Origin of the sequence: Pseudomonas sp. 2995-3 (assembly GCF_002742565.1) — a bacterium.
Taxonomy (GTDB): domain Bacteria; phylum Pseudomonadota; class Gammaproteobacteria; order Pseudomonadales; family Pseudomonadaceae; genus Aquipseudomonas; species Aquipseudomonas edaphica.
In genome coordinates this window covers 1-230686 of the sequence record NZ_LJSB01000314.1, presented here as the reverse complement: position 1 = coordinate 230686, position 230686 = coordinate 1, and the positions used below count along the sequence as shown (strand labels likewise).

The window sequence follows — 230686 nt, the reverse complement described above, 5'->3', positions numbered from 1 at the left end:
GGTTGAACCGCCGGGGCGGTTTACTCAAAAATCTGTGTCTGTCTCTGGACCCTTGAGGAGCTGGCTTGTGTGGGAGCTGGGCTTGCCCGCGATGCAGGCACCGCGGTGTGTCAGCCACACCGCGATGATGCTATCGCAGGCAAGCCAGCTCCCACACAAGCCGGCCCCACAGGGGATCGCTTTAGCTGTCCAGCGCCTTGTATTTTTCGCGCAGGTGGTTACGAATCCACACCGCCGACAGGTTGAGCGTGGCGATCACCAGCACCAGCAGCAAGGCGGTGGCGTATACCAGCGGTCGTGCGGCTTCGACGTTGGGGCTCTGGAAGCCAACGTCATAAATATGGAAGCCCAGGTGCATGATCTTCTGGTCAAGGTGCAGGTACGGGTAGTTGCCATCCAGCGGCAGCGACGGTGCCAGCTTGACCACACCCACCAGCATCAGCGGCGCCACTTCACCGGCGGCACGGGCCACGGCGAGGATCATGCCGGTCATCATCGCCGGGCTGGCCATCGGCAGCACAATCTTCCACAGCGTTTCCGCCTTGGTTGCGCCGAGTGCCAGGGAACCCTCACGCACGGTACGAGGAATCCGCGCCAGGCCTTCTTCGGTGGCCACGATCACCACCGGCACCGCCAGCAGCGCCAGGGTCAGCGAAGCCCACAGCAAGCCCGGCGTACCAAATGTCGGGGCCGGCAGGGCTTCGGCGAAGAACAGGCGGTCAACCGAGCCACCCAGTACATACACAAAGAAGCCCAGACCGAACACGCCGTAAACGATGGCCGGTACGCCGGCCAGGTTGTTCACCGCGATACGGATAATGCGGGTCAGGGTGTTCTGTTTGGCGTATTCACGCAGGTACACCGCCGCCAGCACGCCGAACGGGGTCACGATCATCGCCATGATCAGCGTCATCATCACGGTGCCGAAGATGGCCGGGAAGATCCCGCCTTCGGTGTTGGCTTCCCGTGGGTCGTCGCTCAAGAATTCCCAGACCTTGCTGAAGTAGAAACCCACCTTGGTCAGGGTGCCCATGGCGTTCGGCTGGTAGGCGTGCACCACTTTGCCGATGCCGATTTCGATTTCTTTGCCGTTGCCGTCGCGGGCCGTCAGGCTGTCGCGGTTGAACTGGGTGTGCAGGTCGGCCAGGCGCGCTTCGATGTCCTGGTAACGGGCATTCAGCTCGGCGCGGCCGGAGTCCATGTCGGCCTGGGCGGCAGCGTCGAGCTTGCCTTCCAGCTCCAGCTTGCGGCCGTGCAGGCGGATGCGCTCCAGGCCAGCGTTGATCGCGCCGATGTCGGTTTTCTCAAGGCTCTTGAGCTGGGCCGCCAACTTGTTCACACGATCGACGCGGGCTTGCAGCTCCGGCCATGCGGCTTCGCCTTCGGCGATCACCTTGCCATCTTGCTTGACGTTGACCAGGGTGCCGTAGAAGTTGCCCCACTCACGACGCTCGATGGCCATCAGGTTCTTCGGGGTGGTCTGGTCTTTCAACCACTCGCCGACGATCCAGGTGAAGTCGTTGCCATTCAAGTCGCGGTTACCGACCTTGATCAGCTCGCGGGTCATGAATTCCGGGCCTTGGTCCGGCACCGGCAGGCCCGCGCTTTTCAGGCGTTCGCGCGGCACTTCTTCCTTCTGCACCACTTCGCCGATGACGATATGGTTTTCCTGGCCAGGCACGCTGTAGTTGGCCTGGATCAGGTCGGCCGGCCAGAAGTGGCCCAGACCACGCACGGCAATCACGGCCAGCAAACCAATGGTCATGATGACCGCGATGGACACCGCGCCACCGCTGATCCAGACGCCGGGGGCGCCGCTCTTGAACCATCCATTCAGGGAGTTCTGTTTCACAGACTTCTACCTTTCTTAAAGCGACGAGTATTTCTTGCGCAGACGCTGACGGATCAGCTCGGCGAGGGTGTTCATGATGAAGGTGAACAGCAGCAGCACCAGCGCCGAGAGGAACAGCACGCGGTAGTGACTGCCACCGACTTCCGACTCAGGCATCTCCACCGCAACGTTGGCCGCCAATGTGCGCAGGCCTTCGAACAGGTTCATCTCCATCACCGGGGTGTTGCCGGTGGCCATCAGCACGATCATGGTTTCACCCACTGCGCGGCCCATGCCGATCATCAGTGCGGAGAAGATGCCCGGGCTCGCGGTCAGGATCACCACGCGGGTCATGGTCTGCCATGGCGTGGCGCCCAGGGCCAATGAGCCCAGGGTGAGGCCGCGCGGCACGCTGAACACGGCGTCTTCGGCGATGGAGTAGATGTTCGGGATCACCGCAAAACCCATGGCCAGACCGACGACCAGGGCGTTGCGCTGGTCGTAGGTGATGCCCAGGTCGTGGGAGATCCACATGCGCATGTCGCCGCCAAAGAACCAGGTCTCCAGGTATGGGCTCATGTACAGCGAGAGCCAGCCCACAAACAGGATCACCGGAATCAGGATCGCGCTTTCCCAACCATCCGGAACGCGCAGGCGCAGCGATTCAGGCAGGCGGCTGAAGACAAACCCGGCGACCAGGATGCCAATCGGCAGCAACATCAGCAGGCTGAAAATCCCCGGCAAGTGCCCTTCTACATAAGGCGCCAGGAACAGGCCGGCGAAGAAGCCGAGGATCACCGTCGGCATCGCTTCCATCAGTTCGATCACCGGCTTGACCTTGCGGCGCAGGCTCGGGGCCATGAAGTAAGCGGTGTAGATTGCCGCGGCAACTGCCAGTGGCGCCGCCAGCAACATGGCGTAGAACGCAGCCTTCAGGGTACCGAAGGTCAGCGGGGCCAAACTCATTTTGGGTTCGAAGTCGGTGTTGGCGGCGGTCGATTGCCAGACGTATTTAGGCTCGTCGTAGTTTTCGTACCAGACCTTGCTCCACAGCGCGCTCCAGGACACTTCCGGGTGCGGGTTGTCGAGCAGCAGCGGTTGCAGCTTGCCGCCGGCTTCGACGATCACGCGGTTGGCGCGTGGCGACATGCCGAACAGGCCTTGACCATCCACCACCGGATCGACCAGCAGCGTGCGGTGCGCGGTACTGTGGAACACGCCGAACTTGCCGGATGCGTCCAGGGCGGTGAAGCCTTTGCGACGCTCCTCGGCGGTGATTTCAACGATTGGCGCGGTGCCCATCTGGAAGGTGCGGATCTGCTTCAGGCGTTGCTCGCCGTCCGGGTCACGGGCCATGAACCATTGGGCCAGGCCGCCCTTGGAGTTACCGACGATCAGCGAGATACCGCCCACCAGCTGGGTGCTGGCAGTGATTTCGGCGTTGCCGTCTTCCAGCAGTTTGTAACGACCGTTGAGGCTCTTGTCGCGCAGGCTGAACACATCGGCGAGCGCACGACCGTTGATCACATACAACCACTGCTGGCGTGGGTCGATGAAGATTGCCTTCACCGGTTCGGTCATTTGCGGCAGCTCGATACGCTTCTGCTCGCTGGTGACTTCACCGGTCATCATGTTTTCTTCGCGGCTCAGGCTCAGTACGTTCAAGTACGAACCCGCGGAACCTGCAACCACCAGCGACGAGTCAGTGGCGTTGAGGGCGACGTGCTCCAGCGGGCGGCCCTGCTCGTCGAGGACGATGGGCGTTTCGCCGTAGGGGTATTCAATGGCCGGCGTAATGGTCTTTTTGCCTTCCGGGTACGACACTTTATAAGTGTGGCGGAACACCAGGGACTGGCCATTGGACAAACCGAGGATCACCAACGGGCTGCCTGGCTGGTCCTTGCCGATCGAGACCACAGTGGCGCCAGCAGGCAAAGGCAGGTCGACACGTTTGAGCTCGGCACCGGTGCTCACATCAAAGAACAGCGCCTGGCCCTTGTCGGAAACCCGCATGGCAACTTGGTTCTGTTCTTCGAGGGAGATCATCAACGGCTTGCCGGCGTCCTGCATCCAGGCGGGTGTCAGCGCGTCTTCCTTGGTCAGCGAAGCACCTTGGAACAAAGGTGCAACGACATAAGCCAGGAAGAAGAAGATCAGGGTAATTGCGCCGAGCACGGCGAGGCCGCCGATCAACACATACCAACGGGTCAGGCGATCTTTGAGCGCGCGAATGCGGCGCTTGCGTTGCAGCTCAGGCGTATTGAAATCAATACGCTTGGGGGGAGAAGTCGTCGTCATGGTGGAATTGGCCAGATCATTCATGCGCACACCCTAGCGATCCTGTATGACAGAAAGATGACAATGCAGTGACGCAAGAAATCCGCCGCGTAGCAGGGCTGGCAGCGGATTAAAGAATTAGAGGTGTAGACGGGCTTGAAGAGTAAGGGGTTACTGTGACGAGCAAGCTTGCTTGCGCTGGGGGCCGAAGCGCCCCCAAGGCTTGCGACTGCTACGCAGTCGAACGGGAGCAAGCTCCCTCGCCACAGCAAGCCCGCTTCCACAGGGCCCGCTGCTACACCGGTATTGCAGGCTTAGTTGCCTTCTTTCAGGCCCAGGTCAGCCAGTGCCTTGGCGGCAACTTTGGCTGGCAGTGGGATGTAACCGTCTTTCACTACTACTTCCTGGCCCTGTTTGGACAGAACCAGTTTCACGAACTCAGCTTCCAGCGGGGCCAGAGGCTTGTTCGGGGCTTTGTTGACGTACACGTAGAGGAAACGCGACAGCGGGTATTTACCGTTCAGGGCGTTTTCTTCGCTGTCTTCGATGAAGTCAGTGCTGCCTTTCTTGGCCAGGGCCACGGTCTTCACGCTAGCAGTTTTGTAGCCGATGCCCGAGTAACCGATGCCGTTCAGCGAGGAGCTGATCGACTGCACGACCGAAGCCGAGCCTGGTTGTTCGTTCACGTTTGGCTTGTAGTCGCCTTTGCACAGGGCTTCTTCTTTGAAGTAGCCGTAGGTGCCGGATACCGAGTTACGACCAAACAACTGAACCGGCTTGTTGGCCAGGTCGCCGGTCACACCCAGGTCGCCCCAGGTTTTAACATCGGCTTTAGCGCCGCACAGACGAGTCGAGGAGAAGATCGCGTCGACTTGTTCCATGGTCAGGTGCTGGATCGGGTTGTCCTTGTGCACAAACACAGCCAGGGCATCCACGGCAACCGGGATAGCGGTTGGCTTGTAGCCGTACTTCTGCTCGAAGGCCGCCAGTTCGGTGTCCTTCATCTTGCGGCTCATCGGGCCCAGGTTGGAGGTGCCTTCAGTCAGCGCAGGAGGTGCAGTGGCGGAGCCGGCAGCCTGAATCTGGATGTTGACGTTCGGGTATTCCTTTTTGTAACCCTCGGCCCACAGGGTCATCAGGTTAGCCAAGGTATCGGAACCGACGCTGGACAAGTTGCCCGACACACCAGTGGTCTTAACGTAAGCCGGGATTGCCGGATCAACACCAGCGGCCACCGCGTTGGCGGTCGCAACGCCAGCAGCGACAAAAGTCATTGCCGCCATCAAACGTTTCAGTTTCATGCCTTGCTCCTAGCAGATAGGGATAGTTGGATCGGGGCCAAGTATCGGTAGGCCGTGTGAACACTCTATGTCTGGAATATGACAATTAGATGAAAGGCCAGTATTTATGAAAAACCTGACAGGAAGGGGGAAGTGCAATAAATCCGGGGCTTGCGAGGAGGTTTAGGCGGCTGGAGCGATGTTTCGGAAACACTCTGTAATCGTTGCTGGCATTGATCCTTCCCACGCTCTGCGTGGGAACGCATCCAGTGACGCTCTGCGTCACGACCTTCAAAAGCGGACGCAGAGCGTCCAGGCCGGCATTCCCACGCAGAGCGTGGGAACGATCATTCAGCGCCCGCGCTTCCACAGGTAGCCGCCCACCGCCATCCCCATTACACACAGGACAGCCACGTAGTAAGCAGGCCCCATCGGGCTTTCCTTCATCAGCAGCGATACCGCCAGTGGCGTCAAACCACCAAATACGGCGTAGGCCACGTTATAGGAGAACGACAAACCGCTGAAACGCACCACTGGCGGGAATGCTTTCACCATCACGTAAGGCACTACACCGATGGTGCCCACAAACAGGCCGGTCAACGCGTACAGCGGGAACAACCAGTCCGGGTGGGCCATCAGGCTGTGATACAGCGTCCAGGAAGTGGCCAGCAGCAACGCGCAACCGGTGACCAAAACGCGACCGGCACCAAAACGGTCAGCCAGCGCGCCGGACGCAATGCAGCCCAGGCTCAGCGTAACGATCGCCAGGCTGTTAGCTTGCAGCGCAACCGTCGGGCTGAAGTGGTAGACGGTTTGCAGCACGGTCGGGGTCATCAGGATGACCACAACCACACCCGCCGACAGCAACCACGTCAACAGCATCGACAGCACAATGGCGCCACGGTGGTCACGCAATACCGCGCGCAATGGCAACTCGGCAGCCAGGGTTTTGCGCTGCTGCATCTCAGCGAAGATCGGTGTTTCGTGCAGCCAACGGCGCAAGTACACCGACAGCAGGCCGAACACACCCCCCAGCAGGAACGGGATACGCCACGCGTAATCCGAGACCTGCTCCGGGGTATAGAGGGTGTTGATGGCGGTAGCCACCAGCGAACCCAGCAGGATACCGGCGGTGAGGCCGCTGGTCAGGGTGCCGCAGGCATAGCCGATGTGGCGCGGCGGCACGTGTTCGGAGACAAACACCCAGGCGCCAGGTACTTCGCCGCCAATGGCGGCGCCCTGGATGACGCGCATCAGCAGCAACAGCAGCGGCGCCCACAGGCCGATCTGTGCGTAGGTCGGCAGCAGGCCCATGATCAGGGTCGGCACGGCCATCATGAAGATGCTCAGGGTGAACATTTTCTTGCGGCCCAGCAGGTCACCGAAGTGCGCCATGATGATGCCGCCCAGCGGGCGTGCCAGGTAACCGGCGGCGAAGATGCCGAAGGTCTGCATCATGCGCAGCCATTCGGGCATGTCGACGGGGAAAAACAGCTTCCCGACCACGGTAGCGAAAAACACGAAGATGATGAAGTCGTAGAATTCCAGCGCCCCGCCCAAGGCAGACAGCGAAAGGGTTTTGTAGTCGTTGCGGGTCAGCGGGCGCGAAGGTTGCGCGCTGCTTGCGGGCACGGAGGACATGGCAAGGCTTCTCTTATAGTAATCAGAACAGCAAGCCCGGGACTTGCGGCAGGTTTGGCAAGATAGCAAATCGTTTGAAAAAGCACAGCGTCTACCGAATCACAGTTCAAATGGGCGAAATATTCCCCATTCGTGCGCTTTCCCTGCAATCAGAAACACAGTTGCGCGAAAAAGCCGCATAACAGCCGCGATTTGCCGACCAAATGAGCGCCGGGAGGTCGTCGCGGCGCCAGCGTCTCGATATACTCGGCCCTTGCAAGCGCCAAACCCGCTGTCTTGAGGGGCTGCTGTGCCAAAACGTCGTTGGGTGCCACCCAGCCGTTTTGGCAGAGTTTCCCTTTAGTGCGCCTTACGAGAAACGTATCGAGCGGTGTATGTTGGTGCTGAAACGTTTTTCCCGAAGACGGCTATCCACTTGAAACACCCATGAAGCGTTACGGGTCAGAGGCACCCTTGGCATGATCGAACTCGAACAAGAAGATCCTATCCCGCAAGGCGATCTCGCCCTGCAAATCACCGCATTGCCACGTGAAACCAATGGTTTTGGCGATATTTTTGGCGGCTGGCTGGTCGCGCAGATGGACCTGGCAGGCACGGCAATGGCCAGCAAGGTCGCCGGCGGCCGCGTGGCTACCGTGGCCATTGATCGCATGGCCTTTCTGGTGCCGGTCGCGGTCGGTGCGCAATTGTCCTTCTATACCCAAGCCCTGGAAATTGGCCGTAGCTCGATCCAGATGATGGTCGAAGTGTGGAGCGACGACCCGCTGTCCAGTGAATGGCGCAAAGTTACCGAGGCGGTGTTCGTGTTCGTCGCCATCGATGGCAGCGGCCGCACGCGCTCGGTACCGTCGCGCGCGCGTTAAACCTCGTCGGGTTTTGACGGTCAATTGCCCCATTGCCTGCCATTAAAGAGTGCTTCGTATGCCTGTGCCCCACGTTGAAAGCGTAAAAATCGACGAACTGGACTGCTGGCGCATTCGCCACAACGGCGCTGAATTGATGGTGGCCCAACAGGGCGCGCACATCTTCAGTTACCAGCGCAAGGGCGAGCAGCCGCTGATATGGCCAAACCCTGCGGCGGTGTTCAAGCAAGGCAAAGGCATCCGTACCGGCGTGCCGGTATGCTGGCCATGGTTTGGCGTGTTTGACCGCAACCCGCAGAGCGTCAAGGAAATGCGCCAGAGCGAGCAACCGGCCGGTGCCCATGGTTTTGTGCGCACGGCACAGTGGGAGTTGGCTGCGAGCGAACTCGAAGGCCAGGCGCTACGGGTGGACTTGGTTCTGCCGGTTCCCGAGGGCGGCTTCCCCGGCTGGCCGCATCAGGTCAACCTGACGTTGAGCCTGCTGCTTGACGATCAACTGCACATCCGCCTGACCAGCCACAACCGTGGCACCGACACTGTGACCCTCAGCCAGGCGCTGCACACTTACTTCGCCGTGAGTGACGTACGCAAGGTGCAGGTCGAAGGGCTGGATGGGCTGGCGTATATCGACACCGCCGATGGCTGGGCCGAGAAGAAGCAGTCCGGCCTGCTGCACTTCAGTGCCGAGACTGATCGTATCTACCTGGATACGCCGGCGCAGTTGAATATTGTCGATAAGGATTGGCAGCGCCGCATTCAGCTCACCAGCCAGGGTTCGAGCTCGACCGTGATCTGGAACCCATGGACCGAACGCGCCAAGGCGTTTGACGACATGGCCGATGATGGCTGGCAGGGCATGCTGTGCATCGAAACGGCGAATGTGCTGGATGATGTGGTGAGCTTGGCGCCGGGTCAAAGCCATACTTTGGGCGTGAGCATCAACAGTATCGCCCTGTAAAAACCAATCAACATGTGTGAGCACGCTTGTGTGGGAGCTGGCTTGCCTGCTCCCACACAAGCCCGCTCCCACATTGGGTTCTGCGTCATGATCTAGAGATCGGACTCTTTCACTACCCTGACCTTCCCCGCATCCAGCGCATACGCCGCATCTGCCAGGTCATTGTTGACCTTCTCCACCTTCAACGTGCCCGTCACCCACAGCGGCGTGTAGATATCATCCAGCTTCAGCCCCTTGGGATAACGCACCAGCACCAACTGATTAGGCGGCGGTGGCGGCACGTGGATGCAGGCGCCTGGGTACGGCACCAGGAAAAACAGGGTGCTGCGGCCCTTCGCGTCGGTTTCCAACGGTACCGGGTAGCCACCGATGCGGATGTTCTTGCCGTTCATGGCGGCCACGGTCTTGGTCGAGTACATTACCGCCGGCAAGCCTTTGCTCTGCTTCAAGCCACCTTTGTCGGTGAAGGTGCCTTGGGCTTCGGGGGAGTTGTGGTCGATCTCGGGCATGGCCTCGAGGGCTTTCTGGTCTGAAAGCGGCATCAAGTCGAGCCAATCGGTTTCCGGCAGTTCACCGGCGTGCGCCAGGCCTGAGCCCAACAGGAGGAGTGTGAATAAAAGACGGCGCATGAAAAAGCTCGGCAAGTTCAGATGCCGAGCATTCTAGCCCTCTGCGCCTGCGCAGCGCAGAGGGCTTTGTCGCTTAAATCATTTCTTTCTCAGCAGGCCGTAGATCACCAGCAGCACGATGGCGCCGATCAGCGCGCCGAGGAAGCCCGCGCCTTGACCCGCCTGGTAGATGCCCAGGGCCTGACCACCGTAGGTGGCGACCAGGGAACCTGCGATACCCAGCAGGATGGTCATGATCCAGCCCATGCTGTCGTCGCCAGGCTTGAGGAAGCGCGCCAGCAGGCCGACGATCAAGCCGATAAAGATGGTTCCGATGATACCCATGGCATTTCCCTCTGAATGAAGTGAACTACACCAAAGCCTAGTCAGACTTTAGCGTCCTGCAATCAGAGAGGCGACGATAACCAATGGTTCCCGCCGCCCTCAAGGTTATTGCTCGGCGATCAATGCTTCGACCTTGAGGATCTGCGCCTCAAGGGTCGCACGGTCCTTGCAACGCAGGTTGGCGTGGCCAACTTTACGCCCGGCCTTGAAAGCCTTGCCGTAGTGATGCAGGTGGCAGTCATCAATGGCGATGACTTTTTCTACCGGCGGGACTGCGCCGATAAAGTTGAGCATGGCGCTCTCGCCGACCTTCGCTGTGGAACCCAGCGGCAAGCCCGCCACCGCCCGCAGGTGGTTTTCGAACTGGCTGCACTCGGCACCTTCGGTGGTCCAGTGCCCGGAGTTGTGCACGCGCGGGGCGATTTCGTTGGCCTTGAGGCCGCCGTCGACTTCAAAGAACTCGAACGCCATCACGCCGACGTAATCCAGCTGCTTGAGCACGCGGCTGGAATAGTCTTCGGCCAGGGCCTGCAGCGGGTGGTCGGTGCTGGCCACGGACAGCTTGAGAATGCCGCTGTCGTGAGTGTTGTGCACCAACGGGTAGAAGCGGGTCTCGCCGTCACGGGCGCGCACAGCGATCAGAGAAACTTCACCGGTGAACGGCACAAAGCCTTCCAGCAGGCAGGCAACACTGCCCAGTTCGGCAAAAGTGCCGACCACATCGGCAGCAGTGCGCAGGACTTTCTGGCCCTTGCCGTCATAACCCAGGGTGCGGGTCTTGAGCACGGCTGGCAGGCCGATGCTGGCAACGGCGGCGTCAAGGTCCGCCTGGGACTGGATATCGGCGAAGGCGGGGGTCGGGATACCCAGGTCCTTGAACATGCTCTTCTCGAACCAGCGGTCACGCGCGATGCGCAAGGCTTCGGCGCTCGGGTACACCGGCACGAACTGCGACAGGAAGGCCACGGTTTCGGCCGGGACGCTTTCGAATTCGAAGGTCACCAGGTCGACTTCATCGGCCAGTTGGCGCAGATGGTCCGGGTCGCTGTAGTCAGCGCGCAGGTGTTCACCCAGGGCAGCGGCACAGGCGTCCGGCGCCGGGTCCAGGAAAGCGAAGTTCATCCCCAGCGGGGTGCCCGCCAAGGCCAGCATGCGACCCAGTTGGCCGCCACCGATTACACCGATTTTCATCAATCAATACCTTCAGGCGATACGTGGGTCTGGATTGTCCAGCACGCTGTCTGTCTGCTCAGCACGGAATTTTTTCAGCACCGCATGGAACTGCGGGTGCTTGGCGCCCAGGATGCTGGCGGACAGCAACGCAGCGTTGATCGCGCCGGCCTTGCCGATTGCCAATGTAGCCACCGGAATACCGGCCGGCATCTGCACGATGGACAACAGCGAATCCACGCCCGAGAGCATCGACGACTGCACCGGCACACCGAGCACCGGCAGATGGGTCTTGGCCGCACACATGCCTGGCAGGTGCGCCGCACCGCCGGCACCGGCGATGATCACCTCGATGCCACGGGATTCTGCTTCATCGGCATACTGGAACAGCAAATCCGGGGTGCGGTGGGCAGAGACCACTTTCACTTCATACGGAATGCCGAGTTTTTCCAGCATATCGGCGGTGTGGCTAAGGGTGGACCAATCGGACTTGGAGCCCATGATCACGCCAACCAATGCACTCATCGTCGTGCCTCTTCTCTCTGGGCGCCCGCAGGCGCGTCAAAAAACAACAAGCCACGCGGGAAATCCGGCGTGGCTTGGTGTACGAATTAAGGCCGGTTGGACCGGCCGAAGGCCGCGCAGTATACCGTAATAATCCAGATAAACAGCCCCTGGAATGACCATCTGTCTTACGGCGCAAAGCGGCGGTTTTATTGACTTCCGAGTCAGCGAAACCGGCGCAAATTTCCCCTGAGAAAAAGGGTCAATGTGGGAGCTGGCTTGCCTGCGATAGCATCACCTCACTTATGGCTGATGTACCGAGGCGCCTGCATCGCAGGCAAGCCAGCTCCCACAGTTGATCTGCATTGCGCTCAAGTGTTTTGTGCAGCTCCACCTTCCAACTTGCGCCACAGCAGCCGCACGTTCGCCTTGCGCACCAGCGCGCAGCGATACAAGCGAATCTCCAGCGGCACATGCCATTGCGGGCCGCCGCACACCACCAGTTCGCCACGTGCCAGTTCGGCACGCACGCTCAACTGCGGCACCCAGGCGATACCCAAGCCTTCAAGGGCCATGCTCTTGAGACTGTCTGCCATGGCAGTTTCGTAAATGGTGGTGAAACGCAGGGCGCGCTGGCGCAGCAGCAAATTTACCGAGCGCCCGAGAAAGGCGCCGGCACTGTAGGCCAGCAACGGCACGCTGCCCTCACCCTCCAGGTCGAACAGCGGTTTGCCGTCGGCGTCGGCGGCGCACACCGGGAGCATCTCGGTGTTGCCCAGGTGCAGCGACGGGAAGATTTCCGCGTCCATCTGCATGGCCGCATCCGGGTCGTAGAACGCCAGCATCAAGTCGCAGCCGCCTTCGCGCAGGGCGTGCACTGCATCGCCAACGTTGGTGGCGACCAGTCGGGTCGCGATGTTAAGGCCCTCGTTACGCAGTTGCGCGATCCAGCGCGGGAAGAAGCCCAATGCCAGGGAGTGCGCGGCCGCCACTTGCATGACTTCGCCCTGCCCACCTTCCAGGTGATGCAAATGGCGCAGCACTTCACCGAGCTGTTCGACCACCGTGCGCGCGGTGACCAGGAACAACTGCCCCGCCGCCGTCAGCTCGACGGGCGTGCGCGAACGGTTGACCAACGTCAGGCCCAACGCGGCTTCAAGGCTACGGATACGCCGGCTGAACGCTGGCTGGGTGACAAAGCGCCGCTCCGCTGCCTGGGAAAAGCTGCGGGTTGCCGCCAGGGCGCTGAAGTCTTCCAGCCATTTGCTCTCAAGGTTCATCGCTTCCTCCCACGGACACGCACCATTTTGGCACACACGCCCGCCATGATAACCGGGTCACATCAACATTATGCCGTTTGTGCATAGGCCAGTGTTTAACAGCATTGGCCCAAAAACTTCTACAAGCCTAGCATTCGCAGCGTTCCGGCCTGTTCCGGGTCCATATCGAGATGATTTCCGTCATGTCCTCCGCTGCATCATTCCGCACAGAAAAAGACCTGCTTGGCGTACTCGAAGTACCGGCTCAAGCGTATTACGGCATCCAGACCCTGCGAGCGGTGAACAACTTCCGCCTCTCGGGCGTTCCGATTTCGCATTACCCGAAATTGGTGGTCGGCCTGGCAATGGTCAAGCAAGCAGCCGCTGACGCCAACCGCGAGTTGGGCCAGCTCAGCGAAGCCAAGCACGCTGCCATCAGCGAAGCCTGTGCCCGTCTGATCCGCGGCGATTTCCACGAAGAGTTCGTGGTGGACATGATTCAAGGCGGCGCTGGCACTTCGACCAACATGAATGCCAACGAAGTCATCGCCAATATCGCGTTGGAGGCCATGGGCCACAACAAGGGCGAGTACCAGTACCTGCACCCCAACAACGACGTGAACATGGCGCAGTCGACCAACGACGCCTACCCAACCGCGATCCGCCTGGGTCTGCTGCTGGGCCATGACGCGCTGCTGGCCAGCCTCGACAGCCTGATCCAGGCGTTCGCCGCCAAAGGAGTCGAGTTCGGCCACGTGCTGAAAATGGGCCGTACCCAATTGCAAGATGCCGTGCCGATGACCCTCGGCCAGGAATTCCGCGCCTTCGCCACCACCCTGGGTGAAGACCTGGCTCGCCTGAAAACACTGGCGCCAGAGCTGCTGACCGAAGTGAACCTGGGCGGCACCGCCATCGGCACCGGCATCAACGCCGACCCGCGTTACCAGGCCCTGGCCGTACAACGCCTGGCGCTGATCAGCGGCCAGCCGCTGGTTCCGGCTGCCGACCTGATCGAAGCCACCTCCGACATGGGCGCTTTCGTGCTGTTCTCCGGCATGCTCAAGCGTACTGCGGTGAAGCTGTCGAAGATCTGCAATGACCTGCGTCTGCTGTCCAGCGGCCCACGCACCGGCATCAACGAGATCAACCTGCCGGCACGCCAGCCAGGCAGCTCTATCATGCCCGGCAAGGTTAACCCGGTGATCCCGGAAGCCGTGAACCAGGTCGCGTTCCAGGTTATCGGTAACGACCTGGCCCTGACCATGGCAGCCGAAGGCGGCCAACTGCAGTTGAACGTGATGGAGCCGCTGATCGCTTTCAAGATCTTCGACTCGATCCGCCTGCTGCAACGCGCCATGGACATGCTGCGCGAACACTGCATCGTCGGCATCACCGCCAACGAAGCCCGTTGCCGCGAACTGGTGGAACACTCCATCGGTCTGGTCACCGCGCTGAACCCGTACATCGGCTATGAAAACGCCACCCGCATTGCGCGTATCGCCCTCGAAAGCGGCCGCGGCGTGCTGGAACTGGTGCGCGAAGAAGGCTTGCTCGACGACGCCATGCTCGACGACATCCTGCGCCCCGAAAACATGATTGCTCCACGTTTGGTCCCGCTGAAGGCCTAAGCGTTTGATGCACCGCTCACCAGGTTGAGGGACTAGACACCTCTCACCTTTTGAGGGCCTGAAGGCTCGTTCTTCAGGCCCTTTTTTTTGCCCCAAGGTTGTGAAATGACGCCCATAAAAAATCCAATATCGCCCTGCAAACCCTCCTTGCCTGCAACCGCCTGGCTGAAACCTTTAATCGCCCCGTGCAGACGGATCACGCTCGCCTAGGTATAGTGCCGCCCCTCTTCGCGTCTGCGGCCGTCGGTAACGAGGCCCGCAGACATCGCGAAAGCGCATGAATAACAACACCCGCAAAAGGATTGGGGCGAAGCGTCGTGCACTGCCTGGTGCTGAGCGACGCGTCGGACCGTCCTGCGTTTGCCATTAGAAAAATCAGCGAGGAACACTCCATGCTCGAAGTCATCAACGACTTCCTCTCAGGGAAAGTACTGATCGTGCTCATTGTCGGGCTCGGCGGTTATTTCACGATCCGCTCGCGTTTCGTACAGTTGCGTCACTTTTTCCACATGTTCTCGGTGTTCAAAGACAGCCTGAAGAGCAGCGCCGGCCAGCTCAGTTCCTTCCAGGCGCTGATGCTCAGCCTGGCCGGCCGCGTGGGTGCCGGTAACATCGCCGGTGTCGGCATTGCCGTGACCCTGGGTGGCCCGGGTGCCGTGTTCTGGATGTGGGTCACCGCACTGGTGGGCATGTCCTCGAGCTTTATCGAGTGCTCCCTCGGCCAGTTGTACAAGCGCACCGATGCCGAGGGCACCTACCGTGGCGGCCCGGCGTATTACATCCAGCACGGCTTGCAGAAGCGCTGGCTGGGTATGGTCATGGCGTTCCTGTTGCTGGTGACTTTCGGTTTCGCCTTCAACGGCCTGCAAGCCCACGCCGTGACTCACTCGCTGAACAACGCCTTTGGCCTGGACACCACCTACACCGGCCTGGCGCTGGCGGTATTGCTGGGCCTGGTGTTCATCGGCGGGATCAAGCGCATCGCTTCGATTGCCGACCTGCTGGTGCCGGTCAAGACCCTGGTCTACATCGCTGTGACCCTGTACGTGATCGTGCTGCAATTCGACCACGTGCCGGCCATGCTCGCGACCATCGTCAAAAGCGCTTTCGGCCTCGACCAAGCCTTCGGTGGCCTGGTGGGCAGCGCGATCATCATGGGTGTGAAGCGCGGCGTGTTCGCCAACGAAGCCGGTCTGGGCAGTGCGCCTAACGTGGCGGCAGTGGCCTCGGTAGAACACCCGATCGCCCAAGGCGTGGTGCAGGCGTTCAGCGTGTTCCTCGACACCTTCGTGATCTGTACCTGCACCGCGTTGCTGATCCTGCTCTCCGGTTTCTACACCCCAGGCTTTGAAGGCGACGGCATTGCCCTGACCCAGAACTCCCTGGCGGCGGTGGTCGGTGACTGGGGCCGGATGTTCATCTCGGTAGCCCTGGCGTTGTTCGTGTTCACCTCGATCATGTACAACTACTACCTCGGCGAGAGCAACCTGCGCTTCCTGGTGGGTAACAACCGCAAGGTGCTGATGGGCTACCGTGCGCTGGTGCTGGTGCTGATTTTCTGGGGTTCGATCGAGAACCTGAGCACCGTGTTCGCCTTCGCCGACATCACCATGACCCTGCTGGCGTTCGTCAACCTGTTCGCCCTGGCGTTCCTGTTCAAGATTGCCATGCGCATCCTCAATGACTACGACAACCAGCGTGCCGCAGGCATCAAGACGCCGGTGTTCGACTCCAGCCAGTTCCCTGACCTGGACCTGGACCGCAAGGCCTGGCCGGCCAACCCGGCAAAGCCGGCAGAAGTCACCTCGGCTGAACTGAGCGCTCAAGCGCAACGTTAATCACCGCTAGATGACACGCCGCCCGGCCTTGGGCATGCTCTGGGCCCGGCGGCGTTTTTCGTTCAGGAGATTTTTCATGCAACCAGCTAACAACGTGATGGTGCTCTACACCGGCGGCACCATTGGCATGCAGGCCAGCGCCAACGGCCTGGCGCCTGCGTCGGGTTTTGAGGCGCGCATGCGCGAACAGCTCGCCGATGCAGCAGTGCCCACCTGGCGCTTTCAAGAGATGTCGCCACTGATCGACAGCGCCAACATGACGCCCACCTACTGGCAACATCTGCGCAGCGCCGTGGTTGAGGCCGTGGACGCAGGCTGCGATGCGGTGCTGATCCTGCACGGCACCGACACCCTGGCCTACAGCGCGGCAGCCATGAGCTTTCAACTGCTGGGCCTGCCGGCGCCGGTAGTCTTCACCGGCTCCATGCTGCCGGCCGGCGTGCCCGACAGCGATGCCTGGGAAAACGTCAGCGGCGCGTTGACCGCGCTGGGCGAAGGCCTGGCGCCGGGCGTGCAGCTGTACTTCCACGGCGCGCTGATGGCGCCGACCCGTTGCGCGAAAATCCGCAGCTTCGGTCGCCACCCGTTTGCGGCCCTGCAGCGCAATGGCGGCGTCGCCCAGGCCGACATGATCCCGGCCGCCCTGCATTACCGCCAGCCCAAAGCCTTGGCCAATGTCGGCGTATTGCCGCTGGTGCCGGGCATCGCCGCCGCGCAACTGAACGCGTTGATCGACAGCGGCATCCAGGCGCTGGTGCTGGAATGCTTCGGCAGCGGCACCGGGCCGAGCGATAACCCTGATTTTCTCGCCAGCCTCAAGCGTGCGCAGGAACTGGGTGTAACCGTCGTGGCAATCACTCAATGCCATGAAGGCGGCGTGGAACTGGACGTGTACGAAGCCGGCAGCCGCCTGCGCGGCGTGGGCGTGCTGTCCGGTGGCGGCATGACCCGTGAAGCGGCGTTCGGCAAGCTCAATGCCCTGCTCGGCGCCGGGCTTGAGGCCAGTGAAGTGCGCCGCCTGGTGGAACTGGACCTGTGCGGCGAACTGAGCTGACCGGCATGTAACTTGCTCCACTTCCAGCCATCCCCTGGCTGGAAGTTTCCATGCTGCATTCCCACCTCACCACCCTCAATGCTGTTTCGCTGGTGCTCAACACCTTCAAAGGTTTGCCCCATGAGGCACTGCTGGCCGGCAGCGGCATCTGTGCGGCGGACTTGACCCGGGCCGACACGCGCATCACCACCAATCAGGAAATGCGCGTGTGCGCCAATGCCGTGGCCCTGCGCCGCGATGTCGGCCTGGAGCTGGGCGCACAAATGCATGTGTCGGCCTACGGCATGCTCGGTTACGCCCTGCTCACCAGTGCCACCTTTGGTGACGCATTGCGACTGGCCCTGCGGTATCCGGCGCTGCTGGGAACACTGTTCGAGTTGAGCCTTGAAGAGGACGGTGAGCGAATCTGGTTCACCGCCGGCGACTACCGGGAAAACCCCAGCCTGGAAATGTTCAACGTCGAGCTGTGCCTGGCGTCATTGAAAGTGATCTGCGACGACCTGCTCGGCCAGCCTCTGCCCTTACTGGCTGCGCGCTTTGAACATGATGCCCCCGACTATCGCATGCGCTACGCCGAGCGCTTCCCCTGCACGCTGCAATTTCAGGCCACCGCCAATGCCTTTGCCTTCGACAAACACTGGCTGGACCAGCCGCTGCCCCTGGCCGACGCCATTACTCACCAGGCGATGGCCGAGCGTTGCCGCAAACAAAACCTGGAGTTCACCGGGCGCCAGGCCTGGCTCGGCAGAATTCGCCAGCTGCTCGCCGCACAGCTCAACGCCGCGCCGGGCCTGGAGGGCTTGGCCGAGCAGATGAACTGTTCGGCACGCACCCTGCGCCGGCATCTGCATGACCTGGGCTGCAGCTACCAGGAGCTGCTGGACGAGCTGCGTTTCGAGCGCGCCAAGCAACTGCTGGCTGAGGACCACTGGCCGATTTACCGGATTGCCGAGGCACTGGGCTTCAGCGAAACGGCAAGTTTCAGGCATGCCTTTGTGCGTTGGAGTGGCGTGGCGCCGAGCCAATTTCGCGCATGATGCTTCATTGAGGGGCGAATTCAGGACAGATAATTTGGCCATAATTATCCCCTTTTGGCCGCTCCTGCCGTTCTCTTAAAGCACGCCCGCCGCAAGACTGGACCCACCGATACAGCCTGCGGAGAACAACAAATGCTGACGATCTACTCGGACGATCACCACCTGCACCATGGCCGCTGTGAATTGATGGACGGGCAACTGATGCCCTGCTTTGAAATGCCCTCGCGCGCCGACCACGTGTTGCAACGGGTCAAAGACCGCGAACTGGGCCCGGTACACGCGCCGCAGGATTTCGGCCTGGCACCGCTGCAGCGTATCCACAGCCACGACTACCTCGACTTCTTCCAAGGCGCCTGGCAGCGCTGGACCGAGTACGGCCAGGAGGGCGACTTGCTGCCCTACACCTGGCCCGCGCGCACGCTGCGCCGGGTAATCCCCACAAGCCTGCATGGCCAGTTGGGCTATTACAGTTTCGACGGCGGCGCGCCAATTACCGCCGGCACCTGGCAAGCGGCCTACAGCGCGGCGCAAGTGGCCCTCACGGCGCAGCAGGCCATCCAGAACGGCGCCCAGAGTGCATTCGCCCTGTGCCGCCCACCTGGGCATCATGCTGCGGGCGATTTGATGGGCGGTTATTGCTACCTCAACAACGCCGCCATTGCCGCCCAGGCCTTCCTCGACCAGGGCCACAAGCGCGTCGCGATCCTGGATGTGGATTACCACCACGGCAACGGCACCCAGTCGATTTTTTACGCACGCAGCGACGTGTTGTTCACCTCGATTCATGGCCATCCGGAAGCAGAGTTTCCGTTCTTCCTGGGCTATGCCGACGAGCTGGGCGAAGGTGAAGGCGAAGGCTTCAACTTCAACTATCCACTGCCGGCCGGTTCCGGTTGGGCAGCCTGGAGTGCCGCATTGGAAGAAGCCTGCGCCCAGATCGAGCGCTACGGCGCGGACATCATCGTCGTGTCCCTGGGCGTGGACACGTTCAAGGACGACCCTATCTCGCAGTTCAAGCTCGACAGCCCGGACTACCTGGCCATGGGCGCGCGCATCGCCCGGCTGGGCAAGCCCACGCTGTTTGTGATGGAAGGCGGCTACGCAGTGGAAGAAATCGGCATCAACGCCGTCAACGTCCTCGAAGGTTTTGAAGGAGCAGCCCAATGAACAGGCTCAAGTCACTCGTCCTCTGCGCCGCCGTCATCGGTGGCGCGGCCCACGCCGAAGAGAAAACCCTCAAGGTCTACAACTGGTTCGACTACATCACGCCCAAAGCCCTGGAAGACTTCAAGGCGCAGAACCCCAAGATCAAATTGGTCTACGACATCTTCGACACCAACGAAGCGCTGGAAGCCAAATTGCTCACCGGCAATTCCGGCTATGACGTGGTGGTACCGTCCAACGTGTTCCTGGCCAAGCAGATCGAAGCCGGCGTGTTCCAGCCGCTGGACCGCAGCAAGCTACCAAACTGGAACCACCTCGACCCCAAGCTGATGAAGCTGATCGAAGCCAACGACCCCGGCAATAAATTCGCCGTGCCTTACATGTACGGCACCATCCTCATTGGCTTCAACCCGGCCAAGGTCAAGGCCGCCCTGGGCGACAATGCGCCGGTAGACAGTTGGGATCTGATCTTCAAGGAAGAGAACATCAGCAAGCTCAAGCAATGTGGTGTGGCGCTGTTGGACTCGCCCTCCGAGATCCTGCCACTGGCCTTGCAGCACCTGGGCCTGGACCCCAACAGCAGCAATCCCAAGGACTACGACAAGGCCGAAGCGCTGCTGATGAAGATCCGCCCCTACATCACCTACTTTCACTCCTCCAAGTACATGGCCGATATCGCCAACGGTGATATTTGTGTGGCGGTGGGTTATTCAGGCAGTTTCTCCCAGGCCGCCAACCGTGCCAAAGAAGCCAAAAATGGCGTGACCGTGGACATGCGTCTACCCAAGGAGGGCGCGCCGATCTGGTTCGACATGCTCGCCATCCCCAAAGGCGCTAAAAATCCGGACGACGCCTACACCTTCATCAACTACCTGCTGCAACCCACTGTGATCGCGCCCATCAGTGACTTTGTCGGCTATCCCAATCCGAACAAGGACGCTACCGAGAGCGTCGACCCTGCCATTCGCCACAATCCCAACTTGTATCCGACCGACACCGCCATGGCCACGCTCTACACCCTTAAACCTCTGGACAGCAAAGCCGAACGCGCCAGAACAAGGGCCTGGACCAAGATCAAATCCGGCACCTGAAGCACCTTGGTTTGACGGGCGCCTTCAAATGCGCTCGTGAAGGTGGGCCTATCTAAGCACCGCCTCTCTGTGTGGCCGCGCCCTGGCATGGAACGCCTGGCCTTTACCTCAGGCTAGTTCCACCAAACGGCCAGACAGGGAAGCCTCATCATGAACGCCTCCGCTTCAAGCACCACGCCCACCAACACACCGCGTCCGGATGCACGGATAGCGCTGCTCACCCAGCTCTCTACCGGCCCTTCACGGGCGAACGCGTCTGATCTGATTTAGCGGCGCCACCGCTATTTATCTACCGTCCTCCCGGCAACGGCCATCGCTACCTTGCACATCCTCAACGCCCGTCCAGGCTAGCGATTGCAGCGGAGCAACACATGCCCAACGATCTACTTAACAACAATCATCGCCCACCCAGCACCTATGAACTGCTCACCCAGTTAACCACCGGGCCCACCACCCACGAGGTCGCCGCCACCACGTTGCGCGCGGCACTCAAAGAACTCTACCCCACCCTCAATATCGACCCCGACCTGGCCATGGTGATCAGCCCTCGCTGGAATGTCGTGGGCAGCACTGTCGAGCCGGCGCCAGCCGTTCTCCAATCCCTGACCTCAGTGCTGGCTCATCAAGCGCTGTCCCGCGAGCGGGTAACTTACATCGATGGCGAGCACTTCCTCACTTTGCAGCCGTACGCGGCGGCGCCTGTGCACCTTGAGGTGAAGATCGATGCCATCGCGCGCTTGATCAATGAGTTATCCGACTTTCTGTTCATCGCGTTTCAGGAACAGCAACTTAACTTCTGGAACGCCTCCAACGGTAGCAGCGGACCACGCTGGCAGACGTTTTCCAACTCGCTGAGGAAAGTGTGGAACGTCACCGAAGAGCAAGGCCTGGATGAGCACCAAGCGGCCATGGCCCGTGGAGTGTTCCAGAAACCCGACCGGGACAGACGCTCGTTGAATGATCGCTACAAGAGTCACGCCTACCTGGTTGATGTCGATCTACTCCGGGACGGCGAGTCCACCCACGTCAGTTTCATGGACATCGCCGTGTTGGTTGGCGAGCATGACAAACGCCCATTGATCCTGACGCACTCGCTGGTAAGCGGTTACGAAACCTTTGAGTCACTTGAAACATTCGGCGCCTCGCTGCCCGCCCGGTTGAGTGCGCCAAAGCGCGATACCACGTTGCAATGGCGCTTGTATGAACCCGATGGCAACTTTTTCGACACACTGGCCTGTACTCTGATCGAACTACAAATCCGCGCCATCGGCAGTTACGGCCAGGCCTTTGTCGAGGAGCCGGCAGAGGAGCAGGCAAGCCCGGCCACCGTCGCCCGCATTGTGCCCAGCATCGAAGAGATGAGCGATCACCAACTCTCGAGTATCCGAGACGTTCATCATCAACTGCCCGACTGGCTCGCTTCGGCATCGGACTCGGACACCGCCGCCTATAGCCGCTACATGATCGACCTGGCCCAACTGCATACCCATTATCACGGCGAAACATTCCGGGACGGCATTGCCCCCATTCGCGACTATGCCCGCACACAACTGCAAAGCCGCATCCACTCGCATAAAGACGGTGCGAGCCTGAACCTGGACAAAATCGAGGTGGTGATCGAAAGCCCGGTGGTGTGGGGCACGCTCGTCGTGCCGGGCAGCGTGGACATCACCCGTCGCAGCCTGATCGATCTGGCGTTGGACAACCTCACCGGCCTGCCCACCGGCAACACCACGGTGCACTACAACGGCAATGACGATGGCGTCCCCAGTTGGCTGACCTTCAGCTATTTGAAAGACCTGATCGAAGACGTTGATATCGGCAAGCACTATCCCGTGCTGATCAAACAGAAACTGCTCGATGACCCGGCGCAATCCAGTCACCGCCAGCAGCTCTACATCAACCACCTGCGCCTGCAACTGCCGCTGTTGGCCCTGCAAATGAAAATCCGCCAACAGGGCGCAATTGATGAACTCGGCTACCGCTACGTTGCCGCCGTGATGCACGCCGATGAATACGACCGGCATGTAGACGGGCAGCCCATTGTTATCCGCGCCCTGGTCTTCGTGCCCACCCTGCGCCCCGGCCATGAGCGCGACGTGGTCGCCAATATGTTCGTGATCGGTCCAAGGAACGCCAGCGCCGGTCCGTGCCTGCTTTATCGCCCGTTGCTGGAACCGATGCTGATGCAATTCCCGTCACGGCAAAACCTGCTGTACGCCATCAAGCATGACCGCCCCTTGCGCGAATCGGTGCTGGCCTGGCTGCCGCAAGCGCAAAGCTTCAACTACGCCCAATATGTGTTCCCGGACACCTTGCCCTCGCCCTGGACGGTGGTGCGAGCCCTGGTCGAACCCCTTACCGTGCTGTACATGAGCGGCCCCGTGACCCTGACCGATGAAGAAGTGGGCAATGACGCCCTGGCAATGCTGTTCAAGGCCAACGCCACCGCCATGGTCGAATTGGCGGACCGTCAGTCGGTGTCCAATGTGCAGAAACGCTGGGCGACGTTTCGACACACTGGCTGGCAAATCTTCAACGCTGCCCTGCCGTTCATGGGCCGTACCGTCGGAATTGCCGCCTGGGTCTGGCAAATCATGGACGACCTGCAAGCCACCGAGGAGGCTGTGAACAAGGGGGATCAACAAGCTTCGTGGACAGCGTTAGTCGATGTATTCCTCAACCTGGGCATGGCTCTGACCCTGCACATCGCCCTGCGCCATCCGCGCCCGCTGGAACAGTTCGAGGCGCCGAAGATCGAAACTGAATCCGAGTCAACAACGATCGAAACTGCCGATAAACCACCCGTCACCGAGAAAAAATATACTGCTGTGCAACAAGCAAATATTCCCGACAGCCAACTGCCCGCCAAGCATCAAGACGCGGTACACATCCTGGGGGCCCTGAGCCATAGCCGCTTGGGCCTGGCCAAGACACTTGACGGCTTCAACGTCGCCAAACCCGATAAACTTGGCGAACAAAACAAAACGCCCGGGCGCCACTTGAACCTGTATCCACTTGCAGACAAGTGGTATGCACCGGTTGGTGAGCGTTGGTTCGAGGTAAGGGTGGATGACAACGACAGTGTCATCATCATTGACCCGAAGGCACCGTTGCGTACGGGCCCGCCGTTGATCGGCAACCTGGCGGGCCAGTGGTTTGTTGATGTCCGTTTGCGACTGCGCGGTGGAGGTCTTCGACACCGTCGGCGAGCGGTCAAGGTCGATCAGCCTGAGCGCGTGGCAACACTCATGACCCAGCTCAACGCCTTCGACGCGGTCGCCACCAGCAAACAATTGGACGTGCTTAAGGCAAAGCCTGCACTGGACGCCGCCCCCGGCCCTTCCACGGACCTGCTGCGTACAGCGTTCATAGGCAACGTCGACAACCGACTGGCGGCGTACGATGAAGCGATCAGTCAGTTGAAGTCCTTGAGCATCATCGAGGCCGTGCCCACCTATCAGAGCAACATGAGTGAATACCTGAAACAGCAAATACAACTGACTCAGGTAGTCGTGGAACAACAATTGGTGGGCTATAAAGAGGCCTTGAAGGCTTCGTCCCTGATCCTCGACTCCGAAGTAGACATTGACTATAAAAACCAGGCGCGAAGCGCACAAACCCTGTCCACCTTGAACCTGGCAATCATCAAGCGCCTGGAGTTCATCAACAACCGTTTCAGCGATCTCAAAGTGCTGGGAGATGACGGCGCAACGGTCATTCAAAAAACCCTGAGCGAGTTGCCACTGCTCACCCTCGCTGAGCTCAAATCTCTGGAAATCAGCTTGGGTCGCTACTTGTGTATCGATGAAGAGCAAAGCCAGATCCCTGCCACGCTGCGAGAGCAGGTGGACCAGAGCGTCGATACAGCCGAACTGAACGTCGAGAGTTTCAATGAAATCATGAAACGGGACAGCGGCACGCTGGATGAACGCATTGATGTGCTCAACAGCCTGGTTGAGCAATTTTCCAGCGCAGACCAACGCCTGCTGGACATGCATGCCGAGCACCCGCAGTTTCTGCTGAAACCCCGCCTGGAAAGCTTTCGACAGCACATTGGCGAATTCAGCCAGCGGGCTATTCACGACCTGGCGCAACTGCTGCGCGAGAAAAAAGCCCTGGAGCCCAAGCCCGGCAGCTCAAAAGCCCCGCCCGCGCCACGGCGCAAAGTCATCAAGACACGCTACGACGGCACTTTAATAGCCCAGCCCCAAGAGGCCGACAGCACGCTGGTCGATGTCAGGGCGTCCGTGACGGGCAAGGTACTCGCTACGTTTCATGAAAAAACCCCAGGCGTCTGGGTCAAGCAGCAAAAGGTCAGCCCGCCAGCGCCAGCGCCTGCCGCTGTAGACCTGGATACCAGCATCAACACCGGGCAATCGCTATTGGACAGCGAGCGAGCTGAAACCCGCAAGTACCGGGATTTTTCGCGTAAACCCTGGCATTCGCCCCAGGACATCCAAGATATGTTCGACGCCTACGGCAAACAACTGGAGGACGCGTCAAACGATATCGAGCAAGCGCTGACTCGGCGCAATCTCACCGAAAGCGGTCATACTTCCGCCGCTTCGACCAAGCGCAACCTCAACGAGGCAGCACAGCGGCTTTATCGCCTGGGTAGAAAAACCTACATAGACATGCTCAAACAGCAACCGCCAACTGCGGCGCGGGTGGAGTGGCTGCATAGCCAAGGGCTGATAAAGATCGGCAAAACCTTCAGCCGCCGCGCCGTCAAAGGGCCGCCTAAGGGCTATCTGGACGAGTACGAAGTACGCGATAAAGAGACCAACACTGTGCTGTGGTACGCGCACTTTCACTATGCAACGAAAGGCGCCGCCCTTGAGAAATTCGAGAAGGGCCACCTGAAAACCCGTGAACAACAGCGCCTTGGTGGCTCTCGCCAACGCACCGGCCCCAGTGACTGGGAAATGATAGAAATCCACCGCAGCAGCATCGGTGATCAATTGGCCAAGTCGCTGTTCTTCAACAGCTGATGGTCTTTATGCCTGCCACGCCTGGCGCAAACGTGCCAGCGCCTGTGCGATGTCCGCCTCGGGCACAGCGGCGAACCCCATCACCAGGCCTGCGCGCTGGTCCGGTGGTGGGCTTGTGCACGCCAGCCAATAGCTACTCAAACCATTGATCTCAACATTGGCCGCATGGGCCTGAGCGAGCAACGTCTGCTCGCGGGCAAGGCTGTCCACTCGCACTGTCAGATGCAGCCCGGCCGCAACGCTGGGCAAGGCCCCGACGCCAGGCAACCCGTCCGGCCAACCGGCCAACAAAGCATTGCGCCGGCTCAGCGCAGCGCGGCGCATCCGGCGAATGTGGCGCTGGAAATGCCCTGCCGCCATAAACTCAGCCATCACCGCCTGAGTACTGACTTCGGAGTGGCGCATGTCCACAGCGCGGCGCCGGGTAAACGCTTGCACAAGGGCCGGTGGTAAAACCAGGTAGCCCAGGCGCAATGCCGGGAACGCCACCTTGCCGAAGGTGCCGACGTATAACACGCGGCCACTGCGATCCAGCGCCGCCAAGGGCGACAGCGGCGCACCGCTGTAACGGTACTCTCCGTCATAATCATCCTCGACGATCCAGCCGCCCGTACGCTCGGCCCAGGCCAGCAACTCCAGACGCCGGGCCAGGCTCATCACCACGCCCAACGGATACTGATGGGAAGGTGTGACATAGGCCACACGGCAATCATGCAGAGCGTTGAGCACCTGGCAATCCAGGCCCTCGCTATCTACCGGTACGCCATGCAATCGAGCGCCCGCCAAGGCGAACGCATGGCCGGCGGCGCGATAACCGGGGTTTTCCACCGCCACGCCGTCCCCAGGCTCCACCAGCAACTGTGCACAAAGGCTAATCGCTTGCTGTGCGCCACTGGTGATCACAATTTGCTCAGCCGTGCATTGCATGCCACGTGAACTGCGCAAATAGGCAGCGATCAGACCGCGCAAACGATCGTCACCGGCCGGGTCGCCATAGCACAGCAGTTCCAGGTTCGGCTTGCGCCAGAACGCCCCATTCAGCTTGGCCCATATATCAAACGGGAACAGGTCGAAGGCCGGCACACCCACTCGAAATGCCCGAGGCGGTCCAGCCGGAGGGTGAGCCAGGTGGTTGTTTTTTACCCGTGCCAGGCCCGCCCTATGGATAACTTCATTGTCCAGATCTTCCGGTAAATCCGCCCATTTTGTGGATAAGGCTGGGGATAACCCTGTTGAAAACCCTGTGGATACTTTTGTGGATAGTTTTTTTGCCGTGGGCAGTTGGGCCACATAGGTGCCGTCACCCACCCGGCTTTCGATAAACCCTTCTGCGTACAGCTGATCGTAGGCGCGCACCACGCTGTTTCGGGAAATCGACAATGCCGCCGCCAAATCACGACTGGCGGGTAATCGCGTGCCGCTGACCAGTCGCCCGTCCAGCACGCGCTGGCGCAGGGCCTCATAGAGTTGGCGCGTCAGCCCCTGACGGCGATCCAACTCGATACCTGCGGGGTTGAACGACAGCGGCGGCGCGATGGGCGACATATTGGACCTATGAAATTGGTGCCAGATGGCTCTTACAACGAACCATTAGCCTGCCTAGGATGCAGGCATTCGCCAAGGAAAATTTCCATGTACACACCGCGCGCCTTTGCCCTCAATGATTTGCCTGAACTGCAGCAACTGATCCAGCACACCCGCCTGGCGCAGTTGGTGACCTTTGGTGAGCAAGGCCTGCAGGCCAGCCATTTGCCGCTGCTGCTCAACCCCGATGAAGGCCCGAATGGCACGCTCTACGGGCACTTGGCCAAGGCCAACCCGCAATGGCGTGACCTGCAAAATGGCAGCGAAGCCTTGGTGATTTTTGCCGGTGCCGACGCTTATGTCAGCCCGGCGTTTTACCCGGCCAAGGCCGAGCACGGCAAAGTGGTGCCCACCTGGAATTACATCGCCGTGCATGCCTACGGCAAGGCTGAGGTATTTGCCGACGCCGAGCGTCTGCTCGCGGTGGTCACCGCCCTCACCGATCGCCACGAAGGCAGCCGCGCCCAGCCATGGAAAGTCAGCGACGCCCCGGCCGACTACATTGACGGCATGCTCAAGGCCATCGTCGGCTTCGCGCTGCCCGTCGAGCGCCTGCTCGGCAAGCGCAAACTCAGCCAGAACCGCAGCACAGCCGATATTGCCGGCGTGCGCGAAGGCCTGGCTGCCAGCCTTGATGTGCGCGACCAGACCCTCGCGCGCTTTATTCCCCAAGGAGTTTCAGAATGAGTCAGATCGACATCCGCCAAGTAACAGCCGCCGACCACGTCGCGTGGCTACCGCTGTGGCAGGCGTATTTGAAGTTCTACGAAACCGAACTGCCGGACGCCGTCAGCCAAAGCACCTGGCAACGCCTGATCGATGCCAACGAGCCGACCCATTCGGCGCTCGCCTGGCAGGACGGCAAGGCGGTGGGCATGGTCAACTTTATCTACCATCGCTCCAACTGGAGCATCGAGAATTCCTGCTACCTGCAGGATCTGCTGGTGGACCCAGCCCAGCGCGGCACTGGCGTGGGCCGTAAGTTGATCGAGTTTGTCTACGCCACCGCCAAGGCCGATAACTGTGCCAAGGTGCACTGGTTGACCCACGAGACCAACGCCACCGCGATTGCGCTGTACGAACGCATCGCCGAACGCCCGGGTTTCATTCAATTTCGCAAAGGTCTTTAAGGAGCGCAGCATGCCTATCTCACCCGCCGACTGGAAAGGCGTCCCGGCGCCCACGGTTCAACTGCTTGAAGGGCGTTTTATCCGTCTGGAAAAACTCGACCCGGCGCGGCATGCCGACGGCCTGTTCAGCGCCCTCGAAGGCCCGGGCGCCGATCCGAAACTCTGGGACTATTTGCCTTACGGCCCCTTCCCGGAGCGCGCCACGTTCGATGCCTGGCTCAACAACCATGCAACCAACAGCGACCCGTACTTTTTCAGCGTGATCGACCGCGTCAGCGGCGATGTGCAAGGCATCCTCAGCCTGATGTCCATCGTCCCGGCCCACGGCCGTATCGAAATCGGCCACGTCACCTTCGGCGCGCCGATGCAACGCTCGCCCAAAAGCACCGAGGCGGTGTACTTGTTGGCCAAATACGCGTTCGAGCAGGGCTACCGTCGACTGGAGTGGAAGTGCAACAACGGCAACGCCCGCTCAAAATACGCGGCCGAACGACTGGGCTTCAGCTTTGAAGGGGTGTTCCGCCAGCATATGGTGGTGAAGGGGCAGAATCGCGATACCGCGTGGTATTCGATTCTGGATTCGGAATGGCCCACCGTGGGCGCAGGCTTTGAAGAGTGGTTGTCCGAAGCGAACCAGGCCGGTTCTGGTCAGCTCAAAGGCCTGGCGGAGTGTCGCCGCCAGGCGATTTAAGCCTCAGGCCAGCTTCTGGGCGAGCACCGCAATGTGCTCCGGCCCAATCCCGCAGCAACCGCCTAAATGGCTGGCACCGCGTGCCTGCCAATCGGCGGCCCAGTGCAAGTAGCCGGGTGGGTCGAGATCGTCACGCAGGGGGTCGAGGCCATCGTTCGCGGTGGCCTCCTTGGGCTGCGGCGGGAAGGCGTTAGCGTAGGCGCCGATCTGAATGCTCACCCCCAGGCGCTCAAACGTTTGGCGCGCGGTATCAATGGCTGCGCCAATCACCTCCGGCTGGCTGCAATTGAACAGCAGCACCGCCACACCAAGTTGCGCAGCCGCTTCAGCCGCGTCTGCCACCGGTTCGCCAGAACGCAGGCGTGGCACCTCATCGGTGTCTTCATCCTTCAAGGTAAACGACAGCCAGAACGGTTTTCCGTCCTGCGGCAGGCCGGCGTGGATTGCCCGTGCCTCAACGATTGAACTCTGGGTTTCCGCCAACCATAGGTCGACATGGGGCGCCAGGCCATTCACCAGTGGCGTCAGCAGTTCGCTGACTCGGCCGGCCTCGAACAAATCGGGCCGGTAGGAGCCGAACAGCGGCGGCAATGAGCCTGCCACACGCACCGTCTGGCTTGAAGCCTGTACCGCACGTCGCGCCAATTCACCGGCCAACGCCGCAAGCGCCTGGCCTTCGGCAGCAAACCGCGCTTCGCCAATATGAAACGGCACAACCGCGTAGCTGTTGGTGGTGATGACGTTGGCACCGCTCTGGATATAAGCCGTGTGCACCGCCTCTACCGCCTGCGGCGCTTCGCTCAACGCCAATGCCGACCACTCCGGCTGCCGAAACGGCGCGCCCCGGCGTTGCAGTTCACGGCCCATGCCACCATCGAGAATTACTGCGCTTACTGTGCCCATATGCTTTTTACTCATAAGCTTATGAAAATAACTCACTATGAGAGTCGTTCTTATAACTATTTAATGCGTACCGTCTGGTTAATAACAACCCTTTTTTATTCAGGTGTCGATTGTGAAACTTAAACCGCTGCTGGCCCTGGGCCTGACGATGCTGGCTGCCTCTACCCAAGCCTTTGGCGGTGCAACCCTGGACCGGGTTGAGCAAAAGAAAGAACTGGTGGGCGTGCTGATGGAAAGCTACCCGCCGTTCTCGTTTCTCAACGAGCAGAACCAACTCGATGGGTTTGACGTCGACGTGGCCAAGGCAGTCGCGCAGAAGTTAGGTGTGAAGCTGCGTCTGGAAACGCCGTCCTGGGATGTGATTGCCGCAGGTCGCTGGAGCGGCCGCTACGATATTTGCATCTGCTCCATGACCCCGAGCAAAGCCCGCGCCGAGGTGTTTGATTTCCCGGTGGAGTACTACGCCTCGCCTGCGGTGATCGTTGTGAATGCCAAGGATGAGCGCATCCATGGCGCCAAAGACCTCAGCGGCAAGAAAGTCGGCCTCACCAGCGCGTCCAGCTATGAAAGCTACCTGAACAAGAACCTGGTGATCGAAGGCGCCGAAGATACGCAACTTCAGTACCCGTTCGAGGATGTGCAGATCGCCCCGTACGACACCGATAACGTCGCCTTCCAGGACCTGGGCCTGGGCGCCGGTGTCCGCCTGGATGCGATCCTCACCAACCTGGTCACTGCCCAACCGCGCCTGAATCAGGACAAGCGCTTCAAGCTCGCCGGTGAGTCGCTGTATGCCGAGCCCAATTCGGTGGCCATCGAGAAAGGTGACCCGCAGTGGGATGCCAAGGTGCGTGAAGTGTTCGCGCAGTTGAAACAGGACGGCACCTTGAGCAAGCTGTCGCAAAAATGGATCGGCGCCGATATCAGCAAATGACCGCCTTCCCGACACCTCCCAAGCCGCCGGTGAACGCATCGCGGCTACAGCGACTCTTTGGCTTTCGTACGCGGTTGTACCTGACGTGGGCGGCGCTGTTTTGCCTGTTCGCCAGCTTCTTCCTGAGCTTTGACCTGAAGTTCTCGATCATCCTCGACAAACTGCCCAACCTGGTCGGCGTGCACTTGGCGCCGAACGGGTTTTTGCAAGGCGCAGCGCTGACGCTGTTTCTGTGCCTTTGCTCGATAGTCGCGTCGTCGGTGCTGGGTTTTATCACCGCGCTGGGGCGCCTGTCGAAAAGCGCCGTGGCCTTTGGCATTGCGAGTTTTTACGCCTCGTTCTTTCGCGGCACGCCGTTGTTGATCCAGATCCTGCTGATTTATCTGGGCCTGCCCCAACTGGGCCTGGTACCAGGCGCCATCGTCGCCGGGATCATCGCGCTCTCACTGAATTACGGCGCCTACCTGAGCGAAATCTTCCGCGCAGGCATCCTCGGTGTTCCCCACGGCCAACGAGAAGCCGCCCTGGCCCTGGGCATGCGTGACAGCGCGATCTTCTGGCACGTCACCCTGCCCCAGGCCATGCGCACCATCGTGCCGCCCGCCACCAACCAGTTCATCTCCATGCTCAAAGACTCGTCCCTGATCTCGGTAATGGGCGTGTGGGAAGTGATGTTCCTGGCGCAGTCGTACGGGCGATCAAGTTATCGATACATCGAAATGCTCACGACCGCCGCGATCATTTACTGGGTGATGTCCCTCGGGCTGGAACTGATCCAGGCGCGCCTGGAGCGTCACTACGGCAAAGGCTATGTGCAGCGGGGGTGATGCCTAGGGCAACAGCCTCAACCACGCGCTGACGAGCCTAAGGCAAATGCGGCTTTAATCGCACCGCAGTAGAGACAACTCCCGCAAATCAGGGGTCGATAGCCTGACAGTTATCGCCCCGCCATCTCGCTAAATTCCCGGCCTCATTCACCAGAGGCTATGACTTCATGCCCTTCTCCGTCCTAAACCTTGCACGCGCTATCAGCCTGGCTGTTGGCGTAGCCAGTACTCCGTTTGCCTTCGCAGCTGCACCTTTTCAATTCGAGCTGGATCTTTCCAATGACCGTTGGCAATACCAGCCACCGGCTCCAATCGTGCCCATCGACAGCTACTTCGACCAGGCGACGACTCACAACGGCCAGCAACTGGCTGCAGTGCTTAAACCGGCTTTGCAACGTGCACTGCAAGCCGGCGACCTGACCTCGGAAGAAATCAAAGGCCTGCAAAAAGCCGCTGACGCACTGTCCCAACAACCAGGCGGCCTGGGTGCCGCATTCGAGCAACTGGCAGGCAGCCAAAATGCCAACTTGGCTGGCGCGACCCAAAACGCCACCGCGCACATCAGCGACTCATTGCTCGCAACCCTGCGCACGCTGCCCAGTCATGGCGATGGCCATTTGTGGGTGCAAGGCCTGGGCAACGGCGGCAAGCTCGACAAACAAGGCGGCAGCGACGGGCTCAAACAGGGCACCAAAGGCCTGATGCTGGGCGCCGATTGGGCCGTGGGTGACGCGTGGCGAGTCGGTGTTATGGGCGCCAAGTCCACCAGCGAGCTTCAAGCTCAACGTTTCAAAGGCGAACTCGACAGCTTGCACCTTGGCGGTTATGCCGTGCGCCAGGACGGCCCATTGGCCCTGCGCATGGGGGCGTTCTACAGCGATCACGCGGGCAAGAACAAACGTGACGTCAACTTGCTCGGTTTCAAGGAGCAACTCCAGGGCAACTACAACGCTCAAAGCCAAACAGTGTTTTCCGAGCTGGGCTACCAATTGGGCAGTGCCGACGTACAGGTAGAGCCCTTCGCAGGCCTGGGCTATCAGCGCTACCACCGTGACAGCTTTAAAGAAAAGGGCGGCGTGACCGCGCTGAACGTCGGCTCACAAACCCAGCAAAACCTGAACAGCACCTTTGGCCTGCGGCTGGCCACGGTGTACCGGTTCGACAATCGGATGAGCCTCACACCCCACGTGAGTACCAGTTGGAAGCATCTTTACGGCGAAGTCGACAGCCAAGTGCGCCAATCCACTCGCGCCGCACCGGGAATCATCGACAGTTTCACCATCACCGGTACCTCGTTGGACCGCAATAGCCTCGATATGCAAGCTGGCCTGGACCTCGCCTTGTCCACCGAACACAGCGTGGGCCTGACCTACAGTGCCCATGCCGGTACCCACAGCCGCAGCCAGGGCCTGACGGGGGAGTGGAAGATGAGTTTTTAACCGCGCCGATCGGTAAATTTCAGGCAAAAAAAAGGGGAGCACCTGCCCCCCCGAGGATTAAGCGGTAGTGTCGAAGGCTGGGTCAGCCTTCGATTTCAATCAGGATTTCGCCAGGGTTGACCCGGTCGCCCTTGGCCACGTGAACGGCAGTTACCTTGCCGGCAATCGCTGCCTGCACTTCGGTTTCCATCTTCATGGCTTCGGTAATCAGCACGGCCTGGCCCGCTTTGACCACGTCGCCTTCCTTGACCAATACGTCGACGATGTTGCCCGGCATCGCCGTGCTGACATGGCCCGGCTCGGTCGCGTGCTTGCGCTTGCTGCCGCCACTGCTGACAAACTCATTGAGCGGTTCGAACACCACTTCTTCGGGCATGCCGTCGATGGACAGGTAGAAGTGCCGTTTGCCCTCGGCTTTCACGCCAACACCGGTGATATCCACGCGGTAGCTTTCGCCGTGCACGTCGATGACGAACTCGGTCGGCACGCCTTCACCACCGGCACGCGCCACGCCGCCGGCTTCAGGGATCGGCAACAGCACTTCAGGCGCCAGGGTGCCGGCGTCGCGCTCTTCGAGGAACTTGCGCCCGATATCCGGGAACATGGCGTAGGTCAGCACGTCTTCTTCGGACTTGGCCAATGCGCCGATTTCGCCACGCAACTTGGTCATCTCCGGCTTGAGCAGGTCGGCTGGGCGGTGGTCGATCACCTCTTCGCTGCCAATGGCCTGGCGACGCAGCTTCTCGTTCACGGTGCCCGGCGCCTTGCCGTAGCCGCCTTGCAGGTAGAGCTTCACTTCGTTGGTGATGGTTTTGTAGCGCTCGCCGGCCAGCACGTTGAAGAACGCCTGGGTGCCGACGATCTGCGAGGTCGGCGTGACCAGCGGCGGGAAGCCTAGGTCTTCACGCACACGCGGGATTTCGGCCAGCACTTCGCTCATGCGGTTGAGTGCGCCCTGCTCTTTCAACTGGTTGGCCAGGTTGGAAATCATCCCGCCCGGCACCTGGTTGACTTGCACGCGGGTGTCGACGGCAGTGAATTCGCTTTCGAACTGGTGGTACTTCTTGCGCACGGCGTAGAAGTACAGGCCAATTTCCTGCAGCAGTTCCAGGCTCAGGCCAGTGTCGAATTCGCTGCCTTTAAGGGCGGCGACCATCGACTCGGTGCCCGGGTGGCTGGTGCCCCAAGCGAAACTGGAAATGGCGGTGTCGATATGGTCGGCACCGTTTTCGATCGCCTTCAGTTGGCACATAGCAGCCAGGCCGGCGGTGTCATGCGAGTGGATAAAGATCGGCAGGCTTTGCTCGGCTTTCAATGCCTTGACCAGTTCGCCGGTGGCGTACGGAGTCAGCAGCCCGGCCATGTCCTTGATCGCTACCGAGTCGCAACCCATGGCTTCCATTTGCTTGGCTTGGGCCACAAAAGCGTCAATGGTGTGCACCGGGCTGGTGGTGTAGGCGATGGTGCCCTGGGCATGCTTGCCGGCAGCTTTGACCGCTTCGATAGCCACACGCAGGTTACGCACGTCGTTCATGGCGTCGAAAATGCGGAACACGTCGATGCCATTCACTGCAGCCTTGGCGACGAAGGCCTTGACCACGTCGTCGCTGTAGTGGCGGTAGCCCAGCAGGTTCTGGCCACGCAGCAGCATTTGCAGGCGTGTGTTAGGCAACGCGGCGCGCAGTTTGCGCAGGCGCTCCCACGGGTCTTCTTTCAAAAAGCGCACGCAAGCGTCGAAGGTCGCGCCACCCCAGACTTCCAGGGACCAGTAGCCGACTTTATCGAGCTTGTCGCAGATCGGCAGCATATCGTCGGTGCGCATGCGGGTCGCCAGCAACGATTGGTGTGCGTCGCGCAGGATGGTGTCGGTTACGAATATTTTCTTGGACATTGTTGTATTCCTCACAGGCCTGCGTGGGCGGCGATGGCGGCGGCGATGGCCAGGGCCAGCTCTTCGGGTTTGCGCTTGATCGAGTAGTTGGTCAGCTCAGGGTGGCTTTCCACGAAACTGGTGTTGAACTGGCCGCTGCGGAATTCCGGGTTGCGCAGGATTTCCTGGTAGTAGGCGGCGGTGGTCTTCACGCCTTGCAGGCGCATGTCGTCCAGGGCACGCAGGCCGCGGTCCATGGCTTCTTCCCAAGTCAACGCCCACACCACCAGTTTCAGGCACATGGAGTCGTAGAACGGCGGGATGGTGTAGCCGGTGTAGATCGCCGTGTCGGTGCGCACGCCGGGACCGCCGGGCGCGTAGTAACGGGTGATCTTGCCGAAACTTGGCAGGAAGTTGTTCTTGGGGTCTTCGGCGTTGATGCGGAACTGCAACGCGAAACCACGGTGCTGAATGTCTTCCTGTTTCACCGACAGCGGCAGGCCCGAGGCGATGCGGATCTGTTCACGCACAATATCGATGCCGGTGATTTCTTCGGTGATGGTGTGTTCCACCTGCACGCGGGTGTTCATTTCCATGAAGTACACCTCGCCCTCGGCGAGCAGGAACTCCACGGTGCCAGCGTTCTCGTAACCCACGGCCTTGGCCGCGCGCACCGACAGGTCACCGATGTAGGCGCGCTGTTCAGGCGTCAACTGCGGGCTTGGGGCGATTTCAATGAGCTTCTGGTTGCGACGCTGGATCGAGCAATCGCGCTCGAACAGATGCACCACGTTGCCAAAGCTGTCACCGAGAATCTGCGCCTCGATATGCTTGGGATTGACGATGCATTTTTCCAGGAACACTTCCGCCGAACCGAAGGCCTTGGTGGCTTCGGAGATCACGCGTGGGAAGGCTTGTTCCAGTTCTTCACGACTGTTGCAGCGACGGATGCCGCGACCGCCACCACCGGAGGTGGCCTTGAGCATCACCGGGTAACCAATGCGGTCGCCTTCGGTGAGGGCTTCGGCGATATCAGCCACGTTGCCTTCGGTGCCCGGCGTGACCGGCACACCGGCCTTGATCATGCTGCGGCGCGCTTCGGTCTTGTCGCCCATGCGGCGGATCACTTCGGCCGACGGGCCGATGAACTTGATCCCGCGTTCGGCGCAAATGTCTGCCAGCTCGGCGTTTTCCGACAGGAACCCGTAGCCTGGGTGCAAGGCGTCACAACCGGTTTCCACGGCCAGGTTCACCAGCTTACGCGGGTTCAGGTAACCGGCCAGCGGCTCGGCACCAATGCTGTGGGCTTCGTCGGCACGTTTAACGTGCAACGCGTGGCGGTCGGCGTCCGAGTAAACCGCGACCGAGCGAATGCCCATCTCGGCGCAGGCACGCACGATTCGTACGGCAATTTCACCACGGTTGGCGATCAGGATCTTTTTTATCACTTGGAAATTCCCTTGAGCCGATTGCTGCGTTCTACGACCCGTTGGATCCGGGTCGGCGCGTGACCAAATGTTTCATGACAGTCGCGAGACACACACTAGGCGCAACGGAGGATTAACAAAAATCAATAATTATTGGGTTGTGTATAAGTAAAGACTTATAGTTGGCCGGACGGCCTTGGGCGAGAGGATTTAAATAATGCGTAAGTCATTGATGCGTATGACATTGCGTCAATTACAGATCTTCAATGAAGTGTGTGATTTGCGCTCCTACAGCCGCGCGGCCGAGGAAATGTCTCTCACGCAACCCGCCGTCAGCCTGCAAATTCGCCAGCTTGAAGAGCTGATCGGCCAGCCGCTGTTCGATTACGTCGGCAAAAAGCTCTACATGACTGAAGCCGCCGAAGCCTTGCAGCGCGCCAGCCGGGATATTTTCGGGCGCCTGGAAAACCTCGATATGCAGCTGTCGGACATGCAGGGCTCGCTGCAAGGCCAACTGAAACTGGCGGTGGAATCCAGCGCCAAGTACTTCGTGCCGCACCTGTTCGCGGCTTTTAAACGCCAGCACCCGGAGGTGCAGTTGCACCTCACGGTGGTCAACCGCGCCCAGGTGATTCGCAGGCTGTCGGACAACCGCGACGACCTGGTGATCATGTCCATGGTGCCCCAGGACATGGGCCTGGAATTCCTGCCGTTCCTGAACAACCCGATTGTCGCCGTGGCGCCGCTCGATCACCCGTTAAGCCTGCAAGGGCCGCTGCGCCTTCAAGACCTGGAACCCTACACGCTGCTCATCCGCGAACCAGGTTCCGGCACGCGACTGGCCTGCGAGGAGTACTTCAAGGAAAAACGCGTGCACTTCACCCAAACAGTGGAAGTGGCCTCGGCCGAGGCGCAGCGCGAGTGCGTGAATGCAGGGTTGGGCGTGGCGTTGCTGACGCGCCACGCAGTCAACCTGGAGCTGGCCACCGGCGGGCTCAAGGAGCTGCCGGTAGAAGAGCTGCCGCTGTACCGCAGTTGGTGCCTGGTGCAAGCCAAGGCCAAGCGCCTGTCACCGGTGGCCCATGCGTTCCTGGGCTTTATCCGCAGCGAACGCGTACAGATCAGCGCGCTGGCTGAGCGTTTCGCTGGGCAGCCGCGGGTGCCTGCCAGTGGAGTTCCGGGTAGTCACTGATGCTCTGGAGCAGCTGGCGCTCCTCGCAGCGGTCTTCGATTGCGCGACGGAACGCCATGCGGCGCTGGTCTTCTTGCTGACGACGGGTTTTGACGGTGCTGCTGTCTTCGTAGTGCCGGGCCATTTCGAGTCTCCCAATGCGAGTACGGGGAGTACAGAATGGGCGCAAGGGATGACGGTTTGGCGGCGCGTGGGTTACAGGACGATGAATCTTCTGAAATAAGCGCAAAACCAAGGTGGGAGCTGGCTTGCCTGCGATAGCGGTGGGTCAGCCGACATATCCGGCGACTGATACACAGCCATCGCAGGCAAGCCAGCTCCCACATTTGACCGAGGACGACCTCGAATCAGTCGTCGAGGGCTTTGACGGACTTGGGTGACAACCGCAGGCTGCGCAAGCTGCGCTTCACGCTCTTGAGGTGGTTGACCAGGCTCGGCCCGCGCGCCATGGCCACGCCCATCGCCAACACGTCGATCACCACCAGATGCGCAATACGCGAGGTCAGCGGCGTGTAGATTTCAGTGTCTTCGTGCACGTCGATCGCCAGGTTGACCGTCGACAGCTCCGCCAACGGCGTCTGGCTCGGGCACAGGGTGATCAACGAAGCGCCGCTTTCACGCACCAGGTTGGCGGTGATCAGCAGGTCTTTGGAGCGCCCGGACTGGGAAATGCAGATGGCCACGTCGGTCGGCTTCAAGGTCACCGCCGACATTGCCTGCATGTGCGGGTCGCTGTAGGCCGCGGCAGTGAGCAGCAGGCGGAAGAATTTGTGCTGGGCATCAGCGGCGACGGCTCCCGAAGCACCAAACCCATAAAACTCCACGCGCTGGGCTTGGGACATGGCGGTCACGGCCTTTTGCAGCTCAACCGGATCGAGCTTCTCACGCACTTCCATCAGCGTGTGCAAGGTGGTGTCGAAGATTTTCAGGCTGTAGTCGGCGACGGAGTCGTCTTCATGAATCGCAAACTGCCCGAAGCTCGCACCGGCCGCCAGGCTTTGCGCCAGCTTGAGTTTCAAATCCTGGAACCCGGAACAACCGATGGCACGGCAAAAGCGCACGATGGTCGGCTCACTGATGCCCACGCTGTGGGCCAGGTCGGCCATGGAACTGTGCATCACGGCCGCAGGATCAAGCAGCACGTGATCGGCAACCTTGAGTTCCGATTTGCGTAACAGGTGGCGCGACTGGGCGATATGTTGCAACAGGTTCAAAGGGCAGGACTCTTGTTATTGGCAGACGCCAGGGATGTAGCAAGCTTGTAGTTATACTACAAGAATTACCGTTTTGCCCGCCCGATGCATCACTAAATCGCCCTGATGCCCTTTGAATCAGCGGGCAGCCGCCTTGTAGCCACAGGGGCGGCGTGGCGGTCTTTAAGGAAAGTCTGCATTTTTTCGCAATAAATCTGCCAGCCCTTCAGCGGCCATCGGCCGACTGATCAGGTAACCCTGTACTTCATCGCAGCGTTCGCCGCGCAGGAAATCCAACTGCTGCTGGTCTTCCACACCTTCGGCCACCACCTTGAGCGCCAGCCCGTGGGCCATGGCGATGATCGCGCGAGTGATGGCCGCATCTTCCCGGCCCTGGCCAAGCCCACGGATAAACGTCTGGTCGATCTTCACGTAATCCACCGGGATGCGCTTGAGGTAGCTGAGGGATGAATACCCGGTGCCGAAGTCATCGATGGCCAGCTTCACGCCCAGATCGCGCAGTTGCTGGAAGGTCGCAATGATGTGCTCAACGCTGTCGAGCAGTTGGCTTTCGGTCAGCTCCAGCTCCAGGTATTGCGGGTCCAGGCCGGTTTCTTCCAGCACCTGGCGCACCAGGCTGACCAACTTGCCCTGGCGCAACTGATGCACGGAAAGGTTCACCGACACGCGAATCGGCGCCAGCCCCTGGCGCTGCCACTCGCACGCCTGCCAGCAAGCCTGGCGCAGCACGAATTCGCCCAGCGGCACGATCAGACCGGTTTCTTCGGCCAAGCCGATAAAGTCCCCCGGCGGCACCATGCCCCACTGCGGGTGCTCCCAGCGCACCAGCGCCTCGGCGGCGTTCAGCTTGCCCGTGGCCAGGCACAGTTTCGGTTGGTAGAACACCGTGAGCTGGCGCTCGTCGATGGCCTTGCGCAGGTGGTTTTCCAGCTGCAAACGCTCCAGCGTGCTGGCTTGCAGGCTGTCGGTGTAGAACTGGAAATTATTGCCGCCCAAATGCTTGGCGTGCTGCATGGCCATGTTGGATTGGCTGACCAGCGCAGAAATTTCCCGCGCATTATCCGGCAGCAAGCTGACGCCCATGGAGGCACTGACCACCAGCTCATGCCCCTCCACCGTCACCGGCACCCGCAATTTGGCGAGCAGCCGCGTGGCCACCCGTGCCAGGCTCGACAGGCTGCCGTAGGCATCGAACAGCACGGCAAACTCATCACCGGACAGGCGTGCGATGGTGTCAGCTTCGGGCAAGGCATTGATCAGACGGCGGGCCATTTTCTGCAACAGTTGGTCGGCGACTTCATGGCCGAGGCTGTCGTTGAGCAGCTTGAAGCGGTCCAGGTTGATATGCAGCAGCGCCAGGCTGCGCCCGCCCTGACGCACCCGCGCATGGGCCTCACGCAGGCGTTCGCGAAACAGCGAACGGTTGGCCAGGCCCGTCAGCTCGTCATAGTGAGTGAGGTAGCGCATGCGCTCCTCGGATTCACGCCGCGCGGACAAATCGGCGAAGAAGCCCACAATATGGCTGACTTTTCCCCGAGCATCGCGCACCACATTCAATTGCAGCCACTGCGGGTACAGCTCGCCGTTCTTGCGCGTTTCCACCAACTCGCCCTGCCAGGTGCCATGGCTGAGCAGTGCCTGGCGGATCACCGGGAAGTGACGGCGGGCGTCACGGCTGCTGGGCAGTTCGACGACATTGCGGCCGATCATGTCGTCGATTTCAAAGCCGGTGACGCGACTGAAGGCCTGGTTGACGGCGATCAGCACGTACTCAGGGTCAAGAATCACGATGCCTTCGCTGGCCGCTTCGAACACCGTCGAGGCCAGGCGTTGCTGTTCCTCCAGTGCCTTGTCGGCGCTGATGTCGCGGCGCGTGCCAAGCATGCGCGTGACGCGGCCGCCGGGCGTGCGCTCCACGGCGCGGCCACGGTCTTCGATCCACACCCAATGGCCGTCGCCATGGCGCACGCGGTATTCCACCTGGTAATCGTCGCTGCGCCCCTTGAGGTGCTCTACCAGCGCGCGCTTGAGCAGCGGCAGGTCTTCGGGGTGCAGGCGCGGCTTGAGGTGGCTGAGCATCGCCGTGACGTACTCCGGCTCCAGGCCAAACAACTCTTTGAGCTGGGTGTGATGCACCTCGTCGGTTTGCAGGTTCCAGTCCCACAGGCCCAACTCACTGGCTTGCAGGGCCATGGCCAGGCGCGCTTCACTTTTATTCAGGGCCAGGCTGGCGGCGTCCAGTTCCTGGCTGCGTTGCGTCACGCGGTCTTGCAGGCCGATCTGCGCGTCGCGTAATTCCTGTTCGGCCTGGCGACGTTGGCCGACTTCGCGCACCAGTTCCTGATTCAACTGCTCGCTGCGTTGCTGCGCTTGCTGAAGATGCTCGATCAGCGCCTGGTTCTGGAAGCGCCGCAACAAACCGCGCTGGATCAGGCGGTTGACCTGCCACGCCACCAGGCTCAGGGACGCCAGCAAGATCAGGCCGAGCACGCCCCAGCCTTGCTGCTGCGAGGCGCCGTTCCAAAACAGATAGACGATGGGCGGCACCAGGCACGGCACCGCAAAGGACAGGAACGCCGGCAAGCTCACGGCATAGGCCACGCTGGCTGACAACGTCGCGGCGCCAATCAGGCCGAATACCCAGGCCTGCTGCATAAAGCTATTGGCCGGCACCAGGGCAATGGCGGCGGTGGCCAGGGTCAGCCCGCTGACCGCCGAGCCGAGCATGAACATGCGCCGCCAGATCGGCTGGGCCTGGCGACTGGGCATCGCCGAATCAAAGGCCGCCACCTGGATGACGCGCAGGGCTACCAGGGCGAGCAGCCAGACCAGCCAGATGCTGTCCAACAGGTATTGCTTGGGGTTCCACAGCAACCAGGCGCAGACCAGGCCGTTGACCAGCATCAGTAACGTCGGCAGCAATGAGCCTTGATACAACAGGCGAGTGCGTTCGACCGCTATCTCGGTTGCGTAATGTTTACGAATGACCTGCGCGGGCGCCACCGAGGGGCCAAACAGGTCGGGACTGAGGGTCATAGGCAGTGTTCTTATAATGGTGAGCCCGAAACGTGGACGGAGCATACACAAGCAAGCGCTTGGGCCAAACTGCTCCAAGTCATAAAAACCACACGGTTTTTACACACAACCTTCGTGGCCAAAGCGCTTGAGCTAGACCCTGCGCGGGCTGTGGGCCATGACTTACCGGTCATCACCGTCAGCAGAATGTTTGCGCGGCCAGGATCGCCCGGAAAGTTTTGCATCGACCACCCGGCATTGGGATTTGCCCGACTCCCCGCAGCACCCTAGAATGCGCCGATGCGCGATGATCTCTCCCTTTTGCTGAACTCCCTCAACGATGCCCAACGCCAGGCTGTTGCAGCCCCCGTTGGCCGTCAGTTGGTCCTGGCCGGTGCTGGCTCCGGTAAAACCCGAGTGCTGGTGCACCGTATCGCCTGGTTGATCCAGGTCGAAAACGCGTCCCCGCATTCCATCCTGTCGGTGACCTTCACCAACAAGGCCGCTGCCGAGATGCGCCACCGCATCGAGCAGTTGATGGGCATCAGCCCGGCCGGCATGTGGGTGGGCACGTTCCACGGCTTGGCGCACCGCCTGTTGCGGGCGCACTGGCAGGAAGCCGGGTTGAGCCAGACCTTCCAGATTCTCGACAGCGACGACCAGCAACGCCTGGTCAAGCGGGTGATCCGCGAGCTGGGCCTGGACGAGCAACGCTGGCCCGCGCGCCAGGCGCAATGGTTTATCAACGGTCAGAAAGACGAAGGCCTGCGCCCGCAACATATCCAGGCCAGCGGCGATTTGTTCCTGGCCACCATGCGCAGCATTTATGAAGCCTACGAGGCCGCCTGCGTGCGCGCCGGTGTGATCGACTTCTCCGAGCTGCTGCTGCGCGCCCTCGACCTGTGGCGCGACAACCCAGGCTTGCTGGCCCATTACCAGAAACGCTTCCGACACATTCTGGTGGACGAGTTCCAGGACACCAACGCCGTGCAGTACGCCTGGTTGCGCCTGCTGGCCAAGGGCGGCGACAGCCTGATGGTGGTGGGCGACGACGACCAGTCGATCTACGGCTGGCGCGGCGCAAAAATCGAGAACATCTACCAGTATTCCGACGACTTCCCGGACGCGATCACCATCCGCCTGGAACAGAATTACCGCTCCACCGCCGGCATCCTCAAGGCCGCCAACGCCTTGATCGCCAACAACACCGGGCGCATGGGCAAAGAGTTGTGGACCGACGGCGGCGAAGGCGAAGCGATCAACCTGTACGCCGCGTTCAATGAACACGACGAAGCGCGCTACGTGGTGGAAACCATCGAAAGCGCGCTGAAAACCGGCCTGGCGCGCAGCGATATCGCGATTTTGTATCGTTCCAACGCCCAATCGCGGGTGCTGGAAGAAGCCTTGCTGCGCGAGCGCATTCCGTACCGCATCTATGGTGGCCAGCGTTTCTTTGAACGGGCCGAAATCAAGAACGCCATGGCCTACCTGCGCTTGCTGGAAGGCCGTGGCAACGATGCGGCGCTGGAGCGGGTGATCAACATCCCGGCGCGTGGCATCGGTGAGAAAACCGTTGAAGCGATTCGCGACCACGCCCGCCACGCCGATGTGTCGATGTGGGAATCCATGCGCTTGCTGATCGCCAACAAAGGCCTGACCGGCCGCGCCGCCGGGGCATTGGGCGTGTTTGTCGAGCTGATCGAGAACCTGGCGGCCAAATGCGCGGAAATGCCGCTGCACTTGATGACCCAGACCGTGATCGAGCAGTCCGGGTTGATCGCCTATCACGAAGCGGAAAAAGGCGAAAAAGGCCAGGCCCGGGTAGAAAACCTTGAGGAGCTGGTCAGCGCGGCCCGCGCATTCGAAAACACCGAGGAAGACGAAGAGCTGACGCCGCTCGCCGCCTTCCTCGGCCATGCGTCGCTGGAAGCCGGTGATACCCAGGCCGATGAGCATGAAGACAGCATCCAGCTGATGACCTTGCACAGCGCCAAGGGCCTGGAATTTCCGTATGTGTTCCTGGTAGGCATGGAAGAAGGCCTGTTCCCACACAAGATGAGCCTGGAAGAGCCCGGCCGCCTTGAGGAAGAACGCCGCCTGGCCTACGTGGGCATCACCCGCGCCATGCAGAACCTTGTGATGACCTACGCCGAGACCCGACGCCTGTACGGCAGCGAGACCTACAACAAGGTGTCGCGCTTCGTACGTGAAGTGCCGAAGGGGCTGATCCAGGAAGTGCGCTTGTCCAACAGCGTCAGCCGACCGTTCGGCGGCGGCCAGCAGCAGAACTCCAGCAGCATGTTCGCCGGTTCCGAGATTCCGGAAACACCCTTCAGCCTTGGCCAGCAGGTCAAGCATGCTATCTTCGGTGAGGGTGTGATCCTTAACTTCGAAGGTGCCGGCGCCCAGGCGCGGGTACAGGTGAACTTCGCCGAAGGCAGCAAGTGGCTGATGATGGGCTATGCAAAGCTCGAAGCCGTCTGACAATCGCTTGTGGCGAGGGAGCTTGCTCCCGCTGGAGCGCGAAGCGCTCCCATTTTGCGCCGTGCCAATCTATCAGGCTGCGTTTGCCAGTCAGGGGCTGCTTCGCAGCCCAGCGGGAGCAAGCTCCCTCGCCACATAAGCCAATATGATGAAACTTCGCGTTACATGAAGGTTGATGGCCCGCCCTTGTTTTTACCAAGCGCGGGCCAATATCTGAGATAAGTCCTACGGGCCATTCTGAATCGGTCTTACGCAAAAGCCCGAAACATTATGTCGCTAGCCACTGTCACGACACCTGTGCAACATGGCGCGCGTGCAATCCACAAATGGGAATTCCCTTTATGAAACGTTTTCTTAGCATCGCCATGGCGTTGTGCATCGGCCTGACGATGAGCCTCGACGCCAACGCCAAGCGCTTCGGTGGCGGCAAAAGCATGGGCTCGGCTCCGACTCACCAGACCAGCCAAATGGCTCCTTCCGCCGGTGGCATGGGCGGCGCAGCTGCGACCGCTGGTGCAGCCGGTGCCGCTGGCGCTGCTGCCAAGGCCGGCGGTGCTTCGCGCTGGTTAGGCCCTCTGGCCGGTATCGCCGCCGGTGGCCTGCTCGCTTCCATGTTCATGGGCGGCGGCTTCCAGGGCATGCAGATCTTCGACATCCTGATCCTGGCGGTCATCGCGTTTGTGATCTTCCGCTTTATCGCCGCCCGTCGACGCAAGCAGCAGGAGCACCTGGCGCCAGCCGGCGCGCCGATGCAGCGTGAAGTGTTCGAGCAAAAACCAGCCATGGGTTCGATCTTCGGTGGTTCGGCAGCACCTGCCGCCGCCCGCCCGGTGATCAATGCACCGGCCTGGTTCAACGAAGAACGTTTCGTCGAAGCGGCCCGCAGCCACTTCCAGTCCCTGCAGCAGCACTGGGACGCCAACGAAATGGACAAGATCGCCGAGTTCGTGACCCCGCAACTGCTGGAGTTCCTCAAGCGCGAACGTGCCGAAATCGGTGATGCGTTCCAGTCGACTTACATCGACGACCTGCGCGTACAGCTGGACGGTGTGGATGATCGCGCCGACAAGACCATCGCCACCCTGACCTTCAGCGGTGTGTCGAAGACCTCGCGTTTCGACCAGGGTGAAGTGTTCAGCGAAAGCTGGAACATGGAACGCCCGCAAGGCGAGAACCAGCCTTGGCTGGTCGCAGGTATCCGCCAGAACGGCTGATAACCCTACGCTTGAGCACTTGGTAATAAAAACCCCGGACATGTTCCGGGGTTTTCTATTTCGCGGTTGCACTTATAGCGAGCTACTGTATAAAACGCCCTATTAACCGCGCCAACTAGCAAGAGGATCCCGGCCGTGGAAGAAATCATCGAACAATTGCGTGAAGCCAACGAACCGGTCCCGGTTCCTCTGGAGCTGCCTGACGAAGACCAGATTGTGGAAATCGAAGAACAACTGTTCATCGACATCCCGTTTGTATTCCGTGAATTCCTGCTGACCGTCAGCGACGTGGTGTACGGCAGCCTGGAACCGGTGACCGTCACCGACCCGCAGTCCCACACCTACCTGCCGGACGTTGCCGCCAACGCCTGGGACGCCGGCGTTGACCGCAGCATGATCCCGATCTGCCAGGACGGCGATGACTACTACTGCGTCGAAGAGGACGGCACCGTGGTGCTGTGGTCCGGCGAAGAAGAACTGGTCACCGAAGAAACCTGGGAATCGGTTTGGCACTGGGCGCGGGACGTCTGGCTGGAAAGCTGACGCTTTTTGTGGCGAGGGAGCTTGCTCCCGCTGGGCTGCGAAGCAGCCCCAACCAGGGCAACGCGTTTTTCCAGGCGTGGCGAGGTGACTGTTTTAGGGCTGCTGCGCACCCCAGCGGGAACAAGCTCCCTCGCCACAATGACATCAGTGCTCTGATGTATCTTTGTGGTTATCCAGCGTCTCCAGCAAGGCGACCTGCATCCGCGTATGCACGCGGATGAACCACCGCCAGAGCACCGCCGCCACCGCCGCCGTGACCACGGCAATCAGCACCAGCAACTTGTTGGTCGGCAAAATACTCGCCGACAAGGCTGCCAATAGCAGGAAGATCACCAACAGCGACAGGATCGGGATCACCTCCGCGATCACCCGTCGCACACGCTGGGTATGCCGCCCGGCCATCTCCGGTTTCACACTCATCTCCGCCAGCAACATCGACAGCGCCTTGAGCTTGCGGTACGCCGCAATCAGAAACGGCAGCGACAGCAGCAACGCCCCACCCCAGATCAATGCCTTCTGCCAGCTCGGATCACTGATCCAGCCTTCCAGGTCCCCGCCAATGCGCGCCGCGAAGAAGCTGCCGGCAAAGAAGATCGCGATCACCAATGCCAGGTTCACGCCCACTTGCAGGATGATCTTGCGAATCATCGACGCCAGCATCGCGCCCTCACCTTGAGGCTGAATACTGCGCAACCATTCGCCATACAGGCCGAACACCCGGCTCATGCGCTTGGGCATTACCGCGGCAATCTTCAACGACAATGGGTCAGCGCCGCGAATCAGGTACGGCGTGAGCAGCGTGGTGATCGCCGAAACCGCCACCGCCACCGGATAGAGGAAGTCACTGGTCACCTGCAAGGTCATCCCCAGCGCGGCGATGATGAAGGAAAACTCGCCAATCTGTGACAGCCCCATACCCACACGCAGTGAGGTACGGCCATCATTGCCGGCAATAAACGCCCCCAGGCCGCATGACAGCATCTTGCCCAGCACCACCGCCACGGTAATCACCGCGATGGGCCAGGCGTACTGCAGCAGGATCTGCGGGTCGATCATCAAGCCGATGGCGACAAAGAAGATCGCGCTGAACATGTCGCGAACCGGTTCGATCAGGCGTTCAATTTTAATCAACTGGCGAGATTCGGCCATGATCGCGCCGATCAGGAACGCGCCCAGCACCATGCTGTATTCGAGTTTGACCACCAGCAAGCAAAAGCCGAAACACAGGCCCAACACGGTGATCAGCAGCATCTCGTTACTTTCAAACTTGGCCACATAGGCCAACAGGCGCGGCACCAGCAAAATGCCGATGACCAACGCCACGATCATGAACAGCGACAGCTTGCCAACCGTAGAGAACACCTCACCGGAACTCACCGTGCCGCTGACGGCGATGCTCGACAGCAAGGCGATGATGCCGATGCCCAGGATGTCCTCGACGATCAGCACGCCAAAAATCAGTTGGGCAAAACGCTGGTTCTTCATCTTCAGGTCATTGAGCGCCTTGACGATGATGGTGGTCGAGGAAATCGCCAGGATCGCGCCGAGGAACAGCGAGTCCATGGTGTTCCAGTCGAACCAGCGGCCGATCTCGTAGCCGATCCAGATCATCAGGATGATTTCCAGGAAGGCCGCGATAAACGCCGTGGCGCCGACCTTGAACAACTTGCGCAGGCTGAACTCCAGGCCCAGGCAGAACATCAGGAAGATCACCCCCAGCTCAGCCAGGGTCTTGATGGTGTCTTCGTCGTGGATCAGGCCGAACGGCGGCGTGTGAGGGCCAATGATGAACCCCGCGACGATATACCCCAGCACCACCGGCTGCTTGAGGCGGTGGAACAGGATGGTGACAACCCCTGCCACCAGCATGATCACGGCCAAGTCCTGGATAAAGCTGATGGCGTGCATGGCGAGGGGCTCCTTGAGGGGTACTGGCGCTTTTCCCACTTCCACACGCGCCCTTGAACAGTCGCTAAGCGCGGAAGGAAAAGTCTGCCTTGATCGTAAGAAATGCCCTGGGATGGGCTTTTGAAGGTTAACACCACGACTTCCGGCAGAAAGCCGGTGCAATATATGGAAACAGATCGGCGTTCGCGTGACGGCAAGCCGCCCACTGGCGTCCCGTTAGGGAGAGCGCTGTAAAGATTCCAGCACCCGTAGAGGTGTCCCCCAACCAATGCCTACAACCCGTGAGTGTGCTATGGAACCCGGAAACGCCCAGCTGTCGATGACGGTATTGATGACCCCTGACATGGCCAACTTCTCAGGCAATGTGCACGGCGGCACCCTGCTCAAATACCTCGACGAAGTGGCCTACGCCTGCGCGAGCCGTTACGCGGGCCGTTATGTGGTCACGCTGTCGGTCGACCAGGTGATTTTTCGCGAGCCGATCCATGTCGGCGAGCTGGTGACCTTCCTGGCCTCGGTCAACTACACCGGCAACACATCGATGGAAGTGGGCATCAAGGTGGTGACCGAAAACATCCGCGAGCGCTCGGTGCGCCATACCAACAGCTGCTTCTTCACCATGGTGGCCGTGGACGACCAGCGCAAACCCGCCGCCGTACCGCCGCTGCAGCCACAGAACAGCGAAGACAAGCGCCGCTTTGTGCAGGCGCAGCAGCGTCGGCAGATTCGTCAGGAGCTGGAGAAGCGTTATCGGGAAATCAAGGCAGACGGGCCGTAAATTTCGAGCTGTAAACCCAATCGAATGTGGGAGCTGGCTTGCCTGCGATGAGGGCCTGACAGTCGACATCTTTGTCGCCTGACACACCGCTATCGCAGGCAAGCCAGCTCCCACATTGGGTTTTGTGTGCTTACAGGCCGATGGGTGTTGCTTCGAAGCGTACGCGAGGATGCGCGATACGATCCTGAGCCCGTACCAGCTCCAGCTCGTAACTGGCGCAGGCCTGGGTTTCCAGCAGTACTTCATGCACCGCTGCGGCGGTGAATTCGAAGGCCGCCAACAGGCTGTCACCCAACAGCACACGCGCCAGGAATAACCCCGACGTCAGGTCGCCCACGCCCACCGGCTGACGCGGGAACGCCAGCAACGGCCGGCGCAAGTGCCAGCTGCCTTCAGCGGTAACCAGCAGCATCTCGAAACCCTCCGGTAGCTTGCCCGGGTAATCCAGGTGCTTGACCAACACCGCCTTCGGCCCACGGGCCAGCAGCGCCTTGGCCATCGCCAGGCAATCGAACAGCGATTGCGGCTTGCGCCCGGCGAAGCTATCCAGCTCCAGCTGGTTGGGGCACAGGAAATCCGCCATGGCCGCCGCCTCGTCCAGCAGGAAATCGCTGACTTCCTGGGGCACGATGCAGCCTTTTTCCGGATGGCCCATGACTGGGTCGCACAGGTACAGGGCCTTGGGGTTGATGGCCTTGATACGGGCCACGCCGGTAAGAATCGCTCGGCCCTGGTCGGCACTGCCCAAGTAGCCGGACAGTACCGCATCGCAGTTGCCCAACTCGCCAATCGCGGCAATGCCTTCTACCAACGCCGGAATTTGCTGCGGCGCCAGCACTTCGCCCGCCCACTGGCCATACTGAGTGTGATTGGAGAACTGCACCGTGTTCAGCGGCCAGACGTTCACCCCGACCCGCTGCATGGGGAACACGGCGGCGCTGTTTCCGGCGTGGCCAAAGACCACATGAGACTGGATCGCAAGCAGATGAGGTGTGCGTTTCATGCGGGAGATTTCCGTAAAGCCGTTTGAATTCTGGCCGCGCAGTATGCGACTAAACCCAGCCTGTACGACAGACCAGAGACACAGTTAAGCTGCTCTCACTTTGTTGGAGTTCATCGCATGCTGACCCTGGGAAATATCTTCGTGTTGATGCTGTTGGCGACCGGTGCCGCCTGGGTGTGGCACAACCACGGCCTGCGCGAACGGGCGCTGGAGCGGGTCAAGCAGCATTGCGCCAAACTGGATATCGAACTGCTCGACGGCGCAGTGGCGTTAAAACGCATCGGTTTTGTGAAAGATGCCAATGGTCGACGGCGTCTGGCACGCATTTACAACTTTGAGTTCACCGTGACCGGCGAAGCCCGTCACCCCGGGACTATCACTCAGTTTGGCGCCCACAGCGCGCAGATCGAATTGGCGCCCTACCCGTTCGAGATCAAGACACCGCAGCCCAGCGCCGAAGTCATCGAGCTGAGTCAATGGCGCCAGGACCACGCCAGCAAGACCCGTCACTGACGGCACGCGGCCAGCGTGCTCTGTAGCCCAGCCACGTCCTGTGGCTGGCTGAAGATCAATTCAATACGTGAATCGCGGCGCCACTCGCTGGGTTGCCAGGCGAGTGGACCATTATCCACAGCGTTAGCCGACACCCAGGTATCGCCGCTGTGGATAACCAGCTTGGCGCGGCGCCATTCAAGGCCAGAAAGCCAGCTGTGCAGGCGCGCAATGTCGAACGACTGGCTTGGATGCCAGCGCCAACCGATACTCCAGCCACCTTCCTGGGCCTGACTCAGGCAAATGGGCAACGCAGGATCAACCCAGACGGCCGGCATCTGTACCACACCTTTGGGCACCTCGAAGTTATCCACAGCTGCGCCAGCCTGTGCATCCAGGCCGGGCAATTGCTTGAGCGGCAACTGCGCCTGGCGTGTCCAGTAAATCGGGCAAGCAGGCAGTTGCTGTTCTATGGCCTGGCGCTGTGCGGCATCCAACGATTCATCTTTGTTCAATACCAACAAACCGGCGCTGGCCAGCGCTTCCTGCTGCGCTTGCGGCAAAGCTTTGCCCGCTGCCAATGCTTGGGCATCCAATACCAACACACACGGCTGAACCGCGAGCACGCCCTGCCATGGCGCCTCGCGCAACTGCTTGAGCAACTGCGCCGGATGCCCCAGGCCCGAGGGCTCGATAAACAGCCGATCCGGCTTGGCCCTACGCAACAGGCGGCCAAGCCCTACCTGGAACGGTGCACCATTCACACAGCACAAACAGCCACCGGCGACTTCGCCCAGCGCAATGCCGTCGTCGTCCTGTGTTAGCAAGGCAGCGTCCAGGCCGATTTGCCCGAACTCATTGATCAACACGGCCCAGCGCTCGTTGGCCGGGCGTTGAGCCAGCAGCTGTTTGATCAGGCTGGTCTTGCCGGCGCCCAAAGGCCCGGCAATCACGTGGGTGGGAATGTTCTGCAGCATTGGGCTTCATTCAGGCCGGGTAGAGCGCTTGATCCTACGCGGTTATGCGAGCCAATCCAGTGTCAGGATCAACCGGCGCTCGTCGGCCTTGAGTGCGGGTGAGCGATGGATCAAGCCATGGTTCTCGTTACCGTGCCATTTTGTGCCCTTGAGCAGAGCCACTTCGCCGCAGTGGACCTGCTCGATGCGCTCGGTGGGTTCCGCGTCGGGCTGGCTGAGTTTACGCCGGTCCATCACGCCTTCGCGCAGCCACTGGCTGCCGATCCCGGCGTAGGTGGTGATCAGTCGAACCGGCACATGGTCGACGTGAAAACGCGGGCACATGGCCTTGTCCAACAGCCGCAAACGCACGCCAATCCTCTTGGCACCGAGCAGGCAAGCAAACGCGCTGACCAGCCAGGACACATCGGCGATAAAGCCTTCGTAACCTTCAAGATCACGGCAACTGGAGGCCAAACCCTGCAAATTGGGCACAGCCTCCTCATTGTCGAGCTCAATCACCAAGGAATCCGCCAACGGCTCATTGAGCGCCACCAGCAAGGCGCCAAATTCGGCGATATGCAGGGGCAACTGGCGCTGCCACAGCGCCAGGTTGACGTCGTTTTCGAGGATGTCCGACAGCGCCAGCGGGGTTTCACCACGGGTTTGCCGGATCACCGGGCGTAAGGGGATTACCGGGGCCAGCATCAGGCTACCTGCTCATACCAAGGGCCAAAAGGGTCGGCCAACTGGCGCCAGCCTTCGACGCCCTGGGCCATTTCTTCATCGTTAAGCAAGCACGCGTCCAGCTCGGCGCGCATCTGCGCGAAGTCGATGTTTTGCCCGATAAACACCAGTTCCTGGCGGCAGTCGCCGGTACTCAATTGCCAGTTGCCCATGATCGCCGCTACGCTTTCTTCGTCTTGCGGCCACTGGCTTTTCGGCACAAAACGCCACCAGCGCCCGGCAAAACCATGGCGCATCAAGCCACCGGCCTGGGACCAACTGCCGGCATCCTGATGCTTGCTCGCCAGCCAGAAAAAGCCCTTGGAGCGCAGCAGTTTGCCGTTCACCCACGGGCGATCGATAAAGTCGAAGAAACGCTGCGGATGAAACGGGCGACGCGCGCGGTAAGCGGTGGAGGCGATGCCATATTCTTCGGTTTCCGGCACGTGCTCACCGCGCAACTCCTGCAACCAGCCCGGCGCTTGCGCTGCGCGTTCGAAGTCGAACCGGCCGGTGTTGAGGATCTTGTTCAGCGGCACTTCGCCCATCACCATCGGGATGATTTCCGCCTGCGCATTGAGGCGCTCAAGGATGGCCATCAACTCCTCGCGTTCGCGGCTACTGATCAGGTCGATCTTGCTGATCAGGATCACGTCGGCGAATTCGATCTGCTCGATGAGCAAATCGGTGATGGAGCGCTCGTCGTCTTCGCCCAGGGTTTCACCCCGGGAAGCGAGGCTTTCGGCAGCTTGGTAATCGAGCAGGAAATTCATGCCGTCGACCACGGTGACCATGGTGTCCAGGCGTGCGATATCGGCCAGGCTTTGCTCGTTTTCATCACGGAACGTGAAGGTTTCGGCCACGGGCAGCGGCTCGGAAATGCCGGTGGACTCGATCAACAGGTAATCGAAGCGCCCTTCCTTGGCGAGCTTTGTGACTTCTTCCAGCAAGTCTTCACGCAAGGTGCAGCAGATGCAGCCGTTGCTCATCTCCACCAGTTTTTCTTCGGAGCGATTCAGCGTGACGTCGCGCTGAACCTCACTGCCGTCGATATTGATTTCACTCATGTCGTTGACGATCACCGCCACCCGCAGGTTTTCGCGGTTGCGCAGAACGTAGTTGAGCAGCGTGCTTTTACCAGCGCCGAGAAAGCCGGACAGCACGGTAACGGGAAGGCGATTAGTCATCAGGTAATCCTCATCAGGGTTGGCCGGTCAAATCGCCCGTTTATGGCGTTCGCGCAGCTCTTCACGTTCTTTGGCTTCGATAGACAGGGTGGCAGTGGGGCGCAGCAGCAGGCGTTGCAGGCCGATGGGCTCGCCGGTTTCGCGACACCAGCCGTATTCGCCGCGGGCCAGCAGTTCGAGGGCATCGTCGATCTTGTCCAAGAGCTTTTTTTCACGCTCCAGCAGGCGCAGCTGCCACTGGCGCTGCTCTTCGGCGCTGCCGATATCGGCCAGGTCGCTGTTGGTTTCCTGCTCGCGCAGCACCAGGAATTCAGCCTCGATACGCGCCTGCAGTTCGTAGCGCTGCGTCAGCAGCAGCGCTCGGAAGAAGCCTTGCTGAGCGTCATTCATGTAATCGGCGGGCAGTTGGGCCAGGAGCTCTTGTTCATTCATGGGAAGCGGTTCACGGGTCAGGCTGTTTTTTAATGTTATAGTATAACAATACAAATAAGCCAATCCCCGCTTGCTCGCCACGACGAAGGGCGCAATGCTGGAACACTTTCTTGCCCGAGAGGCACTATGAAATACCTGGTGTGTGCCCTGTTATTGGGCGTGGCAGGATCTGCCTGCGCGCAAACGCCGAGCCCGTTGGCGAGCTGCACGCGCAGCGCTAATTTGCTGGCCTGCGTAGACCCGCTGGGCAATGCCTACAGCGTGGCGACGGTTGGCAGCACTACGTATTTGCGCGGTTTTGAAGTGATCGGCAAACGCTATTGGGCACAGACCAGCAGTCGCTATGGGCAGCTGACGTTCTTTACCGGGTTGGCGTCCGATGGTGAGGCGTGGGTCGGCTACGCGCGCCGCGTGGGCTGGACCACCATCAACCGGTTTTCCAGTTCGGGTGGCGCCAGCGCCAAGTTCACGTGCAGCCGTATAGCCGGCTGTTAGACCTGGCCGCTCTTCTGTTCCTGAACCCAGGCCATGTAGCTGTTCATCGGCGGGTTCTTCTCGAAGTATTTTTTCAGGCCGTCGAACAGGCCATCCGCCACGGCTTGTTGATGACGCGCCGTCACCAGCCGCTGGGCGTCCCGAGTGTTGGAGATAAACCCGGTTTCCACCAGGATCGACGGCACGTCAGGTGATTTGAGCACCGCAAACCCGGCTTGCTCCACGCGCTTCTGGTGCAACGTGGTGATGCTTTGCAGGCTGCCCAACACCGAGCTGCCCAGTTGCAGGCTGGAGGCGATGGTGGCGTTCATCGACATATCGAGAATTACCCCGGCGAGCATCGGATCCTTGTCCTTGAGGTTGAGCAATGTCGTGGCGCCCAACAGGTCGGCGCCGTTTTCGCGCTGCGCCATGAAGCGCGCGGTGGCGGAGGTGGCACCGCCTTCCGACAACGCATACACCGAAGCCCCGGAGGCGGTGAGGCGCGGCGCGGCGTCGGCATGCACCGAGATAAACATATCGGCCTTGTGCTGACGGGCGATGTCCACGCGCTTGCGCAGCGGCACGAAGAAGTCGTCGTTGCGCACCAGCTTCACGTCAAAGCCCTTCTCGCGCTTCAAGCGTTTGGCCAGCAGTTGGGCGATGGACAGCACCACATCCTTTTCGCGCTGGCCCTTGGAGCCGATGGCGCCAGGGTCTTTGCCGCCGTGGCCAGGGTCGACCACCACGATGATGTCGCGCTTGGGGTGCGCTTTATCTACTGGAGCCACCAGCGGCGCCGGCTGCGCAGCAATCTGGCGCGGCGCGTGGGTGGCGTTGGTCAGGTCGAGTACCAGGCGATGGCCTTGACCATCCTGTGGCGGCAATAAAAAGCTGTTGAGCTGCATCGGCGAGGCCAGGTCCAGCACGATGCGCGTATCGCTCTTGCCGAAATGCCCCGAACGAATCGAAGTAATCCCACTGTCCTTCAGCGCCAACTGCGAAAAATCACCACTGAGCCCGGCGCCGCTCAGGTCGATGATCACGCGCTCCGGCGACGTCAGGGAGAAGGTCTTGTATTGCACCGGGCCGCTGAGGTCGAACACCAGCCGCAGTTTGTCGTCGGAGCGCCACAAGCGCGCATTACGAATCTGTGTGGCGAACGCCCCCAATGGAAAGGTGAACAGAGGGCTGACCAGCAGCAGATTGAGAAGCTGACGTCTGTGCATGAAAAACACCGCAAATAAAGGAGCGTCCCTGCTCGACATGACTGAAGAAAGACTGGAGCAGAAAAATCATCGTCGACTTAATCGTTATAATATAACATGTCTTTTTATTGCCAACGATGGACCTGCTCATGAATGCGCTGACTTTGCCGGATATCGCCGCGCAGGCTTCACGGCAAGCCTTGCCACTCGACTGGGTGGGGATGTGCGGCATCGCCCTGCCAATCCTCATCGACGGCCAACGCCTGACTGCCACCGCCGATGCAGGCGTAAGCCTGGACGATGGCGAGGCCCGTGGCATTCATATGTCGCGCCTGTACCTGGCCTTGGAAATGCTCGACCAGCAGCTTCTTACACCTGCACTTCTGCGTAATGTACTGCAGCGCTTTCTCGAGAGTCATGAAGGATTATCTAAGAACGCCTACTTGCGCATTCACACGGATTTGTTACTCAAACGCCCGGCGCTGGTCAGCCCGCTGGCCGGTTGGAAAGGCTACCCGGTGTGCATCGAAGCGCGTCTGGAAAACCAGATGTTCCACGTGGAACTAAAAATTGACGTTACTTATTCCTCAACCTGCCCATGCTCAGCTGCGCTCGCCAGGCAGTTGATTCAGCAGCAATTTCTTCAGGACTTCGCCAACAAGCCGGTGCAGCACGAAGACGTATTGACCTGGCTCGGCAGCGCCAACGGCATCGTGGCCACGCCTCACAGCCAGCGCAGCAGCGCCCAACTGTCGATCCAACTGGACGCCAGCCAGAACACGCTGCCGCTCACAGACCTGATCGACACCGTCGAAGCCGCCCTCGGCACCGCCGTGCAAACCGCTGTAAAACGGGCGGACGAACAAGCCTTCGCCTTGGCCAATGGGCAGAACCTGATGTTCTGCGAAGACGCCGCCCGCCGCCTGAACCTCGCCTTGAAACGCTCGGATGCCGTCAAAGCCTTCCACCTGAAAGTGATCCACGCCGAAAGCCTGCACGCGCACGATGCCGTGGCTGAAAGCCGCTGGACGAGAGACTCTGCATGATCACCTGCAACGCTTTGCGCTGGGGCGCCCCCGGGCAACCACTCACCCCTGCGCTGGATCTGCGCCTGGAAAAAGGCAGCCTCACCGGCATCATTGGCGCCAACGGCACGGGCAAGAGCAGCCTGCTCAAAGTCATCGCTGGGCTGCAAAAGCCGTTGGCGGGCAACGTCAGCGTGGATGTTCCACGTCGTGGCGGCTTATCGTTCCTGCCACAGCAGCAACACCTGGACCGGCAGTTTCCGATCAGCCTGCAAGAGTTGGTCGCGGCCGGTTTCTGGGGTACCAAACTCAGCCCGGAACAACGCAGCCAGCGTCTGCACGCAGTGCTGGAAGACTGGTGCCTCAGCGGCCTGGAGCATCGACCGTTGATGGCGTTGTCTGGCGGCGAACTGCAGCGCGCGCTGCTGGCACGCATGAGCCTGGCTGAAGCGCCAGTATTGCTGCTCGACGAGCCCCACGCCGCCCTCGACGAAGAAGGCCAGGCGCTGTGCTGGAACCATGTGCACGCCTGGCACGATGAAGGCCGCACGGTGGTGATCGTTTGTCATGACCTTGCCTCCGTGCGCCACCACACTCAGCAAGTAGTGCAAATCAAAAGCTCTGGCTGCGTATTTGGCCCCAGTAAAGAACTGATCCGCCCGCAACCTCACATGCAGGTGGCCTGATGCACTTCGCCGCCCACCTGTGGATGCCCTTTCAAGATTTCGTTTTCATGCGCCGTGCCCTGATTGGAGGGTTGGTGCTTGCCTGCAGCACCGCGCCGCTGGGTGTGTTTTTGATTCTGCGGCGCATGAGCCTGATCGGCGACGCCGTTGCCCACGGCATCCTGCCCGGCGCCGCACTCGGCTTCTGGTTCGCCGGCATCAGCCTGCCGGCGCTGACCATCGGTGGCCTCGGCGCTGGGCTGAGCATGGCCGGATTGTCGGCGTGGATCACCCGCCGCACCGGCCTGCGTGAAGATGCCAGCCTCGCGGCCATCTACCCCATTTCGCTCGCCGCGGGTGTGCTGATCCTGGGCATCGCCGGCAAGCGCCTGGACCTCTTGCACCTGCTGTTCGGCTCCGCCCTGGCGGTGGATGAAACCACCCTCACCGGCATGCTCTGGGTCTCGGGTTTCAGCCTGATCGCCATGGGATTGATCTACAAACCGCTGCTGCTGGACACCCTCGACCCGCTGTTCCTGCAAACCGTCAGCCGCCTCGGCCCACTCGCCCACGGGTTATTCCTGACCCTGGTGGTGCTGAACCTGGTGATCGGCTTCCAGGCTATCGGCGCGTTGATGGTGGTGGGTTTGATGATGTTGCCGGCGATTGCTTCACGCTTCTGGAGCCGGCGCCTGCCGGTGTTGATTGCGGTATCGGCGGTGCTGGGATGCCTGTCGGTGTGGCTTGGTTTGCTGCTGTCGTTCTACTACTCACTGCCCAGCGGCCCGGCCATCGTGCTGGTGGCTGGCGGCGGGTATCTGCTGTCCGTGGTTTTCGGCCCGGTGCACGGCTTGCTGCGCCGCCCGCCCTCTCTTACATCCCAATGAGGTGTTTCCCGATGCGCGCTTTACTCGTGCTGTTCAGTCTTCTGCTGCCCTTGTCGATGGCCCAGGCCGCCGACAAACTCCAAGTAGTCACCAGCTTCAGCATTCTCGATGACATCACTCATCAGATCGGTGGCGACCACATCCAGATCAGCAACATGGTCGGCCCCGACTCCGACGCCCACACCTATGAGCCGACGCCGGACGATGCCAAAGCCCTGCTCAAGGCCAAGGTCATCATCAAGAACGGCCTGGGCTTCGAACCCTGGCTGGACCGCCTGGTCACCAGTACCGAAACCAAAGCTACTGTGGTCACCGCCAGCAAAGGCGTGATCTCCCACACCATGGAAGAAGACGGCGAAACCATCCCGGACCCGCACGCCTGGCACAACCTGGCCAACGCCGAAATCTATGTGAACAACATCACCAAGGCACTGGTGGCGGCCGACCCAGCCAACAAGGCTGACTACCTGAGCAACAGCCAGGCCTACCTGAAACAGATCTACCGCTTGCTGGCCGAAGCCAAGACCAAGTTCGGCGCGCTGCCAGCCGGCAACCGTCGCATCGTCACCTCCCATGACGCCTTTGGTTACCTGGGCCAGGCCTATGGCATTCAGTTCCTGGCACCACAAGGTCTGTCGACCGAACGCGAACCTTCGGCCGCCGAAGTCGCCGCGCTGATCACCCAGATCCGCAAAGACAAAGTCAAAGCTGTGTTCATGGAAAACATCAAGGACTCGCGCCTGCTCAAGCAGATCGCTGACGAAAGCGGCGCGCAAATCGGCGGCACGCTGTACTCCGACGCCCTCGCCGCCGAAGGCCCGGCCAGCACGTTCACCGGGCTGTTCGAGTACAACCTCAACACCCTGTGCGCCGCCCTGAGCAAGCCATGACCCTGAGCATGCTCGACCTGGAAGAGGCTGCCCTTGGCAGCCGCTTTCCACTCGAACCCGTGCTCGACGCCCTGCCGTGGAACAGCGATGGCCTGATCGCAGCCATCGCCCAGCAACACGGCAGCGGCGATGTGCTGATGCTGGCCTGGATGAATCGCCAGGCGCTCACCGAAACCCTGGCCAGCGGGCACGTCTGCTACTGGTCACGCTCGCGCCAGCGACTGTGGCGCAAAGGCGAAAGCTCCGGCCACTGGCAACAGTTGATTGAGGCGCGCCTGGATTGCGACGGCGACGCCGTGCTGCTGATCGTCGACCAGCTAGGCCCGGCCTGTCACACCGGGCGGCCGACCTGTTTCTACAACGCCATTGTGGGCGACCACGTTCACATTATTACGGAGCCTGTTGCATGATCCGCAAAAACCCCTCCGGCGACCTGCCGGTGATTGCCGAGTCGGCCTACGTCGACAAGACCGCGATCATCTGCGGCAAGGTCATCATCGGCGAGAACGTGTTCGTCGGCCCCTACGCCGTGATCCGCGCCGACGAAGTCGACGCCACCGGCGACATGGACCCGATCACCATCGGCGCCAATTCCAATATCCAGGACGGCGTGGTGATCCACTCCAAGTCCGGCGCGGCGGTGACGATTGGCGAGTTTACGTCTATCGCGCATCGCTCCATCGTCCACGGCCCGTGCACCGTGGGCGACCGCGTTTTCATCGGCTTCAACAGCGTGCTGTTCAACTGCGCCGTCGGCGATGGCTGTGTGGTGCGCCACAACTCGGTGGTCGATGGGCGCGACTTGCCCGCCGCCTTCTACGTGCCCTCCACCACCCGCATCGGCCCCAATACCGACTTGTCGCAATTCCCGCCGGTGAGCGTCAGCGCCTCGGAGTTTTCCGAAGACGTCGCGCGTACCAACGTCGACCTGGTACGTGGTTACAAAGCCCTGCAAAACGAGTTCTGAACCATGAGCCGCCTGCTGATCCGCAACGCCCGCCTCGTCAATGAAGGCCAGGAATTCGACGCCGATGTGCTGGTCGCCAATGGCCGCATCGAGAAGATTGCCGGCAGCCTTGAAGGCTACAACGAGCCAGTGGAAATCGACGCCCAAGGCCAATGGCTGCTGCCGGGCATGATCGACGACCAGGTACACTTTCGCGAACCCGGCGCGCCGGACAAAGGCAGCTTCTACAGCGAATCCCGCGCGGCAGTGGCCGGTGGCATCACCAGCTTCATGGATATGCCCAACACCAACCCGGCCACGCTGAATCTGGAAGCACTGGCCGATAAAAAGCGTCGCGCTGCGCTGCATTCGGTCGCCAACTACGGCTTTCACTTTGGCGTGAGCAACGACAACCTCGACGTCGTCGCCGCCCTCGACCCACGTGAAGTGGCCGGGGTCAAAGTGTTCATGGGCGCCTCCACCGGCAATATGCTGGTGGACGACCCACGGATTCTGGAGCGGCTGTTTGCGCAAGTGCCGACCATCCTGCTCGCCCACTGCGAACACACGCCGAGCATCCTGGCCAATGAGCAACGCCTGCGCGAGCGTTTCGGCGAGCACATCCCTGCGGTCGCCCACCCGCTGATCCGCGATGCCGAAGCCTGTTATCGCTCGTCGTCCCTTGCCGTGGAATTGGCCAAGCGCCATGGCACGCGCCTGCATGTGCTGCACCTGACCAGTGCCCGCGAACTGGCATTGTTCGAAGACAAACCCTTGGCCGAAAAGCGCATCACTGCCGAAGTCTGCCTGCACCACCTGCTGTTCGATGACCGCGACTACCATCGCCTCGGCCACCAGATTAAATGCAACCCGGCGATCAAGACCCGCGCCGACCGCGACGCGTTGCGCCTGGCCTTGTTGAGTGATCGTCTGGATGTGATTGGCACTGACCATGCGCCGCATACCTGGGCGCAAAAACAGTTGGGCTATCGCGAAGCGCCGTCCGGGTTGCCGCTGGTGCAGCACGCGTTGCCGGCGTTATTGGAACTGGTCATCGACGGGCATTTACCCCTGACCACGCTGGTGGCAAAAACCAGTCACCGGGTGGCCGATTTATTCGCCATCCCGGACCGTGGTTACTTGCGTGAAGGCTATTGGGCCGACCTGGTGCTGATCAAACCCGAGCCCGAAGGCAAACCGGTGAGCAGCCAGCCGATCCTCGCCCGCTGTGGCTGGACACCCTTCGCCGAACGCAGCTTTCGCCACAGCGTGAGCACCACGCTGGTGTCTGGCCACCTGGCGTGGCACAACGGCCAGGTGGTCGACAGCTGCCAGGGCTTGCCCTTGCATTTTCTGCGCTGACCGACGCCAGCGGGCTTGCCTTAATGCCATTCAGTCAAGAAGGCTGAAGGGTAAAAAAGTAACCTGTGGCGAGGGAGCTTGCTGCCGTTGGAGTGCGCAGCAGTCCCATGCTTTTAAAGCAAAGAGCAGGGGCCTCTTCGCGGCCCAGCGGGAGCAAGCGCCCTCGCCACAGAGAAGGTGGCAACCTTCAATAGTTGTGCACCTCTGCTGCGATCAAGCCAACTCCCACAGCTTAAGCGCGGGGTTTTACCGTACCGCAATCGTTGCCCAGCCACTGGGCGTGGGTGTCCAGACTGCCCTTCTGCTGGACGCCGGTGGCATTGAAAGTACCGTTTACCTTGGTAGTGAATTCCTGCTGGCTCTGGAAGGTTGCAACGCCAGTGCCCTGGGCTTTCGGGCAGCTGAAACGGAATTTCCATTGGTTGCCGGTCTTGTCAGTCACTTCTTGCTTGCAGCCCGATTGCGGGTCGGTCAGCGGGATAGAATCAGAGGCGACCTGGGCAGGCGTCAGGCATACCTGCACGCCTTTACCGGCCATGGTGATGCCCTGTTTTTCCAGCATCGCACGCTGCTCAGGGGTCATCTGTTGCTTGAGCTGACCGAGGATCAGCGACAGGTCCGGCAAGTCCTGGTTATCGACTTTCATATTGCTGGTGGTCAATTCCCACAAGCCCGGCGCCAGCATCTGCGCCTGAGCCGCCACGGGCAGCGTCAATCCAACAACCATGGCCAAACCAAGCAGACGAGCATTCATCGAGTAACTCCTGGGTAATTGTGGGCGTTAGACGCCGCAAAGCCGCCAGTGTTGCACGGCAAATAAAATAGCGACATTCGCTGTGGAACATGGTCTGTTAGGCACTCGATTGCCTGGAGTAATGTCGTTCATGGATTTTTTTGGCCCGCACCTGCTCGCCTACTTCATTGCCACGCTGCACTTTCTCGGCACGCTGGCCGCGATCCACGCGGTGCTGACGGTCAGGACCGCCCAAGGCTCGATCGCCTGGGCCTTGTCGCTGATGTTCATGCCTTACCTGACGCTGATCCCGTACCTGATCTTCGGCCGCAGCACCTTCGACGCGTACATCCAGGCACGTCGCCAAGCCAACCAGGAAATGCACACCGCCATCACCGAGCTGAACTGGCGCCCGTGGGTCGACGAAGCCCTGGCCGCGCGCAACTCCAGCGCCTACGGTTCCTTGCGCGCCATGCCCAAACTGGGGCGCATGCCGTGCCTGGCCAATAATGAAGTGCGTTTGCTGATCAATGGTGAAGCCACGTTCAGCGCGATTTTCGACGCCATTCGCAATGCCAAAACTGCGGTGCTGTTCCAGTTTTTCATCATTCATGACGACGAGCTTGGCAGACAGCTGCATGCGCTGCTGAAGGAAAAAGCTGCCGAAGGCGTAGACATTCACGTGCTCTACGACCGCATCGGCAGCCACGCCCTGCCCCACCGTTATGTGCAATCGCTGCGCGACGCCGGGGTCAAAGTCAAAGCGTTCGCCACCCGCAGCGGCTGGCTCAACCGTTTCCAGGTCAACTTCCGTAACCATCGCAAAATCGTGGTGGTGGACGGCATTACCGGCTTTGTCGGCGGGCACAACGTCGGCGATGAATACCTGGGCAAAAAGCCGCCACTGGCACCCTGGCGCGACACCCATGTGCAGGTCACAGGCCCGGTGGTGGCGTGCCTGCAGGAGTCATTTGCCGAAGACTGGTTCTGGGCGGCGCGCGAATTGCCACCGCTGATTTTGCCGGACACTTACCCCGAAGACGGCGTGCTCTGCCAATTACTCGCCAGCGGCCCGGCTGATCCGTATGAAACGTGTTCGCTGTTTTTTGTCGAAGCCATTCATGCGGCCACCGAGCGCGTGTGGATCACCAGCCCGTATTTCATCCCCGATGAAGCAGTGTTCTCGGCCTTGCGCCTGGCCGTGCTGCGCGGAGTCGACGTGCGCCTGTTACTGCCATCGCGCCCAGACCATCGCATCGTCTACGCCGCGTCCAGCCTTTATGCGATCGAAGCGGTACGCGCAGGCGTGCGGGTGTTCCGCTACAAGCCAGGCTTTTTGCATCAGAAGGTCGTGTTGGTGGACAGCGAAATCAGCGCCATCGGCAGTGCGAACATGGACAACCGTTCGTTCCGGCTGAATTTTGAAGTGATGTTGCTGACGGTGGACGAGGCGTTTGCCAGCGAAGTGGAGCAGATGCTGCTGGACGACTTCGCCCTTGCCCATGAAGTCAGCCAGGAAGAAAGCCGCGAGACTCGGCGCCTGCAACAGCTGGGCATGCGGGTGGCGCGGCTTATTTCACCCATCCTCTAAGCAACAACACCATACAACTGTGGGAGCAGGCAAGCCAGCTCCCACAGTTTTAGATCTTCAGTGCGTCTGAATCAGCGGTAAATATCTTCCCGCGTCCACGGCAGTTCATGGCTGCCATCGGCGTGAGGCTTCACCGCCAATATCTGATGCAAATTGATCCAGCCCCGCGCAAACGCATACGCGCAACCGGCCAGGTACAGCCGCCAGATCCGCAATGCCTGCTCCGGCACCATCTTCGCCGCCGCTTCGAGGTTGTCTTCCAGGCGCTCGCTCCAGTGGTCCAGGGTGCGCGCGTAGTGCAGGCGCAGGCTTTCGACGTCGACCACCTCCAGCCCGACTTCGCTGATTTCGGCAGTCATCATCGCCAGGTGCGGCAGCTCGCCGTTGGGGAATACGTAACGCTCGATAAACTCCCCGGCGCCACGCCCCACAGGTCGACCGTCGGTGTGCTTGGCGGTGATGCCGTGGTTCATCACCAGGCCGCCTTCGCGTACCGCGCCAAACAGCGTCTTGCAATACTCCGCCAGGTTGGCGTGGCCGACGTGCTCGAACATGCCCACGCTCACTACTTTGTCGAAGCGACCGTCTTGCGGCAGGTCGCGATAGTCGAGCAGTTGCAGGTCGACCTGATCTTCCAGCCCTTCAGCCTTAACCCGTTCCCGAGCCAGCGCCAGCTGCTCCTTGCTCAAGGTAATGCCAAACACTTTGACTCCGAACTCGCGCGCCGCAAACCGCGCCAGGCCGCCCCAGCCACAGCCTACATCGAGCAAATACTCACCCGGCTGCAGCCGCAACTTGCGGCACAGATGGCGAAATTTATCTTGTTGGGCCTGGTCGATGGATTCGCTGCCGGTTTCGAAATACCCGCAGGAATACGCCATGTCCTGGTCCAGCCATAGCTGGTAGAACTCGTTGGACAGGTCGTAATGGTAGGAAATAGCCGCTGCGTCTGTAGCCTTGTCGTGGATCGAGCGCACCGGATGACTCCCCTCGTCGTCATCGATCAGGGCGTGACTCAACTCGTCACATACCCGGATAACCTCGGAGATGGAGCCTTCCAGTTCCAACTTGCCCTCGACGAAGGCTTCGCCCAAAGCATCGAGCGTTGGATGAGTCAGCTTGGACACGACCGTGGGGTCCTTCACCACGATGGTCACACTGGGCTCGGGGCCCAAGTTGAATTCATGGCCGTCCCAGAGTCGAAGACGCAGCGGTAGCTGAAGATTCTGTAAGGCCGGTGGAAGTTGCGCGAGCATGAGTAGTCCCCCCTTGTTTCAGACGTCTGGAATGAGGGTAGACCATCAGAAGACAAAGTAGGAGGCTATCGATTTAATAGCCTTCTTCTATGGGGCTCGGCGCTCGAGCAAACCGTCCTGAATCCACTGTTTCAGCCATGTCACCGCCTGCAGTGGCGCACCCTCTGCATAAGTGACTACCAGCGCTTCGCACAGTTCTGAAAAATTCCAGCCGGTGGTCACCATTCCCGCCAAGGCACTGGCTTCCGCTGGCTCCAGGCTGCGGTAATGGCATACGTTCTGGTGGCGCCATACCAGGCAAATCTGCGCCAGCTCCAACGCGTGGCTGTCGGGAAAGTCCGACTCATCCTTGCTCGCCCGCCAGATTGCCACGGTATTGAAGTGACACAGCATCTGCTGCACCGAAGGTGCCAGGTTCACCTGCAACCCAGGCCAGTCTTCAGGCGCCAATTGCGCCATATCAGCAAGGGCCAGCGGCTCACCCTGCGGGGCATCAAACGCCAGGGTAAACGCCCATTCCAACCGCGCCAGCTCAGCCAGCGGCGCGCTCTGCTCAGCCACCAGGTGCTCAACGATAAACGCCGGGAACCGCTCCCCCAGCCAACGCAGGCTGTAATGGGCGGAGGGATATCGGCGCAAATAGGCTTCTGTCAGTAATGCGAACTCATCATCGCCGAGCCAATACCAAATGGCACCGAAGTCATGGCGCAGTACTTCCTGCAAGCGCGACAGGTAGGCGTTGTGATAAATCGCCAGGCCCGTGTCCACATCCAGGGTCGGCCCACCCAGCAAGGTCGCGGCGAAGCCACTGTTGGCGGCTGAGTCTTCAGATAACAAGTGCTGCTCAAAAGCCAACTGCCAATCGGTCAAGCGCATAACGACCTCCGGGCCAAGGCGGTCGCGCCCAGTTCACGGGCCTTGCTCAACTCGGTGAGCAGTTCTTCGAACGGTGGGAAATGGTCATCGCGTTCCAGCAAGGTCGACACCGGCCCCAGATGCTCAAGCGTCTGCTGATAAAGCGCCCAAACCGGGTCGCACACTGGATGGTCATGGGTATCGACCACATAGTCGCCGTAGTCCATATGCCCGGCCAAATGCAGCTGGCGGATACTCTCGGGCGGCAAACTACGGATAAAGGTCCAGGCATCAAACCCGTGGTTGCGCGAGCTGACATACACGTTGTTCACGTCCAGCAGCAGCTGGCACCCGGTCAGATGGGCCAGGGCATTGAGGAATTCCCACTCGGTAAATTCATCGGCCTTGGAGCGCACATAGCTGGAGACGTTTTCCAGTACCAATGGGCGCTGCAACACATCCTGCACTTGGCGCACGCGGGCAGCCACGTGGTAAAGGCTTTCTTCGGTGTAAGGCAGCGGCAGCAAATCGTGCAACTGATGGGCACTGCCGCGGCTCCAGCACAGGTGATCGGAGATCCACGCGGGCTGAATGCGCTCGGCAAGTTGTTTGATTTGTTTCAGGTAATCGCTATCGAGGGCATGCGGCCCACCGATGGACAGGGACACACCGTGCATCACCAGGGGATAACGCTCGGCTATCGCGTCCAGGTAGTACAAGGCTTTACCACCCTGGACCAGATAATTCTCGGAGATCACTTCGAACCAATCCACGGCCGGCGACTGTTCAAGGATCTGCTGGTAGTACTCACTGCGTAAACCCAGGCCGTAACCCAGACTTGTAAGGGAAGCGGACATCACACACTCCTGGGCAAAGTGCCCGCAGCGGCGGGGGGCGTCCGCTGCGGTTGCACCCGTTGCCGGTTATTCGCCGACTTTGCCACCAGCCTTGGTGCAAGCGTCTGCACTGGCCATAGCCTTGAAGCCCTGACCTTTGCACGAACCTTGACCTTTGCAAGCGTGGTCCTTGGTTTTGCAATCGTTCTGGCCTTTGCAAGCGTTGATGCCGTAGCAGTGCACAGCGGTGTCAGCGGCTTGAGCCTGAGTGACAACACCAGCAAACATGGTAGCGGCGGCCATTGCGAGGGCGGCACCAGCAGCAGCGGATTTAAAGTTCATTTTTGTATTCCTCATGATCGGTAGTGGAATCGGTCTGAACGGATTGTTCAGTCTCGACATACCACTAGAGTGAGGTCCATCACTGGCGTTACAGCTGTGTGCAAATATTTCTGAAAATTATTCATCCAGCTTCAAAAGCGGCTCCTGGAAGCGTAGCAAACGCCCGGCATTACCCAATACCAGCAGGGTGCTGAGGTTATGCAACACCGCCGCGATCATTGCGCCTGCTGCGCCCAGCCAGCCAAAAGCAGCAAACACCACGATGGCCAGCGTCCAGCCCAGGCCGATGATCACGTTGACCTGCAACGTATGTCGGCACTGGCGGCTCAAGCGCACACAGGTGCCAAGGCGACGCAGATCGCTGCCGATCAACACCACGTCCGCCGATGCCAGGGCGATGTCCGCCCCGCCGGCGCCCATGGCGACACCGACCACACCCGCCTTGAGCGCCAGGGAATCGTTAATGCCATCACCGACGACCATCGGCCGGAAACCGCTGCCAATTTCCCCCAGCACGCGGTTGAGCTTGTCCTCCGGCAAAGCCTGCGCTTCGACGTCGCTGATACCTACGTCGAGCGCCAGGCTGTCGGCCACGCTCTGGCGGTCGCCGGTCAGCAGCAGTTGGCGGCCCAGGCCGAGGTCGCGCAGCTCTTGCAGCGCTTGGCGTGCTTCCGGCTTGACGCTGTCCGCCAGCAACAGCCAGGCCAGGAACTGCCCGTTCAAGGCCAGCCCGGCAATCGGGCCGTCATGGTTCGGGACTGTCGTCGTGACAATACCCAACTGCTCGAACAACTCCGGTCGCCCCAGCGCCGCCTCGCCCTGCCCGGTTTGCGCCACGACGCCAAGCCCCTGGCGTTCGTGAATATCCGTCAGCACCAGCATTTGCTCTTGCGTGGCCAAACCGGCTAGCGCACGGCTGACCGGGTGACTGCTGGCCGAACCCAGGCTGGCGGCGAGATTCAACAACACCTGCCGATCCGGCGCTGTGGTTTCAATGGACTGCAAACGCAGCGTGCCGAAGGTGAGCGTGCCGGTCTTGTCGACCACCAACGAGGTCAGGTCCGCCAACTCCTCCAGAAACGCCGAGCTGCGAATCAAAATCCCATGGCGCGCCGCCACCGCAATCCCGGCAATCGCTGTGGCCGGCGCCGACAACACCAGGGCACACGGGCACGCCGCCACCAACACCGCCAACATTGCCTGAGCGTCATTGGTGACAAACCAGGTCACCGCCGCCAGCAGCAATACCAGCACCATATAGCTGCCGGCGTAACGCTCCAGCAGCCGCGTGATCGGTGGCTTGGAGCGTTCAGCGTTTTGCATCAGGGCGATGACCTTGCCCAAGGTCGATTCATCGCCGGTGCGGGTCACCTGCAAGCGCAGCAACCCATCCAGGTTGATCGCACCGCCAAACACCTGCACACCGACGCTCGCTTCCAGCGGCACCGACTCACCGGTGATAGGCGCCGTGTCCAGGCTCGCCTGGCCCGACAGCACCACGCCGTCGGCGGGCACGCGATCACCGGCGCGCACTTCGACAATGTCGCCGGTGTTCAGCGTGCCGTTATCCACTTCAATAATGCTGCCATCGGCCTGCACCAACCGCGCATGGCTGCGGGTCAGTTTGCCCAGGGCGTGAATCGCTTCCTGAGAGCCGATCACGCTGCGCTCTTCCAGCACATGGCCGAAGATCATGATGATCGGCAACAACGCGGCGGTCAGCAGATCACCGGTGGCCCAGGCACCGAGCATCGCCAGGGCGATCAATTGGTCAGTGATGCCATGCAGGCTTGGGTAACGCAGGCTGTACCAGGCCGAGCGCATCACCGGCACGGCCACCAGCAAGGACGCGACGCCGAGCAGTAATTGGCTGACGCCCGTCTGGTCCGGCGCGAGCCAGCGCCAGACCAGGCCGAGCACAAGTAAACCCAGAGCCAGCATGGCCAGGGTCAATTGCCGGGCAGCGCTGCGCTGCTCGGCGGAGGTCAACATGGGTGCGCTCATTGCTCGGCTCCCTGAATGATCAAGCGGGAGTCGTCTTTAGGGTCGACGGTGGTCACAGAACCTGCCTGGCCCAGAATCTTCGGCAAGCGCTCGCGATAAAGACGCAGCAACAAGCCAGGGTCTTTGACTTGAGCCAGGCTGGCGACGGTCGCGGTTTGCGCCTGGGCGTTGGCCAAGCGTTCGCTGGCCTGGGCGTGGGCAACCTGCACCAGCCGATCGGCTTCCTGGTTGGCGGTCTGGGTGAGTTTTTCCGCTTCGGTGCGCGCATTGGCCACGGCTTTGTCGGCCTGCTGGCTGGCCGTCAGCACGGCGTTAAAAGCATTGACGGCCGGGCCTGGCAGACTTGATTGCACGTCGACGCGGGTGACTTCGATGCCCAAGCCCAACCCCGTCGAAGCCAGCTCCGCCAGGCGTTTATTGATGCCTTGCACCAGATCACCGCGCAGCCGCTCACGGCGCTCGGCGGCACCGTTGTCGGTGCCGATCAGTTCAGGGCGCGCCACCAGAATCGTGTCCAGGTCGCGCGCGGCGGTCAGGGCCACCGCGCTGCGCGTCACCAGCCGATCCAGGGCCGGCAGCACATGCTCGCCCTGCAACACAAACGCGTAAGGCTCGGTGACCTTATAAAACACCCGCACATCCAACTGCACCACGCCGGCATCGCCCGTCAGCAAATAACCGGAGCCAGCCAGCGCGTCACTCAAGGGCGTGGCAAAACTGGCCACGCGGTCGGCCTGGATCGCCGCCTCGGAGCGCAACAAGTTCTCCACTCGCCGCTCGATCACACGGTCCGCCGCCGGCAACAGCACCACTTGCTCGAAGGGCTGCGGCCACGCAAGCAAAAGCCCGGCGTTCTGGATGCGGTCAAGCGCGCCGAAGTGCAACACCACGGCGCGGTTCTGCGGGTCGATCTGGCGCACATTCGAAAACGCCCAGGCCAACGCCGCCAATACCGTCACCGCGTACAACGCCAGGAAGGTCAGACGCCCGGCCTGGATCCACGGGCTGTCCGGGCCGTCACGCTCGGTCATGGCTGAACGTCCTTAGGCCCGTCTACCAGTGCACGGAACGGCGCAGCATCGGTGCGCAGGATGATCTTGGTGCCCGGCGTGACCACCGTGCCCAAGGTATCGAGCGAACGCAGCAGGTTGTACAGCTGCGGGTTGCCTGCATAGGCACGCCCGTAAATCTGCGCTGCCTCAACCCGCGACTGGGCTTCGATATCAGCGGCCTTCACCGTGGCATCGGCCTGCACGATGCGCGCATCACGCTCGGCAGCGGAGCGAATCTGCGCCGCTTCACGCTTGCCCACGGCGGTGCGTTCAGTGGCGATGGTTTCGCGCTCGGCACGCATGCGGTCGACGGTGGCGGTCAGGGTGACGGAAGGCAACGTCAGGCGCTCGACACCCACTTGCGCCACGCGCACGCCATAGGTAGTGAGCAATTGTTGATCAATCTGTTGGCGCAGCTGTGCTTCAAAATCAGCAATGCGCACCTGGCTGGCGTCGGTGTTGATCAGGCTGGACAGGTCGAAGCTGGCAGCGGTGGTTTCCAGCGCCGAGCCGACGAAGGTGCGAATCTGCCGCGCCGCTTCATCAGGCTGGTTCTGCACCGCACGCATAAAGCGCTGCACATTGTCGGCATCGCCTTGCACCTGCCACGCCACGTAGGCCTGCACGATGATGCGCAGGCCATCGCGGGTGCCCACATCCTGCAAACCGCTGGAGGTGGTGCGCAGGCGCAAGTCCACCGGGATCGCCGCTTCGAACGGCGCCGGCCAGCGCCAGCCCAGGCCCGGCTCCAGCAGTACCCGCGCCGGGTTGCCGAAGCGGGTAATCACCGTGGCTTCACCGGAGCGCACCTGCACCAGGCTCGCCGCAGCAACGGCAAACAACACCAGCAATACCGCCCAGGCCATGCGCCGCCATGGGAATGGGCCAGCAGCCTGTTCGTCGCCATGATGGTGATGGTGGTGGCCATGATGATGGTGATGACCGTGATCGTGAGAATGAGCGCTCAACAGACAGACTCCTTATTGAACGGCTTTACGCGGCGCCATCGGGTCGGCCGGCAAAGTAAAAGAACGCAGATCGATCGTCGGCGCGCCATCGGCGCCCAGGCGGTGATCCAGAATAAGCAGCTTGGCGTGGGCCAGGCCTTGGCTGAGTTGGCCCAGGTACTGTTCCAGCACAAAGGCACGACCCGCAGTGGCGTAGGCTTTTTGTTCGGCGGTAAAACGCAGGTCGGCCGCCTGGGCGCCCGCGTTTACTTCACGGGCAGTGGCCACCGCCTGATCGCGAGCAGTGCTGGCTTGCAACAACGCCTGGTTGGTTTGCTCGCTGGCAGCCCCGCGTTCGCGGGAGATCAGCGCCTGGGCGCCAATTTGTGCCGCCTGCACACCGTGATAAGCGTTGGCAGCACCGGCTGGTGGGTGAATCGCTTCTACGACCGTGGCCAAAATCTCCACGCCGCTGTCGAGCTTTTGCAGGTCTGCCTGCACGGCGCGACCCACTTCATCGGCGAGGCTGGTGCGTTGCTCACCGAGCAATTCGTCGAGGGTACGCGAAGCAAAGTCATGCACAAGGATGCGGCTGGCGGTGCTGCGAATCAGCGTCGGTATATCCGCGCTGTTATAGGTGGCGGCCAGCGCGGCCTTGTCCGTCAGGCCGATGCGGTAGACGAAACGCACATCCATATTGACGATCTGGAAGCTCTGCTTGTCGCCGCTGCTGCTGGCGATCACTTGGGACTTGTCATTCACATGGCTGGCGTCCCACAAACGATTGGCGATGAGCGGCGCCGGGCCTTCCGCCGAGGCCAACTCCGGTGCGGCGGCCTCGCTGACGCTGGTCGCCAGTTCATGCACCACGCCGTTTTCCACGCTCAGCACGCGCCCCAATGGCCAAGGCAACCCGGCATGCAAGCCAGGCCCGAAAACCTGCACGGGTTTGCCGAAGCGCTCATAAATCCCACGGCCTTGCAGGGGCACTTCGTGCACGCCGGTCAGCGCCCAGCCTACCGCCAGCACCACCAGCAGCACCGGCAAAAACGCCCGACGCATGTAGGTAAACGCCCAGATCTGACGCAGATCGATGCCAAAGCGGTTGTGCAATTCGTGCTGCAACGCCAGCAAAGGTTGTGGTGGCCAACGCAGCAGGCCCGCGATAAAGCTTTGCGCCATCAAGCGCGGTTCGAGGCGCGGCTGGCGCGGGCTGAACAGTGACAGCACGCCCCTTAGCAGAAACTCCAGCGCCACCAGCGCGGGCAACAGCCCCGTCAACACAGCCAGACGCAGCGGCCACACGGATTCGGCACCGGCAAACAGCAGGCAGATCGCACTGACCACCAGGCTGATAATCGCCACGCGGCTCAACTGCGCCAGCTGTGACGCTTCCGGCCATTGCGCGGCGGTTTCCTGGGCCAAGCGGCGCTCGAACACCAGCAAGCCAAAGGCCAACGCCAGGGCCACCGCCGCGCCGAGGCTCGCCGATTGCCCCACCGCCGCGGCGGGCAAGGCCAGGTTCCAGAATTCGATGATGCTGATCAGCGCCAGCAACGACCAGCCGCACAGCCACACCACTGGCGCGCCAATCTGTGCCAGCACACCGCTGCCAAACCGATTGATCGCCCGTGCAAGCGCGCCAACCTCTTCGTCGGGAGCTTCGATCAGTTCAGCCGTGGGCGTTTCCAGCGCCTGGGCGCGCCAATCCGCCACCCACCACGCCGACTGCAACCCGGCCACCAGCACCAGCAAGGCCGACGCGCAATTGATCAACACCACCGGCCAGATCGACAGCGGCGCAAACAGTGCCACGAACAGCGCCAGCACCCAACCGGCCAAGGCCAGGGCCGTCAGGCTGATGCCCGCCTGGCGCAATCGGCGGGCATGGAACAACCCTTGTTGAAAACGCGGAAGGCCTTCAACCGAAGCGCCGTCAGCTTCCAGATCCACTTGCATCCACTTAACGTCCGCTACACACAATTGGTTACGATATAACACGGAGCGTGAAATTTTTGTCCGAAAACAGCGCAAATCCCCTGTGGGAGCGGGCTTGCTCTCGATAAAGGTCTGCCAGTTTTTAATGGTTGGAATGATGTACCGCCATCGCAACATAGGTATCTACACAACTTTGAAGGCCGCCACTTTCTCCTGTGGCGAGCAGGCTTGTCGAATCGTCGCACCGCCTGCGTTGGGCTGCGAAGCAGCCCCAGTGAAGGCACTGCAATTTTCCTGAAAGTACTCAGTGTCTGGGTTTGGGGCCGCTTCGCAGCCCAACGCAGGGCAAGCCTGCTCGCCACAACGGCTCACCTGCCACAGATTTCGTGTCAACCGGCTGTGTAGATACCTATGCCCATCGCAGGCAAGCCAGCTCCCACATTTATTCTGTGGTGCTCTCTGGAAAGTGATTAAACCCCCAGAAACACAAGCCATCACTGGTGCAGGCACAGATTAATCGGCACACTCCAAAACAGTTTTTCGCGGGCCCAAGGACAAGGAAGCGTCATGATTTCGATCTACCAGCTAAAACCGCGTTTTCAGAACCTGCTGCGCCCTCTTGTGCAGCGTCTATACGACAATGGCACCACCGCCAACCAGATTACCGTGCTGGCCGGCGTCGTTTCCTTGCTGGTCGGCCTGCTGATCGCCTGCTTTGCCCAACACCTCTGGCTGTTTGCGCTGATCCCGCTGTGGATGATCCTGCGCATGGCCCTCAATGCCATCGACGGCATGCTCGCACGCGACTTCGGCCAGCAATCGCGCCTGGGCGCCTACCTCAATGAACTGTGTGACGTGATCGCCGACAGCGCCTTGATCCTGCCCTTTGCGCTGATTCCGGGCGTGAGCCTGGCGCCGGTGCTGCTGGTGGCGTTGCTCGCCGTGTTCAGCGAATACGCCGGTGTACTGGGGCCGATGGTGGGTGCCTCACGGCGCTATGACGGGCCGATGGGCAAAAGTGATCGTGCGTTCGTGCTCGGTGTACTCGCCACTGGCGTGGCGTTGGGCTGGCTCGGCGCGGGCTGGGTCGATGCGGTGATGTGGCTGGTCGCTGCCCTGCTCGCCTACACCTTGGTCAACCGGGTGCGTCAGGGCCTCAAAGAACAACAAGAAACCTCTCCGATTGCATAAGGATTTTTGCGATGCGCGAACAGCAAGAGCACACCTTCAGTACCCACGATGGCGTCGAGCTTTTTTATCGACACTGGCCGGCCACTGCGCCTGCGGGCGACGAGCCGCGCAAAGCGATCCTGCTGTTCCATCGCGGCCATGAGCATTCTGGCCGTATTGCCCACCTGGTCGATGAACTCGACCTGCCGCAATTCGATTTCTTTGCCTGGGACGCCCGTGGCCACGGCCAATCGCCGGGCGCCCGCGGTGACAGCCCAAGCTTCGCCACCAGCGCCCGCGACGTGCAGACCTTCTGCGAACACATCGGCGCCACTTACGGCATAGAAGAACAAAACTTCGCCGTTATCGCCCAAAGCGTCGGCGCGGTGATCGCGGCCACTTGGGTACACGACTACGCGCCAAAAATCCGCGCGCTGGTGCTCGCCTCCCCGGCGTTAAAGGTCAAGCTGTACGTGCCCTTCGCCCGGCCTGGGCTGGCGTTGATGCGCAAGTTTCGCGGCAACTTTTTCGTCAACAGCTACGTCAAGGCCAAGTTCCTCAGCCATGACCCTGAGCGCGTCGCGTCCTACGACAGCGACCCGCTGATCACCAAAGCGATTTCGGTGAATGTGCTGCTCGGTTTGTACGAAGCCGCCGACCGGGTAGTCGCCGACGCCCAGGCGATCCAGGTGCCGACGCAATTGCTCATCTCCGGCTCCGACTTCGTGGTGCACCGCAAACCCCAGCAGCAATTTTTCGACCGGCTTGGCAGCCTGAAAAAAGAGCTGCACATCCTGCCCGGTTTTTTCCACGACACCCTCGGCGAGCGCGACCGCGCCACGGCCGTAAGCAGCGCTCGGCGTTTTATCCTGCAGAACTTCGCCCATCCGCTGGACCGCGCGGCCCTGCTCGACGCCGACAAACTCGGCGCCACGTGCGCCGAATCCGAAGCCCTCGCCGCGCCGCTGCCGCGTAATTCCCTGCGCGACCTGTACTGGCGCATCACCCGCGCCAGCATGGGCCTGGGCAAGAACCTGTCGGACGGGGTGAAACTGGGTTTCGACACCGGCTTCGACTCCGGCAGCACCCTGGACTACGTGTACCGCAACACGCCCACCGGCAAGGGCGGCTTGGGGCGGATGATCGACACCAACTACCTCAACTCCATCGGCTGGCGCGGCATTCGCCAGCGCAAGCTGAACGTCGAGGAACTGCTACGGCTGGCCATGGCCAGGTTGCGCGATGAACATCGCGAGGTGCGCATCGTCGATATCGCCGCCGGCCACGGGCGCTACATTCTTGAAGCCTTGCAAGGCGTTTCGCCGCTGCCGGAATCGATCCTGCTGCGCGACTACAGCGACATCAACGTGCGTGACGGCGGCGCGCTGATTCGTGAAAAAGGTCTGGGGGACATCGCGCAGTTCGTCAAAGGCGATGCATTTGATAGAGCAGACTTGGCGGCACTGACGCCCAAGCCGACCCTGGCAGTGGTGTCCGGCCTGTATGAGCTGTTTGCCGATAACGGCATGGTCGGCGGTTCGCTGGCCGGTCTTGCCGAAGCGGTGGAGCCCGGCGGGTACCTGGTCTACACCGGCCAGCCGTGGCACCCGCAACTGGAATTGATCGCCCGCGCGTTGACCAGCCATCGCCAGGGCCAGGCCTGGGTAATGCGCCGTCGCAGCCAGGCAGAGATGGATCAATTGGTCGAGGCGGCGGGCTTTCGCAAAATCACCCAGCGTGTGGATGAGTGGGGCATTTTCACCGTGTCCCTGGCACAGAAGATCTGAGCATGCGCGAACCCGGTTTATTGAAACCCGCAGTCCTGTGGCTATTGCTGTTGGCGCCGCTGTTTTTCAGCACCTACGGCTTTGCCACCTGGGTCACCAGCCAGCGCAGCGATGTGGGCACGCTGGTCTTCGGCTGGGAAACCCATATGCCGTTCTGGGCGTGGACCATCGTGCCCTACTGGTCCATTGACCTGCTGTACGGGTTTTCACTGCTACTGCCCAATACTCGCCATGAGCTGAAACAACACGCGTTGCGCCTGCTCAGTGCGCAAGTCATTGCCGTGAGCTGCTTTTTGATCTGGCCGCTGCGTTTCACCTTTGAACGGCCGGAGCTGGATGGCGTATTCGGCTGGCTGTTTGCAGTGCTGGCCGGGTTCGACAAACCCTTTAACCAGGCGCCGTCGCTGCATATCGCGCTGCTGGTGATTTTGTGGGTCATGTATCAGCGCCACACCCGAGGGTTTTGGCGTTGGCTGGTGCATGGCTGGTTTGCGTTGATCGGTATTTCGGTGCTGACCACTTATCAACATCACTTTATCGACTTACCCACAGGCGCCCTGGCCGGTTGGTTGTGTGTGTGGCTGTGGCCGGTGGAACATCCAAGCCCGCTGTTGAATGTACGGCTGACGCGGGATACAAAACGATGGCGACTGGGCATGCGCTACGGCCTCGGCGCTTTAGTGCTGGTAATCCTGGCCTTGGTGCTGCGCGGCGGGTGGTTGTGGCTGCTTTGGCCAGCGGTTTCCTTGGGTTTGATCAAGGCGAACTACTTTGTACTCGGCGCGTCGGGCTTCCAGAAGCGCAAAGACGGCCGGCTCACTCCTGCCGCGCGCTGGCTGTATGCACCCTATTTGGCGGCTGCGTGGATAAATTCCAGGCTGTGGACACGTAAACATCCACAGCCTGACCAGATTGTGGATAACGTCTGGCTTGGTCGAATTCCTGCCAACGACGAGCAAGGTTCCTTCAAGGCTATCGTCGATCTGTGCGCCGAATTGCCGATTAATCCACAGGGCCGCGCCTATGAATGCGTGCCCGTGCTGGACCTGATTGCCCCGTCCCCCGCCGAGTGCCAGCAAGCCGCCGAAGCCATTGAGCGCCTGCGTTCAAACGGCGCGTTGCTGGTGTGCTGCGCCCTCGGCTACTCACGCAGCGCCACCGCCGTCGCCGCGTGGCTGCTGCACAGCGGGCGTGCTGCCACGGTCGACGAGGCACTGGCTATTATTCTTACAGCACGGGCCGAAGTGGTCCTGCATCCTGCTCACCGTAAAGCGTTGGAGGGTTTGCCCCATGCCCGCTGATATGGAACTTCAGGTTGTTGCCAGCCTGCTGCGCCGTGGCCGTTCGCTGGATCAGTTATCCACAGGCCTGACCGTGGCTGGCGTGTTGTTTGGCCTCGCTCAGTTGCTGTTGGCGAGCGTTTCGACCCTGTGCCTGCTGCTCAGCCTGTGGATGATTATTCTCGGCTTGCTGCAAAAGTACTGGGCCTTGCGCGTGGCCTTCGACGCCGACCTGTTCGCCCTGCTGGCCCGCGACACCGAGCGCACGGCCGACCTCGACCAAGCCTTGCAGAGCCTCGGCCTGCAATCGCCCAAACGCGCCGGCCGACCCTGGATCGAACGCCGTCGCGGCGCGCTCAAACTGCTGCGCAAACAAGCCTGGTTGCTGGGCGCGCAAGCGCTGCTGACCCTGGCCGTCATCCTCGCCAGCCCTTGGCTACCTTTCGCCGGATAAGGAATCCCCATGTTCGAACCCGTGGTCGCCACCCTGATTACTTCGATGGCCCGCACCGTCACCGGCGCCCGCAGCCTGTGGCTGGGCTGCGCACCGGTGCCGGTGCAGCGCATCTACTTCGCCAACCACAGCAGCCACGGTGATTTCGTCTTGTTATGGGCGTCGTTGCCGCAGAACCTGCGCAAATTCACGCGCCCGGTGGCCGGCAGTGATTACTGGAACCAAAGCGCACTGCGCCGCTACATCATCAACCGCGTGTTCAACGGCGTGTTGATCGACCGTGAGCGTAAAGACCCTGTGGATAACCCCTTGCAGCCGATGCTCGCCGCGCTGGAAGGCGGCGATTCCTTGATCATCTTTCCCGAAGGCACGCGCAACCTGGAGGACGGTTTGCTGCCGTTCAAAAGTGGCCTGTATCACCTGGCAAAAAGTTACCCACAGGCCGAATTGATTCCGGTGTGGATCGCCAACCTCAACCGGGTCATGCCCAAGGGCCGCGTACTGCCGCTGCCGTTGCTGTGCACCACCAGTTTTGGCGCGCCGCTGCAATTGGAAGACGGTGAAGACAAAACCGCCTTCCTCGCCCGCACCCGCGACGCCCTGCTTGCCCTCGCCCCGGAGCATGTCTGACATGGATAGCCAAACCCTGATGCTGTTCGGCGGAATCGGCGCGATCCTGGTGCTCGCCTCGCTGATCGGCCTGATCCTCAAACTGCGCACCCGTGGCACACCGAATGCGGTGGTCGACAACCTTAACGCCCGCATCAATGCCTGGTGGGTGATGGTGGTGGTGATCGGTATCGCCTTCTGGCTCGGCACCGGCGCGGTGATCCTGCTGTTCTACGCGGTGTCGTTCTACGCCCTGCGCGAATTTCTCCCCCCCCCCCCCCCCCGCCGCAGCGATTACCCAGCGCTGGTGGCGGCGTTCTATCTGGCGCTGCCGCTGCAATACCTGCTGATCTACGCCGACTGGTACGGGCTGTTCTCGATCTTTATCCCCGTGTACGTGTTCCTGCTGCTGCCGATCCTCGCCTCACTGGGCGGCGACAGCACGCACTTTCTGGAGCGTGCGTCGAAGGTGCAATGGGGCCTGATGATCGCGGTGTTCTGCGTGTCGTTCGTGCCCGCCCTGCTGACGCTCGACATTCCCGGCTACGAAGGCCGCAACCTGTTGCTGATCGCTTACCTGGTGATCGTGGTGCAGCTGTCGGACGTGCTGCAGTACGTGTGCGGCAAGCTGTTCGGCAAACACAAGATCGCGCCCAACCTGTCGCCGTCCAAAACCGTGGAAGGCTTTGTCGGCGGGATTCTGCTGTCGTCCCTGATCGGCGCGGCGCTGTGGTGGACCACGCCGTTCAACCCGTGGCAGTCATTCCTGATCGCGCTGCTGATCAACCTGCTGGGCTTCGCCGGCGGCATCGTGATGTCGGCGATCAAGCGCGACCGGGGCGTGAAGGATTGGGGGCACATGATCGAAGGCCACGGCGGGATGCTGGACCGCCTGGATTCGGTGTGCTTTGCCGCGCCGATTTTCTTCCACCTTGTGCGCTACTGGTGGACCTGAGGAACACGCTCTCTTAAGCCCAACACAGATCAATTGTGGGAGCTGGCTTGCCTGCGATAGCGGAGTGTCAGCCAGCATCACTTTTTGGTGTGCCACCGCCATCGCAGGCAAGCCAGCTCCCACAGGGTTTTGTGGTGTATTGGGAGGCCCCCGCTCAATCCGAAACCTTGCTTCGCGGCCAACCTTTCGATCGGTTTTGCGGTACGCCTCACCTTTGTGCAACACACCTGAGCACGCTGACCACTTCACGTCATCTTTTGTATCAAAGACGCGTGTAAGATAGGCCGCACTTTGCCAGGGATGCTCACCATGTTCGATTCGTTGAAAGCGATCAGCCGCCGAATTCTCGGTGCTTTACTGACTGTGGTGAGTGCCATCTTTGGCCAATGGCAGCCGCCCGCCTGGCTGCGAGCCACGGGCCGTGGCGTGGGGAACCTGGGCAGTAAAGCCCGCGCCTATCCGCGCCAGGCGGGTGCCGGGGTCTTGGGCCTGGTGCTGCTGGCCGCTGCTGGTTTCTACGGCTGGCACTGGTATTCGAATTTGCCGCAGCCCCACACCGTGGGTTATTCGCTGCATAAGCCGAACCTGACCGATTACACCCAGCAGCCTCCGGTTGTGGATAACTTGCAGGTGCGCTTTGCCGAGTCCGTGGCTCCGCTGGCGGCCATTGGCAAGCCGGTCACTGAAGGCATTACCCTTAAACCCGCTGTAGCCGGTGCCTGGCGTTGGTCTGACGACCGCACGTTATTGTTCGTGCCGGAAAAAGACTGGCCTGTGGATGCCCATTACACGCTCGACCTGGCCAAGAAACAGCTGCTGGCTGACGGCGTGCTGCTCAGCCAATACAGCAGCCAGTTCTCCACCCAACCGTTCCGCGCCACCCTGGCGCAAAACGAGCTGTACCAAGACCCGTCCAACCCCACACTGAAACAGCTGGTGGCGACCTTCCACTTTTCCCACCCGGTGGATGAAGACAACCTGCGCAAGCGCGTCTCGGTAACCCTCGGCAAAGGCCTGGCCTACCGCGACGCCCAGCTGCCCAACCGCCCGGAAATCACCTTCGACGACCTCAAGCTCAATGCTTACGTGCGCTCCGCCGCCCTGGCCACGCCACTGGAAAGCACGCCGGTCAGCGCCAAGCTCGATGAAGGCATCAAAGCCCGTGACGGCGGCAATGCCAGCAACGCGCCACTGGTGGCGGAAGTCACCGTGCCCGGCCGATATCGCCTGACGTTTACCGGTGCCGAAGTCAGCTTTGTCGACAACGAGCGCGGCGAACCGGAACCGGTGTTGATGTTCAGCAGCTCCAGCGCCGTGGCCGATGACACCATCGCCGGTAAGGTCCAGGCCTGGCTGCTGCCGGCCAAGGCTGAAGACGACACGCGCCCTTACACCAGCAACGACATCGACGACGCGATGCTGGCGCGCAGCACCAAGGTCAACCTGACCCACGTGCCCAGCGTCGAACCGCTGAACACCCTGCATGCGTTCAAGTTCAAGGCTCCGGCCGGCCGCGCGCTGTATGTACGCGTGCCCGCCAACCTGGAAGCCATTGGCGGTTATCTGGCGAAAAACCCTACCGCTTCGCTGATCAGCATGCCGGCGTACCCACGCACCTTGCAGTTCCTGTCGGACGGCGCGCTGCTGAGCCTCAACGGCGAAAAACGCCTGGGTTTCATGGCCCGTGGCGTGCCCGGTGCCCATGTGGAAATCGCCCGCCTGCTGCCCAACCAGTTGCAGCATTTGGTCGACCAAAGCAGCGGCAGCTTCGCCCGGCCGAATTTCGGCAATGAATACTTCGACCGCATGGTTGAGCGTCAGTCGCTGGATATTGCGTTGTCGTCCAATGACCCGGCGAAAACCGTCTACGACAACGTGGATCTGAGCCACTACCTCACCGCCAATGGCGGCCGTCGCGGTATTTTCGTGCTCAAGCTGAGCCCGCAGGATGACCCGGCCGAGCGCACGTTCGAGTACGAACGCAACAGCACCAGCGACCTGCGTTTTATCGTGGTTACCGACCTTGGCATCATCGCCAAGCGCTCCAGCGACGGCAGCCACGATGTGTTTGTGCAGTCCATCGGCAACGGCTCGCCGGTCGCCGATGCACAAGTCGATATCATGGGTCGCAACGGTCTGCCGGTCGCCAGCGGCCGCACCGATGCCGAAGGCCACGCGCATTTCGCCAAGCTGGATGAACTGCGCCGTGAGAAAACGCCGCTGATGTATGTAGTCACGCGCGGCAATGACCAGTCGTTCCTGCCGATTGCCCGTCAGTCCCAGCAGTTGGACTTTTCACGCTTCGATGTAGGCGGTTTGGAAGAAGACGGCGCGATTAATCGCCTCAGCGCGTATATGTTCACCGACCGTGGCCTGTACCGCCCGGGCGAGACCGCGCACCTGGGCATGATCGTGCGCAGCGGCGACTGGAAAGGTGCCTTGCAAGGCCTGCCGGTTGAACTGCAAATCACCGACCCGCGCGGCCTGGAAGTGATTCGCCAGCCGCTCAAACTGTCCACCAGCGGCTTTGAAACCTTTGATTTCCCCAGCAGTGAAGTCGCTCCCGCCGGTGAGTACACCGCGACGTTGCAACTGATTGGCCAGAAAAATACCCGCAACGACCTGGGCAGTGTCAGCTTCAAGGTCCGCGACTTCGAGCCGGACCGCATGAAGGTCAGCCTGAGCCTGCACGACACGCCGGTGTTGGGCTGGATTCCACCGGACCAGGTGGTGGCCAAAGTCACCGCGATGCACTTGTTCGGCGCGCCGGCAGCCGGCCGACGCGTCACGGCGAAGATGTCCCTGAGCCCGACGCTCGCGGCCTTTGACCGTTACCCCGATTACCGCTTCCGCCTCAACGACGCCCTGGAAGAAGCCAGCACCGAAGACCTGGCTGAAACCACCGTCGACGACAACGGCCAGGCCGTACTCGACCTCAACCTGCAACGCTTTGCCAGCAGCACCTATCGCCTGCAGGTGATGACCCAGGTGTTCGAGGCCGAAGGTGGCCGCAACGTGGCGGCGCAAAGTGCGCTGCTGGTGTCGTCCGCGCCTTATCTGGTCGGTGTGAAAAGTCAGGACTCGCTGTCGTACGTCGCCAAGGACGCCCCGCGTCAGGTGCAATGGCTGGCCGTCGCGCCGGACCTCACGCCGATGGCAGTGGATGGCCTGACCAGTGAAGTGGTCGAACACCGTTACGTATCGGTACTGGTGAAACAGTCCAACGGCACCTACAAATACGAGTCGCGCATCAAGAACATCAGCCAGCCGGCCTCACCGCTGACGATGACCAAGGACGGCGCCAAGCAGACCCTGAACACCGGCACGCCGGGTGATTTCACCCTGCAGGTCAAAGACGCCAATGGCCGCCTGCTCAACCAGATCGACTACAGCGTGGCCGGGCGCGGCAACACCTCGCGCTCGCTGGAGCGCAACGCCGAGCTGCAACTGCGCCTGGATAAACGCAGCTATGCCACCGGTGATGAGATAGCGATCAGCATCCGCGCGCCTTACACCGGTGCCGGCTTGATCACCATCGAGCGTGACAAGGTTTACACCCAACAGTGGTTCAAGGCCGACAGCACCAACAGCGTGCAACATATCCGCGTGCCTGCCGGGCTTGAGGGCAATGCCTACGTCAACGTGCAGTTTGTGCGCGACATGGGTTCGCCTGAGGTCTATATGAGCCCGCTGTCCTACGGCGTGGTGCCGTTCAGCATCAACCTGGATGCACGGCGCATGGCGCTCAAGGTTGAAGGCCCGGAGAAGATCGAGCCGGGGCAGACCCTGGATATCAAGGTAACTGCCGACCGCCCAGGCCGCGCGGTGGTTTACGCGGTGGACGAAGGCATCCTGCAAGTGGCGCGTTACCAGACGCCCGACCCGTTGGGCTTCTTCTTCCAGAAACGCGCATTGGAGGTTGGCACCAGTCAGATCCTTGACCTGATCCTGCCGGAATTCAGCCGCCTGCTCAGTGGCGCAGCGCCCGGTGGTGACACCGAAGGCGCGCTGGCCAACCACCTCAACCCGTTCAAGCGTAAACACCAGCCGCCCGTGGCCTGGTGGTCCGGGTTGGTTGACCTGCCGGCCGGTGAAACCGTGCTGCATTACCAGGTGCCGGACAGCTTCAACGGCAAGCTGCACCTGTTTGCGGTGGCAGTGGACAGTGACAGCGTGGGCGTCAGCGAGGCCAATACCGAAGTGCGCGGGCCGATTGTGATCACGCCGAACGTGCCGGCCTTTGTGGCGCCGGGGGACGTGTTCAATGTGAGCGCCGGGGTGTTCAGTAACCTCGACGCGGCAGCGGACGTGAAGTTTGAAGTGCAGACCAGCGACGGGCTAAACGTGCAGGGCGACAAAGGCAGTACCCTGTCGCTGCAACCGCGCAAGGAAGGCACTGCCGAGTTCAAGATCAAGGTCGGTGAAACCCTCGGCTCCGCGGACCTGCGTTTTGTCGCGGTACTGCCGAACGGCAAACGTATCCAGGTCGCAGAAACCACGTCGATCCGCCCACTGAGCGAGCATCGCGTGGCCTTGAGCCTGGGCCGGTTCGACAGCGCCAGCAAAGAGCTGAAACCGACGCGTGAGCTGTTCAGCCAATTGCGCGATGTGCAACTGGGTGTGGCTGCCTCGCCGCTGGTATGGGCCAACGGCCTCAAGCATTACCTGGATGACTATGGCTACGCCTGCACCGAGCAATTGGTGTCCAAGGCCATGCCGGCGTTGATCTGGGGCGGTACCGCACCAGAAGCCGAACAAGCCTTCAGCGGCGCGGTGCGCATGCTGCGCCAGCGCCAGAACTCGGCCGGTGGCTTTGGTTTGTGGGCCGCCAACCCGGACGTGGCGCCGTATGCCAGCCTGTACGCCACCGACTTCCTGATCGAAGCCAAGGAACGCGGGCTGCCGGTGCCGGAAGACCTGCTGGCGCGCTCCAACGCCTACCTGACCGACTTGGCCAATGGCCCAAGCGAAGGTCTGTCGGAATTGCGCAACCGTGCCTACGCCAGTTACCTCTTGAGCCGTCAGGGAATTCTGGTGAGCGGCGCCTTGAGCGATATCCGCGAGCGCTACGAGAGCTACTTCAAAGACACCTGGCAAAACGACCTTGGCGCCGCTTACCTGGCGGCCAGTTACAAGCTGCTCAAGCAGGATCGTCAGGCCGATACCCTGTTCCGCAAAATCCCGTGGCGTTCGCTGGTGGATAAGTGGGACAGCGACGGCCTGTATTACGACCCGCTGGTACACGACGCCGAGCACTTGCACCTGCTGGCGCGCCACTTCCCCGAGTTGCTTGACGATGTACCGACGGCGCTGCTGGATAAACTCGGCAAGCGCCTGAACGAACAGCGTTACAACTCGCTGTCGGCCGCCCTGCTGCTGCGCGCCCTGGACAATTATGGCCAGCGCGCCCAGAGCGACATGACCCTCAAGGCGACCGCCTGGCTGGGCGACAAGCAACAGCAATTGCTGGAGATGGCCGGCCAGCCACCGCGCGCCGCCGTGCCGGGTAAAACGCAGAAGCTGGTGATGGAAAAAACCGACGGACCGGCCGCCTTCTACATGCTCAGCGAAGCCGGTTTCGACAAGGGCGCCAAGCTCAAGCCCATCAACAATGGCCTGGAGATCATCCACGAATACCTCGACCTCAAAGGCGAGCCAGTGAGCAAAGTCGCGGTGGGCGACGAGTTCCTGGTGCGCCTGCGCCTGCGCGCCACCGACCGCGACCAAGTGCAGCAAGTGGCCGTGGTCGATCTGCTGCCCGGTGGCGTCGAGCCTGTGTATAACTTGCCGCCGGAGCCGGAAGCGGCCGCCAGCAACGAAGAAAGTGAAAGTGAAGGCGACGATTCCGAGTACGTGGAAACCGCAGACGGTGACGAAGCCGATACCTGGCAGGCGCCGATCGGCGAAACCGAGCTGAGCAACTGGCAGCCGGACTACGTGGACGTGCGCGATGATCGGGTGGTGTTGTACGGCACCGCGCTGCGTGATGTAGGCACTTTCGTGTACCGCGTGCGCGCCACCAACGCAGGGACGTTCAATACGCCACCGGCCTACGCCGAAGGCATGTACGAAACCACCCTGCAAGGGCGCGGCAAAGTAGGCCAGCTTGAAATTACCAAGCCTTAAACGCCTGACGCCGCTGCTTGCAGCGGCGGTACTCTTTACAGGCACGCTGGCGGGGCTGCGATGGTGGCCCCATGCCCCGCTGGAACAGGCCGTCACCTCGTCCCGCGTGGTGTTGGCCGATGACGGCGCGTTGCTGCGCATGACCTTGGCGCAGGACGGGCAATATCGCCTGTGGCTGCCGCTGGAGCGCATGTCGCCGTCACTGGTCGAGGCCTTGCTGCTAAAGGAAGACCGCAATTTCTATTGGCACCCGGGCATCAACCCCCCGGCGTTGCTGCGCGCGGCCATGGCCACCTACAGCGGCGGCCAGCGCCAGGGCGGCTCGACCTTGAGCATGCAGCTGGCGCGGCGGCTGTGGGACCTCAACACCCGCCAAGTGCCGGGCAAATTGCAGCAGATGGCCCTGGCGCTGTGGCTGGAAGCGCGCTACAGCAAGCACGATATCCTTGAGGCTTACCTGAACCTGGCGCCCATGGGTGGCAATATCGAGGGCGCCGAAGCGGCCAGCCGGATTTACTTTGGCAAGTCGGCGGCGCAGTTGTCGTTGTCCGAAGCCTTGGCGCTGGCGGTGATCCCACAGCAACCGGGGCGACGCGCGCGCTTCGGGCCGTCGCTGCAACATGCGCGGCTGCGCTTGATGGCCGACTGGCGCGAAACTTATCCACAGGACCCGCGTAACGACAGTTTGCTCGACTTGCCTCTGGAGGCGCGCAACCGCCAGCAGATACCGTTTCTGGCACCGCACTTGAGCGAACAGCTGCTGGCGTCGCAACCCGGCAACGAACTCAACTCAACCCTCAACCTGCCTTTGCAGCAACTGCTCGAACGCTTGATCACAGGCTTTATTGCCGAGCGGCGCAGTACCGGTGTGGAAAACGCCACGGCCATCCTTGTGGACAGCCGCGACCAGAGCGTCAAGGCGCTGGTAGGTTCGGCGGATTACTTATCCACAGGCATCCACGGGCAGGTCAACGGCGTGTTGTCGCGGCGCTCGCCGGGGTCGACGCTCAAGCCGTTTCTGTATGGGTTGGCGCTGGATCAGGGGGTTATCCACCCCATGAGCATCCTCAAGGATTTACCCAGTAACTTCGGCTACTTCCAGCCGGAAAATTTCGACGGCAGTTTTGTCGGGCCACTGACGGCGCGGGATGCGTTGATCCGTAGTCGCAATATTCCGGCGGTGTGGCTCGCCAGCCAGGTGCAGTCGCCCTCGCTGTATGGCTTGCTGCAACGCGCCGGTATCAAAGGCTTGCGTGGGGAAAGCCACTACGGTTTGGCCCTGGCCTTGGGCGGCGGCGAGATGACGCCGGAGGAACTGGCGCGCCTGTATGTGATGCTGGCAGGTGACGGGCATCTGCGGCCTTTGCGCTATTTGCAGGAACAACCGCAAACCACCGGCGCGCAACTGCTCACGCCCCAAGCAGCCTTTATGGTGCGCGACATGCTGCGCCGCAACCCACGCCCGGATGGCCTGCCCGGCCGCCACTGGCGCACCGCGTGGAAAACCGGCACCTCATGGGGCTTTCACGATGCCTGGAGCGCGGGCCTGGTGGGGCCGTATGTGCTGGTGGTGTGGGTGGGTAATTTTGATGGGCGGCCGAACCCGACGTTTATCGGCGCCAAAACCGCCGCGCCGCTGTTCTTCCGTATCGCCGACGCCCTGCCGCTGGCCTTGCCCAACGTGGTTATCAAGCCCGACAAGCCGCCCGCCGGGCTGGTGCGCATCGACGTGTGTGCGGCCTCCGGCGAGTTGCCCAACCGCTGGTGCCCGCAAACCCGCAAGACCTGGTACATCCCCGGCGTGTCGCCAATTCGCGTGTCCAACCTGCACCGCCCGGTACTGATCGATACCCGCACCGGCAAGGCCGCGTGCCCGCCGTTCGACCCGCAATACACCCGCGAAGAAGTCTTCGAATTCTGGCCCAGCGACGTGCAGCGCCTGTACCGCGCCGCCGGCCTGCCCCGGCGCACGCCGCCGAACGTGATGAAAAATTGCCAACCCAACCGCATCAGCGACCAAAGCGAAGCGCCGCAAATTCGCTCGCCGCTGACCCAGGTGAGCTACCAGTTGCGCCTGTCCCAGCCGCAGGAAAGCATTCCGCTCAATGCCAACGCGGCCAGTTATGCGACCACGCTGTACTGGTTTGCCGACCAGACCCTGATCGGCCAAGGCCCGCCGCAAACCACCTTGAACTGGCGGCCGGGCAAGTCGGGCGAATACCGGCTGCGGGTCAGCGATGATCAGGGGCGCAGTGCTAGCCGCGGGTTACGAGTAGAGTTTGTACCTTAGGTCAACTCGGTTTTGAAAACGCTCGCCACCAACGCCTGCAAAGCCCGCTGTTGGGTAATAGAAAAGGCCAGTGCGACGATGATCACGCTCAGCCAGATCAAAAAAATCTTGAATGGATCGAACTCGAGCGCCACCAATGCCCACGTCACCAGGCCGCCACCGATCACGCCAACCACTCCCCAGGCGATAAGTATGGGCTGAACCCGCTTGTGGATATCTCGATAAAGAAACACCCGTGCAACGCACATCAGCACGAATACTATGCCCATCCAACCGAAGGCAGCCAACAACGGCAGCGATAAACCTTGGCGCTGATACAACAAAGCCACCCATTCATAGAATGGCCCCAATACAGCCATTTGCTGGAACGTATCGCGGCTGGGCAACTGCCACTGCATCCATTGCGCCGGATCTATAAGCAGTAGCGCCATACCGAACAACACCACCAAGGCACTGCATAACCCCAAGGCGCGCCACGCTGGCACAGCGAGACGATAGTTGTTCACAGTGCGCAGCCGCTCCACACCAAATACCGTATCGGCCTCCTCACCCCGGACGATCACCGTTTTACCGTTACGCTGTATTGCAGTACCGATAACCATGACCTCCAGGCTTTCGCTGAGCAAGATTTCTCCTTGCTGGCGGCCCGGTCCTGCGGTGTAACGATAGTCCCCTAGCTGTGGCACTTGGCCTGAAAACAACTCAATGCCTTCGGCGATGATATCCACAGTGCCGTGGGCATCCTTGAGCGCAAAGTCATTGCATTGTGCGTCAGTAAATACTGTCCGCCATGCATCCCTTTCGCCGCTGTCGCGGTAGCTCTCCTGGATCTGCAGTGAATACCCGGCACAGGGCAAGCCATCCACTGGGGATAAGCGCGACTCTTTGAGCATCACAGTGCCACAGACTTTTACCAGACCAGGTCTCAGCGAGTACGAAAGGCTGAGCGGCAAGCGTTTGTCCGCACGGTAGAAACCTCTGTTCATAGTGATGACACCCCTGTCTGGCTATCCATAAGGCTGCATTCTAGGGATAAGGTGGCCGCTAATGCACATCAATGAGGCAGGGAGCATGGGGGTTCTCGGCGGGCTACCTCATGCAGTCAACTCGGTGTAATTCGACTCGCCGCCACCTGTCGCGCCCGACAACCAGCCCCAAACAAAGCTCAAGGTTGTGCGCCCTGACGCGTCGACACCCACTGTACCTCTCGACCACCCGGCAAGTAGTTGCTCGTCCATCGTCACACAGTGAAAAAGCAGCTCAAAGGTGTTGTGACCTGTCACCTGTCCGACCTGCGCTCCCAAACGAATCCGACCGCCTTGGTAAGTACTCGAAATAACGCCATCTTCGACCAGGTAATGAAATACCGTGCCGACACCGGACAGTCCTTGGGCGTTGTTCGCCACCGCAAATCGGCGATTGTGCAAGCGTGCGTGTACGATTGTAGAGAGGCTTTGCATAAACGGGCGTCCTTGAGTTGGCGGCTCCAGCATGTAAAAAGGGGCTATTGAAATAGCCCCTTCCGATACGCCAGCAGCGCTTACTCCACCGTCACCGACTTCGCCAGGTTACGCGGCTGGTCAACGTCAGTGCCCTTGAGCACAGCAACGTAATACGACAGCAGCTGCAACGGGATGGTGTAGAGGATCGGCGACAGGGTGTCGTGGATGTGCGGCATGTTGATCACGTGGGTGCCTTCGCCATTGGTCATGCCAGCCTTTTCGTCGGCAAACACGATCAACTGACCGCCACGCGCGCGTACTTCCTGCAGGTTGGATTTGAGCTTTTCCAGCAGTTCGTTGTTCGGCGCGACGGTGACCACCGGCATGTCGTCATCCACCAGGGCCAATGGGCCGTGTTTGAGTTCGCCGGCCGGGTAGGCTTCGGCGTGGATGTACGAGATTTCCTTGAGCTTGAGCGAGCCTTCCATCGCTACCGGGTATTGCGCGCCACGGCCGAGGAACAGGGTGTGGTTTTTGTCGGCGAACAGTTCGGCGACTTTTTCCACGGTGCTGTCCATGGCCAGGGCTTCGCCCAGACGGGCCGGCAGGCGGCGCAGTTCTTCAACCAATGTGGCTTCGACGCCTTCGGCGAGGGTGCCGCGCACCTGGCCCAGGGACAGGGTCAGCAGCAACAGGCCAACGAGTTGGGTGGTAAAGGCTTTGGTGGACGCCACGCCGATTTCGCGACCGGCCTGGGTCAACAGGGTCAGGTCGGACTCGCGCACCAGCGAGCTGATGCTGACGTTGCAGATTGCCAGGCTGCCAAGGAAGCCGAGTTCTTTGGCATTACGCAGCGCGGCCAGGGTGTCAGCCGTTTCGCCGGACTGGGAGATGGTCACGAACAGGGTGTCGGGCTGCACCACCACCTTGCGGTAGCGGAACTCGCTGGCGACTTCGACCTGGCACGGGATGCCGGCCAGTTCTTCGAGCCAATAACGGGCAACCATACCGGCGTGGTAGCTGGTGCCGCAGGCGACGATCTGCACATTGCGCACTTTGGCGAACAGCTCGGCGGCTTGTGGGCCGAAGGCGTTGACCAGCACTTGGTTCTGGCTCAGGCGGCCTTCCAGGGTGCGTTGCACCACAGACGGTTGCTCGTGGATTTCCTTGAGCATGAAGTGGCGGAATTCGCCTTTATCAGCGGCCTCGGCACCGTCGCGGTATTGCACAGCTTCGCGCTCGACCGGCACGCCGTTGACGTCCCAGATCTGCACACTTTCACGGCGAATATCGGCGATATCACCTTCTTCCAGGTACATGAAGCGGTCAGTCACTTGGCGCAGGGCCAGTTGGTCGGAGGCAAGGAAGTTTTCGCCCAGGCCCAGGCCAATCACCAACGGGCTGCCACTGCGCGCAGCCACCACGCGGTCGGGTTGGCTGGCGCAGACCACGGCCAGGCCATAGGCGCCGTGCAGTTCCTTGACGGTGGCTTTGAGCGCGACAGTCAGGTCGCCGAGGTCCTTGAGCTTGTGGTTGAGCAGATGGGCGATGACTTCGGTGTCGGTGTCCGAGGTGAACTCGTAGCCCAGGCCCTTGAGCTGTTCGCGCAGCACTTCGTGGTTTTCGATAATGCCGTTGTGCACCACGGCCAGGTCGCCGGAGAAATGCGGGTGAGCGTTACGTTCGCACGGTGCACCGTGGGTGGCCCAACGGGTGTGGGCGATGCCCAGACGACCCACCAGCGGCTCGCCGAGCAAAGCTTGTTCCAGCTCGCTGACTTTGCCTGGGCGGCGCATGCGCTCGAGCTTGCCGGCGTTGGTAAATACGGCTACACCGGCGCTGTCATAGCCGCGGTATTCCAGACGTTTGAGGCCTTCAAGCAGGATGGCGGTGACGTTGCGTTCAGCGACTGCGCCTACAATTCCACACATGGTGTATCTCCTAGATGATTGCCGCGCATATCAGCGTAATGCCGCGGGCTTGGATCTGGTCGCGGGCCTCAAGCGGCAGGCGATCATCGGTAATAAGGGTATGGACGCTGCTCCAGGGCAGCTCCAGGTTGGGGATCTTGCGGCCGATCTTGTCGGATTCGACCATCACCACCACTTCACGGGCGACGTCGGCCATTACACGGCTCAGGCCCAGCAGTTCGTTGAAGGTGGTGGTGCCACGTTCCAGATCGATGCCGTCGGCGCCGATAAACAACTGATCAAAATCATAGGAACGCAGCACTTGTTCGGCGACCTGGCCCTGGAATGAATCCGAATGCGGGTCCCAGGTGCCGCCGGTCATCAATAACACCGGCTCATGTTCCAGCTCGCTCAGCGCGCGGGCCACGTGCAGGGAGTTGGTCATCACCACCAGGCCCGGCTGGTGGCCGAGCTCCGGGATCATGGCGGCGGTGGTGCTGCCGCTGTCGATGATGATGCGCGCGTGTTCACGCAAGCGCATGACGGCCGCACGGGCGATGGCGCGCTTGTAAGCCGAGATGGGTTGAGCGGCATCACCGACCAGCTCTTGGGGCATGGTGATCGCGCCACCGTAGCGGCGCAGCAGCAGGCCATTGCTTTCGAGGGCGGCGAGGTCCTTGCGGATGGTCACTTCCGACGTTTCGAAACGTTTGGCCAATTCGTCCACGCTGACTTCGCCCTGTTCATTGAGCAGGGTCAGAATGTTGTGGCGTCGTTGGGGTGTATTTCGTTTCGACATAGTAGTGATAAGTTTCGTTTCGAAAGATAACGAAGGCAATCAAAACCTATTGGCGAAAGATCGTCAAGCGGCAAGCTGTAATTTTTACGCTGATTTTTGCTAACACCACTCAACCAATGTGGGAGCTGGCTTGCCTGCGATGGCGGAGTGTCAGGCAACATTCATCGTGAATGCCAGACCGCTATCGCAGGCAAGCCAGCTCCCACAGGAGATAGCATTAGCTGGTGAGGTTGTGGATAACTCAGGTCTTTTTGATTTTGACCGGGCGTTTCCAGCCGTCGATGTTGCGCTGGCGGGCGCGGGCAACAGCCAGTTGGGACTTATCCACATCCTGATTGATGGTCGAACCTGCCGCAGTGTTTGAACCATCCCCAATGGTGACGGGCGCAATCAACGAGTTGTTGGAGCCGATAAATACATCATCACCAATGGTGGTCTGGTACTTGTTGGCGCCATCGTAGTTGCAGGTGATCGCACCGGCGCCGATGTTGCTGCGCGCGCCGATCACCGCATCACCGAGGTAGGCCAAGTGACCGGCCTTGGCGTCGTCGCCCATTTTCGCGTTCTTGAGTTCAACGAAATTGCCGACGTGCGCACGGGCACCCAGCACACTGCCCGGACGAAGGCGCGCAAACGGACCGGCATCACTGCCCTCGCCCATCACTGCACCCTCAAGATGGCTGTTGGCCTTGACCACCACACCTTTGCGCAAGGTGCTGTCCTTGATTACGCAGTTAGGGCCAATTACCACGTCGTCTTCAATGATCACGCGGCCTTCAAGGATCACGTTGATGTCGATCAGCACATCACGGCCAACCGTGACCTCACCCCGCACATCGAAGCGCGCCGGATCACGCAGGGTTACGCCCTGGGCCATAAGGCGGCGACCTTCACGCAATTGGTAGTGGCGCTCAAGCTCGGCAAGCTGCTTGCGGTCGTTGGCGCCCTGCACTTCCATCGGGTCATGGGGCTGCTCGGTGGCAACCAGCAGGCCGTCACTGACGGCCATCTCAATGACGTCGGTGAGGTAGTACTCGCCCTGGGCATTGTTGTTGGACAAGCGGCTCATCCAGTCAGCCAGCATGTTGGCCGGCACGGCGAGAATACCGGTGTTGCCTTCGGTAATCGCACGCTGGGCTTCGCTGGCGTCTTTGTGTTCGACGATGGCAGCGACCTTGCCGCTGGCATCGCGCACGATACGGCCGTAGCCGGTTGGGTCATCCAGCTCAACGGTGAGCAGGCCCACCTGGCCAGGTACTACTTGCTTGAGCAGGCGTTGCAGGGTTTCGACTTCGATCAGCGGTACGTCGCCGTAGAGGATCAGTACGGTGTCGGCGCTGATGAACGGTACGGCCTGCGCAGTCGCGTGGCCGGTGCCCAGTTGTTTGTCCTGCAACACGAAATTCAAATCATCCGCCGCCAGGCGTTCACGCACCACGTCGGCACCATGGCCAATCACCACGTGAATACGCTGGGGGTCCAGCTGCCGGGCGCTGTGGATAACATGACCAAGCATGGAATTGCCCGCGATCGGGTGCAGCACCTTGGGCAGGGCTGAACGCATGCGGGTGCCCTGGCCTGCGGCGAGAATGACAATTTCAAGAGACATGAATGGCTACCAATCCTGGGCGGTCCGACTTCAGACCTGAGAAGTGTTTTGCTGAAAAAGAAAAAGGGTAGCCGAGGCTACCCTTTTTAATCAATCGCGCTTGAAGCATTGCGGCTGGGCCGCTTACTTCTTGCGGATCTGCTGGAGCGTGCGCAGCTGGGCTGCAGCCTCGGCCAGACGTACAGCAGCAGCGCTGTAGTCGAAGTCCGCACCCTTTTCATTCAGGGCCTTCTCGGCAGCCTTGACGGCTTCCTGAGCGGAGGCTTCATCCAGGTCGCCAGCACGTTGCACGGTGTCGGCAAGTACCTTGACCATGTTCGGCTGAACCTCGAGGAAACCGCCGGAGATGTAAAACACCTCACGTTCCCCGCCTTGCTTGGTCAGAGTGATCGGACCTGGCTTCAAGCTGGTGATCAACGGTGCGTGACCCATGGCGATACCAAGATCACCCAGATCGCCGTGTGCAATCACCATTTCTACCAGACCGGAGAAGATTTCCCCTTCCGCGCTGACGATATCGCAATGGACTGTCATAGCCATCTGATTGCCTCAACCTGATGAGCGCCCGTTTCCGGGCGCCGAGATTACAGTTTCTTGGCTTTCTCGATCGCTTCTTCGATGCCGCCGACCATGTAGAACGCTTGTTCTGGCAGGTGGTCGTAGTCACCGTTGAGGATGCCTTTGAAGCCAGCAATGGTGTCTTTCAGGGAAACGTATTTACCCGAAGCACCGGTGAAGACTTCAGCCACGAAGAACGGCTGCGACAAGAAACGCTGGATCTTACGAGCACGGTTAACCAACTGCTTGTCGGCTTCCGACAGCTCGTCCATACCCAGGATCGCAATGATGTCCTTCAGTTCTTTGTAACGCTGCAGCACGTACTGAACGCCGCGAGCGGTGTCGTAGTGCTCCTGGCCGATCACGTTCGGGTCCAGCTGGCGCGAAGTCGAGTCGAGTGGATCGACCGCTGGGTAGATACCCAGGGAAGCGATGTCACGGGACAGAACGACGGTGGCGTCCAAGTGGGCGAAGGTGGTCGCAGGCGACGGGTCAGTCAAGTCATCCGCAGGTACGTATACCGCTTGGATCGAGGTGATCGAACCTTCTTTGGTCGAAGTGATACGTTCTTGCAGAACGCCCATCTCTTCGGCCAGGGTCGGCTGGTAACCTACTGCGGAAGGCATACGACCCAGCAGTGCGGATACTTCAGTACCGGCCAAGGTGTAACGGTAGATGTTGTCGACGAACAGCAGAACGTCGTTACCTTCGTCACGGAACTTCTCGGCCATGGTCAGGCCGGTCAGTGCTACGCGCAGACGGTTACCCGGCGGCTCGTTCATCTGACCGTAAACCAGTGCCACTTTGTCCAGAACGTTGGAGTCCTTCATCTCGTGGTAGAAGTCGTTACCCTCACGAGTACGCTCACCCACACCGGCGAACACGGAATAACCGCTGTGCTCGATGGCGATGTTACGGATCAGTTCCATCATGTTTACGGTTTTGCCTACACCGGCACCACCGAACAGACCGACTTTACCGCCTTTGGCGAACGGGCAAACCAGGTCGATAACCTTGATACCGGTTTCGAGCAGATCGTTGCCGCCAGCTTGTTCGGCGAACGAAGGTGCTGGACGGTGAATGCCCCAGCGCTCTTCGGTGTCGATCGGGCCAGCTTCGTCAATCGGGTTGCCCAGTACGTCCATGATCCGGCCCAGGGTCGCTTTACCGACCGGTACGGAGATGGCAGCGCCAGTGTCGACAACGTCCAGACCGCGCTTCAAGCCTTCGGTGGAACCCATCGCAATGGTACGAACCACGCCGTCGCCCAGCTGCTGCTGAACTTCCAGGGTGGTTTCCGCGCCTTGTACTTTCAGCGCGTTGTAGATGCTCGGTACGCTGTCGCGTGGGAATTCCACGTCGATAACGGCGCCGATGATTTGAACGATACGTCCGCTACTCATAGCTGGATCCTCTGAATATTTGAACCGTTAAACCGCGGCAGCGCCGCCGACGATTTCCGAGATCTCTTGGGTGATCGCAGCCTGACGCGCCTTGTTGTAGATCAGCTGCAAATCGCTGATCAGATCACCGGCGTTATCGGTAGCGTTTTTCATCGCGATCATCCGCGCCGCTTGTTCAGCTGCGTTGTTCTCGACCACCGCCTGGTACACCTGCGACTCCACGTAGCGCACCATCAAGCCGTCAAGCAGCTCTTTGGCGTCTGGTTCGTAGAGGTAGTCCCAGTGGTGCTTGAGTTCCTGATCCGGAGTCGCCACCAGTGGAATCAATTGCTCCACGGTTGGCTGCTGGGTCATGGTGTTGATGAACTTGTTGGATACCACGGACAGGCGGTCAATCCGGCCTTCCAGGTACGCATCCAGCATCACCTTCACACTGCCGATCAAATCATTGATCGACGGCTCTTCACCCAGGTGGCTGATAGCTGCAACGACGTTACCGCCGAAGTTGCGGAAAAAGGCCGCACCCTTGCTACCAACTACACACAGATCGATCTCGACGCCCTTTTCGCGGTTTACCGCCATGTCCTTGACCAGGGCCTTGAACAGGTTGGTATTCAGACCACCGCACAAACCACGGTCACTGCTCACTACCACATAACCCACACGCTTAACTTCGCGGTCGATCATGAACGGGTGGCGGTATTCCGGGTTGGCGTTAGCCAAATGCCCAATTACCTGGCGGATACGCTCCGCATAAGGACGGCTAGCAGCCATGCGCATTTGTGCCTTGCGCATTTTGCTGACCGCCACTTTTTCCATGGCGCTGGTAATCTTTTGCGTGCTTTTGATGCTCGCAATCTTACTGCGAATCTCTTTTGCGCCTGCCATGTAACACCTATCAGGTTAGCAAGCGGGAGCCTTGCGGCTCCCGCTGCGGCTTACCAGGTTTGGGTGGCCTTGAACTTCTCGATACCGGCTTTCATGCCAGCGTCGATTTCGTCATTGAAGTCACCCTTCACGTTGATCTTGGCCAACAAGTCGGCGTGATCGCGGTTGAAGTAAGCAATCAGCGCTTGTTCAAAGCTGCCGACCTTGGTGATTTCGACGTCAGTCAGGAACCCACGCTCAGCGGCATACAGCGACAACGCCATGTCAGCGATCGACATTGGGGCGTATTGCTTCTGCTTCATCAGCTCGGTAACGCGCTGACCATGCTCAAGTTGCTTACGGGTCGCTTCGTCCAGGTCAGAAGCGAACTGGGCGAATGCCGCCAGTTCACGGTACTGAGCCAGAGCGGTACGGATACCACCGGAGAGCTTCTTGATGATCTTGGTCTGAGCGGCACCACCCACACGGGATACCGAAACACCGGCGTTCACAGCAGGACGGATCCCTGAGTTGAACATGGCCGATTCCAGGAAGATCTGACCGTCGGTGATGGAAATCACGTTGGTCGGAACGAACGCGGAAACGTCGCCAGCCTGGGTTTCGATGATCGGCAGTGCGGTCAGGGAACCGGTTTTGCCGGTCACTGCGCCGTTGGTGAACTTCTCTACGTATTCTTCCGAAACGCGGGATGCGCGCTCCAGCAGACGGGAGTGGAGATAGAACACGTCGCCTGGGTAAGCTTCACGGCCTGGTGGACGGCGCAGCAGCAGGGAAATCTGGCGGTAAGCCACTGCTTGCTTGGACAGATCGTCATAAACGATCAGCGCGTCTTCACCGCGGTCGCGGAAGAATTCACCCATGGTGCAACCGGAGTACGGTGCCAGGAATTGCAGCGCAGGAGATTCCGAAGCACTGGCAGCCACGATGATCGTGTTGGCCAGGGCGCCGTTTTCTTCCAGCTTGCGAACCACGTTGGCGATGGTCGATTGCTTCTGACCAATGGCTACGTAGACGCAGAAAATGCCGCTGTCTTTCTGGTTGATGATCGCGTCGATCGCCAGAGCGGTTTTACCGATCTGACGGTCACCGATGATCAGCTCACGCTGGCCACGGCCGACTGGGATCATGGCATCGACAGCCTTGTAGCCAGTCTGTACAGGCTGGTCTACCGACTTACGCCAGATCACGCCTGGAGCAACTTTCTCGACCGCGTCGGTCTCGGTGTTGCCCAGTGGACCTTTACCGTCAACAGGGTTACCCAGTGCGTCGACTACGCGACCCAGCAGTTCCTTACCAACCGGAACTTCCAGGATGCGGCCTGTGCACTTGGCGCTCATGCCTTCAGCCAGACTGGTGTACGCGCCCAATACAACGGCACCTACGGAGTCTTGCTCCAGGTTGAGGGCCATACCGTAGACGCCGCCCGGAAACTCGATCATCTCGCCGTACATGACGTCGGCCAGACCGTGAATCCGCACGATGCCGTCAGATACGCTGACGACAGTGCCTTCGTTACGGGCTTGGGAGGTCACATCGAGCTTGTCGATGCGGCCCTTGATAATTTCACTTATTTCGGAAGGATTGAGTTGCTGCATTGCTCTGCTGCCCCTTCAAACTCAAGATTTCAATGCTTCGGCAAGTTTCGCGATTTTGCCGCGAATCGAGCCATCGATAACCAGGTCGCCGGCACGGATAACAACACCACCAATCAGGGATGCGTCCTCCGAAGCTTGCAGGCGCACTTCCCGATTGAGTCGTGCACTGAGAACCTTGGCGAGTTTGTCTTGCTGTTCTTGGTTCAATGCAAAAGCACTGGTCACTTCAACGTCTACCGACTTCTCTTCTTCGGCCTTGTACAGGTCGAACAGAGCGGCGATCTCCGGCAAAAGCGGGAGACGGTCGTTTTCGGCAACGACGTGGATGAAGTTCTGTACCTTCACATCAAACTTGTCGCCGCACACTTCAATAAAAGTGGCGGCCTTGTCTGCGCTCGTCAGTCGCGGGGCCTTGAGCACGCGCTGCATGGTGTCGTCTTGCGACACTGCTGCAGCCAGGCCGAGCATGGCTGACCAAGAGGCCAGCTGCTGGTGGGCCTGGGCGTGCTCGAAGGCTGCCTTAGCGTAAGGTCGGGCCAACGTGGTCAATTCTGCCATGATCGCCCTCGCTTAGATTTCAGCAGCCAGTTTGTTAACCAGCTCCGCGTGCGCGTTTTGATCGATTGTGGCACCCAGGATCTTCTCAGCACCGCCGACGGCCAGAGCACCCAGTTGGGCACGCAGCGCATCTTTGACACTGTTCAATTCCTGCTCGATCTCGGCCTGAGCCTGAACCTTCACACGGTCAGCGTCGATACGGGCTTTTTCAACAGCCTCTTCAACAATCTGATTACCGCGTTTCTTGGCTTGCTCAATGATTTCAGCTGCCTGTGCCTTAGCATCGCGCAGTTGATGGCCCGCTTTCTCTTGGGCCAACTCCAGGTCGCGAGCTGCACGGGTGGCAGCGTCCAGTCCATCCGCGATCTTCTTCTGACGTTCGTGCAAAGCTGCGATGACCGGAGGCCATACGAACTTCATGCAGAAAACGACAAAAATCAAGAACGCTAAGGACTGACCAATAATGGTTGCATTAATGTTCACGCCAATACCTCGCTCGTTCGTTGCACAACACACCAATCACTCGAAAAAACGAGTGATTAACCGGCGAGTTGACCAACGAAGGGGTTCGCGAAGGTGAAGAACAGAGCGATACCAACACCGATCATGGTCACGGCGTCGAGCAGACCGGCAACGATGAACATTTTAACCTGCAGCATTGGGACCATTTCTGGCTGACGCGCTGCGCCTTCCAGGAACTTGCCGCCCAGCAGGCCGAAACCAATGGCAGTACCCAGGGCGCCCAGGCCGATCAACAGTGCAACAGCGATAGCGGTTAGACCAACTACAGTTTCCATCTTTCCTCCCGACTTTTACGTCGTATGGTTTAGGTTTTTTAGATTTTAAAGCGGTAAAACAAATCGTTTCATAGCCCTGGTGGGCCACCTTCCCGTTTCACCGGGAAGGACATCAGACTAGTCGAGACCGGCCTTAATGGTTCTCTTCGTGCGCCATCGACAGGTAGACGATGGTCAGCATCATGAAGATGAAGGCCTGCAGGGTGATGATCAGGATGTGGAACACAGCCCACGCCCACTGCAGAACAATGCCCAGGCCGCTAAGCCAGAGCAGACCACTGCCGAACATCACAGCGATCAGAATGAACACCAGCTCGCCGGCATACATGTTGCCGAACAGTCGCAGAGCCAGGGAGATAGGCTTGGCGATCAGGGTGACGAATTCCAGCAGGAAGTTCACCGGGATCAGCAGGGCTTGAACGAAAATGTTCTTGCTGCCGAACGGGTGCAGGGTCAGTTCGCCGATGAAGCCGCCGATGCCCTTGATCTTGATGCTGTAGAAAATGATCAACGCGAATACCGACAAGGCCATGCCCAGGGTAGCGTTAGGGTCAGTGGTCGATACGGCACGGAATGGAATATGCGGATCGCCGCTGATCGCCATGGCGAGCTGAGGAATCCAGTCAACCGGGATCAGGTCGACGGCGTTCATCAGGAACACCCAGACGAAGATGGTCAGTGCCAGCGGTGCAATCACCGGGCTACGGCCATGGAAGCTGTCTTTCACGCTGCCATCGACGAATTCGACCAATACTTCAACGAAGTTCTGCAAAGCACCTGGCTGACCGGAAGTCGCCTTTTTTGCCGCCATGCGGAAAATCAGGACGAAGATCAGACCTAATGCGACCGACCAGCCCAGAGTATCCAGGTGGAAAGCCCAGAAACCCATTTCTTTGGCTTCTGCTGCGGTGTGGGCGAAGCCCCAGCCGCCGTTGGGAAGCTGACCGAAGGTCAGGTTCTGCAAGTGGTGCTGGATATAGCCCGAAGCGGTTGTTTCTGCCATGGTTGCCTCAAACGCCCTAAGGTTTCGAAAGTCTTGTTTTCATTAGCAGGGGAGCGAACCAGCTGACCAGTTGGGTCAACACGAAGACGCCGAATACAGCCAGCGGCGCCAATGGCTTCACACCTGCAAAGGTCAGTGCAAACAGCACTGCCGTCAAAATCAGTTTCCCCGCCTCGCCGGCATAAAATGACCGGACGATAGCCTGGGCTGCTCGGGCGCCGGAAAACCGAAAGGCCCTGTGAGCAAAATACATATTGGGCAGCAAGGCTATCAGGCCTCCGCAGAGTCCTGAATATCCGGCTACGACTCCATGCCAGTACCAAAGCGCCAACGCGGCGATCAGTAGAATGACAAATTGAGCCAATAAAACCGGGAAAACGGCCAAGCGATGGAACGGCAACGTGTTTGGCGTGCGGGTTTCCATCACTTTTGCTCCTCAATGGTCGGCTGCCGAGAATCAATAACTTGGCATAATTTGTGCCGACAAAATGCGCGCAGAGTATAGGGGCGGTTCAGCCCCTATTCAACTGTCGGGTAGTGTTTTCCGATCGCGCGCTACATAAGCAAATGTTTCAGCGGATGTGGGCAAGGACGCCCTGAAGCTCGTCAAGCGAGTTATATCCGATAACCAATTGCCCTTTGCCCTTCTTGCCGTGGCGAATTTGTACCGCAGAGCCCAGCCGCTCGGCCAGGCGCTGCTCGAGGCGTGCGATATCCGGATCAGGTTTGGCGGTTTCGACCGGTGCAGGTTTGCCGCTCAGCCACTGGCGAACCAGCGCCTCAGTCTGACGCACCGTGAGCCCTCGTGCGACAACGTGTCGCGCCCCTTCAACCTGTTGATTTTCCGGCAAACCGAGCAAAGCACGGGCATGACCCATTTCCAGGTCGCCGTGGGACAACATGGTCTTGATGACTTCCGGCAACGCGATCAGACGCAGCAAGTTGGACACCGTGACGCGGGATTTACCCACCGCGTCGGCCACTTGTTGCTGGGTCAGCTGGAATTCCTGCTGCAAACGCTGCAACGCGATCGCTTCTTCAACCGGGTTGAGGTCTTCACGCTGGATGTTTTCGATCAACGCCATGGCGATGGCGGTTTCATCCGGTACATCGCGCACCATCGCCGGGATGGTTTCCTTGCCGGCCTGCTGGCTTGCGCGCCAGCGGCGTTCGCCGGCGATGATTTCAAACCGACCGCCGCCGATCGGGCGCACCACAATCGGCTGCATCACGCCCTGGGCCTTGATCGAGTTGGCCAGTTCTTCCAGCGCCTGGGGGTCCATATCGCGGCGTGGCTGGTATTTGCCGCGCTGGATCAAGTCCAGCGGCAAATGTTGCAGCTCGCGCTCGTCGGCCTGTACCGCTTGTTCTTCAAGCGAAGTGACAGTCGGACCACTCAACAGTGCATCCAGTCCACGTCCGAGACCTCGTTTCTTGACGGCCATGGGGATTCCTTAAGTTGGCTGGGCTGCAGCGGTGCGTGAGTTGCGGCGTTGACGGCGAACCATCTCGCCGGCCAGTGCCAGGTAGGCAATGGCGCCACGCGATGATTTGTCGTACGCCAGCGCGGGCATGCCGTAGCTTGGCGCTTCGGCCAGGCGGATGTTGCGTGGGATCACTGTGTCGTACAACTGATCACCAAAGTGTTCCTTGAGCTGCGCCGACACATCGTTCATCAGGCTCAGGCGCGGATCGAACATCGTACGCAGCAGACCCTCGATCTGCAGGTTCGGGTTCAGCAGCTCAGCGATTCGCTTGATGTTATCCACAAGGTCGCTCAAGCCTTCCAGTGCGTAATACTCGCACTGCATGGGGATAATCACCCCATCGGCGGCAACCAATGCGTTGAGCGTGAGCATCGACAGCGACGGTGGGCAGTCGATCAAAATGTAATCGTAATTCTCGCGGATCGGCGCCAAGGCGCTGCGCAGACGGCTTTCTTTCATCTGCATTTCGAGCAGCACCACTTCCGCCGCAGTCAAATCGCGGTTGGCCGGCAGCAGTTGATAACCACCGTGCTCGGAGTAGTGCATGGCCTGGGCCAGGTCACACTCGCCGATCAGCAAGTCGTAGACCGAATTTTCCAGGCCGTGTTTATCCACACCGCTACCCATGGTGGCGTTGCCCTGTGGATCGAGATCGATCAACAACACCCGACGCTTGGTGGCGACCAGGGATGCTGCGAGGTTGATGCAGGTGGTGGTTTTGCCCACGCCACCTTTCTGGTTCGCTATCGCGAATACCTTAGCCATTCTTGCTTGTGTTCCCAATCATGCCGTGCGGCGCAGTATCAGCAGATGGCGTTGGCCTTGGCAACCGGGTACGGCCAAGGCGTGTTCGCTATCGAGGTGGAAGTCTGTCGGCAATGCTAACAGCTCGTCGCTTGGATGAACGCCCTTCATTGCCAGCCAGCGGGTGTCGCGGTCGCCCAGGTGGCGCGTCCAATTGCTGAAGTTCTCCATGCTGCTGAATGCCCGGGAAACAATTCCATTGAAAGGCAGTTCAGGTGTGAACTCTTCGACCCGACTGTGGATAACTTGCAGGTTTTCCAGCTTGAGCTCGAGTTTTACCTGGGTCAGGAAGCGGGTTTTCTTGCCGTTGCTGTCCAGGCACGTCACTTGCGACTCGGGAAACAGGATCGCCAGCGGAATGCCTGGCATCCCACCGCCACTGCCCACGTCAAGCCAACGGCCGTTTTCGATAAACGGCATCACGCTCAAACTGTCGAGCAAATGACGCGAAACCATTTCGTCGGGGTTACGCACCGCAGTCAGGTTGTAAGCCTTGTTCCATTTGATCAACAGGGCCAGGTAGCCGAGCAGTAATTCGTGCTGGGCTGCGGTCAGGTCCACGCCTAACTGGCGCGCACCTGTGGATAATTCTTCGGCGTGTTGCGAGGTGACCAACGAACTCAAGCGCTTTGCTCCAACTGACGGCCCGCGCCGCGTTTTTTCAAATGAATCATCAACAGCGAAATCGCTGCCGGAGTGACGCCGGGAATACGTGAAGCCTGACCAAGAGTCTCCGGCCGAGTTATCCCCAGCTTGCTTTGGATTTCTTTCGACAACCCCGAAATCCCGGTGTAATCGATATCCACAGGCAGCTTGGTGTCTTCACTGGCGCGCAGGCGAGCGATCTCATCCTGCTGGCGGTCAATGTAACCGGCGTATTTGGTCTTGATCTCGACCTGCTCGGCAACCTGTGGGTCTTCTGCGCCCTGGCCTGTCACTTCGACCAAGCCAGCGTAGTCGATTTCCGGACGGGACAGCAGGTTCAGCAGGTTGTATTCGTGGGTCAGCGGCGTACCGAATTTTTCCGCAATCGCATCGCCCTGCTCCGTGCCTGGGCGAACCCAGGTACTTTTCAGACGTTGCTCTTCGAGCGTGATGCTTTCGCGTTTTTTGCAGAAGGCTGCCCAACGCGCGTCATCGACCAGGCCCAGCTCGCGACCTTTTTCGGTCAGGCGCAGGTCGGCGTTGTCTTCGCGCAGGATCAAACGGTATTCCGCCCGGGACGTGAACATCCGATACGGTTCCTGGGTGCCCAGGGTAATCAGGTCATCGACCAATACGCCGATGTACGCTTCATCGCGACGCGGGCACCAGCTGTCTTTGCCCTGCGCGCGCAGTGCTGCGTTGGTCCCGGCCAGCAAACCTTGGGCGCCGGCTTCTTCGTAACCGGTGGTGCCATTGATTTGGCCAGCGAAAAACAGACCGGCGATGACTTTGGTTTCGAGGCTGTACTTCAGATCACGCGGGTCGAAGTAGTCGTACTCGATGGCGTAGCCCGGACGCACGATGTGGGCGTTTTCCATGCCGCGAATCGACTGCACGATCTGAATTTGCACGTCGAACGGCAAGGACGTGGAAATCCCGTTCGGGTACAGCTCATGGGTGGTCAAGCCTTCGGGCTCGATGAAGACCTGGTGGCTTTCCTTGTCGGCAAAGCGATGGATTTTGTCTTCGATCGAAGGGCAATAACGCGGGCCAATGCCTTCAATCACCCCGGAATACATCGGCGAACGGTCGAGGTTCGCGGCAATGATCTCGTGGGTGCGGGCGTTGGTGTGGGTAATCCAGCAGCTCACCTGTTTCGGGTGCTGCTCTTTGGAACCCATGAACGACATGACCGGGATTGGCGTATCACCGGCTTGTTCGGTCATCACCGAGAAATCCACAGAACGCCCGTCGATACGCGGCGGGGTACCTGTTTTCAAGCGACCGACTCGCAGTGGTAACTCGCGCAGGCGTTTTGCCAGGGCAATCGATGGCGGATCACCGGCGCGACCGCCGGAATAGTTCTGCATACCGATGTGGATAAGTCCGCCCAGGAATGTGCCGGTGGTCAACACCACGGATTCTGCGAAGAAACGCAGGCCCATCTGGGTGACAACGCCCTTCACCACGTCCTGTTCGACGATCAGGTCATCGGCAGCCTGTTGAAATATCCACAGGTTCGGCTGGTTTTCCAGGGTTTCACGTACCGCAGCCTTGTACAGGATGCGGTCTGCCTGTGCCCGAGTAGCACGTACGGCCGGGCCTTTGCGGCTGTTGAGCACGCGAAATTGAATACCACCTTTGTCGGTAGCCATGGCCATGACACCGCCAAGGGCATCAATTTCTTTAACCAGATGGCTTTTGCCGATCCCACCGATGGCGGGGTTGCAACTCATGGCACCGAGGGTTTCCACGTTGTGCGTCAACAACAGGGTTTTAACGCCCATGCGTGCTGACGCCAGTGCTGCCTCGGTACCGGCATGACCGCCGCCGATGACGATCACTTCAAAACGGGAAGGGAAATCCACCACGCACCTCGTGCCTGCTTATGTAGGTAATCAGGAATTGTTTGTTGAAAGAGTTTTAGAGCTATGGCGGCAAGTATAGGGACTTAGCCCTTCCTAAAGAACCCTTTGCACAAAATTTAACCAGCTGTGGATGAATCACAGACAATAGAAATTAAAAAAGAAGAAATTTATAAGATCTTTGTTTTTATGTTTATTTCTACTGAGCCTACTTTCTGTGGATAGATCTCTACAAGCCTCTATTTACGCCGTGTACAGAGATTCAAAAGTCTGTGGTCATGTGCCAATGAGGCCCTTGGATAAGTGCTTTAAGCCTGTGGATTAAAGGGGTGGTTATCCACAGAGGGGGTTTTTCTCAGGTTTCAAGCCCTGTTATCAACTGGGCACAGGTGCGGTTATTCACAGGGCTTAATCCACAGAAAATGGCTTGCATGGCCAAATCTCGCCCACGCAAAAGCCACCTGCCTTTTAGGTAATGAGTCAAAAATGGGAATTGAATGCCCTGAGGCGGGCGAAACAGGCAGGCGCGAATGGCCTGCCTGTGGACAACGAAGGGTTACTTACCGATGCAGAAGCTGGAAAAGATCCTTCCGAGCAGATCATCGGAGCTGAAAGCGCCGGTAATCTCACCCAACAGCTGCTGCGCCTGGCGTAAATCCTCAGCCAGCAGCTCGCCAGCCCCCGCCAAGGTCAACTGAGCCCGACCGTGCTCCAACGCCGCGCTGGCATGGCGCAGCGCTTCCAGGTGCCTGCGGCGTGCGCTGAAGCTGCTTTCGGAGGTCTGCTCATAGCCCATGCAGGCTTTGAGGTGGTCGCGCAGCAATTCCAACCCATCGCCCGCTGACTTTGCGCTCAGGCTGATGGTCACGTGGCCATCGTCGCTGGTCTCCATGGCAATGGCTTCACCAGTCAAATCGGCCTTGTTGCGGATCAAGGTGACTTTGGCCGGGTCTGGCCGTTGCTCGAGAAATTCCGGCCACAGGGCAAAAGGATCCGCAGCCTCTGGCGCAGTGGCATCCACCACCAGCAATACGCGGTCCGCTTCACTGATCGCCTTGAGCGCCCGTTCCACGCCGATCTTTTCCACCTGGTCTTCGGTATCGCGCAAGCCGGCGGTGTCGACCACGTGCAGCGGCATACCATCAATGTGGATATGTTCGCGCAAGATATCCCGGGTGGTGCCGGCAATCTCGGTGACGATCGCGGCTTCTCGGCCAGCCAGCGCATTGAGCAGGCTGGACTTGCCGGCATTGGGTCGCCCGGCAATCACTACCGTCATGCCGTCACGCAGCAAAGCACCCTGCCCGGCCTCGCGCAGTACGGTGGATAACTCGTCGCGAACTTTATCCAGCATCGCCAGGACGTGGCCATCAGCGAGGAAGTCGATTTCTTCCTCTGGGAAGTCAATCGCAGCCTCGACGTAGATGCGCAGACTGATCAACTGTTCGGTCAAGTTATGCACACGCAGGGAAAAAGCGCCCTGCAGTGAGCGCAACGCATTGCGCGCCGCCTGTGCAGAACTGGCCTCGATCAAATCGGCAATCGCCTCGGCCTGGGCCAGGTCCAGTTTGTCGTTAAGGAATGCCCGCTCGCTGAATTCGCCTGGGCGCGCCAGACGGCAGCCCAATTGCAGGCAACGCTGCAGCAACATATCCAGCACTACCGGGCCACCATGGCCCTGCAGTTCCAGCACGTCTTCGCCGGTGAACGAGTTAGGGCCGGGGAAATACAGCGCCAGCCCCTCATCCAATACCGTTTCATCAGCATCCAGGAACGGCCCGTAATGGGCATATCGGGGTTTCAACTCACGGCCGCTGATGGCCTGGGCCGCCACGCTGGCCAGCGGCCCGGAAATTCTAACGATACCAACACCGCCGCGACCTTGAGCGGTAGCGACAGCAGCGATGGTTTCACGAGGAGCGCTCATCAGCAGGTTCCAGAACAAAAGTGACAGAAAGCAAAACGCCCCACTAGGGGGCGTCTTGAGTGGTTATCGACAGAGTAAATTACGCCGCAGCTTTTTTGGTAGCCGCTTCGATTTTACGTGTGATGTACCACTGTTGAGAGATCGACAACACGTTGTTGACCACCCAGTACAGCACCAGACCGGCTGGGAACCACAGGAAGAAGAAGGTGAAGATGATTGGCATCATCTTCATGACCTTGGCCTGCATCGGGTCCGGCGGAGTCGGGTTCAGACGCTGCTGGATAAACATGGTCGCGCCCATGATGATCGGCAGAATAAAGAACGGGTCTTTAATCGACAGGTCAGTTATCCACAGAATGAACGGTGCCTGGCGCATTTCGACGCTTTCCAGGAGAACCCAGTACAGCGACAGGAATACCGGCATCTGCACCAGAATCGGCAAGCAACCACCCAGCGGGTTGATCTTCTCTTTCTTGTACAGCTCCATCATGGCCTGCGACATTTTCTGCCGGTCGTCACCATGTTGCTCTTTCAGAGCGGCCAGTTTCGGCGCAACGGCACGCATGCGCGCCATCGACTTATAGCTGGCTGCCGACAGAGGGAAGAAAATCCCTTTGATCAGCATGGTCAGGAAGATGATCGAGAAGCCCCAGTTACCCACAATGCTGTGGATATGTTGCAGCAGCCAGAAAATAGGCTGGGCAATGAACCACAGAATGCCGTAATCCACAGTCAGTTCCAGACCTGGGGACAACTCTTTGAGCACAGCCTGGCTTTTCGGGCCGGCGTACAGGGTAGTGCTGGTTTCAGCCTTGGCACCTGGAGCGACGGTCAACGCCGGGCCAGTAAAACCAATGATGTAGTTGCCTTGGCTGTCTTTGCGGGTTTGAACCAGGTTGGCTTCACCCTTGTTCGGGATCCATGCGGTCACGAAGTAGTGTTGCAACCAGGCAACCCAGCCACCTTGGACGGTTTCTTTCAGCGCGCCCTTGTCGATATCTTTCATCGACACTTTTTTGTACGGCTCGCTACTTGTCCACAGGGCGGCACCCAGGTAAGTCGCAGTGCCGGTGGCGGTGCTGGAAGAAGGATCGGCGCTGTTGTCACGCTTGAGCTGGGCAAACAGGTTGCCCGTCCATGGCTTGGCGCTTTCGTTGTCGATCAGGTAAGTGACCTTCAAGTCGTACAAACCACGGGTGAAGCTGAAACGCTTGATGTAGTTGACGCCGTCGAGGCTGAATTTCAGGTCGACATTCAACTGGTTCTGGCCATCAGCCAGTTGATAAGTCTTCTGTTCGGTCGAATAAACCGGACGACCGGTAGCACGAGCATCAGGACCGTCAGTGCCGGTCAGGCCGCTTTGCGCCAGATAAGTACGTTCACCACCGTTATCGAACAGTTGGAACGGAACATCTGGATGGTCTTGGCGACGTGGATACAGCGGCAGTTTCAACTGCGCGATATCACCACCTTGTGGGTCGATAGCCAGGTCGAGCACATCCGTTTTCACGTGGATGAGGTCTTTATTGGTGACCACTGGCGTTTCTAGAGGGGCGCTTGTCTCGCCATTCGCGCTGGGAACATCGGCACTCGCGGACGCATTGTTACCCAGCGGGGTGTCCGGAATAGCCGGCGCAGCCTGATTGGTAGCAACATTCTGAGTCGGCAGGGCAGCCTGGCCGTAGTCCTGGTTCCACTTAAGAACCATGACGTAGGACACGATTGCCAGGGCGACGATCAGGATCGTGCGTTTAATATCCATGATTACTCGGCCATCGAAGAAGAACGGGAGGTAGGGATAGGTGGAACCGGGTCGAAACCACCGGGATTCCACGGATGACAGCGGCCTAAACGACGAAAGGCCAGCCAGCCACCGCGCAGAAGACCATGATTTTCTATGGCCTCTAACGCGTAGCAGGAACAACTGGGGTAGAAACGACAGTGGTCGGCCATCAGAGGACTAATGGCATAACGGTAAAACTGGATCGGAACGAGTGCCAGTTTACGCATTGGTGCTGTCTACCCCTACAGTTTCGGTGCTGACTGCTGGTGCTGGCTTGTTGGTACGCGCCAAACGTTTCCAGAGCTTGCCGAAATGCTGAATCAATTCGGGGTTTTCTACATCCCCCAAGCCTTTGCGCGCGACGATAACAATATCCCAACCAACCAGAGTGTCCTGGTGGAGGCGAAACGATTCGCGCATCAGACGCTTGAGGCGATTGCGCTCAACGGAGAGCTTTACGCTCTTCTTGCCGATCACCAACCCGAGACGGGGGTGATCCAGATCGTTGTTACGCGCAAGGAGCAGGAGATTTTTCCCCGGAACCTTGCCGGTGGGGGAGTCAAAGACTGCCTTGAAATGCCGGGGGGTTAGCAGACGCTTTTCCCGACTGAAGTCCTGACTCACCACCAGTACCGGATTATCAAACTGCCAGACGCGCACGACCTTTGGCGCGGCGACGCGACAGGACAGCACGGCCGTTCTTGGTAGCCATGCGAGCACGGAAGCCGTGAGTACGGGCGCGTTTGATGGTGCTTGGTTGGAAAGTACGTTTCATGGCGTTGTTACCTGGTTCGTCCACAACGGGCCGGAATGGCCCCCGTTTTAAGAGACCGGCGATTCTAGAGAAAGCAAGCCTCTAGGTCAATTTCCAACCAGCTTTTCCTTCAATTAGATCTTCTACAGGTAATCGGTCCTTTTCTGTCCGCCGGGCTTTCACGAGCAATGCCATAGATATAAAAATAAAGAAGGAAGTTATTTAAAGCTTTTCTGTAAAGCTTATAAAAGCTAGGCAGGCGATCATCTGTGGATAACTGCCTTGAGGCCATATTCCACCTGCTGTACAGAGAATGACAAGTACGGGGGAAAACGGTGCTCTGCCTGTGCTGCGCTGTCGGATAAGCTGTGGGTGGAATGGGTTGTTATCCACAGGCCAGTTACCCACAGACTTTCGACCCCACTTGTGCAACGAGCTTAGGTGCGCTTATCCACAGAGCTTATGCACAGACCATTGGTCGGCTTTTTTGCACTTAACACGTTGATTTTGGCTGCTCTGTGAGCAACCTACATGTGGATAAGTGGGCGTCTGGCCGCTACAATGGCGGCTGTTTTTGCCTCACCGGCTTTCAACTTAGGGGATATCCGTGTCAGTGGAACTTTGGCAGCAGTGCGTGGAGCTTTTGCGCGAAGAGCTGCCTGCCCAGCAATTCAACACCTGGATCCGTCCGCTACAGGTCGAAGCCGAAGGCGACGAGTTGCGTGTCTACGCGCCGAATCGTTTTGTTCTCGACTGGGTCAACGAAAAATACCTGAGCCGCGTTCTCGAATTGCTCGATGAACACGGCAACGGCATCGCGCCCGTGCTTTCCTTATTAATAGGCAGCAAACGCAGCTCTGCACCTCGCGCTGCGCCGAATGCGCCGCTGGCTGCTGCTGCGTCGCAAGCCCAAGCAGCACCGGCACCTGTTAATAACTCGCCGGCGCCCGTGGCCCAGGCGCCTTCGAAATCCTCGTCGCAGAAAAACGCGCCTATAAATGAAGAACCGTCGCGTGACAGCTTTGACCCGATGGCCGGCGCCAGCTCCCAACAAGCACCGGTTCGCGCTGAGCAGCGCACCGTGCAGGTGGAAGGTGCGCTCAAGCACACCAGTTACCTGAACCGCACCTTTACCTTTGAGAACTTCGTCGAAGGTAAATCCAACCAGTTGGCCCGCGCGGCCGCCTGGCAGGTTGCCGATAACCCCAAGCATGGTTACAACCCGCTCTTCCTTTATGGTGGCGTTGGCTTGGGTAAGACCCACTTGATGCATGCTGTGGGTAACCATCTATTAAAGAAGAACCCGAATGCCAAGGTTGTGTACCTGCACTCGGAGCGCTTCGTGGCTGACATGGTCAAGGCCTTGCAGCTCAACGCAATCAACGAATTCAAGCGTTTCTACCGTTCTGTGGACGCTTTGCTGATCGATGACATTCAATTTTTCGCTCGCAAGGAACGTTCCCAGGAAGAGTTTTTCCACACCTTCAACGCGCTGCTCGAAGGCGGCCAACAGGTCATCCTGACCAGTGACCGTTACCCGAAGGAAATCGAAGGCCTGGAAGAACGCTTGAAGTCACGCTTTGGCTGGGGCCTGACCGTTGCGGTAGAACCGCCGGAGCTGGAAACCCGTGTGGCGATCCTGATGAAAAAGGCCGACCAGGCAAAAGTCGACCTGCCCCACGATGCAGCTTTCTTTATCGCCCAACGCATTCGTTCCAACGTGCGTGAGTTGGAAGGCGCGCTCAAGCGGGTCATTGCACACTCGCACTTTATGGGCCGCGACATCACCATCGAGTTGATTCGCGAATCCCTGAAAGACCTGTTGGCTCTGCAAGACAAGCTGGTGAGTGTGGATAACATTCAGCGCACCGTGGCTGAGTACTACAAGATCAAGATTTCAGACCTGCTGTCCAAGCGCCGTTCGCGCTCGGTGGCACGTCCACGTCAGGTGGCGATGGCGCTCTCCAAAGAGCTGACCAACCACAGCCTGCCGGAAATCGGTGATGTGTTTGGCGGTCGCGACCACACCACGGTCTTGCACGCGTGCCGCAAGATCAATGAACTTAAGGAATCCGACGCGGATATTCGCGAGGACTACAAGAACCTGCTGCGTACACTGACTACCTGATGACACCAGCGCAGCTTATTAAGGCAAGGGACTAGACCATGCATTTCACCATTCAACGCGAAGCCCTGTTGAAACCCCTGCAACTGGTCGCAGGCGTCGTCGAGCGCCGACAGACCTTGCCGGTGCTTTCCAACGTATTGCTGGTGGTCGAAGGCCAGCAATTGTCCTTGACCGGTACCGACCTGGAAGTCGAACTGGTGGGTCGTGTGCAGCTGGAAGAACCGGCTGAGCCCGGCGAAATCACTGTGCCGGCGCGTAAGCTGATGGACATCTGCAAGAGCCTGCCCAACGATGCGCTGATCGACATCAAGGTTGATGAGCAGAAGTTGGTGGTCAAGGCCGGTCGCAGCCGTTTCACGCTATCGACCTTGCCAGCCAATGACTTCCCTACCGTCGAAGAAGGCCCAGGTTCGCTGACCTGCAGCCTGGACCAAAGCAAGCTGCGCCGTTTGATCGAGCGCACCAGCTTCGCCATGGCCCAGCAGGACGTGCGTTACTACCTCAACGGCATGTTGCTGGAGGTCGCTGAAGGCGTTATCCGTGCAGTGGCTACCGACGGTCACCGCCTGGCCATGTGCTCGATGCGTGCTGACATCGGCCAGCCGGACCGTCACCAGGTCATCGTGCCGCGTAAAGGTATCCTGGAACTGGCGCGTCTGCTCACCGAGCCGGATGGCAATGTCAGCATCGTCCTGGGTCAGCACCACATCCGCGCCACCACCGGCGAATTCACCTTCACGTCCAAGCTGGTTGACGGCAAATTCCCGGATTACGAGCGTGTGCTGCCAAAAGGTGGCGACAAGCTGGTGATCGGCGATCGTCAGGCGCTGCGTGAAGCGTTCAGCCGTACCGCGATTCTGTCTAACGAAAAGTACCGTGGTATTCGTCTGCAACTGGCCAACGGTCAGCTGAAGATCCAGGCCAATAACCCGGAGCAGGAAGAAGCGGAAGAAGAAGTCGGCGTTGACTACAATGGCGGCTCGCTGGAGATCGGCTTTAACGTGAGCTACCTGCTGGACGTACTGGGCGTGATGACCACCGAGCAGGTTCGCCTGATTCTGTCGGACTCCAACAGCAGTGCCCTGGTGCAAGAATCCGACAACGACGACTCGGCTTACGTTGTTATGCCGATGCGCCTGTAATCATGCTCAGCAGAAGCTAGATGTCCCTCAGTCGCGTCTCGGTCACCGCGGTGCGCAATCTGCACCCGGTGACCTTCTCCCCCTCCCCCCGCATCAATATCCTTTACGGCGCCAACGGCAGCGGCAAAACCAGCGTGCTGGAAGCCGTCCATTTGCTTGGGCTTGCCCGTTCCTTTCGTAGTGCTCGCTTGTTGCCGGTGATTCAATACGAACAACTGGCTTGCACCGTGTTTGGCCAGGTTGAACTGGCAGAAGGTGGGCACAGCGCCCTGGGGATATCTCGAGATCGCGGCGGTGATTTCCAGATTCGCATTGACGGGCAAAATGCTCGCAGTGCTGCACAGTTGGCAGAAATTCTGCCGCTGCAGCTGATCAACCCAGACAGCTTTCGCCTTTTGGAAGGTGCACCGAAAATCCGCAGGCAGTTCCTCGATTGGGGAGTGTTCCACGTGGAACCGCGCTTCATGGCCACTTGGCAGCGCCTGCAGAAGGCCCTGCGGCAGCGGAACTCATGGCTGCGGCATGGTACACTTGACGCCGCTTCGCAAGCGGCCTGGGACCGGGAACTGTGCCTGGCCAGTGACGAAATAGATGAATACCGCCGCGCCTATATCAAAGCCTTGAAACCAGTCTTTGAGCAGACCTTGAGTGAGTTGTTGGATCTCGAGGGCCTGACGCTGAGCTACTACCGTGGTTGGGATAAAGAACGTGAGCTGAGCGCAGTGCTCGCCACGTCCTTGCAGCGGGATCAGCAAATTGGCCATACCCAGGCAGGCCCACAACGTGCTGACTTGCGCCTTAGATTAGGCGCACACAATGCCGCGGATATTTTGTCCCGCGGTCAGCAAAAGTTGGTGGTGTGTGCACTGCGTATTGCCCAAGGGCATTTGGTTAGCCAAGCCCGGCGCGGTCAGTGTATTTATCTGGTGGATGACTTGCCGTCCGAACTCGACGAGCAGCACCGCCGCGCGTTATGCCGCTTGTTGGAAGACTTACGCTGCCAGGTGTTTATCACCTGTGTAGACCACGAATTATTGAGGGAAGGCTGGCAGACGGAAACGCCAGTCGCTTTGTTCCACGTGGAACAGGGCCGTATCACCCAGACCCACGACCATCGGGAGTGAAGGCATGAGCGAAGAAAACACGTACGACTCGACCAGCATTAAAGTGCTGAAAGGTTTGGATGCCGTACGCAAACGTCCCGGTATGTACATCGGCGACACCGATGATGGTAGCGGTCTGCACCACATGGTGTTCGAGGTGGTCGACAACTCCATCGACGAAGCTTTGGCCGGTCACTGCGACGACATCAGCATTATCATCCACCCGGATGAGTCCATCACCGTGCGCGACAACGGTCGCGGTATTCCGGTCGATGTGCACAAAGAAGAAGGCGTATCGGCGGCAGAGGTCATCATGACCGTGCTTCACGCCGGCGGTAAGTTCGACGACAACTCCTATAAAGTCTCCGGCGGTTTGCACGGTGTAGGTGTGTCGGTGGTGAACGCTCTGTCCGAAGAGCTTATCCTGACTGTTCGCCGTAGCGGCAAGATCTGGGAACAGACCTACGTGCATGGTGTTCCACAAGAACCGATGAAAATCGTTGGTGACAGTGAATCCACCGGTACGCAGATCCATTTCAAGCCTTCGGCAGAAACCTTCAAGAATATCCACTTCAGCTGGGACATCCTGGCCAAGCGTATTCGTGAACTGTCGTTCCTTAACTCCGGTGTGGGTATCATCCTCAAGGACGAGCGCAGCGGCAAGGAAGAGTTGTTCAAGTACGAAGGCGGCTTGCGTGCGTTCGTTGAATACCTGAACACCAACAAGACTGCGGTCAACCAGGTGTTCCACTTCAACATCCAGCGTGAAGACGGCATCGGCGTTGAAATCGCCCTGCAGTGGAACGACAGCTTCAACGAGAACCTGTTGTGCTTCACCAACAACATTCCACAGCGCGACGGCGGTACTCACTTGGTGGGTTTCCGTTCCGCACTGACGCGTAACCTGAACACCTACATCGAAGCGGAAGGCTTGGCCAAGAAGCACAAAGTGGCCACTACCGGTGACGATGCGCGTGAAGGCCTGACGGCGATTATCTCGGTGAAAGTGCCGGATCCAAAGTTCAGCTCCCAGACCAAAGACAAGCTGGTGTCTTCCGAAGTGAAGACCGCAGTGGAACAGGAGATGGGCAAGTACTTCTCCGACTTCCTGCTGGAAAACCCGAACGAAGCCAAGCTGGTCGTCGGCAAGATGATCGACGCGGCGCGTGCCCGTGAAGCGGCGCGTAAAGCCCGTGAGATGACCCGCCGTAAAGGCGCGTTGGATATCGCCGGCCTGCCGGGCAAACTGGCTGACTGCCAGGAGAAGGACCCTGCCCTCTCCGAACTGTACCTGGTGGAAGGTGACTCTGCTGGCGGTTCCGCCAAGCAGGGTCGTAACCGTCGCACCCAGGCTATCCTGCCGTTGAAGGGTAAGATCCTCAACGTCGAGAAGGCCCGCTTCGACAAGATGATTTCCTCTCAGGAAGTCGGCACCTTGATCACGGCGTTGGGCTGCGGTATTGGCCGCGATGAGTACAACATCGACAAACTGCGTTACCACAACATCATCATCATGACCGATGCTGACGTCGACGGTTCGCACATCCGTACCCTGCTGCTGACCTTCTTCTTCCGTCAGTTGCCGGAGCTGATCGAGCGTGGCTACATCTACATCGCTCAGCCGCCGTTGTACAAAGTGAAAAAGGGCAAGCAAGAGCAGTACATCAAAGACGACGACGCCATGGAAGAGTACATGACGCAGTCGGCCCTGGAAGATGCCAGCCTGCACTTGAACGACGAAGCCCCGGGCATTTCCGGTGAGGCGCTGGAGCGTTTGGTTAACGACTTCCGCATGGTAATGAAGACCCTCAAGCGTCTGTCGCGCCTGTACCCTCAGGAGCTGACCGAGCACTTCATCTACCTGCCTTCCGTGAGCCTGGAGCAGTTGGGCGATCACGCCCACATGCAGAATTGGCTGGCTCAGTACGAAGTACGTCTGCGCACCGTCGAGAAGTCTGGCCTGGTTTACAAAGCCAGCTTGCGTGAAGACCGTGAACGTAACGTGTGGCTGCCGGAGGTTGAACTGATCTCCCACGGCCTGTCGAACTACGTCACCTTCAACCGCGACTTCTTCGGCAGCAACGACTACAAGACCGTGGTTACCCTCGGCGCGCAATTGAGCACCCTGTTGGACGACGGTGCTTACATCCAGCGTGGCGAGCGTAAGAAAGCGGTCAAGGAGTTCAAGGAAGCCCTGGACTGGTTGATGGCTGAAAGCACCAAGCGCCACACCATCCAGCGATACAAAGGTCTGGGCGAGATGAACCCGGATCAACTGTGGGAAACCACCATGGATCCTGCTCAGCGTCGCATGCTGCGCGTGACCATCGAAGACGCCATTGGCGCAGACCAGATCTTCAACACCCTGATGGGTGATGCGGTCGAGCCTCGCCGTGACTTCATCGAGAGCAACGCCTTGGCGGTGTCCAACCTGGACTTCTGATCAGGCTACCCGCTAAAACAAAAAGGCCAACGCTAAGCGTTGGCCTTTTTTATTGGGTGAAACTTAAGCGTTTTACAATTGCTCCACGTGGAACATCAGCGTTTTTAACCTTGGGCAGCCGCCACACTCTCCAACCGATAGCCGTACCCGTAGATGGTCAGCAGCTGCCAACCCCGGTCGGCGGTCAGCCCCAGCTTGTTACGCAGCCGATAAATATGTGTATCCAGTGGCCGTGAGGAGACCATTTCTTCATGGCTCCAAAACCGCTCATACAGGTATTCCCGAGACAGTGGCCGAGCCAGGTTGGCGAACAAGCAACTGGCCAGGCGGTATTCACGCTCAGTGAGATTGATCGGCTTACCCGCGCGCGTCACCGTCAGTTCGGCATCATCAAAGGTCAGGTCGTTGAAACTCTGCACCTCATTAGTCGCTGGCTTTTGCAGCCCATGGCGGCGTAGCACGGCGTTGACCCGAGCCTTGAGTTCGTTTGGCCGAAACGGCTTGCTGACGTAATCATCCGCCCCGCTGTTGAGTGCGGTGACGATATCGCTCTCGGCATCGCGGCTGGTCAACATGATTACGGCGGGTGGTGAGTCCATGTGCTCGCGGGTCCAGCGCAACAATGCGATGCCTGTGATGTCCGGCAGTTGCCAGTCGAGGATCAACAGGTCAAAGGTTTCGCGGCGCAGTTGGCGCAGCAGGTCTTCACCGCGTTCGAAGAAATGCAGGGACCAGGGTTGCTCTGCGGTGCTGGGGATCTGTCGCAGCGTCTGTTCAACCCGACGCAATTCAGCGGGTTCGTCGTCCAGTATTGCGACACGCATGGGTGGGTCCTTTCTACAAAAAATACGACAGCCGACGGTCTGTTCAATCGCGTAGGTAATGCACAGATGCCTGTGGTTGAATCTGAATAATTATGGCCAGACTCAATGCTCACAGGATCTATCGGTACGCTGATATCAAAGGGCCGTAAACCCGTTTAAAGTCTTGCGTACCTACCAGGCGAAAGATACCGGCTCCTACCCTTGAGGAAAAGGATCAGCCGACACATGCGCTGCCGTAGACCTGTATGTGCTGAGGTCAGATGCCGTCTGAAACTACTCGGGTGATGAGCTCCATGACCTGTTCTGCCTATCGATTATGCTGTGCCCTACCCGCGTTACTGGCCCTGGTCATCAGTACAGCCCAGGCTGCAACGCCCTATCGCCCTGCTTATATTGACGAGCCGTTCCTGTGCCGTGCGCACCCGTTGCCAGCAGTTGTGCAGCATTTGACGGGTGAAGCCTGGAAGCTCGATGCCAAAGGCGGGGCGCAGCATCTACTGGAAGGGATGAGCATTGATGAGCAAGAAGGCGTGAAGACTTCGACATCGGCTTTCGTCAGCCTGCGCCTGGGTGATGGTTCCAGTGTGGTGCTGCCCTCCAGTTCACAGGTGCGGCTGCACTGGGTGGAAAAACAGGCGATTCCCCAGGTCATTCTGGAACAGGGCCAGGTCGAGACCTATGTGATCAAACGGGCCAGTGACTACGACCGTTTTCAGATCGTGACGCCCGTCGGCGTTCTGGGCGTGCGTGGCACGCACTTTCGCGTGCGCAATGACGGCGAGCAATCCGTGCTGGAGGTGCTGAATGGCCAGGTAGCGGTTAACCGTGCAGCAAGCAACGCCGCAGCCGAAGTGAAGGTGGACGCACGCCAAGGTCTGCTGATCAGACAACAAGGTGAACTCAAGCCCGTGGCGCTTTTGCCCGCGCCTGTATTAATCGGCCAGGACGGCCAAAAAGGTCAGTCGCCAGTCTGGAGCCTGTACCTGCGGCCATTACCCGGTGCACAGCGCTACCGCGCCCAAGTCGCGACCGACTCAGCCTTTATGAACATCAAGCAGGAAAACTTTTCCAGTGAGCCGAAAATGCGCTTCACTGGGCTCAAAGCATCGTTTTACCACGTGCGTTTGTCCGCCTACGACGCGCTGGGCCTGGAGGGAGAAACCGGGGTCTATGACATCTTCTATTACCCACCCGCCACTCAGGTACAGGCCAGCGATGGTTAACCCATGATGCTTTGGCACAAGGCCGAGAAACGCCAGCCCACTCATGCCCAGCGCTTGTTCCACGGCCTGGTGCGCGAGTGGTTGTGGATAGGTTTGCTGTTATTGCCAATGACGGCCTACCTCTCGTTGAGCCCGGGCCTGGCGCTGAACAACCCGCTGTATGACAGCCTCAGGCGCCTGGCGCCGTTGCCGGTAGACCCGCGCATCGTGCTGGTGACCATTGACGATCCTAGCCTGAAAGAGTTGGGTCGCTGGCCCTGGCCGCGCAGTTTGCACGCCGACCTGATCGACCGCCTGAGCGCCGCGCAGCCAGCGGCCATCCTCTTCGATGTGATCTTCAGTGAGCCCGGTGTGCCTGCCAACGACCAACGCCTCGCAGCCGCCGTGTGCAACGCCGGCAACGTGGTACTGCCGTTGCTGCGTGAGGAAGCGGCGAACTACAGCACGCCGGACGCGCAAATGTTGCCGCTGCTCAAGTGTGCTAAAGGTCTCGGGCATATCAATGTTGAAGCCGACAGTGACGGCGTGGTGCGCAGCCTGTTTATGCGTGAAGGCCCACCCGGTGACACCACGCCGCAGTTGGCGTGGGTGGCCTATGCATTGAGCGGCCAGGCCTCTGAGATGCCAGGGGAACCCCAGCAACCGATTAACCCGTCCTGGCACCGGGAGCACGCCATTCGGATCCCGTTCATCGCTGCCGACACCCGCTTTCCTACGGTCTCCTACGCCAGCGTTATACGCGGTGAGGTCGAACCTGAACGGCTGCGGGGTCGGCTTATTCTGGTAGGCGCCACTGCGTCCGGCATGGGCGATCGTTTCGTCACCCCACTCTCCTCGACTGTCGGCACCACGGCGGGTGTTGAGATCCAGGCCAACGTGCTCAACGGCCTGCTGCAAGGGCGCAGCATCGTTGATCTACCCGGCGCGGTGTCGGCCTTGATGGCGACTGCCTGGGTGGCATTGTTACTGGGCCTGTTGTTGTATCGCCCACGCTACGCGCTCTGGATGACCCTGGGCTGCATGGCCACCGCATTGCTCGGCGCGTGGGTGTTGCTGCGCCAGGGCCACTGGTGGTCACCGGCCGCGTGCCTGATTGGTTTGCTGCTCAGCTACCTGATATGGAATTGGCGGCGCCTCAGCGTGATCCTGGCCTACTTCGGCTGGGAGCTTGCGCGGCTGGATAACGAACCCAAAGTACTGCCCGAGCGTCGTCGTGCGCCCGCGAGCAAGGGCGATGTGCTGCAAGCGCGGATCTTTGCCCTGGAACAAGCGGTAAGCCGTACACGCGATACCCGGCGGTTTATGGCCGACGGTCTGGAGTGCCTGCCGGTGGCGACGCTGATTACCGACCCCAAAGGCAGCATCCTGCTGGCCAACCGGATTGCACGTGAGGTGTTCAGTAATGAGTTGGTCAACCAAAACCTCCTCGAACAACTCGGCGACCTGGGTTATCCGCCGCTGCACAATGGCGTGCGCCCTGCTCTCTCAGCGTTGGAACTCGTTGAGTTTCGCGATATCCATCAGCGCAGCCTGCGCATTGAGCTTGCCCCTTTGCTGCCGGCTGAAGGCGACGTCGCCCTCGGCTGGCTGATGAGCCTCACAGACTTGAGCAAAGAGCGCGAAGCGCAGCAGCACCGCGAAACCATGCTGCGCTTCCTGTCCCATGACCTGCGTGCGCCACACTCGGCGATCCTGGCGCTGCTGGATGTGCATGGCGGTGAGTCGCCGGTGTTTGCTCAGATCGAGCAACAGGTCAGGCGCGCGCTGAGCCTGACTGAATCCTTCGTACAACTGGCCAAAGCTGAGGCCGATGGCTACCAGTTTCAGCCCACGCTGTTTGCCATGCTGGTCATGGATGCTTTCGATCAAGTGGCGGTCATTGGCCAACTTAAAGGCATCCACCTGGTTCATGATCTGGACGAAGCCGATGAAGGCATGGTGTACGCCGATCAATCGCTGCTGACCCGAGCGTTGTTCAACGTGCTGGAGAATGCGATCAAGTATTCCCCTTCCGGTACTACCGTCACCTTGAGCCACGGCAGCGCGCAAGGATGGCTGGAATGCCGCATCAGCGATCAAGGACCCGGTATTGCGCCAGAGGATTTGCCCGAGCTATTCAGCCAATACCGACGCTTCGATTCGGCCCAAGGCAGTGAAGGTTTGGGGTTGGGGTTGACCATGGTCAAAGCTGTAGTGGAGCGCCATGGCGGTCGCATTCAGTGTGAAAGCGAGGTGGGTAAGGGTTCGACTTTCAGCCTGCAACTGCCGTTACTCGAGGATTGAAAAACGTACTTTTTCACGGTGCATAAAAAACCGGTCACAAGGACCGGTTTTTTTATGCGGGAAAAACTTATGCACGTTTTTCGCGATTTTATGAGCTTTGGAAATATGTAAGTAAATCAGCTTGTTATGAGGCAAAAACACCATTTCGCCAACAAACCGTACACAGGTTATCCACAGATCACTAAATCGCAGGTGTCTCGACTACAACCGGCTCTGGAGGCAGCGAACCCATGGCCCGTTGCTGCGCTTCATTCCACGCCTGTGCGCGGTCATTGAGTGCGGCGATGGCGCGTGGCCCTTCACCTTCGGCGTACATGGGCTCGCCAATGACCACAGTGATAGTGCCTTCACGCTTGGCCCAACCGGTCTTCGGCCAGAATTTGCCGGCGTTGTGCGCAATCGGCAGCACCGGCAGATGGGCGTTGACCGCCAAAGCAGTACCGCCGCGTGAGAACTTGCCCACGGTGCCAAACGGCACACGCGTACCTTCCGGGAAGATCAGCACCCAAACACCATCCTTGAGCAGCTCGTCACCCTTCTTGGCCACGTGTTTGAGCGCCGCCTTGGGGTTGTCACGGTCGATGGCGATCGGCCGCAGCATGGCCATCGCCCAGCCGAAGAACGGCACGTACAGCAGCTCACGCTTAAGCACCTGGCTCAGAGGCGAGAAGTATGCGGACAGGAAGAACGTTTCCCACGTGCTCTGGTGATTCGACAGAATCACGCAGGGCTGGTCCGGGACGTTTTCAGCGCCCTTGATCTCGAAACGGATGCCCAGGAATACCTTGGTCAGCCACAACGCACAGCGGCACCAATAAACGTTGATAAAGCGATAACGCGCCTTGAACGGCAGGAACGGCGCGATAAAAAAGCTCAGGGTGCACCACAGAAACGAACTGGTGCCCAACAGCAGGTAAAAGAAGAAGGTTCTGATGGCCTGCAAAATCGACATGGCAGCATTTACCGTTGCGGGACATGGCCCGCCTGCTAAAAGCACACTCCCGAGCGATCCTTGTTCAGGAAGTCGAGGGCGGCTAGTTGTTAATAAGTTCTGCGGCAACCGCCGCCAGATCGTCAAAAATCAGAGTGCCCACCGGCAGGTTTTTCGCCTGGGTCTTTTCGCCTTTCCCGGTCTTAACCAAAACTGGCTGAGAGTCGACGGCTTTGGCCGCCTCCAGGTCACCGAGGCTGTCCCCGACGAACCATAGCCCAGCTAACGGCACCTTGTAATGTTCTGCAATGGTTTTCAACATGCCAGGCTTGGGTTTGCGGCACTCGCAGCCCTCATCCGGCCCGTGGGGGCAGTACACCACCAGCCCCACCTCACCGCCCTGCTCGGCCACTAACGCGCGCAAACGCGCGTGCATGGCGTCCAGGGTGGCGATGTCGTAATAACCGCGGGCGATGCCGGACTGGTTGGTGGCGATGGCCACCGTCCAGCCGGCTTTGCTCAACTGCGCGATGGCCTCGATCGAGCCGGGCAGTGGAATCCATTCCGCCACCGACTTGATGTAAGCGTCGGAGTCGTAATTGATCACCCCGTCCCGATCGAGAATCAGCAGTTTCAACATGGTCAGCCCAGTACAGAAATGTCAGCGATGTTGATGAACAAGCCGCGCAGGCGTGCCAGCATGGCGTAGCGGTTTTTCCGCACGCCAGCATCTTCGGCATTGATCATCACCGCTTCAAAGAACGCATCCACCGGCTCACGCAAGGTGGCCAGGCGCGCCAGTGCTTCGGCGTAATTGCGTTCGGCGAGCAGCGGCTTCACCGCGTTTTCCGCTTTGGCGATGGCCGAGTTCAGCGAGAACTCCTTGGCATCGGCAAACAGGCCAGGGTCGACTTCGGCATTGCCGAGGTTGTCGGCCTTGCTCAGCAGGTTCGACACACGCTTGTTCACGGCGGCCAGAGCCTCGGCTTCCGGCAGCTTGCGGAAGGCTTGCACGGCCTGTACGCGCTGATCGAAGTCCAATGCCGAGCCCGGTTGCAGGGCACGTACCGACAGGTAGACGGAAACGTCCACGCCTTCGTCTTCATAACGCGCACGCAGGCGGTCGAACACAAACTCCAGCACTTGCTCGGCCAACCCGGCTTGCTTGACCTTGGCGCCAAACTGGCTGACTGCAAACACCACGGCCTGGGTCAGGTCGAGGTCGAGCTTTTTGTCGATCAGGATACGCAGCACGCCCAGGGCCGCACGGCGCAGGGCATACGGGTCTTTGCTGCCGGTAGGCAACATGCCGATACCGAAGATACCGACGAGGGTGTCCAGCTTGTCAGCGATGGCCACGGCCGCACCGGTCAGGGTGCTCGGCAGCTCAGCGCCAGCGCCGCGCGGCATGTACTGCTCGTTCAGAGCCAGGGCTACATCGTCCGGCTCGCCGTCGTTGAGGGCGTAGTAGTAACCGGCAACGCCTTGCATCTCCGGGAACTCGCCGACCATTTCGGTGGCCAGGTCGCACTTGGACAGCAAGCCAGCGCGGGCTGCCCAGGCAGCGTCACCGCCAATGCGTGGGGCAATGTAGGCAGCCAGCTTGGAAACGCGCACGGCCTTGTCGTAGACGCTGCCGAGTTTTTCCTGGAACACCACGTTTTGCAGGCGCAGGTTGAAGTCTTCTAGCTTCTGCTTCTTGTCTTGCTTGAAGAAGAACTCGGCGTCAGTCAGGCGCGGGCGCACGACTTTCTCGTTACCGGCGATGATCTGCTGCGGGTCTTTGCTTTCGATGTTGGCCACGGTGATAAAACGCGGCAGCAGCTTACCGTCCACATCCAGCAGGCAGAAATACTTCTGGTTGTCCTGCATGGTGGTGATCAGCGCTTCTTGCGGCACGTCGAGGAAACGCTCCTCGAACGAGCACACCAGCGGCACCGGCCATTCAACCAGCGCGGTCACTTCGTCGAGCAGGCTTGGCGGCACGATGGCGGTGCCTTCCTGCAGGCGGGCCAGCTCTTCGGTGCGCTTGCTGATCAGCTCGCGGCGCTCGTTGGCATCGGCCAGTACGTAAGCGGCACGCAGGTCGGCGGCGTAGTTGGCCGGCGAGGTGATACGCACGGCTTCTGGATGGTGAAAGCGGTGACCACGGGAATCACGGCCAGCCTTCTGGGCGAGTATCGTGCAGTCGATGACTTGGTCACCGAGCAACATCACCAGCCACTGAGTTGGGCGCACGAACTCTTCCTTGCGAGCACCCCAGCGCATGCGCTTGGGGATAGGCAAGTCGTTCAGGGAGTCTTCAACGATGGTCGGCAACAGGCTTGCCGTTGGCTTGCCGGTGATGACCTGGCTGAAACGCAGTTTCGGGCCGCTCTGGTCGATCTCGCTCAGCTCGACGCCACACTTCTTGGCAAAACCAAGGGCGGCTTGAGTCGGATTGCCTTCAGCATCAAAAGCCGCCTGACGCGGTGGGCCGTCGAGGTTGATGCTGCGGTCCGGCTGCTGGGTTTCCAGCGCGGTCAGCAACACCGCCAGGCGACGTGGCGCGGCGTAGACTTTTTTCTCGGCGAACTTCAGGCCAGCGCTGTGCAGGCCTTTTTCGATACCGGCCAGGAACGCATCGGCCAGGGTGTTCAGTGCCTTGGGTGGCAGCTCTTCGGTGCCCAGTTCAACCAGGAAATCTTGAGCACTCATTGTGCAGCCTCCAGCTTAGCCAACACTTCATCACGCAGGTCCGGGGTTGCCATCGGGAAGCCCAGCTTGGCGCGAGCCAGCAGGTAGGCTTGGGCGACGGAACGCGCCAGGGTGCGTACACGCAGGATGTATTGCTGGCGCGCGGTCACCGAGATGGCACGGCGGGCGTCCAGCAGGTTGAAGGTATGGGAAGCCTTCAACACCATTTCATAGCTCGGCAACGGCAGCGGCTGGTCGAGTTCGATCAGGCGCTTGGCTTCGCTTTCATAGAAGTCGAACAGTTCGAACAGCTTGTCGACGTTGGCGTGTTCGAAGTTGTAAGTGGATTGCTCCACTTCGTTCTGGTGGAACACGTCGCCGTAGGTGACTTTGCCGAACGGGCCGTCAGCCCACACCAGGTCGTAGACCGAATCCACGCCTTGCAGGTACATGGCCAGGCGCTCGAGACCGTAGGTGATCTCGCCGGTCACCGGGTAGCACTCGATGCCGCCGGCTTGCTGGAAGTACGTGAACTGCGTCACTTCCATGCCATTGAGCCAGACTTCCCAGCCCAGGCCCCAGGCGCCCAAAGTTGGCGATTCCCAGTTGTCTTCGACGAAACGGATGTCGTGCACCAGTGGGTCCAGGCCGACATGTTTCAGCGAGCCCAGGTACAGCTCCTGGAAGTTATCCGGGTTCGGCTTCAATACCACCTGGAACTGGTAGTAGTGCTGCAGACGGTTCGGGTTTTCGCCGTAGCGGCCGTCAGTCGGGCGACGACTGGGCTGCACATAAGCGGCGTTCCAGGTTTCCGGGCCGATGGCCCGCAGGAATGTAGCGGTGTGGAAAGTGCCGGCGCCTACTTCCATATCGTAGGGCTGAAGTACCACACAACCTTGCTCGGCCCAGTATTGCTGGAGGGCGAGGATCAAGTCTTGGAAGGTACGCACGGCTGGCGTAGGCTGGCTCACGAAATTCACCTGTTACTTGGGCTGCGATTTAAAGAGCGGGAGTATACCCGATTCGGCCCTGCCACCACTCCCTGGAGCCTTATGCCACGCTGCTTTTGGTGTTCTGAAGATCCGCTGTACATGGCTTATCACGATCAGGAGTGGGGAACGCCGCTGCGCGATGCGCAGGGTTTGTTCGAGTTGCTTTTGCTCGAAGGGTTCCAGGCGGGCCTGTCCTGGATCACCGTTTTACGCAAACGCGAGCATTATCGAAAGGTCTTGTTCGGCTTTGATGCGCAGCGTTTGGCCAGGCTGACCGATGCTGAAATCGAAGCACTGATGCTCGATCCAGGCATCGTGCGTAACCGCCTAAAGCTCAACCCCCCCCGCCGCAACGCCGCCGCCTGGCTGGCGCTGGAAGATCCGGTGGGGTTGCTCTGGTCCTTTGTTGGCGGCGTGCCCAAGGTCAATCACTTTACCGATCGCAGCCAAGTCCCGGCGATTACCCCCGAGGCTGAAGCCATGAGTAAAGCGTTGAAAAAAGCCGGTTTCACCTTCGTCGGCCCGACCATCTGCTACGCGTTCATGCAGGCCTCGGGCATGGTCATGGACCACACTCAGGACTGCGACCGTTACGCGGACTTGGCCAACGCCGGTTAGAATGCCCGCTTTGCGCACCACACACGATCAGGAGTGACCTGTGGAAAAGTTTAAAGGCGCCTTGCTGGTAGGCGCTCTTCGGTTGTTTGCCCTGCTGCCCTGGCGCGCTGTCCAGGCCGTCGGCACGGCGATTGGCTGGATCATGTGGAAAACCCCCAACCGCTCCCGCGACACGGTGCGGATCAACCTCTCTAAATGCTTCCCGGACATGGACCCGGCCGCCCGCGAGCGTCTGGTGGGCCAAAGCCTGATGGACATCGGCAAGTCGCTGACCGAAAGCGCTTGCGCCTGGATCTGGCCGGCACAGCGTTCCATCGACCTGGTGCGCGAAGTCGAAGGCCTGGAAGTGCTGCATGAGGCATTGGCCTCAGGCAAAGGCGTGGTTGGCATCACCAGCCACCTGGGCAACTGGGAAGTGTTGAACCACTTCTATTGCAACCAGTGCAAACCGATCATTTTCTACCGCCCGCCCAAGCTCAAGGCGGTGGATGAGTTGCTGCAAAAACAGCGGGTGCAGTTGGGTAACCGCGTGGCGGCGTCCACCAAGGAAGGCATCCTCAGTGTGATCAAGGAAGTGCGCAAAGGTGGTCAGGTGGGTATTCCGGCTGACCCGGAGCCGGCGGAATCTGCGGGCATCTTCGTGCCGTTTTTCGCCACCCAGGCGCTGACCAGCAAGTTTGTGCCGAACATGCTCGCAGGCCACAAGGCTGTTGGCGTGTTCCTGCATGCCCTGAGGCTGCCGGACGGTTCGGGTTACAAAGTGATTCTGGAAGCAGCGCCGGAAGATATGTACAGCACCGACACGGCTACCTCCTGCGCGGCGATGAGCAAGGTGGTGGAGCGTTATGTCGGCGCCTACCCGAGCCAGTACATGTGGAGCATGAAGCGCTTCAAGAAACGCCCGCCGGGTGAAGAGCGCTGGTACTGACCACGTGATCGTTCCCACGCTCCGCGTGGGAACGCCGCCTGTGACGCTCCGCGTCACGGTTTTAAGGGCAGGCGCAGAGCGCCCAGGGCTGCATTCCCACGCAGAGCGTGGGAACGATCATAAACTCGGTTTTTCAGCCATACCGAGGTGATGCTATCGCAGGCAAGCCAGCTCCCACAGGGATCAATTCAGGCCAGGCGATCGAGTTTCTTCAGGAACACCGTCATCTCTTTTTCAGCCTGTTTGTCGCCATGTGCCAGGGCTGCTTCTATGCCCTTTTCCCAAGCTAACCGTGCTGCAGCGTTATCACCCTGCCCTTGCTGAGCCTTGCCCAACAGCTTCCACGCCGCCGAATACTTCGGGTCGAACTCGACGCATTTCTGCAAATGCTCGGCCGCCTTGGCGTTGTCCTTCAAGTCCAGATAACCCTTGCCCAAGCCAAAGCGCAGCAATGAATTATCCACACCCTTGGCGAGCATTTTTTCCAGGGATTCGAGCATTTATTATCACCTTGAGCGAAAAAAGGCTGTTGTGGCGAGGGCGCTTGCTCCCGTTGGATTGCGCAGCAGTCCCCCAACATTTTGCGAGCGCTTCGCACTCGAGCGGGAGCAAGCTCCCTCGCCACAATGAAATATTCCTGCCTAGAAAAAACTCAGCCCCACGTGAAACAGCTTCTCCACATCGCGAATATGCTTTTTATCCACAAGGAACAGAATCACATGGTCACCCGTAGCGATCATCGTGTCGTCATGGGCGATGATCACTTCTTCATCACGAATAATCGCACCAATGGTGGTGCCCGGCGGCAGGCCGATATCGCGGATCGCCTTGCCGATCACTTTGCTCGACTTTGAATCACCATGGGCAATCGCCTCGATGGCTTCCGCCGCGCCCCGGCGCAGGGAGTGCACGCTGACGATATCGCCACGGCGCACGTGGGCCAGCAAGGTGCCGATGGTGGCCAACTGCGGGCTGATGGCGATGTCGATGTCGCCGCCCTGGATCAGGTCGACGTAGGCCGGGTTGTTGATGATGGTCATCACCTTCTTCGCCCCCAGCCGCTTGGCCAGCAACGAGGACATGATGTTGGCCTCGTCGTCGTTGGTCAGGGCCAGGAAGATATCGGCGTCGGCGATGTTTTCTTCCATCAGCAGGTCACGGTCCGAGGCGCTGCCTTGCAAGACCACGGTGCTGTCGAGGGTGTCGGACAAATGCCGGCAGCGCGCCGGGTTCATCTCGATGATCTTGACCTGGTAGCGGCTCTCGATGGCCTCGGCCAAGCGCTCGCCGATCTGCCCGCCGCCGGCAATGACGATGCGTTTGTAGCTCTCATCGAGTCGACGCATTTCGCTCATCACTGCACGAATATTCGCTTTGGCAGCGATGAAAAACACTTCGTCGTCCGCTTCGATCACCGTATCGCCCTGGGGCAGGATCGGCCGGTCGCGACGGAAAATCGCCGCCACGCGGGTTTCCACATTCGGCATGTGTTCGCGCAGTTGGCGCAGTTGCTGGCCCACCAGCGGACCGCCGTAATAAGCCTTTACCGCCACCAGTTGCGCCTTGCCTTCGGCAAAGTCGATCACCTGCAAGGCACCGGGAATTTCGATCAGGCGCTTGATGTAGTGGGTCACTACCTGTTCGGGGCTGATCAGCACATCCACCGGAATCGCATCGTTGTCGAACAGACCGGCGCGGGTCAGGTAGGCGGCTTCGCGCACGCGGGCGATCTTGGTGGGCGTGTGGAACAGGGTATGGGCGACTTGGCAGGCGACCATGTTGGTCTCGTCACTGTTGGTCACCGCCACCAGCATATCGGCATCGTCGGCACCGGCCTGGCGCAGCACCGTCGGGAATGACGCACGGCCTTGTACGGTGCGGATGTCCAGGCGGTCGCCCAGGTTGCGCAGGCGCTCGCTGTCGGTGTCGACCACGGTGATGTCGTTGGCTTCGCTGGCCAAATGTTCGGCCAGTGTGCCGCCGACCTGCCCTGCACCAAGGATGATGATTTTCATCCGGTCACTCCCTTAAACCCATTAGCCGCGCGCGGCAGCAATCTTGATCAGTTTGGCGTAATAGAAGCCATCGTGTCCGCCTTCCTGCGCGAGCAGTTGGCGGCCGTGGGGCTGCTTGATACCGGCCGCCGTGGCGAGGTCCAGCTCCCGTGCGCCACTGGTGCGGGCGAGGAAGGCTTGGATCACCTCGGTATTTTCTGTCGGCAGCGTGGAGCACGTGGCGTAGAGCAGGATGCCGCCGACTTCCAGCGTTGGCCACATTGCATCGAGCAGTTCGCCTTGCAGCACGGCCAGGGCGGCGATGTCGTCGGGTTGGCGGGTGAGCTTGATATCCGGGTGACGGCGGATCACGCCAGTGGCGGAACATGGCGCGTCGAGCAGGATGCGCTGGAACGGCTTGCCGTCCCACCACGTGGCGGTGTCGCGGCCGTCGGCGGCGATCAGCTCGGCGCTCAGGCCCAGGCGTGCAAGGTTTTCACGCACGCGCACAAGGCGCTTGGCTTCCAGGTCGACGGCGACTACACCGGCCAGGTCTTTTTCGACTTCCAGAATGTGACACGTCTTACCGCCCGGCGCGCAGCAGGCGTCCAGTACGCGTTGGCCTGGGGCCAGGTCGAGCAGGTCGGCGGCCAATTGTGCGGCTTCGTCCTGCACGCTGATCCAGCCTTCGGCAAAGCCCGGCAGGCTGCGCACGTCGGTGGCCGCTTCCAGCACGATGCCGTCGACGCTGTACACGCACGGCGCGGCGCTGATGCCGGCACCGGTGAGCAATTGCAGGTAGGCGTCACGGCTGTGGTGGCGACGGTTGACCCGTAAAATCATCGGCGGGTGCGCATTGTTGGCGGCGCAAATGGCTTCCCATTGCTCGGGCCAGAAGGCTTTCAGGGATTTTTGCAGCCAGCGCGGGTGCGCCGTGCGCACCACCGGGTCATGTTCCAGCTCGGCCAGCAGCGCTTCGCTTTCACGCTGGGCGCGACGCAGTACGGCATTGAGCAAGGCCTTGGCCCACGGCTTCTTCAGCTTGTCGGCGCAGCCGACGGTTTCACCGATGGCGGCGTGAGCCGGCACGCGGGTGTAGAGCAACTGATAAAGGCCCACCAGCAGCAGCGCTTCTACATCGGCGTCGGCGGCCTTGAACGGCTTTTGCAGCAGCTTGGCCGCCAGGGCCGACAAGCGCGGCTGCCAGCGGGCGGCGCCAAAGGCCAGGTCCTGGGTGAAACCGCGATCACGGTCTTCAACCTTGTCCATTTGTGTAGGCAACGAACTGTTCAGCGAAGCCTTGCCGTTGAGTACGGCAGCGAGCGCCTTGGCGGCGGCCAGACGCGGGTTCATTGAGCGACCGCCCCGAGAACCGTGCCCAAGGCAAATTTCTCACGACGGCTGTTGAACAAGTCGCTGAAATTAAGCGCCTTGCCGCCGGGCAATTGCAGGCGGGTCAGGCACAGCGCCTGTTCACCGCAGGCGACCAACAGGCCGTCCTTGCTGGCGCCGATGATTTCACCCGGAGCACCTTTGCCATCCACCCAGGTGGCGGCCAGCACTTTCAACGCTTCGCCATTGAGGGTGCTGTGGCAGATCGGCCACGGGTTGAAGGCACGCACCAGGCGTTCCAGCTCAACGGCCGGGAGGTTCCAGTCGATACGCGCTTCGTCTTTATTCAGTTTGTGTGCGTAGGTGGCGAGGCTGTCGTCCTGTACTTCGCCTTCCAGCGTGCCGGCCGCCAGGCCAGCGATGGCCTGGATCACGGCGGGCGGGCCAAGTTCGGCCAAGCGGTCGTGCAGGCTGCCGCCGGTGTCTTCAGCCGTGATTGGGGTGGCAACCTTGAGCAGCATCGGGCCGGTATCCAGACCCGCCTCCATGCGCATCACGGTCACACCGCTTTCAAGGTCACCGGCTTCGACGGCGCGCTGGATCGGCGCCGCACCGCGCCAACGCGGCAGCAACGAAGCGTGGCTGTTGATGCAGCCCAGGCGCGGGATATCCAGCACGACTTGGGGCAGGATCAAACCGTAAGCCACTACCACCAGCAAGTCGGGCTTCAACGCCGCCAGTTCCGCCTGGGCATCGGCATTGCGCAGGGTTGGCGGTTGCAGCACAGGGATGTTGTGCTCAAGCGCCAACTGCTTGACCGGGCTTGGCATCAGTTTTTGCCCGCGACCGGCCGGGCGATCCGGCTGGGTGTACACCGCCACGATGTCATAAGGGCTGGCAAGCAGCGCCTTGAGGTGTTCGGCAGCGAATTCGGGAGTGCCGGCAAAAACAATGCGCAGTGGCTCGGTCATGGGAGTTCTCGGTTAAAAACAGTCACAAAAGAAAAAGGCTTGCCGCAGCAAGCCTTTGGAAGAAGGGCATCAAGCTTGCTGGCGATGCTTTTTTTCCAGCTTCTTCTTGATCCGGTCGCGTTTAAGCGTGGACAGGTAATCAACAAACAGCTTGCCGTTGAGGTGGTCGCATTCATGCTGAATGCACACTGCCAGCAAGCCTTCGGCGATCAGTTCGTAGGGCTTGCCGTCACGGTCCAGGGCCTTGATCTTCACGCGCAGCGGGCGTTCGACGTTCTCGTAGAACTCCGGCACTGACAGGCAGCCTTCCTGGTATTCGCCCATCTCTTCGGTCAGCGGTTCGAACTCGGGGTTGATAAACACCCGCGGCTCGCTGCGATCTTCCGACAGGTCCATGACCACGACGCGCTGATGCACGTTGACCTGGGTCGCGGCGAGGCCGATGCCCGGGGCTTCATACATTGTTTCAAACATGTCATCGACCAACTGACGAACCTTGTCGTCCACTACGGCCACCGGTTTGGCGATCGTGCGCAGGCGCGAGTCGGGAAATTCGAGGATGTTCAAAATAGCCATAAGCGTAATTGCTGCACATGTGAGGTAGAGGCAAATCGGCGTTGGGATGGACCCAAACCGCCGGTGTGAAAGGTTCGAAAGCCGCTAAGGCTCTGGCATTTCACGCGAACGCACATAATAAAGGAGATTGACCCCATGAGGAAATCGCTACTCGTCTTGCTGTTGTGGGCGCCGCTCGCCATGGCCCTGGTTTCCCAGCCCGGCCCGCGCCTGGAACAGGTGACGCAACAGGCCATCCGCCACTTCTTGCTGCACAACCGCATTTTCGATACACCCCAGGACCTGGACAACGCCCCTTACATTGTTGCCGCCGACGCGGGGCGAGTCCTGGGCGCCAACGGTGAGCGCGTGCATGCCCGCGGTGACCTGGACCCGGCCCAGCCGGACTATGGGATCTTTCGTCGCGGTAAAACCTACACCGACCCGCAAACCCAGGAGCTGCTGGGCATCAATGCCGACGACATCGGCAGCGCACGCTTTGTATTGGCGGGCGACCTCAGCACCCTGGCCGTGCAAAGGGTGACCCAGGAAGTGCGCCCAGGCGACCGCTTGCTGCGTGCCGAACCGCCCGTCGAATGGGCTAACCGGGAGCCTGCGCCTTTCATCGAAGGGCATATTATCGATATTCCCAAGGGTGTCACCCAGATCGGCGTAATGGATGCCGTGACCTTGAACAAGGGCCGCCGTGACGGTCTGGCCGAAGGCCACCTGCTCACGGTGATCAAGGCCGGCGTGAGCGTACGCGACAGCCTCTCTGGCGCCCCGGCCCAACTCCCCGATGAAGATGCTGGCACGCTGCTGGTGTTTCGCACCTACGAAAAACTCAGTTATGGCCTGGTGCTCAGAGCCTCGCGTTCACTCGCGGTCATGGATCGATTCGAGACTGCCCGACAAACGCAATAAATAGCCTGCTAAATAAGTTACCAACAGAGTTATCCACAGCTTGTTCAGATCAAGGACGATCAAATGTATCCGACAAACAGCCCTGAAATTTCCCCTGCAGAACTGGAAGCCCGACTACGCTTGCACAGGCTGCCGGAACTGGGCCCCAAGCGTTTTCGTGTATTGATTGACGCATTTGGTTCTGCCTCCAAGGCCATCAGCGCCCCGGCGAGTGCCTGGCGTTCTCTCGGGTTGCCACCCATTAGCGCCGATGCCAGGCGCAGCCCTGAAATTCGAGATGGCGCCAGTGATGCGCTCGCATGGTTGGAGCGCCCGGCCCAGCATTTACTGATGTGGGACCAGCCTGAGTACCCTGCGTTACTGGCGCAGATCGACGATGCACCGCCGTTATTATTCGTTGCCGGCGAGCCAAGCATTCTCGAAAAGCCGCAGTTGGCCATGGTCGGCAGTCGCCGTGCATCACGCCCTGGGATGGACACTGCCGCCGCCTTTTCGCGCAGCCTGGCAAGCGCCGGTTTTGTCATCACCAGTGGCTTGGCCTTGGGCATCGACGGTGCTGCGCACCAAGCGGCATTAGATGTCGGGGGGCAGACAATCGGCGTGCTCGGCACCGGCCTCGAAAATTTTTATCCACAACGCCACCGCCAGCTCGCCGCCGCGATGATTGCCCAGGGCAGCGCGGTGGTTTCCGAGTTTCCGCTGGACGCCGCGCCCCAGGCCGCCAACTTTCCACGGCGCAACCGGATCATCAGCGGCCTGTCGCTGGGGGTGCTGGTGGTGGAAGCCAGCATGGCCAGTGGTTCGCTGATCACCGCCAAGCTTGCCGCCGAGCAAGGGCGTGAGGTGTATGCGATTCCGGGCTCCATTCATCATCCGGGCGCCAAGGGCTGCCATCAGTTGATTCGCGACGGTGCGACGCTGGTGGAGTCCATCGAGCACATCCTGGACGGCTTGCGCGGTTGGCAGGCGTTGTCCCGCCCGGCGCCGATGCCGGTCACCCATCCGCTGGTGGCGCTGTTGCACGCGGCGCCCCTCACCAGCGAGGCCTTGGCGATTGCCAGCGGGCGGCCGTTGTCCCACACACTGGCGGCGCTTACCGAGCTTGAGCTTGAGGGCCAGGTGATCTGCGAAAGCGGGCGCTGGCTTGCGCGCGGCCCGCTTATGTAATTAGTTTTTGCAAAGAACATCGGTAAACTGCCCACAGCTTTAGTCCGGAGAGTGAGCAATGGTCAACAGGTGGCGTGTGCTGGAAGCCGCACGAGAAATTCGCGCAGGCGCGGTGATTGCCTATCCGACCGAAGCGGTCTGGGGCCTGGGCTGCGACCCGTGGAATGAAGACGCGGTGGACCGGCTGCTGGCGATCAAGAATCGCTCGGTCGACAAGGGGCTGATCCTGGTGGCGGACAATATCCGTCAGTTCGATTTTCTGTTTGAAGACTTCCCGGACACCTGGATCGACCGCATGGCCAGCACCTGGCCGGGGCCGAATACCTGGCTGGTGCCGCATCAGGGCATGTTGCCGGAATGGGTGACCGGTGTGCATGACACCGTGGCGCTGCGGGTCAGTGATCATCCGTTGGTTAGGGATTTATGCGCGCAGGTGGGGCCGTTGATCTCTACCTCAGCCAACCCGCAAGGCCGCCCGGCGGCGCGTACGCGGATTCGTGTGGAGCAGTATTTCCGTGGCCAAGTGGATTTGGTGCTGGGTGGTGCCCTGGGTGGGCGCAAGAACCCCAGCCTGATTCGTGATTTGGCGACGGGTGAGGTAGTGCGGCCGTCTTGAGACCGAGGCGCGGCCATCGCGGGCAAGCCCGGCTCCCACAGGGGAATGCATTCCAAATGAGGGAGCGGGCTTGCCCGCGATGGGGCCCTTACAAACGCGGAAGATCTTAGAGACTTATGGCAGCAAAATGGTCGACCCGGTCGTCCTGCGCCCCGACAACTCCGTCTGCGCCTTCGCCGCATCCGCCAGCGCAAACCGCTGGTTGATATCAATACGCACCTTGCCGCTCTTGATCATCGAGAACAGATCATCGGCCATCGCCTGCAAGTCTTTCGGGTTGCTGGCGTAAGTCGCCAGTGTCGGCCGAGTGACATACAACGAGCCCTTCGCCGCCAGAATCCCCAGGTTCACGCCATCCACCGCGCCCGACGCATTGCCGAAACTCACCACTAAACCCCGTGGCGCCACGCTGTCCAGCGAGGTCAGCCAGGTATCTTTGCCAACGCCGTCGTACACCACCGGGACTTTTTTGCCGTCGGTCAATTCCAGCACGCGCTGTGCGACGTTTTCCTTGCTGTAGTCGATGGTTTCCCAGGCGCCGAGGGATTTGGCCAGTGCGGCTTTTTCCGGCGAACTCACGGTGCCGATCAGCTTCACGCCCAGCGCCTTGGCCCATTGGCAGGCCAGCGAACCCACGCCACCGGCAGCGGCGTGGAACAGAATGGTTTCGCCACCCTTCAACTCGTAGGTCTGACGCAGCAGGTACTGCACGGTCAGGCCCTTGAGCATCGCGCCAGCCGCCTGTTCGAAGCTGATAGCGTCGGGCAAGTGCACCAGGTTGGCGGCAGGCAACACATGCAGTTGGCTGTACGCACCCAGTGGGCCACTGCCGTAGGCCACGCGGTCACCGACCTTGAACTGCGTGACCGCGCTGCCAACCGCATCCACCACGCCAGCGCCTTCTGCGCCAAGGCCCGATGGCAAGGCTGGCGGCGCATACAGGCCGCTGCGGAAATAGGTGTCGATGAAGTTCAGGCCGATGGCCTCGTTCCGTACACGCACCTGCTGTGGCCCAGGTTCTGCCGGGGTGTAGTCCACATACTCAAGCACTTCGGGGCCACCATGGGCGCTGAACTGGATACGTTTGGCCATCTGCACTTCTCCTGAGGTCGAATCGCGTAGCCCCCTATCCCACTCCTAAGCTTGATCTTCGTCAACTGCGGCGCGGTCGGGTGCAGTGGTATCCTGTGCGCCCATTTGCCGCCGACGCCCAATGGCCTCGCGTAGCTTTGCCCGATTCAAGGTGATGCCATGACTACCCGCACCGAGGCTGTAAAGGCCTACCTGCTTGACCTGCAAGACCGCATTTGCAGCGCCCTGGAAACCTTCGAGACGGATACTCGCTTTATCGAAGACGCCTGGACCCGGCCTGCCGGCGGCGGCGGTCGCACCCGTGTGATCGAAAACGGTTCGGTGATCGAAAAAGGCGGCGTCAACTTTTCCCACGTCTTCGGCAGCGGACTGCCACCGTCCGCCAGCGCGCATCGCCCGGAACTGGCTGGGCGTGGCTTTGAAGCCCTCGGCGTGTCGCTGGTGATCCATCCGCACAACCCGCATGTGCCGACGTCCCACGCCAACGTGCGCTTTTTCATCGCCGAAAAAGACGGCGAAGAGCCGGTGTGGTGGTTCGGTGGCGGCTTCGACCTCACGCCCTACTACGGCAATGAAGAAGACTGCATCCACTGGCATCGCGTGGCCGAGCAGGCCTGTGCGCCGTTTGGCGCGGATGTGTATTCGCGCTACAAGGCCTGGTGCGACACCTACTTCCATATCAAGCACCGCAACGAACCGCGCGGCATCGGCGGCCTGTTCTTCGATGACTTGAACGAGTGGGGCTTCGACACCTGCTTCGCCTTCATCCGTGCCATCGGCGATGCCTACATCGACGCCTACCTGCCGATCGTGCAGCGTCGCAAGGCCATGGCTTACACCGAGCAGCAGCGCCAATTCCAGGAATTTCGTCGTGGCCGCTACGTCGAATTCAACCTGGTCTACGACCGTGGCACCCTGTTCGGCCTGCAATCGGGCGGGCGTACCGAGTCGATCCTGATGTCGCTGCCGCCGCAAGTACGCTGGAGCTACGACTGGAAAGCCGAAGCCGACAGCGAAGAAGCGCGCCTCACTGATTACTACCTGCAAGACCGCGACTGGTTGGGCCTTGCTGCGCCCAAGGCGGCTGTCTGATGGACCGTTATGTGGTGTTCGGCAACCCCATTGGCCACAGCAAGTCGCCGTTGATTCACCGCATGTTCGCCGAGCAGACCGGTGAGCAACTGGACTACAGCACCCTGCTCGCGCCGCTGGAGGATTTCACCGGCTGTGCCCGTGAGTTCTTTGCACAAGGCCGTGGCGCCAACGTCACCGTGCCGTTCAAGGAAGACGCCTACCGCCTGGCCAACAGCTTGACCGAACGCGCCCAGCGCGCAGGCGCTGTGAACACCCTGAGCAAGCTTGCCGACGGCAGCTTGTTGGGCGACAACACCGACGGCGCCGGCCTGGTGCGCGACCTCACGGTGAACGCCGGGCTTAGCCTGCAAGGCAAACGCATCCTGCTGCTGGGCGCCGGTGGCGCCGTACGCGGGGCGTTGGAGCCATTACTGGCTGAGCAACCTGCGTCGCTGATCATCGCCAACCGCACCGTTGAAAAAGCCGAACTGCTTGCCGAGCTGTTCGACGATTTGGGGCCGGTGTCGGCCAGCGGTTTCGATTGGCTGCGTGAGCCGGTGGACGTGATCATCAATGCCACGTCTGCCAGCCTGTCAGGCGATGTACCGCCGATTGCCGGCAGCCTGATCGAACCGGGCAAGACCTTTTGCTACGACATGATGTACGCCAAGGAGCCAACAGCGTTCTGTCGCTGGGCTGCTGAGCAAGGCGCGGCGGTGGCGATGGATGGTTTGGGCATGTTGGTGGAGCAGGCCGCAGAAGCCTTCTTCCTGTGGCGCGGCGTGCGCCCGCAGTCGGCGCCGGTGTTGGCTGAGTTGCGACGGCAGTTGGCTGCGGCATAAATCTAAAAGTGAACACGGTCAAAATGTGGGAGCTGGCTTGCCTGCGATGGCGGTGTATCAGATACAGATGTGCTGGCTGATTCACCGCCATCGCAGGCAAGCCAGCTCCCACAGTTTTAACCGTGTTTATTCTTCAAAATGGATGGGGCATTTATCGGCCCCTTCCAGCTTTTTCAGTTCCTCGACGACTTGCGGCCGCGCCCGGCGCAACGTCAGGCTACGCCCCATACCCGCCAACCGCCGCGCCTCCTGGTGCAGCATCTCCACCCCGGAATAGTCGATAAAGTTAATTTGCTGCGCCTCGATCACCACCCGCTCGCCCTGCAGGCTTTGCAGCCGCACTTGCAGGTAATGGCTGGCGCCGAAGAAGATCGAACCGCCTACCCGCAACACATCCTCATCACCGTCGCGCCATTGCTGAACCCGCGGCTGTGAGGTGCGTTTGAGGTAGAAAAACAACGATGCCAGCACGCCCGCGTAAATCGCCGTTTGCAGCTCCAGCAGCAAGGTCGCGACGCCGGTCAGGCTCATCACCACAAACTCGGCGCGGCTGACGCGGAACAGCGCGCGAATGCCACGATGATCCACCAGGCCCCAGCAAATCAGCAGGATGCTTGCGGCCATGCTCGGGATCGGGATGTGCGCGATCAAGGCCGCGCCAAATAACGCAAACAATGCCACCCAGAGCGCGGAAAACACGCCCGCCAACGGCGAGCAGGCGCCTGCTTCATAGCTGAGGCCGGAGCGGGTGAAGGAGCCGGCCGACAAGTACCCGGAGAAAAAGCCGCCGACGATATTGGATAAACCCTGCGCACGGACTTCCTGATTGGCGTCGAGCAATTGCTGTGAACGCGCCGACAACGAGCGCGCAATCGACAGGCTGGTGACCAGCCCAAGCATGCCCACCGCCACGGCGCTGGGCAGCAGGCGCAGAAGTATATCCAGGTCCATCGGCAGCGGGCTGAACGGTGGCAGTTTGCCGATAAACGAACTCACCCGCGCCACATGCCCGAACATCGCCGGCCAAAGCCACGCCACCAGGCTGCCAAGTGTCAGGGCAATCAACAGTGTTGGCCAACGCGGGACCAGGTATTTGAGCAGCGCGCCCACCAGCAAGGTGCCCAGGCCCAGCGTCAGTGAGGCGTGGTCCCATTCACCGGCATGGTCCACCAGTGCCAGCAAGCTATTGATCGCCGTGGCCTGGCTGGGCAAATCCAGCCCCAGCAAGTTGGGCAATTGCCCCAAGGCAATCACCACGGCAGCGCCCAGAGTGAAACCCAGCACCACCGAATGCGAGACGAAATTCACCAGCGCGCCAAAGCGCAGCATGCCCAGCAGCCACTGGAACACACCGGCGAGGAATGTGAGCAACAGGATCAGCGTGATGTAGTCCTGAGAGCCTGGAACGGCCAGCGGACTGACGCTGGCGTACAGGACGATGGAAATCGCCGCCGTCGGGCCGCAGATCAGGTGCCAGGAGGAGCCCCACAGGCAGGCGATCAAGACGGGGATGATGGCGGCATACAGGCCGTATTCGGGTGGGAGCCCGGCGATCAGCGCGTAGGCAATGGACTGCGGCAAGGCGAGCACGGCGCCGCTGAGCCCGACAATCGCGTCCCGGCCGACGCTGGCGCGGGTTTGGCGCGGCAGCCAGGCAAGGAAGGGGAAGAGAGTGTGGCGGTTGGGCCGGGGCATCGCAGACTCGGTAGAAAGGTTTAGCTCAGAGTATCAGTACACCTAAGTCTCTGTGGGAGCTGGCTTGCCTGCGATAGCATCACCTCGGTCTGTCTGGCAGACCGAGTTGTCTGTATCGCAGGCAAGCCAGCTCCCACAGGGATGCGCGGCGGCCCTTAGAGTTTGGCTTTTACGGCAGACAGTGCGTCTTTACCGTCGAGGGTTTTTACGCCATCCAGCCATGTGTCCAGTACCGCCGGGTTGGCTTTGATCCACGCTTTTGCCGCGTCGGCATTGCTGACTTTATTGTTGGCCACCTCGGCCATGATGCTGTTCTCCATCTCCTGGGTAAAACTCAGGTTGGTCAGCAGTTTCCCAACATTCGGGCAGGCCTGTGCATAACCCTTGCGGGTCAAGGTATACACGCTGCCGGTGTCACCAAAATATTTCTCGCCGCCTTTGAGGTAATGCATTTTCAACTGCACGTTCATCGGGTGCGGCGTCCAGCCGAGGAAGGTCACGAACTTCTGCTTTTTCACCGCCCGCGACACTTCGGCCAGCATCGCCTGCTCGCTCGACTCGATCAGCTTCCACTGGCCCAGGTCGAAGTCGTTCTTCTTGATGATCTCCTGCAGCGAAATATTCGCAGGTGCGCCGGAGCCAATGCCGTAGATCTTCTTGTCGAACTTGTCGGCAAATTTGTTCAGGTCGGCAAAATCATGCACACCGGCGTCCCACACATAGTCCGGCACGGCGAGGGTGAACTCGGTGCCGTCGAGGTTTTTCGCCAGTTGCACCACATCGTCATTGGCCACGAACTTGTCGTAGAAACCCTGCTGCGCCGGCATCCAGTTGCCCAGGAACACATCCACCTGGCCATCCTTGAGCCCGCCAAACGTGATCGGCACCGCCAGGGTGTCGACCTTGGCCTTATAGCCCATGCCGTTCAACAGGAAACCGGTGATGGCATTGGTGGCGGCGATATCGCTCCAGCCTGGATCGGCCATTTTTACCGTTTCGCAGCTAGCGTCTGCGTACACATTGGCGCTGCCCAGCACCAACATACTCAGTACCACGGTCAACTTTTGCATGGCCTTCCCTCTGTCTATTTATTGGTTTTGGCAGGGTTGTGGATAACGTGCCTTGCGCTCCAGGTCGTCGAGGTCGATATGGTTGCGCATGTATTGCTGACTGGCGTCCACCAGTGGCTGGTGATCCCAGCTCTTCAGCTTGCCTTGGGTCAGTGCCTCGAACACCAGGCGGCGACGGCGTTGGCTGGCGAGCACCTGCTGGTGGATCGCCGGGATGTCCCATTTGGCCCGCGCCTCATTCAAAAACGCCTCGAACAGTGGCCGGTGTTCCGGTGACTGGCTGAGGTCTTTCCGTTCATGCGGGTCGTTGTGTACATCGAACAGTAGACAAGGGTCGTCTTCGCTGTAGATGAATTTGTAGGCGCCGCGCCGAATCATCATCAGTGGGCTGATGGTGCCTTCGGCCATGTATTCGCCAAACACTTCGTCGTGCCCGCCCTGCCCTTGCAGGTGCGGGACCAGCGAGCGGCCGTCCAGCGCCAGGCGCGGGTCCAACTCGCCGCCGGCCAGTTCCACCAGGGTGGGCAGCAGGTCGGCGGTGGATACGGCGTTGCTCACGCGGCCCGCCGCAAACTGGCCTGGCGCACTCACCAGCAGCGGTACGCGGGCGGCCATTTCAAACCAGTGCATTTTGTACCAGAGGCCACGCTCGCCAAGCATGTCGCCGTGGTCGCCGGAGAAGATGATGATCGTGTCGTCGGCCAGGCCGGTGTCTTCCAGGGTTTGCAGGAGTTTGCCGACGTTGCTGTCGATATAGCTGCACGCGCCGAAATACGCGCGGCGCGCATCGCGGATCTTGTCCACAGGCAGCGGCTTGTCCCACAGGTCGTAAACCTTGAGCAGGCGCTGGGAGTGCGGGTCGAGATCGCCTTGCGCGGGGGTTGCCGGCATTGGGATGTCGTTGTCGTCGTACAGGTCCCAGAACGGCTTGGGAATGGTGTACGGGTCGTGTGGGTGCGTCATCGACACGGTGAGGCAGAACGGCTGGTTGCCGTCTTCACGGATATGGTCAAACAGATACTGCTGGGCTTTGAACACCACCTCTTCGTCGAAATCCAGCTGATTGGTGCGCACGCACGGCCCGGCTTGCAGCACCGACGACATGTTGTGGTACCAGGTGGGACGCACGTCTGGTTCATCCCAGTTCACCGCCCAGCCATAGTCGGCTGGGTAGATGTCGCTGGTCAGGCGTTCTTCATAGCCGTGCAACTGATCTGGCCCGCAGAAATGCATCTTGCCCGACAGTGCCGTGCGGTAACCGAGGCGGCGCAGGTAGTGGGCATAAGTGGGTACATCGGCGGGGAAATCGGCGGCGTTGTCGTAGGCGCCAATCTTGCTCGGCAACTGGCCGCTGACCAGGGTGAAACGCGAAGGCGCGCACAGCGGGCTATTGCAGTAGGCGGCGTCAAACACCACGCCCTGTGCAGCCAGGCGGCTCAGGTTCGGCAACTTGATCGGGGAAGGTCCGTAGAACGGCAGCATCGGCGCGGCCATTTGATCGGCCATGATGAAAAGAATGTTCTTGCGCTTCATGATCTATCGGCATTCCATAGGCGGTGTTTATGCGAATGAGCATGCAGCCCATGGAAAATGGGGTAAAGCCCATGGAAAGCAATGTCTAGGATAAGCACAGCTTATGTATGAAGCCCTCGGTGATCTGTCCCTCGACCTGCTGCGTGCCTTTGAAGCCGCGGCGCGCCATCGCAGCTTTACCGCCGCCGCGATGGAGTTGGGCACTACGCAGCCGGCCATCAGCCAGCAGATCAAGCGCCTTGAAGAGCAACTGGCGATCCGCCTGTTCGATCGCATCTACCGAGGCATCGAACTGACGGATGCGGGCGCGCTGTTGTTTGAACAGGTGCAAGGCGGTTTGCAGGCCATCAACCAAGGCCTCAGCACGATCACCCAGCAGGACCAGCACGAAGTGCTGCAAGTGGCCACCGACTTCGCTTTCGCCGCCTACTGGTTGATGCCGCGCCTGCATCGCTTTCACCAGGCCAACCCGCAGGTGGATGTGAGCCTGGTGACCAGCGAACGCAACCACGCGACTTTGCGCAGCGATATCGACGTGGCGGTGTTGTTTGGCGATGGTCGTTTCAAGCAGGGCGAGAGCTTGTGGCTGTTCAACGAGGAAGTGTTTCCGGTGTGCAGCCCGCAGTGGCTCAAGGCTCAATCCACGCCACTGACGGTGCAAAATCTGCACGATTACCCGCTGCTGCACCTGCGCCAGGAAAACAACAGCCAGTGGTTCGACTGGAGCGGCGTGTTTCGTGAGTTAGGCATCACCACGGCGCCCACGCCTGGGCAATTGCGCTTCGACAATTACACCCTGCTGATCCAGGCTGCGATTGCCGGCCAGGGCGTGGCCATCGGTTGGCGGCACTTGGTGGATAACCTGCTGGAACAGAACTGGCTGTGCCGGCCGATCAATGACACGGTGATCTCGCGCTTCGGTTATTACGTGGTGCAGCCCCAGCGCAAACGCCGGGGGCAACTGGTCGAGCGCTTTGTCGACTGGCTGGTGGCCGAGCAAGCCAGCAGCGCGCAGTCGTTGACCGGGCTGGCCCTGCCGTCGATTGCGGTCTAGGATCGGCGCATATTGGATCCGGATTTCGTCATGCAACGTATCAAGGGCTACCACGCCCATATCTACTTCGACGCCAGCACCATCGACCAGGCGCGCAAGCTCTGCGAGGACGCAGCCACGCTGTTCCCGCTGAGCATGGGCCGTGTACACGAAAAGCCGGTCGGCCCGCACCCGGACTGGAGCTGCCAGCTGGCGTTCGAGCCGGAATACATCGGCGTGGTGTTGCCCTGGCTGGCGCTGCATCGCGATGGGTTGGTGGTGTTCCTGCACCCGGATACCGGTGATGACCTGAAAGATCACACCGATTACGCGATCTGGATGGGCGCGATGCGTGAGCTGAACCTGTCTATTTTTTAACCACTGCTGCACCTGATCCCATCACCCTGAGCAAAGGCGATGGGATTTTTTATTATATTCTCCCAATATATGGGACTGTTATTTATATATTGAGATATTGCCAGCCGTAGGTTTATATTCGCCCATCAGCTTTTTCAGCACCCACTCATTTCAGGTGAAGCGATGCAGGCGCAATTGATCGCGCTCGACTGGGGGACCAGCTCCCTTCGTGCTTACAAACTCGGCCCGGCTGGCTGTGTGCTCGAACAGCGCGCGTTGGCGTTCGGCATCATGCACCTGCCCAGCGAACCCCGGGTCATTGCTGGCGTGCTGTGCAGTGACGGCTTTGAGTTGGCGTTCGATACGGCCTGTGGCGACTGGCTCGACGCGCAGCCCGGCCTGCCGGTGATTGCCTGCGGCATGGTCGGCAGTGCCCAAGGCTGGAGCGAAGCGGCCTATCGCCAAACGCCCGTCGACGTCGCCAGCCTCGGCCAGGCCTTGCACCCTGTGCGCAGCCTGCGCGGGGTGCAGGTGCATATTGTGCCGGGTGTGATCGAGCGGGTCGGCTTGCCCAATGTGATGCGTGGCGAAGAAACTCAAGTGCTGGGTGTGCTGCAAGGCCTGGGCGCCGACGTGTTGATCGGCCTGCCGGGCAGCCATTCCAAATGGGTCGAGGTGGTTGAAGGCTGCATCACCCACTTCGACACGTTCATGACCGGCGAGCTGTTTGCGGTACTCAGTAAGCACAGCATTCTCGGGCGTACCCAGCAACAGTCCGAAAAATTCCAGGTCGTGGCGTTTGATCGTGGCGTCCACGTGGCGCTGTCAAACGACGGCCAGCGCGGCGTGCTGTCGACCTTGTTCAGCGCTCGTACCCTGGGGTTGACCGGCGAACTGGCGCCAGACGAGCAGCCCGATTATCTGTCCGGCCTGCTGATCGGCCACGAACTCGCCGGCTTGCCGCAGCAGGCCAAACACAAGCCTATCGTCCTGGTCGGCGCTGCCGACCTCTGCGCCCGCTACCAACGCGCCCTTGCCCTCTGCGGCTTCGCCCACGTCAGCCTCGCGCAGGAAGCCACCGCGCGCGGCCTGTGGCAGTTGGCCGTCGCTGCTGGGCTCACTCAACCTGTACAGGAGGCCTGACATGCTCAAGCAAGCACTCGCACACAACGGTTTGATCGCAATCTTGCGCGGCGTGCGCCCGGATGAAGCGCAGGCGGTCGGCCAGGTGCTCTATGAGGCCGGTTTTCGCGTGATCGAAGTGCCACTGAATTCGCCGGACCCTTACACCAGCATCCGCACCCTGCGCGACACCTTGCCCGCCGATTGCCTGATCGGCGCGGGCACCGTGTTGACCCCGGAACAGGTCGAGCAGGTCAAAGCCGCCGGCGGCCAAGTCATCGTCATGCCCCACAGCGATGCCACGGTATTGCGTGCCGCCAAAGCGGCGGGGCTGTTCCTGTCGCCGGGTGTGGCGACGCCGACCGAGGCCTTCGCCGCGCTGGCCGAAGGCGCGGATGTTTTGAAGCTGTTCCCGGCCGAGCAAATGGGCCCGGCGGTGATCAAGGCGTGGCTGGCGGTATTGCCGACCGGCACCTTACTGCTGCCGGTGGGCGGCGTGACCCCAGGCAACATGCAGGTGTACTTCGACGCTGGCGCCAAGGGCTTTGGCCTGGGTTCCGGGTTGTTCAAACCGGGCATGTCGGTGGACCAAGTGGCGAGCAATGCCCAGGCCTATGTCGCGGCCTGGAACGCGCTTAACTGAACTCAAGGTTTGCGCCCCTGGCGCTGCATCGATAAGAGAGATAAGAAGATGAAAATCACCAAACTGACCACCTTTATCGTCCCGCCGCGCTGGTGCTTCCTCAAGGTCGAGACCGACCAGGGCGTGACCGGTTGGGGTGAGCCTGTGGTGGAGGGCCGCGCCCACACCGTGGCCGCCGCCGTTGAAGAACTTTCCGACTATTTGATCGGCAAAGACCCACGCAATATCGAAGATATCTGGACCGTGCTCTATCGCGGCGGCTTTTACCGTGGCGGCGCGGTGCACATGAGTGCCCTCGCCGGTATCGACCAGGCGCTGTGGGACATCAAGGGCAAGGCGCTCGGCGTGTCGGTCAGCGACCTGTTGGGTGGCCAGGTGCGTGACAAGATCCGCGTGTATTCCTGGATCGGCGGCGACCGCCCCGCCGACACCGCCCGTGCCGCCAAAGAGGCCGTGGCCCGTGGCTTCACCGCCGTGAAAATGAATGGCACCGAAGAATTGCAGTTCGTCGACAGCTTCGAGAAAGTCGACCTGGCATTGGCCAACGTTGCCGCCGTGCGCGATGCGGTCGGGCCTAATGTCGGCATCGGCGTCGACTTCCATGGCCGCGTGCACAAGCCCATGGCCAAGGTGCTGATGAAAGAGCTGGACCCGTACAAGCTGATGTTTATCGAAGAGCCGGTGCTCAGCGAAAACTACGAAGCGCTCAAAGAACTGGCGCCGTTGACCAGTACGCCGATTGCCCTGGGCGAGCGGCTGTTTTCCCGTTGGGACTTCAAGCGTGTGCTCAGCGAAGGTTATGTCGACATCATCCAACCGGACGCGTCCCACGCGGGCGGCATCACCGAAACCCGCAAGATCGCCAACATGGCCGAAGCCTACGACGTGGCCCTGGCCCTGCACTGCCCGCTGGGCCCGATTGCCCTGGCGGCGTGCCTGCAATTGGACGCGGTTTGCTACAACGCGTTTATTCAGGAGCAAAGCCTGGGTATTCACTACAACGAGAGCAATGACCTGCTCGATTACGTGCGCGATCCAGGCGTGTTCGACTATGACAAAGGCTTCGTGAAGATCCCCAACGGGCCGGGCCTGGGCATTGAGATCAACGAGGAATACGTGATCGAACGCGCCGCCATCGGCCACCGCTGGCGCAACCCGATTTGGCGGCATGCCGACGGCAGCTTTGCCGAGTGGTGATTCCTTACTGAAGGAACCGGATCAACTGTGGGAGCTGGCTTGCCTGCGATAGCGGTCCGCCTGTGCCAGATCAGTTAGCTGATGCACCGCCATCGCAGGCAAGCCAGCTCCCACATTGACCGCGCCCCGTCCTCAATAAACATAAGAAGAGGCAACCCCATGCACCCTGAATCCTTCACCGGGCAGGCTTCTCTCGTCACGCCTAGCAGAAAGCGTTTCTTCATCATGGTGCTGCTGTTTATCACCGTGGTGATCAACTACCTCGACCGCAGCAACCTGTCGATTGCCGCCCCGGCGCTCACCAGCGAACTGGGGATCGACCCGGTGCATGTCGGGCTGATCTTCTCCGCGTTCGGCTGGACCTACGCCGCCATGCAGATTCCCGGCGGCTGGCTGGTGGACCGCGTGCCGCCGCGCATTCTCTACACGGCTGCCCTGCTGTTGTGGTCTATCGCCACGGTAATGCTGGGGTTTGCGGCCAGCTTTATCGCGCTGTTCGTGCTGCGCATGGCCGTCGGCGCCCTGGAAGCACCGGCCTATCCGATTAACAGCCGCGTGGTCACCACCTGGTTCCCCGAGCGTGAGCGTGCCACCGCGATTGGCGTTTACACCTCCGGGCAGTTTGTCGGGCTGGCGTTCCTCACGCCGGTACTGGCCTGGCTGCAACACGCGTTTGGCTGGCACATGGTGTTTGTCGCCACCGGTGGCGTCGGCATCCTGTGGGCGTTGATCTGGTACGCGGTGTACCGCGAGCCGAAAGATTTCAAAGGCGCCAACGCGGCAGAAATCGAGCTGATCCGCGAGGGCGGCGGCCTGGTGGATATGCAGGCGAAAGCGGTCAAGGCGCCGTTCAGTTGGGTCGACCTCGGGATAGTGCTGAGCAAGCGCAAGCTGTGGGGCATCTACCTGGGGCAGTTCTGCCTGAACTCGACGCTGTGGTTTTTTCTGACGTGGTTCCCGACCTACCTGGTGAAATATCGCGGCATGGACTTCATCAAGTCCGGCTTGCTGGCCTCGCTGCCATTCCTCGCTGCGTTTATCGGTGTGCTGTGTTCGGGGATTTTTTCTGATTGGCTGATTCGCCGGGGTACGTCGGTAGGGTTTGCGCGCAAGCTGCCGATCATTGGTGGGTTGCTGATTTCCACGGCGATCATCGGCGCCAACTATGTGGACTCGACGGCCTGGGTGATCGCGTTTCTGGCGCTGGCATTCTTTGGCAATGGCCTGGCATCGATCACCTGGTCATTGGTGTCGACCCTGGCGCCGGCGCGGTTGTTGGGGCTGACGGGTGGGGTGTTTAACTTCATCGGCAACTTGTCGGCGATTACCACGCCGATAGTGATTGGCTTTCTGGCCAGTGGGGATTCGTTTGCGCCGGCGATTACCTATATCGCGGTGCTGGCATTGCTGGGGGCGCTGTCCTACGTGTTGCTGGTGGGCAAGGTTGAGCGCATCGAGCTGTAAATCCATTGTTTGAGTGGACCGAAACCCTGTGGCGAGCGGGCTTGTTGTGGCGAGCGGGCTTGCCCCGCGTTGGGCAGCGCAGCAGCCCCAATAAGGCCACTGCGTTTTTTCCTGATGAAACCGTGTTGTCTGGTTTTGGGGGCACTTCGCACCCCAACGCGGGGCAAGCCCGCTCGCCACAACAGCTCGCCCGCCACAAAAGCTTTGCTGGGCTAGTAAAGGGCGCCATCCAGGATCTGATAGACGATGCTGGTGCCGATGGCGATCAACACGATATCGCCGCCGGACCGGCGCCATTCATACCCTGGGTATTGCGGCAGATGGGCCAAGGCGCGGTTGTCGAGGCGTTCGCCGTAGTAGTTGCGTGGCAGCGGTTGGCCCCGCACCAGGCGCACGCCAGGAGGTGGTGGTGCGCCACGGCGGAAGTCGTTGTGGTTGTCACGGATCACCTGGCGCACGGGGCCGAAGTCCTGTGGCGGGCCACGACGGTTATCCTGCGGGCCGCGATGGTCGTCGCCGCGTTGCTCGTACTGGCCTTGCGGGCCGCCACGGCCTGGGCCATCGCCGCGTTGGTCGGGCGGCGCGGCCTGCGCCAGGGCACTTGCGCCGAGCATCAACACGCCAAGACCTGCGATCAAGCGTTTAGGCATTTTCATGGGGGCTTTCCTCAGTACTGCACGAACAAAAAAGGGATTTCGAACGAGGCTCGAAATCCCTTGGTCTTGTCAGTTTAGGTACTGGATTGCCCGGATGATTCCTCTGTATCAGGAACTTTACCCATTGCTACACGCCGCTTACGTACGGGCGTTACGGACACCTTCCGACAGCGCCGCGCAGAGGCTCAATACGCCATCAATTGCTTGCTGATCATTTTTCGCATTGGCGATGTGATCGATCAGCGCCGAACCGACCACCACACCGTCTGCCAGACGGGCGATAGCGGCGGCTTGTTCCGGTGTGCGAATACCAAAGCCGATGCTGATCGGCAGGTCGGTATGCCGACGCAGGCGCGTTACCGCTTCCTCGACGTGTTCCAGGGTGGCGGCGCCGGCACCGGTCACACCGGCCACCGACACGTAATACACAAAGCCTGAGCTGCCGTTAAGCACGGTCGGCAGGCGCACGTCATCAGTGGTCGGCGTGGTCAGGCGGATAAAGTCGATGCCTGCCGCCTGGGCCGGGTCGCACAGCTCGCCGTTATGCTCGGGCGGCATGTCGACCACGATCAGGCCGTCGACACCGGCTTCTTTGGCGTCAGCGATAAACGTGGGCACGCCGTATTTGTGGATCGGGTTGAAGTAACCCATCAGCACCAGTGGCGTGTCCTGGTTGTCTTTGCGGAACTCGCGAACCATCTGCAGGGTTTTCAGCAGGTTCTGTTTGGCTTCCAACGCACGGATGTTGGCGAGTTGAATCGCCGGGCCGTCGGCCATCGGGTCGGTGAAGGGCATGCCCAGCTCGATCACGTCGGCACCGGCGGCGGGCAAGCCCTTGAGGATCGCCAGCGAGGTGTCATAACCCGGGTCGCCGGCGGTGACGAAAGTCACCAGGGCGGCGCGGTTTTGTTCTTTCAGTTGCGCAAAACGGGTTTGCAGGCGGCTCATCAGTGTTTCTCCTGCTTTGACTGCTCTTGTTGAGAGTGTTCCATATGGTGCATCACGGTCTGCATGTCTTTGTCGCCACGGCCGGACAGGTTGACCACCATCAGGTGATCTTTCGGCAAGGTCGGTGCGCGCTTGAACACTTCAGCCAGGGCATGGGCGCTTTCCAGTGCAGGAATAATCCCTTCCAGGCGGCAGCATTTGTGGAAGGCTTCGAGGGCTTCGTCGTCGGTCACCGAGGTGTACTGAACACGGCCGATATCATGCAACCAGGCGTGTTCAGGGCCGATACCTGGGTAGTCGAGGCCGGCGGAAATCGAGTGGGCGTCGATGATCTGGCCGTCGTCGTCCTGCAACAGGAAGGTGCGGTTGCCGTGCAGCACGCCCGGTACACCGCCGTTGAGGCTGGCGGCGCGCTTGCCGGTTTCGATGCCGTGGCCGGCGGCTTCAACGCCGATGATTTCGACGCTGGTGTCATCCAGGAACGGGTGGAACAGGCCCATGGCGTTGGAACCACCGCCGATGCATGCCACCAAGCTGTCCGGCAGGCGGCCTTCCTGGGCTTGCAGCTGGTCGCGGGTTTCCTTGCCGATCACGGCCTGGAAATCGCGCACCATCGCCGGGTACGGGTGGGGGCCGGCCACGGTGCCGATCAGGTAGAAAGTGCTGTCGACGTTGGTGACCCAGTCACGCAGGGCTTCGTTCATCGCGTCTTTAAGGGTGCCGGTGCCGGCGACCACCGGGATCACTTCTGCGCCCAGCAGCTTCATACGGAACACGTTGGCCTGCTGGCGCTCGATGTCGGTGGTGCCCATGTAGATCACGCAATCGAGGCCAAAGCGCGCCGCCACGGTGGCGGTGGCCACGCCGTGCATGCCGGCGCCGGTCTCGGCGATGATGCGTTTTTTGCCCATGCGCCGCGCCAGCAGGATCTGGCCGATGCAGTTGTTAATCTTGTGCGCGCCGGTGTGGTTGAGCTCTTCACGCTTGAGGTAGATCTTGGCGCCGCCACAGAACTCGGTCAGGCGCTCGGCGAAGTACAGCGGGCTTGGGCGCCCGACGTAGTCGCGTTGGAAGTAGGCCAATTCTTCGTTAAAGGCCGGATCGATCTTGGCCGCTTCGTATTCGCGGGCCAGGTCGAGGATCAACGGCATCAGGGTTTCAGCGACGTAGCGGCCGCCGAACGCGCCAAACAGGCCGTTGGCGTCGGGGCCGTTGCGAAGGTCGGTCTGGGACTGAGTCATGGGGCGCTCCAGGAAAGAAGGTGAGGAGAGGCAATGACGGCCACTCTACCCCTGACGCGCCAGGCTGAAAACCGATAAGATCGCCACAACCTGTCAGGAAAACTCACAGATGAGCCGAGACCTACCGCCCCTCAATGCCCTGCGTGCGTTTGAGGCCACCGCCCGCTTGAACAGCGTCAGTCAGGCAGCCGAGCAACTGCATGTGACCCATGGCGCGGTCAGTCGCCAGTTGAAGGTGCTGGAAGAGCACTTGGGTGTCAGCCTGTTCGCCAAAGACGGGCGCGGCCTTAAACTCACAGATGCAGGCGTTCGGCTCAGGGATGCCAGTGCCGAAGCGTTCGAGCGTTTAAGGGATGTTTGCGCCGAACTGACCCAGGCCAGCGCTGATGCGCCTTTTGTGCTCGGCTGCTCGGGCAGCTTGCTGGCGCGCTGGCTGATTCCGCGCCTTGGCCGCTTGAACGCAGACTTGCCCGACTTGCGTCTGCACCTGTCGGCGGGTGACGGCGACCTCGACCCACGGCGCCCCGGCCTGGATGCCCTGCTGGTTTTTGCTGAGCCGCCATGGCCAGCGGACATGCAGGTGTATGAGTTGGCCAGCGAGCGCATTGGCCCGGTAATGAGCCCGCGCTTCGCCGGTTACGAACGCCTGCGCCAGGCGCCGCCCCACGCCCTGTGCGGTGAAGCCTTGTTACACACCACCTCGCGCCCGCAGGCCTGGCCCATCTGGGCGCAGCAACATGACATCGAGCCCGGCGCGTTGAAGCACGGCCAGGGTTTTGAGCATTTGTATTATTTGCTGGAGGCGGCGGTGGCGGGTTTGGGTGTGGCAATTGCGCCCGAACCGCTGGTGGCAGAGGACCTGCGAGCGGGTCGCCTGGTGGCGCCGTGGGGTTTCAGTGAAACCCCGGCGCACCTGGCGTTGTGGCTACCCAAGCGCGCCGCAGACGGGCGCGCGGGTCAGTTGGCGCAGTGGCTCAAGGCTGAGCTGTTGCGCCAGCCAGTTTAGTCACCGCGTTTGCACAGCAGGTAAGCCGCCAACAGGCCCAGCGCGCCAACGGCAACGCCGGCGGTAGTCCATGGGTGCTCTTGTGCGTAGTCGCGGGTTGCCGCGCTGGTTTCGCGGATTTTGACTTTGCTTTCTTCGTAGGCATCGCTGATCAGGTGGCGGGAATGCTTGAGGGCATTCTCGGCATTGCTTTTCAGGGCCTTCAGCGTTTTGCGCGACTCATCGGACGCATCGTCCTTGAGGCTCTCAAGGGACTTGAGCAGGCTCGAAATCTCGGCTTCCATGCTTTCCAGCGACGCTTTGCGTAAAGAAGTGTTGGCCATGTGGAACTCTCCTGAAGTGATTGAGTGGCATGTGTAGATACCGACTCCACGGTTTTCAGAAAGTGCAGTAAATCTGAACTTTCGAGTGGGATTGGTCGCCAGAAGCAGTACGAAGATTCACTGCTACGCTCACTAGAGACCTCAGGAGAAACGTTATGTCTGATCATCACACCTACAAGAAAGTCGAACTGGTCGGCTCCTCGACCACCAGCATCGAAGACGCCATCAACAACGCCATCGCTGAAGCGCACAAGAGCATCAAGCACCTGGAGTGGTTCGAAGTGACCGAAACACGCGGCCATATCAAGGACGGCAAGGCCGCGCACTTCCAGGTCACGCTCAAGGTGGGATTCCGAATTGCCAGTAGTTGATCCCGTGAGTTGAACTTGCTGACTGGCCGATTGCCATAACCTGCGCTACAACCATTGGGTGCCGACGCCATAAGCGTCGGCACGCACTTTTCGATCAGCGCAAGGAAAGTAACGGATGAAGAAGTTCCTGTTAGCGGTAGGTTTGTTGAGCATTGCGGGCACTGCCCTGGCGGCGGGCAAGCCTTGTGAAGAGCTGAAAGGTGAGCTCGCGGCGAAGCTCGACGCTAAAGGTGTTCAGCATTATTCGCTGGATGTTGTCGACAAAGGCGCGGCGGCCGATGGCAAAGTGATTGGCAGCTGCGAAGGCGGCACCAAGGAAATCGTCTACAAGCGCGGTTAATCCCGTGCAGACATGAAACGACGCACTTGTGGCGAGGGAGCTTGCTCCCGCTGAGTGCGCAGCGCTCCCTTTCTTTTGGGGCCGCTACGCAGCCCAGCGGGAGCAAGCTCCCTAGCCACAGGTGCGTCGTTTTTTTCGCCTGCGGGTAATCAGCCCTTCATCACCTGCGCCAGCAGCTCGTAGGAATGAATCCGGTCGGCATGCTCATACAGGTCGCTGGTAAAGATCAGCTCATCGGCGCCGGTTTGCTCGATCAACACTTCCAACTTCGCACGGATCTTCGCTGGGCTACCGACCATGGCCAGGCCAAGGAAGCTGCCCACCGCGTCTTTTTCATGGGGCAGCCACAGGCCGTCCATGGTTTTCACCGGCGGGCGTTGCACCAGGCTTTGCCCGCGCATCAGCGCCAGGATGCGTTGGTACACGGAAGTGGCCAGGTAGTCGGCCTGCTCGTCGGTATCGGCGGCCACCAAGGGAATGCCAAGCATCACGTAGGGCTTGTCCAGCACGGCTGAAGGCTTGAAGTGATTGCGGTACACGCGAATCGCCTCGTGCATCAAGCGGGGTGCGAAATGGGAGGCGAAGGCGTAGGGCAAACCACGCTCACCGGCCAATTGCGCGCTGAACAGGCTCGAACCAAGCAGCCAAACGGGCACGTTGGTGCCGGTACCGGGTACGGCGATGATCCGTTGGTCGGGCGTGCGTGGCCCAAGGAAAGCCATCAGTTCGGCCACATCTTCCGGAAACTCGTCAGCACTGCCGGAGCGTTCACGGCGCAGGGCGCGGGCGGTCATCTGGTCGGAACCAGGCGCGCGGCCCAGGCCCAGGTCGATGCGGCCGGGGTACAGGCTTTCCAGGGTGCCGAACTGTTCGGCAATCACCAACGGCGCGTGGTTGGGCAGCATCACGCCGCCGGAACCGACGCGAATCGTCGAGGTGCCACCGGCCAAATAACCCAGCAACACCGAAGTGGCCGAGCTGGCGATGCCGTCCATATTGTGGTGTTCAGCCACCCAGAAACGGTTGTAGCCGAACTTTTCCACGTGCTGGGCCAGGTCCAGCGAGTTGCGCAATGACTGCGCGATGCTGCCGTTGGCGCGCACGGGCACGAGGTCGAGGGTCGAGAACTTCACGTCGGACAGCGATTTCATAAGCCTGCTTCTCCATTAGGTGCGCAGGCTTATAGACGAACCAAAACCTGCCGCTTCATGTGCATGCTCTATGCAATGAGGGCATATACCCGAGATTCAATAGCAACTGCGAAATTTCCTACTAAATCGCTAGGTTTCTCCGACAAGATGAACTTTGCCGGGCCGTCTATCCTCAGAACCCTTACTGACGCAAAACCACCGTTCGAGGAGAGAGCTATGAGTATTGTTAAAAAAGCATCCGCGCATTGGGAAGGTGATCTGAAGACGGGCCTGGGTTCCATCTCCACGGAAACTGGCGTGCTGCGCGAAGCACCCTATGGCTTCAAGGCCCGTTTCGAAGGCGGCAAGGGCACCAACCCTGAAGAGTTGATCGGCGCGGCCCACGCTGGCTGTTTCTCCATGGCATTTTCCATGATTCTGGGCGATGCCGGCCTTAAGGCTGACAGCATCGACACTCAGGCTGAAGTGACCCTGGACCAGGTGGATGGCGGTTTTGCGATTACCGCCGTGCATTTGGTCTTGAAAGCCAAGATCCCCGGCGCAAGCCAGGCGCAGTTCGAGGAACTGAGCAAAAAGGCGAAGGAAGGCTGCCCAGTGTCGAAAGTGCTGAACGCAAAAATCAGCCTGGATGCCACGCTGGTCTAACTGACACAGCAAGATCCCCTGTGGGAGCGGGCTTGTGTGGGAGCCGGGCTTGCCCGCGATAGGTTCACCTCGGTTATCCAGTTGTATCGAGGCGTTGCCATCGCAGGCAAGCCAGCTCCCACACAGGCCCGCTCCCACATTTTGTTCTGCGTTAAATCAGAACTCGCGTTTAGATCGTTCCCCCGCTCCCGCGTGGGAATGCAGCCCGTGACGCTCTGCGTCACACCTGCGCAGAACTTGAATGCTGTGGGCGGGACGCGGAGCGTCCCAGGCGGCATTCCCACGCAGAGCGTGGGAACGATCTGATCCCCTGTGGGAGCGGGCTTGTGTGGGAGCCGGGCTTGCCCGCGATAGGTTCACCTCGGTTATCCAGCTGTATCGAGGCGTTGCCATCGCAGGCAAGCCAGCTCCCACAAAGGCCCGTTCCCATAGTTTGTTGTGCGTTAAATCAGAACTCGCGTTTCCAAAATGTGGTCGAATAGCCTAGGCGCACACCCGTGCGCAGTGCATTCAGGGAGCTTCACACATGAAACGTTTTGCCTTGGCGATCATTTGCGGTGTATTGGCCACTTCGGCCGTGGCCGCGCCAAAAGATTGTGAAGAGCTCAAGCAAGAGATCGAGGTAAAGATCCAGGCCAAGGCGATTCCGTCTTACACCCTTGAAATCATCACCGCCGAAGAAGCCAAGAATCATGACAGCGCCATGATCGTCGGCTCCTGTGAAAACGGCACCAAGCGCATCATCTATCAGAAGAATAGCGACTGATCAGATGCAATTAACACTGCGCTCCTCCGCCAACAGCTGACGCGCCGCGTTGTACAGCCGGATGTTGGGCGTAAAGGCCAGCGAGCGCCCTTCCAGCACATAGCGCTGGCCTGCCTGGAAGTTGTCGTATTGCAGGGTCATGAAGCAGGTTCGGTCATGGGTCTGGTCCAGGCCGCCAAAGCCCGCCCCGGTGTTCACTTCGAAATCAAAGCGCACCATCAGCTCATGGCTGCCGGGTGGCACCTGGAAGAAACGCCCGTCGTTGAGGTTCTTGCCGTCCAGGCGCTGGGCCATCACCAGTTTGGCGCCGGGTGTCGGCGTGGCGAAATCGATCCAGGCCTGGTGCGGGTCGACCGGCGGGATTGGGGTCGAAGCGCAGGCGCTGAGAAACAAGGCGGTGACGGGGAGCAAGAGCTGGCGCATGGCGGGCACTCAACGGTGGGTAAGAATTCAACCTGGCAGCCTGTGGCAACAGACGCTGTATCAGTATAAACACGCCACGGCATGGAAAAATTCCGTGCAGGCAGGATAGTCTGGCGGGCCAATAACCCAGGAGCGGTCGGTGCATGGTCAGGCGTTTTCTTCCAGGGTTGATGGTGCTGCTGCTCAGCGGCTGTTCCAGTGTGAGTTACTACAGCCAGTTGGCCAGCGGCCAATGGCAGTTGCTGCGGGCTCGGGAGCCGGTTGCCGAGGTCATCGCCGACCCTGCTCGCCCACAGGCGTTGCGCGCCCACCTGATGCAATCGCAGCAGGCCCGCACCTTTGCCAGTGAGCACCTGCACCTGCCTGACAACCAGAGTTACCGCCTGTACGCCGACATTGGCCGGCCTTACGTGGTCTGGAATGTGTTCGCTACGCAGGAATTTTCTCTCTCGCCCCAAGCCCACTGCTTCCCTATCGCTGGGTGTGTGGCCTATCGCGGCTATTACAGCCAGGGCGCAGCACGCGGCGAAGCGGCGCTATTGCAGCAACAAGGCATGGATGTGTCGATGGGCGGCGTCGAAGCCTATTCCACCCTGGGCTGGTTCAACGACCCGATCATGAGTTCGATGATGCATTGGGGGGATGAGCGCCTGGCCACGCTGATCTTCCACGAGCTGGCGCACCAACGCTTTTATGTGAAGGACGACACCGAGTTCAACGAGTCCTATGCCAACTTCGTCGAGCAGGAAGGCACCCGTCAATGGCGTGCGGCGCGGGGCTTGGCGCCGCTGAGCAATGCGGCGTTGCAGCAGCGCGACCAATTTATCCGGCTGGTGCTCGATACCCGCAAACGCCTGGAGGCGTTGTACGCACAGCCCTTGGCGGCGGATGTGATGCGCCAGGCCAAGGCGGCAGAGTTCGAGCGCCTGCGCAGTGAGTACCGGCACATGCGCGACAGCCAATGGGGCGGCGACAAGCGTTATGACGTGTGGATCAACCAGCCGATGAACAATGCGCGGTTATTGCCGTTCGGGCTGTATGACCAGTGGGTGCCGGCGTTTGCGACGTTGTTTGCGCAGCAAGGCGGGGATTGGGTGAAGTTCTTTGCGGCGGTGGAGAAGCTGGGTGGGTTGCCGGTTGAGCAGCGTAAGGCGGCGTTGCGGCAGTTGGAAGGTGGTGGCCGGTAGGGCCTTATCGCAGCATAACTATCTACCCTACCTGTTAACACAAAGTCTGTGGCAGGTGGGCTGTTGTGGCGAGCAGGCTTGTCCTGCGTTGGGCTGCGAAGCAGCGCCAAACCCAGACGCTGAGTTCTTTCAGGAAAATTGCAGTGCCTTTACTGGGGCCGCTTCGCAGCCCAACGCAGGACAAGCCTGCTCGCCACAGGAGAAATTGGCTGCCTTCAAAAGTTGTAGATACCCATGCCCATCGCAGGCAAGCCAGCTCCCACAGTTTGAATTGTGAACACGGTCAAATGTGGGAGCTGGCTTGCCTGCGATAGCGGTCTCAGCCGCGCTGCAAAAACGCCTGATGCATCTGCTCCAGCGTCTCAAAATGCAAGGTCGGCTCCTCAGCATTCAGTTCTTCAAAACTGCCAAACCCATACCCCACCGCCGCCGAATCCAACCCATTGCTGCGCGCCCCGATCAAGTCGTGCTTGCGATCACCAATCATCAGGGTAGTCGCCGGGTCCAAACCCTCTTCGCTCATCAGGTGCGCAATCAGCTCAACCTTGTTGGTGCGCGTGCCATCCAGTTCGCTGCCGTAGATCACTTTGAAGTGCTTGGCAAAATCAAAATGCCGGGCAATCTCACGGGCAAACACCCACGGCTTGGATGTGGCGACATACAGCTGGCGGCCCTGGCCGTTCAGCTCCTCAAGCAACGGCATCACGCCATCGAATACGCGGTTTTCATACAGGCCGGTGAGCTTGAAGCGTTCGCGATAAAAATTCACCGCTTCCCAGGCTTTGGCCTCATCGAAGTCATAGAACTGCATAAAGGCTTGCAGCAACGGCGGGCCGATAAAGTGTTCCAGCTTGGTCAGGTCCGGCTCGTCGATACCGAGCTTGCCGAGGGCGTACTGGATCGAGCGGGTGATGCCTTCACGCGGATCGGTCAGGGTGCCGTCCAGGTCGAACAGCACGGTTTGGTATTGCTGGGTCATTGATCGAATCCTTCAGCCAGGTGCAGGTCTTTGAGCTTCACGTAGTTCGCGGCGCTGTAGGTGAAGAAGGCACGCTCTTTGTCAGTCAGTGGGCGGATCTGTTTAACCGGGCTGCCCACGTACAAAAAACCACTCTCAAGTTTCTTGCCGGGCGGCACCAGGCTGCCGGCGCCGATGATCACATCGTCTTCGACCACCGCGCCGTCCATCACGATGCTGCCCATGCCGATCAGAATGCGATTGCCGACCGTGCAGCCGTGCAGCATGACTTTGTGGGCGATGGTCACATCATCGCCAATAAGCAGGGGAAAGCCGTCCGGGTTGAACGGCCCGGCATGGGTGATATGCAGCACACAGCCGTCCTGCACACTGGTGCGCGCACCGATGCGGATGCGGTGCATGTCGCCGCGAATCACCGTCAATGGCCAAACCGAGCTGTCGGTGCCGATTTCGACATCGCCGATCACCACCGCCGAAATATCGACAAAAGCCCCGGCGCCCAGGGTTGGCGTGTGGTTCTGATAGGTGCGAAGGGTCACGATAGCCTCTCTCTTATAGGTTGATAGCTGCGGTGGGTGTTGATTGTAATTAAGATGGCCCCATCTTTGTCTTATCAGTTTCTTCAGCCAAGGTGCCCACCGTGAGCGCGAACAACCCACTTTTGCAGTCCTACGACCTGCCGCCGTTCTCGGCGATCCGTGCCGAGCACGTGCAGCCGGCCATTGAACAGATCCTCGCCGATAACCGCGTTGCCATCGAAGGCATCCTGCAAAGCCAGGGTAAAAACCCTACGTGGGCTGGTCTGGTTTTGGCCATGGACGAACTGAATGACCGCCTGGGCGCCGCCTGGAGCCCCGTCAGCCACCTCAACGCCGTGTGTAACAGCGCCGAACTGCGCGAAGCCTACGAGGCGTGCCTGCCGGCGTTGAGCGCCTATTCCACCGAGATGGGCCAGAACCGCGAACTGTTCCAGGCCTTCGAAGCCCTGGCCAACAGCCCGGAAGCCGCCGGTTTCGATGTGGCGCAAAAAACCATTCTGGAACATTCACTGCGCGACTTCCGCCTGTCGGGTATCGATTTGCCGCCAGAGCAGCAAAAACGTTACGCCGAAGTGCAGAGCAAACTGTCTGAGCTGGGCAGCAAGTTTTCGAACCAATTGCTGGACGCCACCCAGGCGTGGACCAAGCACGTCACCGACGAAGCCACCCTCGCCGGCCTGACCGACTCGGCCAAGGCGCAAATGGCCGCCGCCGCCCAGGCCAAAGGCCTCGATGGCTGGCTGATCACCCTGGAATTTCCAAGCTACTACGCGGTGATGACCTACGCCCAGGACCGCACGCTGCGTGAAGAAGTCTACGCGGCCTACTGCACCCGTGCGTCAGACCAAGGCCCGAATGCCGGTAAGAACGATAATGGCCCGGTGATGGAGCAGATCCTCGACCTGCGTCAGGAGCTGGCCAAATTGTTGGGCTACGCGTCGTTCTCCGAGCTGAGCCTGGCGACCAAAATGGCCGAGTCCAGCGACCAGGTGCTGAGCTTCCTGCGCGACTTGGCCAAGCGCAGCAAACCCTTTGCCGCCCAGGACCTGCAACAGCTCAAGGCGTACGCCGCCGAACAAGGTTGCGCCGACCTGCAAAGCTGGGACAGCGGTTTCTACGGCGAAAAACTCCGTGAGCAGCGTTACAGCGTGTCCCAGGAAGCCCTGCGCGCCTACTTCCCGATCGACAAAGTGCTGAGCGGCCTGTTCGCCATCGTGCAGCGCCTGTACGGCATCGAGATCGCCGAGCAAAAAGGCTTCGACACCTGGCACCCGGATGTTCGCCTGTTTGAAATCAAGGAAAACGGCCAGCACGTCGGCCGCTTCTTCTTCGACCTGTACGCCCGCGCCAACAAGCGTGGCGGTGCGTGGATGGACGGTGCGCGCGATCGCCGCCGTACTGTCGACGGTGTGCTGCAAAGCCCGGTGGCGAACCTGGTGTGCAACTTCACCCCGGCCGACAGCGGCAAGCCTGCCCTGCTGACCCACGATGAAGTGACTACGCTGTTCCACGAATTCGGCCACGGCCTGCACCACCTGCTGACCCGCGTTGAACACGCGGGCGTGTCCGGCATCAACGGCGTGGCCTGGGATGCGGTGGAGCTGCCGAGCCAGTTCATGGAGAACTGGTGCTGGGAGCCGGAGGGCCTGGCACTGATCTCCGGCCACTACGAAAGCGGCGAGCCGCTGCCTCAGGACCTGCTGGAAAAAATGCTCGCGGCGAAGAACTTCCAGTCTGGCCTGATGATGGTGCGCCAGTTGGAATTCTCGTTGTTCGACTTCGAACTGCACGCAACCCACGGCGATGGCCGCACGGTGGCTCAGGTGCTTGAAGGCGTGCGCGATGAGGTCTCGGTGATGCGTCCACCAGCCTACAATCGCTTCCCCAACAGCTTTGCGCACATCTTCGCTGGCGGTTATGCCGCGGGTTACTACAGCTACAAGTGGGCCGAAGTGCTGTCTGCCGACGCCTTCTCCAAGTTTGAAGAAGACGGCGTGCTCAATGCCGAAACCGGCCGGGCATTCCGTGAAGCGATCCTGGCGCGCGGTGGCTCCCAGGCGCCGATGGTGCTGTTCGTCGACTTCCGCGGACGTGCACCGTCGATTGACGCACTCTTGCGCCACAGCGGCCTGAGTGAGGACGCAGCAGCATGAGTGATGGGCCTGTGGTGACCAAAAAGCAATTTATCGCCGGGGCGGTCTGCCCGGCGTGCGAAGAGTTGGACAAGTTGAAAATGTGGACCGAAGACGATGTGCCGCACCGCGAATGTGTGGCCTGCGGCTATTCGGACACGCTGAATGAACAAGGCAATTCGGTGCCCAAGGAATTGGGCACGCGGGTCAATACGTCGGCGTTGAAAGCGCCCGCGGACCCGAAGGTGCAGGCGGTGCAGTTTTTCCCTAATCCCAAGCTGAAAAAGGACTGATACCCTACGCCTGCTTCTGCTTGGGGCGGGCTTTTTGTGGGAGTCGGGCTTGCCCGCGATGCAGGCACCGTGGTGTGTCATTCACACCGCGTGGAAGCTATCGCAGGCAAGCCAGCTCCCACAGCCAGCTCCCACAGAAAGGCGCGCTACAGTTGCCCTTCGGCCTTGTCTGTCGTGGTGATCCAGCTTTTTACCGAGCACAGTGCAAAGGCACTGGTGCTGCAGTCGCCATTGGCCAATGCTGTACGCAACTTGTCGATATCTGCCTTCATCATGTAGCGAACGCCGTCTTTAAAGCCGTTACTTGAACCAAAGCCGCCCAGCGTCATCTCGTTCAGCGCATCCTCTTTGCTCCAACCCTGAATCACCACCCGATACATCGCCGCCATCAGGCCAGTGCGATCGGAGCCGTGCTTGCAGTGCATCAGCACCGAGCCATGGGTTTCGGCTTCTTGAATGGCCCGGAGTGCCGCCAGCACGTCGGCATCGTCGACATGGTTGGTGCGATACGTCAACTGCACCTGTTTGATATCAGACGTCTTCAGCCAGGGCGCATCAGATTCCGGCAGGAAGTTGATCACCGTGCCGATCTTCAAATTTTGCAGCACAGGCAGCGCAGTGCTGTCCGGCAACGCACTGCGATACAGCGTGGGTGTCATCTGGTGCAGGTTGAATTGGTTGCCCACTGGCTGTGCCCACTCGGCAGAGCGGATAGACGTAGCCTCGTCGGCGTGGGCCTGCAGCGTGGTGAACAATGCCATGAACGCCAGGCCAAGGGCGGGCAGCAATCGAATCGTGAACATGCGCGTAGAGACCGAATGGGATAGGGCTGATGGGCTAAATATTCGCCTGCGAGGGGTCAATGCCATGTGAGGTGGCCGTCAAAGAATCGTGAATCCGCCCATCTGATCCGCTGTTTTTCGCGCTGAATCGATTTCTCTTAATGCTTAGGCTGCTATCATTTGTAACTATTGATTGCCAGTGTGTGATATCCCTTTGGATCCAATGCCCTGGCAAACCATCACGCTGCTCCCAGAAGCGGCGGATAAACCCGTGACCACATGATGAGGTGCACCTATGTCTGATCAAGATCAGGACAACCCGCGGCGTGACTTTTTACGCAAATCCTTGACCTTGATCCCGGTGGTCACGGTTGCCAGCACTGGCCTTGGCGGCTCGATGTTGATGGCCACACCGGAGCCGGTGCAGGCCGCTCCCGCCAAAACGCCCGCCAGCGACAAAGCCTACGAGCCGAGTTACTTCACGGCCGAAGAGTGGGCGTTTATCAACGCTGCCGTCGCCCGCCTGATTCCCGCGGATGCCCAAGGCCCAGGCGCCCTGGAAGCCGGCGCGCCGGAATACATCGACCGCCAGATGAACACGCCGTATGCCGCTGGCGCGTTGTGGTTCATGCAAGGTCCGTTCAACGCCGATGCGGCGCCAGAGATGGGCTGGCAGAGCAAACTGGTGCCCAAAGACATCTATCGCCTGGGCATTGCCGCCACGGATGCGTGGTCGAAGGCGTTCAATGGTAAAGCTTTTGCTGCGCAAGACAGCGCTACCCAGGATGACATGCTGCGACGCATGGAGGCGGGCGGCAGTGAGATGACTGCCCATTTTGAGGCCGTACCGGCCAAGATGTTTTTCAACCTGTTGCTGCAAAACACCAAGGAAGGCTTCTTCTGCGACCCGATCCACGGTGGCAACAAAGGCATGGTCGGCTGGACCATGATCGGCTTCCCCGGCGCCCGCGCCGATTTCATGGACTGGGTTGAACGCAACGAGCAATACCCCTTCCCGGCTGTTTCCATTCGCGGCGAGAGGGCATAAACGTGGCGACCATCATGAAGAAAGTGGACGCGGTGATCGTGGGTTTCGGCTGGACCGGCGCGATCATGGCCAAGGAACTGACGGAAGCTGGCCTCAACGTGGTAGCGCTGGAGCGCGGCCCGATGCAGGACACCTACCCGGACGGCAACTATCCCCAGGTCATCGACGAACTGACCTACAGCGTGCGTAAAAAACTCTTTCAGGACATCTCCAAGGAGACGGTGACCATTCGCCATAGCGTGAATGATGTTGCCCTGCCCAACCGTCAGTTGGGTGCGTTCTTGCCGGGCAATGGCGTGGGTGGTGCGGGCCTGCACTGGTCGGGCGTGCATTTTCGCGTCGACCCTATCGAGTTGCGCATGCGCAGCCACTATGAAGAGCGCTACGGCAAGAACTTCATCCCCAAGGACATGACCATCCAGGACTTCGGCGTGAGCTATGAAGAGCTGGAGCCGTTTTTCGACTACGCCGAAAAAGTCTTCGGCACCTCCGGCCAAGCCTGGACCGTAAAAGGCCAGTTGGTGGGTGAAGGTCGTGGCGGCAACCCGTATGCGCCGGATCGCTCCAACCCGTTCCCGCTGGAAGCGCAGAAAAACACCGTGTCTGCGCAGTTGTTTCAGAAAGCGGCCACCGACGTCGGCTACAAACCCTACAACCTGCCATCCGCGAATACTTCGGGGCCGTACACCAACCCCTACGGCGCGCAGATGGGGCCGTGCAACTTCTGCGGTTTCTGCAGTGGTTACGTGTGCTACATGTATTCCAAGGCGTCGCCGAACGTAAACATCCTGCCGGCGCTGCGTCAGGTGCCGAACTTTGAGCTGCGGGCCAATTCCCACGTGCTCAAGGTCAACCTCGACAGCACCAAGAGCAAGGCCACCGGCGTGACCTATATCGACGCCCAGGGCCGCGAGTGTGAGCAGCCGGCGGACCTGGTGATCATCGCCTCCTTCCAGTTCAACAACGTGCGCCTCATGTTGCTCTCGGGCATCGGCAAACCCTACGACCCGATTACCAATGAGGGCGTGGTGGGCCGCAACTTTGCCTACCAGAACATGGGCACCATCAAGGCCTTCTTCGACAAGGACACCCACACCAACAACTTCATCGGTGCGGGCGGCAATGGCGTGGCCATCGATGACTTCAACGCGGACAACTTCGACCACGGCCCGCACGGCTTTGTGGGCGGCTCGCCGATGTGGGTCAACCAGGCTGGCAGCCGGCCGATTGCCGGTACGTCCAACCCGCCGGGCACGCCGGCGTGGGGCAGCGCCTGGAAGCGTGCCACCGCCGACTACTACACCCACCAAGTGTCGATGGACTCCCATGGTGCGCATCAATCCTACCGGAGCAACTACCTGGATCTGGACCCGGTTTACCGCGACTCCTACGGCCTGCCGCTGCTGCGGATGACGTTCGACTGGCAGGAAAACGACATCAAGATGAACCGCTTCATGATGGAGAAAATGGGCAAGGTCGCCGCGGCGATGAACCCCAAGGCCATTGCTGTGCTGGGCAAAAAAGTCGGTGAGCAATTCAACACCGCGTCCTACCAGACCACCCACCTCAATGGCGGCGCGATCATGGGCACCGACCCGAAAACCAGTGCGTTGAACCGTTACCTGCAAAGCTGGGATGTACACAACGTGTTTGTTCCGGGCGCATCGGCTTTCCCACAAGGCTTGGGCTACAACCCTACCGGCCTGGTGGCAGCGCTGGCCTATTGGTCGGCGCGGGCGATCCGCGAGCAGTACCTGAAAAACCCCGGCCCACTGGTTCAGGCATAAGGAGCGATGACCATGAAAGCACTTGTTATCGCCAGTTTTGCCCTGTTCAGCAGCTGCTCGGTGAGCGCTGCCGAAACCGATTTGGTCAAGCAGGGCGAATACCTGGCCCGTGCCGGTGACTGCGTGGCCTGCCACACCGCGAAGGGTGGCAAACCCTTCGCCGGTGGGCTGCCGATGGAAACCCCGATCGGCGTGATCTATTCCACCAACATCACCCCGGACAAAACCGGCCTGGGCGACTACAGCTTCGAAGACTTCGACAAGGCCGTGCGCCATGGCGTCGCCAAGAACGGTAGTACGCTTTACCCGGCGATGCCGTATCCGTCCTACGCGCGTGTCAGCGACAGTGACATGCAGGCGTTGTATGCGTATTTCATGAAGGGCGTGGAGCCCGTCGCCCAGGAGAACAAGGACAGCGATATTCCCTGGCCCTTGAGCATGCGTTGGCCGTTGGCGGCGTGGCGCTGGATGTTCGCGCCGGCGGTCGAGGCGCATCAGGCGCAAGCCGCCACCGACCCGGTGGTCGCTCGCGGTGCCTATCTGGTTGAAGGCCTCGGCCATTGTGGCGCCTGCCACACCCCGCGTGCCCTTACCATGCAGGAAAAAGCCCTTAGCGCTACTGACGGCAACGCGTTCCTGTCTGGCAGTGCGCCGCTGGAAGGCTGGATCGCGAAAAGCCTGCGCGGCGACCACAAGGACGGCCTTGGCAGTTGGAGCGAGGAGCAACTGGTGCAATTCCTCAAGACCGGCCGCAGTGACCGCAGTGCAGTGTTCGGCGGCATGAGTGATGTGGTGGTGCACAGCATGCAGTACATGTCCCAGGACGACCTCACCGCGATTGCGCGATACCTCAAGAGCCTGCCGGCGGTGGACCCGAAGGACCAGCCGCATCAGTACGACAAGCAGGTGGCCGAGGCGCTGTGGAAAGGTGACGACAGCAAGCCGGGCGCGTCGGTGTATATCGACAACTGCGCGGCGTGCCACCGTACCGACGGCCATGGCTACACGCGGGTGTTCCCGGCGCTGGCGGGTAACCCGGTGTTGCAGACGGCGGACGCCACCTCGTTGATCAACATCGTATTGAACGGCGGCACCTTGCCAGCCACCCACACGGCGCCGTCGACTTTCACCATGCCGGCGTTCGCGTGGCGCCTGTCGGACCAGGAAGTCGCGGATGTGGTCAGTTTCGTCCGTGGCAGCTGGGGCAATAAAGGCGCGCCAGTCAAAGCCAGTGACGTGGCAGACCTGCGCAAGAGCGATATGCGCACCACATCGGGTGACGATTTGGGGCAGGTAACGCAAAAGCACTGATCTTGCCCTGGCCGCCAAACGGCACTGGTCAGAAACCTCGCGCCTCGATACTGTATATAAAAACAGTATCGAGGCGTTTTCATGACTACTGCGCTGCCGCCCCGTGGCCGGGGCACGGCCACTAACCTGCACAACCGCTTTGCGCCGACCGTCAGCGTGGCCGAAGACGACGGCTGGTTCCAGGAAGTGCCACCGACCCAGGGCACCGAAGTGCGTATCGAAACGGCCAAGAGCATCATCACCCGCAACAACTCGCCGGATTTGCCGTTCGACCGCTCCATCAACCCCTATCGCGGCTGCGAACATGGCTGCATCTACTGCTATGCGCGGCCCAGCCATGCCTATTGGGACATGTCGCCAGGGCTGGATTTCGAAACCAAACTGATTGCCAAGACCAACGCCGCCGACGTGCTGGAGCAACAGCTGTCGAAGCCAGGTTATGTCTGCGCACCGATCAACCTGGGCTCCAATACCGACCCGTACCAGCCTATCGAACGCGACTACACAATCACCCGGCAAACCCTCGAAGTGCTGCTGCGCTATCGGCACCCGGTAACCATCATCACCAAGGGTTCGCTGATCTTGCGCGACCTCGACCTGCTCACCGAGTTGGCGCGTCAGCGGCTGGTGGCGGTAATGATCAGCCTCACCAGCCTGGACGACGAACTCAAGCGTATCCTGGAGCCGCGCACGGCGGCGCCCAAGGCGCGGTTACGGGCGATTCGGGTGATGCGCGAGGCGGGTATCCCGGTGGGCGTGCTGTGCTCGCCAATGATCCCGATGATCAACGACAGCGAGCTGGAAAGCCTGCTGACCGAGGCCCACGCTGCCGGTGCGCAGAGCGCCGCCTACATGATGTTGCGCTTGCCCTTGGAAGTGGCGCCACTGTTCGAGGAGTGGCTGGCGGCGCATTACCCGCAGCGCGCGGCCCATGTGATGAGCCTGGTGCGCCAGGTGCGCGGTGGTGAGGTGTACGACAGCCGCTTCGGTGTGCGCATGCGTGGCGAGGGGCCGTTTGCTGATTTGTTGGCGCAGCGTTTCAACAAAGCGATCAAGCGGCTGGGGCTGAATCGACGGGAAGGGTTTAATCTGGATTGCACGGCGTTTTGCCCGCCGGGCAGGCAGATGGCATTGTTGTAAACTGAACAGAACGAAGGCGCCATTGCTGTGGAAATAGTCGCGTTTTGATATCACTGAAACCCTCGTTCTAGAGCGGTTCATTCAGTTTGAGTTAAGTTTCGCCGGTTACCTTGTTCAGCGAGTGACTGGTGAGTCGACGCCTTGGTTTGTTTAGTTTTTCAACTTTTCCGATAGCCAGACGTCGAACTGACCTGAACACTCCCCTGCATTAATAAAGAGGATGAATCATGAGTGACAAGGATAAACAGCCGTTGGCTGCGTCGGCTTCAGCCACTCAGGTGGCGGAGTCTGCCGATGCAGCGTTAAAGCACATCGTTGACGGCTTTTTGCATTTCCATCACGACGTCTTCCCGCAGCAGGAAGAACTCTTCAAGAAACTCGCCACGGCCCAGAGCCCACGGGCGATGTTTATTACGTGCGCCGATTCGCGCATCGTCCCCGAGCTGATCACCCAAAGTTCCCCCGGCGATTTGTTCGTGACGCGTAACGTCGGCAACGTGGTGCCGCCCTACGGCCAGATGAACGGCGGGGTTTCCACCGCCATCGAGTACGCGGTACTCGCCCTGGGCGTACAGCACATCATCGTGTGCGGGCACTCCGATTGCGGCGCCATGCGCGCGGTACTCAACCCCGACAGCCTGGAAAAGATGCCGACGGTACGGGCCTGGTTGCGTCACGCCGAAGTCGCCAAGTCCATGGTCGAAGACAATTGCGACTGCGCCAACGAAGGCGAGAGCATGAAGGTGCTGACCGAAGAAAACGTCATCGCCCAATTGCAGCATTTGCGTACCCACCCTTCCGTGGCTTCGCGCATGGCCAATGGTCATTTGTTCATCCATGGTTGGATCTACAACATCGAGACCAGCGAAATCCGCGCTTACGATGCGGACCAGGCGGCATTCAGACCGCTGAACGGCACCGAGCCGATTCCTTGCGCGACGCCTAGAGCGCGCTTCTAAAACACTTCCCTGCCGGGTCAAGCGGTGGCTGCCATGGACGCAGCCAGGCTTTACCGCGCCCGGCGAATCCCTCGGGAGAGCCATCATGCGTGCTGCTCAATTGAAAGCTGTATTGCCACGGGAGCTGCTGGCCTCGGTGGTTGTGTTTCTGGTCGCCCTGCCCTTGTGCATGGGCATCGCGATTGCGTCCGGCATGCCGCCGGCCAAGGGGCTGATCACCGGGATAATCGGTGGCCTGGTAGTGGGTTGGCTGGCGGGCTCGCCACTGCAGGTCAGTGGCCCGGCGGCGGGGCTGGCGGTGTTGGTGTTCGAGTTGGTGCGCCAGCACGGGATGATGATGCTCGGGCCGATTCTGTTGCTGGCGGGTTTCCTGCAACTGGTGGCCGGGCGTTTGCGCCTGGGCTGTTGGTTCCGGGTCACGGCGCCGGCGGTGGTGTACGGCATGTTGGCGGGTATCGGCGTATTGATTGTGCTGTCGCAGGTGCATGTGATGCTCGACGGCGCGCCTAAACCTTCGGGGTTGGATAACCTGGCGGGCTTCCCGGCGGCCATGGCCGACGCGATCCCGACGCTGGGCGGCGGTCTTGGTTGGCAGGCTGGTTTGCTGGGTCTGTCGACCATGCTGGTGATGTACTGCTGGGATAAATTCCGACCGCAAACATTGCGCTTCGTACCGGGCGCGTTGTTGGGTGTGGGCCTGGCGACGGTGACCAGCCTGGTGCTGGCGTTGCAGGTCAAGCGCGTGGAGGTGCCGGAAAACCTCGCCGACGCCATCGACTGGCTGCGCCCCAGCGACCTGCTGAACCTGGCTGATCCGCAACTGCTGATCGCCGCCTTCGCCGTCGCGTTTATTGCCAGCGCCGAAACCCTGCTGTCTGCGGCAGCGGTTGATCGGATGCACAGCGGCCAGCGCTCCGATTTCGACAAGGAATTGTCAGCTCAAGGCGTGGGCAACATGCTCTGTGGTTTGGTTGGCGCCTTGCCGATGACCGGCGTGATCGTGCGCAGCTCGGCCAACGTGCAGGCTGGCGCTACCACGCGGCTGTCGGCGATGTTCCATGGTGTGTGGCTGCTGGGCTTTGTGTTGCTGCTGTCGAGTGTGCTGCAAAGTATTCCGGTGGCGAGTTTGGCGGGCGTGCTGGTGTACACCGGGATCAAGCTGGTGGACGTCAAAGCGTTTCGCGCGCTGGGCCGCTATGGGCGGATGCCGATGTTTACCTACGCCGCCACGGCACTCGCAATCATCTTCACCGACCTGTTGACCGGCGTGTTGGTGGGCTTCGGGCTCACGTTGCTGAAGCTCGCGTTTAAAGCTTCGCGATTGAAAGTCAGCCTGATCGATTTGCCCCAGGACGGTGAGATGGAGCTGCGATTGACCGGTGCCGCGACCTTCCTGAAAGTGCCTGCGCTGACTCAGGTGCTGTCGACGGTGCCTGCGGGGACCACCTTGCATGTGCCGCTGAGCAACCTGAGCTACATCGACCATTCGTGTCTGGAGCTGCTGGAGGAATGGGGCCGGGCCAATGCGGCCAAGGGCTCGACGCTGGTGATCGAGGCGCGGGGGTTGAAGCGTAGGCTCGAAGGCCGAGTGCGGACGACGGTGGGGATAGGTTCGGCGCCCGTCTGAACACCACAAAAATTGTGGGAGCCGGGCTTGCCCGCGATGGCGGTGGATCAGTCAGCTAATGTGTTGACTGACACTCCGCGATCGCGGGCAAGCCCGGCTCCCACAGTGGTTCTATGTTCACTCGGAAAATCAGGCTGGCTGATCCAGCGATAACTCAACGCCCAGCTGCCGCGACAGGCACGGCCAGCGCTTCCACGCCGCTTCCGTTTGCGGGCTTTTGAGCTGTTCGCGATACGCCTCGACCGACTCCAGCGCAAAGCTCTCCTCGTTGAGCATTTCATCTACCGCCAAGTGCACGGCTTCATCCAACTGATTGGCAAATGTTTCACCAATCAGTTGATGGGCAATCAAGTTAGCCACAGTGGTATCCGCCGGAATCAATGGCTGGCCGAAATGCTTGATATACAGGTCGTTGACCTCTTCAACCAAGCGGTGAGCCAGGTAGGCCTCATCCAGCAAGCCGTCCAGGCCTTCATGGCCGGCCAGGATCGCAGGCGGCTGCAGGAAGAAATGCTCGGCGATTTTCAACACCGGTTTGATCTGGCTTTCGATACCGGCTTCGCGGGCCACATCGTTGGCGGCTTCGAGCAAGTCCGGAACCAGTTCGATGTAGGCGGTGACAAAGCGGGTCATGACAATGTTGCGATCACCGTCAGCCAGGGAGATGGCCGAATGCAGGTGCGGCAATTGTTTTTCCAGTTGCTGGGCAAGCTGGCCCGTAGTGGCTTCGTGTTGATGGGCACGGAAAATCTGCTCGCGCAATGCGGCGGTGTTCATGAAGGCTCCAGTGAAACAGGCGTAGGAAAAGGGAGAGGATAAGGTAGCTCGTTTATACGAGCGCCTAAGACGCATTTGTCATAATTATTTCATGGTTATGCGTGTGCGTTATATCGAAATGCCATCGTTCGTCGGATAAACGTTTGCGCGCCCGGTTTTATTGGGTCCGCCCGTCTGTTTTTGCTCATTTGCCCCTACACATTGCGGGGTCGCCCCGGCTGTCTATACTCGGATTTGTACGCAATTAGCTGATGACGCCCAACTGCATGACGCAGGCAAGGCTTGGCGGTTGTAAGCAGTATGGAAGCCGCTCCCTTCGCCGCAGGTGCAAACCGGCGGGATAACAAGAAACATAAAGGGGAACCCGCAATGACGCGACATCCACACGTTTGGATGGGCCTACTGTTGTGGTCAGTATTCGGCCAGGCGCACGCCGCCTGGACAACGAATATGGCGCCAGGGGCTACTGAAGTCAGTCACGCCGTGTTTGACCTGCACATGACCATTTTCTGGATCTGTGTGGTGATCGGCATCGTCGTGTTTGGCGCGATGTTCTGGTCGATGATCCTGCACCGCCGGTCTACGGGCCAGGTGGCGGCCAAGTTCCACGAGAGCACCACCGTGGAAATTCTCTGGACCGTAGTGCCCTTGCTGATCCTGGTGGCCATGGCCATTCCGGCGACCAAAACCCTGATCAATATCTACGACAGCAGTGAGTCGGATATCGATATCCAGGTCACCGGCTATCAGTGGAAGTGGCACTACAAATACCTGGGCCAGGACGTGGAGTTCTTCAGCAACCTGGCCACGCCCGCCGAGCAGATCCATAACCAGGCCACCAAGGGCGAGCACTACTTGCTCGAAGTCGACCAGCCGCTGGTGCTGCCGGTGGGCGCCAAGGTGCGCTTTCTGGTGACGGCCGCCGACGTGATCCACTCCTGGTGGGTGCCGGCCTTTGCGGTCAAGCGCGATGCGATCCCCGGCTTCGTCAACGAGGCCTGGACCCGTGTCGAGAAGCCCGGTATCTACCGTGGCCAGTGCGCCGAGCTGTGCGGTAAGGATCACGGCTTCATGCCGATTGTGGTCGAGGTCAAATCCAAGGCCGACTACGACAACTGGCTGGGCGAGCGCAAGGCAGAGGCCGCCAAGCTCAAGGAGCTGACGTCCAAAGAGTGGACGCTGGACGAGCTGGTGGCCCGTGGCGACAAGGTTTACCACACCACCTGCGTGGCCTGTCACCAGGCCGAAGGCCAGGGCTTGCCGCCGATGTTCCCGGCGCTCAAAGGCTCGCCAATTGCCACCGGCGCCAAAGAAGACCACCTGCACCGCGTGTACTTCGGCAAGCCCGGCACCGCCATGGCGGCGTTCGGCAAACAGCTGTCGGAAGTCGATATCGCCGCCGTGGTCACCTACGAGCGCAACGCCTGGGGCAACAACAAAGGCGACATGGTCACGCCCAAAGACGTGCTGGCTCTGAAACAGGCGGAAAGCAAATGACGGCCTCAACTGCGTATGCCCTGAACCGCACAGCCCATTCCTTTGCAGGAGAACGGCCATGAGCACTGTGATCGACCATGGTCATGCCGACCATGCCCACGGCCCCGCCAAAGGCTTGATGCGCTGGGTGCTGACCACCAACCACAAAGACATCGGCACCATGTACCTGTGGTTCGCCTTCACCATGTTTCTGCTCGGCGGTTCGTTCGCCATGGTGATCCGCGCCGAGTTGTTCCAGCCAGGCCTGCAAATCGTGCAGCCGGCGTTCTTCAACCAGATGACCACCATGCACGGCCTGATCATGGTGTTTGGCGCGGTGATGCCGGCGTTTGTCGGCCTGGCCAACTGGATGATCCCGCTGATGATCGGCGCGCCGGACATGGCCTTGCCGCGCATGAACAACTTCAGTTTCTGGCTGCTGCCGGCAGCGTTCCTGCTGCTGGTCTCGACGCTGTTCACGCCGGGCGGCGGGCCGAATTTCGGCTGGACCTTCTACGCCCCACTCTCCACCACCTACGCGCCGGAAAGCGTGACGTTCTTCATCTTTGCCATTCACCTGATGGGCATCAGCTCGATCATGGGCGCGATCAACGTGGTCGCCACCATTCTCAACCTGCGCGCGCCTGGCATGACCTTGATGAAAATGCCGCTGTTCGTATGGACCTGGCTGATTACCGCCTTCCTGCTGATCGCGGTGATGCCGGTGCTGGCCGGTTGCGTGACCATGATGTTGATGGACATCCACTTCGGCACCAGCTTTTTCAGTGCGGCCGGTGGCGGTGACCCGGTGCTGTTCCAGCATGTGTTCTGGTTCTTCGGCCACCCCGAGGTGTACATCATGATCCTGCCGGCGTTTGGCGCCGTCAGCTCGATCATCCCGACCTTCTCGCGCAAGCCGCTGTTCGGCTACACCTCGATGGTCTACGCCACGGCGAGCATCGCGTTTCTGTCGTTTATCGTGTGGGCGCACCACATGTTCGTGGTGGGTATTCCGCTGGTGGGCGAGCTGTTCTTCATGTACGCCACGCTGCTGATCGCGGTGCCCACGGGCGTGAAGGTGTTCAACTGGGTGAGCACCATGTGGCAAGGCTCGCTGACTTTCGAGACGCCGATGTTGTTTGCCGTGGCTTTTGTGATTCTGTTCACTATTGGCGGTTTCTCCGGGCTGATGCTGGCAATTGCCCCGGCGGACTTCCAGTACCACGACACCTACTTTGTGGTGGCGCACTTCCATTACGTATTGGTGCCCGGGGCGATCTTCGGCATCTTCGCCTCGGCCTACTACTGGCTGCCGAAATGGACCGGCCACATGTACGACGAAACCCTGGGCAAGCTGCACTTCTGGCTGTCCTTTGTGGGCATGAACATGGCGTTCTTCCCGATGCACTTTGTCGGCCTGGCGGGCATGCCGCGCCGGGTGCCGGACTACAACCTGCAGTTCGCCGACTTCAACATGGTCTCCTCGATTGGCGCGTTCATGTTTGGCGCCACGCAGATCTTCTTCCTGTTTATCGTGATCAAGTGCATCCGTGGCGGCCCTCCGGCGCCGGCCAAGCCGTGGGATGGCGCCGAAGGCCTGGAATGGAGCATCCCCTCGCCTGCGCCGTATCACACGTTTACGACGCCGCCGGAGGTCAAGTGAACGCCTTGATGCAGGTCGACTCGGTGTCCTGTGGGAGCTGGCTTGCCTGCGATAGCGGTGTTTCAGGCGCCGAATGTATTGCCTGCCTGGGCCTCATCGCAGGCAAGCCAGCTCCCACAGAAAAACCAGAAGCGGGTGAGCGCCATGCTTGAATCCGTCCCCATCAAGCGCCTGGTCACCCGCCTGCTGATCCTGGTCGTGGCCATGTTCGCCTTCGGCTTCGCCCTGGTGCCGATCTACGACGTGATGTGCAAGGCGTTCGGCATCAACGGCAAGACCGCCGGGCAGTACGAAGGCGAGCAGGTGGTGGACCCTACGCGCCAGGTGCGCGTGCAGTTCATGTCCACCAATGCCATCGACATGGTCTGGGAATTCCACTCCAAAGCCGATGAGGTCGTGGTCAACCCTGGCGCTGTCACCGAGATGCTGTTCGTGGCCTACAACCCCACAGATAAACCCATGACTGCCCAGGCCGTGCCGAGTATTTCCCCGGCCGAAGCGGCGATGTATTTCCACAAGACCGAGTGTTTTTGCTTCACCCAGCAAGTGCTGCAGCCAGGTCAGCGCATAGAAATGCCCGTGCGCTTTATCGTCGATCGCGCCATGCCCAAGGATGTGAAGCATTTGACCCTGGCATACACGCTGTTTGACATCACTGCGCGCCAACCGCCGGTGGCCGTCCATACCGGCGGCTAGCTACTGTTTGCCCCCTCAATCAGGAGAGCGAATACATGTCGTCTCATGATACGTACTACGTACCAGCGCAAAGCAAATGGCCAATAATTGCTACGTTTGGCATGTTGATCACGGTGTACGGCCTGGCCGTGTGGTTCAACGACCTCAAAGCGGCGCGCCCGGAATCCCACGGCCCGTGGATCTTTTTCGTCGGCGGGCTGTTGCTGGCCTACATGCTGTTCGGCTGGTTCGGCGCGGTGATCAAGGAAAGCCGCGCCGGTTTGTACAGCCCGCAGATGGATCGCTCATTTCGCTGGGGCATGACCTGGTTCATCTTTTCCGAGGTGATGTTCTTTATCGCGTTCTTCGGCGCACTGTTTTATGTGCGGCATATGTCCGCGCCGTGGCTGGCGGGCGAAGGCTCCAAGGGCGTCGCGCATATGCTGTGGCCGAACTTTGAATTTGCCTGGCCGTTGCTCAACAACCCTGACCCGAAAATGTACCCGCCGCCCGAAGGCACCATCAGCCCGTGGGGCTTGCCGCTGGTGAATACGATCTTGCTGGTCAGCTCCAGCGTGACCATCACCATTGCCCACCACGCGTTGCGCAAGGGCCATCGCGGCGCGCTGAAAATCTGGCTGGCGCTCACGGTGCTGCTGGGTTGGGCTTTTTTGGGGTTTCAGGCCGAGGAGTACATGCACGCTTACAAAGAGCTGGGCCTGACCCTTGGCTCGGGCGTGTACGGCGCGACCTTCTTCATGCTCACCGGCTTTCACGGCGCCCACGTGACCATCGGCACCATCATTCTGTTCGTGATGCTGATGCGCATCCTCAAGGGGCACTTCAACGCCGAGCACCAGTTCGGTTTCGAGGCGGCCAGTTGGTACTGGCACTTTGTGGATGTGGTGTGGATCGGCCTGTTTTTCTTCGTTTATGTGCTGTGAGGCGTTTTACCACGGTGCATGAGAGACCAGCTGGCCGCTGAAAAAGCCCCAGGCGATCAAGCCTACGGTAATCGCGGCCAGTACAACACGCACGGTCAAGGCAGTGACGAGGCGGTTGGAGTTGCCCTCGTCCTTGACCAGAAAGAACAAGCCACTGAACAGGCTCACGACAGTCGCGATCAGCATCAGGGCAATGGCTGCTTTGAGCATGGTCAGGTTCCATTCGGATGGGCGGGCAATGAAAAGGCGGGCAATGAAAACAAGTATAGCCAGCGCCATAAAAGACTTTCGCCCAGGGCTCGCTCCCACGCTGGTGGTGCTTGTGCTGCTGCCGCTGATGGTGGGCCTGGGGTTCTGGCAACTGGCTCGCGGGCATGAAAAACAGCTGTTGGTGGACAGCTATGCCGAACGGCGTGTGGCTGAGCCGGTCAGCAGTGTGCAGCTCGAGGGCATGGCTGACCCGGCCTTTCGCCGGGTGCGCCTGCGCGGCCAGTTCGATGCTGAGCACAGCGTGCTGCTCGACAACCGCATGCGCGACGGCAAGGCCGGTGTTGAACTCTTGCAGCCCTTTCACGACCAGGCCAGCGGCGAATGGCTGCTACTCAATCGCGGCTGGCTGCCGTGGCCGGACCGGCGCACGCCGCCCGTGTTCACCACGCCTGAACAACCTCTGAATCTGGATGCCTGGGTGTACATCGCGCCCGGCGAAACCTTCCAACTGCACGCCGACCCCGCCACCACGCAATGGCCGCGCTTGCTGACTGCGTTGCATCCCGCCGCGCTCTGGGCGGAGTTGGGCCGCAGCGGTTTCGCCTATGAGCTACGCGCCGAACCTGGCCCCGGCACCTACGACACTACCTGGCCGGTGGTCGCCATGGGCCCGGAAAAACACTTGGGCTACGCCGTGCAGTGGTTCGCCATGGCACTGGCGTTGCTGGCGCTTTATCTCTACCTCGGATGGCATAACAAAAAGGAGAAACCCCATGGGAGCGGCCATGAATCCACCCAGCACGTCTGAGGCACCCGACCGGCGCAAAGGCCGCTGGCAGCTTATTTTGATCCTGATGATGGTGATCGGCCCGATGGCGCTGGCCACCTTTATGTACAAGTTGCAGTTCTGGGTGCCCGACAGCCGCAGTTACCACGGCGAGATGATCGGCAACGGCCAGACCCGCGCCGACATCGGCGTGCAGGCCGATGAAGATCGCTGGCAACTGTTGGTTACCGCGCCCACCGCCTGCGCCGCTGAGTGCCAGCAACTGGTGTACCTGGCGCGCCAGCTGCAAATCAGCCTGGGCCGCGATGCCTCCCGCGCCAGCCATGCCCTGGCCAGCGCGCAGCCGGTGAGCACGGATTACGACGCCAAGCTCAAGGCCGAATACCCACAACTGCAACGCTACCCGCTGGACCTGACCACCTTCAGTAAAAACGCGGCTGCGCCGGGTGAGGCGCAACTGTGGATCGTCGACCCGCACGGCAACCTGGTGCTGCGCTACGACGCCAAGGTCAAGGGCAAGGACCTGCTCAACGACCTGCGCCTGCTGCTGAAACTGTCGAACATCGGATAAGGGCATCGTCATGGCCAAACCTGGATTTCGCCTCGCGTTGTTTGCCACCTTGCTGGCGCTGCTGGTCGTGCTGCTTGGCGCGTATACCCGCCTGACCCACGCCGGGCTCGGCTGCCCGGACTGGCCGGGCTGCTACGGGTTTATCAGCGTGCCGCAAAGCGAAGCCCAGCTGGCGCATGCCGAGCTGCATTTTCCCGATACGCCGGTAGAAGCCGACAAGGGCTGGGCCGAGATGACCCATCGCTACTTCGCCGGCACCTTGGGCTTGCTGATCGTGCTGCTGGCGGCGCGCTCGTGGAGCCATCGGCGTGATCCGGGGCAGCCAGTGAAACTGCCGCTGTTTGTGTTGGCGGTGGTGTTTGCCCAGGCGGCGTTCGGTATGTGGACGGTGACGCTGAAGTTGTGGCCGCAAGTGGTCACGGGGCATTTGCTTGGCGGCTTTGCAACCTTGAGCCTGCTGTTTCTGCTCACCTTGCGACTGTCCGGCGTGTTGCCCGCTTTGATCGTGCCCAAGCGCCTGCAGTATTGGGCCACGGCGGGCCTGGTGCTGGTAATCGGGCAGATCGCGCTGGGCGGTTGGGTCAGTTCAAACTACGCGGCGGTGGCCTGTGTCGACCTGCCGACGTGTCATGGCGAGTGGTGGCCGGCGGCGGACTTTGCCAACGGGTTTCACCTCACCCAGCATATCGGCCCCAATTACCTCGGCGGCCAGCTCGACAGTGAGGCGCGCACAGCCATCCACCTGACCCATCGCATCGGCGCGGTGCTGGTGACGCTGGTGCTGCTGGGGCTGGCCTGGCAATTGCGCGCCGTGGGCATGACGCGGCTGTCGGGCCTGCTGCTGATCGCCCTCGCGGCGCAAATCTGCCTGGGCGTGAGCAATGTGGCGTTCGGCTTGCCGCTGCCGGTGGCGGTCGGGCACAACGCCGGTGGGGCGGGGTTATTGCTGACGCTGGTGCTGGTCAACTACCACGCCCGTACCAGCCTGGTCCGGGTGCGCAATCAGTTGCCGTTTGGCTGGCGTTTTATCCCGCGCAAACACGTATCGGGTCTCATCACCCTAAAAGGAGAGATGCCATGGCGACCTTGATCGGCGCGCGTCACGATCGGGCGATCTGGCGGGATTACCTGGAGCTGACCAAGCCGAAAGTGGTGGTGCTGATGCTCATCACCTCCTTGGTGGGCATGTTCCTCGCGACCCGCGCCGGGGTGCCATGGACGGTGCTGGTGTTCGGCAATTTGGGCATTGCCCTGTGCGCCGGAGGTGCGGCGGCGGTCAACCATGTGGTGGATCGGCGCATCGATGCGGTGATGGCGCGCACGCATAAACGGCCGTTGGCAGAAGGGCGCGTGTCGCCCGTGGCGGCATTGGCGTTTGCATTGTTTCTGGCTGTTGCAGGTTTGGCCTTGTTGCTGGCGTTCACCAACCCGTTGGCGGCCTGGCTCACGTTGGCCTCATTGCTGGGTTACGCGGTGATCTACACCGGTTTTCTCAAGCGTGCCACGCCACAAAATATCGTGATCGGCGGCCTGGCCGGTGCGGCGCCGCCGCTGCTCGGCTGGGTCGCGGTTACCGGGCATGTCAGCGCCGAGCCGCTGCTGCTGGTGCTGATCATCTTCGCCTGGACCCCGCCGCACTTCTGGGCCCTGGCCATTCACCGCAAAGAGGAATACGCCAAGGCCGATATCCCGATGCTGCCGGTCACCCACGGCGAGCACTACACCAAGGTGCATATCCTGCTCTACACCTTCGCCCTGCTGGCGGTGAGCTTCATGCCCTATGTGATCCATATGAGCGGCCTGCTGTACCTGGCGTGTGCGCTGGTATTGGGCGGGCGCTTTCTGCAATGGGCCTGGGTGCTGTACCGTGGCAGCAAGCCGCACGCGGCGATCAACACCTTCAAGTACTCTATCTGGTACTTGCTGCTGCTGTTTATCGCGCTGCTCGTCGACCACTACCTATTGTTGAACCTATGACTCGAACTCAAAAAACCGTCTTTATCCTGGTGGCCATCGTCGCGTTGATCATGGGCCTGACCGTTAACAAAGTGCTCAGCGGCAAAGGCCAGGGCGACCCTACCGCACTGATCGACGCTGGCATTATCCTGCTGCCGCAAAGCCGCCAGCTGCCGCCGGTGACCATGACCAATCAGGACGGCCAGCCGGTGGTGGTCAACGAGCTGAAAGGCAAATGGAGCCTGCTGTTCTTCGGTTACACCTTCTGCCCCGACATCTGCCCGACCACCCTCGCGCAACTGCGCCAGATCAAGAGCGAGCTGCCTAAAGAGGCGGTGGATAAGTTGCAGGTGATCCTGGTCAGCGTTGACCCGAACCGCGACACGCCGACCCAGCTCAAGCAGTACCTGGGCTACTTCGACCCGCAATTCGAAGGCCTGACCGGCGCGAATGTAGCGGATGTGCAGAAGGTCTCGAATGCGGTGAGCATTCCGTTTATTCCGGCCGATACCAGCAAGCCCAACTACACCGTGGACCACAGCGGCAACCTGGCGCTGATCGGCCCGGACGGCACGCAGCGTGGGTTTATTCGTGCGCCGTTGAATAATCAAAAGCTGGTGGCGCAGTTGCCGGGTTTGCTACAGCGCAAATGATCGTTCCCTAGCAAACTACACAAATCACCTGTGGGAGCTGGCTTGCCTGCGATAGCGGTGGGCCTGCTTGCATCTCAGTTGCTGACCCACTGCCATCGCAGGCAAGCCAGCTCCCACAGTGGTTTTGTGCAAGGTTTGAACAGGGTGTCGTCGGAGATTTCCCACGTGTTGTCGCGCTGTGCGTGAACTTGTTGGACGGTCTTGGGGTGGCTAGTCTTTGGCCTGTCGCTGCAAATTCAGTGACAGGGTGTGGAAGCCCTTATATCGTTAGGCGCACAAAGCGCCACCTAGTGTCAGGCGCTTTTTCTTGTCTGTGTTTTATGGTGGCTGTGCGCGGGGCGCTTTCGAGTGCGCCGGGTGCCTAACGTCCCGGTCTTCCACACCTGCGTACAGCCGCCACCCATTACGTGGAAGTAGTGCTTGGCGGTCCCTTGATACGTTAGGAGCTAGACCGTGCAAACACTTACCCCTGATCCACCGATCACACCCAAAGTCTTCACCCGCCACCATCACCAGCTGCACGCCGTGCTGATAGACAACCAGCCATGGTTCAGCGCCTGCGACATTGGCCACCTGATGGGCCTGCACCTGAACCCTGCGTTACTGCGCAAGCTCGATCCCGACCAACAACACACCCTGGCGCTGATCACTCATGGCCACTGTGCGCCGACGTTGATGGTCAGTGAGTCTGGCGTTTATGCGCTGCTTATCTACCACTACTACCCGGAGAATCGGTGCCTGCGCCAATGGTTGACCCATGAGGTGGTGCCAGCCCTGCGCTGACAGCAAAAGCCACACAAAGCTGGTGGCAGAGTTGCCGGTTTTGCTCCAGCGCAAATGATCGTTCCCACGCTCTGCGTGGGAATGCCTCCTGTGACGCTCTGCGTCGCGGCCTCAACAGCGGGACGCAGAGCGTCCCGGGCTGCATTCCCACGCGGAGCGTGGGAACGATCACAACACAAAACAAATGTGGGAGCTGGCTTGCCTGCGATAGCGGCAGGCCAGTCAACATCTTCGGTGACTGACACTCTGCTATCGCGGGCAAGCCAGCTCCCACATTAGGTTTACGGTGTAGCTCTGGATCAGAACGCCGGCAGAATCGCGCCTTTGTACTTCTCAAGAATGAACGCTTTCACTTCCGGCGTGTGCAGGGCTGCAACCAGCTTCTTCACGGCATCGGAGTCCTTGTTGTCTTCGCGGGTCACCAGGATGTTCACGTAAGGCGAGTCGTTGCCTTCGATCACCAGCGCATCCTTGGATGGGTCCAGCTTGGCTTCCAGGGCGTAGTTGGTGTTGATCAGCGCCAGGTCGACCTGGGTCAGCACGCGCGGTAGGGTGGCGGCTTCCAGTTCGCGGAATTTCAGGTTTTTTGGGTTGCCGCTGATGTCCTTGATGGTCGACAGGATGTTGGTCGGGTCCTTCAGGGTGATCAGGTTGTGCTTGGCCAGCAGCAGCAGGGCGCGACCGCCGTTGGTGGCGTCGTTCGGGATCACGACGTTGGCGCCGCTTGGCAGGTCTTCCAGCTTTTTGTACTTGCTGGAGTAGGCGCCCAGTGGCTCCAGGTGTACCGCGGCAACGCTTACCAGGTGAGTGCCCTTGGTTTTGTTGAACTCATCCAGGTACGGCTGGTGCTGGAAGAAGTTGGCGTCCAGGCGTTTTTCAGCCACCTGTACGTTCGGCTGCACGTAGTCGGTGAAGACTTTGACCTGCAAATTAACGCCTTCTTTGGCGAGTGCAGGCTTCACGAATTCGAGGATTTCCGCGTGGGGTACCGGCGATGCAGCGACTGTAATAGTCTCGGCAGCGTGGGCAGAAAACGCGGCAACGGCGGCGAAAGCAACCAGTAGTTTTTTCATCCAACAAGCTCCTTGTTCGGGCATGTGCCGGCGGGGGCCGGCAATGGCGGTTATTTTCGAGAGTAGTGTGTCACCAGCTTATCGCCGATGGTTTGCAGAATCTGTACCAGCACAATCAACATCACCACGGTGACGACCATCACGTCGTCCTGGAAACGTTGGTAACCATAGCGGATCGCCAGGTCGCCCAGCCCGCCAGCACCCACGACGCCTGCCATGGCGGTGTAACCCACCAGAGCAATAGCGGTGACGGTGATGGCCGCAATGATGCCGGGTTTAGCCTCTGGCAGCAGTGCCTTGGTGATGATCTGCCGAGTGGTGGCGCCCATGGCTTGAGTCGCCTCGATGATGCCGCGATCCACCTCGCGCAATGCGGTTTCCACCAGGCGCGCGAAGAACGTCGAAGCGCCCACCACCAAAGGTGGAATCGCGCCGGCCACACCGAGCGAAGTGCCGGTGATAAAGATCGTCGTAGGGATCATCACAATCAGCAGAATGATAAATGGCAGAGAGCGTATGGCGTTGACGATAAATGCCAGCACGCCATAGGTGGCTTTCTGCTCGAGCAACTGACGTGGGCTGAACAGAAACAGCAGAACGCCCAGCGGCAAGCCAACCAGTACGGTGAACACCAGCGAGGTGCTGAGCATCAGCATGGTGTCGCCGGTGGCAACCCAGATGTCGGCCCAGTCAACTTTGTCGAAGTAATGCAGTAACACGTCCATTAACGCAGGACCTCCATATGCACATCGGCTGCGGTAAAGCGGGCGAAGGCCGCTTCCATGTCACCGCCGGTGATGGCCAGGGTCAGTTGCCCGTAGGGGGTATCTTTGATGTGGTCGATGCGACCGGCAAGGATGCTGTAGTCCACTCCCGTTTCGCGGGCGACGGTCCCCAGCAATGGCGCGTAGGTCGCTTCGCCCTGGAACGTCAGGCGCACGATGCGGCCCGGTACATGGGCAAACACATCACGCTGCTCGCCTTCATCGACTTGCTCGGCTTCTTGCACAAAGCGCTTGGTGGTCGGGTGCTTGGGGTGCAGGAACACCTCGGCCACCGAGCCTTGCTCGACGATCACGCCGGCGTCCATCACGGCGACCTGGTCGCACACGCGGCGGATCACGTCCATTTCATGGGTGATCAGCACGATGGTCAGCTTCAACTCGCGGTTGATCTCGGCCAACAATTTGAGCACCGAGGCGGTGGTCTGCGGGTCGAGGGCGCTGGTGGCTTCGTCGCACAGCAGAATTTTTGGCTTGGTCGCCAGGGCGCGGGCGATGCCGACGCGCTGCTTCTGGCCGCCGGACAACTGCGCCGGGTACTTCTTGGCATGGTCCGACAGGCCCACGCGGGCGAGCAGTTCAGCCACGCGCAGGTCGATGTCTTTACGCGACAACTCGCCGGCCAGGGTCAGTGGCAGCGCCACGTTGTCGGCAACGGTCTTGGACGCCAGCAGGTTGAAGTGCTGGAAGATCATCCCGACTTGCTGGCGAAAACGGCGCAGGCCGTTGGCGTCCAGGGCGGTGACTTCCTCACCGTCGACGTTGATCTGACCGCCGCTTGGTTGTTCCAGGCGATTGATCAGGCGCAGCAGGGTACTTTTGCCCGCACCGGAGTGGCCAATCAGGCCGAACACCTGGCCGTTTTCGACGCGCAGGCTGGTGGGGTGCAGGGCGGGGATTTCCTTACCGGCGACGCGGTAGGTTTTATGGACGTTATGAAACTCGATCACGTAGCGAACCTTGTGGGGCGCATTGAAAAGGGATCAGCGGTTAGCCGGGCGCGCATTTTAGCCTGTCCGTATAGCGTTTCTTAGCATTTATTTCGCATTCAACCAGCGATTTGGCAATAACGCGATCAAAGGTCATAAAAAAGGAACGGCCCAAAACCCCATCAGTCACTACTTAAGCAACTCAATTTCCCAGGTGCCGTGCCTGGGGGTTTGCTCAAACGAGCCGGGGACCGCTCTGGCCACTTTGAATAAGGAGTTTTGACTGATGAGTACCAAGAAGCCAGCCACCCCGCCTAAGAGTGAGCTTGCGGGCACCGATACCCTGGACCGTGGCAACACCAACGCCAAGCTGCAGGCCCTGGAAGAATTTCGCTCCGATGCGACCGGCCAGGCGCTGCGCACCAACCAAGGCGTAAAGATTTCCGATAACCAGAACACCCTCAAAGTCGGCGCCCGTGGCCCCTCGCTGCTGGAAGACTTCATCATGCGTGAAAAAATCACGCACTTTGACCATGAGCGTATCCCGGAGCGCATCGTGCATGCCCGTGGCACTGGCGCCCATGGTTATTTCCAGACCTATAAGAACCATTCTGCGCTGAGCAAGGCCGGGTTCCTGCGTAACCCGGAGCATAAAACCCCGGTGTTCGTGCGCTTCTCCACCGTGCAAGGCCCGCGTGGTTCGGGCGATACCGTGCGTGACGTACGCGGCTTTGCCGTGAAGTTCTTCACCGACGAAGGCAACTTCGACCTGGTGGGCAACAACATGCCGATCTTCTTCATCCAGGATGCGATCAAGTTTCCGGACTTTGTGCATGCGGTAAAACCTGAGCCACATAACGAGATTCCTACCGGTGGCTCGGCCCACGATACGTTCTGGGATTTCGTCTCGCTGCAGCCGGAATCGGCGCATATGGTGCTGTGGGCCATGTCTGACCGTGCCATTCCAAAAAGCCTGCGTTCCATGCAGGGTTTTGGTATTCACACCTTCCGGTTGATCAATACCGAAGGCAAGTCCAGCTTTGTGAAATTCCATTGGCACCCGAAAGTCGGCACCTGCTCGCTGGTGTGGGACGAAGCGCAAAAGCTTGCCGGTAAAGACACCGACCACCACCGTCGCGACCTGTGGGAAGCGATCGAGGGCGGCGACTACCCTGAGTGGGAGTTGGGCGTGCAAATCGTTGCCGAAGAGGACGAACACAAGTTCGACTTCGACCTGCTTGACCCGACCAAGATCATCCCCGAAGAGCTGGTGCCGATAACCCCGCTAGGCAAAATGGTGCTTAACCGCAACCCGGACAACTTCTTTGCCGAGGTCGAGCAGGTCGCCTTTTGCCCAGGCCATATCGTGCCGGGTATCGACTTCACCAACGACCCGCTGCTGCAAGGCCGTCTGTTTTCCTACACCGATACGCAGATCAGCCGACTCGGTGGCCCGAATTTTCATGAGCTGCCGATTAACCGGCCGGTCACGCCTTTCCATAACGGCCAGCGTGATGCCCAGCACCGCACCGTGATCGATAAGGGCCGTGCGTCCTACGAGCCGAACTCGATTGATGGCGGTTGGCCCAAAGAAACGCCAGCGGCGGCTCAGGATGGCGGGTTCGAGACTTATTACGAGCGCGTTGACGCCAACAAGGTACGTGAGCGCAGTGAGTCGTTTGGTGACCACTTCTCGCAAGCCACGCTGTTTTTCCACAGCATGAGCCACCACGAGAAAGAGCACATCATCGCGGCCTACAGCTTCGAGTTGGGCAAGGTGGAGCGTGAGTTTATCCGCGCGCGTCAGGTCAACGAGATTCTGGCCAATATCGACCTGGAGTTGGCCAAGCGCGTTGCGCAGAACCTCGGCCTGCCGGCGCCGACCAAAGGCACGGTACCGCCGCGCAAGACGTCGCTGAAAGAGTCGCCGGCGTTGAGCCAGGTGAACCTGCTGTCGGGCGACATCAAAACACGCAAAGTCGCAATTCTTGCGGCTAACGGTGTGGATGGCGCAGCGATTGCGGCGTTGAAGAAAGCGCTGGCCGCCGAAGGTGCGCATGCCAAGGTGCTGGGGCCGACGTCGGCACCGGTGAAGACTGCGGATGGCAAGAGCCTGCCGGTGGATGCGTCGATGGAAGGCATGCCGTCGGTGGCGTTTGATGCGGTGTTCGTGCCGGGCGGTAAAGAGTCGATCAAGGCCTTGAGTGGCGACGGCGTGGCGTTGCACTTCCTGTTGGAGGCGTACAAGCATCTGAAGGCGATTGCGCTTGCCAGTGATGCCAAGCCGTTGCTGGAGCAGCTTAAGCTGGAGGCGGATGCGGGGTTGATCGTGGGAGCGGATGCCAAGGCGTTCAAGGCATTCTTTGCGGCGATTGCGCAGCATCGGGTGTGGGCGCGGGAGCCTAAGGCCAAGGCGATTCCGGCTTAAGCTTTTGGGTGTTTGTTAGACCGCTATCGCAGGCAAGCCAGCTCCCACATTTGACTGTATTCACAGTTCAAAAGGTGGGAGCTGGCTTGCCTGCGATGGCTTTACTCGGTTTTGCGCGGAATCAACACAACCTGCGCCGGGATGTGTTTCACAATCTGCCGGTGAATCTTCAGGTCATACGCCGAATCAATGCGCTTCACCCGTTTGGTCAGCAGTGTGGCCAGCCATGGGTAATCCTGGGTGCGCGGCGCCTGAATGGTCACGTCGCACTGGTAATTCACCACATCGGTGGCGATCGCATCCAACTGATGGCGAAGTTCTTCAATATCGGTGAGGTTCAACGCAACCGTGGTGCTTTGAGCCGCCGGGTCGATGACCTTGGCGGGTGGCTTGGCCTCGGCAGCTTTCAAGGCGGCTTCGGCTTTATCCAGCTCGGCTTTGCGGGCGTGGCTGATGGCGCTGTTGACGCCGCCCGTGAGCGCCGGAGCCTTGGGCATCAAGGCGCGTGCGCGGCTTAACGCCGTAGCGGCGGCATTTACATCACCTTTTTGCAATACGATCTGGCTGCGTTGCAAGTAGGCTTCGGCCAATTGGCGCTGGTAGGTTTCCAGGGCTGGGTCGTTGGGCGACTGGGCCTGTAATGCGGCCAGCTCGTCTTCGGCGGTGGCCAGTTCACTGCTGGCCAGGTTTTGCTCCAGCTGTGCGATGGCCGCAGCACGCGGGTCCTGCGCCTCGGGGGCGGCGGGCGGTGTGCTTTGGCAGGCGCCCAGCAGCAGGGAAAATGCGGCAAGGAGCAGATAACGGGAGTTGAACGGCTTCATTCCTGCGACTCTCTATTTGCGCAAAAAGCGAGCAAGTCTACACCCCTCGACGGGGCAGGACAAAACTCAGCAGAAACAGGGCGGCGGCCGTGACCACAATCGACGGCCCGGCCGGCGTGTCCTTGAACCAGGACAGCGCCAGGCCCCCGCACACGGCGAGCATGCCCAGCAGGCTGGCGCCGATCGCCATCTGCTCCGGTGAGCGGGCATGGCGCTGGGCGGCGGCTGCGGGAATGATCAGCAGCGACGTGATCAACAATACGCCGACAATCTTCATTGCGACAGCAATCACCACGGCGATCAACAGCATCAGGGTCATGCGCAGCGCCGGTACGGGCAAACCTTCGACGGTGGCCAGCTCTTCGTGCACGGTAATTGCCAGCAACGGGCGCCACAAGGCCACCAGCAGCACCAGCACAGCGGCGCTGCCGCCGAGGATCCAGGCAAGGTCAGTGGGGCTGATCGCCAGCAAATCGCCGAACAGGTAGGCCATCAGGTCGATGCGTACTTCATGCATGAAGCTCAGCACCACCAGGCCCAGCGACAGCGTGCTTGGCGCCAGAATGCCCAGCAGCGTGTCCGAGGCCAGCGGCTGGCGCTGTTGCAGGGTTACCAGCAGCACTGCCAGTAATAGGCAGCCCGCAGTGACGGCGATGGTCGGGCTCACATCCAGCAGAAAGCCCATGGCCACGCCCAGCAGCGCGGCATGCGACAACGTGTCGCCAAAGTAGGCCATGCGCCGCCAGACCACGAACGAGCCCAATGGGCCCGCCACCAGTGCCAAAGCCAAGCCTGCCAGCAGGGCGTAGAGCAGAAAATCAGCCATGCTTGCAGCTATCTCCATGAACGTGGGGTTGAGGCGTAGCGGGATCGTCGACCACAGCGCCATGCAAATCATGGGCGTGATCGTGATGGTGGTGATAGATCGCCAGGCTCTGCGCGTTTTTGCCGAACAGCTCGACGAATGCCGGGTCGCCGCTCACCTGTTCCGGGTGGCCGGAGCAGCATACGTGGCGGTTGAGGCACACCACTTGATCCGTGGTGCTCATCACCAGGTGCAAGTCGTGGGAGACCATCAGCACGCCGCAGCCATGGCGGTCACGCAGGCGGGGGATCAGGCTGTACAGCTCGGCCTGGCCGGCAACATCCACGCCTTGCACGGGTTCATCAAGTACCAGTAGCTCGGGTTCGCGCAACAAGGCGCGCGCCAGCAGTACGCGCTGCATCTCGCCGCCGGAGATGCTCTGCACCGGGCTGTCGATAACCTGTTCGGCACCGACTTCCTTAAGCGCCGCTTGTGCGCGTGCGCGGTCGACGCCAGGCACCAGGCGCAGGAAGCGAAGTACCGACAGCGGCAGCGTTGGATCGACGTGTAATTTTTGCGGCATGTAACCGACGCGCAGCTTGGGCTTGCGCCACACGCTGCCGCTGTCGGGCTTGAGCAGGCCAAGCACGGCGCGCACCAGCGTGGTCTTGCCGGCGCCATTGGGGCCGATCAGCGTCACGATCTGCCCTGGCTCCACGCTCAATGCGATGTTATCCAGTACGTTTTGCCCGGCGAACGTGACCCCAACCTGCTCCAGGCGGATTAACGCGTTGCTCATCAAGCCCCCTGGCAACCGGAGCAGAGCCCGACCACTTCGACCGTTTGCCCTTCGACCTTGAAGCCCACGTCGGCGGAGCTTTTGATGATGGCGTCGCTGATGCTTTTTTGTTCAAGCTCGATGGCGGCATGGCATTCGCGGCAGATCAGGAATTGGCCCTGGTGCGCGTGTTCCGGGTGGCTGCAACCGACAAAGGCGTTGAGCGAGGCGATGCGATGCACCAGGCCGTTTTCCAGCAGGAAGTCCAGCGCGCGGTACACCGTCGGCGGCGCGGCGCGGCGGCCGTCCTGCTCGCTGAGCACGCCAAGAATGTCGTAGGCGCCCAGGGGCTTGTGACTTTGCCACACCAGCTCCAGCACCCGACGACGCAGGGCGGTCAGGCGCAAGCCTTTCTGCGCGCACAGGGTATCGGCCTCCGACAGCGCGGTGTGTACGCAGTGAGAGTGGTCGTGGGGACGGCTGGCAAGCGGTGTTTTAGGCATGAGCGGCGACAGACATTTGATAGAGACGTTATTATGTTACCTGTTCCTACGCCATTGAGTGGTCATCGTGTCCCGACTTTTTCCCGTTTTTGTCGTATTTGTCACCAGTTTGTTCATCGCTGGGGCCGCTCAGGCTGAGGTCAAGGTGCTGACCAGCATCAAACCGTTGCAGTTGATCGCCGCCGCTGTGCAGGACGGCGTGGCGATTCCAGAGGTGCTGTTGCCGCCTGGCGCATCGCCGCATAACTATGCCTTGCGCCCATCCGACGTACGGCGCGTGCAGTCGGTAGACCTGCTGTATTGGATCGGCCCGGACATGGAAAGCTTCCTGCCACGCGTGCTCAAGGGGCGTAGCCTGCCGACCGTGGCAGTTCAAGACTTGCCTGGGATGAAGTTGCGTCGGTTCGCCGAAGATAGCCACTCGCATGCCGATGATGCCGACGAACACGACCACGATCACCGCCCTGGCAGCCTGGATGCGCACTTGTGGTTGTCGACGGTCAACGCTCGGGTGATCGCTGCGCGCATGGCGTCTGACCTCAGCACTGCCGACCCGGCCAACGCTGCGCGTTATCAGAGCAATGTGAAGGCGTTCGATGAGCGTCTGGATGCTTTGGATGCACGTTTGAAGGCGCGCCTGTCCACCGTCGGCGACAAGCCGTACTTCGTGTTCCACGAGGCATTTGATTATTTCGAAGACGCTTACGGGCTCAAGCACACGGGCGTGTTCAGCGTGGCCGCCGAGGTGCAGCCGGGCGCTCAGCATGTTGCCGCGATGCGTACGCGTTTGCAGGAAGTGGGTAAGACGTGCGTGTTCAGCGAGCCGCCGTTGCGTCCGCGTTTGGCCGAGACTTTGGTGGCGGGCTTGCCGGTGAAGTTGGCAGAGCTGGATGCGTTGGGTGGCTATACCCCGGCGACGGCGCAGGGTTATGAGCAGGTACTGGAAAAGCTGGGGAGTGACTTGGCCGGGTGCCTGGAGTCGCTCTAACTGCAAATACATAACCCATGTGGGAGCGGGCTTGCTCGCGAATGCGGTGGATCAGTAATAGATGTATTTACTGACACTGCGCATTCGCGAGCAAGCCCGCTCCCACATTTTAAAGTGCGAACGGCAGGTGGACGGTAACCTGCTGGCGCTGCGCCAGCCGATGCTCGAACTCCGCCGGGTCATGGATCAACACATCCTGCCCGGCAAACGATTCTGCGGCGATCAGGCGTGACAGCCAGAAACGCACGCACGCAACGCGCAGCAGGGTCGGCCACAGCTCGGCCTCCTTGGCGGTAAACGGCCGCAGCCCCGCGTAGGCGCCCAGCAACGCGCGGGCGCGTTGCCCATCAATCACGCCATCGGCGTCGGAGCACCAGTCATTCAAGGCGATTGCCACGTCGTAGAGCATCGGGCCTGAGCAGGCGTTGTAGAAGTCGATCAAACCGGTGAGGTGGGTGCCTTCGAACATCGCGTTGTCGCGGAACAGGTCGGCGTGTACGTTGGCGCGCGGCAGGGCGAGGATGTCGGCCTTGTGGGCTTCGATTTCGCTCAAGGACGCTTGCAGCAGACGCTGCTGGGCTTCGTTCAGGTGTGAAATAAGCTGCGCGCCTTCAGTGAGCATCCACTCCAGGCCGCGATCGGTCTTGCGCTCCAGCACTTTGTCGCCTTGCGTCGCCAGGTGCAGGTGGCCGAGCAGGTCGCCGACCTGGGCGCAATGCTGCGCGTTGGCGTCCTTTATGTGCTTGCCGGCCAGGCGCGGCTGCAACAGCGCCGGTTTGCCTTTGAGTTCGCGAAGCGCCATGCCATCGGTGGTACGCAGCGCGTAAGGCACCGGCAGGTCGGCGTCGTGGAGCACGTCTAGCAGTTCGATGAAGAACGGCATTTCCGCCACTGGGCCGCGCTCAACCAGAGTCAGGACGAATTCGCCCTGTTCCAGGCTGATGAAAAAGTTGGTGTTTTCGCTACCGGCGGCAATCCCCTGGAAATCAAGCAGGCGGCCGAGCCCGTAAGGGGCGAGAAAGGTTTCCAGCTCGGGCCGAGCCAGGGGGGTGAACACAGACATGTTTAAGCTGCCAGTACGGGCGCCGCAGTGCGCGGCGCCAATTTAAGTTAAGAAATCATTTCCATTCGAAGATCTTCCATGACGGGATCAGCATATCCGGCTGGTCAGAGCGGATGAAGTTCGCATCGGTTCCGTCCGCGCGCACCAGGAAATACGGTGGAAAGCCTTTTTGCGTCACCTTAATTGCGTACAGGAAGCCATTCTGGCGGTATTCCTGAATGGTCTTGTCGCCTTCCGTGCGAATGGTAACTTCCGGGTCGCCCGACGGCGCAGTATCCGCCGCCATGGCCACTATCGGGGTGAGTGCAATCAAGCCGGTCAACAACAGGCGATTTACTGTACGCATGATAACCTTGTCCCTTTGTCGTCATTGGTCCGGCTATTCTAGCGCCTGACCCGCCGAAAAGGTTGATCCTGCTCATGAGCCAAGCCCCCCTCGTCCTGGTGGACGGTTCTTCTTATCTGTACCGCGCCTTCCACGCGCTGCCACCGCTGACCACCTCCAAAGGCCTGCCGACCGGTGCGGTCAAGGGCGTGTTGAACATGCTCAAAAGCCTGCGCAAGCAGTACCCAAACAGCCCGTTCGCGGTGGTGTTCGACGCCAAGGGTGGGACCTTTCGCGATGAGATGTACGCCGAATACAAGGCTAACCGCCCCAGCATGCCCGATGACATGCGCCTGCAAATCGAGCCACTGCACCAGAGTGTGATCGCCCTGGGCTTCCCGTTGCTGTGCGTTGAAGGCGTCGAGGCCGATGATGTGATCGGCACGCTGGCCCGCAGCAGCGCGGCGGCTGACCGTCCGGTAGTGATTTCTACCGGCGACAAGGACATGGCGCAGCTGGTGGACGGGCACATTACCTTGGTCAACACCATGACCGGTAGCTCGATGGACATCGAGGGCGTGAAGGAGAAATTCGGTGTCGCTCCGGAGCAGATCATCGATTATCTGGCGCTGATGGGCGATTCGTCCGACAACATCCCAGGCGTGCCGGGGATTGGTCCGAAGACGGCTTCCGGCTTGCTGGTGGGCGTGAATGGCGGCATCAAAGAGCTGTATGAGCAGTTGGATATCGTGCCGACCTTGCCGATCCGCGGGGCCAAGACCCTGCCGGCCAAGTTGGAAGAGCATAAGGAGATGGCATTCCTGTCCTATCAACTGGCGACGATCAAGGTCGACGTGCCGCTGGATGTGGGCCTGGATGATTTGCACCTGATCGAACCGGACCGCGAAAAGCTGCTGGAGCTGTACACGCTGCTGGAGTTCAAGAGCTGGTTTGATGAAATTCAGCGCGATGCCAAGCGCGTTGAGCTCAAGGCTGCCCCTGTTGTTGAGGAGGCCATCGAAGTGGTGGCACCCGCAGAAGCGTCTTACACCACCATCCTCGACCAGGCGACATTCGACGCCTGGCTGAAAAAACTCAACGCGGCAAAATTGTTCGCGTTCGACACCGAAACCACCGGGATCGATGCGCAACAGGCGCAATTGGTCGGGGTTTCCTTTGCCGTGCAGCCCCATGAAGCAGCTTACATCCCGCTGACCCATTCCTACATCGGCGCGCCGCAGCAACTGGACCGTGACACGGTACTGCTGGCCTTGAAGCCATTGCTGGAGGACGCGACCAAGCTCAAGGTCGGCCAGCACGCCAAGTTTGATATGAACATCCTGGCCAACTGTGCCATCGGCGGCGACCAGGCCAACGGTATTACCGTGCGCGGCATCGCTTTCGACACCATGCTCGAATCCTATGTGCTGAACTCCACCGCGACCCGGCACGACATGGACAGCCTGGCCAAGAAGTACCTGGACTACGACACTGTCAGCTTCCAGGACATCGCCGGCAAGGGCGCCAAGCAGCTGACGTTCGACCAGATCCCGCTTGAGCAAGCCGGCCCTTATGCGGCCGAAGATGCCGACGTGACGCTGCGCCTGCACCAGGCTTTGCATGCGCAGCTTGAAGCCATTCCAAGCCTTGCCAGTGTGCTGACGGACATTGAAATACCCTTGGTGCCGGTGCTGGCGCGTATCGAGCGTCAAGGCGCACTGGTGGATAAGGCGCTGCTGGGCATCCAGAGTATCGAGCTGGGCAACAAGATGGTTGAGCTGGAGCGCCAGGCGTTTGAGATCGCCGGTGAAGAGTTCAACCTGGGCTCGCCCAAGCAACTCGGGGCGATTCTTTACGAGAAGCTCGGTTTGCCGGTATTGAAAAAGACCGGCAAAGGCCAGGCGTCCACGGCTGAAGAAGTATTGGCCAAGCTGGCCGAAGATGACTTCCTGTTGCCCAAGGTACTGATGCAGTACCGCAGCATGAGCAAGCTCAAAAGCACCTACACCGACCGCCTGCCGGAGCAGATCAACCCGCGTACCGGGCGTATTCACACGTCTTATCATCAGGCGGTGGCGGCGACCGGGCGTTTGTCGTCCAGTGATCCGAACCTGCAGAACATCCCGGTGCGCACCGCCGAAGGGCGGCGCATTCGCCAGGCGTTTGTCGCGCCTAAAGGCTACAAGTTGCTGGCGGCGGACTATTCGCAGATCGAACTGCGGATCATGGCGCATTTGTCCAAGGACGAGGGGCTGATGAATGCCTTCCGTAATGACCTGGACGTGCACACCGCCACCGCCGCCGAAGTGTTCAAGGTTGAGCTGACAGAGGTCACGTCCAACCAGCGCCGCAGTGCCAAGGCGATCAACTTTGGCCTGATCTACGGCATGGGCGCGCAGAAGCTCGGCAAGGACATTGGCGTGGATACCAAGACCGCCAAGGCCTACATTGATGTGTACTTTGCGCGCTACCCAGGCGTGCGTGAATACATGGAGCGCACCCGCGCCCAGGCGGCCGACCAGGGTTATGTCGAAACCTTCTTTGGGCGTCGGCTGTATCTGCCGGACATCAACTCCAACAAGCCTCAGGAGCGCGCGGCCGCAGAGCGCACAGCGATTAACGCGCCGATGCAGGGTACGGCGGCGGACATCATCAAGAAAGCCATGGTGCTGGTGGACAACTGGCTGACCGAGTCGGGCCTGGATGCCAAAGTGATCCTGCAGGTGCACGATGAATTGGTGCTTGAGGTGCGTGAGGATCTGGTGGCGCAAGTCAGCGAGAAGATCCGCGAGCATATGAGCGCGGCGGCCAAGCTTGACGTGCCTTTGGTGGTAGACGTGGGCGTGGGCGATAACTGGGACGAAGCACACTGACAGCGCGGCTCTGCCATTGCCGAGGGTGATGGCAGAGCGCTTTAGATCAAAAGGCGTCGCAGGTTATTTCCAATAGTTTTTTTGACCTGCCGGAACTTAACCCGTGAACTGCTACTCAGAGTTACTGAATGGGTGGTGAAGCCCTTCAATGCTCCTATGTTGTGTTAAGTGTTGGCAGATATCTGGACCCCGCCCTAGCGGTCCGGAACTTGGACCCCGAACTTCCCCTCCCCATACGAAGTCCGGGGTTTTTTTTGCCTGCGCAAAAGTTATTCGGCGATTTCCGCGCCCTTGTCTGCTAATTCCATCCAGCCGGCCAGCACGGTGTAAGCGTCTTCCAGGCCCATGCGCTTGGGCGCCGAGAACAACTGGATGGTGATCGCGTCGCCCCAACCTTTACGGATTTCGGACTGCACTTTGAGCAAGGTGTTCTTGGCTGCGCCGTAGGTCAGCTTGTCGGCCTTGGTCAGCAGGATATGCATCGGCATGCCGCTGGAGACGGCCCAATCGAGCATCAGCAGGTCGAAATCGGTCATTGGATGACGGATGTCCATCATCAGAATCAAGCCCTTCAAACTCTCGCGGCCACCCAGGTAAGCCTCAAGGTGACGCTGCCAGTGCAGCTTCAACGGGATGGGTACTTTTGCATAACCGTAGCCCGGCAGGTCGACCAGACGCCGATCATCGTCTAGCTTGAAGAAATTGAGCAGCTGCGTGCGGCCCGGGGTTTTCGAGGTGCGCGCCAGGCTGGCGTGGGTCAGGGTGTTCAGCGCGCTGGACTTACCGGCGTTGGAACGGCCGGCAAAGGCGACTTCAAAGCCCTCGTCATCGGGGCATTGGTCCACTTTGGCGGCGCTGAGCATGAACGTGGACTGTTGGCACAGGCCGAGGATGGGATTCTTGAGTTGCATGAGATTTCCGATGTGGGCGGTGCCGAGAAAGGGTGCGGCAAGCGGTGTCGTTTCCGTTTCAGTAGCGCCAGTATATAATGCCGCAGATTTTGTGTGTGCTTTGTCCCAGCGAAGGATGAAGTTCACGGGAGCGAAAGACCTTCATTGCGCATTAGAACGCAAAACGCTCTCAAACCCTGAAAAGGTCGATGTATGACCCGATGGTTATGCGCTTTTGGTGTCCTGATCGCGCTTTTAGGCGCTCAGGCTACACAGGATCCAGAGGCGCTGTACAACCGAGTTTGCATGGCTACGCTGATGCAACACGTGACTCAGGGTTTCAAGGCAATGCCGCCGCGTGGTTTGTGCATGGACTGCAGTACTGAGGATTACCAGGCCATCAACGCGTTGATGGTGAGTAAACCCGGTAGATAACTCTTAAACCCTTAGCCGTAGTTGGATTAGCTGATGAACAAACTGATCGTGAGTCTGCTGTTGACCTTGGGCATCACTGGCGCTGCCGTCGCTGCAGAGGGCCCCCTTAAAGGTGATGCCACTGCCGGTCAAGCGAAAGCCGCCGTATGTGGTGCTTGCCATGGACCGGATGGCAACAGCCCGGCGCCGAACTTCCCCAAACTGGCAGGCCAGGGTGAGCGTTACCTGACCAAGCAGATGCACGACATCAAGGACGGCAAGCGCACGGTGCTGGAAATGACCGGCTTGCTGACTAATCTCAGCGATCAGGACCTGGCGGACATCGCGGCGTATTTTGCCAGCCAGAAAGGCAGTGTGGGAGCTGCTGATCCGAAGCTCGTTGATAAAGGCCAGGCGTTGTTTCAAGGCGGCAAACTCGCTGAAGACCAACCTATCGGTGGCATGCCTGCCTGTAAGGCTTGTCACATCGCAGGTGGCAGTGGGCTGGCCGAGGCGGGTTTTCCCCACCTGAGTGGTCAGCACGCCCAATACACAGCCAAGCAGTTGAAGGACTTCCGCGAGAAGGTTCGCTCCATCGATGGCGATGCCAGCAACAAAATGATGACTGACATTGCGGCGAAACTTTCGGATAAAGATATCGAAGCGCTGTCCAGCTATATTCAGGGCCTGCACTGATTGGACCTGCGACGTTAACGCTCGATTAATCCATCGATGCAAGCATAAAAAGGGTGGCTTAGGCCGCCCTTTTTTGTGGCCGGTGCCGTTACACTAACGAACTCATGCCCGCGTAGACCTGTCACAACTAAAGGTCGCGTGAGGCGACTTTATTTGTCCAGGAGTAAAGCATGCGTAATCTGATCCTCAGCGCCGCTCTCGTCACTGTCAGCCTTTTCGGCATGACCGCGCAAGCTGCCGACGTGCCGCTTGAAGCCGGTAAAACCTACGTTGAATTGGCCAACCCGGTTCCGGTCTCGGAGCCAGGCAAGATCGAAGTGGTGGAGCTGTTCTGGTATGGCTGCCCGCATTGCTACGCCTTTGAGCCGACTATCAATCCTTGGGCCGAAAAACTTCCGTCCGACGTTAACTTCCGACGCATCCCGGCCATGTTCGGCGGCCCATGGGATGCCCACGGCCAACTGTTCCTGACCCTGGAAGCCATGGGTGTCGAGCACAAGGTTCACAACGCTGTATTTAATGCGATTCAAAAAGAAGGCAAGCGCCTGACCAAGCCTGACGAAATGGCTGACTTTGTTGCCACCCAAGGCGTCGACAAGGACAAGTTCCTGGCCACCTTCAACTCCTTCGCTATCCAGGGCCAAATCAAACAGGCCAAGGAACTCGCCCAGAAGTACGGCGTACAAGGCGTACCGACCATGATCGTCAACGGCAAATACCGTTTCGACCTGGGCACTACCGGTGGTCCTGAGCAAACCCTCAATGTTGCCGACCAACTGATCGCTAAAGAGCGCGCAGCCAAGTAAGGGGGCCATCATGCGCGGCTGGGGTACTGAACGTAGCGTTGGCCTGCATGAACCGCGGGTCAACGAACACCACCTGGAGTCCACGGGCTTGCCGGCAGACAGTCGTCTGCGGCTGCTCAGCTTCAATATTCAGGTGGGCAACAGTACCGAGAAGTATCGGCACTACCTCACCCGTGGCTGGCAGCATCTGCTGCCGCACAAAGGGCGTACCGGTAATCTGCAGAAAATCGGCGACCTGCTCAACGACTTCGATCTGGTCGCCTTGCAGGAAGCCGACGGCGGCAGCATGCGCTCCGGTTATGTCAATCAGGTGGAGCATCTCGCCCATCTCGGTGCTTTCCCTTATTGGTATCAGCAACTCAACCGCAACCTCGGGCGCCTGGCACAGCACAGCAATGGCGTGCTCAGCCGCTTGAAGCCGACAGCCATCGAAGATCACCCGTTGCCCGGCCCAAAAGGGCGCGGCGCGATTCTTGTGCGTTTCGGCGAAGGCCCGGAAGCCTTGGTGGTGGTGATGATGCACCTGGCGCTTGGAGCGCGTACACGCAACCTCCAGTTGGCCTACGTGCGTGATCTGATCGGCAACTACAAACACCAGGTGCTGATGGGTGACATGAACACCCATGCCACCGACCTGTTGCAGAATTCCCCGTTGCGCGACCTCGGGTTACTGGCGCCGCAAGTCGAAGCCACGTTTCCCAGCTGGCGCCCGCAACGCTGTCTCGACCATATCCTGCTCAGCCCCAGCCTTACACTGGAAAGTGTGCAGGTGCTGGCGCAGCCCATTTCCGATCACCTGCCCGTCGCGGTAGAGATTCGTCTGCCGGGTTCGCTCACGGCTGATGCATTACCCGCGTTGAGCCCAGGCCCACGCGGACCCCTTGCATGAGCGACGACGCCCAGCGCTGGAAAGAGAAATACCTTAAAAGCGTTGAGCAGCAAGATAAGCTCGAACGCCGCTGGGCTGCCCGCCTCGACCTGTTGCGCCGAGGCCTGGTGCGCAGCACGCTGGCGGCGGAAGGCACCGACCGTGCGGTTGATCAATGCATGAAAGAAATGCGCGATGTGGTGCGTACCGACGACATGGACGCTGCCCTCGCCGCCTTGCTGCCACGCCTGGAAAAAGCCGTGCTCGACTCGGAGCAGCGCCGCGAAACCCGGGTCGACCAGATCAGCACTGCGCTGACTGCCTTAGTTGCGCAGTTGCAGAAACTGCCTCTGCCGCGTGAAGTCGCCCGCCCGCTGAAAACCTTCGCCAAACAGCTTGAGGGCCGAGTCGGCCAGGCGCGTGAGATCCCGCTGCTGCTCAGCGAATTGAGCAGCCTGCAAGGGCAGGCGCTAAATAACCTGGAGCCTGAAGGCGAAGCTGCGCGCCCTGGACCAGGCCTGCTGCAACGCCTGTTTGGTGCAAAGGATGTGTCGAATGAGGCGTCGGTGGTTGAATCTGCCCCGCTCTATGCACCGCAACCGCCGGCGTCGAAACCTGCTGCTGCCAAAGCCGCGCCCGAGCCACTGGAGCCCGTGCAATCCGAAGAGCTGACCCAAGCCTTGCGCGCTTTTGCGCCATTGCCGGTAACGCCGGCCGCCGCGCAGCCTGAACCCGCTGAGCCGGTCAAAGTGGCTGAAGTCGCCCGCGAAGCCTTTGCCTTTGAGGCACCGGCGCCGGAGCAAGCCCCCGTCGGGCCTGACGAAGTCTCTGAGCCAGAGATGCCCGAGCCAGCACTAGAGGAAGCCGCGCCCGAAAGCGCCCTTGCTGCATTTATCGAAGAGCCGCAGGTTGAGGTCGACACGCCAGATCAAACGCTCATAGGCAGCCTGTCGCTTCCGCCCGTGCTGGAACCCTGCGAGCCCGATCCCGATGCGCTGCAACCGGACGGCACCTACGCCCTGCCCGACTCCCCCGAGCCGTCCTACAGCTCGGTCGCCAAGCATATCGAAGACACCTTGCTTGGCTTGCTGGAGGATCTGTCCTTACCCGAGCGCCACCGGCCCCAGGCCGAAGCCATGCGCGAGCGCTTGGCCCACGGCTTGAACTGGTACGAATTGCTGCCGATCCTCGATGACCTGGCGGTGCTGATGCTGGCGATTACCGACAGTGGCCAGCATGAGTTCGAGGCCTACCTCAAGCAGCTTAATGAACGCCTCGAAGCCTTCCAGGGCCATCTGCAGGTGGCCAGTGAGGGGCACGCCGACAGCCGCTCGGCCGCACGGGAGCTGGATACGCAGATCCGTGAACAGGTCGACGGCCTGCAAAGCAGCGTGCAGGAAGCTGCTGACCTGGACAGCCTCAAGCATGTGCTGGAAAGCCACCTTGAAGGCTTGCTCGGCACCATGGACGAACACCGGCAGCAGCGTGACCAGCGCGAGCAGGAAGTCGCGGCGCGGCTCAAAAGCCTGGCCGAGCGGGTGGCGAACATGGAGCAGGAAGCCCAAGGTTATCGCGAGCATTTGGAAGTGCAGCGCCAGAAGGCCTTGATCGACCCGCTCACCGGCCTGCCCAACCGTGCGGCCTGGAGCGAGCGCCTGGATCATGAAGTGAATAGCTGGCATCAGCGCGGCAACAGCCTGTCACTGGCCATGCTCGACCTGGACCACTTTAAGCGCATCAACGATGGCTACGGCCACTTGGCCGGCGACAAGGTGCTGAAGATCATCGCCAATGTGTTGCGCAAGCGCCTGCGCTCCGGCGATTTTATCGCGCGATTTGGGGGTGAAGAGTTTGTATTGTTGATGCCTGACTCAGGTTTGGCAGATGCTTTGGACGTGGGTGAGGTGCTGCGTTCGGCCATCGAGGCATGCCCGTTCCACTTCAAAGGCGAGCCGGTGACCATCACGGTGTCCATGGGCGTGGCGCAGTTCCAGCCGGGAGAACGCAGTGACCTGGCGCTAAAGCGTGCCGATGAGGCGTTGTATCGGGCCAAGGCCGCTGGACGCAACCGGGTGCAGGCGGCGTAAAAGATGTTCCATTTTGTGATTTGACCGTCGAGCCCCGAACCATCCGTTACACTGTTGCATTATCGTCTTCTGCGTACTGTCTTCCGCCATGAAATCCTTTTGCATTGCCTTTGTGCTTCTTTTGCTCGCCGGCTGCGCCAGCGGCCCGCGGCTGAACACCAGCCACCCTTCTTTGAACCACGACAACCGCGTGCAGTTCGTCATTGTCCATTACACCTCCGCCAGCCTTGAACGCTCCCTGGCGCTGCTCACGCACGGCCAGGTCAGCAGCCATTACCTCATTGGCGATGACGCTTCAGGCACCATCTACAAGCTGGTAGACGAGAGCCAGCGCGCCTGGCACGCCGGTGAAAGCGAATGGGCGGGCCGCACCTGGCTCAACTCCAGCTCCATTGGTATCGAGATCGTGAACCCAGGTTATACAGACGCGCCGACCGGCCGCCTGTGGTACCCGTACTCCGAGGCCCAGGTGCAGTCGTTGGTGGTGTTGCTCAAGGACATCAGCAAGCGCAACGGCATCGACCCCAAAAACATTATCGGCCATAGCGACATTGCGCCATTGCGCAAGCTCGACCCAGGCCCGTTGTTCCCGTGGAAGCGCCTGGCGGCTGAAGGTTTGGGCGTGTGGCCGGATGCACAGGCGGTGGCTCGGTTCCAGCAACAGTATGCCGTTAGCCTGCCGAGTATTACGTGGTTCCAGGAAGAACTGGCGCGCCTGGGCTACCAGACGCCGCAGACGGGTGAGCTGGATGTGGCCACGCGCCATGTGATCGCGGCGTTCCAGATGCACTTCCGGCCATCACGGTTCGACGGCACGCCGGATGCGGAAAGTGCAGCGATCCTGAGCGCATTGAACCGCCGCTAAAGGTGTAACCCCATACAAATGTGGGAGCGGGCTTGCCCGCGATGACGGAGTGTCAGTCAACAAAGTTTTGGCTGAACCACCGTAATCGCGGGCAAGCCCGCTCCCACATTTTTTTGTATCCAGGCTACAACGGCAGTGCCATATAGAACTGCGTACCCTGCCCCGGCCGCGAATACACGCCCATGCGACCGCCGTGCAACTGTACGATCTCCTTGCACAACGCCAGCCCCAGGCCAGCGCCGCCTTTCTTGCGGCCTACTTGTACGAAAGGTTCAAAGATGCGCCCCTGTTGGCCATAGGCAATACCCTCGCCGTTATCTTCAACGCTGATAATCACCCGTTCGCCGTGGCGGCGCGCCTGCAAGCGAATCTGGCCACCATTGGCCGTATGTCGCAAAGCATTGCCTAGAAGGTTATCGAGTACACGCTCGAGTTGAACCTGGTCGGCGTACAGCCTGGGCAATTCCGATTGAGCTTCCACCAGCAGTTCGATGTGTTGTGCGTTCGCGGGCTCCGTGAACCGGGCTCGTGCGTGCTCGAGCAAATCAGTGACATCGCATGGCCCGAGCGTGAGTTTTTGCAGGCCGTTCTGGTAGCGCGAGAAGTTGAGCAGGTCGTTGATCAACTGCATCAGGCGCTGCATTTCTTCATTGACCGTATCCAGCAGGTCGGCCTCACGGGACTCGGCGGGAAACTTCGCCCGTTCGCGAAACAGCCCGAAGGCCATGTGCATGCCCGTCACCGGCGTGCGTAATTCGTGGGAGGCGCGCAATACGAACTCGCTGCGCACACGTTCGAACGCGCGTTGTTCGGTGACGTCATGCAGCACCATCACCGCACCTAGAATATGCCCTTGGGTATGGCTGACCGGCGTCAGGCTGTAGGTCAGCAGGCGCAGTTCGCCTTCGACTTCCACTTCCAGATCGTCCGGCGCGCGCTCCAGGTTGCCGCCGCGCAGCACCAGTTGCAGCTGCTCATCCATTTCAGGGCGACCCAAGGCTTCACCCAAGCCTTGGCCGAGGCGCTCTTCGTCCCAGCCCAACTGGCGCTGTGCCACGGGGTTAAGGTGTTCCAGACGGCCTTGGCGGTCAATCATCAGCAAGCCGTCGTCGATGCTGTCGAGCACTGCTTGCAGGCGTTGCTGGCCGGCCAGCAATTCATCGATATTGGTCGCCTGATGCTGACGCAGTGCTTCGGCCATGATGCCGAAACGACGGGTCAGCTGATTCATTTCTGCCGCCGATGAGATCGGCAGCGTCACTTCGAAATCGCCTTGCCCGATCTTGTCGGCGGCCTTGGCCAAGGCTTCAATTGGCCCGCCAAAGCGCCGTGCGATGCCATGGGCGGTGACGAAGCCGATGATCAACACCGCCAGGCCGACCAGCCCCAGCAAGCCGGCGATTAACAAGGCGCGATTGCGCGACTTGTGCTCGCTGTCGTTGATATTTTCCAGGGCGCCTTTGTGTTCAGCGATCAGTCCGTTACGCAGTGCATTGAAGGTTTCGGTGAGTTTTTCGTTTTTATTGTTGGCCAGTGAGCTTTGCTGAGCTTCGTCAAACGCCTTGAGGAAATTCAGGTAGTCGATGCGTGCCTGGCTGAAACCACTGGTTCTGCCGTCCTGCTGCTCATGGGCGATGCCCTGGTCCAGCAGGGCAAAATAGTTCTGCTTGGACGTCTGCAGGGCAGCGGGGTCGGGCTGCTCCTCCAGCATCAGGATCAACTGGTCGCCCAAGGTCTGGCGCAGCTTGAGGCCCAGGTCCAGGGTGATAAAGTTGCTGCGGATCAGCGACTCCTGGCTCTTGGCCATTTGCATGACGCTGACCAGTCCCAGGACCAGTCCCAACAGGGCGACGGTTATCAGCGCTGAGATACTCAGAAACAACCGAGTGCGCAGTTTCATCGCAAGCTTCATAAGGTACAGCTCACAGGTTGTACTGTTTACGTTTGCGGTACAGGGTCGACGCGTCGATGCCCAGCGTGCGGGCCGCTTGATCCAAGGTGTCGCTGGTAGCGAGAACGGCGCCGATATGGGCTTTCTCCAGTTCGTCCAGGCTCAGTGCTGCGCCAATACGCGGGGCATTGTTGGTCGGCTGTTCGGCCATTCCGAGGTGGCTGATTTCAACCTTTTCCTGCGGGCAAATGATGCTGGCCCGCTCCACCACGTTACGCAGTTCGCGGATATTGCCCGGCCAGCGGTAGTTAAGTAGCGCTTCACGGGCGGCATCGCTGAAACCGCGTGCAGGTCGGGCATACTCCTTGACGAAGCGCGCCAGGAAACGGTCGGCCAGAGTCAGGATGTCTTCACTGCGCTCGCGCAGGGGCGGCAGGTGCAGGGTGATGACGTTGAGGCGGTAGAGCAAGTCTTCCCGGAAACGGCCGTCGCGCACCATGTCTTCCAGGTTCAGGTTGGTGGCCGCGAGGATGCGCACATCAGCACGTCGAGTGACCGGGTCGCCTACGCGCTCATATTCCTTGTCTTGAATGAATCGCAGCAGTTTTGGCTGCAACGTCAGGGGAAAGTCGCCGATCTCGTCGAGAAACAGCGTGCCGCCGTCGGCTTGGTTAACGCGGCCCAGCGTGCTCTCACTGGCGCCGGTAAACGCGCCACGGCTATGGCCGAACAACTCGCTTTCCATTAGCTCGGCTGTCAGTGACGGACAGTTAATGGTCACGCAGGATTTTTTCGAGCGTTTGCTCCACCCGTGAATGGCCCGGGCCAGCTCGCCTTTACCGGTGCCGGACTCACCGAGGATCAAAATATTGGCATCGGTGCCAGCCACCTGACGCGCAGTTTCCAGTACCACCATCATCGCCGGGCTGTGGGAATCGAGGCCGTCCTTGGGTTGGCGCACTGCGCCTTCCAGTGCTTCCAGGCGTGCGGAGAGCTGGCGCACTTCCAACTGCTTGGCGGTGGCCAGGCGCAGTTGATCGGGGCTGCACGGCTTGACCAGGTAGTCGGCGGCGCCGGCCTGGATCGCGTCAACGGCGGTGTCTACAGCCGAATGCGCGGTCACAATCACCACGCGCATCCATGGCGCCTGGATGCGCATCTGGGCCAACACATCCAGGCCATTGTCTTCACCCAGGCGCAGGTCCAGGAAGCACAGATCGAATACCTGACGCTGCATCAAGGCATCGGCTTGGGCGGCGCTGTTGGCAGTGGCTACGCTGTAGCCTTCATCTTCCAGGCAGTAACGGAAGGTGCGGAGGATCGCGGATTCGTCATCCACTAAAAGAATGCGGCCTTGAAGTTCCTTGGCTGATTCCATCTGTCCCGCGCTCCTTAACTATAAATGATGGTGTTTAGTCCCGGATTAATCGGGCAAGTTGCATGGTTTATTCTGATTCATAAAAGGCATCTTCGCGCAGGTATCTTCACGTTCCCCTACAAAGGCGCCGATTGATGGCGTTTTCTTGCCTTCTTGCCAATTCGGCAACGCCCGCGGTTGTTTCGATCCATTGACCCGACCACTGACCATCGTGCATTTCGCACGGCCTGCAAAGGGGCATCGTGCAGGATGCTGTTCGATACTGTATTGGTGTATCTATAACTAATTGATTTTATTGGGTTTTATTTTGTAAAAAAACTGGCATGCACTCTGCAATAGCTCTCCCAACGAATAATCAAAATGCGGGAGAAATGCAGCATGACTCGCCAAAGCCTCAGCCAACTACGTGTATCGCCACTGCGCTTGCAGCAAGGTCTGTTCGCCAGCCTGGCTTTGATGGTCACGTTGATTGCCGGCCAGCAGATGCAGCATTGGCAGCAAAGTCAGCAGCAAACCGCGCAATTCGAACGTCCGTCGATGACCCAAACCCATTTCCGTTCCGTTGGCAGCGCCAGCGCTACTACTGAAGTAACCGCCCCGCAATTGAGAGTGGCAGGCCAGGATTCAACCCTGGGTGAATTGCCAACCCAAGAGCGCTGGGTGTTCTAAGCAAGAAAAGGTCGCTTGTGTTGAGCGGCTGCACGGCACTACCGCTGTTACCCCTATAAAAGCGTAAGGAGAATCACCATGTTGAGTTGGGCAATCACATTTCTGATCATCGCCATTGTGGCTGCAGTCCTGGGCTTCGGTGGTATCGCGGGCACCGCCACGGGTATCGCAAAAATTCTGTTTGTGGTCTTCCTGGTGATGTTCATCGCTTCGTTCTTCTTTGGTCGTCGCGGCCGAGGCTGAATATGACCATTTTGTCCTTTAAAACCATGGCTGCCGCCCTGCTCTTGGGCGGCAGCGGGCTGGTGATGGCCGCCAATGACGGCCAATCCCGAGCCAACGAATTGCTTAGTGCGGATAAGCAGTACCGCGAAACCTGGCAAAGCGTGGTGAAGAAAGAACAGCGCTTGCCGGAATGGGTGATGAACCTGTCCGGTACGGCCGAGCAAATGAATGCCGTTGAAGAAGATGGCGACAAGTATTTGGTGGGGCCGCTCTGTGAGACTGCAGATACGTGCCTGAACAAGCGCCTGATCGTTGCCTTTAGCCTCGACAAGGAAGATGCCTACGCCATGTTGGTGGAAGTCCCGGCCGGTTTGCCGGCGGACAAATCCCCGACACGGCACGCCGATTACCGTTTTATCGGTAAGCCGAACGAAGGCATGCAAAAGCTGCTGATGGAGCAGCTTAAGAAAGATCCGAATTGGTACTAGGTTCCGTCTGATGCGTCTGTCGTCTGCGGAGCCGGCGTCCATAGAAAGAAGCCCCTCGCTTCTTTCTGTCTGCATCGCCCGCCAAGGGTGATGCATGACCAGGGGGCCGGGTTGCTCTGATCAATCGAGATCGGCGTGACCTACGGGTACAGGGAGTGCCTGCGCAAGGGCCGGGTCAGGTGAAAAGCTGCGACGCAAGTTCACAAGCCCTCACGCTTGCTGAACTTGCGACGGGCTTGTCACTCTCATGCTCCGCTTCTTATACGGCTCATAGCCGACAATTTCTCTTTTGCGCGCGCCTAACCATTACTTGGTGTTTCGTGGCGACCATCTATCGAGAAAATTTTGGCTGCGCCATAGGACATTTCTGGCGCCAGGTCAGTGAATTCCCAGGCATTTTCGCCAACCTGTATAAGTCGTCCAACATCTCTGAGCGAGCCGGTATTGGCCGGTTAACGGCATATTCACGGGCTTTAATGGCGGATTTGAACTGACCGTTCGGACAGCTAATTTCAAAAAAAGTCATGCCGATTCGGCATAGGGTAGGCGTTTACGGCATTAGACGTCGAACCCTTGCATGGGAATAGTTGCGCCTTTTTTCGCCTGCCAGTAAGCCATTTCGGCCATGCTGCGGTGACCTTCCATGGAGGCAAATGCGCACACTTTTTCGCTTCCGAGCGTTGCGAGTGGCGCATTTGCCTTAAGTCCACTTGAAGTAAGGGTAATGACATGAAGAAGGCAAAGCTAAGCCTCGCCTGGCAGATCCTCATCGGTTTGGTACTGGGGATCGCAATCGGTGCAGTGCTCAACCATTTCAGTGCTGAAAAAGCCTGGTGGATCAGCAATGTGTTGCAGCCAGCGGGCGATATCTTTATCCGCCTGATCAAGATGATCGTGATCCCGATTGTGATTTCCTCGCTGATTGTTGGCATCGCCGGCGTAGGGGATGCGAAGAAGCTGGGGCGGATCGGCGTCAAAACCATTCTTTACTTCGAAGTGGTCACCACCATCGCCATTGTGGTCGGCCTGTTGCTTGCCAACCTGTTCCACCCGGGCGCTGGCATCGACATGAGTACCCTGGGTACCGTCGATATTTCCAAATACACCGCCACCGCCGCCGAAGTGCAGCATGAGCATGCGTTCATCGAAACCATCCTCAACCTGATCCCATCGAATATTTTCGCTGCCGTTGCCCGTGGTGACATGCTGCCGATCATCTTCTTCTCGGTGCTGTTCGGCCTGGGCTTGTCGAGCCTCAAGCCTGAGCTGCGCGAACCGCTGGTGACCATGTTCCAGGGCGTGTCCGAGAGCATGTTCAAAGTGACCCACATGATCATGAAGTACGCCCCAATCGGTGTATTTGCCTTGATCGCGGTAACCGTCGCCAACTTCGGTTTCGCCTCCTTGCTGCCGCTGGCCAAGCTGGTGATCCTGGTTTACGTCGCCATCCTGTTCTTCGCCTTTGCGGTACTGGGCCTGATCGCCCGCCTGTTCGGCTTCTCGATTCTCAAGCTGATGCGCATCTTCAAGGATGAGTTGGTACTGGCCTACTCCACCGCCAGCTCCGAAACCGTGTTGCCGCGTGTGATCGAGAAGATGGAAGCCTACGGTGCGCCGAAGGCCATCTGCAGCTTCGTAGTGCCAACTGGCTACTCGTTCAACCTCGACGGTTCGACCCTGTACCAGAGTATCGCGGCCATCTTTATCGCCCAGCTGTATGGCATCGACCTGTCGATTGGCCAGCAACTGATGCTGGTACTGACCCTGATGGTCACCTCCAAAGGTATCGCCGGCGTGCCGGGTGTGTCCTTCGTGGTGCTGCTGGCGACTCTGGGCAGCGTGGGCATTCCGCTGGAAGGCCTGGCCTTCATCGCCGGCGTCGACCGAGTGATGGACATGGCGCGTACCGCACTTAATGTGATTGGCAACGCCCTGGCCGTTCTGGTCATCTCCCGTTGGGAAGGCATGTACGACGATGCCAAGGGCGAGCGCTACTGGAACTCGCTGCCGCACTGGCGCAGCAAAGAAGCCGTGCCGACCGCACAAGCTACCCGCGGCTGATCGCACCGCTGCTTTGAAACAAACCCCGGAAAATTCCGGGGTTTGTCGTTTCTGCCAGCCCCGCTATCATTCGCCCCATCTTTCGGGGGATTCAACTGATGCTCAATGGCCTGTGGCTTGGCTTCTTTGTCGTGGCAATGGTGTCAGCACTGGCGCAATGGCTGGTTGGCGGTAATGCCGGGATTTTTGCGGCGATGGTCGAAAGCATTTTCGCCATGGCCAAACTGTCGGTGGACGTGATGGTGCTGCTGTTCGGCACCCTGACCTTATGGCTGGGCTTTTTGCGCATCGCTGAAAAAGCGGGCATCGTCGATTGGCTGGCCAAGGCGCTCGGCCCGCTGTTTCGCCGTTTGATGCCGGAAGTGCCCGCTGGCCACCCGGCCATCGGCTTGATCACCCTCAACTTCGCCGCCAATGGCCTGGGCCTGGACAACGCCGCCACGCCGATTGGCCTGAAAGCCATGAAGGCGTTGCAGGAACTCAACCCCATCCCCAACACCGCGAGCAACGCGCAGATTCTGTTCCTGGTGCTTAACGCGTCCTCGCTGACGCTGTTGCCGGTGACGATCTTCATGTACCGCGCCCAGCAAGGCGCCGCCGACCCGACGCTGGTGTTCCTGCCGATCCTGCTGGCCACCAGCGCCTCAACGCTGGTGGGCCTGTTGTCGGTGGCTGTCATGCAGCGCCTGCGCTTGTGGGACCCGGTGGTGCTGGCGTATCTGATTCCCGGCGCGCTGATGCTGGGCGGCTTTATGGCGTTGCTGGCGACACTGTCCGCCACGGCGCTGGCGGGCCTGTCGTCGATCCTCGGCAACCTGACGCTGTTTGGCTTGATCATGCTGTTTCTGGTGATCGGTGCGTTGCGCAAGGTGAAGGTGTATGAGGCATTTGTCGAAGGTGCCAAAGAGGGCTTCGATGTTGCCAAGAACCTGCTGCCGTATCTGGTGGCGATGCTCTGCGCCGTGGGCGTATTGCGCGCCTCCGGGGCGTTGGACTTTGGCCTGGAGGGGATTCGCCATGTGGTGGCCTGGACGGGCATGGACACGCGCTTTGTCGATGCATTGCCGACGGCGATGGTCAAGCCGTTCTCCGGCAGCGCGGCGCGGGCGCTGTTGATCGAGACCATGCAGGCCAAGGGCGTGGACAGCTTCCCGGCGTTGGTCGCGGCGACGATTCAGGGCAGTACCGAGACCACCTTTTATGTGTTGGCGGTGTACTTTGGTTCGGTGGGCATCCAGCGCGCGCGGCATGCGGTTGGATGTGCGCTGCTGGCGGAGTTCGCCGGTGTGGTGGCGGCAATTTCGGTGTGCTACTGGTTTTTTGGTTAAGGCTTAGATCGCTATCGCAGGCAAGCCAGCTCCCACATTTTGATTTGTGAACACCGTCAAATGTGGGAGCTGGCTTGCCTGCGAAGAGGCACTCAGCGTTTCGCAGCAGCATTGCCCTGCTGCACCACCCAATCCACCACCTGCTTATTCAACTGATCCCCCGCCTGCCCAAACGCCGCCACTACCGCGGGCACTTTTGTATCGCCGACCGGCTGCTTCACCTCAAACCGCCGACTGGCAATAATCCGCTGATCACTGCCACGCACCAGCCGCGCATCCAGGCGGATCACCACCTCCACCGCACTGCCATGGTACTCACTCTGAAACGCCTGCAACTGCCCGCCCAGCTCGTAATCGGCCTGCAGGTTGGTCTCGTCGGTACTCAGCAGCGTCACCCGCCCATCGCGCTGGAAACCGTCCATAAACCGATTGCGCAGCAACACCGGCGTCGGGTCGCTCCAGCGTGAGTTCGCGTAGCTGCTGATCAGGTCGCCGTTTGGCACTACGGCGATGCGCGGGCTGTCGAGAAACTCGCTGCTCTGCGGCTTGGACACCCGCAGCGACCAGCTCACCGGCGCGCCTTGGGTGCTGGTTGGCGCCGACGCCAGGCGATACACATCAGACGGATCCGGCTTGGGCAGGATCGAGCAGGCGCTGATCAGTACCAAGGCCAGCGGGGCGATTATTTGGTAAGCACGCTTCATGGCGTGAACTCCTTGTTCTTGTCGCTGCCCAGCAGGTAACCGCTGGGGTTGGCTTCGAGGCGGCGGGAGATGGCGCGCAGCGAACCGAGGGTTTCGCGCAGTTCGCGCACGGCCGGTGCCAGTTCGTTGAGGCCCTGCATGCCGCTGTTCACCGAGTCTTTGTTGTTGGTCAGCAAGGTGTTGATGGTCGTGGTGCTTTGTTCCAGCGACTTCATGGCCTGCTCGGCACTGCCGAAGGCTTGCTTGCCTTGGTCATTGAGCAAGCCGTTGGCATTGCGCATCAACGTGGTGGTTTGCTCCAGCGCGGCGCTCGCCTGCTTGCTCACCTGCATCAACTGTTGCATCACCACCTTGATATCACCGCGTTGGTCGGCAATGGCGCCGGTGGTTTGTTGCAGGTTATCCAGGGTGTTGCTCAGGCGCTCGACGTTCTCCCGCGAGAACATGTGGTTGGCGTTGTGCAGCAGCAGGTTGATGCTGGTCATCAGGTCGTTGCTGTTATTGAGCAGGCGCGCAATGGGGGACGGCGAGGCGATGATTTCCGGCAGGTTGCCGTCCTTGCCCTTGAGCTCCGGGCTTTGCGGCGTACCACCGCTGAGCTGGATGATCGAGGTGCCGGTGATGCCGGTCAGTGCCAGCTTGGCCTGGGTGTCTTCCTTGATCGGTGTCTGCCCGGCCAAACGGATGCGCGCCAGTACCCGGCGCGGGTCTTTCGGGTCCAGGCGCAGGCTGGTGACATCGCCCACCTTGATCCCGCTGTATTGCACCGAACTGCCTTGCGACAGGCCGCTGACCGCCTCGTTGAACACCACCTCGTAGTCCTGGAAGGCGCTATCGACGCTGGACTTGGCCAGCCACAGGCCGAACAGCATGGCGCCGACCACCACGATCACGCTGAACAGACCGATCATCACATGATGGGCTCGGGTTTCCATGTCATACCTCGTTAAGCGATTGAGCGGCATCCAATGCCGCGCGGCCACGGGGGCCGTGGAAATATTCGTGAATCCAGGCGTCGTCCGTTTCCGAGACGACATCGATGGCATCGGCCACCAGCACTTTCTTCTGCGCCAGCACCGCCACACGGTCGGTGATGGTGTAGAGCGTGTCGAGGTCGTGGGTGACCAGGAACACGCTCAAGCCCAGCGCATCGCGCAGGGTGAGGATCAGTTGGTCGAATTGCGCTGCGCCAATCGGGTCGAGGCCGGCGGTGGGTTCGTCCAGGAACAGAATGTCCGGGTCCAGGGCCAGGGCGCGTGCCAGGGCCGCGCGCTTGATCATGCCGCCGGACAGTGACGCCGGGTATTTATCCGCCGCCGACAAAGGCAGCCCCGCCAGGGCTAGCTTGACTGCCGCCAAGTGTTCGGCGTCGCGACGGCTGAGACCGGCGTGTTCGATCAACGGCAGGGCGACGTTTTCGGTGACCGTCAGCGAGGAAAACAGCGCACCCTTCTGGAACAGCACGCCAAAGCGCCGTTCCACCAGCGAGCGTTCATGTTCCGACAAATTGGGCAGGTTCTTGCCGAATACCCGCACCTCACCTTCGCTGGGCCGCCGCAGGCCGACGATGCTGCGAAGCAGTACCGACTTGCCGCTGCCGGAGCCGCCGACCACCGCGAGGATCTCGCCTTTGTACAAATCCAGATCGAGGTTTTCGTGCACGCTCTGGCTGCCAAAGCGATTGCACAGGCCGCGCACTTCGATCACCGCCTCAGTGGGCGCACGGTGTAGACGACTCACCAGCCCATCTCCATAAAGAACATCGCGGCGACCGCATCCAGCACAATCACCACGAAAATAGACTGCACCACGCTGGAGGTGGTGTGCGCGCCGACCGATTCGGCGCTGCCGCTGACCTTGAAGCCTTCGAGGCAGCCAATCGCCGCGATCAGGAAGGCGAAAATCGGCGCTTTCACCATCCCCACCAAAAAGTGCTGCACGCCAATGTCCGATTGCAGCAGCGAGAGAAACATCGCCGGTGAAATATCCAGGGCGACGGCACACACCACGCCGCCGCCGACAATCCCCGAGAGCATCGCCAAAAATGTCAGCATCGGCAGCGACACAAGCAGCGCCATTACCCGTGGCAGCACCAACAGTTCCATCGGGTCCAGGCCCATGGTGCGGATCGCGTCGATTTCTTCGTTAGCCTTCATCGAGCCGATTTGCGCGGTAAAGGCGCTGGCCGTTCGGCCTGCGATCAGGATGGCGGTAAGCAATACGCCGAATTCTCGCAGGAAAGAAAACGCCACCAGGTCCACGGTAAAAATCGTCGCACCGAAGCTTTTGAGCACGGTGGCGCCGAGGAACGCCACCACGGCGCCCACCAGAAAGGTCAGCAACGCGACGATGGGCGCAGCGTCGAGGCCGGTTTGTTCGATATGCGCGACCATCGGTGTGATGCGCCAGCGCTTGGGGCGCAAAACGCCACGGGCGAAGGTTTCGAGGATCAGGCCGATAAAGCCCAGCAGTTTCATGCCGTCCTGCCATACCGTGTCGACAGCTCGACCGATACGCGCCAGCACTTGGATACCGACGGCTTCTTCCGGCTCTTTGTCGGGTACGCAGAAATCGTTCAGGGAGCGGTAGACGGTTTTGAGCAGTGCCCGGTCGGCGGTAGACAAGCTGCAATCGGTCTGCTCGGCGGAATGCTCGATGCGCTCCGGGCCCAGCAACTCGACCAGCAGCGAGGCACCCGCGGTATCCAGGGCGCCGAGGCCATTGAGGTCGATGCGTGCACCGGCGTCGTATTGGCCGTCGAGCTTGTCGCTCAGCTTTTTAAGATTGGCGTAGTGGGCAAGCGTCCAGTCCCCCGTAATCCTGAGCAACGGGGGAACGCTGGAGGTGTCGAGGTGGGCTGCGCCGGCCGTGGTACGAGTGGTCATAAGCTCCGAGCTTGTTTGGCTATCCACAATTGCTACGTAATAGCACGATACGGCCTACTTTGGGTTGTCCGTTTGTGCTGGGTCAGTGACTTTAAAACGCAGCACGCCGATGACTTGTCCGTCCTCCGTCAACACCTGCACCTGCCAGCGCCCGACCGCGTCGGCCGGGAAGTTCTGCTTGTGGGTCCAGGCGCGATAGCCTTCCTTGCGTCCGCCATGGATATCCAGGGCGATGCGGTCGACCTCTTGGCCGTTGAATTTCCACACATGGTAAATCCGCTCATCCAGCCCGCGTGGCGCGTTGATCGCGGTGTAAGCGTACAGCCCGCCGCTGCGCAGTTGCGCGGCGGTGACTTCCTTGAGGTCATCGCCCGGTGTGCGGTCTTGCAGTTGGGTGCTGATCGCCACTTCGGTCATCCACAATGTGGCCGGCGGCACCCAGCTGCGCAGGAACCAACCGGCGCAGCCGATGGCGGCCGTCACCCCGAGCAGCATCGCCCAGCCTTTGACGCTGCGCAGCGGCAGGCTCGCGGCCAGGCTCGGGATCGACAGCGCCATGGCCACGCCGAGCGCCAATTTGTAACTCTCGGCGGTAGTCAGGTGCATGATGATGGGCAGTGCGGTGAGCAGTGCCGCGAACAAGGTCAGGGTGTGCAGCGCCAGGAACAGCGAGCGCTTGGGTGCCAGCCACTTGTAGTACAGCGGGTCGGTGATCGACACCAGCGCCGCCGCGCCGAGCAGGCCAGTGAATACGGATTGGCCGCTGTTCCAGGCGGTGGTGACGAAAAAGAACGGCAATACGAAGAACAGGCTTTCCTGGTGGATCATCTGGGTCGCGTAGCGCAGCAGCGGCTCGGGGATTTCGCGCTTGAAGACTTTGGCGAACAGCTGGGTAAAGCTGTTTTCCAGCATCAGCCACAGCCAGCTCACCAGCATGATCACCGCGATCCAGCTGGCCATGCCCTGCTGGCGGTCCACCAGGATGAAGCTGCACACACCGGATATGAAACCGCCGAGTGCGATCACCCCTGGATAGCGCTTGATCAGTTCGATAATGCGCTGGATAAGGGGCGGTAGATTTGGCATTGGCGATTCACAATTGGTGTAGGAAAAATCCCAGACAGAATAACGTCTTAGCCCGGTGTTCGGTGCCTCATTACGTGATCCGTTTGCGATAAAGGCGCACGCCGATCAACACACTGGCGATCAGCACGAGTACACCGGCACCGATCCAGCTCAGGGCGTCATAGCTCAGCAAGGGTTTTTCGATGCGCCAGTAGCCCTTCTGGTTAAACACCTCGCGCATGGCCTGGTTGGTTTGCGCCAGGTTGACGGCCTTGATGCGCTTGGCCGGGTCGCTGATATGGCCATCGGCATAGTCGCCGGCAGCGCTCCAGTAATAGTCGGCCAGCGCGCTGTTACCCTGCACCGCCCAGGCTTGGCGCGCGATGGCAGCTTGCTGCAGGCGGGCGAATACCGCTGGGTCGAGGCCGTCCTTGAGCAGTTGTGCCGTGAGGTTCTGCAACACCTGTTCAGCCTCAGGGAGTTTGTCGCGCTCAAGGTCGGCATTCAGGCTGAGGAAGCCGACGCCGCCGAGCACTTCGCGCTCACTCCATGGGCCGTAGGACAAACCGTGCTTGAGGCGCAGCTGACGGTACAGCGCCCAGTCGAGGTAGTCCTTGAGCAAATCGTAGGTTTCATCGTGTTGGTCGTCCAAAACCGGTTCGGGGAACAGCCAGTGCAGTTTGGCGCTGTCACCAACCCAGCCGTGGATAAGGTCGCGATGGCTGGCGGCGGTGTGCTGGATTTCCGGCAGCGGCCGGTGCTCGGTGGGTTCGACCGGATCAAGTTGACCGTAAGTGCGCTCCAGGTACGCCGGAAGCAGTTTGTCGAGGTCGCCGACGATAATCAGGGTCATGTTGTTGGGCGCGTACCAATGTGTGCGCAGGGTTTGCAACTGATCACGGGTCAGTTGGCTGACTTCGGCACGTTCGGCGCATTTGAGCCCCAGTTCGACGGCCAATTGGTTGCTGGCGGTGTGACCCAGGTCCTGGCGGTCGAGCAAGCGTTGCAGGTGCGAATAATGGCCGCCGTCTTCGCGCTCGACCACTTTTTTGGCGGCATTGATGTTCGTGTCGGTCAGTTCGGTGCGGGTGAGGATCGCCAGTAACAGGTCCAGCACCTTGCGCTGGTTTTGCGCGGGTGCCTCGATCACAAAGGTGGTATCGGCATTGCTGGTGTAGGCGTTCCATTCGCCGCCGAGGGCTTGCATGCGGTCCTCAAGGTCGCCTTCACCACCGCCGTCGATGCCGCTGAACAGCAAGTGTTCGAGCAAGTGCGGCAGTTCTTTTTCGTCGCAGGGAAAGTCATCCAGGCCTACGCCGACCACCAGGCGGATCGCCACGTGCCCACGCTCGGTGCCCGGCTTGAGCAGCAATTGCAGGCCGTTGGGCAAGGTGTAGCCTTCGACTTGCAGGCGGTCGAAGGCAAAGGTGTGTGCCGAGCCCATGAGCAGGCAGGCAAGTAACAGGCGACGCATAACAAGCTTCCTGGCGGGTGAGGTCCATTGTTAACTGACTTCACGGGCCATCGTATGTTCAGGGCGAATGAGTGATGTCGGCAATATCTTCGGCGGAGAGTGCGCCGGTGTCTGAGGTTTCCAACACTACATAAGCACTGCTGCAAAACAACGAGTTCAGGCGTTTCATGTCGGCAATCAGCTCCAGGTGCAGGGAACTGGTCTCCATGCTCTGTACGATTTTACGCTGCAGACGGCTGACGTGGGCGTGGGCCAGGCGGCGCTCCTGGGCGCGGAAACGGCGCTTTTCACGCAGCAGTTGGCGGGCGCTTTCGGGGTCGGCGCTGAGAAACACCGACAGGCCCAAGCGCAGGTTGGCAATCAACTGGCTGTGCAGGCCGGTGAGTTCTTCCAGGCCGACTTCGGAGAACTGTCGGCGCTGTGAGGTTTTCTGCTGCTGGACTTTGCGCAGCATACGTTCGATCAGGTCGCCGGCCAGCTTGAGGTTGATCGACAGCTCGATGATCTCCGCCCAGCGGCGGCTGTCCTGTTCACTGAGGTCTTCGCGGGGCATTTGCGCCAGGTAAAGCTTGATCGCGCTGTAGAGGGCCTCGACGTCATCGCTGAGGCTGCGCATTTCCTGGGTAATGGCGGTTTGCTTGCCACGCAGTACTTCGAGCATGGCGGTGAGCATGTTGTCGATCAGGTCGCCCAGGCGCAAGGTCTCGCGGGCGGCGTTGGCCAGCGCCAGGCTTGGGGTGGCGAGCGAGGCCAGGTCCAGGTGACGTGGCCTGGCTTTGCCGTTGGTCTCCTGTTGTTCCGGCAGCAACCAGGCGCACAGGCGCGCCATTGGCCCGATGGTGGGCAGCAGGATCAGGCAGCGCGTGGTGTTGTAGAGCACATGGAAGGTGATGACCATGCCTTGGGCGCTGTAGTCCAAACCATCCATCCAGCGTACGAGAGGGTCGAGCACCGGAATAATCAGCAACAGGCCGATCAGTTTGTACAACAAGCTGCCCAGCGCGACCTGGCGGCCGGCAGCGTTCTGCATGTTGGTGCTGAGGAAGGCCAGCACACCACTGCCGATGTTGGCGCCGATCACCAGGCCGATGGCCACGTGCAAGCCGATCACACCGGCACCGGCCAGGGTGGCGGTCAGCAGTACGGCGGCCAGGCTGGAGTAGGAAATCATCGCAAACAGGGCGCCGACCAGGGCATCCAGCAAAATGTCGCCGGTCAGCGAGGCGAAGATTACTTTGACGCCTTGGGCATGGGTAATCGGCCCGGCGGCTTCGACGATCAGTTGCAGGGCCAGAATGATCAGGCCCAGGCCGATACCGACGCGGCCCATCTGCCCCGCCCGCGTCTGTTTACGCGAGAGGAAGAAAATCACCCCAAGAAAAATCAGCAGTGGCGACAGCCAGGACAGGTCGAAAGTCAGTACCCGCGCCATCAACGCCGTGCCGACGTCGGCACCGAGCATGGTCGCCAGCGCCGGCATAAGGCCCATCAAGCCCTGGCCGACAAACGACGTCACCAGCATCGCCGTGGCGTTGCTGCTCTGGACCATGGCCGTCACCAGGATACCGGCGATAAACGCCAGCCAGCGCTTGGACATGTTCTGCCCGATGACTTGGCGCAAGTTGGAACCGTAGACCCGCAAGATGCCGGTTCGGACGATGTGCGTGCCCCAGATAAGCAGGGTCACGGCGGAAAGCAGATTGAGCAAGGTCAGCATGCTCGGCCCCCCGTGTGGGTGTGCTCCAGAAAGAGCAAATGAGAATTGCCGCGTGCCGTTCTACGTCTTGTACTTAAGCTGTAGTTGGCGAATGGGCTCTGCGCCAGCATCGCATAGCTAAAGTGGGGATTGAAACAAAACTGTCATGAAGATCGTTCCCACGCTCTGCCTGGGAATGCATCCCGTGACGCTCTGCGTCGCTTTGAGGGCGGACGCGGAGCGTCCAGAGGCGGCATTCCCACGCGGAGCGTGGGAACGATCAACAACGATCAACAGCAGCGGGTCAGGTTTATTGACCCGGAATGTCCTTGCGCAGTTTCACAGGATCCTGCTGTTTCTTCTTTTTCGCGATAGCGGTACGCATCTTGATGTTTACCGCTTCTACTGCCAGCGAGAACGCCATGGCGAAGTAGACGTAGCCTTTTGGCACATGCACGTCGAAGGATTCGGCGATCAGCACCGTACCCACCACCAGCAGGAACGACAGCGCCAGCATCTTCAGCGACGGGTGCTTGTCGATGAATTCGCTGATGGTGCCCGCAGCCAGCATCATCACCAGTACGGCTACCACGATCGCAGCGACCATGACCGGCACATGGGAAACCATGCCGACAGCCGTGATAACCGAGTCCAGGGAGAACACGATGTCGATGATCGCGATCTGGATGATGGTGTAGATGAACTTGCCACCCTTGCCGCCCGGCTCGTCGTGGGTTTCGTCTTCACCTTCGAGGGCGTGGTACATCTCTTGGGAGCTTTTCCACAGCAGGAACAGGCCACCGAAGAACAGGATCAGGTCGCGACCGGAGATGCCCTGGCCGAAGACCACGAACAGGTCGGCGGTGAGTTGCATGACCCAGGTGATCGACAGCAGCAACAGGATTCGCGTGACCATGGCCAGGGCCAGGCCGAAGATCCGGGTGCGCGCCTGCATATGCTTGGGCATGCGGCTGACCAGGATCGAAATCATGATGATGTTATCGATACCCAGGACGATCTCGAGGGCCGTCAGGGTGAAGAAGGCAATCCAGATTTCCGGATTGGTCAGCCATTCCATGTGTATTCCTTTGAGCAAATGTGAAACCGCGCAAGCTGCAGCGCCGCGCGGTCAGGTCGTTACGATTATAGAGTGCTGAACAGCGGAAAAATCCCCATCAGCAAAGCGGCGAACATTATGCACAGGCACACCAGCACTGCCCACTTGAGGGTAAAGCGTTGGTGATCGCCAAACTCGATACCGGCCAGGGCCACCAGCAAGTAAGTCGAAGGCACCAGCGGGCTGAGCAAATGCACGGGCTGGCCAACGATGGACGCGCGAGCCATCTCCACGGCGGTTATGCCGTAATGGCTGGCCGCTTCGGCGAGTACGGGCAGTACGCCGTAGTAGAACGCGTCGTTGGACATGAAGAATGTAAACGGCATGCTTACCAGCGCGGTGATCACTGCGAGGTACGGGCCCAGCGCTTCCGGGATAACCGCCAGCAAGCTCTTGGACATGGCATCAACCATGCCGGTACCGGACAGAATGCCGGTGAAGATGCCCGCGGCGAAGATGAGCCCGACGACTGCCAGCACGCTGCCGGCGTGGGCGGCGACGCGGTCTTTCTGCTGTTGCAGGCACGGGTAGTTGACGATCATCGCGATACTGAACGCCACCATGAACAGCACTGGCAGCGGCAACAGGCCGGCAATCAGGGTGCACATCAGCGCGAAGGTCAGTGCGCCGTTGAACCAGATCAGCTTGGGGCGACGGGCGTCAGGGAATTGCGACACGCTGATCTCGCTGTGATCGATCTCGTCGCCCTGCAGGTGCAGTTCACCCAGGCGGGCACGTTCGCGTTTGCCGTACATGTAGGCAATCACCAGGATCGCCACGACGCCGACAGCCATGGCCGGGATCATCGGTACGAAGATGTCCGACGGGTCTACATGCAAAGCACTCGCGGCGCGGGCAGTCGGGCCGCCCCACGGCGTCATGTTCATCACGCCGCCGGCGAGGATGATCAGGCCGGCCATGATCCGCGGGCTCATGCCGATGCGCTGGTACAGCGGCAGCATGGCGGCCACGCAGATCATGTAAGTGGTGGCGCCGTCACCGTCCAGGGACACCACCAAGGCAAGTACGGCGGTACCGACCGAAACTTTCAGCGGGTCACCCTTGACCATCTTGAGGATCTTGCGCACGGCCGGGTCGAACAGGCCGGAGTCGATCATCAGGGCAAAGTAGAGAATGGCGAACATCAGCATTACGCCGGTCGGCGCAAGCTTGGTGATGCCCGCAAGCATCATCGGGCCGATCTCGGGGGCAAAACCACCAAACAGGGCGAACAGGATTGGCACAATGATCAAGGCAATCAGCGCGGACAGGCGCTTGGTCATGATCAGGTACATGAACGTGATGACCATGGCGAAGCCAAGGAAAGTCAGCATAGGAATACTCCGGGCGTAGCGCGGCTAGGGAATGGCGAACCGGGTTGGGGTCAGCGCAGTACGAAAGGCACGTAGCGTACGAGTGGAGTTGGAGCGAACAGGCGGGTAGTAGCGGACATCAGGAATCACCATTGTTGTTGTTTACAGCCGGTCTGTTGCCGGCAGTGGGGGCGATCCTAGACGGGGAAGCTTTCAGCCAGCTTTCGCTGTGTAAGTCAGATGATGGAAGGTTTGTAGGAGTTTTCTTTAAGGTGGCTCAGGGCAGCTCCAAACCGCCTGAAGCTTTGTGCAAGGCGCGCAGGTGCTCGCCCATCTGCTTGAGGTTGGCTTCGCAGGCGGCAATCTCATCGGCGCGTGAAGGGTCCAGCAGCGCCCTCACCTCTTTATCCAGATCGCCGGTCAACGATTGCAGTTGCTTCTGGCGCTCGGCGCTTTCCGATTCCAGGCGTTTGGCTTCCGAAGGTTGCGGCAGGCCGTAGCCGCCGCTGTCGAGCAATTCCGCCGGGCGGCTTAGAAAACCGCTGTTGGCGAGGATCTGTTGCAGTGTGTTGTTGGCTTTTTCCATGCCGCCGTTTTTCAGCTCACGGGCATTGAGGTAGCGCTGCTTGACTTCGTCCTGGGCCAGCATCAGTTGTTTGCGATAGCTGGCTTGTTCCAGCAGCAGCAGCGCGGCGCTGGTGCGCAGGTCGGCCTGGATGAACCACTGGCGGCGTTCTGCGGCACTGAGGGCGAGCCAGTCTTCGACTTGGGTCTGCTTGATCGGCAGGTGTTTGCGCAGCACGTCGAACATCGCCTGGTAGCGCTCGCGGAACGAGTCGAAGTGATAACCCAGGCGCAAGGCTTCGCGCTTGTCGTCTAGCACACTGGTATCAGCCAGGCCGCGGGCACTGAGCACCTCGAGCAAGCCGTTGGGGGTGATGTTGTCCAGGCCGGTCAGTTGCGGGTTGGCGCTGCCGCTGCGTAGCAGCTTGAGGCTCTCCACCGCGCAGTTGTTGGAGATAAAAAAGTAATTGCCGTCGTAGCTCCAGTGCATCTCGGCGGCATGTTCGACGGTGTCGTTGATCTCTTGGCGGGTGAGCTTGAGTGGCACCGAGGCCAGGCCGCGCAGTTCAGTCTTGGTGTATTCGTCGATCACCTGGGCCAACGGCAGCACAAACAGCCGTGACGGGTACTTGCCCACCAGCCCATCCCAGCTCGAGAGCTGTACGTCACCGACGAAAGCGCGGTAAGACAACACCAAGTGCTGGTCCAGGTCCAATCGGCAATCCGGACCACGCGGGCGGCCGGGTGCACAGATCACCAGGCGCAACATGCTGTGGCCCCAGCGGCTCACCAGATTTTGGTTGGCCTCGGCCAGCAAGTAGTCGATTTCATACACGCGCTCCGGGTCGATCTGGCCCAACGGCGTTTTGGCGAAGTCGTTACCGGCGTTCAGGAACGCGTAGGTCTTGGCGCAGGTGTCTTGCTCGGGCGGTGCCCAGCCGAAGTGTTCCTTGTAATAGCGAAACAGCGCGGGGCGACGGCAGGCATAGCTCGGGTCGAGGAGGAAATACTCCATGTTGACCGCCACGAACTCCAGCGGGCTGGTGGTTTCGTAGATATCGGGGCTGCGGGCGACCTGGTGGTTGTGTTGCTCGCGCTCGCCGCGACGGCCCACGTATTGGGGCCAGCCGGCAATGTCCAGCAGGCGCGGGTCGTCACTCAGGGTGAAACGACGGTCGTTCTGGCCACGGCATTGATCGGGCAGGCCGATCAGGCCGGTGATGTTGTTCTGACGGCTGCAGCGTTGGATCAGGCGGCGCTCGTCTGTGGACCACAAGCGCGCACGGTCATAGATGTGGGTCAGCTCATGCAGCACGGTGGCGAGCATTTCGCGGCGCACAGTGCCATGGGGGCGATTGGTCTTCTGGGTGGCGGCGCTGCCGTCGGTGAGGCTGGCGAGCAGGTTGCTGTTGAGGTCCAGTTCGGACACCAGAGAAGCCTGGCCATAGGCGTTTTCAGGCATCTTGTCGGTCCAGCCGACATCAATACGCCGGTCCAACTGCTCGATAAAGCGCGGCGGCAGAGCGCGCATCGCTTCGTCGAGCAACGCCTGGCTGGCCTGCTGTTCGGCCGGGCTCAAGCCATCGGTCTTGAGCCGCAGTTGCAGGCTGGCCTGGGCTGCGCCTGCACAGAGCAGCACAGTCCCGGCCAGTAGCCAGGCGAACAGGCGCCTCACAGAGCGAGGATAGCTTCGGCGAGGGTCTGGTCACTGGCGTCGCGGGCTTCCGGTACGCGGGTGCGCAGGGTATCGAAGGCTGCTTCCAATTGTGCGCCGCGGATTTCTCCGTTGGAGGCGACGAAGCTGGCAGCGTCATCGTGGGCTTCGCGCACGATTTTGGAGTCGCGGATGGAAGTGGTGGTGTCCGAAGTGAAATCAATGGTGCGCGCCGAGGCACGCACGATGATGTTACTGGTGGCTTTCAGGGTTTGCGCGTGGGCGACATCGGCCAACAACAGCAGGCCCAGAGCGGCGGCGATCAGCGGGCTACGCATGGAATGACTCCGAAATACAAAGATAGAAATATACGATGATTATTGGACGAGAATTGCCTGCGCCAGTTCAAGGTCGCTGACATGAAGTTTTGGCTGGGTTCGGCGCAGATACTCCAGCGCAGATTCCAGACGAGCTCCCCGCCATTGGCCGTCAGTGGCGATAAAAGCGGCAGCGTCATCCTGGGCGGCCAGTATCAATTTTCTGTCAAAGGGCGCTGACGTCACCTTGCTGGTGGCGTAGGCACTGATGACGGTGCTCTGGGTGGACACATCAAAGGCCGAAGCCAAGGGTGACCAGCAGGCGGAAAACAACACGGGAACAATCAACAGGCGGTATGAAAAAGCCATGGGACTCGACAACTGAAAGCGAGCGCCAAGGCTAGCGCAACGCCCGGGCGAGAGCCAGTGCTGACACATTTGGTAGCGGCTGGCGCGCCCTGGCGTTTACCGGATCATCAGATGGCCAGAATCGCCTGGGCCAGTTGTGCGTCGGTCGCTGTGTTCAGTTGTGGGGCTTGTTGGCGGATCTGGGCCAGGGCGCTTTCCAGTTTCACACCACGAATGGCGCCTTCGCTGGCAACAAAGCTGGCAGCGTCGTCACGGGCGGCTTGCACGACTTTGTTGTCACGCAGGGACGACGTGGCATCGGAGCTGGCATCGGAAGTGGCTTTGAGGGCGCCGACGATCGAGTCGGTGGTCACGATAAGGCTGCTCGCGTTGGCGTTGGCGGCCAGGGCCAACAGGGTGGCAGCACTCAGCAGGCGAAGACGGGACATGGAAAAACTCCTGTAGAAGATCAAATAAAAGCGGCGCAAAGCGGCCACTGTGAAACGGACATTGCTGCGGATTAAGCATCAGACGTCCGCTCTACAAGGTTCGCCACGTAATAACGGGATCTTAAGCTGCCGCTTATCCGTTCGGAAAGCCTCTATCTGCCTAGTCACGCCAGAAAGGTTTGGACAGCTCGGCAGTACGGTCGCCCTGGCTGATGCCGGCGTCGGCTAATTCACGTGGGTCAAGTTGCGCAAGTTGGCGGCGTTCATGGGCCTGCCGCGCCCATCTGCCCAGGGCGCAAGCCATTCGAATGATCAACTGTTTGTAACGTGAGGTCTGTGTGTTCATGACGGCGGCCTTCCATGAGGTCTTGGAACACCATCTTGGGCGGCCAGCTTTTACCAATACAGATACACCAAAGTTAAATTGTACCGTCTAATTGTTATGTTATTTAAACTGTACTGGTCCTTATCTCTGGGGTCTGTTTTAGCCGTGTAAAGTTTGAAACCCGGAAACAACAAAGCCCGCCTCCGGTTTCCCGGGGCGGGCTTTGTTTTGTTAAATCAGGGTGCTGGCGGTGGACCCGGCGGGTCAGGGCCAGCGGGCGCCAATTAGCGCCAGAACGGCTTGCTCAGCTCTTCGTAGCGTTGAGCTTCGCTGATACCGGCGTCAGCCAGCAGACGCGAATCCAGACGAGCCAGTTGATGGCGGCTGGAGATGCGGCGCTGCCACAACATCAGGTTGGCGAGAACGCGCAAAGGCAGGGAAGCCTGGGTGTTTACAGCTTTTTCTTCGAAGAACAGATCGGAACTGAGTGTACGTTCCATGATGACATCCTTCCGCTTGTGGCGGGATTAGGTAGTGGTTTAACTGATGCCAATGATCCTCCTCCGACGCAAGACTCTCTAGATACAGTTCACCTGTATTGTGAGGGGCCAGTTAACTGTTTATAGCGGCTGTACTGTACGGAAATGGGGCAACTGTACCTGTCTGCACTTTATTGGTGCGAAATTGGCATTTGCGGTGGGGTTCGTAGGAGAATTCAATAGGAAATGACCGGTACAGCAGTACAGTTTTTTCAAAATGTACGGCTGTGGTCACCGAGCTGAACAAACTGTGTTTGCATCAGCTCGGATCTGTATCAATCAAGCCTTGAGCATATGCCCGGTTTCTTCCAGGTTGATGTGCCAACTCAGTGCTTCGCGCAGGATGTGCGGAGTATGCCCACCGATCGCGCAGGCAGCGTTGAAGTAACTGTTCAGCGCATCGCGGTAAGCCGGGTGCACGCAATTGTCGATGATCACCCGTGCGCGCTCGCGTGGCGCCAGGCCACGCAGGTCAGCGAGGCCAACCTCGGTCACCAGAATGTCCACGTCATGCTCGGTATGGTCCACATGGCTGACCATCGGCACCACGCTGGAGATCGCGCCGCCCTTGGCAATCGACTTGGTGACGAAAATCGCCAGGTGCGCGTTACGCGCGAAGTCTCCGGAGCCGCCAATCCCATTCATCATCCGCGTGCCGCAGACGTGGGTGGAGTTGACGTTGCCGTAGATGTCGAACTCAAGCGCAGTGTTGATACCGATAATGCCCAGGCGCCGAACCACTTCAGGGTGGTTGGAGATTTCCTGTGGGCGCAGTACCAGCTTGTCCTTGTAGTGTTCCAGGTTACCGAACACGTCGGCGTTGCGTCGCTCCGACAAGGTGATGGAGCTGCCGGAAGCAAAGCTCAGCTTGCCCGCATCGATCAGGTCGAAGGTCGAGTCCTGCAACACTTCCGAATACATGGTCAGGTCTTCGAATGGCGATTCGATCAGGCCGCACATCACCGCGTTGGCGATGTTGCCGATCCCGGCCTGTAGCGGGCCGAGCTTGTTGGTCATGCGCCCGGCGTCGACTTCCTGCTTGAGGAAGTTGATCAGGTGGTTAGCGATGCCTTGGGTGTCGGCGTCCGGTGGTGTCACGGTTGAGGCGGAGTCGGCCTGATTGGTGATCACGATGGCGACGATTTTTTCCGGCGGGATCGGAATCGCGGTACTGCCGATGCGGTCGTCGACCTTGACCAGTGGGATTGGCGTGCGCGTCGGCCGGTAGGTCGGGATATAGATGTCGTGCAGCCCTTCCAGGTTCGGGTTGTGCGCCAGGTTGATCTCGACAATCACTTGTTTGGCGAAAATCGCAAAGCTGGCCGAGTTGCCCACGGAGGTGGTGGGCACGATGTGTCCTTGTTCGGTGATCGCGACGGCTTCGATCACGGCGATGTCCGGCAACTTGAGCTGGTTGTTGCGCAGTTGCTCGACGGTTTCCGACAGGTGCTGGTCGATAAACATCACTTGGCCTGCGTTGATCGCCTTGCGCAGTGTGCTGTCGACTTGAAACGGCATGCGGCGCGACAAAACGCCGGCCTCGGTCAGTTGCTTGTCCAAGTCATTGCCCAGGCTGGCACCGGTCATCAGGGTGATTTTCAGCGGCGAAGTCTTGGCGCGTTCGGCCAGGGCGTGGGGGACGGCCTTGGCTTCACCGGCACGGGTGAAGCCGCTCATGCCGACGGTCATGCCGTCCTCGATCAGTGCGGCGGCATCTGCCGCGCTCATGACCTTGTTCAACAACGAAGGCAAGCGGATACGATCACGGTACATGAATTGTTATCTCAGGCTACGGAAGCAAGGTGGGCAGTGTAGTGATTTCAAAAAAATTCGGCCCGCTACCATGGTCGAATGCCAGGCAGCGATTTAGAGCCTTTGGTCGGGTTTCACGTGAGTACAAAGCGGAACGCCGAGCATTCCCGGATGCATTCCCACGCAGAGCTTGGGAACAATAAAAAAACCCCAGCCTACTGGAGGCCAGGGTTTCGTGTATTGCGCTGGCGCAGTGTTATTCGACGGCTTTGACCATATCTTCGATGACTTTCTTGGCATCACCGAAGACCATCATGGTCTTGTCCAGGTAGAACAGCTCGTTATCCAGACCGGCGTAGCCGCTGGCCATCGAGCGCTTGTTGACGATGATGGTCTTGGCCTTGAATGCCTCAAGGATCGGCATACCAGCAATCGGTGAGTTAGGGTCGTTCTTGGCGGCCGGGTTGACCACGTCGTTGGCGCCCAACACCAGCACCACGTCGGCCTGGCCGAACTCGGAGTTGATGTCTTCCATCTCGAACACTTGGTCGTAAGGCACTTCCGCCTCGGCCAGCAACACGTTCATGTGCCCAGGCATACGGCCCGCTACCGGGTGGATCGCGTACTTCACGGTCACGCCACGGTGTGTCAGCTTTTCGGTCAGCTCTTTAAGGGCGTGTTGCGCCCGAGCGACTGCCAGGCCGTAGCCGGGAACGATGATCACGGTGTCGGCGTTGGTCAGCAGGAACGTGGCGTCGTCCGCCGAACCGGATTTCACCGGACGCGCTTCTTTGGAGCCTGCCGCTGCGCCGGCATCTGCTGTGTTGCCGAAGCCACCGAGCAGCACATTAAAGAAGGAGCGGTTCATTGCCTTGCACATGATGTACGACAGAATCGCGCCGCTGGAGCCCACCAGGGAGCCGGCGATGATCAGCATCGAGTTGTTCAGCGAGAAGCCGATGCCCGCCGCTGCCCAACCGGAGTAGCTGTTGAGCATCGAGACAACCACCGGCATGTCGGCGCCGCCGATCGGGATGATGATCAGCACGCCCAGCACGAAAGCCAGGGCCAGCATCAACGCGAACGCAGTGAGGTTGCCGGTGAACATGAACGCCAGGCCCAGGCCCAGGGTTGCCAGGCCGAGCACCAGGTTCAGTTTGTGCTGGCCACCGAACTGTACCGGTGCGCCCTGGAACAGGCGGAACTTGTACTTGCCCGAGAGTTTGCCGAATGCGATCACCGAACCGGAGAAGGTAATTGCACCAATGGCTGCGCCGAGGAACAGTTCCAGGCGGTTGCCCGCAGGAATCGAGTCGCCCAGGTGTTTGACGATGCCCAAGGATTGCGGCTCGACCACGGCGGCAATCGCGATGAATACCGCCGCCAGGCCGATCATGCTGTGCATGAAGGCAACCAGCTCTGGCATCTTGGTCATTTCTACGCGCTTGGCCATGATCGAACCGGCGGTGCCGCCGATCAGCAGGCCGACGATCACGTAACCGATACCGGCTGTTGCAAGCTCAGCGCCGAGCTTGTAGATGAGGCCCACGGTCGTCAGCACCGCCAGCGCCATGCCGAGCATGCCGAACAGGTTGCCGCGTCGCGATGTGGTTGGGTGCGACAGGCCTTTGAGGGCCTGGATAAAGCAGATCGACGCGATCAAGTAGAGCGTCGTAACCAAATTCATGCTCATTACTTTGGCGCCTCTTCTTTTGCTTTCGGGGCTTTCTTCTTGAACATCTCCAGCATCCTGCGCGTGACCAGGAACCCGCCGAATACGTTAACCGCCGCCAAGGCCACGGCCAGGGTGCCCATGGTTTTACCCAGTGGTGTCACGGTGAGGGCTGCGGCGAGCATGGCGCCGACGATTACGATCGCAGAGATCGCGTTGGTCACCGCCATCAGTGGTGTGTGCAGCGCGGGTGTGACGTTCCAGACCACGTGGTAACCGACATAAATCGCCAGCACAAAGATGATCAGGTTGTAGATACCGGGGGAGATAAGCTCTTCCATCGTCTGAATCCCTGCTTAGGCGTTTTTGCGGATGACTTGGCCGTCGCGGCACATCAGGCACGCGGCGACGATGTCGTCTTCGAGGTTGATTTCAAACTGCCCTTCCTTGGTGAAGACCAGCTTCAGGAAGTCCAGCAGGTTGCGCGCATATAAAGCAGAAGCATCGGCGGCGACGGCACCGGCCAGGTTGGTCGGGCCGCAAATGGTCACGCCGTTTTCCACCACGACTTGGTCGGCGACGGTCAGTGGGCAGTTGCCACCCTGGGCGGCGGCGAGGTCGATGACCACCGAACCCGGCTTCATTTGTGCGACGGTTTCGGCACTGAGCAAGGTCGGGGCTTTGCGGCCCGGGATCAGCGCTGTAGTGATGACAATGTCCGCTTGTTTGGCGCGTTCATGCACGGCCAGGGCCTGGCGCTGCATCCAGCTCGATGGCATCGGGCGCGCGTAACCGCCGACACCGACCGCGCATTCACGCTCCTCATCGGTTTCGTAGGGCACGTCGACGAACTTGGCGCCGAGGGACTCGATCTGCTCTTTTACGGCAGGGCGCACGTCAGACGCTTCGATCACGGCACCCAGGCGTTTCGCTGTAGCGATGGCTTGCAGGCCTGCGACACCCGCGCCGAGGATCAGCACGCGCGCGGCTTTGACTGTGCCGGCGGCAGTCATCAGCATCGGCATGAAGCGTGGGTAGTGATGGGCTGCCAGCAATACGGCTTTATAGCCGGCAATGTTGGCCTGTGACGACAGCACGTCGAGGCTTTGGGCTCGCGAGGTACGTGGCGCAGCTTCGAGCGCGAAGGCGGTAATGCCTCGCTCTGCCAGCTTGGCGATGGTTTCGTTGCTGAACGGGTTGAGCATGCCCACCAACACGGTGCCGCTTTTGATCAGCGTCAGTTCGCTGTCGCTGGGGGCAACCACCTTGAGAATCAGCTCGGCGCCAAACGCGTCGCTGGCGCTGCCAATGGTTGCGCCTGCCGTTTCATAGGCACTGTCGACGATGCTGGCGGTAATGCCTGCGCCGCTTTGTACAGTGACCTTATGGCCCTGGCCGATCAGCTTCTTGATGGTTTCCGGGGTGGCAGCCACCCGCGTTTCACCGGTCTGGGTTTCGAGAGGAACACCAATGTGCACGTCAAATCTCCTGCATGATCTTTTTGCTTTTGATCTTTTTGTAAAAAGGCCAGTGCACCGTGAGGGGCGCAGCTGGGGCGGCCGATCAGCACGATCCCGCTGAAATGACAGCGGGGCGCGGCATTTTGCAGGCGAACTTTACGGCCTTCAAGGGATTATGACGGGTGACGAAAAATTAACTACAAGTCACCCTGTGACTGATTGTCGCAACATGGCAAAATAACCTCTTTAAATACAGGTGTTTAAAGGGTTTTAGAGGGCTGTAAACGGTTTTCCTATCTTTGCCGTGAATGGTCGGGCATTGGCAGCTGATAGTCGCTACAAGCCTTGTCAGTCATGGCGTTAAGCTCATTTTTACGCTGAGAGGTACAGTCTTCCAAAACACGACATATAGTTACATCTGTAGGCGCTTAATTTATTTGACTACAAGGTCAATAAAATGACCTTGCCCTTTAAATGCTGGGGTTATAGCGCTGTGACTGGTCGATCAGCCAATCTCTAAACGCGTGCAGCGACGCAGATTCGACTTTTCTTTCGGGAATCATCAGGTAGTAAGCCTTTGTGCTGCTCAGCGCTTCGAGGCTTGCGATCACCAGATGCTTCTCCTCCAGCTCGCGCTGGATGAGGAAAGGCGGAATCAGCGCGATCCCCATGTCATGCATGGCTGCCTGCGACAACATCGAGAATAGCTCGTAACGCGGGCCTGTCATGTCGCGAGGTATGTTCAGTTGTTGCGCGCTGAACCACTGGCGCCAGGCATATGGCCGAGTGGTTTGTTGCAGCAGTGGCAGTTGGGCGATCTCTTCCGGGCTGAAGTGGGCACGGCTGCCCAGTAAGCGCGGACTGCACACGGGAACGGGGTTTTCGCCCATCAGTCGGTGGGATTCGGTGCCCGACCAATCGGCATCGCCAAAGTAGATGGCGGCGTCGAACTCGGTGTCGGCAAACAAAAAAGGGCGCGTGCGGTTGGTGAGGTTCACCGTGACTTCCGGGTGTTGGTGCTGGAAGTCCTTGAGCCGTGGGATCAGCCATTGGGTGCCGAACGTTGGCACCACTGCCAGCTCGATGACATTCGCACCTTGCTGCCCCATGACCGACAAGGTATCGCGCTCTACGGCGTCCAGTTGCATGGCAACGCGACGGCTATAAGAAAGCCCCGCCTCCGTCAGCTTGACGCCCCGCCGTGAGCGTCGAAATAGCTCGACACTCAAAAACTCCTCCAGACTGGCGATCTGTCGACAGATGGCGCCTTGAGTGAGTGAAAGCTCGTGCGCCGCCTTGGTAAAGCTCTCGTGGCGGGCCGCTGCTTCAAAGCTGACCAGGGCGGTGGTGCTGGGAATTTTTCTGCGCATGTACGTTGTACTCACTCATAAAGCGCATTTGTGCGCTTCTAGCTCATTACGAAGTGAGAAATTAGCACAACCCTATGCATAAACCTCGTTTGCCCTCTGCGGTTGCTAGGCCTAGGCTGCATCCACGACTTCTGTTTTCTTCCCCGAGGACTTATTCATGGCTGGCAAGGCAAGCTTCAACTGGATCGATCCGCTGTTGCTGGATCAACAGCTCACCGAAGAAGAGCGCATGGTGCGCGACAGTGCTGAGCAATTCGCCCAGGACAAGCTGGCGCCGCGTGTGCTCGAAGCCTTTCGCCATGAAAAGACCGACCCTGCGATTTTTCGCGAGATGGGTGAAACCGGCCTGCTGGGCGCGATGATCCCTGAGCAGTACGGCGGCAGTGGCCTGAACTACGTGAGCTACGGGCTGATTGCCCGTGAGGTGGAGCGTGTCGACTCCGGTTATCGCTCAATGATGAGTGTGCAGTCGTCATTGGTGATGGTGCCGATCAACGAATTTGGCACCGAGGCGCAAAAGCAGAAGTACCTGCCAAAGCTGGCATCGGGCGAGTGGATCGGCTGTTTCGGCCTGACCGAGCCTAACCACGGTTCTGACCCGGGTGCGATGATTACCCGTGCACGTAAGGTCGATGGCGGCTACAGCCTGACCGGCGCCAAGATGTGGATCACCAACAGCCCGATCGCCGATGTGTTTGTGGTGTGGGGTAAGGACGATGCGGGTGATATCCGTGGTTTTGTCCTGGAGAAGGGGTGGAAGGGGCTGAGCGCTCCGGCGATTCACGGCAAGGTCGGCCTGCGGGCTTCGATTACCGGTGAGATCGTCATGGATAACGTGTTTGTACCCGAGGAGAACATCTTCCCGGATGTGCGCGGCCTGAAGGGGCCTTTCACTTGTCTTAACTCGGCACGCTATGGCATTTCCTGGGGGGCGCTGGGGGCTGCCGAGTTTTGCTGGCATACCGCTCGTCAGTACACCCTGGCCCGTCAGCAGTTTGGGCGGCCCTTGGCGGCTACCCAACTGATCCAGAAGAAGCTGGCAGATATGCAGACCGAAATCACCCTGGCCTTGCAAGGCTGCCTGCGTTTGGGGCGCATGAAGGATGAAGGGACGGCGGCGGTTGAGATCACGTCGATCATGAAGCGCAACTCGTGTGGCAAGTCCCTGGATATCGCGCGCATGGCGCGGGACATGTTGGGCGGCAACGGTATTTCGGATGAGTTCGGGGTGGCGCGTCACCTGGTCAACCTGGAGGTGGTCAATACCTATGAGGGCACCCATGACGTGCACGCCTTGATTCTTGGGCGCGCGCAGACCGGTCTTCAAGCGTTCTATTAATAGGAGAACGGCATGGGTGCGCTTTCACATCTGCGGGTATTGGATTTGTCACGAGTGCTGGCCGGCCCGTGGTCCGGGCAGATCCTTGCAGACCTTGGGGCCGAGGTGATCAAGGTTGAGCGGCCGGGCAGTGGCGATGATACGCGGGCATGGGGGCCGCCCTTCCTTAAAGACGCCTATGGCGAGAACACCAGTGAGGCGGCGTATTACCTGTCGGCCAACCGTAACAAGGAGTCGGTGACCATCGACTTCACGCGCCCTGAGGGGCAGAAGTTGGTGCGCGACCTGGCGGCCAAGTCCGATATCCTGATCGAGAACTTCAAGGTGGGTGGTCTGGCGGCGTATGGGCTGGACTATGAGTCGCTCAAGGAAATCAATCCAGAGTTGATCTATTGCTCGATCACAGGCTTCGGCCAGACGGGGCCTTATGCGACGCGTGCAGGCTACGACTTTATGATCCAGGGGCTGGGTGGGCTTATGAGCCTGACCGGTCGGCCCGAGGGTGATGAGGGAGCTGGGCCGGTAAAGGTGGGCGTGGCGTTGACGGATATCCTGACGGGGCTGTACTCGACCGTGGCGATCCTGGCGGCGCTGGCTCATCGGGATCATGACGGCGGTGGGCAGCATATCGACATGGCGTTGCTGGATGTGCAGGTGGCGTGCCTGGCCAATCAGGCGATGAATTACCTGACGACGGGTATCGCGCCCAAGCGCCTGGGCAATGCTCACCCCAATATTGTGCCTTACCAGGACTTTCCCACGGCTGATGGCGACTTCATTCTGACGGTGGGTAATGACGGACAGTTTCGCAAGTTTGCTGAGGTGGCCGGGCAGCCGCAGTGGGCGGATGATCCGCGCTTCGCGACTAACAAGGTGCGGGTGGCTAACCGTGCGGAGCTGATTCCGCTGATTCGCCAGGCCACAGTGTTCAAGACGACGGCTGAGTGGGTGTCGCAGTTGGAGCAAGTAGGCGTGCCGTGTGGGCCGATCAATGATCTGGCGCAGGTGTTTGCCGACCCGCAGGTCAAGGCGCGTGGGTTGGCGATGGCGTTGCCGCATGCATTGGCGGGGATGGTGCCTCAGGTCGCCAGTCCGATGCGGTTGTCCAAGACACCGGTGGAATATCGTAATGCGCCTCCTCTATTGGGCGAGCATACGGTGCAGGTGCTGCAGGGGGTGTTGGGTCTGGATTCGGCGAATGTGGCTGCGCTGAAGGCTGCGGGCGTTATCTGAAGCTGCTCTTCTATATAAGTAGTTTGATCAAAGAGCGTTGGTCTGGTTGTTTTTTGATCAATTCTAACTTATTGATAGAGGCGCTAAATTAAGTGTTGACGGCAGATTCTAGAAGTCTATAATTCGCCCCACTTCCGGCGCAGTAGAAACGGAAAACTCCTTGGTAAACAATGAGTTGCGAAGTTTTCGGCAGCAAGTTGCTTCAGTTCATCGAAGCCAAAAGGAAGTTGAAAAAGAGGTGTTGACAGCAGCGTG

General features: G+C 60.2%; 208 protein-coding genes and 1 pseudogene. 97 read left to right on the top strand and 112 right to left on the bottom strand.

Translation table 11 applies throughout. The features are described from left to right. Positions 1-181: 181 nt before the first annotated feature. From pstA to AOA62_RS26945, 4 genes are all read right to left on the bottom strand, one after another. Complete coding sequence (gene pstA, locus AOA62_RS26960; RefSeq protein ID WP_017135800.1) at positions 182-1852, bottom strand: phosphate ABC transporter permease PstA; 1671 nt, start codon at positions 1850-1852, stop codon at positions 182-184. 15 nt (positions 1853-1867) lie between these two features. Next, entirely contained in the window at positions 1868-3901 is a 2034-nt protein-coding gene (locus AOA62_RS26955; protein WP_176992515.1) for an ABC transporter permease subunit, read from the bottom strand. A 521-nt stretch (positions 3902-4422) separates the two neighbouring features. Beyond that, entirely contained in the window at positions 4423-5409 is a 987-nt protein-coding gene (locus AOA62_RS26950; RefSeq protein ID WP_017135798.1) for a phosphate ABC transporter substrate-binding protein PstS, read from the bottom strand. A 330-nt stretch (positions 5410-5739) separates the two neighbouring features. Then, positions 5740-7029: an MFS transporter gene (locus tag AOA62_RS26945; protein WP_017135797.1), complete on the bottom strand. Its 1290-nt coding sequence runs from the start codon at positions 7027-7029 to the stop codon at positions 5740-5742. Positions 7030-7487: 458 nt separating this feature from the next. On the opposite strand from AOA62_RS26945, the gene AOA62_RS26940 reads away from it, so the two are divergent. After that, entirely contained in the window at positions 7488-7892 is a 405-nt protein-coding gene (locus AOA62_RS26940; RefSeq protein ID WP_003176975.1) for an acyl-CoA thioesterase, read from the top strand. A 58-nt stretch (positions 7893-7950) separates the two neighbouring features. Next, the gene (locus tag AOA62_RS26935; RefSeq protein WP_099550239.1) at positions 7951-8850 is read left to right on the top strand and encodes a D-hexose-6-phosphate mutarotase; all 900 of its coding nucleotides are present in this window, start codon (positions 7951-7953) and stop codon (positions 8848-8850) included. 92 nt (positions 8851-8942) lie between these two features. Here the strand turns inward: AOA62_RS26935 and AOA62_RS26930 are convergent, their stop codons facing one another. The 5 genes from AOA62_RS26930 to AOA62_RS26910 all read right to left on the bottom strand — a co-directional run bounded on the left by AOA62_RS26930 (position 8943) and on the right by AOA62_RS26910 (position 12757). Further along, positions 8943-9479, bottom strand: a complete 537-nt coding sequence (locus AOA62_RS26930) for a DUF3299 domain-containing protein (protein WP_017135795.1) — start codon at positions 9477-9479, stop codon at positions 8943-8945. 78 nt (positions 9480-9557) lie between these two features. Beyond that, positions 9558-9803: a GlsB/YeaQ/YmgE family stress response membrane protein gene (locus AOA62_RS26925; protein ID WP_015886585.1), complete on the bottom strand. Its 246-nt coding sequence runs from the start codon at positions 9801-9803 to the stop codon at positions 9558-9560. A 105-nt stretch (positions 9804-9908) separates the two neighbouring features. Beyond that, complete coding sequence (locus AOA62_RS26920) at positions 9909-10994, bottom strand: 5-(carboxyamino)imidazole ribonucleotide synthase (protein ID WP_017135794.1); 1086 nt, start codon at positions 10992-10994, stop codon at positions 9909-9911. 12 nt (positions 10995-11006) lie between these two features. Continuing rightward, a complete protein-coding gene (gene purE, locus AOA62_RS26915; RefSeq protein ID WP_003195648.1) occupies positions 11007-11498 on the bottom strand; it encodes a 5-(carboxyamino)imidazole ribonucleotide mutase in 492 nt (163 codons plus the stop codon). 350 nt (positions 11499-11848) lie between these two features. Then, the gene (locus AOA62_RS26910) at positions 11849-12757 is read right to left on the bottom strand and encodes a LysR substrate-binding domain-containing protein (RefSeq protein WP_017135793.1); all 909 of its coding nucleotides are present in this window, start codon (positions 12755-12757) and stop codon (positions 11849-11851) included. 182 nt (positions 12758-12939) lie between these two features. Here AOA62_RS26910 and aspA point away from each other — a divergent pair, with 182 nt between their 5' ends. The 7 genes from aspA to AOA62_RS26875 all read left to right on the top strand — a co-directional run bounded on the left by aspA (position 12940) and on the right by AOA62_RS26875 (position 25542). Further along, positions 12940-14364, top strand: coding sequence for an aspartate ammonia-lyase (gene aspA / locus AOA62_RS26905; protein ID WP_017135792.1), 1425 nt, complete (start codon positions 12940-12942; stop codon positions 14362-14364). Positions 14365-14756: 392 nt separating this feature from the next. Continuing rightward, positions 14757-16202, top strand: a complete 1446-nt coding sequence (locus AOA62_RS26900; RefSeq protein ID WP_017135791.1) for a sodium:alanine symporter family protein — start codon at positions 14757-14759, stop codon at positions 16200-16202. Positions 16203-16278: 76 nt separating this feature from the next. Next, entirely contained in the window at positions 16279-17256 is a 978-nt protein-coding gene (locus AOA62_RS26895) for an asparaginase (protein ID WP_017135790.1), read from the top strand. A gap of 50 nt (positions 17257-17306) precedes the next feature. Then, positions 17307-18293, top strand: coding sequence for an AraC family transcriptional regulator (locus AOA62_RS26890; RefSeq protein ID WP_099550238.1), 987 nt, complete (start codon positions 17307-17309; stop codon positions 18291-18293). Positions 18294-18425: 132 nt separating this feature from the next. Further along, positions 18426-19460 (top strand): histone deacetylase family protein, encoded by a 1035-nt coding sequence (locus AOA62_RS26885; RefSeq protein ID WP_099550237.1) that lies wholly within the window; start codon positions 18426-18428, stop codon positions 19458-19460. Beyond that, positions 19457-20548 (top strand): polyamine ABC transporter substrate-binding protein, encoded by a 1092-nt coding sequence (locus AOA62_RS26880; RefSeq protein ID WP_099550236.1) that lies wholly within the window; start codon positions 19457-19459, stop codon positions 20546-20548. The genes AOA62_RS26885 and AOA62_RS26880 overlap by 4 nt, the downstream gene beginning before the upstream one ends. Before the next feature lie 371 nt (positions 20549-20919). After that, positions 20920-25542: a DUF6543 domain-containing protein gene (locus tag AOA62_RS26875; RefSeq protein ID WP_099550235.1), complete on the top strand. Its 4623-nt coding sequence runs from the start codon at positions 20920-20922 to the stop codon at positions 25540-25542. A 6-nt stretch (positions 25543-25548) separates the two neighbouring features. Here AOA62_RS26875 and AOA62_RS26870 read toward each other — a convergent pair whose 3' ends face one another. Continuing rightward, positions 25549-27087, bottom strand: coding sequence for a PLP-dependent aminotransferase family protein (locus AOA62_RS26870; protein ID WP_099550234.1), 1539 nt, complete (start codon positions 27085-27087; stop codon positions 25549-25551). An 87-nt stretch (positions 27088-27174) separates the two neighbouring features. On the opposite strand from AOA62_RS26870, the gene AOA62_RS26865 reads away from it, so the two are divergent. From AOA62_RS26865 to AOA62_RS26855, 3 genes are read left to right on the top strand one after another with little or no spacing between them, the layout of a single operon-like run. Further along, complete coding sequence (locus AOA62_RS26865; protein ID WP_099550233.1) at positions 27175-27813, top strand: FMN-binding negative transcriptional regulator; 639 nt, start codon at positions 27175-27177, stop codon at positions 27811-27813. Beyond that, complete coding sequence (locus AOA62_RS26860) at positions 27810-28256, top strand: GNAT family N-acetyltransferase (protein WP_099550232.1); 447 nt, start codon at positions 27810-27812, stop codon at positions 28254-28256. The genes AOA62_RS26865 and AOA62_RS26860 overlap by 4 nt, the downstream gene beginning before the upstream one ends. 10 nt (positions 28257-28266) lie before the next feature. Beyond that, the gene (locus AOA62_RS26855; protein ID WP_099550231.1) at positions 28267-28947 is read left to right on the top strand and encodes a GNAT family N-acetyltransferase; all 681 of its coding nucleotides are present in this window, start codon (positions 28267-28269) and stop codon (positions 28945-28947) included. A gap of 3 nt (positions 28948-28950) precedes the next feature. Here AOA62_RS26855 and AOA62_RS26850 read toward each other — a convergent pair whose 3' ends face one another. Next, complete coding sequence (locus AOA62_RS26850; protein ID WP_017135781.1) at positions 28951-29850, bottom strand: homocysteine S-methyltransferase family protein; 900 nt, start codon at positions 29848-29850, stop codon at positions 28951-28953. Positions 29851-29962: 112 nt separating this feature from the next. Between AOA62_RS26850 and AOA62_RS26845 the strand changes: the two genes are divergently transcribed. The 3 genes from AOA62_RS26845 (at position 29963) to AOA62_RS26835 (ending at position 33050) form a co-directional block, all read left to right on the top strand. Then, the gene (locus AOA62_RS26845; protein WP_099550230.1) at positions 29963-30784 is read left to right on the top strand and encodes an ABC transporter substrate-binding protein; all 822 of its coding nucleotides are present in this window, start codon (positions 29963-29965) and stop codon (positions 30782-30784) included. After that, on the top strand, positions 30781-31611 hold the full coding sequence (locus tag AOA62_RS26840; RefSeq protein WP_099550229.1) for an amino acid ABC transporter permease: 831 nt from the start codon (positions 30781-30783) through the stop codon (positions 31609-31611). Before AOA62_RS26845 ends, AOA62_RS26840 begins: the two co-directional genes overlap by 4 nt. A 167-nt stretch (positions 31612-31778) precedes the next feature. Next, positions 31779-33050: an autotransporter domain-containing protein gene (locus AOA62_RS26835; protein ID WP_017135778.1), complete on the top strand. Its 1272-nt coding sequence runs from the start codon at positions 31779-31781 to the stop codon at positions 33048-33050. Positions 33051-33132: 82 nt separating this feature from the next. Here AOA62_RS26835 and oadA read toward each other — a convergent pair whose 3' ends face one another. Then, a complete protein-coding gene (oadA, locus tag AOA62_RS26830) occupies positions 33133-34941 on the bottom strand; it encodes a sodium-extruding oxaloacetate decarboxylase subunit alpha (protein ID WP_017135777.1) in 1809 nt (602 codons plus the stop codon). An 11-nt stretch (positions 34942-34952) separates the two neighbouring features. Beyond that, positions 34953-36368, bottom strand: a complete 1416-nt coding sequence (locus AOA62_RS26825) for an acetyl-CoA carboxylase biotin carboxylase subunit (RefSeq protein WP_003213442.1) — start codon at positions 36366-36368, stop codon at positions 34953-34955. A gap of 196 nt (positions 36369-36564) precedes the next feature. Between AOA62_RS26825 and AOA62_RS26820 the strand changes: the two genes are divergently transcribed. Then, positions 36565-37539, top strand: coding sequence for a LysR family transcriptional regulator (locus tag AOA62_RS26820; protein ID WP_017135776.1), 975 nt, complete (start codon positions 36565-36567; stop codon positions 37537-37539). On the opposite strand, the gene AOA62_RS32565 is transcribed toward AOA62_RS26820, so the two are convergent. From AOA62_RS32565 to AOA62_RS26805, 3 genes are all read right to left on the bottom strand, one after another. After that, positions 37469-37663: a PA3496 family putative envelope integrity protein gene (locus tag AOA62_RS32565; RefSeq protein ID WP_017135775.1), complete on the bottom strand. Its 195-nt coding sequence runs from the start codon at positions 37661-37663 to the stop codon at positions 37469-37471. The two genes, AOA62_RS26820 and AOA62_RS32565, sit on opposite strands and share 71 nt — an antisense overlap. Before the next feature lie 223 nt (positions 37664-37886). Further along, on the bottom strand, positions 37887-38753 hold the full coding sequence (hexR, locus tag AOA62_RS26810; protein WP_003177007.1) for a transcriptional regulator HexR: 867 nt from the start codon (positions 38751-38753) through the stop codon (positions 37887-37889). 162 nt (positions 38754-38915) lie between these two features. Beyond that, positions 38916-41789: a GGDEF domain-containing phosphodiesterase gene (locus tag AOA62_RS26805; RefSeq protein WP_099550228.1), complete on the bottom strand. Its 2874-nt coding sequence runs from the start codon at positions 41787-41789 to the stop codon at positions 38916-38918. A 279-nt stretch (positions 41790-42068) separates the two neighbouring features. On the opposite strand from AOA62_RS26805, the gene uvrD reads away from it, so the two are divergent. The 3 genes from uvrD to AOA62_RS26785 all read left to right on the top strand — a co-directional run bounded on the left by uvrD (position 42069) and on the right by AOA62_RS26785 (position 46009). Next, complete coding sequence (uvrD, locus tag AOA62_RS26800) at positions 42069-44252, top strand: DNA helicase II (RefSeq protein WP_017135773.1); 2184 nt, start codon at positions 42069-42071, stop codon at positions 44250-44252. Positions 44253-44593: 341 nt separating this feature from the next. Further along, entirely contained in the window at positions 44594-45466 is an 873-nt protein-coding gene (locus AOA62_RS26790) for a Tim44 domain-containing protein (RefSeq protein ID WP_056860905.1), read from the top strand. Positions 45467-45601: 135 nt separating this feature from the next. Beyond that, positions 45602-46009, top strand: coding sequence for an SMI1/KNR4 family protein (locus tag AOA62_RS26785; RefSeq protein ID WP_017135771.1), 408 nt, complete (start codon positions 45602-45604; stop codon positions 46007-46009). A gap of 144 nt (positions 46010-46153) precedes the next feature. Here the strand turns inward: AOA62_RS26785 and AOA62_RS26775 are convergent, their stop codons facing one another. Further along, positions 46154-47917: a cation:proton antiporter gene (locus AOA62_RS26775; RefSeq protein ID WP_099550225.1), complete on the bottom strand. Its 1764-nt coding sequence runs from the start codon at positions 47915-47917 to the stop codon at positions 46154-46156. A 292-nt stretch (positions 47918-48209) separates the two neighbouring features. Between AOA62_RS26775 and AOA62_RS26770 the strand changes: the two genes are divergently transcribed. After that, positions 48210-48695 carry an acyl-CoA thioesterase gene (locus AOA62_RS26770; protein WP_017135769.1) on the top strand — a complete coding sequence of 162 codons (486 nt, stop codon included), beginning with the start codon at positions 48210-48212 and terminating at the stop codon, positions 48693-48695. 130 nt (positions 48696-48825) lie between these two features. On the opposite strand, the gene pdxY is transcribed toward AOA62_RS26770, so the two are convergent. Beyond that, positions 48826-49698 (bottom strand): pyridoxal kinase PdxY, encoded by an 873-nt coding sequence (pdxY, locus tag AOA62_RS26765; protein WP_058421087.1) that lies wholly within the window; start codon positions 49696-49698, stop codon positions 48826-48828. A gap of 117 nt (positions 49699-49815) precedes the next feature. Between pdxY and AOA62_RS26760 the strand changes: the two genes are divergently transcribed. Further along, positions 49816-50211 (top strand): DUF3301 domain-containing protein, encoded by a 396-nt coding sequence (locus AOA62_RS26760; RefSeq protein ID WP_017135767.1) that lies wholly within the window; start codon positions 49816-49818, stop codon positions 50209-50211. On the opposite strand, the gene AOA62_RS26755 is transcribed toward AOA62_RS26760, so the two are convergent. From AOA62_RS26755 to dksA, 4 genes are read right to left on the bottom strand one after another with little or no spacing between them, the layout of a single operon-like run. Next, positions 50205-51167 (bottom strand): GTP-binding protein, encoded by a 963-nt coding sequence (locus AOA62_RS26755; protein WP_099550224.1) that lies wholly within the window; start codon positions 51165-51167, stop codon positions 50205-50207. The two genes, AOA62_RS26760 and AOA62_RS26755, sit on opposite strands and share 7 nt — an antisense overlap. Positions 51168-51209: 42 nt before the next feature. Further along, entirely contained in the window at positions 51210-51854 is a 645-nt protein-coding gene (locus AOA62_RS26750) for a DUF1826 domain-containing protein (protein WP_017135765.1), read from the bottom strand. Beyond that, the gene (zigA, locus tag AOA62_RS26745; protein ID WP_017135764.1) at positions 51854-53059 is read right to left on the bottom strand and encodes a zinc metallochaperone GTPase ZigA; all 1206 of its coding nucleotides are present in this window, start codon (positions 53057-53059) and stop codon (positions 51854-51856) included. Before zigA ends, AOA62_RS26750 begins: the two co-directional genes overlap by 1 nt. Before the next feature lie 27 nt (positions 53060-53086). Continuing rightward, the gene (dksA, locus tag AOA62_RS26740; protein ID WP_017135763.1) at positions 53087-53491 is read right to left on the bottom strand and encodes an RNA polymerase-binding protein DksA; all 405 of its coding nucleotides are present in this window, start codon (positions 53489-53491) and stop codon (positions 53087-53089) included. Between the two features lie 126 nt (positions 53492-53617). On the opposite strand from dksA, the gene AOA62_RS26735 reads away from it, so the two are divergent. Beyond that, positions 53618-53986 carry a glutamine synthetase gene (locus AOA62_RS26735; RefSeq protein ID WP_099550223.1) on the top strand — a complete coding sequence of 123 codons (369 nt, stop codon included), beginning with the start codon at positions 53618-53620 and terminating at the stop codon, positions 53984-53986. On the opposite strand, the gene AOA62_RS26730 is transcribed toward AOA62_RS26735, so the two are convergent. Continuing rightward, positions 53983-55194, bottom strand: coding sequence for an N-acetylmuramoyl-L-alanine amidase (locus tag AOA62_RS26730; protein ID WP_099550222.1), 1212 nt, complete (start codon positions 55192-55194; stop codon positions 53983-53985). The two genes, AOA62_RS26735 and AOA62_RS26730, sit on opposite strands and share 4 nt — an antisense overlap. Before the next feature lie 128 nt (positions 55195-55322). Between AOA62_RS26730 and folE2 the strand changes: the two genes are divergently transcribed. From folE2 to AOA62_RS26695, 7 genes are read left to right on the top strand one after another with little or no spacing between them, the layout of a single operon-like run. Continuing rightward, positions 55323-56219, top strand: coding sequence for a GTP cyclohydrolase FolE2 (folE2, locus tag AOA62_RS26725; RefSeq protein ID WP_099550221.1), 897 nt, complete (start codon positions 55323-55325; stop codon positions 56217-56219). Next, complete coding sequence (locus AOA62_RS26720; RefSeq protein WP_099550220.1) at positions 56216-56884, top strand: metal ABC transporter ATP-binding protein; 669 nt, start codon at positions 56216-56218, stop codon at positions 56882-56884. Before folE2 ends, AOA62_RS26720 begins: the two co-directional genes overlap by 4 nt. Next, entirely contained in the window at positions 56884-57750 is an 867-nt protein-coding gene (locus AOA62_RS26715; protein WP_017135759.1) for a metal ABC transporter permease, read from the top strand. The genes AOA62_RS26720 and AOA62_RS26715 overlap by 1 nt, the downstream gene beginning before the upstream one ends. An 11-nt stretch (positions 57751-57761) precedes the next feature. Further along, positions 57762-58640, top strand: coding sequence for a metal ABC transporter substrate-binding protein (locus AOA62_RS26710; RefSeq protein ID WP_017135758.1), 879 nt, complete (start codon positions 57762-57764; stop codon positions 58638-58640). Further along, positions 58637-59050, top strand: coding sequence for a phosphoribosyl-AMP cyclohydrolase (gene hisI / locus AOA62_RS26705; protein ID WP_099550219.1), 414 nt, complete (start codon positions 58637-58639; stop codon positions 59048-59050). Before AOA62_RS26710 ends, hisI begins: the two co-directional genes overlap by 4 nt. Further along, positions 59047-59607, top strand: a complete 561-nt coding sequence (locus AOA62_RS26700; RefSeq protein ID WP_017135756.1) for a DapH/DapD/GlmU-related protein — start codon at positions 59047-59049, stop codon at positions 59605-59607. Before hisI ends, AOA62_RS26700 begins: the two co-directional genes overlap by 4 nt. Positions 59608-59610: 3 nt before the next feature. Then, positions 59611-60948, top strand: coding sequence for a dihydroorotase (locus AOA62_RS26695; protein ID WP_099550218.1), 1338 nt, complete (start codon positions 59611-59613; stop codon positions 60946-60948). A gap of 232 nt (positions 60949-61180) precedes the next feature. On the opposite strand, the gene AOA62_RS26690 is transcribed toward AOA62_RS26695, so the two are convergent. After that, the gene (locus AOA62_RS26690; protein WP_017135754.1) at positions 61181-61702 is read right to left on the bottom strand and encodes a DUF3617 domain-containing protein; all 522 of its coding nucleotides are present in this window, start codon (positions 61700-61702) and stop codon (positions 61181-61183) included. Between the two features lie 130 nt (positions 61703-61832). On the opposite strand from AOA62_RS26690, the gene cls reads away from it, so the two are divergent. Then, on the top strand, positions 61833-63272 hold the full coding sequence (gene cls / locus AOA62_RS26685; protein ID WP_017135753.1) for a cardiolipin synthase: 1440 nt from the start codon (positions 61833-61835) through the stop codon (positions 63270-63272). Positions 63273-63343: 71 nt separating this feature from the next. Here cls and cfaB read toward each other — a convergent pair whose 3' ends face one another. The 8 genes from cfaB to hflK (AOA62_RS26645) form a co-directional block, all read right to left on the bottom strand. Then, positions 63344-64528, bottom strand: a complete 1185-nt coding sequence (cfaB, locus tag AOA62_RS26680; RefSeq protein ID WP_017135094.1) for a C17 cyclopropane fatty acid synthase CfaB — start codon at positions 64526-64528, stop codon at positions 63344-63346. Between the two features lie 87 nt (positions 64529-64615). Then, a complete protein-coding gene (locus AOA62_RS26675) occupies positions 64616-65404 on the bottom strand; it encodes a DNA-binding domain-containing protein (protein ID WP_099550217.1) in 789 nt (262 codons plus the stop codon). After that, positions 65395-66240: a DUF692 domain-containing protein gene (locus AOA62_RS26670; RefSeq protein ID WP_017135096.1), complete on the bottom strand. Its 846-nt coding sequence runs from the start codon at positions 66238-66240 to the stop codon at positions 65395-65397. The genes AOA62_RS26675 and AOA62_RS26670 overlap by 10 nt, the downstream gene beginning before the upstream one ends. A gap of 66 nt (positions 66241-66306) precedes the next feature. Then, positions 66307-66561 (bottom strand): membrane protein, encoded by a 255-nt coding sequence (locus AOA62_RS26665; protein WP_017135097.1) that lies wholly within the window; start codon positions 66559-66561, stop codon positions 66307-66309. A gap of 117 nt (positions 66562-66678) precedes the next feature. Then, positions 66679-68565, bottom strand: a complete 1887-nt coding sequence (locus AOA62_RS26660; protein WP_058421072.1) for a cation-translocating P-type ATPase — start codon at positions 68563-68565, stop codon at positions 66679-66681. Then, complete coding sequence (gene hflK / locus AOA62_RS26655; RefSeq protein ID WP_017135099.1) at positions 68562-69596, bottom strand: protease modulator HflK; 1035 nt, start codon at positions 69594-69596, stop codon at positions 68562-68564. Before hflK (AOA62_RS26655) ends, AOA62_RS26660 begins: the two co-directional genes overlap by 4 nt. Continuing rightward, positions 69593-70588, bottom strand: a complete 996-nt coding sequence (gene hflC, locus AOA62_RS26650; RefSeq protein ID WP_170037021.1) for a protease modulator HflC — start codon at positions 70586-70588, stop codon at positions 69593-69595. Before hflC ends, hflK (AOA62_RS26655) begins: the two co-directional genes overlap by 4 nt. A gap of 9 nt (positions 70589-70597) precedes the next feature. Further along, the gene (gene hflK / locus AOA62_RS26645; RefSeq protein ID WP_099550215.1) at positions 70598-72523 is read right to left on the bottom strand and encodes a protease modulator HflK; all 1926 of its coding nucleotides are present in this window, start codon (positions 72521-72523) and stop codon (positions 70598-70600) included. Between the two features lie 546 nt (positions 72524-73069). Between hflK (AOA62_RS26645) and AOA62_RS26640 the strand changes: the two genes are divergently transcribed. The 8 genes from AOA62_RS26640 to pbpC all read left to right on the top strand — a co-directional run bounded on the left by AOA62_RS26640 (position 73070) and on the right by pbpC (position 87173). After that, positions 73070-73693 (top strand): CDP-alcohol phosphatidyltransferase family protein, encoded by a 624-nt coding sequence (locus tag AOA62_RS26640; RefSeq protein WP_099550214.1) that lies wholly within the window; start codon positions 73070-73072, stop codon positions 73691-73693. A gap of 11 nt (positions 73694-73704) precedes the next feature. Further along, complete coding sequence (locus AOA62_RS26635) at positions 73705-75459, top strand: bifunctional alpha/beta hydrolase/class I SAM-dependent methyltransferase (protein ID WP_099550213.1); 1755 nt, start codon at positions 73705-73707, stop codon at positions 75457-75459. A 2-nt stretch (positions 75460-75461) separates the two neighbouring features. After that, a complete protein-coding gene (locus AOA62_RS26630; protein ID WP_099550212.1) occupies positions 75462-76760 on the top strand; it encodes a phosphatase PAP2/dual specificity phosphatase family protein in 1299 nt (432 codons plus the stop codon). Beyond that, positions 76750-77193 (top strand): hypothetical protein, encoded by a 444-nt coding sequence (locus AOA62_RS26625; protein ID WP_099550211.1) that lies wholly within the window; start codon positions 76750-76752, stop codon positions 77191-77193. Before AOA62_RS26630 ends, AOA62_RS26625 begins: the two co-directional genes overlap by 11 nt. A gap of 9 nt (positions 77194-77202) precedes the next feature. Continuing rightward, a complete protein-coding gene (locus AOA62_RS26620) occupies positions 77203-77823 on the top strand; it encodes a 1-acyl-sn-glycerol-3-phosphate acyltransferase (protein ID WP_017135106.1) in 621 nt (206 codons plus the stop codon). Between the two features lies 1 nt (position 77824). Then, a complete protein-coding gene (locus AOA62_RS26615; protein WP_099550210.1) occupies positions 77825-78757 on the top strand; it encodes a phosphatidate cytidylyltransferase in 933 nt (310 codons plus the stop codon). A gap of 309 nt (positions 78758-79066) precedes the next feature. Continuing rightward, positions 79067-84883 carry an MG2 domain-containing protein gene (locus AOA62_RS26605; protein ID WP_099550208.1) on the top strand — a complete coding sequence of 1939 codons (5817 nt, stop codon included), beginning with the start codon at positions 79067-79069 and terminating at the stop codon, positions 84881-84883. Next, complete coding sequence (pbpC, locus tag AOA62_RS26600) at positions 84864-87173, top strand: penicillin-binding protein 1C (RefSeq protein ID WP_099550207.1); 2310 nt, start codon at positions 84864-84866, stop codon at positions 87171-87173. Before AOA62_RS26605 ends, pbpC begins: the two co-directional genes overlap by 20 nt. On the opposite strand, the gene AOA62_RS26595 is transcribed toward pbpC, so the two are convergent. From AOA62_RS26595 to rpmH, 23 genes are all read right to left on the bottom strand, one after another. Next, positions 87170-88159, bottom strand: a complete 990-nt coding sequence (locus tag AOA62_RS26595; protein ID WP_099550206.1) for a hypothetical protein — start codon at positions 88157-88159, stop codon at positions 87170-87172. The two genes, pbpC and AOA62_RS26595, sit on opposite strands and share 4 nt — an antisense overlap. Before the next feature lie 108 nt (positions 88160-88267). Next, positions 88268-88633 carry a hypothetical protein gene (locus AOA62_RS26590; RefSeq protein ID WP_099550205.1) on the bottom strand — a complete coding sequence of 122 codons (366 nt, stop codon included), beginning with the start codon at positions 88631-88633 and terminating at the stop codon, positions 88268-88270. Positions 88634-88713: 80 nt separating this feature from the next. After that, on the bottom strand, positions 88714-90546 hold the full coding sequence (glmS, locus tag AOA62_RS26585) for a glutamine--fructose-6-phosphate transaminase (isomerizing) (RefSeq protein ID WP_099550204.1): 1833 nt from the start codon (positions 90544-90546) through the stop codon (positions 88714-88716). Positions 90547-90556: 10 nt separating this feature from the next. After that, complete coding sequence (locus AOA62_RS26580; protein ID WP_099550203.1) at positions 90557-91324, bottom strand: DeoR/GlpR family DNA-binding transcription regulator; 768 nt, start codon at positions 91322-91324, stop codon at positions 90557-90559. A 241-nt stretch (positions 91325-91565) separates the two neighbouring features. Further along, a complete protein-coding gene (glmU, locus tag AOA62_RS26575) occupies positions 91566-92933 on the bottom strand; it encodes a bifunctional UDP-N-acetylglucosamine diphosphorylase/glucosamine-1-phosphate N-acetyltransferase GlmU (protein WP_099550202.1) in 1368 nt (455 codons plus the stop codon). 123 nt (positions 92934-93056) lie between these two features. After that, complete coding sequence (locus AOA62_RS26570) at positions 93057-93473, bottom strand: F0F1 ATP synthase subunit epsilon (RefSeq protein WP_017135117.1); 417 nt, start codon at positions 93471-93473, stop codon at positions 93057-93059. Positions 93474-93517: 44 nt separating this feature from the next. Beyond that, on the bottom strand, positions 93518-94894 hold the full coding sequence (gene atpD / locus AOA62_RS26565; protein WP_017135118.1) for a F0F1 ATP synthase subunit beta: 1377 nt from the start codon (positions 94892-94894) through the stop codon (positions 93518-93520). Positions 94895-94921: 27 nt separating this feature from the next. Beyond that, entirely contained in the window at positions 94922-95782 is an 861-nt protein-coding gene (atpG, locus tag AOA62_RS26560) for a F0F1 ATP synthase subunit gamma (protein ID WP_010207685.1), read from the bottom strand. Between the two features lie 50 nt (positions 95783-95832). Then, complete coding sequence (gene atpA / locus AOA62_RS26555) at positions 95833-97377, bottom strand: F0F1 ATP synthase subunit alpha (protein ID WP_017135120.1); 1545 nt, start codon at positions 97375-97377, stop codon at positions 95833-95835. A 21-nt stretch (positions 97378-97398) separates the two neighbouring features. Further along, entirely contained in the window at positions 97399-97935 is a 537-nt protein-coding gene (locus AOA62_RS26550) for a F0F1 ATP synthase subunit delta (protein ID WP_017135121.1), read from the bottom strand. Positions 97936-97947: 12 nt separating this feature from the next. Next, positions 97948-98418 carry a F0F1 ATP synthase subunit B gene (locus tag AOA62_RS26545; RefSeq protein WP_017135122.1) on the bottom strand — a complete coding sequence of 157 codons (471 nt, stop codon included), beginning with the start codon at positions 98416-98418 and terminating at the stop codon, positions 97948-97950. A gap of 56 nt (positions 98419-98474) precedes the next feature. After that, positions 98475-98732, bottom strand: a complete 258-nt coding sequence (atpE, locus tag AOA62_RS26540; protein WP_002555987.1) for a F0F1 ATP synthase subunit C — start codon at positions 98730-98732, stop codon at positions 98475-98477. 133 nt (positions 98733-98865) lie between these two features. Further along, the gene (atpB, locus tag AOA62_RS26535) at positions 98866-99735 is read right to left on the bottom strand and encodes a F0F1 ATP synthase subunit A (RefSeq protein WP_017135123.1); all 870 of its coding nucleotides are present in this window, start codon (positions 99733-99735) and stop codon (positions 98866-98868) included. 16 nt (positions 99736-99751) lie between these two features. Further along, the gene (locus AOA62_RS26530; protein WP_010565865.1) at positions 99752-100159 is read right to left on the bottom strand and encodes a F0F1 ATP synthase subunit I; all 408 of its coding nucleotides are present in this window, start codon (positions 100157-100159) and stop codon (positions 99752-99754) included. Between the two features lie 148 nt (positions 100160-100307). After that, positions 100308-101180: a ParB/RepB/Spo0J family partition protein gene (locus tag AOA62_RS26525; RefSeq protein WP_017135124.1), complete on the bottom strand. Its 873-nt coding sequence runs from the start codon at positions 101178-101180 to the stop codon at positions 100308-100310. Positions 101181-101189: 9 nt separating this feature from the next. Beyond that, entirely contained in the window at positions 101190-101987 is a 798-nt protein-coding gene (locus AOA62_RS26520) for a ParA family protein (protein ID WP_016978715.1), read from the bottom strand. Between the two features lie 18 nt (positions 101988-102005). Beyond that, positions 102006-102650, bottom strand: a complete 645-nt coding sequence (gene rsmG, locus AOA62_RS26515) for a 16S rRNA (guanine(527)-N(7))-methyltransferase RsmG (RefSeq protein WP_017135125.1) — start codon at positions 102648-102650, stop codon at positions 102006-102008. Next, complete coding sequence (gene mnmG, locus AOA62_RS26510) at positions 102647-104539, bottom strand: tRNA uridine-5-carboxymethylaminomethyl(34) synthesis enzyme MnmG (RefSeq protein WP_099550201.1); 1893 nt, start codon at positions 104537-104539, stop codon at positions 102647-102649. Before mnmG ends, rsmG begins: the two co-directional genes overlap by 4 nt. A 553-nt stretch (positions 104540-105092) precedes the next feature. Further along, positions 105093-106463: a tRNA uridine-5-carboxymethylaminomethyl(34) synthesis GTPase MnmE gene (gene mnmE, locus AOA62_RS26505; RefSeq protein WP_099550200.1), complete on the bottom strand. Its 1371-nt coding sequence runs from the start codon at positions 106461-106463 to the stop codon at positions 105093-105095. A gap of 79 nt (positions 106464-106542) precedes the next feature. Further along, positions 106543-108225, bottom strand: coding sequence for a membrane protein insertase YidC (gene yidC / locus AOA62_RS26500; RefSeq protein WP_017135128.1), 1683 nt, complete (start codon positions 108223-108225; stop codon positions 106543-106545). A 2-nt stretch (positions 108226-108227) separates the two neighbouring features. Then, complete coding sequence (gene yidD, locus AOA62_RS26495; RefSeq protein ID WP_073636650.1) at positions 108228-108473, bottom strand: membrane protein insertion efficiency factor YidD; 246 nt, start codon at positions 108471-108473, stop codon at positions 108228-108230. After that, positions 108466-108870, bottom strand: coding sequence for a ribonuclease P protein component (rnpA, locus tag AOA62_RS26490; RefSeq protein ID WP_026013533.1), 405 nt, complete (start codon positions 108868-108870; stop codon positions 108466-108468). The genes yidD and rnpA overlap by 8 nt, the downstream gene beginning before the upstream one ends. A gap of 16 nt (positions 108871-108886) precedes the next feature. Then, positions 108887-109021: a 50S ribosomal protein L34 gene (gene rpmH / locus AOA62_RS26485; RefSeq protein WP_003213577.1), complete on the bottom strand. Its 135-nt coding sequence runs from the start codon at positions 109019-109021 to the stop codon at positions 108887-108889. A gap of 586 nt (positions 109022-109607) precedes the next feature. Here rpmH and dnaA point away from each other — a divergent pair. Genes dnaA through gyrB form a run of 4 tightly spaced genes read left to right on the top strand, consistent with a single transcriptional unit; the run spans position 109608 to position 115816 of the window. Then, positions 109608-111128: a chromosomal replication initiator protein DnaA gene (gene dnaA / locus AOA62_RS26480; RefSeq protein WP_017135130.1), complete on the top strand. Its 1521-nt coding sequence runs from the start codon at positions 109608-109610 to the stop codon at positions 111126-111128. 38 nt (positions 111129-111166) lie between these two features. Continuing rightward, entirely contained in the window at positions 111167-112270 is a 1104-nt protein-coding gene (gene dnaN, locus AOA62_RS26475; RefSeq protein WP_017135131.1) for a DNA polymerase III subunit beta, read from the top strand. A 20-nt stretch (positions 112271-112290) separates the two neighbouring features. Continuing rightward, a complete protein-coding gene (recF, locus tag AOA62_RS26470; RefSeq protein WP_099488159.1) occupies positions 112291-113394 on the top strand; it encodes a DNA replication/repair protein RecF in 1104 nt (367 codons plus the stop codon). A gap of 4 nt (positions 113395-113398) precedes the next feature. Then, a complete protein-coding gene (gyrB, locus tag AOA62_RS26465; protein WP_099550199.1) occupies positions 113399-115816 on the top strand; it encodes a DNA topoisomerase (ATP-hydrolyzing) subunit B in 2418 nt (805 codons plus the stop codon). A 104-nt stretch (positions 115817-115920) separates the two neighbouring features. Here the strand turns inward: gyrB and AOA62_RS26460 are convergent, their stop codons facing one another. Continuing rightward, entirely contained in the window at positions 115921-116640 is a 720-nt protein-coding gene (locus tag AOA62_RS26460; RefSeq protein WP_017135134.1) for a response regulator transcription factor, read from the bottom strand. A gap of 293 nt (positions 116641-116933) precedes the next feature. Between AOA62_RS26460 and AOA62_RS26455 the strand changes: the two genes are divergently transcribed. Then, a complete protein-coding gene (locus AOA62_RS26455; RefSeq protein WP_099550198.1) occupies positions 116934-117863 on the top strand; it encodes a FecR domain-containing protein in 930 nt (309 codons plus the stop codon). A gap of 3 nt (positions 117864-117866) precedes the next feature. Then, the gene (locus tag AOA62_RS26450; protein ID WP_099550197.1) at positions 117867-120146 is read left to right on the top strand and encodes a CHASE2 domain-containing protein; all 2280 of its coding nucleotides are present in this window, start codon (positions 117867-117869) and stop codon (positions 120144-120146) included. Positions 120147-120327: 181 nt separating this feature from the next. On the opposite strand, the gene AOA62_RS26445 is transcribed toward AOA62_RS26450, so the two are convergent. The 4 genes from AOA62_RS26445 to glyQ all read right to left on the bottom strand — a co-directional run bounded on the left by AOA62_RS26445 (position 120328) and on the right by glyQ (position 124724). Then, positions 120328-121098, bottom strand: coding sequence for a 1-acyl-sn-glycerol-3-phosphate acyltransferase (locus tag AOA62_RS26445; protein WP_017135137.1), 771 nt, complete (start codon positions 121096-121098; stop codon positions 120328-120330). 82 nt (positions 121099-121180) lie between these two features. Further along, the gene (gmhB, locus tag AOA62_RS26440) at positions 121181-121717 is read right to left on the bottom strand and encodes a D-glycero-beta-D-manno-heptose 1,7-bisphosphate 7-phosphatase (RefSeq protein ID WP_017135138.1); all 537 of its coding nucleotides are present in this window, start codon (positions 121715-121717) and stop codon (positions 121181-121183) included. A gap of 2 nt (positions 121718-121719) precedes the next feature. Continuing rightward, positions 121720-123774 carry a glycine--tRNA ligase subunit beta gene (gene glyS / locus AOA62_RS26435; RefSeq protein ID WP_099550196.1) on the bottom strand — a complete coding sequence of 685 codons (2055 nt, stop codon included), beginning with the start codon at positions 123772-123774 and terminating at the stop codon, positions 121720-121722. Then, positions 123771-124724, bottom strand: coding sequence for a glycine--tRNA ligase subunit alpha (gene glyQ / locus AOA62_RS26430; RefSeq protein ID WP_003187265.1), 954 nt, complete (start codon positions 124722-124724; stop codon positions 123771-123773). Before glyQ ends, glyS begins: the two co-directional genes overlap by 4 nt. A gap of 81 nt (positions 124725-124805) precedes the next feature. On the opposite strand from glyQ, the gene AOA62_RS26425 reads away from it, so the two are divergent. Both AOA62_RS26425 and AOA62_RS26420 read left to right on the top strand, forming a co-directional pair. After that, positions 124806-125363, top strand: coding sequence for a DNA-3-methyladenine glycosylase I (locus AOA62_RS26425; protein WP_099550195.1), 558 nt, complete (start codon positions 124806-124808; stop codon positions 125361-125363). Between the two features lie 40 nt (positions 125364-125403). Beyond that, on the top strand, positions 125404-126291 hold the full coding sequence (locus AOA62_RS26420) for a lysophospholipid acyltransferase (protein ID WP_017135141.1): 888 nt from the start codon (positions 125404-125406) through the stop codon (positions 126289-126291). A gap of 188 nt (positions 126292-126479) precedes the next feature. On the opposite strand, the gene AOA62_RS26415 is transcribed toward AOA62_RS26420, so the two are convergent. The 5 genes from AOA62_RS26415 to def form a co-directional block, all read right to left on the bottom strand. Then, the gene (locus AOA62_RS26415) at positions 126480-126791 is read right to left on the bottom strand and encodes a lipopolysaccharide assembly protein LapB (RefSeq protein WP_065932011.1); all 312 of its coding nucleotides are present in this window, start codon (positions 126789-126791) and stop codon (positions 126480-126482) included. 141 nt (positions 126792-126932) lie between these two features. Further along, the gene (gene trkA / locus AOA62_RS26405) at positions 126933-128306 is read right to left on the bottom strand and encodes a Trk system potassium transporter TrkA (protein WP_099550193.1); all 1374 of its coding nucleotides are present in this window, start codon (positions 128304-128306) and stop codon (positions 126933-126935) included. A 21-nt stretch (positions 128307-128327) separates the two neighbouring features. Beyond that, positions 128328-129638, bottom strand: coding sequence for a 16S rRNA (cytosine(967)-C(5))-methyltransferase RsmB (rsmB, locus tag AOA62_RS26400; protein ID WP_099550192.1), 1311 nt, complete (start codon positions 129636-129638; stop codon positions 128328-128330). Further along, a complete protein-coding gene (fmt, locus tag AOA62_RS26395; protein WP_099550191.1) occupies positions 129635-130588 on the bottom strand; it encodes a methionyl-tRNA formyltransferase in 954 nt (317 codons plus the stop codon). Before fmt ends, rsmB begins: the two co-directional genes overlap by 4 nt. Before the next feature lie 69 nt (positions 130589-130657). Continuing rightward, positions 130658-131164 carry a peptide deformylase gene (gene def, locus AOA62_RS26390; RefSeq protein WP_017135146.1) on the bottom strand — a complete coding sequence of 169 codons (507 nt, stop codon included), beginning with the start codon at positions 131162-131164 and terminating at the stop codon, positions 130658-130660. A 135-nt stretch (positions 131165-131299) separates the two neighbouring features. Here def and AOA62_RS26385 point away from each other — a divergent pair, with 135 nt between their 5' ends. The 3 genes from AOA62_RS26385 to AOA62_RS26375 all read left to right on the top strand — a co-directional run bounded on the left by AOA62_RS26385 (position 131300) and on the right by AOA62_RS26375 (position 133850). Further along, entirely contained in the window at positions 131300-132067 is a 768-nt protein-coding gene (locus tag AOA62_RS26385; RefSeq protein ID WP_099550190.1) for a peptidoglycan-binding protein, read from the top strand. A 63-nt stretch (positions 132068-132130) separates the two neighbouring features. Continuing rightward, positions 132131-133234, top strand: a complete 1104-nt coding sequence (dprA, locus tag AOA62_RS26380; protein WP_017135148.1) for a DNA-processing protein DprA — start codon at positions 132131-132133, stop codon at positions 133232-133234. A gap of 58 nt (positions 133235-133292) precedes the next feature. Further along, on the top strand, positions 133293-133850 hold the full coding sequence (locus AOA62_RS26375; RefSeq protein ID WP_017135149.1) for an L-threonylcarbamoyladenylate synthase: 558 nt from the start codon (positions 133293-133295) through the stop codon (positions 133848-133850). Between the two features lie 114 nt (positions 133851-133964). Here AOA62_RS26375 and AOA62_RS26370 read toward each other — a convergent pair whose 3' ends face one another. After that, positions 133965-134942 (bottom strand): NADPH:quinone reductase, encoded by a 978-nt coding sequence (locus AOA62_RS26370; RefSeq protein WP_099550189.1) that lies wholly within the window; start codon positions 134940-134942, stop codon positions 133965-133967. A gap of 159 nt (positions 134943-135101) precedes the next feature. Here AOA62_RS26370 and hemF point away from each other — a divergent pair, with 159 nt between their 5' ends. Continuing rightward, entirely contained in the window at positions 135102-136034 is a 933-nt protein-coding gene (hemF, locus tag AOA62_RS26365) for an oxygen-dependent coproporphyrinogen oxidase (protein ID WP_017135151.1), read from the top strand. After that, positions 136034-136858 carry a shikimate dehydrogenase gene (aroE, locus tag AOA62_RS26360; protein WP_099550188.1) on the top strand — a complete coding sequence of 275 codons (825 nt, stop codon included), beginning with the start codon at positions 136034-136036 and terminating at the stop codon, positions 136856-136858. Before hemF ends, aroE begins: the two co-directional genes overlap by 1 nt. Before the next feature lie 126 nt (positions 136859-136984). On the opposite strand, the gene AOA62_RS26355 is transcribed toward aroE, so the two are convergent. The 3 genes from AOA62_RS26355 to betC all read right to left on the bottom strand — a co-directional run bounded on the left by AOA62_RS26355 (position 136985) and on the right by betC (position 141156). Further along, entirely contained in the window at positions 136985-138553 is a 1569-nt protein-coding gene (locus AOA62_RS26355; RefSeq protein ID WP_099550187.1) for a SulP family inorganic anion transporter, read from the bottom strand. 155 nt (positions 138554-138708) lie between these two features. Further along, positions 138709-139623, bottom strand: a complete 915-nt coding sequence (gene choX / locus AOA62_RS26350; RefSeq protein ID WP_099550186.1) for a choline ABC transporter substrate-binding protein — start codon at positions 139621-139623, stop codon at positions 138709-138711. 18 nt (positions 139624-139641) lie between these two features. Beyond that, positions 139642-141156 carry a choline-sulfatase gene (gene betC / locus AOA62_RS26345; protein ID WP_099550185.1) on the bottom strand — a complete coding sequence of 505 codons (1515 nt, stop codon included), beginning with the start codon at positions 141154-141156 and terminating at the stop codon, positions 139642-139644. A 103-nt stretch (positions 141157-141259) separates the two neighbouring features. Here betC and AOA62_RS26340 point away from each other — a divergent pair, with 103 nt between their 5' ends. The 6 genes from AOA62_RS26340 (at position 141260) to AOA62_RS26315 (ending at position 146972) form a co-directional block, all read left to right on the top strand. Next, a complete protein-coding gene (locus tag AOA62_RS26340) occupies positions 141260-142210 on the top strand; it encodes a LysR family transcriptional regulator (RefSeq protein ID WP_017137931.1) in 951 nt (316 codons plus the stop codon). A 30-nt stretch (positions 142211-142240) separates the two neighbouring features. Continuing rightward, the gene (locus tag AOA62_RS26335; protein ID WP_099550184.1) at positions 142241-142567 is read left to right on the top strand and encodes a DOPA 4,5-dioxygenase family protein; all 327 of its coding nucleotides are present in this window, start codon (positions 142241-142243) and stop codon (positions 142565-142567) included. 162 nt (positions 142568-142729) lie between these two features. Further along, complete coding sequence (locus AOA62_RS26330) at positions 142730-143689, top strand: 2-dehydro-3-deoxygalactonokinase (protein WP_099550183.1); 960 nt, start codon at positions 142730-142732, stop codon at positions 143687-143689. Position 143690: 1 nt separating this feature from the next. Beyond that, on the top strand, positions 143691-144311 hold the full coding sequence (locus tag AOA62_RS26325; RefSeq protein WP_099550182.1) for a 2-dehydro-3-deoxy-6-phosphogalactonate aldolase: 621 nt from the start codon (positions 143691-143693) through the stop codon (positions 144309-144311). Positions 144312-144359: 48 nt separating this feature from the next. After that, positions 144360-145508, top strand: a complete 1149-nt coding sequence (gene dgoD, locus AOA62_RS26320) for a galactonate dehydratase (RefSeq protein WP_017137927.1) — start codon at positions 144360-144362, stop codon at positions 145506-145508. Positions 145509-145667: 159 nt separating this feature from the next. After that, complete coding sequence (locus tag AOA62_RS26315) at positions 145668-146972, top strand: MFS transporter (protein WP_099550181.1); 1305 nt, start codon at positions 145668-145670, stop codon at positions 146970-146972. A gap of 212 nt (positions 146973-147184) precedes the next feature. On the opposite strand, the gene AOA62_RS26310 is transcribed toward AOA62_RS26315, so the two are convergent. From AOA62_RS26310 to trpB, 3 genes are all read right to left on the bottom strand, one after another. After that, positions 147185-147628 carry an anti-virulence regulator CigR family protein gene (locus AOA62_RS26310; RefSeq protein WP_017137925.1) on the bottom strand — a complete coding sequence of 148 codons (444 nt, stop codon included), beginning with the start codon at positions 147626-147628 and terminating at the stop codon, positions 147185-147187. 138 nt (positions 147629-147766) lie between these two features. Then, positions 147767-148576 (bottom strand): tryptophan synthase subunit alpha, encoded by an 810-nt coding sequence (gene trpA / locus AOA62_RS26305; protein ID WP_017137924.1) that lies wholly within the window; start codon positions 148574-148576, stop codon positions 147767-147769. Continuing rightward, positions 148576-149817 (bottom strand): tryptophan synthase subunit beta, encoded by a 1242-nt coding sequence (gene trpB, locus AOA62_RS26300; RefSeq protein WP_099550180.1) that lies wholly within the window; start codon positions 149815-149817, stop codon positions 148576-148578. Before trpB ends, trpA begins: the two co-directional genes overlap by 1 nt. A 109-nt stretch (positions 149818-149926) precedes the next feature. On the opposite strand from trpB, the gene AOA62_RS26295 reads away from it, so the two are divergent. Beyond that, on the top strand, positions 149927-150823 hold the full coding sequence (locus tag AOA62_RS26295; protein ID WP_099550179.1) for a LysR family transcriptional regulator: 897 nt from the start codon (positions 149927-149929) through the stop codon (positions 150821-150823). Here AOA62_RS26295 and AOA62_RS26290 read toward each other — a convergent pair. Next, positions 150820-151146: a YqjD family protein gene (locus tag AOA62_RS26290; protein WP_003187304.1), complete on the bottom strand. Its 327-nt coding sequence runs from the start codon at positions 151144-151146 to the stop codon at positions 150820-150822. The two genes, AOA62_RS26295 and AOA62_RS26290, sit on opposite strands and share 4 nt — an antisense overlap. 155 nt (positions 151147-151301) lie before the next feature. Between AOA62_RS26290 and AOA62_RS26285 the strand changes: the two genes are divergently transcribed. Beyond that, on the top strand, positions 151302-151517 hold the full coding sequence (locus AOA62_RS26285) for a dodecin (RefSeq protein ID WP_016969657.1): 216 nt from the start codon (positions 151302-151304) through the stop codon (positions 151515-151517). Positions 151518-151632: 115 nt separating this feature from the next. After that, positions 151633-151857, top strand: coding sequence for a DUF1161 domain-containing protein (locus AOA62_RS26280; protein ID WP_017137921.1), 225 nt, complete (start codon positions 151633-151635; stop codon positions 151855-151857). Between the two features lie 149 nt (positions 151858-152006). On the opposite strand, the gene AOA62_RS26275 is transcribed toward AOA62_RS26280, so the two are convergent. Further along, positions 152007-153008 carry an LLM class flavin-dependent oxidoreductase gene (locus tag AOA62_RS26275; RefSeq protein ID WP_099550178.1) on the bottom strand — a complete coding sequence of 334 codons (1002 nt, stop codon included), beginning with the start codon at positions 153006-153008 and terminating at the stop codon, positions 152007-152009. Positions 153009-153224: 216 nt separating this feature from the next. Here AOA62_RS26275 and AOA62_RS26270 point away from each other — a divergent pair, with 216 nt between their 5' ends. Together AOA62_RS26270 and AOA62_RS26255 are read left to right on the top strand one after the other, a co-directional pair. Beyond that, positions 153225-153653, top strand: coding sequence for an OsmC family protein (locus AOA62_RS26270; RefSeq protein WP_017137919.1), 429 nt, complete (start codon positions 153225-153227; stop codon positions 153651-153653). A gap of 526 nt (positions 153654-154179) precedes the next feature. Further along, positions 154180-154419, top strand: a complete 240-nt coding sequence (locus tag AOA62_RS26255) for a DUF1161 domain-containing protein (RefSeq protein ID WP_017137918.1) — start codon at positions 154180-154182, stop codon at positions 154417-154419. Here the strand turns inward: AOA62_RS26255 and AOA62_RS26250 are convergent, their stop codons facing one another. Further along, positions 154420-154842, bottom strand: coding sequence for a hypothetical protein (locus AOA62_RS26250; protein WP_017137917.1), 423 nt, complete (start codon positions 154840-154842; stop codon positions 154420-154422). Positions 154843-154985: 143 nt separating this feature from the next. On the opposite strand from AOA62_RS26250, the gene AOA62_RS26245 reads away from it, so the two are divergent. Further along, positions 154986-156029, top strand: a complete 1044-nt coding sequence (locus tag AOA62_RS26245; RefSeq protein ID WP_099550175.1) for an aminopeptidase — start codon at positions 154986-154988, stop codon at positions 156027-156029. A gap of 319 nt (positions 156030-156348) precedes the next feature. On the opposite strand, the gene AOA62_RS26240 is transcribed toward AOA62_RS26245, so the two are convergent. Together AOA62_RS26240 and AOA62_RS26235 are read right to left on the bottom strand one after the other, a co-directional pair. Continuing rightward, the gene (locus tag AOA62_RS26240; RefSeq protein ID WP_099550174.1) at positions 156349-157008 is read right to left on the bottom strand and encodes an HAD family hydrolase; all 660 of its coding nucleotides are present in this window, start codon (positions 157006-157008) and stop codon (positions 156349-156351) included. Then, positions 157005-157547, bottom strand: a complete 543-nt coding sequence (locus AOA62_RS26235; protein ID WP_099550173.1) for a gamma carbonic anhydrase family protein — start codon at positions 157545-157547, stop codon at positions 157005-157007. The genes AOA62_RS26240 and AOA62_RS26235 overlap by 4 nt, the downstream gene beginning before the upstream one ends. Before the next feature lie 101 nt (positions 157548-157648). On the opposite strand from AOA62_RS26235, the gene prlC reads away from it, so the two are divergent. After that, positions 157649-159700 (top strand): oligopeptidase A, encoded by a 2052-nt coding sequence (prlC, locus tag AOA62_RS26230; RefSeq protein ID WP_099550172.1) that lies wholly within the window; start codon positions 157649-157651, stop codon positions 159698-159700. After that, positions 159697-159972: a YheV family putative zinc ribbon protein gene (locus AOA62_RS26225; RefSeq protein ID WP_017137912.1), complete on the top strand. Its 276-nt coding sequence runs from the start codon at positions 159697-159699 to the stop codon at positions 159970-159972. The genes prlC and AOA62_RS26225 overlap by 4 nt, the downstream gene beginning before the upstream one ends. A gap of 146 nt (positions 159973-160118) precedes the next feature. Here AOA62_RS26225 and AOA62_RS26220 read toward each other — a convergent pair whose 3' ends face one another. Continuing rightward, positions 160119-160775, bottom strand: a complete 657-nt coding sequence (locus tag AOA62_RS26220) for a dual specificity protein phosphatase family protein (protein WP_017137911.1) — start codon at positions 160773-160775, stop codon at positions 160119-160121. A gap of 274 nt (positions 160776-161049) precedes the next feature. Between AOA62_RS26220 and AOA62_RS26215 the strand changes: the two genes are divergently transcribed. From AOA62_RS26215 to AOA62_RS26190, 6 genes are all read left to right on the top strand, one after another. Further along, on the top strand, positions 161050-161802 hold the full coding sequence (locus tag AOA62_RS26215; protein ID WP_099550171.1) for a gluconate 2-dehydrogenase subunit 3 family protein: 753 nt from the start codon (positions 161050-161052) through the stop codon (positions 161800-161802). A 2-nt stretch (positions 161803-161804) separates the two neighbouring features. After that, the gene (locus AOA62_RS26210; protein WP_099550170.1) at positions 161805-163589 is read left to right on the top strand and encodes a GMC family oxidoreductase; all 1785 of its coding nucleotides are present in this window, start codon (positions 161805-161807) and stop codon (positions 163587-163589) included. 12 nt (positions 163590-163601) lie between these two features. Next, positions 163602-164900: a cytochrome c gene (locus tag AOA62_RS26205; RefSeq protein WP_026013769.1), complete on the top strand. Its 1299-nt coding sequence runs from the start codon at positions 163602-163604 to the stop codon at positions 164898-164900. Positions 164901-164981: 81 nt separating this feature from the next. After that, positions 164982-166040 (top strand): PA0069 family radical SAM protein, encoded by a 1059-nt coding sequence (locus AOA62_RS26200; protein ID WP_099550169.1) that lies wholly within the window; start codon positions 164982-164984, stop codon positions 166038-166040. A gap of 227 nt (positions 166041-166267) precedes the next feature. After that, complete coding sequence (locus AOA62_RS26195; protein WP_017137905.1) at positions 166268-166999, top strand: carbonic anhydrase; 732 nt, start codon at positions 166268-166270, stop codon at positions 166997-166999. A gap of 85 nt (positions 167000-167084) precedes the next feature. Next, entirely contained in the window at positions 167085-168626 is a 1542-nt protein-coding gene (locus AOA62_RS26190; protein WP_099550168.1) for a SulP family inorganic anion transporter, read from the top strand. Between the two features lie 129 nt (positions 168627-168755). Here AOA62_RS26190 and AOA62_RS26185 read toward each other — a convergent pair whose 3' ends face one another. Further along, the gene (locus tag AOA62_RS26185) at positions 168756-169403 is read right to left on the bottom strand and encodes a hypothetical protein (RefSeq protein WP_017137903.1); all 648 of its coding nucleotides are present in this window, start codon (positions 169401-169403) and stop codon (positions 168756-168758) included. A 369-nt stretch (positions 169404-169772) separates the two neighbouring features. On the opposite strand from AOA62_RS26185, the gene coxB reads away from it, so the two are divergent. The 4 genes from coxB (at position 169773) to AOA62_RS26165 (ending at position 174161) form a co-directional block, all read left to right on the top strand. Beyond that, the gene (gene coxB / locus AOA62_RS26180) at positions 169773-170900 is read left to right on the top strand and encodes a cytochrome c oxidase subunit II (RefSeq protein WP_099550167.1); all 1128 of its coding nucleotides are present in this window, start codon (positions 169773-169775) and stop codon (positions 170898-170900) included. Between the two features lie 58 nt (positions 170901-170958). Then, complete coding sequence (gene ctaD / locus AOA62_RS26175) at positions 170959-172542, top strand: cytochrome c oxidase subunit I (protein ID WP_017137901.1); 1584 nt, start codon at positions 170959-170961, stop codon at positions 172540-172542. Between the two features lie 144 nt (positions 172543-172686). Beyond that, positions 172687-173238: a cytochrome c oxidase assembly protein gene (locus AOA62_RS26170; RefSeq protein ID WP_026013768.1), complete on the top strand. Its 552-nt coding sequence runs from the start codon at positions 172687-172689 to the stop codon at positions 173236-173238. 35 nt (positions 173239-173273) lie between these two features. Beyond that, positions 173274-174161, top strand: a complete 888-nt coding sequence (locus tag AOA62_RS26165; RefSeq protein WP_017137899.1) for a cytochrome c oxidase subunit 3 — start codon at positions 173274-173276, stop codon at positions 174159-174161. 6 nt (positions 174162-174167) lie between these two features. On the opposite strand, the gene AOA62_RS26160 is transcribed toward AOA62_RS26165, so the two are convergent. Further along, the gene (locus tag AOA62_RS26160; protein ID WP_016969525.1) at positions 174168-174371 is read right to left on the bottom strand and encodes a twin transmembrane helix small protein; all 204 of its coding nucleotides are present in this window, start codon (positions 174369-174371) and stop codon (positions 174168-174170) included. Positions 174372-174414: 43 nt separating this feature from the next. Here AOA62_RS26160 and AOA62_RS26155 point away from each other — a divergent pair, with 43 nt between their 5' ends. The 6 genes and pseudogenes from AOA62_RS26155 to AOA62_RS26130 all read left to right on the top strand — a co-directional run. Beyond that, entirely contained in the window at positions 174415-175179 is a 765-nt protein-coding gene (locus tag AOA62_RS26155; protein WP_017137897.1) for an SURF1 family protein, read from the top strand. Further along, positions 175145-175729 (top strand): hypothetical protein, encoded by a 585-nt coding sequence (locus AOA62_RS26150; protein WP_017137896.1) that lies wholly within the window; start codon positions 175145-175147, stop codon positions 175727-175729. Before AOA62_RS26155 ends, AOA62_RS26150 begins: the two co-directional genes overlap by 35 nt. Positions 175730-175739: 10 nt before the next feature. Then, on the top strand, positions 175740-176819 hold the full coding sequence (locus AOA62_RS26145) for a heme A synthase (protein ID WP_058420534.1): 1080 nt from the start codon (positions 175740-175742) through the stop codon (positions 176817-176819). Beyond that, positions 176807-177706: a heme o synthase gene (gene cyoE / locus AOA62_RS26140; RefSeq protein ID WP_017137894.1), complete on the top strand. Its 900-nt coding sequence runs from the start codon at positions 176807-176809 to the stop codon at positions 177704-177706. Before AOA62_RS26145 ends, cyoE begins: the two co-directional genes overlap by 13 nt. Next, positions 177703-178338, top strand: a complete 636-nt coding sequence (locus AOA62_RS26135) for an SCO family protein (RefSeq protein WP_017137893.1) — start codon at positions 177703-177705, stop codon at positions 178336-178338. The genes cyoE and AOA62_RS26135 overlap by 4 nt, the downstream gene beginning before the upstream one ends. Positions 178339-178791: 453 nt before the next feature. Further along, positions 178792-179118: pseudogene (locus tag AOA62_RS26130) on the top strand (Bro-N domain-containing protein); the annotation flags it as partial. Positions 179119-179420: 302 nt separating this feature from the next. Here the strand turns inward: AOA62_RS26130 and AOA62_RS26125 are convergent. The 3 genes from AOA62_RS26125 to AOA62_RS26115 are packed head-to-tail and all read right to left on the bottom strand — an operon-like array spanning position 179421 to position 181926. Beyond that, positions 179421-180194 carry a MetQ/NlpA family ABC transporter substrate-binding protein gene (locus AOA62_RS26125; RefSeq protein ID WP_099550165.1) on the bottom strand — a complete coding sequence of 258 codons (774 nt, stop codon included), beginning with the start codon at positions 180192-180194 and terminating at the stop codon, positions 179421-179423. A 50-nt stretch (positions 180195-180244) separates the two neighbouring features. Further along, a complete protein-coding gene (locus AOA62_RS26120) occupies positions 180245-180919 on the bottom strand; it encodes a methionine ABC transporter permease (protein ID WP_017139104.1) in 675 nt (224 codons plus the stop codon). Further along, positions 180919-181926 carry a methionine ABC transporter ATP-binding protein gene (locus tag AOA62_RS26115; protein WP_017139103.1) on the bottom strand — a complete coding sequence of 336 codons (1008 nt, stop codon included), beginning with the start codon at positions 181924-181926 and terminating at the stop codon, positions 180919-180921. Before AOA62_RS26115 ends, AOA62_RS26120 begins: the two co-directional genes overlap by 1 nt. Positions 181927-182191: 265 nt before the next feature. Here AOA62_RS26115 and katE point away from each other — a divergent pair, with 265 nt between their 5' ends. Beyond that, on the top strand, positions 182192-184333 hold the full coding sequence (gene katE / locus AOA62_RS26110; RefSeq protein ID WP_017139102.1) for a catalase HPII: 2142 nt from the start codon (positions 182192-182194) through the stop codon (positions 184331-184333). Between the two features lie 101 nt (positions 184334-184434). Here katE and AOA62_RS26105 read toward each other — a convergent pair whose 3' ends face one another. From AOA62_RS26105 to AOA62_RS26090, 4 genes are read right to left on the bottom strand one after another with little or no spacing between them, the layout of a single operon-like run. Beyond that, positions 184435-185154 carry a PA5502 family lipoprotein gene (locus tag AOA62_RS26105; RefSeq protein WP_017139101.1) on the bottom strand — a complete coding sequence of 240 codons (720 nt, stop codon included), beginning with the start codon at positions 185152-185154 and terminating at the stop codon, positions 184435-184437. 37 nt (positions 185155-185191) lie between these two features. After that, positions 185192-185980, bottom strand: a complete 789-nt coding sequence (gene znuB, locus AOA62_RS26100) for a zinc ABC transporter permease subunit ZnuB (protein WP_099550164.1) — start codon at positions 185978-185980, stop codon at positions 185192-185194. Continuing rightward, a complete protein-coding gene (znuC, locus tag AOA62_RS26095; RefSeq protein ID WP_099550163.1) occupies positions 185973-186758 on the bottom strand; it encodes a zinc ABC transporter ATP-binding protein ZnuC in 786 nt (261 codons plus the stop codon). Before znuC ends, znuB begins: the two co-directional genes overlap by 8 nt. After that, the gene (locus tag AOA62_RS26090; RefSeq protein ID WP_169987986.1) at positions 186758-187252 is read right to left on the bottom strand and encodes a Fur family transcriptional regulator; all 495 of its coding nucleotides are present in this window, start codon (positions 187250-187252) and stop codon (positions 186758-186760) included. Before AOA62_RS26090 ends, znuC begins: the two co-directional genes overlap by 1 nt. A gap of 46 nt (positions 187253-187298) precedes the next feature. Here AOA62_RS26090 and AOA62_RS26085 point away from each other — a divergent pair, with 46 nt between their 5' ends. Further along, a complete protein-coding gene (locus AOA62_RS26085) occupies positions 187299-188228 on the top strand; it encodes a zinc ABC transporter substrate-binding protein (RefSeq protein ID WP_099550162.1) in 930 nt (309 codons plus the stop codon). 109 nt (positions 188229-188337) lie between these two features. Here AOA62_RS26085 and AOA62_RS26080 read toward each other — a convergent pair whose 3' ends face one another. Beyond that, complete coding sequence (locus AOA62_RS26080; protein WP_017139094.1) at positions 188338-189291, bottom strand: homoserine kinase; 954 nt, start codon at positions 189289-189291, stop codon at positions 188338-188340. A 55-nt stretch (positions 189292-189346) separates the two neighbouring features. Beyond that, positions 189347-189637: a DUF2782 domain-containing protein gene (locus tag AOA62_RS26075; protein WP_017139093.1), complete on the bottom strand. Its 291-nt coding sequence runs from the start codon at positions 189635-189637 to the stop codon at positions 189347-189349. 74 nt (positions 189638-189711) lie between these two features. Between AOA62_RS26075 and polA the strand changes: the two genes are divergently transcribed. Then, complete coding sequence (gene polA, locus AOA62_RS26070) at positions 189712-192489, top strand: DNA polymerase I (RefSeq protein WP_099550161.1); 2778 nt, start codon at positions 189712-189714, stop codon at positions 192487-192489. Between the two features lie 269 nt (positions 192490-192758). Here polA and yihA read toward each other — a convergent pair whose 3' ends face one another. Further along, the gene (gene yihA / locus AOA62_RS26065) at positions 192759-193400 is read right to left on the bottom strand and encodes a ribosome biogenesis GTP-binding protein YihA/YsxC (protein ID WP_099550160.1); all 642 of its coding nucleotides are present in this window, start codon (positions 193398-193400) and stop codon (positions 192759-192761) included. A 192-nt stretch (positions 193401-193592) separates the two neighbouring features. Here yihA and AOA62_RS32560 point away from each other — a divergent pair, with 192 nt between their 5' ends. The 6 genes from AOA62_RS32560 to AOA62_RS26030 all read left to right on the top strand — a co-directional run bounded on the left by AOA62_RS32560 (position 193593) and on the right by AOA62_RS26030 (position 199115). After that, positions 193593-193814, top strand: a complete 222-nt coding sequence (locus AOA62_RS32560; protein ID WP_017139090.1) for a cytochrome — start codon at positions 193593-193595, stop codon at positions 193812-193814. Between the two features lie 33 nt (positions 193815-193847). Next, positions 193848-194489 carry a cytochrome c gene (locus tag AOA62_RS26055; protein ID WP_017139089.1) on the top strand — a complete coding sequence of 214 codons (642 nt, stop codon included), beginning with the start codon at positions 193848-193850 and terminating at the stop codon, positions 194487-194489. Between the two features lie 170 nt (positions 194490-194659). Beyond that, entirely contained in the window at positions 194660-195295 is a 636-nt protein-coding gene (gene dsbA / locus AOA62_RS26045) for a thiol:disulfide interchange protein DsbA (RefSeq protein WP_017139088.1), read from the top strand. A 10-nt stretch (positions 195296-195305) separates the two neighbouring features. After that, positions 195306-196184 carry an endonuclease/exonuclease/phosphatase family protein gene (locus tag AOA62_RS26040; protein ID WP_017139087.1) on the top strand — a complete coding sequence of 293 codons (879 nt, stop codon included), beginning with the start codon at positions 195306-195308 and terminating at the stop codon, positions 196182-196184. Further along, positions 196181-198250: a diguanylate cyclase gene (locus AOA62_RS26035; protein WP_099550159.1), complete on the top strand. Its 2070-nt coding sequence runs from the start codon at positions 196181-196183 to the stop codon at positions 198248-198250. Before AOA62_RS26040 ends, AOA62_RS26035 begins: the two co-directional genes overlap by 4 nt. A gap of 88 nt (positions 198251-198338) precedes the next feature. Next, positions 198339-199115: an N-acetylmuramoyl-L-alanine amidase gene (locus AOA62_RS26030; protein ID WP_017139085.1), complete on the top strand. Its 777-nt coding sequence runs from the start codon at positions 198339-198341 to the stop codon at positions 199113-199115. A gap of 124 nt (positions 199116-199239) precedes the next feature. Here AOA62_RS26030 and AOA62_RS26025 read toward each other — a convergent pair whose 3' ends face one another. Further along, positions 199240-201027, bottom strand: coding sequence for an ATP-binding protein (locus tag AOA62_RS26025; protein WP_017139084.1), 1788 nt, complete (start codon positions 201025-201027; stop codon positions 199240-199242). A 10-nt stretch (positions 201028-201037) separates the two neighbouring features. After that, positions 201038-202384 carry a sigma-54-dependent response regulator transcription factor AlgB gene (gene algB / locus AOA62_RS26020; protein WP_017139083.1) on the bottom strand — a complete coding sequence of 449 codons (1347 nt, stop codon included), beginning with the start codon at positions 202382-202384 and terminating at the stop codon, positions 201038-201040. 378 nt (positions 202385-202762) lie between these two features. On the opposite strand from algB, the gene AOA62_RS26015 reads away from it, so the two are divergent. From AOA62_RS26015 to AOA62_RS25995, 5 genes are all read left to right on the top strand, one after another. Then, on the top strand, positions 202763-203053 hold the full coding sequence (locus tag AOA62_RS26015) for a hypothetical protein (RefSeq protein ID WP_017139082.1): 291 nt from the start codon (positions 202763-202765) through the stop codon (positions 203051-203053). A 78-nt stretch (positions 203054-203131) separates the two neighbouring features. After that, positions 203132-203296 (top strand): DUF1328 domain-containing protein, encoded by a 165-nt coding sequence (locus AOA62_RS26010; RefSeq protein WP_003170804.1) that lies wholly within the window; start codon positions 203132-203134, stop codon positions 203294-203296. Positions 203297-203298: 2 nt separating this feature from the next. Beyond that, positions 203299-203766 carry an inhibitor of vertebrate lysozyme family protein gene (locus tag AOA62_RS26005; protein WP_017139081.1) on the top strand — a complete coding sequence of 156 codons (468 nt, stop codon included), beginning with the start codon at positions 203299-203301 and terminating at the stop codon, positions 203764-203766. Positions 203767-204495: 729 nt separating this feature from the next. Then, positions 204496-205827: a glutamate/aspartate:proton symporter GltP gene (gene gltP / locus AOA62_RS26000; RefSeq protein ID WP_058421927.1), complete on the top strand. Its 1332-nt coding sequence runs from the start codon at positions 204496-204498 to the stop codon at positions 205825-205827. A gap of 98 nt (positions 205828-205925) precedes the next feature. Then, a complete protein-coding gene (locus AOA62_RS25995) occupies positions 205926-207155 on the top strand; it encodes a nucleoside recognition domain-containing protein (RefSeq protein WP_017139079.1) in 1230 nt (409 codons plus the stop codon). Between the two features lie 92 nt (positions 207156-207247). Here AOA62_RS25995 and AOA62_RS25990 read toward each other — a convergent pair whose 3' ends face one another. The 20 genes from AOA62_RS25990 to AOA62_RS25895 form a co-directional block, all read right to left on the bottom strand. Continuing rightward, the gene (locus AOA62_RS25990; RefSeq protein WP_099550158.1) at positions 207248-207859 is read right to left on the bottom strand and encodes an ABC-type transport auxiliary lipoprotein family protein; all 612 of its coding nucleotides are present in this window, start codon (positions 207857-207859) and stop codon (positions 207248-207250) included. Next, positions 207856-208794 carry an MlaD family protein gene (locus AOA62_RS25985; RefSeq protein ID WP_056861024.1) on the bottom strand — a complete coding sequence of 313 codons (939 nt, stop codon included), beginning with the start codon at positions 208792-208794 and terminating at the stop codon, positions 207856-207858. The genes AOA62_RS25990 and AOA62_RS25985 overlap by 4 nt, the downstream gene beginning before the upstream one ends. 1 nt (position 208795) lies before the next feature. Next, positions 208796-209599: an ABC transporter ATP-binding protein gene (locus AOA62_RS25980; protein WP_017139076.1), complete on the bottom strand. Its 804-nt coding sequence runs from the start codon at positions 209597-209599 to the stop codon at positions 208796-208798. Next, on the bottom strand, positions 209596-210744 hold the full coding sequence (locus AOA62_RS25975; RefSeq protein WP_099550157.1) for an ABC transporter permease: 1149 nt from the start codon (positions 210742-210744) through the stop codon (positions 209596-209598). The genes AOA62_RS25980 and AOA62_RS25975 overlap by 4 nt, the downstream gene beginning before the upstream one ends. 54 nt (positions 210745-210798) lie before the next feature. Then, positions 210799-211830, bottom strand: coding sequence for a DUF5924 family protein (locus AOA62_RS25970; RefSeq protein WP_017139074.1), 1032 nt, complete (start codon positions 211828-211830; stop codon positions 210799-210801). A gap of 70 nt (positions 211831-211900) precedes the next feature. After that, positions 211901-213283, bottom strand: coding sequence for a pitrilysin family protein (locus AOA62_RS25965; RefSeq protein ID WP_099550156.1), 1383 nt, complete (start codon positions 213281-213283; stop codon positions 211901-211903). 58 nt (positions 213284-213341) lie between these two features. Further along, a complete protein-coding gene (locus tag AOA62_RS25960; protein WP_017139072.1) occupies positions 213342-215000 on the bottom strand; it encodes a Na/Pi cotransporter family protein in 1659 nt (552 codons plus the stop codon). A gap of 289 nt (positions 215001-215289) precedes the next feature. After that, a complete protein-coding gene (locus AOA62_RS25955; protein ID WP_017139071.1) occupies positions 215290-216057 on the bottom strand; it encodes a TerC family protein in 768 nt (255 codons plus the stop codon). 65 nt (positions 216058-216122) lie between these two features. Continuing rightward, positions 216123-217430 (bottom strand): CitMHS family transporter, encoded by a 1308-nt coding sequence (locus tag AOA62_RS25950; protein WP_017139070.1) that lies wholly within the window; start codon positions 217428-217430, stop codon positions 216123-216125. A 256-nt stretch (positions 217431-217686) separates the two neighbouring features. Further along, positions 217687-219648, bottom strand: coding sequence for a DUF4105 domain-containing protein (locus AOA62_RS25945; RefSeq protein WP_017139069.1), 1962 nt, complete (start codon positions 219646-219648; stop codon positions 217687-217689). Then, positions 219645-219965 (bottom strand): DUF2388 domain-containing protein, encoded by a 321-nt coding sequence (locus AOA62_RS25940; RefSeq protein ID WP_060756468.1) that lies wholly within the window; start codon positions 219963-219965, stop codon positions 219645-219647. The genes AOA62_RS25945 and AOA62_RS25940 overlap by 4 nt, the downstream gene beginning before the upstream one ends. A gap of 39 nt (positions 219966-220004) precedes the next feature. Beyond that, positions 220005-220313 carry a DUF2388 domain-containing protein gene (locus AOA62_RS25935; RefSeq protein WP_099550155.1) on the bottom strand — a complete coding sequence of 103 codons (309 nt, stop codon included), beginning with the start codon at positions 220311-220313 and terminating at the stop codon, positions 220005-220007. Between the two features lie 107 nt (positions 220314-220420). Next, positions 220421-220741, bottom strand: a complete 321-nt coding sequence (locus tag AOA62_RS25930; RefSeq protein WP_017139066.1) for a DUF2388 domain-containing protein — start codon at positions 220739-220741, stop codon at positions 220421-220423. A gap of 160 nt (positions 220742-220901) precedes the next feature. Then, positions 220902-221087, bottom strand: coding sequence for a DUF1127 domain-containing protein (locus AOA62_RS25925; RefSeq protein WP_017139065.1), 186 nt, complete (start codon positions 221085-221087; stop codon positions 220902-220904). Positions 221088-221350: 263 nt separating this feature from the next. Next, positions 221351-221566 (bottom strand): DUF1127 domain-containing protein, encoded by a 216-nt coding sequence (locus AOA62_RS25920; protein WP_003214752.1) that lies wholly within the window; start codon positions 221564-221566, stop codon positions 221351-221353. Positions 221567-221884: 318 nt separating this feature from the next. Beyond that, entirely contained in the window at positions 221885-223378 is a 1494-nt protein-coding gene (locus tag AOA62_RS25915; protein WP_017139063.1) for an acetyl-CoA hydrolase/transferase family protein, read from the bottom strand. Between the two features lie 235 nt (positions 223379-223613). Continuing rightward, positions 223614-225050, bottom strand: a complete 1437-nt coding sequence (locus AOA62_RS25910; RefSeq protein ID WP_017139062.1) for an NAD(P)(+) transhydrogenase (Re/Si-specific) subunit beta — start codon at positions 225048-225050, stop codon at positions 223614-223616. Then, positions 225050-225370: an NAD(P) transhydrogenase subunit alpha gene (locus AOA62_RS25905; protein ID WP_003220416.1), complete on the bottom strand. Its 321-nt coding sequence runs from the start codon at positions 225368-225370 to the stop codon at positions 225050-225052. The genes AOA62_RS25910 and AOA62_RS25905 overlap by 1 nt, the downstream gene beginning before the upstream one ends. Before the next feature lie 15 nt (positions 225371-225385). Continuing rightward, entirely contained in the window at positions 225386-226507 is a 1122-nt protein-coding gene (locus tag AOA62_RS25900; protein ID WP_099550154.1) for a Re/Si-specific NAD(P)(+) transhydrogenase subunit alpha, read from the bottom strand. 452 nt (positions 226508-226959) lie between these two features. Next, positions 226960-227859: a LysR family transcriptional regulator gene (locus tag AOA62_RS25895; RefSeq protein ID WP_017139060.1), complete on the bottom strand. Its 900-nt coding sequence runs from the start codon at positions 227857-227859 to the stop codon at positions 226960-226962. 157 nt (positions 227860-228016) lie between these two features. On the opposite strand from AOA62_RS25895, the gene AOA62_RS25890 reads away from it, so the two are divergent. Together AOA62_RS25890 and AOA62_RS25885 are read left to right on the top strand one after the other, a co-directional pair. Further along, entirely contained in the window at positions 228017-229198 is a 1182-nt protein-coding gene (locus AOA62_RS25890) for an acyl-CoA dehydrogenase (RefSeq protein WP_099550153.1), read from the top strand. 12 nt (positions 229199-229210) lie between these two features. Next, the gene (locus AOA62_RS25885) at positions 229211-230431 is read left to right on the top strand and encodes a CaiB/BaiF CoA-transferase family protein (protein ID WP_099550152.1); all 1221 of its coding nucleotides are present in this window, start codon (positions 229211-229213) and stop codon (positions 230429-230431) included. Positions 230432-230686: the final 255 nt, after the last annotated feature.

Bases quoted from the DNA above. Each gene is read 5' to 3' on its own strand.
- AOA62_RS26930 (WP_017135795.1), bottom strand. From the start codon at position 9,479: ATGCGCCGTCTTTTATTCACACTCCTCCTGTTGGGCTCAGGCCTGGCG.
- gmhB (WP_017135138.1), bottom strand. From the start codon at position 121,717: ATGTTGAAACTGCTGATTCTCGATCGGGACGGGGTGATCAATTACGAC.
- atpD (WP_017135118.1), bottom strand. From the start codon at position 94,894: ATGAGTAGCGGACGTATCGTTCAAATCATCGGCGCCGTTATCGACGTG.
- AOA62_RS26790 (WP_056860905.1), top strand. From the start codon at position 44,594: ATGAAACGTTTTCTTAGCATCGCCATGGCGTTGTGCATCGGCCTGACG.
- AOA62_RS25915 (WP_017139063.1), bottom strand. From the start codon at position 223,378: ATGTACCGTGATCGTATCCGCTTGCCTTCGTTGTTGAACAAGGTCATG.
- AOA62_RS26010 (WP_003170804.1), top strand. From the start codon at position 203,132: ATGTTGAGTTGGGCAATCACATTTCTGATCATCGCCATTGTGGCTGCA.
- AOA62_RS26935 (WP_099550239.1), top strand. From the start codon at position 7,951: ATGCCTGTGCCCCACGTTGAAAGCGTAAAAATCGACGAACTGGACTGC.
- uvrD (WP_017135773.1), top strand. From the start codon at position 42,069: ATGCGCGATGATCTCTCCCTTTTGCTGAACTCCCTCAACGATGCCCAA.
- AOA62_RS26615 (WP_099550210.1), top strand. From the start codon at position 77,825: ATGGATAGCCAAACCCTGATGCTGTTCGGCGGAATCGGCGCGATCCTG.
- AOA62_RS26605 (WP_099550208.1), top strand. From the start codon at position 79,067: ATGTTCGATTCGTTGAAAGCGATCAGCCGCCGAATTCTCGGTGCTTTA.
- AOA62_RS26245 (WP_099550175.1), top strand. From the start codon at position 154,986: ATGGTCAGGCGTTTTCTTCCAGGGTTGATGGTGCTGCTGCTCAGCGGC.
- AOA62_RS26860 (WP_099550232.1), top strand. From the start codon at position 27,810: ATGAGTCAGATCGACATCCGCCAAGTAACAGCCGCCGACCACGTCGCG.
- purE (WP_003195648.1), bottom strand. From the start codon at position 11,498: ATGAGTGCATTGGTTGGCGTGATCATGGGCTCCAAGTCCGATTGGTCC.
- AOA62_RS26870 (WP_099550234.1), bottom strand. From the start codon at position 27,087: ATGTCGCCCATCGCGCCGCCGCTGTCGTTCAACCCCGCAGGTATCGAG.
- AOA62_RS26900 (WP_017135791.1), top strand. From the start codon at position 14,757: ATGCTCGAAGTCATCAACGACTTCCTCTCAGGGAAAGTACTGATCGTG.
- AOA62_RS25950 (WP_017139070.1), bottom strand. From the start codon at position 217,430: ATGCTGACTTTCCTTGGCTTCGCCATGGTCATCACGTTCATGTACCTG.
- cfaB (WP_017135094.1), bottom strand. From the start codon at position 64,528: ATGCTCGCGCAACTTCCACCGGCCTTACAGAATCTTCAGCTACCGCTG.
- AOA62_RS26625 (WP_099550211.1), top strand. From the start codon at position 76,750: ATGCCCGCTGATATGGAACTTCAGGTTGTTGCCAGCCTGCTGCGCCGT.
- AOA62_RS25935 (WP_099550155.1), bottom strand. From the start codon at position 220,313: ATGGCTTTTTCATACCGCCTGTTGATTGTTCCCGTGTTGTTTTCCGCC.
- AOA62_RS26270 (WP_017137919.1), top strand. From the start codon at position 153,225: ATGAGTATTGTTAAAAAAGCATCCGCGCATTGGGAAGGTGATCTGAAG.
- dgoD (WP_017137927.1), top strand. From the start codon at position 144,360: ATGAAAATCACCAAACTGACCACCTTTATCGTCCCGCCGCGCTGGTGC.
- AOA62_RS26160 (WP_016969525.1), bottom strand. From the start codon at position 174,371: ATGCTCAAAGCAGCCATTGCCCTGATGCTGATCGCGACTGTCGTGAGC.
- AOA62_RS26035 (WP_099550159.1), top strand. From the start codon at position 196,181: ATGAGCGACGACGCCCAGCGCTGGAAAGAGAAATACCTTAAAAGCGTT.
- katE (WP_017139102.1), top strand. From the start codon at position 182,192: ATGAGTACCAAGAAGCCAGCCACCCCGCCTAAGAGTGAGCTTGCGGGC.
- yidD (WP_073636650.1), bottom strand. From the start codon at position 108,473: ATGCGTAAACTGGCACTCGTTCCGATCCAGTTTTACCGTTATGCCATT.
- AOA62_RS26385 (WP_099550190.1), top strand. From the start codon at position 131,300: ATGAGGAAATCGCTACTCGTCTTGCTGTTGTGGGCGCCGCTCGCCATG.
- gyrB (WP_099550199.1), top strand. From the start codon at position 113,399: ATGAGCGAAGAAAACACGTACGACTCGACCAGCATTAAAGTGCTGAAA.
- rpmH (WP_003213577.1), bottom strand. From the start codon at position 109,021: ATGAAACGTACTTTCCAACCAAGCACCATCAAACGCGCCCGTACTCAC.
- AOA62_RS26205 (WP_026013769.1), top strand. From the start codon at position 163,602: ATGAAAGCACTTGTTATCGCCAGTTTTGCCCTGTTCAGCAGCTGCTCG.
- choX (WP_099550186.1), bottom strand. From the start codon at position 139,623: ATGCAAAAGTTGACCGTGGTACTGAGTATGTTGGTGCTGGGCAGCGCC.
- def (WP_017135146.1), bottom strand. From the start codon at position 131,164: ATGGCTATTTTGAACATCCTCGAATTTCCCGACTCGCGCCTGCGCACG.
- pdxY (WP_058421087.1), bottom strand. From the start codon at position 49,698: ATGAAACGCACACCTCATCTGCTTGCGATCCAGTCTCATGTGGTCTTT.
- AOA62_RS26570 (WP_017135117.1), bottom strand. From the start codon at position 93,473: ATGGCTATGACAGTCCATTGCGATATCGTCAGCGCGGAAGGGGAAATC.
- AOA62_RS26055 (WP_017139089.1), top strand. From the start codon at position 193,848: ATGAACAAACTGATCGTGAGTCTGCTGTTGACCTTGGGCATCACTGGC.
- AOA62_RS26940 (WP_003176975.1), top strand. From the start codon at position 7,488: ATGATCGAACTCGAACAAGAAGATCCTATCCCGCAAGGCGATCTCGCC.
- hflK (WP_017135099.1), bottom strand. From the start codon at position 69,596: ATGACCGAGCGTGACGGCCCGGACAGCCCGTGGATCCAGGCCGGGCGT.
- AOA62_RS26030 (WP_017139085.1), top strand. From the start codon at position 198,339: ATGAAATCCTTTTGCATTGCCTTTGTGCTTCTTTTGCTCGCCGGCTGC.
- trkA (WP_099550193.1), bottom strand. From the start codon at position 128,306: ATGAAAATCATCATCCTTGGTGCAGGGCAGGTCGGCGGCACACTGGCC.
- AOA62_RS26875 (WP_099550235.1), top strand. From the start codon at position 20,920: ATGCCCAACGATCTACTTAACAACAATCATCGCCCACCCAGCACCTAT.
- AOA62_RS25975 (WP_099550157.1), bottom strand. From the start codon at position 210,744: ATGACCACTCGTACCACGGCCGGCGCAGCCCACCTCGACACCTCCAGC.
- AOA62_RS25920 (WP_003214752.1), bottom strand. From the start codon at position 221,566: ATGGAACGTACACTCAGTTCCGATCTGTTCTTCGAAGAAAAAGCTGTA.
- AOA62_RS26215 (WP_099550171.1), top strand. From the start codon at position 161,050: ATGTCTGATCAAGATCAGGACAACCCGCGGCGTGACTTTTTACGCAAA.
- dsbA (WP_017139088.1), top strand. From the start codon at position 194,660: ATGCGTAATCTGATCCTCAGCGCCGCTCTCGTCACTGTCAGCCTTTTC.
- AOA62_RS26460 (WP_017135134.1), bottom strand. From the start codon at position 116,640: ATGCGTGTCGCAATACTGGACGACGAACCCGCTGAATTGCGTCGGGTT.
- AOA62_RS26150 (WP_017137896.1), top strand. From the start codon at position 175,145: ATGGGAGCGGCCATGAATCCACCCAGCACGTCTGAGGCACCCGACCGG.
- AOA62_RS26275 (WP_099550178.1), bottom strand. From the start codon at position 153,008: ATGAAATCGCTGTCCGACGTGAAGTTCTCGACCCTCGACCTCGTGCCC.
- AOA62_RS26720 (WP_099550220.1), top strand. From the start codon at position 56,216: ATGATCACCTGCAACGCTTTGCGCTGGGGCGCCCCCGGGCAACCACTC.
- AOA62_RS25905 (WP_003220416.1), bottom strand. From the start codon at position 225,370: ATGGAAGAGCTTATCTCCCCCGGTATCTACAACCTGATCATCTTTGTG.
- AOA62_RS26530 (WP_010565865.1), bottom strand. From the start codon at position 100,159: ATGGAAACCCGCACGCCAAACACGTTGCCGTTCCATCGCTTGGCCGTT.
- AOA62_RS26880 (WP_099550236.1), top strand. From the start codon at position 19,457: ATGAACAGGCTCAAGTCACTCGTCCTCTGCGCCGCCGTCATCGGTGGC.
- mnmE (WP_099550200.1), bottom strand. From the start codon at position 106,463: ATGAGCGCTCCTCGTGAAACCATCGCTGCTGTCGCTACCGCTCAAGGT.
- coxB (WP_099550167.1), top strand. From the start codon at position 169,773: ATGACGCGACATCCACACGTTTGGATGGGCCTACTGTTGTGGTCAGTA.
- AOA62_RS26925 (WP_015886585.1), bottom strand. From the start codon at position 9,803: ATGGGTATCATCGGAACCATCTTTATCGGCTTGATCGTCGGCCTGCTG.
- AOA62_RS25990 (WP_099550158.1), bottom strand. From the start codon at position 207,859: ATGAAGCGTGCTTACCAAATAATCGCCCCGCTGGCCTTGGTACTGATC.
- AOA62_RS26550 (WP_017135121.1), bottom strand. From the start codon at position 97,935: ATGGCAGAATTGACCACGTTGGCCCGACCTTACGCTAAGGCAGCCTTC.
- recF (WP_099488159.1), top strand. From the start codon at position 112,291: ATGTCCCTCAGTCGCGTCTCGGTCACCGCGGTGCGCAATCTGCACCCG.
- AOA62_RS26910 (WP_017135793.1), bottom strand. From the start codon at position 12,757: ATGAACCTTGAGAGCAAATGGCTGGAAGACTTCAGCGCCCTGGCGGCA.
- trpA (WP_017137924.1), bottom strand. From the start codon at position 148,576: ATGAGCCGCCTGCAAACCCGTTTTGCGCAACTGAAAGAACAAAACCGC.
- AOA62_RS25995 (WP_017139079.1), top strand. From the start codon at position 205,926: ATGCTCAATGGCCTGTGGCTTGGCTTCTTTGTCGTGGCAATGGTGTCA.
- AOA62_RS26820 (WP_017135776.1), top strand. From the start codon at position 36,565: ATGCGTAAGTCATTGATGCGTATGACATTGCGTCAATTACAGATCTTC.
- folE2 (WP_099550221.1), top strand. From the start codon at position 55,323: ATGAATGCGCTGACTTTGCCGGATATCGCCGCGCAGGCTTCACGGCAA.
- cls (WP_017135753.1), top strand. From the start codon at position 61,833: ATGGATTTTTTTGGCCCGCACCTGCTCGCCTACTTCATTGCCACGCTG.
- AOA62_RS26945 (WP_017135797.1), bottom strand. From the start codon at position 7,029: ATGTCCTCCGTGCCCGCAAGCAGCGCGCAACCTTCGCGCCCGCTGACC.
- AOA62_RS26850 (WP_017135781.1), bottom strand. From the start codon at position 29,850: ATGGGCACAGTAAGCGCAGTAATTCTCGATGGTGGCATGGGCCGTGAA.
- AOA62_RS26640 (WP_099550214.1), top strand. From the start codon at position 73,070: ATGATTTCGATCTACCAGCTAAAACCGCGTTTTCAGAACCTGCTGCGC.
- AOA62_RS26280 (WP_017137921.1), top strand. From the start codon at position 151,633: ATGAAGAAGTTCCTGTTAGCGGTAGGTTTGTTGAGCATTGCGGGCACT.
- AOA62_RS26450 (WP_099550197.1), top strand. From the start codon at position 117,867: ATGATGCTTTGGCACAAGGCCGAGAAACGCCAGCCCACTCATGCCCAG.
- AOA62_RS26135 (WP_017137893.1), top strand. From the start codon at position 177,703: ATGACTCGAACTCAAAAAACCGTCTTTATCCTGGTGGCCATCGTCGCG.
- atpE (WP_002555987.1), bottom strand. From the start codon at position 98,732: ATGGAAACTGTAGTTGGTCTAACCGCTATCGCTGTTGCACTGTTGATC.
- atpB (WP_017135123.1), bottom strand. From the start codon at position 99,735: ATGGCAGAAACAACCGCTTCGGGCTATATCCAGCACCACTTGCAGAAC.
- gltP (WP_058421927.1), top strand. From the start codon at position 204,496: ATGAAGAAGGCAAAGCTAAGCCTCGCCTGGCAGATCCTCATCGGTTTG.
- AOA62_RS26075 (WP_017139093.1), bottom strand. From the start codon at position 189,637: ATGCGTACAGTAAATCGCCTGTTGTTGACCGGCTTGATTGCACTCACC.
- AOA62_RS26755 (WP_099550224.1), bottom strand. From the start codon at position 51,167: ATGCTGCAGAACATTCCCACCCACGTGATTGCCGGGCCTTTGGGCGCC.
- AOA62_RS26295 (WP_099550179.1), top strand. From the start codon at position 149,927: ATGAGCCGAGACCTACCGCCCCTCAATGCCCTGCGTGCGTTTGAGGCC.
- betC (WP_099550185.1), bottom strand. From the start codon at position 141,156: ATGAAGCGCAAGAACATTCTTTTCATCATGGCCGATCAAATGGCCGCG.
- glmU (WP_099550202.1), bottom strand. From the start codon at position 92,933: ATGTCTCTTGAAATTGTCATTCTCGCCGCAGGCCAGGGCACCCGCATG.
- AOA62_RS26885 (WP_099550237.1), top strand. From the start codon at position 18,426: ATGCTGACGATCTACTCGGACGATCACCACCTGCACCATGGCCGCTGT.
- AOA62_RS26285 (WP_016969657.1), top strand. From the start codon at position 151,302: ATGTCTGATCATCACACCTACAAGAAAGTCGAACTGGTCGGCTCCTCG.
- aspA (WP_017135792.1), top strand. From the start codon at position 12,940: ATGTCCTCCGCTGCATCATTCCGCACAGAAAAAGACCTGCTTGGCGTA.
- AOA62_RS26225 (WP_017137912.1), top strand. From the start codon at position 159,697: ATGAGTGATGGGCCTGTGGTGACCAAAAAGCAATTTATCGCCGGGGCG.
- AOA62_RS26355 (WP_099550187.1), bottom strand. From the start codon at position 138,553: ATGCCCCGGCCCAACCGCCACACTCTCTTCCCCTTCCTTGCCTGGCTG.
- AOA62_RS26310 (WP_017137925.1), bottom strand. From the start codon at position 147,628: ATGAAAATGCCTAAACGCTTGATCGCAGGTCTTGGCGTGTTGATGCTC.
- AOA62_RS26770 (WP_017135769.1), top strand. From the start codon at position 48,210: ATGGAACCCGGAAACGCCCAGCTGTCGATGACGGTATTGATGACCCCT.
- oadA (WP_017135777.1), bottom strand. From the start codon at position 34,941: ATGTCCAAGAAAATATTCGTAACCGACACCATCCTGCGCGACGCACAC.
- AOA62_RS25970 (WP_017139074.1), bottom strand. From the start codon at position 211,830: ATGCCAAATCTACCGCCCCTTATCCAGCGCATTATCGAACTGATCAAG.
- rsmB (WP_099550192.1), bottom strand. From the start codon at position 129,638: ATGAACCCGCGTCTGGCCGCCGCCAAGGCGCTCGCTGCCGTACTCAAC.
- AOA62_RS26700 (WP_017135756.1), top strand. From the start codon at position 59,047: ATGATCCGCAAAAACCCCTCCGGCGACCTGCCGGTGATTGCCGAGTCG.
- AOA62_RS26165 (WP_017137899.1), top strand. From the start codon at position 173,274: ATGTCGTCTCATGATACGTACTACGTACCAGCGCAAAGCAAATGGCCA.
- AOA62_RS25925 (WP_017139065.1), bottom strand. From the start codon at position 221,087: ATGAACACACAGACCTCACGTTACAAACAGTTGATCATTCGAATGGCT.
- AOA62_RS25890 (WP_099550153.1), top strand. From the start codon at position 228,017: ATGGCTGGCAAGGCAAGCTTCAACTGGATCGATCCGCTGTTGCTGGAT.
- AOA62_RS26425 (WP_099550195.1), top strand. From the start codon at position 124,806: ATGCCACGCTGCTTTTGGTGTTCTGAAGATCCGCTGTACATGGCTTAT.
- znuC (WP_099550163.1), bottom strand. From the start codon at position 186,758: ATGAGCAACGCGTTAATCCGCCTGGAGCAGGTTGGGGTCACGTTCGCC.
- AOA62_RS26580 (WP_099550203.1), bottom strand. From the start codon at position 91,324: ATGTCGAAACGAAATACACCCCAACGACGCCACAACATTCTGACCCTG.
- AOA62_RS26710 (WP_017135758.1), top strand. From the start codon at position 57,762: ATGCGCGCTTTACTCGTGCTGTTCAGTCTTCTGCTGCCCTTGTCGATG.
- AOA62_RS32565 (WP_017135775.1), bottom strand. From the start codon at position 37,663: ATGGCCCGGCACTACGAAGACAGCAGCACCGTCAAAACCCGTCGTCAG.
- AOA62_RS26370 (WP_099550189.1), bottom strand. From the start codon at position 134,942: ATGGCCAAACGTATCCAGTTCAGCGCCCATGGTGGCCCCGAAGTGCTT.
- AOA62_RS26695 (WP_099550218.1), top strand. From the start codon at position 59,611: ATGAGCCGCCTGCTGATCCGCAACGCCCGCCTCGTCAATGAAGGCCAG.
- atpG (WP_010207685.1), bottom strand. From the start codon at position 95,782: ATGGCAGGCGCAAAAGAGATTCGCAGTAAGATTGCGAGCATCAAAAGC.
- AOA62_RS25895 (WP_017139060.1), bottom strand. From the start codon at position 227,859: ATGCGCAGAAAAATTCCCAGCACCACCGCCCTGGTCAGCTTTGAAGCA.
- polA (WP_099550161.1), top strand. From the start codon at position 189,712: ATGAGCCAAGCCCCCCTCGTCCTGGTGGACGGTTCTTCTTATCTGTAC.
- AOA62_RS26590 (WP_099550205.1), bottom strand. From the start codon at position 88,633: ATGCAAAGCCTCTCTACAATCGTACACGCACGCTTGCACAATCGCCGA.
- AOA62_RS26895 (WP_017135790.1), top strand. From the start codon at position 16,279: ATGCAACCAGCTAACAACGTGATGGTGCTCTACACCGGCGGCACCATT.
- AOA62_RS26750 (WP_017135765.1), bottom strand. From the start codon at position 51,854: ATGCTGGCCCCGGTAATCCCCTTACGCCCGGTGATCCGGCAAACCCGT.
- AOA62_RS26015 (WP_017139082.1), top strand. From the start codon at position 202,763: ATGACTCGCCAAAGCCTCAGCCAACTACGTGTATCGCCACTGCGCTTG.
- AOA62_RS26335 (WP_099550184.1), top strand. From the start codon at position 142,241: ATGCAACGTATCAAGGGCTACCACGCCCATATCTACTTCGACGCCAGC.
- AOA62_RS26415 (WP_065932011.1), bottom strand. From the start codon at position 126,791: ATGCTCGAATCCCTGGAAAAAATGCTCGCCAAGGGTGTGGATAATTCA.
- hisI (WP_099550219.1), top strand. From the start codon at position 58,637: ATGACCCTGAGCATGCTCGACCTGGAAGAGGCTGCCCTTGGCAGCCGC.
- AOA62_RS26195 (WP_017137905.1), top strand. From the start codon at position 166,268: ATGAGTGACAAGGATAAACAGCCGTTGGCTGCGTCGGCTTCAGCCACT.
- AOA62_RS26315 (WP_099550181.1), top strand. From the start codon at position 145,668: ATGCACCCTGAATCCTTCACCGGGCAGGCTTCTCTCGTCACGCCTAGC.
- AOA62_RS26455 (WP_099550198.1), top strand. From the start codon at position 116,934: ATGACCTGTTCTGCCTATCGATTATGCTGTGCCCTACCCGCGTTACTG.
- AOA62_RS26620 (WP_017135106.1), top strand. From the start codon at position 77,203: ATGTTCGAACCCGTGGTCGCCACCCTGATTACTTCGATGGCCCGCACC.
- AOA62_RS26670 (WP_017135096.1), bottom strand. From the start codon at position 66,240: ATGTCCGCTTCCCTTACAAGTCTGGGTTACGGCCTGGGTTTACGCAGT.
- AOA62_RS26955 (WP_176992515.1), bottom strand. From the start codon at position 3,901: ATGCAGGACGCCGGCAAGCCGTTGATGATCTCCCTCGAAGAACAGAAC.
- AOA62_RS26105 (WP_017139101.1), bottom strand. From the start codon at position 185,154: ATGAAGCCGTTCAACTCCCGTTATCTGCTCCTTGCCGCATTTTCCCTG.
- hflK (WP_099550215.1), bottom strand. From the start codon at position 72,523: ATGCAAGTGGATCTGGAAGCTGACGGCGCTTCGGTTGAAGGCCTTCCG.
- AOA62_RS25965 (WP_099550156.1), bottom strand. From the start codon at position 213,283: ATGCGTCGCCTGTTACTTGCCTGCCTGCTCATGGGCTCGGCACACACC.
- AOA62_RS26865 (WP_099550233.1), top strand. From the start codon at position 27,175: ATGTACACACCGCGCGCCTTTGCCCTCAATGATTTGCCTGAACTGCAG.
- AOA62_RS26760 (WP_017135767.1), top strand. From the start codon at position 49,816: ATGCTGACCCTGGGAAATATCTTCGTGTTGATGCTGTTGGCGACCGGT.
- AOA62_RS26730 (WP_099550222.1), bottom strand. From the start codon at position 55,194: ATGCACAGACGTCAGCTTCTCAATCTGCTGCTGGTCAGCCCTCTGTTC.
- AOA62_RS26325 (WP_099550182.1), top strand. From the start codon at position 143,691: ATGCTCAAGCAAGCACTCGCACACAACGGTTTGATCGCAATCTTGCGC.
- AOA62_RS25910 (WP_017139062.1), bottom strand. From the start codon at position 225,050: ATGAGCATGAATTTGGTTACGACGCTCTACTTGATCGCGTCGATCTGC.
- AOA62_RS26735 (WP_099550223.1), top strand. From the start codon at position 53,618: ATGAAATACCTGGTGTGTGCCCTGTTATTGGGCGTGGCAGGATCTGCC.
- AOA62_RS26340 (WP_017137931.1), top strand. From the start codon at position 141,260: ATGTATGAAGCCCTCGGTGATCTGTCCCTCGACCTGCTGCGTGCCTTT.
- glyS (WP_099550196.1), bottom strand. From the start codon at position 123,774: ATGAGTGCTCAAGATTTCCTGGTTGAACTGGGCACCGAAGAGCTGCCA.
- AOA62_RS26950 (WP_017135798.1), bottom strand. From the start codon at position 5,409: ATGAAACTGAAACGTTTGATGGCGGCAATGACTTTTGTCGCTGCTGGC.
- AOA62_RS26200 (WP_099550169.1), top strand. From the start codon at position 164,982: ATGACTACTGCGCTGCCGCCCCGTGGCCGGGGCACGGCCACTAACCTG.
- dksA (WP_017135763.1), bottom strand. From the start codon at position 53,491: ATGAATGAACAAGAGCTCCTGGCCCAACTGCCCGCCGATTACATGAAT.
- algB (WP_017139083.1), bottom strand. From the start codon at position 202,384: ATGGAATCAGCCAAGGAACTTCAAGGCCGCATTCTTTTAGTGGATGAC.
- AOA62_RS26190 (WP_099550168.1), top strand. From the start codon at position 167,085: ATGCGTGCTGCTCAATTGAAAGCTGTATTGCCACGGGAGCTGCTGGCC.
- AOA62_RS26805 (WP_099550228.1), bottom strand. From the start codon at position 41,789: ATGACCCTCAGTCCCGACCTGTTTGGCCCCTCGGTGGCGCCCGCGCAG.
- AOA62_RS26005 (WP_017139081.1), top strand. From the start codon at position 203,299: ATGACCATTTTGTCCTTTAAAACCATGGCTGCCGCCCTGCTCTTGGGC.
- yidC (WP_017135128.1), bottom strand. From the start codon at position 108,225: ATGGATATTAAACGCACGATCCTGATCGTCGCCCTGGCAATCGTGTCC.
- AOA62_RS26025 (WP_017139084.1), bottom strand. From the start codon at position 201,027: ATGAAGCTTGCGATGAAACTGCGCACTCGGTTGTTTCTGAGTATCTCA.
- AOA62_RS25985 (WP_056861024.1), bottom strand. From the start codon at position 208,794: ATGGAAACCCGAGCCCATCATGTGATGATCGGTCTGTTCAGCGTGATC.
- AOA62_RS26155 (WP_017137897.1), top strand. From the start codon at position 174,415: ATGAAAACAAGTATAGCCAGCGCCATAAAAGACTTTCGCCCAGGGCTC.
- AOA62_RS26240 (WP_099550174.1), bottom strand. From the start codon at position 157,008: ATGACCCAGCAATACCAAACCGTGCTGTTCGACCTGGACGGCACCCTG.
- AOA62_RS26890 (WP_099550238.1), top strand. From the start codon at position 17,307: ATGCTGCATTCCCACCTCACCACCCTCAATGCTGTTTCGCTGGTGCTC.
- dprA (WP_017135148.1), top strand. From the start codon at position 132,131: ATGTATCCGACAAACAGCCCTGAAATTTCCCCTGCAGAACTGGAAGCC.
- AOA62_RS25885 (WP_099550152.1), top strand. From the start codon at position 229,211: ATGGGTGCGCTTTCACATCTGCGGGTATTGGATTTGTCACGAGTGCTG.
- AOA62_RS26255 (WP_017137918.1), top strand. From the start codon at position 154,180: ATGAAACGTTTTGCCTTGGCGATCATTTGCGGTGTATTGGCCACTTCG.
- AOA62_RS26185 (WP_017137903.1), bottom strand. From the start codon at position 169,403: ATGAACACCGCCGCATTGCGCGAGCAGATTTTCCGTGCCCATCAACAC.
- AOA62_RS26170 (WP_026013768.1), top strand. From the start codon at position 172,687: ATGCTTGAATCCGTCCCCATCAAGCGCCTGGTCACCCGCCTGCTGATC.
- cyoE (WP_017137894.1), top strand. From the start codon at position 176,807: ATGGCGACCTTGATCGGCGCGCGTCACGATCGGGCGATCTGGCGGGAT.
- AOA62_RS26775 (WP_099550225.1), bottom strand. From the start codon at position 47,917: ATGCACGCCATCAGCTTTATCCAGGACTTGGCCGTGATCATGCTGGTG.
- AOA62_RS26290 (WP_003187304.1), bottom strand. From the start codon at position 151,146: ATGGCCAACACTTCTTTACGCAAAGCGTCGCTGGAAAGCATGGAAGCC.
- AOA62_RS26635 (WP_099550213.1), top strand. From the start codon at position 73,705: ATGCGCGAACAGCAAGAGCACACCTTCAGTACCCACGATGGCGTCGAG.
- AOA62_RS26040 (WP_017139087.1), top strand. From the start codon at position 195,306: ATGCGCGGCTGGGGTACTGAACGTAGCGTTGGCCTGCATGAACCGCGG.
- ctaD (WP_017137901.1), top strand. From the start codon at position 170,959: ATGAGCACTGTGATCGACCATGGTCATGCCGACCATGCCCACGGCCCC.
- AOA62_RS26525 (WP_017135124.1), bottom strand. From the start codon at position 101,180: ATGGCCGTCAAGAAACGAGGTCTCGGACGTGGACTGGATGCACTGTTG.
- trpB (WP_099550180.1), bottom strand. From the start codon at position 149,817: ATGACTCAGTCCCAGACCGACCTTCGCAACGGCCCCGACGCCAACGGC.
- znuB (WP_099550164.1), bottom strand. From the start codon at position 185,980: ATGGCTGATTTTCTGCTCTACGCCCTGCTGGCAGGCTTGGCTTTGGCA.
- AOA62_RS26445 (WP_017135137.1), bottom strand. From the start codon at position 121,098: ATGTCGATTTTGCAGGCCATCAGAACCTTCTTCTTTTACCTGCTGTTG.
- fmt (WP_099550191.1), bottom strand. From the start codon at position 130,588: ATGACCGAGCCACTGCGCATTGTTTTTGCCGGCACTCCCGAATTCGCT.
- AOA62_RS25940 (WP_060756468.1), bottom strand. From the start codon at position 219,965: ATGCGTAGCCCGCTGATCGCCGCCGCTCTGGGCCTGCTGTTGTTGGCC.
- aroE (WP_099550188.1), top strand. From the start codon at position 136,034: ATGGACCGTTATGTGGTGTTCGGCAACCCCATTGGCCACAGCAAGTCG.
- AOA62_RS32560 (WP_017139090.1), top strand. From the start codon at position 193,593: ATGACCCGATGGTTATGCGCTTTTGGTGTCCTGATCGCGCTTTTAGGC.
- AOA62_RS26835 (WP_017135778.1), top strand. From the start codon at position 31,779: ATGCCCTTCTCCGTCCTAAACCTTGCACGCGCTATCAGCCTGGCTGTT.
- AOA62_RS26690 (WP_017135754.1), bottom strand. From the start codon at position 61,702: ATGAATGCTCGTCTGCTTGGTTTGGCCATGGTTGTTGGATTGACGCTG.
- AOA62_RS26080 (WP_017139094.1), bottom strand. From the start codon at position 189,291: ATGTCTGTGTTCACCCCCCTGGCTCGGCCCGAGCTGGAAACCTTTCTC.
- AOA62_RS26855 (WP_099550231.1), top strand. From the start codon at position 28,267: ATGCCTATCTCACCCGCCGACTGGAAAGGCGTCCCGGCGCCCACGGTT.
- AOA62_RS25960 (WP_017139072.1), bottom strand. From the start codon at position 215,000: ATGCTGACCTTGCTCAATCTGCTTTCCGCCGTGACCCTGCTTATCTGG.
- AOA62_RS26125 (WP_099550165.1), bottom strand. From the start codon at position 180,194: ATGAAAAAACTACTGGTTGCTTTCGCCGCCGTTGCCGCGTTTTCTGCC.
- AOA62_RS26520 (WP_016978715.1), bottom strand. From the start codon at position 101,987: ATGGCTAAGGTATTCGCGATAGCGAACCAGAAAGGTGGCGTGGGCAAA.
- AOA62_RS26840 (WP_099550229.1), top strand. From the start codon at position 30,781: ATGACCGCCTTCCCGACACCTCCCAAGCCGCCGGTGAACGCATCGCGG.
- AOA62_RS26595 (WP_099550206.1), bottom strand. From the start codon at position 88,159: ATGAACAGAGGTTTCTACCGTGCGGACAAACGCTTGCCGCTCAGCCTT.
- AOA62_RS26665 (WP_017135097.1), bottom strand. From the start codon at position 66,561: ATGAACTTTAAATCCGCTGCTGCTGGTGCCGCCCTCGCAATGGCCGCC.
- AOA62_RS26630 (WP_099550212.1), top strand. From the start codon at position 75,462: ATGCGCGAACCCGGTTTATTGAAACCCGCAGTCCTGTGGCTATTGCTG.
- AOA62_RS26660 (WP_058421072.1), bottom strand. From the start codon at position 68,565: ATGAGCGCACCCATGTTGACCTCCGCCGAGCAGCGCAGCGCTGCCCGG.
- atpA (WP_017135120.1), bottom strand. From the start codon at position 97,377: ATGCAGCAACTCAATCCTTCCGAAATAAGTGAAATTATCAAGGGCCGC.
- AOA62_RS26715 (WP_017135759.1), top strand. From the start codon at position 56,884: ATGCACTTCGCCGCCCACCTGTGGATGCCCTTTCAAGATTTCGTTTTC.
- AOA62_RS26375 (WP_017135149.1), top strand. From the start codon at position 133,293: ATGGTCAACAGGTGGCGTGTGCTGGAAGCCGCACGAGAAATTCGCGCA.
- glmS (WP_099550204.1), bottom strand. From the start codon at position 90,546: ATGTGTGGAATTGTAGGCGCAGTCGCTGAACGCAACGTCACCGCCATC.
- AOA62_RS26675 (WP_099550217.1), bottom strand. From the start codon at position 65,404: ATGCGCTTGACCGATTGGCAGTTGGCTTTTGAGCAGCACTTGTTATCT.
- AOA62_RS26120 (WP_017139104.1), bottom strand. From the start codon at position 180,919: ATGGACGTGTTACTGCATTACTTCGACAAAGTTGACTGGGCCGACATC.
- AOA62_RS25955 (WP_017139071.1), bottom strand. From the start codon at position 216,057: ATGGAATGGCTGACCAATCCGGAAATCTGGATTGCCTTCTTCACCCTG.
- dnaN (WP_017135131.1), top strand. From the start codon at position 111,167: ATGCATTTCACCATTCAACGCGAAGCCCTGTTGAAACCCCTGCAACTG.
- yihA (WP_099550160.1), bottom strand. From the start codon at position 193,400: ATGCAACTCAAGAATCCCATCCTCGGCCTGTGCCAACAGTCCACGTTC.
- AOA62_RS26330 (WP_099550183.1), top strand. From the start codon at position 142,730: ATGCAGGCGCAATTGATCGCGCTCGACTGGGGGACCAGCTCCCTTCGT.
- AOA62_RS26220 (WP_017137911.1), bottom strand. From the start codon at position 160,775: ATGTTCACGATTCGATTGCTGCCCGCCCTTGGCCTGGCGTTCATGGCA.
- AOA62_RS26920 (WP_017135794.1), bottom strand. From the start codon at position 10,994: ATGAAAATCGGTGTAATCGGTGGCGGCCAACTGGGTCGCATGCTGGCC.
- hemF (WP_017135151.1), top strand. From the start codon at position 135,102: ATGACTACCCGCACCGAGGCTGTAAAGGCCTACCTGCTTGACCTGCAA.
- AOA62_RS26250 (WP_017137917.1), bottom strand. From the start codon at position 154,842: ATGCGCCAGCTCTTGCTCCCCGTCACCGCCTTGTTTCTCAGCGCCTGC.
- zigA (WP_017135764.1), bottom strand. From the start codon at position 53,059: ATGACTAATCGCCTTCCCGTTACCGTGCTGTCCGGCTTTCTCGGCGCT.
- AOA62_RS26145 (WP_058420534.1), top strand. From the start codon at position 175,740: ATGGCCAAACCTGGATTTCGCCTCGCGTTGTTTGCCACCTTGCTGGCG.
- AOA62_RS25930 (WP_017139066.1), bottom strand. From the start codon at position 220,741: ATGTCCCGTCTTCGCCTGCTGAGTGCTGCCACCCTGTTGGCCCTGGCC.